Origin of the sequence: Segatella copri DSM 18205 (assembly GCF_025151535.1) — a bacterium.
Classification (GTDB): domain Bacteria; phylum Bacteroidota; class Bacteroidia; order Bacteroidales; family Bacteroidaceae; genus Prevotella; species Prevotella copri.
The window spans coordinates 1,275,810-1,450,000 of sequence record NZ_CP102288.1; the positions used below are offsets into that span (position 1 = coordinate 1,275,810).

162 protein-coding genes, 8 tRNA genes, 1 pseudogene and 1 riboswitch (2 of these 172 cut by a window edge) are annotated in these 174,191 nt (G+C 44.3%); of the genes and pseudogenes, 68 read left to right on the plus strand and 103 right to left on the minus strand.

Going from position 1 to position 174,191, the window contains the following annotated elements; all coding sequences use genetic code 11:
- Positions 1-3,747 carry the 3' portion of a translocation/assembly module TamB domain-containing protein gene (locus NQ544_RS05330; protein ID WP_006849119.1) on the plus strand. It extends 453 nt beyond the left edge of the window, so 3,747 of the gene's 4,200 nt are visible here — the last part of the coding sequence; the start codon falls outside the window, past its left edge; its stop codon occupies positions 3,745-3,747.
- Positions 3,748-4,004: 257 nt separating this feature from the next.
- Here the strand turns inward: NQ544_RS05330 and NQ544_RS05335 are convergent, their stop codons facing one another.
- Entirely contained in the window at positions 4,005-4,955 is a 951-nt protein-coding gene (locus NQ544_RS05335) for an Rpn family recombination-promoting nuclease/putative transposase (protein ID WP_006849120.1), read from the minus strand.
- A 1,292-nt stretch (positions 4,956-6,247) separates the two neighbouring features.
- On the opposite strand from NQ544_RS05335, the gene NQ544_RS05340 reads away from it, so the two are divergent.
- From NQ544_RS05340 to NQ544_RS05360, 5 genes are all read left to right on the plus strand, one after another.
- A complete protein-coding gene (locus tag NQ544_RS05340; RefSeq protein WP_006849524.1) occupies positions 6,248-7,012 on the plus strand; it encodes a type IV toxin-antitoxin system AbiEi family antitoxin domain-containing protein in 765 nt (254 codons plus the stop codon).
- Positions 7,013-7,310: 298 nt separating this feature from the next.
- Entirely contained in the window at positions 7,311-9,863 is a 2,553-nt protein-coding gene (locus tag NQ544_RS05345; protein ID WP_006849526.1) for an outer membrane beta-barrel protein, read from the plus strand.
- Positions 9,864-10,795: 932 nt separating this feature from the next.
- The gene (locus NQ544_RS05350) at positions 10,796-10,891 is read left to right on the plus strand and encodes a smalltalk protein (RefSeq protein ID WP_153114302.1); all 96 of its coding nucleotides are present in this window, start codon (positions 10,796-10,798) and stop codon (positions 10,889-10,891) included.
- Positions 10,892-11,000: 109 nt separating this feature from the next.
- Entirely contained in the window at positions 11,001-11,861 is an 861-nt protein-coding gene (locus tag NQ544_RS05355) for a tRNA threonylcarbamoyladenosine dehydratase (RefSeq protein WP_006846441.1), read from the plus strand.
- 415 nt (positions 11,862-12,276) lie between these two features.
- On the plus strand, positions 12,277-14,262 hold the full coding sequence (locus NQ544_RS05360; RefSeq protein WP_006846440.1) for a KUP/HAK/KT family potassium transporter: 1,986 nt from the start codon (positions 12,277-12,279) through the stop codon (positions 14,260-14,262).
- A 142-nt stretch (positions 14,263-14,404) separates the two neighbouring features.
- Here NQ544_RS05360 and NQ544_RS05365 read toward each other — a convergent pair whose 3' ends face one another.
- Positions 14,405-15,886 carry a tagaturonate reductase gene (locus NQ544_RS05365; RefSeq protein WP_006846439.1) on the minus strand — a complete coding sequence of 494 codons (1,482 nt, stop codon included), beginning with the start codon at positions 15,884-15,886 and terminating at the stop codon, positions 14,405-14,407.
- A gap of 319 nt (positions 15,887-16,205) precedes the next feature.
- Here NQ544_RS05365 and NQ544_RS05370 point away from each other — a divergent pair, with 319 nt between their 5' ends.
- Entirely contained in the window at positions 16,206-17,219 is a 1,014-nt protein-coding gene (locus tag NQ544_RS05370) for a hypothetical protein (protein ID WP_006846437.1), read from the plus strand.
- A gap of 347 nt (positions 17,220-17,566) precedes the next feature.
- On the opposite strand, the gene rsxA is transcribed toward NQ544_RS05370, so the two are convergent.
- The 7 genes from rsxA to NQ544_RS05405 form a co-directional block, all read right to left on the minus strand.
- Positions 17,567-18,169, minus strand: coding sequence for an electron transport complex subunit RsxA (gene rsxA / locus NQ544_RS05375; RefSeq protein ID WP_006848658.1), 603 nt, complete (start codon positions 18,167-18,169; stop codon positions 17,567-17,569).
- A gap of 41 nt (positions 18,170-18,210) precedes the next feature.
- On the minus strand, positions 18,211-18,795 hold the full coding sequence (gene rsxE, locus NQ544_RS05380) for an electron transport complex subunit RsxE (RefSeq protein WP_006848659.1): 585 nt from the start codon (positions 18,793-18,795) through the stop codon (positions 18,211-18,213).
- Between the two features lie 6 nt (positions 18,796-18,801).
- On the minus strand, positions 18,802-19,476 hold the full coding sequence (locus NQ544_RS05385; RefSeq protein WP_006848660.1) for an RnfABCDGE type electron transport complex subunit G: 675 nt from the start codon (positions 19,474-19,476) through the stop codon (positions 18,802-18,804).
- Positions 19,477-19,489: 13 nt separating this feature from the next.
- Complete coding sequence (locus tag NQ544_RS05390) at positions 19,490-20,491, minus strand: RnfABCDGE type electron transport complex subunit D (RefSeq protein ID WP_006848661.1); 1,002 nt, start codon at positions 20,489-20,491, stop codon at positions 19,490-19,492.
- A 50-nt stretch (positions 20,492-20,541) separates the two neighbouring features.
- Entirely contained in the window at positions 20,542-21,894 is a 1,353-nt protein-coding gene (gene rsxC / locus NQ544_RS05395) for an electron transport complex subunit RsxC (protein ID WP_006848662.1), read from the minus strand.
- A 2-nt stretch (positions 21,895-21,896) separates the two neighbouring features.
- Complete coding sequence (locus tag NQ544_RS05400; RefSeq protein WP_006848663.1) at positions 21,897-22,739, minus strand: Fe-S cluster domain-containing protein; 843 nt, start codon at positions 22,737-22,739, stop codon at positions 21,897-21,899.
- Positions 22,740-22,823: 84 nt separating this feature from the next.
- The gene (locus NQ544_RS05405; RefSeq protein WP_006848664.1) at positions 22,824-23,237 is read right to left on the minus strand and encodes a SoxR reducing system RseC family protein; all 414 of its coding nucleotides are present in this window, start codon (positions 23,235-23,237) and stop codon (positions 22,824-22,826) included.
- A 230-nt stretch (positions 23,238-23,467) separates the two neighbouring features.
- On the opposite strand from NQ544_RS05405, the gene NQ544_RS05410 reads away from it, so the two are divergent.
- The gene (locus NQ544_RS05410; RefSeq protein WP_006848665.1) at positions 23,468-23,917 is read left to right on the plus strand and encodes a hypothetical protein; all 450 of its coding nucleotides are present in this window, start codon (positions 23,468-23,470) and stop codon (positions 23,915-23,917) included.
- Positions 23,918-24,046: 129 nt separating this feature from the next.
- Here the strand turns inward: NQ544_RS05410 and NQ544_RS05415 are convergent, their stop codons facing one another.
- From NQ544_RS05415 to NQ544_RS05425, 3 genes are all read right to left on the minus strand, one after another.
- Positions 24,047-25,555, minus strand: coding sequence for a glycoside hydrolase family 10-like protein (locus NQ544_RS05415; RefSeq protein WP_006848666.1), 1,509 nt, complete (start codon positions 25,553-25,555; stop codon positions 24,047-24,049).
- Between the two features lie 37 nt (positions 25,556-25,592).
- Positions 25,593-26,240, minus strand: coding sequence for a trimeric intracellular cation channel family protein (locus tag NQ544_RS05420; protein WP_040553558.1), 648 nt, complete (start codon positions 26,238-26,240; stop codon positions 25,593-25,595).
- Between the two features lie 67 nt (positions 26,241-26,307).
- A complete protein-coding gene (locus NQ544_RS05425) occupies positions 26,308-27,582 on the minus strand; it encodes a replication-associated recombination protein A (protein ID WP_006848668.1) in 1,275 nt (424 codons plus the stop codon).
- A 129-nt stretch (positions 27,583-27,711) separates the two neighbouring features.
- Between NQ544_RS05425 and NQ544_RS05430 the strand changes: the two genes are divergently transcribed.
- The 3 genes from NQ544_RS05430 to NQ544_RS05440 all read left to right on the plus strand — a co-directional run bounded on the left by NQ544_RS05430 (position 27,712) and on the right by NQ544_RS05440 (position 29,265).
- The gene (locus NQ544_RS05430; RefSeq protein WP_006848669.1) at positions 27,712-28,524 is read left to right on the plus strand and encodes a hypothetical protein; all 813 of its coding nucleotides are present in this window, start codon (positions 27,712-27,714) and stop codon (positions 28,522-28,524) included.
- Positions 28,525-28,557: 33 nt separating this feature from the next.
- Positions 28,558-28,779 carry a hypothetical protein gene (locus NQ544_RS05435; protein WP_006848670.1) on the plus strand — a complete coding sequence of 74 codons (222 nt, stop codon included), beginning with the start codon at positions 28,558-28,560 and terminating at the stop codon, positions 28,777-28,779.
- Between the two features lie 415 nt (positions 28,780-29,194).
- Positions 29,195-29,265: transfer RNA gene (locus NQ544_RS05440), tRNA-Cys, on the plus strand.
- 445 nt (positions 29,266-29,710) lie between these two features.
- Here NQ544_RS05440 and NQ544_RS05445 read toward each other — a convergent pair.
- The 7 genes from NQ544_RS05445 to NQ544_RS05475 all read right to left on the minus strand — a co-directional run bounded on the left by NQ544_RS05445 (position 29,711) and on the right by NQ544_RS05475 (position 36,201).
- Complete coding sequence (locus NQ544_RS05445; RefSeq protein ID WP_006848672.1) at positions 29,711-30,703, minus strand: rhamnogalacturonan acetylesterase; 993 nt, start codon at positions 30,701-30,703, stop codon at positions 29,711-29,713.
- Between the two features lie 124 nt (positions 30,704-30,827).
- On the minus strand, positions 30,828-32,192 hold the full coding sequence (gene hisS, locus NQ544_RS05450; protein ID WP_006848673.1) for a histidine--tRNA ligase: 1,365 nt from the start codon (positions 32,190-32,192) through the stop codon (positions 30,828-30,830).
- A 98-nt stretch (positions 32,193-32,290) separates the two neighbouring features.
- Positions 32,291-33,565, minus strand: a complete 1,275-nt coding sequence (locus tag NQ544_RS05455; protein ID WP_006848674.1) for an adenylosuccinate synthase — start codon at positions 33,563-33,565, stop codon at positions 32,291-32,293.
- Positions 33,566-33,588: 23 nt separating this feature from the next.
- Complete coding sequence (locus tag NQ544_RS05460) at positions 33,589-34,053, minus strand: Fur family transcriptional regulator (RefSeq protein WP_006848675.1); 465 nt, start codon at positions 34,051-34,053, stop codon at positions 33,589-33,591.
- A 76-nt stretch (positions 34,054-34,129) separates the two neighbouring features.
- A complete protein-coding gene (locus NQ544_RS05465) occupies positions 34,130-34,759 on the minus strand; it encodes a Maf-like protein (protein ID WP_006848676.1) in 630 nt (209 codons plus the stop codon).
- 93 nt (positions 34,760-34,852) lie between these two features.
- Positions 34,853-35,371 (minus strand): KdsC family phosphatase, encoded by a 519-nt coding sequence (locus NQ544_RS05470; RefSeq protein ID WP_006848677.1) that lies wholly within the window; start codon positions 35,369-35,371, stop codon positions 34,853-34,855.
- 59 nt (positions 35,372-35,430) lie between these two features.
- Positions 35,431-36,201 carry a Rossmann-like and DUF2520 domain-containing protein gene (locus NQ544_RS05475; protein WP_006848678.1) on the minus strand — a complete coding sequence of 257 codons (771 nt, stop codon included), beginning with the start codon at positions 36,199-36,201 and terminating at the stop codon, positions 35,431-35,433.
- 596 nt (positions 36,202-36,797) lie between these two features.
- On the opposite strand from NQ544_RS05475, the gene NQ544_RS05480 reads away from it, so the two are divergent.
- The gene (locus NQ544_RS05480; protein WP_228023596.1) at positions 36,798-37,283 is read left to right on the plus strand and encodes a GNAT family N-acetyltransferase; all 486 of its coding nucleotides are present in this window, start codon (positions 36,798-36,800) and stop codon (positions 37,281-37,283) included.
- A gap of 113 nt (positions 37,284-37,396) precedes the next feature.
- Here NQ544_RS05480 and NQ544_RS05485 read toward each other — a convergent pair whose 3' ends face one another.
- Positions 37,397-38,014: a TetR/AcrR family transcriptional regulator gene (locus NQ544_RS05485; protein ID WP_040553533.1), complete on the minus strand. Its 618-nt coding sequence runs from the start codon at positions 38,012-38,014 to the stop codon at positions 37,397-37,399.
- A 159-nt stretch (positions 38,015-38,173) separates the two neighbouring features.
- Here NQ544_RS05485 and NQ544_RS05490 point away from each other — a divergent pair, with 159 nt between their 5' ends.
- The 5 genes from NQ544_RS05490 to NQ544_RS05510 all read left to right on the plus strand — a co-directional run bounded on the left by NQ544_RS05490 (position 38,174) and on the right by NQ544_RS05510 (position 46,182).
- Positions 38,174-40,462, plus strand: a complete 2,289-nt coding sequence (locus NQ544_RS05490; protein ID WP_006848681.1) for an NADP-dependent malic enzyme — start codon at positions 38,174-38,176, stop codon at positions 40,460-40,462.
- A gap of 986 nt (positions 40,463-41,448) precedes the next feature.
- Positions 41,449-41,766, plus strand: a complete 318-nt coding sequence (gene rplU / locus NQ544_RS05495; protein WP_006848683.1) for a 50S ribosomal protein L21 — start codon at positions 41,449-41,451, stop codon at positions 41,764-41,766.
- 19 nt (positions 41,767-41,785) lie between these two features.
- A complete protein-coding gene (gene rpmA, locus NQ544_RS05500; RefSeq protein WP_006848684.1) occupies positions 41,786-42,076 on the plus strand; it encodes a 50S ribosomal protein L27 in 291 nt (96 codons plus the stop codon).
- Positions 42,077-42,337: 261 nt separating this feature from the next.
- On the plus strand, positions 42,338-43,630 hold the full coding sequence (gene serS / locus NQ544_RS05505) for a serine--tRNA ligase (protein WP_006848685.1): 1,293 nt from the start codon (positions 42,338-42,340) through the stop codon (positions 43,628-43,630).
- A gap of 203 nt (positions 43,631-43,833) precedes the next feature.
- Positions 43,834-46,182 (plus strand): bifunctional dihydroorotate dehydrogenase B NAD binding subunit/NADPH-dependent glutamate synthase, encoded by a 2,349-nt coding sequence (locus NQ544_RS05510; RefSeq protein ID WP_006848686.1) that lies wholly within the window; start codon positions 43,834-43,836, stop codon positions 46,180-46,182.
- Positions 46,183-46,305: 123 nt separating this feature from the next.
- Here NQ544_RS05510 and NQ544_RS05515 read toward each other — a convergent pair whose 3' ends face one another.
- The 5 genes from NQ544_RS05515 to mazG all read right to left on the minus strand — a co-directional run bounded on the left by NQ544_RS05515 (position 46,306) and on the right by mazG (position 50,870).
- Positions 46,306-47,664, minus strand: coding sequence for an outer membrane beta-barrel protein (locus NQ544_RS05515; protein WP_006848687.1), 1,359 nt, complete (start codon positions 47,662-47,664; stop codon positions 46,306-46,308).
- Positions 47,657-48,250: an RNA polymerase sigma factor gene (locus NQ544_RS05520; protein ID WP_006848688.1), complete on the minus strand. Its 594-nt coding sequence runs from the start codon at positions 48,248-48,250 to the stop codon at positions 47,657-47,659. Before NQ544_RS05520 ends, NQ544_RS05515 begins: the two co-directional genes overlap by 8 nt.
- 92 nt (positions 48,251-48,342) lie before the next feature.
- Entirely contained in the window at positions 48,343-49,260 is a 918-nt protein-coding gene (locus tag NQ544_RS05525) for a ribonuclease Z (protein WP_006848689.1), read from the minus strand.
- 36 nt (positions 49,261-49,296) lie between these two features.
- On the minus strand, positions 49,297-49,857 hold the full coding sequence (locus NQ544_RS05530; protein ID WP_006848690.1) for a lipocalin-like domain-containing protein: 561 nt from the start codon (positions 49,855-49,857) through the stop codon (positions 49,297-49,299).
- 59 nt (positions 49,858-49,916) lie between these two features.
- Positions 49,917-50,870 carry a nucleoside triphosphate pyrophosphohydrolase gene (gene mazG, locus NQ544_RS05535; protein ID WP_006848691.1) on the minus strand — a complete coding sequence of 318 codons (954 nt, stop codon included), beginning with the start codon at positions 50,868-50,870 and terminating at the stop codon, positions 49,917-49,919.
- A 120-nt stretch (positions 50,871-50,990) separates the two neighbouring features.
- Between mazG and NQ544_RS05540 the strand changes: the two genes are divergently transcribed.
- The 8 genes from NQ544_RS05540 (at position 50,991) to thiH (ending at position 61,783) form a co-directional block, all read left to right on the plus strand.
- Positions 50,991-53,672, plus strand: coding sequence for a valine--tRNA ligase (locus NQ544_RS05540; RefSeq protein ID WP_006848692.1), 2,682 nt, complete (start codon positions 50,991-50,993; stop codon positions 53,670-53,672).
- A gap of 112 nt (positions 53,673-53,784) precedes the next feature.
- On the plus strand, positions 53,785-55,080 hold the full coding sequence (locus tag NQ544_RS05545) for a clostripain-related cysteine peptidase (RefSeq protein ID WP_006848693.1): 1,296 nt from the start codon (positions 53,785-53,787) through the stop codon (positions 55,078-55,080).
- Between the two features lie 65 nt (positions 55,081-55,145).
- Positions 55,146-56,156, plus strand: a complete 1,011-nt coding sequence (locus NQ544_RS05550; RefSeq protein WP_006848694.1) for a GYF domain-containing protein — start codon at positions 55,146-55,148, stop codon at positions 56,154-56,156.
- Positions 56,157-56,865: 709 nt separating this feature from the next.
- Positions 56,866-57,291, plus strand: coding sequence for a Fur family transcriptional regulator (locus tag NQ544_RS05555; protein ID WP_006848696.1), 426 nt, complete (start codon positions 56,866-56,868; stop codon positions 57,289-57,291).
- Positions 57,292-57,374: 83 nt separating this feature from the next.
- Positions 57,375-57,469: riboswitch (TPP riboswitch) on the plus strand.
- Positions 57,470-57,593: 124 nt separating this feature from the next.
- Complete coding sequence (thiS, locus tag NQ544_RS05560) at positions 57,594-57,791, plus strand: sulfur carrier protein ThiS (protein ID WP_006848697.1); 198 nt, start codon at positions 57,594-57,596, stop codon at positions 57,789-57,791.
- 87 nt (positions 57,792-57,878) lie between these two features.
- Positions 57,879-58,652 (plus strand): thiazole synthase, encoded by a 774-nt coding sequence (locus NQ544_RS05565; protein WP_006848698.1) that lies wholly within the window; start codon positions 57,879-57,881, stop codon positions 58,650-58,652.
- A 113-nt stretch (positions 58,653-58,765) separates the two neighbouring features.
- Positions 58,766-60,460 carry a phosphomethylpyrimidine synthase ThiC gene (gene thiC, locus NQ544_RS05570; RefSeq protein ID WP_040553535.1) on the plus strand — a complete coding sequence of 565 codons (1,695 nt, stop codon included), beginning with the start codon at positions 58,766-58,768 and terminating at the stop codon, positions 60,458-60,460.
- Between the two features lie 183 nt (positions 60,461-60,643).
- Positions 60,644-61,783, plus strand: coding sequence for a 2-iminoacetate synthase ThiH (gene thiH / locus NQ544_RS05575; protein ID WP_006848700.1), 1,140 nt, complete (start codon positions 60,644-60,646; stop codon positions 61,781-61,783).
- A 102-nt stretch (positions 61,784-61,885) separates the two neighbouring features.
- On the opposite strand, the gene NQ544_RS05580 is transcribed toward thiH, so the two are convergent.
- From NQ544_RS05580 to NQ544_RS05600, 6 genes are all read right to left on the minus strand, one after another.
- Positions 61,886-64,723 (minus strand): DEAD/DEAH box helicase, encoded by a 2,838-nt coding sequence (locus tag NQ544_RS05580; protein ID WP_006848701.1) that lies wholly within the window; start codon positions 64,721-64,723, stop codon positions 61,886-61,888.
- Positions 64,724-64,756: 33 nt separating this feature from the next.
- The gene (locus NQ544_RS05585) at positions 64,757-65,974 is read right to left on the minus strand and encodes a hypothetical protein (protein WP_006848702.1); all 1,218 of its coding nucleotides are present in this window, start codon (positions 65,972-65,974) and stop codon (positions 64,757-64,759) included.
- Positions 65,975-66,511: 537 nt separating this feature from the next.
- Entirely contained in the window at positions 66,512-66,628 is a 117-nt protein-coding gene (locus NQ544_RS13940; RefSeq protein WP_167529943.1) for a transposase domain-containing protein, read from the minus strand.
- 39 nt (positions 66,629-66,667) lie between these two features.
- The gene (locus NQ544_RS05590; protein WP_006848703.1) at positions 66,668-67,081 is read right to left on the minus strand and encodes a putative toxin-antitoxin system toxin component, PIN family; all 414 of its coding nucleotides are present in this window, start codon (positions 67,079-67,081) and stop codon (positions 66,668-66,670) included.
- 10 nt (positions 67,082-67,091) lie between these two features.
- Complete coding sequence (locus NQ544_RS05595; RefSeq protein WP_006848704.1) at positions 67,092-67,325, minus strand: DUF8507 family protein; 234 nt, start codon at positions 67,323-67,325, stop codon at positions 67,092-67,094.
- A 443-nt stretch (positions 67,326-67,768) separates the two neighbouring features.
- Positions 67,769-68,026, minus strand: coding sequence for a transposase domain-containing protein (locus NQ544_RS05600; protein ID WP_153134028.1), 258 nt, complete (start codon positions 68,024-68,026; stop codon positions 67,769-67,771).
- Between the two features lie 15 nt (positions 68,027-68,041).
- On the opposite strand from NQ544_RS05600, the gene NQ544_RS05605 reads away from it, so the two are divergent.
- Entirely contained in the window at positions 68,042-68,278 is a 237-nt protein-coding gene (locus NQ544_RS05605) for a hypothetical protein (protein ID WP_006848707.1), read from the plus strand.
- 546 nt (positions 68,279-68,824) lie between these two features.
- On the opposite strand, the gene NQ544_RS05610 is transcribed toward NQ544_RS05605, so the two are convergent.
- The 9 genes from NQ544_RS05610 to NQ544_RS05650 form a co-directional block, all read right to left on the minus strand.
- Positions 68,825-68,977, minus strand: coding sequence for a hypothetical protein (locus NQ544_RS05610; protein WP_006848708.1), 153 nt, complete (start codon positions 68,975-68,977; stop codon positions 68,825-68,827).
- A 39-nt stretch (positions 68,978-69,016) separates the two neighbouring features.
- Positions 69,017-69,436, minus strand: a complete 420-nt coding sequence (locus NQ544_RS05615; protein ID WP_006848709.1) for a type II toxin-antitoxin system VapC family toxin — start codon at positions 69,434-69,436, stop codon at positions 69,017-69,019.
- The gene (locus tag NQ544_RS05620) at positions 69,436-69,684 is read right to left on the minus strand and encodes a hypothetical protein (RefSeq protein WP_006848710.1); all 249 of its coding nucleotides are present in this window, start codon (positions 69,682-69,684) and stop codon (positions 69,436-69,438) included. The genes NQ544_RS05615 and NQ544_RS05620 overlap by 1 nt, the downstream gene beginning before the upstream one ends.
- 445 nt (positions 69,685-70,129) lie before the next feature.
- Positions 70,130-70,498 (minus strand): ASCH domain-containing protein, encoded by a 369-nt coding sequence (locus tag NQ544_RS05625; protein ID WP_006848711.1) that lies wholly within the window; start codon positions 70,496-70,498, stop codon positions 70,130-70,132.
- Positions 70,476-70,637: a hypothetical protein gene (locus NQ544_RS05630; RefSeq protein WP_006848712.1), complete on the minus strand. Its 162-nt coding sequence runs from the start codon at positions 70,635-70,637 to the stop codon at positions 70,476-70,478. Before NQ544_RS05630 ends, NQ544_RS05625 begins: the two co-directional genes overlap by 23 nt.
- Positions 70,638-71,031: 394 nt before the next feature.
- Entirely contained in the window at positions 71,032-71,949 is a 918-nt protein-coding gene (locus tag NQ544_RS05635; RefSeq protein ID WP_006847996.1) for an IS982 family transposase, read from the minus strand.
- 78 nt (positions 71,950-72,027) lie between these two features.
- Positions 72,028-72,708 carry a hypothetical protein gene (locus tag NQ544_RS05640; protein WP_006848987.1) on the minus strand — a complete coding sequence of 227 codons (681 nt, stop codon included), beginning with the start codon at positions 72,706-72,708 and terminating at the stop codon, positions 72,028-72,030.
- A gap of 10 nt (positions 72,709-72,718) precedes the next feature.
- A complete protein-coding gene (locus tag NQ544_RS05645; protein WP_228023594.1) occupies positions 72,719-72,970 on the minus strand; it encodes a transcription-repair coupling factor in 252 nt (83 codons plus the stop codon).
- Between the two features lie 123 nt (positions 72,971-73,093).
- Positions 73,094-73,540 (minus strand): hypothetical protein, encoded by a 447-nt coding sequence (locus NQ544_RS05650; RefSeq protein ID WP_006848985.1) that lies wholly within the window; start codon positions 73,538-73,540, stop codon positions 73,094-73,096.
- 223 nt (positions 73,541-73,763) lie between these two features.
- On the opposite strand from NQ544_RS05650, the gene NQ544_RS05655 reads away from it, so the two are divergent.
- Both NQ544_RS05655 and NQ544_RS05660 read left to right on the plus strand, forming a co-directional pair.
- Positions 73,764-74,003, plus strand: a complete 240-nt coding sequence (locus tag NQ544_RS05655) for an HU family DNA-binding protein (RefSeq protein WP_006848984.1) — start codon at positions 73,764-73,766, stop codon at positions 74,001-74,003.
- 14 nt (positions 74,004-74,017) lie between these two features.
- Entirely contained in the window at positions 74,018-74,140 is a 123-nt protein-coding gene (locus NQ544_RS05660) for a smalltalk protein (protein ID WP_153073502.1), read from the plus strand.
- Positions 74,141-74,468: 328 nt separating this feature from the next.
- Here NQ544_RS05660 and NQ544_RS05665 read toward each other — a convergent pair whose 3' ends face one another.
- The 3 genes from NQ544_RS05665 to NQ544_RS05675 all read right to left on the minus strand — a co-directional run bounded on the left by NQ544_RS05665 (position 74,469) and on the right by NQ544_RS05675 (position 77,639).
- A complete protein-coding gene (locus tag NQ544_RS05665; protein WP_006848983.1) occupies positions 74,469-74,798 on the minus strand; it encodes a transcription termination/antitermination NusG family protein in 330 nt (109 codons plus the stop codon).
- Between the two features lie 489 nt (positions 74,799-75,287).
- Complete coding sequence (locus NQ544_RS05670) at positions 75,288-76,244, minus strand: tyrosine-type recombinase/integrase (RefSeq protein WP_006848982.1); 957 nt, start codon at positions 76,242-76,244, stop codon at positions 75,288-75,290.
- A gap of 162 nt (positions 76,245-76,406) precedes the next feature.
- A complete protein-coding gene (locus NQ544_RS05675; protein ID WP_050758660.1) occupies positions 76,407-77,639 on the minus strand; it encodes an ATP-binding protein in 1,233 nt (410 codons plus the stop codon).
- A gap of 299 nt (positions 77,640-77,938) precedes the next feature.
- Here NQ544_RS05675 and NQ544_RS05680 point away from each other — a divergent pair, with 299 nt between their 5' ends.
- Positions 77,939-78,103: a helix-turn-helix domain-containing protein gene (locus NQ544_RS05680; protein WP_006848980.1), complete on the plus strand. Its 165-nt coding sequence runs from the start codon at positions 77,939-77,941 to the stop codon at positions 78,101-78,103.
- An 11-nt stretch (positions 78,104-78,114) separates the two neighbouring features.
- On the opposite strand, the gene NQ544_RS05685 is transcribed toward NQ544_RS05680, so the two are convergent.
- The 10 genes from NQ544_RS05685 to NQ544_RS05730 all read right to left on the minus strand — a co-directional run bounded on the left by NQ544_RS05685 (position 78,115) and on the right by NQ544_RS05730 (position 91,180).
- Entirely contained in the window at positions 78,115-79,470 is a 1,356-nt protein-coding gene (locus tag NQ544_RS05685) for an MATE family efflux transporter (protein ID WP_006848979.1), read from the minus strand.
- Between the two features lie 173 nt (positions 79,471-79,643).
- Positions 79,644-79,716: transfer RNA gene (locus NQ544_RS05690), tRNA-Lys, on the minus strand.
- Between the two features lie 269 nt (positions 79,717-79,985).
- The gene (locus NQ544_RS05695; protein ID WP_050758659.1) at positions 79,986-82,223 is read right to left on the minus strand and encodes a patatin-like phospholipase family protein; all 2,238 of its coding nucleotides are present in this window, start codon (positions 82,221-82,223) and stop codon (positions 79,986-79,988) included.
- A gap of 520 nt (positions 82,224-82,743) precedes the next feature.
- Positions 82,744-83,967: a transposase gene (locus tag NQ544_RS05700; protein WP_228023592.1), complete on the minus strand. Its 1,224-nt coding sequence runs from the start codon at positions 83,965-83,967 to the stop codon at positions 82,744-82,746.
- Between the two features lie 196 nt (positions 83,968-84,163).
- Positions 84,164-84,451 (minus strand): hypothetical protein, encoded by a 288-nt coding sequence (locus NQ544_RS05705; RefSeq protein WP_006849261.1) that lies wholly within the window; start codon positions 84,449-84,451, stop codon positions 84,164-84,166.
- A gap of 159 nt (positions 84,452-84,610) precedes the next feature.
- A complete protein-coding gene (locus NQ544_RS05710; protein ID WP_228023590.1) occupies positions 84,611-85,660 on the minus strand; it encodes a transposase in 1,050 nt (349 codons plus the stop codon).
- Complete coding sequence (locus tag NQ544_RS05715) at positions 85,638-86,078, minus strand: ISAon1 family transposase N-terminal region protein (RefSeq protein ID WP_006848975.1); 441 nt, start codon at positions 86,076-86,078, stop codon at positions 85,638-85,640. The genes NQ544_RS05710 and NQ544_RS05715 overlap by 23 nt, the downstream gene beginning before the upstream one ends.
- Before the next feature lie 189 nt (positions 86,079-86,267).
- Positions 86,268-88,913, minus strand: coding sequence for a GIY-YIG nuclease family protein (locus tag NQ544_RS05720; RefSeq protein WP_006849279.1), 2,646 nt, complete (start codon positions 88,911-88,913; stop codon positions 86,268-86,270).
- 85 nt (positions 88,914-88,998) lie between these two features.
- A complete protein-coding gene (locus NQ544_RS05725; RefSeq protein ID WP_006849280.1) occupies positions 88,999-90,501 on the minus strand; it encodes an Eco57I restriction-modification methylase domain-containing protein in 1,503 nt (500 codons plus the stop codon).
- Positions 90,488-91,180, minus strand: coding sequence for a DNA methyltransferase (locus NQ544_RS05730; RefSeq protein WP_040553841.1), 693 nt, complete (start codon positions 91,178-91,180; stop codon positions 90,488-90,490). The genes NQ544_RS05725 and NQ544_RS05730 overlap by 14 nt, the downstream gene beginning before the upstream one ends.
- A gap of 528 nt (positions 91,181-91,708) precedes the next feature.
- On the opposite strand from NQ544_RS05730, the gene NQ544_RS05735 reads away from it, so the two are divergent.
- Both NQ544_RS05735 and NQ544_RS05740 read left to right on the plus strand, forming a co-directional pair.
- Entirely contained in the window at positions 91,709-92,809 is a 1,101-nt protein-coding gene (locus NQ544_RS05735; protein ID WP_153088802.1) for a Fic family protein, read from the plus strand.
- 604 nt (positions 92,810-93,413) lie between these two features.
- Complete coding sequence (locus NQ544_RS05740) at positions 93,414-93,782, plus strand: DMT family protein (protein WP_040553814.1); 369 nt, start codon at positions 93,414-93,416, stop codon at positions 93,780-93,782.
- Positions 93,783-93,845: 63 nt separating this feature from the next.
- Here NQ544_RS05740 and NQ544_RS05745 read toward each other — a convergent pair whose 3' ends face one another.
- Positions 93,846-94,649, minus strand: coding sequence for an MBL fold metallo-hydrolase (locus tag NQ544_RS05745; protein ID WP_040553816.1), 804 nt, complete (start codon positions 94,647-94,649; stop codon positions 93,846-93,848).
- A gap of 104 nt (positions 94,650-94,753) precedes the next feature.
- Between NQ544_RS05745 and NQ544_RS05750 the strand changes: the two genes are divergently transcribed.
- Entirely contained in the window at positions 94,754-95,218 is a 465-nt protein-coding gene (locus tag NQ544_RS05750; RefSeq protein WP_167529951.1) for a hypothetical protein, read from the plus strand.
- Positions 95,219-95,428: 210 nt separating this feature from the next.
- On the opposite strand, the gene tamL is transcribed toward NQ544_RS05750, so the two are convergent.
- The 3 genes from tamL to NQ544_RS05765 are packed head-to-tail and all read right to left on the minus strand — an operon-like array spanning position 95,429 to position 98,296.
- The gene (gene tamL, locus NQ544_RS05755) at positions 95,429-97,648 is read right to left on the minus strand and encodes a translocation and assembly module lipoprotein TamL (protein ID WP_006849287.1); all 2,220 of its coding nucleotides are present in this window, start codon (positions 97,646-97,648) and stop codon (positions 95,429-95,431) included.
- Positions 97,626-98,039 carry a type II toxin-antitoxin system VapC family toxin gene (locus tag NQ544_RS05760; RefSeq protein WP_006849288.1) on the minus strand — a complete coding sequence of 138 codons (414 nt, stop codon included), beginning with the start codon at positions 98,037-98,039 and terminating at the stop codon, positions 97,626-97,628. Before NQ544_RS05760 ends, tamL begins: the two co-directional genes overlap by 23 nt.
- Positions 98,036-98,296 carry a hypothetical protein gene (locus NQ544_RS05765; protein WP_006849289.1) on the minus strand — a complete coding sequence of 87 codons (261 nt, stop codon included), beginning with the start codon at positions 98,294-98,296 and terminating at the stop codon, positions 98,036-98,038. Before NQ544_RS05765 ends, NQ544_RS05760 begins: the two co-directional genes overlap by 4 nt.
- A gap of 139 nt (positions 98,297-98,435) precedes the next feature.
- On the opposite strand from NQ544_RS05765, the gene NQ544_RS05770 reads away from it, so the two are divergent.
- From NQ544_RS05770 to hisB, 3 genes are all read left to right on the plus strand, one after another.
- Positions 98,436-99,185, plus strand: a complete 750-nt coding sequence (locus NQ544_RS05770) for an RNA methyltransferase (RefSeq protein ID WP_006849290.1) — start codon at positions 98,436-98,438, stop codon at positions 99,183-99,185.
- Positions 99,186-99,302: 117 nt separating this feature from the next.
- A complete protein-coding gene (locus tag NQ544_RS05775) occupies positions 99,303-99,935 on the plus strand; it encodes a DUF975 family protein (protein ID WP_006849291.1) in 633 nt (210 codons plus the stop codon).
- A 23-nt stretch (positions 99,936-99,958) separates the two neighbouring features.
- Positions 99,959-101,035, plus strand: a complete 1,077-nt coding sequence (hisB, locus tag NQ544_RS05780; RefSeq protein WP_006849292.1) for a bifunctional histidinol-phosphatase/imidazoleglycerol-phosphate dehydratase HisB — start codon at positions 99,959-99,961, stop codon at positions 101,033-101,035.
- A gap of 69 nt (positions 101,036-101,104) precedes the next feature.
- On the opposite strand, the gene NQ544_RS05785 is transcribed toward hisB, so the two are convergent.
- Positions 101,105-102,166: a porin gene (locus NQ544_RS05785; protein WP_006849293.1), complete on the minus strand. Its 1,062-nt coding sequence runs from the start codon at positions 102,164-102,166 to the stop codon at positions 101,105-101,107.
- 350 nt (positions 102,167-102,516) lie between these two features.
- Here NQ544_RS05785 and NQ544_RS05790 point away from each other — a divergent pair, with 350 nt between their 5' ends.
- The 3 genes from NQ544_RS05790 to NQ544_RS05800 are packed head-to-tail and all read left to right on the plus strand — an operon-like array spanning position 102,517 to position 104,282.
- The gene (locus NQ544_RS05790) at positions 102,517-103,023 is read left to right on the plus strand and encodes an RNA polymerase sigma factor (protein ID WP_167529952.1); all 507 of its coding nucleotides are present in this window, start codon (positions 102,517-102,519) and stop codon (positions 103,021-103,023) included.
- Positions 103,024-103,041: 18 nt separating this feature from the next.
- Positions 103,042-103,821 carry a hypothetical protein gene (locus NQ544_RS05795; RefSeq protein WP_006849296.1) on the plus strand — a complete coding sequence of 260 codons (780 nt, stop codon included), beginning with the start codon at positions 103,042-103,044 and terminating at the stop codon, positions 103,819-103,821.
- 38 nt (positions 103,822-103,859) lie between these two features.
- Positions 103,860-104,282, plus strand: coding sequence for a hypothetical protein (locus NQ544_RS05800; protein WP_006849297.1), 423 nt, complete (start codon positions 103,860-103,862; stop codon positions 104,280-104,282).
- Here NQ544_RS05800 and NQ544_RS05805 read toward each other — a convergent pair.
- Both NQ544_RS05805 and NQ544_RS05810 read right to left on the minus strand, forming a co-directional pair.
- Positions 104,266-104,952 (minus strand): response regulator transcription factor, encoded by a 687-nt coding sequence (locus tag NQ544_RS05805; RefSeq protein WP_006849298.1) that lies wholly within the window; start codon positions 104,950-104,952, stop codon positions 104,266-104,268. The two genes, NQ544_RS05800 and NQ544_RS05805, sit on opposite strands and share 17 nt — an antisense overlap.
- Before the next feature lie 34 nt (positions 104,953-104,986).
- Positions 104,987-106,405: a sensor histidine kinase gene (locus NQ544_RS05810; RefSeq protein ID WP_006849299.1), complete on the minus strand. Its 1,419-nt coding sequence runs from the start codon at positions 106,403-106,405 to the stop codon at positions 104,987-104,989.
- 163 nt (positions 106,406-106,568) lie between these two features.
- Between NQ544_RS05810 and NQ544_RS05815 the strand changes: the two genes are divergently transcribed.
- Positions 106,569-108,761, plus strand: coding sequence for an outer membrane beta-barrel family protein (locus tag NQ544_RS05815; RefSeq protein WP_040553818.1), 2,193 nt, complete (start codon positions 106,569-106,571; stop codon positions 108,759-108,761).
- Positions 108,762-108,812: 51 nt separating this feature from the next.
- Here the strand turns inward: NQ544_RS05815 and bamJ are convergent, their stop codons facing one another.
- Positions 108,813-109,211, minus strand: coding sequence for a BamJ family beta-barrel-assembly machinery protein (gene bamJ, locus NQ544_RS05820; RefSeq protein WP_006849301.1), 399 nt, complete (start codon positions 109,209-109,211; stop codon positions 108,813-108,815).
- 142 nt (positions 109,212-109,353) lie between these two features.
- On the opposite strand from bamJ, the gene NQ544_RS05825 reads away from it, so the two are divergent.
- Entirely contained in the window at positions 109,354-110,640 is a 1,287-nt protein-coding gene (locus tag NQ544_RS05825; protein ID WP_050758664.1) for a BaiN/RdsA family NAD(P)/FAD-dependent oxidoreductase, read from the plus strand.
- Position 110,641: 1 nt separating this feature from the next.
- On the opposite strand, the gene NQ544_RS05830 is transcribed toward NQ544_RS05825, so the two are convergent.
- From NQ544_RS05830 to NQ544_RS05855, 6 genes are all read right to left on the minus strand, one after another.
- Positions 110,642-111,637 (minus strand): alpha/beta hydrolase, encoded by a 996-nt coding sequence (locus tag NQ544_RS05830; RefSeq protein ID WP_228023577.1) that lies wholly within the window; start codon positions 111,635-111,637, stop codon positions 110,642-110,644.
- Positions 111,638-111,773: 136 nt separating this feature from the next.
- Positions 111,774-112,820 carry an ISAon1 family transposase gene (locus NQ544_RS05835; protein ID WP_006846409.1) on the minus strand — a complete coding sequence of 349 codons (1,047 nt, stop codon included), beginning with the start codon at positions 112,818-112,820 and terminating at the stop codon, positions 111,774-111,776.
- Positions 112,786-113,166, minus strand: coding sequence for an ISAon1 family transposase N-terminal region protein (locus NQ544_RS05840; RefSeq protein ID WP_006847878.1), 381 nt, complete (start codon positions 113,164-113,166; stop codon positions 112,786-112,788). The genes NQ544_RS05835 and NQ544_RS05840 overlap by 35 nt, the downstream gene beginning before the upstream one ends.
- 163 nt (positions 113,167-113,329) lie before the next feature.
- Positions 113,330-115,444, minus strand: coding sequence for an outer membrane beta-barrel family protein (locus NQ544_RS05845; protein ID WP_208855012.1), 2,115 nt, complete (start codon positions 115,442-115,444; stop codon positions 113,330-113,332).
- A gap of 36 nt (positions 115,445-115,480) precedes the next feature.
- Positions 115,481-117,526, minus strand: coding sequence for a TonB-dependent receptor (locus tag NQ544_RS05850; protein ID WP_006849306.1), 2,046 nt, complete (start codon positions 117,524-117,526; stop codon positions 115,481-115,483).
- Positions 117,527-117,708: 182 nt separating this feature from the next.
- The gene (locus tag NQ544_RS05855; protein ID WP_006849308.1) at positions 117,709-118,212 is read right to left on the minus strand and encodes an RNA polymerase sigma factor; all 504 of its coding nucleotides are present in this window, start codon (positions 118,210-118,212) and stop codon (positions 117,709-117,711) included.
- A 174-nt stretch (positions 118,213-118,386) separates the two neighbouring features.
- Between NQ544_RS05855 and NQ544_RS05860 the strand changes: the two genes are divergently transcribed.
- The 4 genes from NQ544_RS05860 to NQ544_RS05875 all read left to right on the plus strand — a co-directional run bounded on the left by NQ544_RS05860 (position 118,387) and on the right by NQ544_RS05875 (position 120,020).
- On the plus strand, positions 118,387-118,605 hold the full coding sequence (locus tag NQ544_RS05860) for a DUF4160 domain-containing protein (protein WP_050758666.1): 219 nt from the start codon (positions 118,387-118,389) through the stop codon (positions 118,603-118,605).
- Positions 118,606-118,610: 5 nt separating this feature from the next.
- Positions 118,611-118,865 (plus strand): DUF2442 domain-containing protein, encoded by a 255-nt coding sequence (locus NQ544_RS05865; protein WP_155814079.1) that lies wholly within the window; start codon positions 118,611-118,613, stop codon positions 118,863-118,865.
- Between the two features lie 509 nt (positions 118,866-119,374).
- Positions 119,375-119,689, plus strand: coding sequence for a nucleotidyltransferase family protein (locus tag NQ544_RS05870; RefSeq protein WP_006849312.1), 315 nt, complete (start codon positions 119,375-119,377; stop codon positions 119,687-119,689).
- Positions 119,673-120,020 carry a HepT-like ribonuclease domain-containing protein gene (locus NQ544_RS05875; protein WP_006849313.1) on the plus strand — a complete coding sequence of 116 codons (348 nt, stop codon included), beginning with the start codon at positions 119,673-119,675 and terminating at the stop codon, positions 120,018-120,020. The genes NQ544_RS05870 and NQ544_RS05875 overlap by 17 nt, the downstream gene beginning before the upstream one ends.
- A gap of 101 nt (positions 120,021-120,121) precedes the next feature.
- Here the strand turns inward: NQ544_RS05875 and NQ544_RS05880 are convergent, their stop codons facing one another.
- The 9 genes from NQ544_RS05880 to NQ544_RS05920 all read right to left on the minus strand — a co-directional run bounded on the left by NQ544_RS05880 (position 120,122) and on the right by NQ544_RS05920 (position 129,252).
- The gene (locus NQ544_RS05880) at positions 120,122-122,665 is read right to left on the minus strand and encodes an outer membrane beta-barrel family protein (protein WP_040553864.1); all 2,544 of its coding nucleotides are present in this window, start codon (positions 122,663-122,665) and stop codon (positions 120,122-120,124) included.
- Between the two features lie 216 nt (positions 122,666-122,881).
- Positions 122,882-123,307, minus strand: coding sequence for a hypothetical protein (locus NQ544_RS05885; RefSeq protein ID WP_006849315.1), 426 nt, complete (start codon positions 123,305-123,307; stop codon positions 122,882-122,884).
- Between the two features lie 77 nt (positions 123,308-123,384).
- Entirely contained in the window at positions 123,385-123,567 is a 183-nt protein-coding gene (locus NQ544_RS05890; protein ID WP_040553868.1) for a type II toxin-antitoxin system HicA family toxin, read from the minus strand.
- A gap of 280 nt (positions 123,568-123,847) precedes the next feature.
- Positions 123,848-125,440, minus strand: coding sequence for a TonB-dependent receptor domain-containing protein (locus tag NQ544_RS05895; RefSeq protein ID WP_082231276.1), 1,593 nt, complete (start codon positions 125,438-125,440; stop codon positions 123,848-123,850).
- Positions 125,347-126,393, minus strand: a complete 1,047-nt coding sequence (locus NQ544_RS05900) for a transposase (protein WP_006848974.1) — start codon at positions 126,391-126,393, stop codon at positions 125,347-125,349. Before NQ544_RS05900 ends, NQ544_RS05895 begins: the two co-directional genes overlap by 94 nt.
- Positions 126,371-126,811: an ISAon1 family transposase N-terminal region protein gene (locus tag NQ544_RS05905; protein WP_006848975.1), complete on the minus strand. Its 441-nt coding sequence runs from the start codon at positions 126,809-126,811 to the stop codon at positions 126,371-126,373. The genes NQ544_RS05900 and NQ544_RS05905 overlap by 23 nt, the downstream gene beginning before the upstream one ends.
- A gap of 19 nt (positions 126,812-126,830) precedes the next feature.
- Positions 126,831-128,051 carry a carboxypeptidase-like regulatory domain-containing protein gene (locus tag NQ544_RS05910; RefSeq protein WP_006849320.1) on the minus strand — a complete coding sequence of 407 codons (1,221 nt, stop codon included), beginning with the start codon at positions 128,049-128,051 and terminating at the stop codon, positions 126,831-126,833.
- 17 nt (positions 128,052-128,068) lie between these two features.
- Positions 128,069-128,755: a DUF4974 domain-containing protein gene (locus tag NQ544_RS05915; protein WP_228023576.1), complete on the minus strand. Its 687-nt coding sequence runs from the start codon at positions 128,753-128,755 to the stop codon at positions 128,069-128,071.
- A gap of 17 nt (positions 128,756-128,772) precedes the next feature.
- Complete coding sequence (locus tag NQ544_RS05920) at positions 128,773-129,252, minus strand: sigma-70 family RNA polymerase sigma factor (RefSeq protein ID WP_006849322.1); 480 nt, start codon at positions 129,250-129,252, stop codon at positions 128,773-128,775.
- A 303-nt stretch (positions 129,253-129,555) separates the two neighbouring features.
- Here NQ544_RS05920 and NQ544_RS05925 point away from each other — a divergent pair, with 303 nt between their 5' ends.
- The 4 genes from NQ544_RS05925 (at position 129,556) to NQ544_RS05940 (ending at position 132,826) form a co-directional block, all read left to right on the plus strand.
- On the plus strand, positions 129,556-130,323 hold the full coding sequence (locus NQ544_RS05925) for a radical SAM protein (protein WP_040553825.1): 768 nt from the start codon (positions 129,556-129,558) through the stop codon (positions 130,321-130,323).
- Positions 130,324-130,368: 45 nt separating this feature from the next.
- Positions 130,369-131,190: a bifunctional hydroxymethylpyrimidine kinase/phosphomethylpyrimidine kinase gene (locus NQ544_RS05930; protein WP_006849324.1), complete on the plus strand. Its 822-nt coding sequence runs from the start codon at positions 130,369-130,371 to the stop codon at positions 131,188-131,190.
- A 48-nt stretch (positions 131,191-131,238) separates the two neighbouring features.
- Complete coding sequence (locus NQ544_RS05935; RefSeq protein WP_006849325.1) at positions 131,239-132,177, plus strand: DMT family transporter; 939 nt, start codon at positions 131,239-131,241, stop codon at positions 132,175-132,177.
- Between the two features lie 91 nt (positions 132,178-132,268).
- Positions 132,269-132,826 (plus strand): hypothetical protein, encoded by a 558-nt coding sequence (locus tag NQ544_RS05940; protein WP_006849326.1) that lies wholly within the window; start codon positions 132,269-132,271, stop codon positions 132,824-132,826.
- Between the two features lie 113 nt (positions 132,827-132,939).
- On the opposite strand, the gene NQ544_RS05945 is transcribed toward NQ544_RS05940, so the two are convergent.
- Positions 132,940-133,473 (minus strand): hypothetical protein, encoded by a 534-nt coding sequence (locus tag NQ544_RS05945; RefSeq protein ID WP_006849327.1) that lies wholly within the window; start codon positions 133,471-133,473, stop codon positions 132,940-132,942.
- Positions 133,474-133,674: 201 nt separating this feature from the next.
- Here NQ544_RS05945 and NQ544_RS05950 point away from each other — a divergent pair, with 201 nt between their 5' ends.
- Both NQ544_RS05950 and NQ544_RS05955 read left to right on the plus strand, forming a co-directional pair.
- On the plus strand, positions 133,675-134,196 hold the full coding sequence (locus NQ544_RS05950; protein ID WP_006849328.1) for a ferritin: 522 nt from the start codon (positions 133,675-133,677) through the stop codon (positions 134,194-134,196).
- Positions 134,197-134,419: 223 nt separating this feature from the next.
- The gene (locus tag NQ544_RS05955) at positions 134,420-134,731 is read left to right on the plus strand and encodes a nucleotidyltransferase domain-containing protein (RefSeq protein ID WP_006849329.1); all 312 of its coding nucleotides are present in this window, start codon (positions 134,420-134,422) and stop codon (positions 134,729-134,731) included.
- A 97-nt stretch (positions 134,732-134,828) separates the two neighbouring features.
- Here the strand turns inward: NQ544_RS05955 and NQ544_RS05960 are convergent, their stop codons facing one another.
- From NQ544_RS05960 to NQ544_RS05995, 8 genes are all read right to left on the minus strand, one after another.
- Entirely contained in the window at positions 134,829-135,389 is a 561-nt protein-coding gene (locus tag NQ544_RS05960) for a DUF5675 family protein (protein WP_006849330.1), read from the minus strand.
- Between the two features lie 23 nt (positions 135,390-135,412).
- Positions 135,413-137,854, minus strand: a complete 2,442-nt coding sequence (locus NQ544_RS05965) for a hypothetical protein (RefSeq protein ID WP_006849331.1) — start codon at positions 137,852-137,854, stop codon at positions 135,413-135,415.
- A 188-nt stretch (positions 137,855-138,042) separates the two neighbouring features.
- Complete coding sequence (locus tag NQ544_RS05970) at positions 138,043-138,426, minus strand: hypothetical protein (protein ID WP_006849332.1); 384 nt, start codon at positions 138,424-138,426, stop codon at positions 138,043-138,045.
- A 33-nt stretch (positions 138,427-138,459) separates the two neighbouring features.
- Complete coding sequence (locus NQ544_RS05975) at positions 138,460-138,990, minus strand: hypothetical protein (protein ID WP_006849333.1); 531 nt, start codon at positions 138,988-138,990, stop codon at positions 138,460-138,462.
- A gap of 195 nt (positions 138,991-139,185) precedes the next feature.
- Positions 139,186-139,782 carry a hypothetical protein gene (locus NQ544_RS05980; RefSeq protein WP_153134077.1) on the minus strand — a complete coding sequence of 199 codons (597 nt, stop codon included), beginning with the start codon at positions 139,780-139,782 and terminating at the stop codon, positions 139,186-139,188.
- Positions 139,783-140,182: 400 nt separating this feature from the next.
- Positions 140,183-140,593 (minus strand): hypothetical protein, encoded by a 411-nt coding sequence (locus NQ544_RS05985; protein WP_006849335.1) that lies wholly within the window; start codon positions 140,591-140,593, stop codon positions 140,183-140,185.
- A gap of 403 nt (positions 140,594-140,996) precedes the next feature.
- Entirely contained in the window at positions 140,997-141,638 is a 642-nt protein-coding gene (locus NQ544_RS05990; protein WP_153134076.1) for a hypothetical protein, read from the minus strand.
- A gap of 195 nt (positions 141,639-141,833) precedes the next feature.
- On the minus strand, positions 141,834-143,063 hold the full coding sequence (locus NQ544_RS05995) for an IS1380-like element IS612 family transposase (RefSeq protein WP_260113671.1): 1,230 nt from the start codon (positions 143,061-143,063) through the stop codon (positions 141,834-141,836).
- Between the two features lie 207 nt (positions 143,064-143,270).
- On the opposite strand from NQ544_RS05995, the gene catA reads away from it, so the two are divergent.
- Positions 143,271-143,906, plus strand: coding sequence for a type A chloramphenicol O-acetyltransferase (gene catA, locus NQ544_RS06000; RefSeq protein WP_006846395.1), 636 nt, complete (start codon positions 143,271-143,273; stop codon positions 143,904-143,906).
- Between the two features lie 63 nt (positions 143,907-143,969).
- Here catA and NQ544_RS06005 read toward each other — a convergent pair whose 3' ends face one another.
- Both NQ544_RS06005 and NQ544_RS06010 read right to left on the minus strand, forming a co-directional pair.
- The gene (locus NQ544_RS06005; RefSeq protein WP_006846396.1) at positions 143,970-144,368 is read right to left on the minus strand and encodes a hypothetical protein; all 399 of its coding nucleotides are present in this window, start codon (positions 144,366-144,368) and stop codon (positions 143,970-143,972) included.
- A gap of 187 nt (positions 144,369-144,555) precedes the next feature.
- A complete protein-coding gene (locus NQ544_RS06010; RefSeq protein ID WP_260113672.1) occupies positions 144,556-145,785 on the minus strand; it encodes an IS1380-like element IS612 family transposase in 1,230 nt (409 codons plus the stop codon).
- 220 nt (positions 145,786-146,005) lie between these two features.
- Here NQ544_RS06010 and NQ544_RS06015 point away from each other — a divergent pair, with 220 nt between their 5' ends.
- From NQ544_RS06015 to NQ544_RS06045, 7 genes and pseudogenes are all read left to right on the plus strand, one after another.
- Positions 146,006-146,239 (plus strand): hypothetical protein, encoded by a 234-nt coding sequence (locus NQ544_RS06015; RefSeq protein WP_006849339.1) that lies wholly within the window; start codon positions 146,006-146,008, stop codon positions 146,237-146,239.
- 12 nt (positions 146,240-146,251) lie between these two features.
- A complete protein-coding gene (locus tag NQ544_RS06020) occupies positions 146,252-146,818 on the plus strand; it encodes a flavin reductase family protein (RefSeq protein ID WP_006849340.1) in 567 nt (188 codons plus the stop codon).
- Positions 146,815-147,567 carry an MBL fold metallo-hydrolase gene (locus NQ544_RS06025; protein WP_006849341.1) on the plus strand — a complete coding sequence of 251 codons (753 nt, stop codon included), beginning with the start codon at positions 146,815-146,817 and terminating at the stop codon, positions 147,565-147,567. The genes NQ544_RS06020 and NQ544_RS06025 overlap by 4 nt, the downstream gene beginning before the upstream one ends.
- A 26-nt stretch (positions 147,568-147,593) precedes the next feature.
- The gene (locus tag NQ544_RS06030; protein ID WP_005816310.1) at positions 147,594-147,773 is read left to right on the plus strand and encodes a transcriptional regulator; all 180 of its coding nucleotides are present in this window, start codon (positions 147,594-147,596) and stop codon (positions 147,771-147,773) included.
- 519 nt (positions 147,774-148,292) lie between these two features.
- Positions 148,293-148,526, plus strand: coding sequence for a BlaI/MecI/CopY family transcriptional regulator (locus NQ544_RS06035; protein ID WP_153134080.1), 234 nt, complete (start codon positions 148,293-148,295; stop codon positions 148,524-148,526).
- 83 nt (positions 148,527-148,609) lie between these two features.
- Positions 148,610-148,726, plus strand: a pseudogene (locus NQ544_RS06040) (alcohol dehydrogenase); the annotation flags it as partial.
- A 15-nt stretch (positions 148,727-148,741) separates the two neighbouring features.
- Entirely contained in the window at positions 148,742-150,301 is a 1,560-nt protein-coding gene (locus tag NQ544_RS06045) for an alpha/beta hydrolase fold domain-containing protein (protein ID WP_006849345.1), read from the plus strand.
- Between the two features lie 817 nt (positions 150,302-151,118).
- Here the strand turns inward: NQ544_RS06045 and NQ544_RS06050 are convergent.
- Positions 151,119-152,348, minus strand: a complete 1,230-nt coding sequence (locus NQ544_RS06050; RefSeq protein ID WP_006846397.1) for an IS1380-like element IS612 family transposase — start codon at positions 152,346-152,348, stop codon at positions 151,119-151,121.
- 332 nt (positions 152,349-152,680) lie between these two features.
- On the opposite strand from NQ544_RS06050, the gene tet(Q) reads away from it, so the two are divergent.
- Positions 152,681-154,600 carry a tetracycline resistance ribosomal protection protein Tet(Q) gene (gene tet(Q), locus NQ544_RS06055; RefSeq protein ID WP_006849477.1) on the plus strand — a complete coding sequence of 640 codons (1,920 nt, stop codon included), beginning with the start codon at positions 152,681-152,683 and terminating at the stop codon, positions 154,598-154,600.
- Positions 154,601-154,607: 7 nt separating this feature from the next.
- Here tet(Q) and NQ544_RS06060 read toward each other — a convergent pair whose 3' ends face one another.
- The gene (locus tag NQ544_RS06060) at positions 154,608-155,939 is read right to left on the minus strand and encodes a transposase (RefSeq protein WP_228023575.1); all 1,332 of its coding nucleotides are present in this window, start codon (positions 155,937-155,939) and stop codon (positions 154,608-154,610) included.
- 817 nt (positions 155,940-156,756) lie between these two features.
- On the opposite strand from NQ544_RS06060, the gene NQ544_RS06065 reads away from it, so the two are divergent.
- The 6 genes from NQ544_RS06065 to NQ544_RS06090 all read left to right on the plus strand — a co-directional run bounded on the left by NQ544_RS06065 (position 156,757) and on the right by NQ544_RS06090 (position 161,365).
- Positions 156,757-157,422: an HU family DNA-binding protein gene (locus NQ544_RS06065; RefSeq protein WP_006849480.1), complete on the plus strand. Its 666-nt coding sequence runs from the start codon at positions 156,757-156,759 to the stop codon at positions 157,420-157,422.
- Positions 157,423-157,520: 98 nt separating this feature from the next.
- A complete protein-coding gene (locus NQ544_RS06070; protein ID WP_153072405.1) occupies positions 157,521-157,616 on the plus strand; it encodes a smalltalk protein in 96 nt (31 codons plus the stop codon).
- A 729-nt stretch (positions 157,617-158,345) separates the two neighbouring features.
- Positions 158,346-159,251, plus strand: coding sequence for a hypothetical protein (locus tag NQ544_RS06075; RefSeq protein WP_006849483.1), 906 nt, complete (start codon positions 158,346-158,348; stop codon positions 159,249-159,251).
- Positions 159,252-159,343: 92 nt separating this feature from the next.
- Entirely contained in the window at positions 159,344-159,607 is a 264-nt protein-coding gene (locus NQ544_RS06080) for a hypothetical protein (RefSeq protein ID WP_147337142.1), read from the plus strand.
- Between the two features lie 116 nt (positions 159,608-159,723).
- Positions 159,724-160,557, plus strand: coding sequence for an N-acetylmuramic acid 6-phosphate etherase (locus NQ544_RS06085; protein ID WP_040553932.1), 834 nt, complete (start codon positions 159,724-159,726; stop codon positions 160,555-160,557).
- A gap of 70 nt (positions 160,558-160,627) precedes the next feature.
- Entirely contained in the window at positions 160,628-161,365 is a 738-nt protein-coding gene (locus NQ544_RS06090) for an SDR family NAD(P)-dependent oxidoreductase (RefSeq protein ID WP_006849486.1), read from the plus strand.
- 5 nt (positions 161,366-161,370) lie between these two features.
- Here the strand turns inward: NQ544_RS06090 and NQ544_RS06095 are convergent, their stop codons facing one another.
- From NQ544_RS06095 to nspC, 12 genes are all read right to left on the minus strand, one after another.
- Positions 161,371-162,531, minus strand: a complete 1,161-nt coding sequence (locus NQ544_RS06095; RefSeq protein WP_006849487.1) for an esterase-like activity of phytase family protein — start codon at positions 162,529-162,531, stop codon at positions 161,371-161,373.
- Positions 162,518-163,153: a 4'-phosphopantetheinyl transferase family protein gene (locus NQ544_RS06100; RefSeq protein WP_006849488.1), complete on the minus strand. Its 636-nt coding sequence runs from the start codon at positions 163,151-163,153 to the stop codon at positions 162,518-162,520. The genes NQ544_RS06095 and NQ544_RS06100 overlap by 14 nt, the downstream gene beginning before the upstream one ends.
- 35 nt (positions 163,154-163,188) lie before the next feature.
- Positions 163,189-164,538, minus strand: a complete 1,350-nt coding sequence (gene gldE, locus NQ544_RS06105; RefSeq protein ID WP_040553924.1) for a gliding motility-associated protein GldE — start codon at positions 164,536-164,538, stop codon at positions 163,189-163,191.
- A gap of 22 nt (positions 164,539-164,560) precedes the next feature.
- Complete coding sequence (locus tag NQ544_RS06110) at positions 164,561-164,908, minus strand: single-stranded DNA-binding protein (RefSeq protein ID WP_006849490.1); 348 nt, start codon at positions 164,906-164,908, stop codon at positions 164,561-164,563.
- 29 nt (positions 164,909-164,937) lie between these two features.
- On the minus strand, positions 164,938-165,474 hold the full coding sequence (locus tag NQ544_RS06115; protein WP_006849491.1) for a hypothetical protein: 537 nt from the start codon (positions 165,472-165,474) through the stop codon (positions 164,938-164,940).
- Between the two features lie 33 nt (positions 165,475-165,507).
- A tRNA-Gly gene (locus tag NQ544_RS06120) sits at positions 165,508-165,580 on the minus strand.
- A 20-nt stretch (positions 165,581-165,600) separates the two neighbouring features.
- Positions 165,601-165,684 (minus strand) — tRNA-Leu (locus tag NQ544_RS06125).
- Positions 165,685-165,708: 24 nt separating this feature from the next.
- Positions 165,709-165,790, minus strand: a tRNA-Leu gene (locus tag NQ544_RS06130).
- A 41-nt stretch (positions 165,791-165,831) separates the two neighbouring features.
- A tRNA-Gly gene (locus NQ544_RS06135) sits at positions 165,832-165,904 on the minus strand.
- A gap of 20 nt (positions 165,905-165,924) precedes the next feature.
- Positions 165,925-166,008, minus strand: a tRNA-Leu gene (locus tag NQ544_RS06140).
- 60 nt (positions 166,009-166,068) lie between these two features.
- A tRNA-Gly gene (locus tag NQ544_RS06145) sits at positions 166,069-166,141 on the minus strand.
- A gap of 202 nt (positions 166,142-166,343) precedes the next feature.
- Positions 166,344-167,519, minus strand: coding sequence for a carboxynorspermidine decarboxylase (gene nspC / locus NQ544_RS06150; protein ID WP_006849492.1), 1,176 nt, complete (start codon positions 167,517-167,519; stop codon positions 166,344-166,346).
- Positions 167,520-167,627: 108 nt separating this feature from the next.
- Between nspC and NQ544_RS06155 the strand changes: the two genes are divergently transcribed.
- Entirely contained in the window at positions 167,628-168,236 is a 609-nt protein-coding gene (locus tag NQ544_RS06155) for a beta/alpha barrel domain-containing protein (RefSeq protein WP_006849493.1), read from the plus strand.
- An 83-nt stretch (positions 168,237-168,319) separates the two neighbouring features.
- Entirely contained in the window at positions 168,320-169,258 is a 939-nt protein-coding gene (locus tag NQ544_RS06160) for a ribose-phosphate pyrophosphokinase (protein ID WP_006849494.1), read from the plus strand.
- A gap of 234 nt (positions 169,259-169,492) precedes the next feature.
- Here NQ544_RS06160 and glgP read toward each other — a convergent pair whose 3' ends face one another.
- Both glgP and NQ544_RS06170 read right to left on the minus strand, forming a co-directional pair.
- Positions 169,493-172,051, minus strand: coding sequence for an alpha-glucan family phosphorylase (gene glgP / locus NQ544_RS06165; protein WP_006849495.1), 2,559 nt, complete (start codon positions 172,049-172,051; stop codon positions 169,493-169,495).
- Between the two features lie 105 nt (positions 172,052-172,156).
- On the minus strand, positions 172,157-173,818 hold the full coding sequence (locus tag NQ544_RS06170) for a glycogen/starch synthase (protein ID WP_006849496.1): 1,662 nt from the start codon (positions 173,816-173,818) through the stop codon (positions 172,157-172,159).
- Between the two features lie 186 nt (positions 173,819-174,004).
- Between NQ544_RS06170 and NQ544_RS06175 the strand changes: the two genes are divergently transcribed.
- A protein-coding gene (locus NQ544_RS06175; RefSeq protein ID WP_006849497.1) for a hypothetical protein crosses the window boundary here: on the plus strand, positions 174,005-174,191 show its 5' portion. The gene runs 182 nt beyond the window's last position; the window shows 187 of its 369 coding nt (coding positions 1-187); the start codon lies at positions 174,005-174,007; the stop codon falls past the right edge of the window.

A 174,191-nucleotide genomic window follows, 5' to 3' on the forward strand; every position in this document is an offset into this window, starting at 1 on the left:
GACCTCTCTGCCCACATTATTCTGGGCCATCTCACCGACAAGGATATCCATCTGGCTGTCAAGAAGATAGCGCTGAAAGATAAATCAGGACTTCAACTCAGGAATCTGAGATTCAAACTCGATGCCGACCAGCAGCAAGCCCTGCTCAGAGACTTCAGCATCGAGCTCCCTCATTCGCAATTGCAGTTTGATGACCTGCGCGCTACCTACCGCATCGAGAACAAGCATATCGTAAAGCCTACACTCCAGTTTCAGGGCGGCATCAAGCCATCCGTCATCACGCTTGCCGATATTGCCTGCTTCGTGCCTGAACTCCGCAAGTTCAAGGATGCCCTGCAGCTTCATCTCCAGTTTTCGGGCACCAGTACATCTGCCCGCATCCATAACCTCGAATTCAAGACTCAGAGCGGCAGTCTGCTGCTCAGGGCTAACGGCCGTGTGAGCGATTGGGACCGCCTTCTGCGCTGGAAGGCAAACATCTCAGCCCTCAAGATATCAGGCGATGGCATCGGAGAGGTTTCCAGGAATCTGGGCAAACGCATCAGCATTCCGAAAGAAGTGCTGCGCCTGGGCGACATATATTATATAGGTGAAGTATATGGTGCTGGCAAGAAGGCAGGCACCCGCGGCCAGCTGAAGACCGGCGTGGGCGAAGTAGCCATCAAGGCCGAAAAGGCTGGCTCCGAGCTCAAGGCTAGCATCAACACCCAGGGCATCAACCTGGGCCGAATCCTCGACAACGGGCAGTTCGGCATTCTGGCAGCATCGCTTTCGGCTCACGGCAACAAGCAGCATTTCTATGCCAAGGGCAGCATTCCGCGCTTCGATTTCAACAAGTACAGCTACCGCAACATTCAGATAGACGGCAGCTATAACCGGGGATTGCTCGAGGGACTCGCATCCATCGACGACCCTAACGCCAACATCCGGGTAGAAGGCTCCTACTCCATCCCGCGCAAGCAGTATGCAGCTACTGCCCATGTACAGCATCTGCTGCCATCCATCCTGGGACTGAAGGTAGCCGACAAGACCTACAGTCTCGATGGCATCACCGTAAGCGCCAAGAACCAGGGCAAGGACAGCTATTTCGACCTCGAAGCCCCGTTCGCCAGCATCCATGTTGACGGAGAGTACGATTACGCTACCCTCACCAAGAGCTTCACCAACCTGATAGCCAGCAAACTGCCTACCCTTCCGGGCATCGGCAAGGTAGACAGGAGTGCGAAGAACCATTTCACCTTCCAGGCAGAAATCACCTCTACCGAGATACTGCAGCGCATGCTGGGCATTCCGCTGCAGATAGAGCAGCCCGTCATTGCCGATGGATTCGTGAACGATGCCGAGAAAACCGTCAACATCTATGCCAGCGTGGCTGACTTCAGCTATGGCGCAAAAAACTATCATGGAGCCAAAGTGCGACTGCATACCATCAACGATTCGCTCAAGGTAGATGCGCAGATCAGGCAGGGCAAATGGGGAGATAACGGACCGGGCATCCACGTAAAGGCAGCCGCTGCCGACAACCAGCTCTTCGCCAAGCTCTTCTACAACAACCATTCGGCCAAGCTCCCTATCCAGGGTATCATCGATACGAGGGCGCAGTTCTTCAAGAACGAAAATCATGTTTCTACCGCCCACGTAACCATACACCCGTCTGAAATCAGAATCGACGGCACGCCGTGGGAGGTTCATCCTGCCGACATCATCTACAGCAAGAACCGCCTGCTGGTAGACCATTTCGCCGTGAGCCACGACCAGCAGCACGTCATCGTTTCCGGTCTTGCTACACCCGAGAAGACCGATTCTATCGTAGCCGACCTGAAGGATGTGGATGTGGCATACGTGCTGAACCTCATCAATTTCCATTCGGTAGATTTCACCGGCAAGGCTTCGGGCAAGGCTATCATCAAGAGCCTCTTCAACGACCCTGATGCCTACGCCCAGCTAGACGTGAAGGAGTTTACCTTCGAAAACGGACCGCTCGGTGTGCTCCATGCTGGTGTCAACTTCAACAAGGAGCTCGAACAGATTGACATTCATGCAGTTGCCGACGATGGTCCGGAGCATCAGACGCTCATCAACGGATACGTCTCGCCTAAGCGCAACTATATCGACCTGGGTATCGATGCCCAGGGCACCAGCATGAAATTCCTCGAGAATTTCTGCGGCAGTTTCATGAACCAGGTAGAAGCCTGGGGCGATGGGCATCTCAATGTGGTAGGCGATTTGAAAAACATCAATCTCGTAGGCGACCTTACCGCTCACGGCAAGGTGCACCTCAAGCAGCTCAACACCGATTATACCTTCGATGCGCTCCGTGCCCACGCTATCCCAGATGATATCCTCATAGAGAATGATACCATCTTCGACCGCAACAGCAACATAGCCATCCTGAGCGGAGGCATCCACCACAAGCACCTCACCAGGCTGAGCTACGACCTCGATATCAAGGCGCACAACTTCCTGGGCTTCGATACCCGCGAGTTTGGCGACAACACCTTCTATGGCACCATCTATGCCACGGGCGAGGTAGGCATCCACGGCAAGAGCGGCGAAACCGTCATCGATATCAACGCCGAGCCCGAACCGGGCAGCATCTTTGTATATAATGTGGCAAGTCCGGACGCCATCAGCGACAAGAGCTTTATCCACTGGCACGAGATTGTGCCGGATATCATGGACAGCCTGAACGGGGCTCCAACCACGAAACAGAGAGAGGATGACATCGATTTCGAATCGGATATGCGCATCAACTTCCTCGTAAACACCAACCAGAACCTCACGCTCAAGCTGATTATGGACGAGCAGTCGGGCGATTACATCACCCTGAACGGAGATGGCGTAATTCGCGCCAACTACTTCAACAAGGGCTCGTTCGACATGTTTGGCAACTATGTGGTAGACCACGGCACCTACAAGCTCACCATCCAGAATCTCATCAAGAAGGAGTTCGAGTTTATGCCGGGCGGCACCATCGCCTTCGGTGGCAACCCATACAACGCCCCACTCAATCTGCGGGCTAAATATACCGTAAACGGAGTGCCGCTGAGCGACCTGCGCATAGGCCGTTCGTTCTCGGGCAACAACATCCGCGTAGACTGCCTGATGGACATCACCGGCACGCCTCAATCGCCTAAGGTAGATTTCTCTATGGACCTGCCTACGGTTAACAGCGATGCGAAGCAGATGATCTACTCTATCATCAATTCGCAGGAAGAGATGAACCAGCAGGTGCTCTATCTCTTGGGCATCGGCCGGTTCTACGCCCAGACCAACAACAACCAGGTGAGCGAGGATGGTGAACAGCAGAGTCAGACTTCGCTGGCGATGCAGAGCCTGCTGAGCGGCACCATCTCGCAGCAGCTGAACACCGTACTTTCCAACGTGGTGAAGAGCAACAACTGGAATTTCGGTGCCAACATATCTACGGGCGATGAAGGTTTCAACAATGCCGAATATGAGGGCATTCTGAGTGGCAAGCTGCTCAACAACCGGTTACTCTTCAATGGCCAGTTCGGTTATCGCGACAATCCGAATGCCACGCAGAGTTTCATCGGTGATTTTGACCTCCGCTACCTCATCTTCCCTAACGGCAACCTCGCCATACACATGTACAATCAGACCAACGACCGCTATTTTACGCGCAACAGTCTGAACACGCAGGGTCTCGGTCTCATCATGAAGAAAGACTTCAACGGCCTCCGCGATTTCTTCGGCATCAAAAAGAAGAAGAAGAAAAAGAAATAAAAAGACAAAAAAGAGGGTGTGTCATAACCAGATGACTCACCCTCTTTTTATTCTCAGATAACCGTCGCCTAATGTGTCCAGTTAAGATTGTGTACGAACTCGTACACTTTTCCAAAATCAGGAAACAGAATATAGAAATTCCGATAATGTTAGAGATTGTTAAATGTTGAGTGGTCTATATGCCACGATGAAAAGGTGGCGTATAGACCCTTGATTATATGGTGATATTTGTAATCTACATCTCCGCTTTCTGTTTTTTATGAGTTGTTCTGATTCTTGATGATATCTAAAGGCAGCTGGGTAGCCTTGGCAACCTGTTCGGCTGAAAGTCCCATTGCCAGCATATTCTTAGCTATTTCCAGGGCTTTCTGGTTCATACCTTTTTCCATACCTTCCGCAAGACCTTCTTGCTTACCTTTCGCAATACCTAATTCCATACCTTCCTTCATTCCCTTTTCCATACCCTCAGCTATACCTTCACGCTTGGCAGTGTCTACGGAATTCTTGATGTCGCGATATGCCATCTTGCTGGTCTCGTACTCCCTCATCTCCTGCGGAGTAAACTTGGCTATCTCGGCTTCCTCGAAGAGACGGTCGAAGACCTTGTCGCACAGCTCCTTCGGGCGCTGGGTAAGTTTATAGAGATTCTTCAGTGCATAGAGCCACTTCTCGTAGAGCGTATCCAGTTCTTCCAGGGGTTTGTTGAACTTGGAAATCTCTACATAAATATATTCGAGTTTGTCGTAAAATACTTTGTGGGTAGCAGTGTCGCACAACTGCACATGATGGCGGATTTTCTCCTTGTCGAATGCGTCCTCGTTCATGCTGAAGTTGAGCAGGGCAACGGTATAGACATGATTGAGTCTGAAATCCCATTCACTCCCCTTTGGTGCCTGTTCACGGATAGGAAAGGTTGAGTAGAAAAGGGCGCGATCCTTGAAATACGTCTGGTAGGCATTCTGCATTTCAACGATGAACTTCTCGCCGTTTTCGCCCTCGCAATATACATCAAAGATGGCTCTGCGGTCGGTATATACATCTCCTACGTGCTCCGGGTTCAGATACGACACGTCCTTCACAACCTGTTGGCCGTTAAACAAGCTGTTGAGGAAGCAAATGAGCAAATCCTTGTTCATTGCTGTTCCAAAAATTCGCTTGAAACCGAAGTCGGTCAGCAAGCTGATGTATCTTTCTTCTACCTGTTTCATAATCTTCTGTTTTAAAAATCCATGCCGCAAAGTTACGGTTTTATTTTCATATCTGCAAGAGATTTCTGGGATTTTTAAAGGTATAAAAAGTAAAAAGGTAAAAAAGTAAAGATTTTGCTATCCCCAATACTATCTGATAACTTTTTCTAAAACTTTTCGACCTGTACGGTTGAAATTACCCAATACGCCCTGAACCAACGGTCACCGGCCGAAGGGAAAGGTAAAGCCCAAAAGCTCCAGAAGCAGCACGCCCTGAAAGGGCGTGTAGGGTAAAACATGCGAAACTTCAGTAACAAATTAATCTATATAATATAAATAATAAACAAATGGTATAATAAATCCCAGAATTGCTCTTCCAAGCAGTTCTGGGATTTATTATGTCTGATAGTTTGCCATGATGTGCTTCCGTTTGCCTACAGACATGGCTGCGTGGGGTTAAGAATATGACTGCATTGGGTTAAGAATATGACTGCATTGGGTTACGGATACGACTCCGTAGGCTAACGGAGACGTATCCCTCGGCTTGTCGAGATATCTGCGTCAGCTGATTGAGTCACTTGAGTTAGCTTACTGAACTAGTTGGGTTAGCTGATTGAACTACTTGAGTTAGCTGACTGAGCTATATCAGTATTCTGTAGTATTACATGTGTATATTTTTCTAATTTAATGTCACATTTGTCACACTTATACTTAACTCTTTGATTATTAGAGGATAACGGGTGACAATAATGGGTGTTTTTATTGTCACCTTATTGCCACCTATTACCACTTTTGGCATAAAATCAGCAAAATAATGGTGTTTTTGAGGGATTTTTGGGCAAAAACCAAGAAGATATTGAGCAAAAAGTTGTTTTTTCGGTTTAATACGAGGCTTTTTCTATCGTTTTTGGGGAATTTTACTGGCGAAAAAGGGAGGAAAATTACGTTCTGATGCAGTAAAAGATACATCCAGATGCAGTAAAAAATGCGTCCCGATGTAGCATTTGCTACGTCCCGACGCAGCAAAAGTTACGTCCGGACGTAGTAAAAGATACGTCGTGACGTAATTTCAGAAGCGTTCTGGTAGCCATCAAGGAAAGGCTTTTTCGCATTTGCGAGAGACTTATTCATCTTTGGCTGTTGGATAATCCTATGCAGATAGTTGAGATATACAAATCTTGCGCCTCCAGCCACTGGGCGAACCTCCGCAGTCGGGCAATTAAGAAGGAAAGAACATATAAAAAAGCATAAAAAGTTTCTGATTTTTCTCATAAATAAATTAGATTTCATATATTTGCGCAAAATTAGAAACAATGACAGAACTATTAAGTATATTATACAAGCTGCGGATATTCACTTTGGATGAACTTTCTGAGGCTCTGAAAGACAAGGTGAAGGCGGTGGAGGCGTTGCTTGCTAGGTACAAGCAACAAGGGTGGATTGTGGCTATACGGCGCAATACCTATTGCATGAAGGATATTGCATCTGGTTTACCTGTTTGCGACAAGTATGAGATAGGAAGCCACTTGTCACCTACAGCTTGCATCAGTTATCACACAGCATTGGAATTTCATGGATTGGCTCATCAACCCTTCAATGAGGTTTTTGTGAAAAGCATGACTCGCTTCAATCCCTTTTCTTTCGATGATGTGGATTACACCTATTGCAGACAAACAAAGGAAATCGTTGGTATGATGACTCCCAAGGGAAATCCATACGTGCGAGTAACGGATGTGGAGGGGACGTTGTTGGATTGTTTTGACCGCATCGACCGAGCTGGTGGTATCGAGGAATTGCTGCATTGTATGGAGGGTATCGTCTTGCTCAATGAGGAAAGGCTCATCGATTATCTCGCAAAATACAACAAGGCTTTTCTGTACCAGAAGACTGGCTATCTGTTGGAGCGAATCAAGGAACAAGCCAAAATCTCAGAATCTCTCTTGGAGCTGTGCCGAGCCAAGGGAACCAAAAGCGTCAAGTGGTTGACCAACAACGAAGAGTCGGATACATTTGTAAATAAATGGCGCATGTATGTGCCGCAAGAACTAACATCGAAGGAAGAATATGAACTCATATAACAAACAAGCTCTTGACATCATCGCCAAGGAGCAAAGCTTTATTCGCGACAACCTCGAAAAGGTGATGCGATTGGTGGAGATCTCAACTATTTCCATGACAGGCCTTTGCTGTCTAAATCTGCTGTTCGAGGATAAAGAGATGGTCAATAGAATCAAATTTCATCCTATGGCTTTGTGGAAGACAAGGAGTCGTTGAATGTTTTTTCTGTAAATTTTGAAAAAAGTTATTGTTTTGCTTAGTTTTTTGCTTGGCTCAACTGTATATACAGTATATGGACTATAAAACAGGGAATAGGCTATGAGTAAATATCTGAAAAGTTTGATTTTGCTTTCGGTGATAAGTATGGGCGTTTCTGCCCAACGTATCACTCGACAATATAATAATGTGTCATTTTCTGCGGCATTGAAGGATTTGAATGCTCGACAGGATAAGTATGTCATCAACTTTGTGTATGACGAGTTGGAGGATTTCAAGGTGACAAAGAACATCAAAAATGAAAGTGTTCCAGATGCCATCATGAACTTGATAGGTTTTTACCCTATCAAGATGAAACAAGTGGATAATATTATCATTGTAGAATGTATTCAAAAGACTTCTAACAGAATGATGGGACGCATTGTAGACACTCACCATCAACCAGTCGATTTCGCCAATGTCGCTTTGCTCAATGTTAGTGATTCCAGTTTTATCACGGGTGGTGTTACAAATGAGGATGGTCAGTTCGTAATTCCTTGCGAGGTGAAAAAGGCGATTGTGAAAGTAAGTTGTGTGGGCTACAAAACTTATTGTAATGCATATCGTACCGGTGAGGTTGGTGCCATAACCTTGGAGGATGCTACAATTAATCTGCAAAAAATTGTGATTAAAGGGCATCGCAAATACATATCAAGAGAAAACGGTAAACTTACGCTTGACGTTCAAAATTCCAATTTGAAAAATATTGGCAAGGCAACAGATGTAATCAAATATATTCCTGGGATGCTCTATACAAATGGAAAGTATGAGGTGTTTGGTAAGGGTGAGCCTGTCATCTATATAGATGGAAGAAAGCAGACTAATACTTCAGGGTTGTCACTCCTTTCTTCTACCAACGTGAAGTCTGTACAGCTCATAACAAACCCTGGGGCAGAATACGATGCAGAAACAAGGAGTGTCATAAACATCACTACCGTACACCATTCCTTGGATGGACTTTCTGGTATTGTGGGTGCGGAAATCTCCAAACATAAGAATTTGTCTAACAACGAGGAGGTCAACCTCAACATCCACAAGGGAGCTTTGGATATATTCCTCGCATATCAATATGACAATACGAGAAGTGACATCAGATATGATGTTAACCAGTTCAATTACGGGCAAGATACATTTCATGAGATTTCTGCTTCTGAATATTCCGACCGCTCTCACTCTCATGACTATAATGTTGGTATGAATTATGCCATAAACAAGAATCACACTATCGGCGGAAGATATTTGGGAAGCATCTCCAACTACAAGATGCTCGACTCTCCTTTCGACTATATGCAGACGTACAAGAATGATGAACTGCTGACATCTACAGACAACAAGACTGAAGAATCTGAAAAGGAAAGGTTTCACAATGTCAATCTGTATTATATCGGCAAACTAACAGACAACCTACAGCTCAACTTGGATGCCGACTATGTTTATGCTCAACTGAAACATAAGCAACAAGTGAGCGAGACAAGTAGAATAGATGCTGTCTCAGAAATCACGCATATGCAAAACGACCAGCGAAATCGTGCGACTGCACTCAAAGGGGTGTTTGCTTGGAACATGAATAAGAATAATAGGCTTGATTTCGGAACGGATTTCAGTAAAATCAGTTCATGGGGTATGTCTGTAAACGAAGAAGGGAAGATAGCCGATGACCAATTCAAGAATAAGGAAACCAAGTATGCTGGATTTGCCACTTTTCGTTTGTCTGCCTCCAAATGGAAAGGAAGCATCGGGCTTCGCTATGAGTACATTCATGCCATCAACACAGACCAAGGAGAAGTAAAGAACAAGACTAATTATTCGGACTTACTTCCATCCCTTTCTCTTTCCACTATGTTTGGGAGAGTGGGGATGAATCTTGATTTCAGTAGCAGGGTCAGCCGTCCTTCGTTTCGTCAGTTGAACAACAGTGTGAGCTACAACAATCAATACCATTATGAGCAAGGCAACATTTATCTGAAACCGCAATACGTGTATGATACAGAACTTAGTGTGAATTATAGCATATTCGACTTCAAGTTGGATTATCAGTATATCAAGGATTACATCCATCCGACTGTCGTTGCTGTATCCGGCAAACCTGGAACGGTAACTTGGATGTCAACCAATGCCAAGGAATTCCAGCAACTAGGAGCGCAATGTGTTGTTTCACCTTTTTTGGGTTGTTGGCGACCGACTTTGACGGTGGGTGTCTATAAACCTTATTTCACGCTATCATATAATGGAGAGCAATTAGACTACAATCATCCATACGGTCTCTTCGCTTTCCAAAATGTAGTGGCACTAAGGAACGATTGGCTTTTTCGATGTGATTTCTTTTGGAACATTAAGGGACATCATGGCATCTACGAGCAAAACGGTTATTCGTCATTCAATATGATGGTACAGAAACAGTTACTTAAAAAGAAATTGACGATAACATTGAAAGCAGAGGACTTGTTTGATAGCTCGAAGTTGAACGATGTAAAGAGGGTTAATTTTGTGGTGCAGAACAGAAAGGTGAATAACTTCAATCGCTGCATCATAGCTTCCATTAGTTACAACTTCAATAGTTTCAAAGATAAATACAACGGAAGCGGTTCTGCTGAGGATGCGATTAATCGTTTTTAGAAAAGTATTGGTTTTCAAATCAACCTCTAAAATGCAATACCCAAATTCTGTGTGATGAATATCTCAGGATTTATTAACCGAGATGTTCATCCACAGAATTTTCACTTATCAATATCAATCGTTAAAAAACATACATTTTATTGTGTATCCAATAAATTGTTATATTTTTGCAAACGACAAGAGTTGTTTGACAAGCAAACATATGCACATTGCAGAAATTAGAACCGTTGCTAAATTATTACCTCTATTGAGGTAAAACACTCATAAATCGCTCATTTTAAGCTATTCTGAATATTTGGGCAGAATTTCAGATAAAATTTTTGCATCATATTCATCCAACAATCAACATAATACTTAGGTGAGCACTCTAACGACCACATTTCCCCGATGTCATCCATCAAAGCTTCATCAGGATGCTTTAGCAATGCTGCCCTCAAAGGTACGAAATGTTTTTGAAACAACCAAGGATTTTTGAAGATTATTTGTATTACGGTAATTACAATTTCAGTTATTACAGTTTTTTCCTGAGGGGGTATAAGGGTTTGAAGGTAGTAACAATCTGTTACTACAAATATTTATATATAAATATATATAATTATATATATTTATATATACTTTTCTATACTTACATTTTAAAAGCGTGACATTGGGTCAAAATAAAACTGTAATAACTGAAATTGTAATTTGTAATCGATTTTTTAGCGGTATCGAGATGCATACATTCATTGCCCCTAAAACTATGACTATCTCATCACAAAGCTATGAGTTATGACCCGCAAAACGATGAGTTGTTTTCTTTAACACAATATGGCAGAAATGTTAATGGAATTTCACATAACTCTGCAAGGTGATTTTTGGTGGTGTAGGAAAAATGTAGTACCTTTGCACCTGTAATCAAAAACATTATTAATCACTAAAAAAACTAGAAAATTATGAAGAAAGAAACTTGGAAACAGATTTTTCAGATTGTACTCACAATCTTGACGGCGCTCGGCACTACGCTCGGAGTAACGAGCTGCATAGGATAAAAAAAATGAGTTAAAGAATTATAAACATTTATTCATATCAGCCGACATCGGATCTTATTCACTAACTTTGCATCAGATATATACATTAGAATTCTTTACAAACAATAAAATGGAGAATAAAATAACGACAATGGAGCAGGGAATGCAGCGACGCACCGAACTGCTCCTGGGAAAGGATAATCTTGAGAAAATTCAGAAGGCAAGAGTGCTCATCTTCGGTATCGGAGGAGTAGGATCATGGTGCGCTGAAGGACTCCTGAGAAGCGGCGTGAGAAACATCACAATCGTAGACAGCGACAGGGTATGCGTAACCAACTGCAACCGCCAGCTGATGGCTACAAGCCGAACCATAGGCGAAGTGAAGGTAGAGGCACTGCGCAACCGACTGCTCGAAATCAACCCCGATGCCAACATCACAGCCTATCAGAAAATATATCAGGCAGAAACTGCCGATGAATTCCACATGGAGCAATACGACTTCATCATCGATGCCATCGACTCGCTCAAGGATAAGGCTGACCTCATTCTGCGTGCCACTGCCCTGCCTAAGGAAATCACCTTTATATCTTCTATGGGAGCTGCCCTGCGCACCGACCCATTCATGGTAAGAAAATCTGAATTCTGGAAGGTGGATGGAGACCCGCTGGCAAGAGCACTGCGAAAGAAATTCAAGAAGAACAAAACCTTCCCACGACGAAAATTCCAGTGCGTATACAGTGAAGAAAAACCGATGCAGAACCAAGGGGTGAACAAAGCCTGCGGCACGGGCGGATGCCTATGCCCGAAAGCCAAACTCATTAGCGGAGAGAGGGGTACCGATACTGCCGTATATGATGCTCCGGGCGACCAGCAACTGGTAGAACACGAATGGTGCTCTACTAAGGCACAGATCAACGGTTCGCTCTGCCACATCACCGCAACCTTCGGAATGGCTATCGCAGGAATGGTCATCAACCACATCATTGAATAACTGTTTTTTTCTTTACAACAGTCACTTGAAAAGAAACTTACAAAACTTTCGCATATCAGGAAGTTAAAGGAGTTAAGGAGTTAAGACGTATGTCTTGCTGCTTAAAAAACTACGCCAAAAAACTGTTGTCTTAACTCCTCAGCGACCGTAGGGAGCGATAACTCCTTTAACTCCTTTAACTCCTGAGCTTGCGAAAGTTCGCTAGGTTCAGAAGTTTCTCGCGAGTAGTCTTATCGGCATTCGCCTCTATTCGTCTCTTCATATCTCCAAAGAATAAAGGTTAAATCCGATAAATCTTGTTAAACAAATTCTATCTTACCTCTTATGTTTATACCTTTGCACGCAAATTTATAATCACAAAGGACATTTTCATGTCCCAAAAAGGATAATATTTAATTTAAATAAGAGAAGAAAAATGAAAGAAAAAGCAGAAAGTTCAGCAGCCTGCAATCATCACAGAGTAGGCTTTCTGGGATTGCTCGTTACATTAGGCATTGTATTCGGAGACATCGGAACATCACCTCTCTATGTGATGAAGGCTATCCTGCATACAGGCGAAAGCATCAGCGAGAGCACCATTCTGGGCGCACTGTCATGCATCATCTGGACACTCACCCTCCAGACCACCATCAAATATGTATGCGTGGCGCTGCGTGCCGACAACAATGGCGAGGGAGGCATCCTCGCCCTCTATGCCTTGCTGCGCCGACTCAAGTACAAGTGGATTTACCTACTGGCCATCATTGGCGCAAGCACCCTGCTGGCAGACGGAATCATCACCCCTGCCATCACCGTGACAACAGCCATCGAAGGGCTCGAAAGCATCAGTCCCAACCTACCAGTTATCCCCATCACCCTTGCCATCATCACCATCATCTTCTTCGTGCAGCGGTTTGGCACAGAGAGTATTGGCAAATCGTTTGGCGTATTTATGCTGCTATGGTTCCTGCTGCTGGGCGTGGTGGGAGCTTTCAGCATCACATCTTACCCATTGATACTGAAGGCTTTCAACCCCTATTATGCTGCCATGCTGCTGGCAAAATCTCCAGAATGGTTTCTGATTCTGGGTGCCGTATTTCTCTGTACTACCGGTGCAGAGGCTCTCTATTCCGACCTGGGACATTGCGGCAGAAAGAACATCGCCATCAGCTGGGGCTTCGTAAAGACCATGCTCATTCTCAACTATCTGGGACAGGGAGCATGGGTGCTGAATCATGCTGATACGGCACTGGCAGTGAATCCGTTCTTTGCCATCATGCCGCAGAGCATGCTGTTCTTCGCCATCATCATGGCCACGGGTGCGGCAATCGTTGCGAGCCAGGCACTCATCAGCGGAACCTTCTCCATATTGAGCGAAGCCATGAACCTGCACTTCTGGCCGCGCATGCGAATCAAGCATCCTACTCATGTTAAGGGGCAGCTCTATATCCCGATGATCAACCTCGCCATGTACATCGGCGTGGTTCTCATCATCCTCCTCTTCCGCGACTCCTCGCACATGGAGGCAGCCTACGGACTCGCCATCACCATCACCATGCTGATGACTACCCTGCTGCTCGGTTTCTACCTGCACAGCAAGGGAGTGGCACGGATTTTCACGATGCTGTTTATGGGCGCATACTGCATCATCGAAGCCATCTTCCTGACTGCCAATCTGTCAAAGTTTCTTGCAGGTGGATGGTGTACGATGCTCATTGGCGGAATCCTGTTCCTGATGATGTTCGTGTGGGTGAAAGCCATGAAGATACGCCGCCATTATATCAGCACCAAACCGCTGGATGATTATTATCAGATTATCTCCGACATCAAGGCCGACGAGAGCATCCCTAAGTACGCTTCCAATCTGGTTTATGTGAACCACGCCAACAAGGAAGGTGCCGTAGATGACAAGTTGCTCTACTCCATCATCAACAAGCAGCCGAAACGTGCTGACCATTACTGGCTTATCAACATGGAGTTTGTTGACACTCCTGATACGCTGGAGTACAACTGCGAGACCCTGATTCCCGATACCCTCTACAGCGTAACCATGCACATTGGTTTCCGCATAGAGCCTAGGGTGAGTCTCTATCTGCGACAAGTAGTGGAAGATCTGGTAGCAGACGGAAAGGTAGATTTGCAAAGCACCTATCCTTCGCTGCGCAAATACGGAATTCCGGGCGATTTCCGATTCATCATCATTCACCGCGTATATTACCCGGAGAGTTCAGATAATCGCCAACAGAACCTGCTGATGAGTATCTACGCTCTTATCAGCAAGATAGGTATTGACGAGCCTAAGGCATTGGGCCTCGACACTTCCATGGTAGTGGTAGAAAGAGTGCCGCTCATCATCAACCATCCTGTCATTAAGGACAAGGTCATTAAGGTCATTAAGGATTCAGAAACATCACAAAGCTGACAATAAGCAAAAAAGGCGAGGAGCTTTCACAAGCTCCCCGCCTTTAACCTATTAGCTAGAAGATTATAGCTAACACAAAACCTTATAACTATTTTTCAAATCTTAATCGTTATTTGAACCTATGAACGAACATTTTTTTTAATTAGAGGATAGTCTTAACAGCCTCCAGCATGCCCTTCTCCTGAATAAGGTCAAGATCTTTCTTAACCAACTCGGTAAGACCAGGAACTGTCTTGTTCAAATCCTCGTGCCAGATATAGTCGAAGCCCAATACGCCCTCAGCTACCTTCTGGGTATCGCCGGTAGCCCAAAGCTCGGTGAGCTTGTCCATAATCTTCTGGTCATCGTTTGGCTGGATAGGAGCACCATCCTCGCGAACACCACCCTTATAGTAAGTGATGATAGCAGCGAGACCGAATACCAAACCCTGTGGCAACTCGCCCTTACGCTCAAGATAAATCTTGACACCAGGCAGGTCGCGAGTCTCAAACTTAGGGAATGAGTTGAGCATGATGCTGGTTACCTGATGATCTACGAATGGATTCTCGAAACGCTCCAATACGTCAGAAGCAAACTTCTGCAGCTCATCCATTGGGAGGTTCAGCGTCTGCATCAACTCCTCGAACTGTACCTTGTGGATGTACTTGCCCAATACCGGGTGCTCGCAGGCATCGCGAACAATGTTTACACCGCTGAGGTATGTAACAGGGCTCAATACGGTGTGAGGACCATTCAGCAGGGTAACCTTACGCTCGTGGTATGGCTTCTCATTATCTGTGATAAGCACGTGGAGACCTGCCTTATGAGCTGGGAACTCCTCCTGCATCTGCTCTACTGTCATATTTTCTGCCTTCTCGATAACCCAGAGGTGGAAGCTTTCTGCCTTAACTACGAGGTTGTCCTTGTAGCAAACCTTCTGCTGAATCTCCTTGATGGTATCGCGTGGGAAACCAGGAACGATGCGGTCTACCAATGTAGCGCAAACGTAGCAGTGGTTGGTGAACCACTCCTTGAAGCCCTCGTAATCAGCACCCATATCGCCCTTCCAGAGCTCGATATACTGATAGATACACTCCTTGAGGTGGTGACCATTGAGGAAGATCAGCTCACATGGCATCAGGATCATACCCTTGGTTGGGTCGCCCTCGAAGAACTTGTAGCGGTGGAACAAGAGCTGAACCAACTTGCCTGGATAAGAAGCTGCAGGAGCATCTGTAAACTTGCAAGAGTCATCGAATGCGATACCAGCCTCTGTAGTGTTAGAGATGATGAAACGCATCTCTGGCTGCTCAGCCAAAGCCATGAAAGCCTGGTTCTGAGAATATGGATTCAGTGCACGGCTGATAACGTCGATACGCTCCAATGTGTTGATAGCCAGGCCGTTCTCCTTACCCTGAAGGTTTACGTGATAGAGGCAGTCCTGACCGTTCAGCCAGTCAACCATACCACCAGCCAATGGCTGAACTACAACGACAGAACCGTTGAAGTCGGTCTTCTTGTTCATATTCCATACAATCCAATCTACGAATGCACGGAGGAAGTTACCTTCACCAAACTGAATGATTTTCTCTGGAGCGACGCTCTTAGGAGCAGTGCGCTTGTTTAATGCTTTTAGCTCTTTCATGATTTGTTTATTTTGTTTTTATTATTTTTACTTTCCGTTTTAAATTCCAATCTATTCATCAGATTGTTTTTTTCTGAGTGCAAAGGTAGTAAATATTTCGTTTGATTGTTCCAAAAACAGCGAAAAACTTCACGCAAACCTTTACGCTCCACTCCGGTTCTATACCTTAATTATATATAGAACTGCGCAGGCACAAAATAAAGAAGTAGGGATTTTCCCCCACCCCTTTAGGGGAAATCCCGACCGTGGAAGCAAAAAACATCGTATCTTTGCACCAGAAAAAGAAACATGAAGTATAACAATTTAAAGATATACGATTATGAAACGAATGATAATAGCTCTGGTAGCCATGTTCATGATGACATTCACTACCGCTTCTGCAATGAGTTATGAGCAGGCAAGACAGCAGGCTCTCTTCCTGACAGACAAGATGGCTTACGAGCTCAATCTTACGGAAGACCAGTATGAGGCAGCTTACGAGGTGAACCTTGACTACCTGATGAGTGTAGATACATACGATGACCTGTATGGTGCTTACTGGCGCCAGCGCAATATGGATTTGAGCTATATCCTGCTCGACTGGCAGTACAGAACATATCTCAATGCCACCTATTTCTACCGTCCGCTCTACTGGCATGCGGGCTACTGGCACTTCGGCATCTACGCCCGCTATCCGCGCCGCGACTATTTCTACTTCGGTCGCCCTCACTTCTACGTATCTTACCGTGGAGGTCATAGCTGGCGAGTAAACGGAAACAGAAGCTGGTATTACGGAAGAAGTTTCGGCGGCCCTCACCCAGGAGGACATCCCAGAGTAGGTATGAGAGACGGATTCAACCGTGGTGATTACGGCAGAGGAAGATCTTTCGGTAATCTGAACCGCGAGAACAGACCTCAGATGAACCCAAACCGTGGTTTCGGTAATGCAAGCCGCCCTAACAACAACGCTAGCTTCGGAAACAGCAGCCGCCCTCAGAACGGAGGCTTCGGAAATAACAACGGGGGTTTCGGCAACAGCAGCAACCGTAGTTTCGGCAATAGCAACAGTCGCCCTAACCGCGGGTTCGGCAGCAGCAACAGCAGCACCAGCAACAGCCGCGGTTTCGGCAGCAGCAACAGCAGCACCAGCAACAACCGTGGTTTCGGAAACAACAGCCGTGGTTTCGGAAACAGCAGCTTCGGAAGCGGAAGAAGTAATATCTTCGGGGGCAACCGCAGCAGCATGAGCCGTTCATTCAGCAGCGGGTCTGGCAACCGTGGCGGCGGATTCACCCCTCGCTCTTCTACACCAAGCAAGAACAATGGCGGTGGAAGCTTCGGACACAGAAGATAAGAAAAGAGAAAGAGTTAAAATTTCAAGTTTATAAAGACAGAGAGTTAAGAAAAATCAAGACCTCAAGCAAGAGAGAAAGAAAAATCAAGTACAAAAAAAATGGGAATTTGCATCGGTTCATACCATTCGCAAATTCCCATTATTATTTTATCAATTCAAGTTTCGCAAGCTCAGAAGTTAAAGGAGTTAAAGGAGTTATCGCTCCCTACGGTCGCTGAGGAGTTAAGACAACAGTCTTTTTGGCGTAGTTTTTAAGCAGCAAGACATACGTCTTAACTCCTTAACTTCCTTAACTTCTTTAACTTCCTGATATGCGAAAGTTCAGTTATCAACTTTCAGTAAAAGTTTTACTCCAATCCGAAGAGCGATTTCAAACCGCCATCTACGCCCGAGAATCCCATGAAGGCGAGGCTGAGGAGCGCTGCAGTTACCATGACGATAGCTACGCCCTGCATGCCCTTAGGAATACGGACCAAAGCCTGCTGCTCGCGAATGCCGGCAAAGACAATGAGAGCCAGGGCAAAGCCGAGAGCGGTAGAGAAGGCGTAAACCACGCTCTCTAGCAGATTGTAATCCTTCTGGATAACCAGGATGGCTACGCCCAGCACGGCACAGTTGGTAGTAATCAGAGGCAGGAAGATGCCGAGTGCCTGATAAAGTGCAGGAGAAACCTTCTTCAGGATAATCTCTACCATCTGAACCAAGGCTGCAATCACGAGGATGAATGCCAGGGTCTGGAGATATTGCAATCCGAACGGATCGAGTACATACTTCTGAACACACCAGGTAATGATGGTTGCCAGGGTCAAGACAAAAGCGATGGCACCACCCATACCGATGGCTGTATCAACTTTCTTCGATACGCCCAGGAATGGACAGATACCGAGAAACTGCGACAAGACGATGTTGTTGACGAATATCGCAGAGATAAATATCAATAAATATTCCATAATTTCTATTTTATTTCATTGATTTGAAGCGATGCCTACGCTTACTTCTTTACCTTATTAAATATAGCAATGATGTAACCCAAGGTGAGGAAAGCTCCAGGAGGCAGGATGAACATCAGAATGTTGGTAGTCTCCGGCAACAGAGTGATACCGAAAACACTACCTGCGCCGAGTATCTCGCGGGCACAACCCAGGATGGTCAAGGCAAGGGTGAAACCCAAACCGCAACCAATGCCATCGAAGAGGCTGGCTATAGGCGAATTCTTGGCAGCAAAGCTCTCTGCTCTACCCAGGATGATACAGTTTACTACAATCAGCGGAATATAAATACCCAGCGCCTGATTGATGCTGTCGGGAGCATAAGCGCTCATCAACATCTGAAGGATGGTTACGAAGGCTGCAATCACTACGATGAAAACAGGGATGCGAACCATATCCGGGGTAATCTTCTTGATACAGGAAATAACAAAGTTGGTACAAATCAGCACCGCCATGGTAGCCAATCCCATAGAGAGACCGTTGATGGCGCTGGTTGTTGTAGCCAAAGTAGGACACATACCGAGAAGCAACACGAAGGTTGGATTCTCCTTGATGAGTCCGTTCATCAAAATCTTAACATTACTCATATCGGTTTATCCTTTCTTTTCGTTATGTTCAACTTTAGATACACCGCTCTCTGCATCTGCTTTCTGAGATGCACCGCTCTCGCCGTCAACATCCTTCTTGGCATAAACGGCATAAGCCTGGTTGATAGCCTTGAGGAAGGCGCGGCTGGTAATGGTTGATGCGGTAATGGCGTCTACGGCATTGCCACTCTTATCGTCCTTAGATACGTGGAGGTCGCCATCCATTGGAGTCTTACCGATGATGCTACCCTTTCCGTCTTTCTGGAACCACGTAGCAGCCTTGGCGCCCAAACCTGGAGTTTCTGAAGCCTGAAGCACGGTATAACCCATAATCTTGCCCTCGGTATCGAAGCCTACGAGCACCTTCAGATCGCCACCGAAACCACCGGTAGTACTCTCTACGGCAGCACCCAGCTGCTTGCCGCTCTTGTCAGAGCACTTGTGGATGATGAAAGAGAATTCCTTACCGCCAAACTCCTGCTTCACCTCTTCAGGCTCAGCCACCTGGAGTTCTTCAGTACCCATCACGCTCTTGATGCCGGCAGCCAGACTCTGTGCAGCCTTCTCGGCGATAGGACCAGATGTAAGATGATTGATATATGCAAGCACGGCACCTACGATGAGCGCTATACCCACCAGCACAAGCACCATGTTCTTTAATGATGATTCTAATTTCTGCATGTCTCAGTCCTCCTTATTTCTTAGCAGGCTTCTCACCGAAGCGCTTTGGTTTAACGTATGTGTTAATAAGAGGTGTGAACGCATTCATGATAAGAATGGCGAACGACATACCTTCTGGATAGCTACCCCAGTTACGGATGATGACGGTCAGCAGACCGATACATACACCGTAGATAAGCATGCCCTTGTGGGTCATCGGAGAGGTTACATAATCAGTAGCCATGAAGATGGCACCGAGCATCAGACCACCACTGAAGATGACAGCCAGAGGATTGGCATAAACAGGATTAGCCAAATGCATCAAACCGCTGAAAACGAATACGGTAGCGATGATGCTGACTGGAATATGCCAGGTAATGACCTTCTTCCAGAGCATGTAAGCCAAACCGAGCAAGAGGGCAAATGCACAAACCTCACCGGTAGTACCGGCACCGAAGGTATCGCCAGTGGCACCGAAGAGCAGGCTCAGCGCATCAGGCAACTGGTTGAGAACAGAAGCATCGCCCGTCTTGATAGCGGTCTTCATGATAGCCAGCGGAGTAGCACCCGTTGTAGCATCAGTATAGCTGAGCATCTGTCCGGCTATAGGCCATGAAGTCATCTGGGCAGGGAAGCTGACGAGCAGGAAGCAACGGCCAACCAAAGCGGGATTGAAAGGATTGTTACCCAAACCGCCGAAGCTCATCTTACCTACACCAATGGCAAACAGGGCACCGATGATGATGATCCAGAGAGGAAGGTTACTTGGCAAGTTCATGCCGAGCAAGATACCGGTGATGATGGCAGAACCATCGAGCAAGCTGGTCTCCTCCTTCAGGAGATATTTTGTAATTGCCCACTCAAAGAAGACGCAGGCTGCCACAGAGGAGAGCAGTACGACTGCTGAACCCAAGCCGAAGAAATAGAAAGATGCGAGGATGGCAGGCACGAGAGCGATAATCACTCCGTACATGTTCTTCTCTACGCTCTCATTTCCATGAGCGTGTGGCGATAATGAAACGATTAATTTTCCCATTTTATCTTTTAATTTCTTTCTTAAATGAAATTCATTCTTGACGTGAACGCTTACTTCTTGGCGTTGCGAGCTCTGATAATGCCCATTACCGCACCCTTACCATTGATAATATTATCGAGGATAGGACGATGTGAAGGACAGGTGAACTGGCATGAACCGCAGGCGATGCAGGATGTTACCTCTTCTGCCTCCAGGCGCTCATAATCCTTCACTACGCTCAGGGTAGCGAGCAAGTATGGCTCCAGGCCCATTGGGCAGGCATCCACACACTTGGCACAGCGGATACATGGCTGAGCCTTCTTGCGATGAGCATCAGCATCGGTCAATACGGTGATGGAGTTGGTACCCTTGGTTACCGGTACATCGAGGCTGATTACAGCCTTACCCATCATCGGACCACCAGCCAGTACCTTGTTATCGCCCTCCGGCAAACCTCCGCAATTCTCAATCATCTGAGAGAATGGAGTACCCATACGTACGAGGAAGTTGCCCGGATTCTTCACCTGCTTACCGGTTACGGTGGTATAGCGTTCGAAGAGAGGTTTATTCTTCATAACTGCCTGATAAACAGCGAAGGCAGTACCTACATTCTGAACAATTGCTCCAACGTTGACAGGGATAGCTGGAGGAGCAGGAACCTGACGGCGGATAACGGCATCCACCAGCTGCTTCTCACCTCCCTGAGGGTACTTCTTAGCCAGAGGTACAATCTCGATACGAGCGTCATTAGCAGTCTTTTCCTCGAAGAGTTTGATGGCAGCAGGTTTATTATCCTCGATACCGATGTAGCCCTTCTCTACCTGAGCCGCCTTCATCAGGAGGTTCAAGCCAACGAGAATCTCATCGGCATGCTCCATCATCAGGCGATAGTCGGCTGTGATATAAGGCTCACACTCTACACCGTTGATGATGACGCACTCAGCCTTGGCTCCTGGAGGAGGACAAAGCTTGATGAAGGTAGGAAAACCGGCACCACCCATACCAGTGAGACCTGCTACCTTGATGCGGTTTACGATTTCCTCTGGAGTAAGCTCAGCATGAGCCTCAAGCGTCTCGAGTTTATCAGAGCGGTCGATACTCTCCTCCCACTCATCGCCTTCTACATTAATAATGATGCAAGGCTTGCGATAACCGGTAGCATCAATAGATGTATCTACCTTGAACACAGTTCCTGATACGGAACTGTAAATAGGAGCACTCACAAAGCCACCAGCCTCAGCAATGAGTGTACCCACCTTCACCTTGTCGCCCTTGGCAACTACAGGCTTGGCAGGAGCACCGATGTGCTGACCAAGTGGGAAAATAGCCTGCTTAGGAAGAGGAGCTACCTGAGTAGCCATCTCGGCAGTAATCTTATTCTCTTCTGGGTGAACTCCACCAATTCTAAAAGTTCTCAAATTCATGATTATTCCTCCTTCTTCTTAACTGGGAAATTAACTTTTACGAGAGCACCGGTTGGGCATTCATCAACACACTTGGTACACATGCGGCACTTATTGAAGTCAACATAAGCCACATTGTTCTCAATGGTGATAGCATCAAACTTGCAGACCTTCTGACATTTACCGCATCCGATGCAAGCAACGCTACAAGCCTTCTTGGCAACAGCACCCTTGTCGTGGTTTACGCACTGAACGTAAACTCTACGGCCCTTAGGACCCTTCTTGCGGAGCTCGATGATATGACGTGGACAAGCGTTGGCGCAAGCACCACAACCCGTACACTTCTCTTCATCAACCTCAGGAATGCCAGTTGCAGGATTGATAGAGATTGCACCAAACTGGCAGGCAGCCACGCAATCGCCACAACCCAGACAGCCGAACCCGCAGCCTGTTTCGCCAGCGCCACATGAATTCATAGCTGCACAAGTGTGCAAACCATCATACTCGGCAATGCGAGGACGATTCTCGCAAGTACCATTACAACGAACCACAGCCACCTTTGGCTCGGTATTGGCTACTGCCATACCTAAAAGGTCGGCTACCTTGCCCATCACGTCGGCACCACCTACCGGACACATCAGTCCATCGATAGAACCGGCATCAGCACCCTTCACCAGAGCTGCAGCCATACCGGAACATCCGGCAAAACCGCAACCACCACAGTTGGCACCTGGCAGAATCTCTCCTACCTGCCTCAAGCGAGGGTCTTCTTCGACGGCAAACTTCTTAGATACTCCGAAGAGAACCAGCGCTGCAATCAGCGCGATTGCTCCGAGAACCAAGACAGCAATCAAAATAAAATTCATAATTTTTTATGTTTTGTTTTGTTATTTTTTCTTTGTTTTAAAATAAAGGCTCATCGCAGAAGCCACAGGAGCACATCACATACCCTATGATTCAATAGAGAAGCTCAGTTTGTTTTTAAGTTTGTTTCTGAATAAGTAGAGCACCACATAGTATGGAATGAGAATGCCCAATGCCGAGAGCGCTGCGGCTCCCTCTGAGTGAGTAGCTTTCAGTACACCCACCAAAGCGATCACCATCAGTATCAGCGGCAAGAGATAGCCATAGAAACTGGCTCTGAAGCCTACAGCCGAATCAGCAGTCACCACCACGCTATCGCCTTTGTGGTAGAGAGACGCCTCTGAGGTAGAAACCTCAATCATCTTCTCTTTCGATTCAGATGCAGTACAATGAGCAGCCACCTTGCAAGCGCTGCAGGCTGACGACTGTACGATGCGAATGCACACACAACCTTCTTCTACGCTCTCTACGATGCCAGAATGTTTTATTTTGTTATTCATTTGTAATGTTGAGATTGCATTTTTGCAATTCAAGTGCAAAGATACTACATTATTTAGAAATGGCAAACAAAATCGAAAAGAAAATATAAAAAAAGAAGCGTAAACGTTATCTATACCCTGGAATCAGGCAGTTTGAGAACAAATTAAAAGCAAAAATGCTTTTTTTTAGCAACTTCTTTTGGTGATATCAATTTTTTATGTATCTTTGCATTGATTATTAAAGAATTGATATGGAAACATTAGAGCAAACAATCATGCAAGTAGAGCGCTTTATCAGAAAAGTGGCTCAAAAGTTCCCTGCGCCAGAATCTGACGACGAGACTTCTCAAATGACCGACATCCACGTAAGGGTTTCGCAAGACAGTGGCGAACTCCTGGCCTTTGACGACGATGACAACGAGATTACCCGCTGCGTTGTTGAGCAATGGATAGAAAACAAGGATGAAGACTTCTACGACGAGGTAGCTAAGCTGCTTCGCGATGTATTGCGCAAACAGGCTGATATCATAGATCATCTCGGCATTCTCAAGCCATACAGCTTTGTGCTCGAAGATGACGATAAAGAGCATATTGGCGAGCTTTATCTTGCTGACGATGATACGATCATTGTAGGTGGTGACTTGATGGAGAATCTGGACAACGATTTGGATAACTTCCTGAACGACCTGCTGAAAGAATAAAAAAATATAGGATGAAAGGACTACCCGCTCCCCCATCCCAACAAAATAAAAAACCGTTGCACTCTCTCCTATCGAGTACAACGGTTTTTCTGTTTTTAACGGTCTTTCCGTTTATATCATCTAACCAATCTAAAAAGAAATTTTCTTTTTCTTACCTTTACTTTCGTTTCCTACACGGTCGAGAGCAGTTACTACATACACATATTTCTTGCCACTCACATAAGGAATGCGATAGAAATTATCATAAGTTACTGCCTGGAGTGCAGAAACATCATTGAGATTTACCTTAGCTCCTTTCTCAAAACGGTAGATAGCAAAACGGTTCACCTGATCGCCCCACTTTTTCTTGCTAGCCTTAGGAGCCTTCCATACCAGCAGCGGACCTTTCTCGGTCCACATCAGCTTGAGACCCTTTACCCCCTTTGGCGCCTTATTATCAAGGAAAGGCATAGAGGGTGGCAATGCTGGATACTTCCAATAATTGTTGCGGAGTGTATGTCCGATATTACCTACATTATCGGCAGCAGTCTGCGCATACCAGAGCACAGTGCCCTTCACATTATTCATCTGCTGATGCAAACGGTGCTTGGCAGGCAACTGATGACTGCGCGGATTGACTGGGTCAGCAAACTTGGCTGTACGCTCTATATCTTCACCTATATATAAAGGGCGGTTGCCAGCATGCTTATTCCACCAGGTTATGAGCGTCTTGTAATCGGCAGCACGATTGCCTATCTCCCAATAAATCTGAGGCACACAATAGTCTATCCAACCATTATTCACCCAAAGCAAAACATCTGCATAAAGATCATCATAATTCTGGAGGCCGAAAGTTTCTGAACCATTAGGATCGGTACGCTTGTTGCGGTAGATGCCGAATGGAGAAACACCAAACTTAACCCAAGGCTTAACGGCATGAATGGATTCGCTGAGCTGCTTTACAAACCGGCTCACGTTATCACGGCGCCAATCACCTATGTTTCGCATACCGCGCGACTGCTGGCTAAAGAGCTGCTGATCAGGAATCTGGCGTCCGGCCTCTGGATATGGATAGAAATAATCATCAATATGGAATCCATCAACATCATATCGGCTTACAATGTCCACAGCCACCTCGCAAATATAGTCGGCTGCAGCCTGCAAACCAGGGTTCAACAGCGTCAGCTTGCCATACTGAAAACAGAGATCAGGACGCCTCTTCACGATATTCTTCGGCGAAACCTGCTCATAGGAAGTTACGCTATGCTTGGCACGATAAGGATTAATCCAGGCATGTAGCTCCATGCCACGATTATGACACTGCTCTATCATCCACTGCAACGGATCCCAATAAGGAGAAGGAGCCTTTCCCTGCACCCCCGTAAGAAACTTGCTCCAAGGCTCTAAATCACTCTTATACAGAGCATCACACTCAGCACGAACCTGAAAGATTATCGCATTCACGCCATCCTTCTGCAGTTCATCAAGCTGTCTGGTAAGCATCGCCTGGATCTGCTGCGTACTCTTGCCCAGATACTGTCCGTTAACACACTGTATCCAGGCTCCACGAAACTCTCGTTTGTTCTGAGCCTTCATTGTTGCCGACGACATCAGCATCAGAGCAACAACGAGCATCAAAATCGCTTTCAGTCTTTTCATCTGTTATCTGTTATTTATCAATTTCATTTTTTCCTTTTCATTCTACAGTTTGTTCTTCATCCCTCAGCTTCGGGAGTGAAATATGGTATCTTACAGCCAGCAATCGGATGGCGCAGACCACACTGAAAGCTACAATCACCGTAATATAGAGGCTCACACCCAGATAGCTCAATCCCCAATAAGCTAAACCACCGGCGACACAAGCCATCGCATAAATCTCCTTTCGGAAGATGATCGGCTCTTCATTAAGAAGCACATCGCGGATAACACCGCCTGCAGCACCCGTGATACAGCCCATGATGATGGCTACCCAAAAGGAGAAACCACATTCGAGCGACTTCTGGATGCCCGCAATATTGAAAAGCGCCAAGCCCAAGGTATCAAACAGAAACCAGGTATTGTCAAGACGCTTGAGATAGCGGTGGCAAGCAATCACTACCAACTGCGCAAACAGCGTACAAATCAGGTAGATAGGGCTCAACATCCAAAACGGACGCACACCAAGCATCACATCTCGTATGGTTCCACCACCTATGGCTACAGCCACACCACAAACAAAACCGCCCAGCCAATCATAGTGCTTACTTGCAGCCAGACGAATGCCCGAAAGGGCAAAAGCAAATGTTCCGATGAATTCTATCACGCTATGAAGCGTGAGCACGAATTCAGGATCGCCATGTATCATCATTTTCTCGTATCAGTTAGTGTTCTAAATATCAATTTCTAATTATCCATATATCTATTCTAAATCACTAATTCTTGAATCTTTCTCCCCAGCAGGTAACCATCCAGTTGTAGAGGCGCTCCTCGGAAGGCGAATGCTGCGCATGCCAGAAGCGGGCATCCTTCAGTTCGTCTGGCAGATACTGCTGCTCTGTGAAATGTCCAGGATAATCGTGGGGATACTTATATCCGTCATGATAGCCCAAATCTTTCATCAGTTTGGTAGGAGCATTGCGGATGTGCAGCGGAACAGGCAGATTACCCGTTTGCCGTACAGTAGCCAGCGCATCATTAATGCCCAGATAAGCACTGTTGCTCTTCGGACTCGTGGCCAGATAAACCACAGCCTCAGCAAGGGCGATACGCGCTTCGGGCCACCCTATCTTCATCACCGTATCGAAGGCAGCATTGGCAAGCAGGAGTGCATTCGGATTGGCAAGTCCCACATCCTCAGAGGCACTGATCACAACCCTACGGGCTATAAACTGCGGGTCTTCTCCTCCTTCTATCATCCTCGCCATCCAATAAAGCGCAGCATCGGGATCGCTTCCGCGAATACTCTTGATAAAGGCTGAGATAATATCATAATGCATTTCACCCTGTTTATCGTAAGCCAGCGGATTCTGCTGCAACTGCTCTTCTACCATCTTGTCGGTAATCACAATCTCTGAAGATCCGGCAGATTCTACCACCAGTTCCAGAATATTGAGCAGTTTGCGGGCATCTCCACCACTATATCTCAGCAGCGCGCCCGTCTCTTCCAACTTAATATTCTTTTCTCTGAGTTCTACATCCTGCGTAATGGCACGATGCAGGAGTCCTTCAAGATCAGCCTTTTCGAGCGGTTTGAGCACATAGAGCTGACACCTGGACAACAGCGGACGAATCACCTCGAATGAAGGATTCTCGGTGGTAGCACCTATCAGCGTAACAATACCCTTCTCTACCGCACCCAAAAGCGAATCCTGCTGACTCTTGGAGAAACGGTGAATCTCATCAATAAACAATATAGGAGAAGCCGAATTAAAGAATCTACCACTTTTTGCTCTTTCTATCACCTCGCGGACATCCTTTACGCCACTGGTCACCGCAGAGAGGGTGAAGAACGGCACCTTGATGGTTTGTGCCACGATTTGAGCAAGGGTAGTCTTGCCCACTCCAGGGGGTCCCCAGAGGATAAAAGAGGATATGCGCCCTGCGTCAATCATCTTGCGCAGCACGGCCCCCTCACCTACCAAATGCTGCTGTCCTACATAGTCAGCAAGCGTGTGAGGTCTCATTCTTTCAGCTAACGGTTCACTCATAGTACGTGCAAAGGTAATGAAAAAAATCGAATTCCAAATAAAAAGTGACCAAAAACACAAAAAAACAGCAAGAAAATTTGGATATATAAAAAGAAGTACTTACTTTTGCACACACAAACATAATTGAAGATGAATAAAGATAAAATATTAACACTGAAGAATGTTACGAAAAGTAGCATTTGGGAATTGCAGGAGAACGATGTGTTCCGTCTTTGGGAAGCAGCAGAAAAGGATGCTGACCTCAAGGATTACCAGAACAAGTATATCGCAGTGATCCGCAGCGCATTCGAAATGGAACCAGTGACGGTAGACCGTCCTGAAGTGATTGACAAACTGATGGCACGCGGCTTTAAGATTGGCACTTTCCGTATCAACGACAAGAAAGAAAAGTATGCCATCAAAAAGCGCCCTATCATGCGTGTTACTGATCTTACTTACGAAAATGTAAGTCACATCACCGCCAATAAGCTCATCGAACTCTTGGAGCGCAACTTTGGTGGTGGCTGGGAGAGTCTGCCTCAGAGCATCCAGGACATCATCGAAAGTAATTTCGACATCAGCACAACTACTCTTCCTGCTGACCGCCTGAAAAAGCCAGGAGGTCTGTACGAGAAGAAACTCGCTGATGACTACGAAGTGCTCGTGGTACCAAAAGGTTCTTGGGTAGAAGCTATCTTTGCCAAGGAGAAGCCAAAGGTAGAAAAGGTTCGCATGAGATTCGAAGATGAGAATGATTTGAAACGCAACGACGACCTGCTCGACCCAGACGAGGATGAAGACGAGGATGCACCAGAAATCGAGGATCACTACAACGATCCAGATGAGGATGACGATGCATTCGATGACGACAAGCTTACTGAGGAAAGCTACCGTACTACCTTCGAAGACCCGGAGAACCTCGGTCTTGATGATGCAGAAGACGTAGCCGACGATGATTATTAATTCAGTTTATACATTATTATAATATAAAGAGAAATGAACGCATTAATTGGATTTGCTGCATTAATCGCTGTGGGCCTCGTAGGTTGGGCGATTGCAGAATTTAAGTACAAGGCTTTAACTTTCACCCGTTCAGAAAAGGACATCGAGGAAGAGAAAGAGCTTGAAGAGCAGAAACGCGCAGAGGGTTTCAAGGAGATGAACATCCGCGACATCATGCGCAAAAACTCAACCAATGGTTATAACGCCGTAGGTTAGTATTATGTTAATTTACCTATGCTTATGATACAGTATATCATCATAGCAATCATATTGGCGGCATGCATCACGTATGCCGCCATTTGTATCTACCGCTCCATCAAACAAGCACGAGAGTGTAAAAACTATCAATGTTCAGGTTGCCCGTTCGTTGAGAAATGCCAAAAGAATAAAAAGAAAGAGGCTACTCAGCGGAAAGAACAAGAGTAGCTCTCATAAAAGAGCTGCTAAAACTACTTTTACTGTCATGCAGCGAGGAAACCAGACAAAAATAAAGCATTTCAGAACCCACTCATTATGAGCAAGATACAAAGAAAGTGATTGTTTTTATTAAAAAAGTTGCATAAAAATTTGGTAGAACCAATAAAAAGTAGTACCTTTGCACTCGCAAATCAGAAATGATTGTTCTACACAAGGTGTCTTAACCGAGCGGTTAGGTAACGGTCTGCAAAACCGTGTAGAGCGGTTCGACTCCGCTAGACACCTCATAAAAAAGGAAGTTCTTCAATAAGGACTTCCTTTTTTCATATCTACTCTCCCCCATTTTCATTCCTCATTTCTAGGTATTCATCAAAACCCCCATTTTTAGGTATTGCACAATTATAAAAATCTTCGTACCTTTGCAACCGTAAATGATAAACATCAGAACTGAGGTTATCCTACGAGTAGGAATTGCCCCTTGCCAAAAGCAATTCTGGTGAACGTTTGAAACTTTTAGATAATTGAGACAAAGATAGAAATTAAAATCTTGTTCGCTAATAGAAATAATTCATAATGTTTTTGTATAATATGAGAAGGAGTGCTTGTGAAAGTACTCCTTTTATGTATTGGTTTACTACATGGCGATGCATTTTGTTCTATGTCACGACGCACAGACTTTTACATCGCCATGTAATTTCAAAGATATCGGGAGTTTTAAAAAAGCCTGTTACTATTTGATTTTAGCACCAAATGACTTTACAAACTTAATCTTCTTGCCTTTTGCGATGATTGGCTTCTTCCATTCACCACCCAAAATACGGATAACAGCCTTCTTGCCTACAGGAACCGCATCTACAGCCTTCTGCAAATCCATGAAATTGCCTCGACCTTCTGCAGAGACTACATAATCATAATGGCAGACATGAGACTTCAGCGCTGGCACCTGCTCAGCTACAGCATCAGCAAGCGCACCGGCAACCACACGTGCACCATATACATTATAATGGGTATTATCTTTCTTACCCTTAGGAACCTGCGGATTCTCGCCAGGCATAAACCACATATGTAATTTGCGGCTGCCTTCAATACCCATGCCCGTTTCTATATCGTGGGTAATCTTGGTAGCATCAACAAACGGAACATTCAGCTGCTTTGCTACATTGCGGGGAGCTATCACATAAGCTCCGTGGGTGTCGATAAGCGTATCGCTATTAATCTGTTCCTTTCCATCATATACTTTATTGCGAAGCTTCTCGTCATCATCATTCTTCAATTCTGCAGAATAATAGCAGCGACGAACCACCGCATTGAACAGTACAGGAATACCACCCTTGGCACGGGTCTCATTTACATATCTGGCAAGGTTTGCATCAAAAGTAGATCCCGGATCAGTATGACGGTTAGGCATTGACTTCTCATCGTTATGCCCAAACTGGATAAACACATAATCACCTGGCTTTATTCTATCCAAAACCTTTTTCCATCTTCCTTCATTGATAAAGCTCAAAGAAGAACGACCATTAACAGCATGATTGTCAACAATCACCTTGTCATCAAAAAAGCCTTGCAATACCATCCCCCATCCTCGCTCTGGATTATTTCTAAAACCACCTTTCTCGGCAGCAGTAGAATCACCTATTACAAAAATCGTTGTTGTCTTTGTGCTGGATGTCATCAGCAACACCAGTATGAATACACATAAAATAGCTTTTATTTTTTTCATTTGTCTGTAGTTTTTAGAAGTTACTAAAATTATAGTTAGGCATACATGCTAACACATAAAAAGCTCTCGCCCTGCCGCACTGCATATTCACATATACGAGCACGAGAGGACGAGAAAGAGAGTATTATTTATTTACTTTGGCTATCAATTCCTCGGCAGTAACCAAGGTTTGTTCGCCAGTTTCCATATTCTTAAGCGTAACCTTGCCCTGAGCCATCTCATTCTCACCTGCAAGCACCACAAACGGAATATTCTTGGCATTGGCATAGCTCATCTGCTTCTTCATCTTCGCCTTATCAGGGAAGATTTCGGTACGGATACCGGCTGCACGAGCTGCACTTACTATAGGCAGGCAGTAAGCTGTCTCCTTTTCACCGAAGTTGATAAACAGTACCTGAGTAGCATTTACTGCCTCCTTCGGATAAAGGTCGAGCGCACCTAACACATCATAAATACGGTCAGCACCAAAACTGATACCAACACCGCTCAAACCTGGCAAACCGAAAATGCCGGTGAGGTTGTCGTAACGACCACCACCTGTAATACTTCCCATTGGAGTATCAAGCGCCTTCACCTCGAAGATTGCACCTGTGTAATAGTTCAAGCCACGAGCCAGAGTGAGATCCAGTTCTATCTCGTTGTTCAAGCCAAGAGTCTTCAAGGTATCGAGGATAAACTTGGTTTCCTCTACACCCTTTAAACCAACTTCTGAACCTTCGAGAACCTTCGCTATCACTTCAAGTTTCTCATCATTAGTTCCTGACAATGAGATGATTGGCTGCAACTTCTCAATAGCCTCTTCAGAAATGCCGTCATTGCGCAACTCTTCGTTTACATTGTCAAGTCCGATTTTATCAAGCTTATCGATGGCCACTGTGATATCTACAATCTTCTCAGCCTCGCCGATAACCTCTGCAATACCGGTAAGAATCTTGCGGTTATTAATCTTGATGCATACACGAACACCAAACTTAGTGAACACGGTATCAACAATCTGCATCAACTCGACCTCATTCAGGAGAGAATCAGAGCCAACCACATCGGCATCACACTGATAGAACTCACGGTAACGTCCCTTCTGAGGGCGGTCTGCACGCCATACGGGCTGAATCTGATAACGCTTGAAAGGCATCTGCAACTCCTCGCGGTGCTGCACTACGTAACGTGCGAAAGGAACGGTCAAGTCATAACGAAGGCCTTTCTCACAAAGTTTCGCTGCTAATTTGAGTGATCCGAGAGAATGAATATCCTCATCGCTCACCTTATTCATATAGTCGCCTGAATTCAATATCTTAAAAAGCAGTTTATCACCCTCTTCACCATACTTGCCCATCAAAGTCTGAAGGGTTTCCATGGCAGGGGTTTCAATCTGCTGGAATCCATAAAGAGCATACACTTCCTTGATGGTGTTGAAGATGTAGTTGCGTTTCGCCATCTCAACAGGACCAAAATCTCTCGTGCCCTTTGGTATACTTGGTTTCTGAGCCATTTATTAATGTTTAATATGAATGTTAAATGTTTAATGTCTAGCGCCATGTAAACACCTCAAAGTAAACATTAAACACTAAACATTAAACACTATATAATTTACTTGCGTACAATAGTCTGAGCACGGTCTGGACCGATAGAAATGATACCGATCTTAGTCTCAAGGAACTCTTCTACGAAAGCAATATAATCCTTGAACTCCTGTGGGAACTGATCTTCAGATGTGAACTTAGTCATATCTGTCTTCCAGCCCTTGAACTCCTTGTAAACAGGTTCTACATCATCGATTTCGTATGGAAAATCTGTTGTAACAGAACCATCCTTCAACTTATATGCCACGCATGCCTTGATGGTATCGAAGCCATCGAGCACGTCGCTCTTCATCATGATAAGCTCGGTAACACCATTCACCATGACAGAATACTTGAGCTGTACAAGATCGCACCAGCCACAACGGCGCTCACGACCGGTAACAGCACCATACTCATGACCGAGGTCACGGATCTTGGCACCAGTCTCATCGAAAAGCTCTGTAGGGAATGGACCTGCACCAACACGTGTACAGTAAGCCTTCATGATACCATAAACATTGCCGATGCGGTTAGGGCCGATACCCAGACCTATGCAGGCACCTGCACAGGTAGTATTAGAAGAAGTAACGAATGGATAAGAACCGAAATCAACATCGAGCATAGTACCCTGAGCACCCTCGCAGAGTATATCCTTGCCAGAACGGAGCACCTTATTGATTTCTACCTCGCTATCAATAAGTTTGAACTGCTTCAAGTATTCGATGCCCTCCATCCAGGTCTTCTCAACCTCTGTGATATCGAAGTCGGTATAACCGAGACTTGCGATGGTTTTGAGATGAGCAGCCTTGTGAGCAGCATACTTCTCCTCGAAATTGTCAAGGATATCGCCTACGCGAAGACCGGTACGGCTAACCTTGTCAGTATAAGTAGGACCGATACCCTTACCAGTAGTACCTACCTTGTTCTTTCCCTTAGAAGCCTCGATAGCAGCATCGAGTACACGGTGAGTAGGCATGATGAGATGTGCCTTCTTAGAGATGTAAAGACGGCTCTTCAAATCATGACCGCTCTTCTCAAGATCCTTAGCCTCACCCATAAAGAGGTCTGGAGCCAAAACCACACCATTGCCGATGATGTTCACCTTACCACCCTGGAAAATACCAGAAGGGATAGAGCGAAGCACATACTTCTCGCCCTCAAACTCCAATGTATGTCCAGCATTAGGACCACCCTGGAAACGAGCAATGACATCATACTTAGGGGTCAACACGTCAACCACCTTACCTTTACCTTCATCGCCCCACTGCAAACCCAGCAGGACATCTACTTTACCTGTGTTCATTTTTTATCTTTTTATCTTGATACTTATTCTTTTTTGCGTTTGCGAGTCATCTTGCTTTGACAGCCGCTGCATACGCCATAGATGTAAAGAGCATAAGCATCTTTACGAAAGCGCTGCATCCTGATATCCTTCACAGCAGCAGTAACCTGCGGTGCTACAATTTCGGTTACCTTGCCACAAATCGTGCAAACCTGATGCACATGATTTTCCTCGCTATAACTGGCCTCATACTTGGTGCCGTCTGCCAGACTGTGCTTTACCACAAGCCTTAGTTCCAGGAACAGATGCAATGTGTTATAAAGCGTAGCCCTGCTAACGCGAAAATTCTTTTTCAGTAGCTCTCTGCCCAAATCTTCTATCGAGAAATGCTCTCCCATAGAATAAATGGTGTCGAGGATAGTGGAACGCTCCGGAGTGCGCCGGTGATGATTGCTCTCCATATAATTGTCCAAAACCTCATGAGCTTTTGCTAAAATTTCTTCACTCATAATCCTTGTTAGTTACATAAAACGCACAAAGATACTCATTATCTACGACATAGAACAATATTTAATTTTAAAAAATCTAAATTCGCCTCAATTCCTCATAGATACGCTGAACCGGAAGCCCCATCACATTAAAATAACTCCCCTTCAACCCCGTACAACCTATGTAGCCAATCCATTCCTGAATACCATAGGCGCCAGCTTTGTCAAACGGCTGATAATGATTTATATAATAACTGATTTCATCATCAAAAAGCGGTTTGAACGTCACTTCTGTTGTTACTGAAAAGGAACGCTGCTTATGCTGGGTAGTAAGACAAACACCTGTAACTACATGATGCGTCTTTCCGCTCAACATCTTCAGCATTCGTCTGGCATCTTCAGCATCACGAGGCTTCCCGAGAATGACTCCCTTTCCTTCCTGGTCATTCTGTTCGCCAGCTGTTGGCGCAATCACAACCGTATCTGCTGTAAGAATCAAAGTTTCTGACTCGTCCAACTCTTCAACACTATTATTTCCGTTCAAAAGCGAGCGATAAGCCTCAGCCTTTTTCTTGCAGATGAATTCTGCCACCTGATAAGCATCGAGGTCAGCAGGATAACTTTCATCAATACCACTAATCACCTTCACCTCAAAAGGAATATCCAAACCTGCCAGAAGTTCCTTGCGACGAGGCGAATTACTCGCCAAAATGATCTTATAATTCATCTATTTTAAACCTTATTACTTTGAACTTTATGATTAAAATTCAGTTGCAAACTTTCTACTATAAACTATCAACTTTCAACTATTAACTAAATTCTACCAGCCAAATGCCTTAGCATCTGAAAGCCATAAACCCTTGGCTCTCAGTACCTGTTCTACGACATCACGTCCCACACCATCACCTCCGTTACAAGCCGAGATATAAATAGAAATTTCTTTAATATCGGAGCATGCATCTGCTGGGCAACATGGACATCCGCAACGACGCATAATCTCATAATCAGGAATATCATCACCTACATATATTATTTCCTCATCTGTAATTGAATATTTCTGCTTGAACTCCTCATAAGTCTTTATCTTTACAGAACATCCCATGAAGATATCCTCTACACCAAGATTTTCATAGCGTACCTGTATGGCATGAGAATTACCGCCTGTCAGAATTACGATACGAACACCTTTCTTCTGAGCCAGCTGTATGGCATAGCCATCTTTGATATTAACAGTACGCAAAGGTTCGCCGGCACTGGAAAGCGTGATGGTCTGTCTTGAAAGTACTCCATCAACATCAAAGATGATTGCTTTTATCTTATTTAAATCGTAATTAATCATAATTGTTTCTGTTTTTAGTACTGAAAAATCCTAACTGCAAACTTAAACCGATAACAGTTTTATCTCTTGAACTTGAATATGCTTTTGCTCATCATTTCATAAATCTGCTGTAGTTCTGGCTGTTTTTCAAGGAGTTGCATTTGTTTCTCCATTACGTTCCGATCATCACGAATAGCCGGTCCCGTCTGCACTTCAGCTGCCGAATGCGAAGAAGCCTTGTCCATAGTTTCCATAACCAGAGGACGGAGAACACTGCCAGGAATGTGATGATTTTCGAGAATCCGCTGACCTATAGCTACGCAATGATTCGCAAAATTACAAGCAAAAACAGCTGACAGGTGCAGATACTTACGATTATCAGAATCCAATTCATAGACACTACGAGAAATCTGTTCTGCCAACCTCTTCAGGAAAGAAGTTTCGAAAGCACCACATCCCTCAATGAAAATAGGAATATTTTCGAATGCAACCTTTTTGTCTTTCGTAAATGTCTGCATCGGATAAAATACGCCATAATGACGGGCATAATCTTTGAAAACATCCATCGGCATGGAACCAGCTGTATGAACAAACATCTTATCTTCTCTTCCTTTGCACAGTTCAGGAATAAGCATTTCAAGCGCATCATCCTTCACTGAAACTATGTACAAATCTGCATCACAGACCACCTTACTCATCTCATTGACAGGCTCACAATTCACCTTCTCAGCCAATAGAGAGGCCGACTCCCAAGTTCTACTGAAAACTTGCACAATCTGATGTTCTGATTGCGATATTTCGAGCGCAAGATTGGTAGCAAGATTACCTGCCCCAATAAACACTATTTTCATACGTAATTTTGTTTAAAGTTCTACTTTTTATGCAAAAATACTAAAAAATAACGATAGAGGAGCCCTTTTTCTTGCTTTTTTATGATAAATTTATTATTTTTGCCTCCGTGAGAAAATATGAAGTAGAAATATATGGTAAACTGGAAGAAATGCCGCATTTATTGGAAGGCGACTTTTTTCATAGCTTGGAGCTTTTTCAGATTCTTGAAAAAACACCCGGCATAACTCCTTTTATGGCTGTCGCCACACAGGAGAACAAGGTGGTAGGACAAATGCTCTTCATTCTCTATCACCGCAAATCTTTATTTCCACCTTATTTATATACGCACGCGCACGCGTATGGAGAGGGATTTTATGCACCCGATGCTGAACAGAATGCTATTTTCCCATTGTTACTCCGCAGCATAACTATCCACTTACACAAACGACTCTGCTTTTACATCGAGTTCTCCCGAATGAGCAAAAAGATGCTGGGTTACCGGGAATTCAGAAAATTGGGCTATGTACCTATTGCCTGGCAAGAGATACATAACTCCCTACACAGCAAACTTCCCCAAGAGCGACTCTCAGACAAACAAATTGCTATGATTGAAAAAATGAAGAAAAAGGGAATAAGTTGTAGAGAGGCAACTTCACCCGAAGACATCCATCGTTATCACCAGTTGCTCAAAAATTATTATCGGCTGAAACTTCGCCGTTTTGTTCCTGACGAAACATTCTTTCAGAAACTGACAACAAGTAGTAATGCCAGAAACGTCATCATCACCTATAAGGACAAAGTGATTGGCGGCTATACCTGCATCTACAACCAAGGCAATGCCTTTCTTTGGTTTTCTGCATTCAAGAGAAAGACTTACATCCATCTGCATCCGGACACAATGACCATCTGGCAAGCACTCTCTGATGCACAGGAGCAGGATGCCCAACACCTCCACTTTATGGACGCAGGACTTCCGCTTAAGAGTAATCTCTACCGTGAATTCATTCTCGGTTTCGGAGGCAAACCTGTTACCAAGTTTCGCTGGTTCCGCTTCTATCCAAAAGTTATAAACCTGCTCCTCCACTGGCTATACAAGGATTAAGGAAAAGAGGTTCCGTGAGCCTATATAAAGCATCTCCGAAACCTCTTTCTCTTTTTAAAAACGAATTACACATTCACTCAAAAAATACATTTTGTATATAAAAGCCAACGCCTCTACCCTTTCAAAGCACGGTCAAGCTGCTCCAAACCGCGCTCTGTACAGAATCCACGAATCAGGCACAAAATATAATTGTCGTATATCTCCTGCATCGAATGAACACGATAGAGCTGATGATGCATGATTTCCTCCATCATTACATGTCCTATGTCCATAACAACTTTGAAGTCTACATCATTACGGAAAAGCCCCTCCTTGACACCAGCCTCAAAGAAACGCACACTCTCCTCCCGTTCATGAGCATGATTTTCCTGGAAGAATTTCACCACACGAGGCATCTTATGAACCTCCTCATAAAAAAGAACGCCCACCTTCCCATTGCGCTCCATCTGCAATTTATAGACATAGCTGATAATATCTATCACATTCTTCGCTTGGATCTTGGCGAAATTTTCTAACTTCGAACGATTTTCTTCTAGCTGACGCTTCATACCAGCAAGCAACAATTCTTCTTTGTCACCGAAAATCTCGTACACAGTTCTCTTAGATACATGAAGTCCCTGTGAGATTTCATCCATCTTGACAGCTTTTACCCCACGCTTATAGAATTCAGGCATCGCATAAGAGATGATTCTGTCTTTCAGTTCTTGTCTATATTGATTGATTTCTGCCATTTTACTTGTTTGAAGACTATTTTTGTGCAAAGATACAAAAAAAATCAAAAAACCATTCTTTTTTACTAAGTTTTTTTGTACCTTTGCACAAACTTTTAAATTTCGTGCCAAAAATCCACGAATATGAAAGAAGAATAAACTTTAAACCAATATATTGTTATGGTAAAAATTTCAAAAGAGGCGGCTTTAAGTTATCACGAGACTGGCCGTCCTGGCAAGATTGAGGTTAAGCCAACAAAACCTTATCACACACAAACGGATCTGAGCCTTGCTTATTCTCCTGGTGTGGCATTCCCATGTCTTGAGATCCAGCAGAACCCAGACGATGCATACAAGTATACTGACAAGGGTAACCTGGTTGCTGTTATCAGTAATGGTACAGCAGTGCTCGGACTTGGCGATATCGGTGCCATGAGCGGAAAGCCAGTGATGGAAGGTAAGGGATTGCTTTTCAAGATTTACGGTGGTGTGGATGTCTTCGATATAGAAATCGATGAGAAAGACCCAGAAAAGTTCTGTGAAACCGTAGAGAAAATCGCTCCTACATTTGGTGGAATCAACTTGGAGGACATCAAGGCACCTCAATGTTTTTACATTGAGGAACGCCTGAAAAAAACTCTCGATATCCCTGTAATGCACGATGACCAGCATGGCACTGCTATCATCTCTGCAGCAGGCTTGAAGAACGCTCTTGAGGTAGCAGGAAAGAACATTGCCGATGTGAAGATTGTCGTAAATGGTGCTGGTGCAGCTGCTATCAGCTGTACAAAACTCTACGTAGCACTCGGTGCACAGGTAAAGAACATCGTTATGCTCGACTCTAAGGGCGTCATCACCAGCGACCGCGAAAATCTGACAGAGCAGAAAAAGCTCTTTGCAACAGACCGCCGCGATGTCCATACACTCGAAGAGGCTGTGAAAGGCGCTGATGTATTCGTAGGACTCAGCAAGGGTAACGTGCTCTCCAAGGATATGATTCGCTCTATGGCAGACAACCCTATCGTTTTCGCTCTTGCCAATCCGGTACCTGAGATCAGCTACGAGGACGCTATGGACAGCCGCCCTGACGTATTGATGTCAACTGGCCGTTCAGATTATCCTAACCAGATTAACAATGTAATCGGTTTCCCATACATCTTCCGTGGTGCACTCGATGTTCACGCCCGTGCTATAAACGAAGAAATGAAGATGGCTGCTGTTCATGCTATTGCCGATTTGGCTAAGCAGCCGGTTCCTGATGTAGTAAACGATGTTTACCACGTTAACGACCTTACATTCGGTCCTAAATACTTCATTCCGAAACCTGTAGATCCACGTTTGATTACAGAAGTTTCTGCTGCCGTAGCTAAGGCTGCAATGGAAAGTGGTGTGGCTCGCACCCCTATCACAGACTGGGATAAGTACAAACAGGATTTGCGCCAGCTGCTTGGTCAGGAGACCAAACTGACCCGCAAGCTCCACGATACAGCGCGCCTTCACCCACAGCGTGTAGTATTCGCTGAAGGTGGCAACCCAACTATGCTGAAGGCTGCAGTCCAGGCAAAGCAAGAGGGTATCTGCCAGCCAATCCTGTTGGGCAACCCAGACCGCCTGAACCGTGTTGCTAGCCGTTTGAAAGTTGACCTTTCAGATATTGAGATTGTAGATATGCGTGCCGATAACGAACAGGGCCGCCGTGCAAAGTTTGCCAAGCATCTGGCAGAGAAGCGTGCTCGCGAGGGCTACAGCTTCGAGGAAGCTTATGATAAAATGTACGAGCGCAACTACTTCGGTATGTCAATGGTAGAACAGGGTGATGCTGACGCATTCATCACTGGTCTTTACACAAAGTACAGCAATACTATTAAGGTGGCAAAAGATGTAATTGGAATCCGTGAGCCATATAAGACATTCGGTACCATGCATATCCTTAACACCCAGAAGGGTATTTATTATATCGCAGATACGCTCATCAACCGCCACCCAGACGAAGATGTGCTGATCGATGTTGCCAAGCTGTCTGCAGGTACAGTGAAGTTCTTCAACGAAGAGCCGGTTATGGCCATGTTAAGCTACTCTAACTTCGGTACAGACAATATTGGCTCACCTGTTAAGGCAAAGAAAGCCGTTGCTGAGATGCAGAAGGAGTTCCCAGAACTCGCTATCGATGGTGAGATGCAGGTAAACTATGCACTCAACAAGGATCTGCGCGATGAGAAGTATCCATTCTCCCGCCTCAAGGGCAAAGACGTCAACACTTTGGTGTTCCCTAACTTGAGTAGCGCCAATGGTGCATACAAACTTCTCCAGGGTTTGAATCCTGAAGCTGAGATTATCGGCCCTATCCAGATGGGATTGAATAAGCCTATCCACTTCACAGACTCAGAAAGTAGTGTACAGGATATCGTAAACATCACAGCAGTAGCTGTCATTGATGCTTACGTAGAGAAAATCAAGAAGCAGAAGTAATCACTTCTTTTTCCTGATTCAAACAAACAGAATAAGATAATAGTATTTTCCATAAACAGGTTGGCACTTCTGCGCCAACCTGTTTTTATTTTCTCTACTTCACTACTCGTCTCGAAAGTTCGTCTCTTTATTCTTTTGAAGATATCTAAACAAAAACAAAAAAACAACAGAATTGCAATCGATTACGCAGCCATTCTTGCTAAAATAAGTTAATTAACTCCCTTGTGCGCTCACACAATAGAATTACAACAAAAATAATCAAATAAATATTTGGTGATTTGAAAAATATCGTGTATCTTTGCAGCCAGTTATCCTGAAAACAATCTTTTTACCTTAATGGAAACTAATACCTATTGAAGATTTGGAGCGGTAGCCTGTGAAGGTCATCGCTTTTTTCTTTTTATACACCTCCTCCATCAAATAGCATGTAGCATATATTGTTCCCAAGAAGAAAGTATACAATTAAAAGGTAATATCACTTGAGTCGGAAGACTTGCTGACTGCAGTCAGCAGACCTGTCGACTATAGTGAGCAGACCTGCTGACTAGGCTCAGCAGAGATGCTGACACTAGTCATAACTTTAACGAAGGTATCTTCTTGAACCAGAGAAGTCGTATCCTTAAACCTAAGGAGACATCTCTTTGAACCAGAGAAGACATATCATTGAGCCAGAGGAGACATATCATTGAACCTAAGGAAGTATATTATTGAACCCAATAAAGAACATTATACTATTCACGAGTCCCTTATCTGGTAGCAAATAATCGGTATTCTTATAAAAAACAGGCTTTTCTGTTAAATCTTTCTAAAAAGCAATCTTTATTTCCCCAACATTTTGTTCATATCAAAGATAATTTGTAATTTTGCACCCCGAATGCTCATGGATTGGGCAAATGTTACAGAAAAGTTTAGTTCGAAGGGGCTCAAAGAAGATCCGGCACAATGCAGGACGCCTCCCGAAGAAACCCGTTTATATAATTAATTAAATGTACGCAATTGTAGAAATTAACGGTCAGCAGTTCAAGGCTGAGGAGGGCAAGAAGCTCTTCGTACATCACATCAAGGATGTTGAGGCAGGTCAGACTGTTGAGTTCGACAAGGTTTTGCTCGTTGACAAAGACGGCTCAATCACTGTCGGTGCACCAGCTGTAGAGGGTGCAAAAGTAGTAGTAGAAGTAGTGAACCCACTCGTAAAGGGTGACAAGGTAATCGTCTTCAAGATGAAGCGCCGCAAGGACTATCGCAAGAAGAACGGTCATCGTGCTCAGTTCACTGAAGTATCAATCAAATCTGTAATCGCTTAAAATTAGGAGGAATTAGAAAATGGCACATAAGAAAGGTGTTGGTAGTTCTAAGAACGGCCGTGAATCAGCTTCACAAAGATTAGGCGTTAAGATCTGGGGTGGTCAGAGCATCATCGCAGGTAACATCATCGTTCGCCAGCGTGGTAACAAGCACTTCCCAGGTGAGAATGTAGCTCAGGGTAAGGATGATACATTGTATGCTTTGGCAGATGGTATCGTTTACTTCCACAAGGGCCGCAAGGACAAGAGTACAGTTTCTGTTCTCTCTCCAGAGGTTTACGCTGAGAAGACCAAAAAAGCTGACGCTTAATTTTTAAAGTTTTAGAAAAAACTATTCCAAACAAACAACATAGAAGCCTGCTCATACCTAGAGCAGGCTTTCTTCGTTTATATAAGTTTTTAGGCAAGGATTACACCGCACCCCCTTTCTAAGCTCCTTAACCCTGTAAAACCACAAAAAAACTTTAATTCTACCCTTCCCTGTAAAAAAGTCAGCAATTTTTTACGCTATCACAAATATTTTTTGTACTTTTGCCTACAAATAGTAAATTATTTAATTAAAAGACATTTTATGCTTACACTTAAACTTATCAGTGAGGAAACTGAACGTGTAGTTAAGGGTCTCGAAAAGAAGCATTTTCCAAATGCTCGTGAGGCCGTAGAGAAAGTTTTGGAGTACGACAAGATTCGTCGTGAAGCTCAGCAGAAGTTGGATAACAACAAGCAGCAGGCTAACCAGTTTGCTAAGCAGATTGGTGCCCTTATGAAGGAAGGTAAGAAAGAGGAAGCTGAGAGCGCAAAGGCTCAGGTAGCTATGCTCAAGGCTGACGCGAAGGCTCTTGAAGAGATCATGGAGAAAGCACAGAACGATATGACCAACCAGTTGCTCGAAATTCCTAATATCCCTTGCGAGCAGGTTCCTGAAGGTAAGGACGCAGCCGACAATGTTGTTGTGAAAGAAGGCGGCGAAAAGCCAAACCTCGGCGAGGATGCTCTCTGCCATTGGGATCTCTTGAAGAAATACAATCTTGTTGACTTCGACCTCGGCGTTAAGATTACTGGCGCAGGTTTCCCTGTATATATCGGCAAGATGGCTCGTTTCCAGCGTGCGCTTGAGGCATTCTTCCTCGATGAGGCTCGCAAGAGCGGATATCTGGAGATTCAGCCTCCTTACGTAGTAAACGAGGACTCTGGTCGTGGTACCGGTCAGTTGCCAGACAAGGAAGGTCAGATGTATCATGCTAATTTGGATAATCTCTTCCTCATCCCTACTGCTGAGGTTCCTGTAACCAACATCTTCCGCGATGTTATTCTCGATGAGAAAGATCTCCCTATCAAGCGTTGTGCTTACTCAGCTTGTTTCCGTCGTGAAGCAGGTAGCTATGGTAAGGACGTTCGCGGTTTGAACCGTCTGCACCAGTTCGACAAGGTAGAGATTGTTCGCATCGATAAGCCAGGTCACTCTTATGAGAGTTTGAACGAGATGCTCGACCATGTTGAAGGTCTTTTGAAGAAGTTGGAATTGCCATACCATATCCTCCGTCTCTGCGGTGGTGATATGAGCTTCACCTCTTCTATCTGCTACGACTTCGAGACATGGAGTGCTGCACAGGGCCGCTGGTTGGAAGTTTCATCAGTATCTAACTTCGAGAGCTATCAGGCTAACCGTCTCCACTGCCGCTATCGCCATACAGATGACAAGAAGATTGAACTTTGCCACACACTGAATGGTTCAGCTCTTGCCTTGCCACGTATCGTAGCAACCATCTTGGAGAACAATCAGACCCCAGAAGGAATCCGCGTACCTAAGGTATTGGTTCCATATTGCGGTTTCGAGATGCTTGATGACAAAAATTTCGATTAATCTGAAGTATCGGTAAGACTTTCAGTTTTTCTCGATTATATAAAACATTCGAAAAATAAAAATAACATATATTGTACGAGGATAACTTCGACTGCCACAAAGGTAGCCGATGTTATCCTTTTGCATTTTTATGTACCATGAAGCAAACTCTAAACAGCGAACCAGAAATATTAATATATCAGCATTAAGAAATTTAATAGCCCATGAACAAGATTATCAAGAAAGTACAATACTCAGAGAAAGTATTCCGCTTCGATGTAGAAGCACCGCTTATAGCCAAGAGCCGAAAGGCAGGTAACTTTGTTATCATCCGTGTAGACAACAACAGCGAGCGCATGCCGCTGACCATCGCTGATGCTGACATTGAGAAAGGAACCATCACACTGGTTGTGCAGAAGGTAGGTCTTTCATCTACCAAACTCTGTGCCCTAAATGAAGGTGATGAAATTCACGATGTGGTGGGACCACTTGGAAATCCTACACATATCGAGAACTTCGGAACAGTCATTTGTGCCGGAGGTGGTGTAGGCGTAGCTCCTATGCTCCCTATCATCAAGGCACTGAAAGCCGCAGGAAACAGAGTCCTTTCCGTAATTGCGGGTAGGAACAAAGACCTCGTGATTATGGAAGATGAAGTGCGTGCATCTAGCGATGAGCTCATCATCATGACCGATGACGGAAGCTACGGCGAGAAGGGTGTTGTAACCGTAGGAATCGAGAAGTTTATCAATCAGGAGCATATCGATAAGGTTTTCGCCATCGGTCCTCCTATCATGATGAAGTTCTGCTGTCTCCTGACCCAGAAATATAATCTTTCCACAGATGTTTCGCTCAATACCATTATGGTGGATGGAACCGGTATGTGCGGTGCCTGCCGCCTGACCATCGGTGGCAAGACCAAGTTTGTCTGCATCGACGGTCCTGAGTTTGACGGCGCCCAGGTAGATTGGGACGAGATGTTCAAGCGCATGGGCACTTTCAAGGATGTTGAACGCGAAGAGATGGAACACTTCGAAGAGCACCTTGCAACTGTAGACGCAGGAAAGAAGAAAGAAACTACGGATGTAATCATGGACGTAGAACCTACAGATGCGAGCATCGAAGAGTTGACCGACCGTAACGCTGAGTGGCGCAAGGAGTTACGCGCTTCGATGAAAGCAAAAGAACGTACAGCTATAGAGCGCGTAAAGATGCCAGAACTTGACCCTCTTTATCGTGCCACAACCCGTACGGAAGAGGTAAATATCGGTTTAACCAAGGAAATGGCTTTGACCGAAGCCAAGCGCTGTCTCGACTGTCCTAAGCCTACCTGTATGGAAGGTTGTCCAGTAAGTATCAACATTCCTTCCTTCATCAAGAATATTGAGCGGGGCCAGTTCCTTGCCGCAGCCAAGGTTTTAAAGAACACCTCTGCCCTACCTGCCGTTTGCGGACGAGTTTGTCCACAGGAAAAGCAATGTGAAAGCAAATGTGTGCATCTCAAGATGAACGAGCCTGCTGTAGCTATCGGATATCTGGAGCGTTTTGCTGCCGATTACGAACGCCAGAGTGGAAACATCTCTGTACCAAAGTGCGATGAACCTAATGGCATCAAGATAGCCGTAGTTGGTTCAGGACCTTCAGGATTGAGTTTTGCAGGCGATATGGCAAAGAAGGGATTCGATGTTACTGTTTTCGAAGCGCTTCACGAGATTGGCGGTGTATTGAAATATGGTATTCCGGAATTCCGTTTGCCTAATGCTATCGTAGATGTAGAGATTGAGAATCTTCAGAAGATGGGCGTAAAGTTTATTACAGACTGCATCGTAGGCAAGACCATTTCTGTAAAAGATCTGGAAAAACAAGGATTCAAGGGAATCTTCGTTGGCTCAGGCGCGGGTCTGCCAAACTTCATGAATATTCCTGGAGAGAATGCCTTGAACATCATGTCTTCTAACGAATATCTTACCCGTGTAAACCTGATGGATGCAGCCAATCCTCATAGCGACACCCCTATCAACTTGGGTAAGAAGGTGGTTGTTGTAGGCGGCGGAAATACAGCTATGGACAGTTGCCGTACTGCAAAACGACTCGGAGCAGACGTAACCTTGGTATATCGCCGTTCGGAGGCAGAAATGCCTGCCCGACTCGAAGAGGTGAAGCATGCCAAGGAAGAAGGAATCAACTTCTTTACATTGCACAATCCTAAAGAATATGAGTCAGATGATAAGGGCGCAGTAAAGGCTGTAGTTCTCGATGTGATGAAGCTGGGCGAACCTGATGCCAGCGGCCGTCGTCGTCCAGAAGCTACAGGCGAGACCATCACGCTGGAGTGCGACCAGGTAATTGTTGCCGTAGGAGTAAGTCCTAATCCACTCGTTCCACAGAGTATAGAAGGACTGGAACTCGGCCGGAAGAACACCATTGCCGTAAACGACCAGATGCAGAGTTCCATCGAAGAAATCTACGCTGGCGGCGATATCGTACGAGGAGGAGCCACAGTAATTCTTGCCATGGGAGACGGCAGAAAGGCCGCTCTCAATATGAGCGAAAAATTATTGAATAAGAAATAAGAAAACGGGAAACAATAAAGGGCAGCCATGCATCACGCAGACTGCCCTTTCCTTTTCTCGTATGTAATGTTATCAAATGAAATGTAGTTCGTACATATATTGATTAATAATTGGACTCAAACACTATTTCAGATGAATACGGAGTCCGAACTGGAGATTAAAATTCCACTTCTTATCTTTAAACGTATTTTCTATTTCGCTGCCATTATCAAAATAATATTTTGCACCTGGCTCAATATAGAAGCCCACTTGTGGTGTAACATCATACTGTGCACCAAGCGAAGCCTTACCCGAGAACTGAACGCCATCACGTTTCACGTCCTCTTTATGACCAGAAACCTTTGTATCATTCTTTACGTTGAAATCGGCTTCTCCACCCGCCATTACGTACGCATGAAAGCCTCCCGTGCTCCAAACCTCATAGTTTAAACCAAGTGGAACACCCACATAATGCAAAACCTGATGTGTATCAAATTCTGAAACACCATAAGATTTGAAATCAGAAGCAACACGCGTATAAACGACACCGGTACTCAAAGACAAACGAGGCGCAAGTCCGATACCAACCTGAGCACCTATAGCCAAAGGAGCATGATGTTTCGCTTCAACATATTTCGGTATTGCATATCTTAAAGGAGAAGCAGCAGCCAGGAAAACACCATGATCAGCAAAGCCGCCACCAGCAAGAGGATCTGAAGACGCATACATGCCGTTTGACATACCATCACTGCCAGAGCCCAGACTTACATTCTCTGCATACAGGTTCATGGTCCAGTTCTGTTCATACTTGTCCTTATAACTGCGTTCAAAATGACCATCCTGCGCCCTGCCTGCATAAAGCTTCTGCCCACCATCTGCTTCCAACGGCTTGGTTGCATGATTAGAAGAAACGGCCATCTGTCTTTCTGAATCCTCATTTTGCTTTTGCAAAACAGATAATTCCCGACCATTTACCTCTGCATTAACAGACTGTTCTGGCATTTCTACCTCTGCTGCAAGCATTACTTCATTATCAGCAGCAACAGTCCTCTCCTGGAAAGAGACAGAAGATTTACTATAGTTCAATTGACGCCCCGACGAATGGCGATTCACCTGATGTGCAGATGAATTGTTTTCAGCAAGCAAGATAGCATTTTTACTGCCTGCCGATTGTGCTTCTGCACGGACAGCAGAAGAAGTCCTGCTTGTACCTGATGCTGTAGAGAAAGAACTCTGAACAGCTAAGTTAGCCTGTCCCGGTTCATCATCATGCAGAAAAACATAACTGCCTCCTACTCCCAATAAAGCAATCGCTGCAGCTACTGACCATCTTTTCAAGACAACATAACGAGCCTGTGGGGTCTTTTTTACATCAGTTTCCTCATCACCAACCTTTTTAGACTGAGCAAGCGATTGTTCTATCTCAGCCCACATGTCGTGGCTGACAGGCTCTTGGTAGTCTGCCAACTGATCTCGAAGTTTATTTGTCCAATCGTTACTCATTACTTTTCTCGTTTATATGATTCAACTCTTTAATATCACTACAATCTGCCTGGCTCAGATAATCTTTCACCTTTTTGCCCAACAGCTTTTTTGCCCGCAAATATTGTGAAGCAGAACTGCTTTCTTTGATGCCTAACAGCTGTGCAATTTCTTTATGGCTTTTCTGTTCAAAAACAAACATGTTAAGAACCAGTCTGTACCCATCAGGCAATTCTCCTATCATTCTTGTCAGTTCTGCAGGCGGAACTCTTTCTACTTCAGGCTCTTCATCCTCAATATCATCGGGAACTTCGTCCACGATAGTGAAGCGCTTTTGCTGCCTTACAAAGTTGACAGCTTCATTTGTCACTATTCGCAAGAGCCAAGCCTGAAGAGCGCCCTCACCCCGATACTCAAACTTTGAAATGCCGGAAAAGACTTTTATAAAACTATCTTGCACTACATCTTCAGCATCATCGCGCATAGGGACATACCTCAGCGCTACGGCCATGGCATACCCCACATAGCGTTCGTACAATCTGTGCATGGCTGCCCGACTGCCGCTATTGATGTCGTCTAAGAGTTTCTTTTCCGATTCCAATTTCAAATCCTTTTTTAAGATTAAACGATATAAAGAGAAAACCTTGCATCAAAAATGAACTTTTTTTTGATGCAAGGCACTTTTTTTATATTTCTATATTATTCTATAGAGAACACTTTACCTTCCTGAGTAAGATAACTTTCCGTAAACACCTCTTTAGCTTCATTCAACAATACCTCTTCATTATTATATCTTGCACTATAATGTCCCAGAAGAAGTTTGCCTACACCCGCATTTCTGGCTATAGTTGCAGCCTGTCGGGCCGTACTGTGATAATAGAGTTTAGCCCTGTCCTCATTCTCCGAAGTATAGGTGCTCTCATGATAAAGCACCGTAACCCCCTTTACCTTTTCTGCCAACCCCGGAACAAACCGGGTATCACTGCAATAAGCATAACTGCGGGGAGTAGCGGCAGGCATTACCAATCTGGCATTAGGTATTACATCCCCCTCCTTCGTTGTCCAGTCAGCTCCATTCTTGATGTTATTAATCTGGCTTACAGGAATCTCGTAATAATCTATCATATCACGACGGATATGAGGCAATGTCGGTTTCTCTCTGAAAATGTAACCACAACAAGGCACACGATGCTGCAGAGGAACGGTTTCTACGGTTACAGAATGATCTTCATATACTACTTGCGACTTCTCGGTATCTACAGGAACAAATTCGATTTCATATTCCATTCCCTGCATGAAGAAATCAATCTGACGCTTAAACAAATCTCCGTAACTTTCTGGCGCATATACCTTTAACTTAGCCGTTCTACCCAGCATGCCTAAGGTAGAAAGAAGTCCCAGCAAACCAAAACAATGGTCACCATGAAGATGTGAAATAAAGATAGCATTTATCTTAGCAAAGTGAACATGAGTGCGACGGAACTGCATCTGGGCACCCTCTCCACAATCCATCATAAAGCATTTGCCACGCATCTCAATAATCTGGGCCGAGGCACTATGCTGAAGGGTGGGCAAAGCACTGCCACACCCCAATATATGTACTTTAAATGGTTCCAAAACTAAATCATAATTTACAGGTTCAACATGATGACCTTACTCTTGGCGCTTGAAAACAAAGATACCCTGAGTATTCTCCAACATAAGACTGTCAGAACCCAATTTGTCAATGGCAAAAGTATCCTTATTCAGCAAAAGTTTACCATTGAGTATCTTCCAGCTAGTCCAAGGATTAGTTTCAGCCTTCACATTGTTCTTCACCTCTCCACCTTCCAAGATATCAAAATTCTTATCCAGAGAAGTCCATTTACCCAAGAGGGATGTCAGGTTGATAATCTTCTGGGCCATCATCTCTCCATCCTCTGCCTTATAACCGATAAGAGCAATACGGTCGCCAGCCAGCAAACCTCCCTGAACAACATCAGGATTCTCATCGTCAATAAACACCGAAAGGGTGTCACCACCATCAGAAATCAGCTCCAGGCTATGCATAGAGGTTCCCTCACCGCATACACCATAGATGGTAGAATCGTTCATTGCATCCTCTACCTCTACCGAATCTGCTGCACTGATAACAGGAACATTATTTTTGTTCTTACAACTGTTGGCAGCGAAAAGCGCCACCAAAGCTATTGTTACATAAACTAATTTCTTCATAACACTTTAGTTTTTATTATTATATTGATGAGTCGATAAGATTATCTGATTCACCGTTATTAATCATCCTTTTTCTCCTGAAGTTTTGCTTCATCCCATAGTTTATCCATTTCTTCTAAGCTCATATCTTTCAAGTTTTTACCTTGCTTTAAGCTATGATCTTCTACATAGTTGAAACGGCGGATAAACTTCTGGTTGGTTTTCTCCAGCGCATTATCCGGGTTGAGTTTATAGAGACGTGCTGCATTGATCACAGAGAAGATGAAATCGCCCAATTCCCGGGTAGAATTCTCTTTGTCGCCTTTAGCCAGTTCCACCTTGAGTTCTTCCAGTTCCTCCTGCACTTTGTCCCACACTTCTTCTTTTTCTTTCCAGTCGAAGCCTACATTTCTAGCCTTGTCCTGAATGCGATAAGCCTTGATAAGAGACGGAAGAGAATTAGGGACACCGCTCAACACCCGCTCATTTCCATCCTTCTCCTGCTGCTTGATCTGTTCCCAGGTTTTCTCAACAGAAGTAGCAGTTTTCGGCTTGCTGGCGCCAAGAGCCAAGGTTTCTTCCGAACTGGCAGTTCCAGCCTTCCCGGTTTCTGCTTCTTCAGACTCTCTATATACCACCTGTCCCTCATCGTTGATATACATATCAGGATTCGAAACCGTCCAATTTCCTTCCTCCTTCCAGTTGATGAAAGGATGGCGGAACATCAATTTATCTGCCTCCTGATTGCAAACATCGCAAATATCGAACTCGCCGTCTTCTCTGCCGATGATGCTATAGAACATCACGTGCTCCAACACATCGCCCAACTCCTTCTTGATATCCTTGTAATCGCGCTTCATCAAGGCGTCACAAAGCTCGAAAGTCTCCTCTATCGTATTCGGACGAAGACTCTCGAATGTCTGCTTTTTATCCCATGGACACTGCAGGCGCAAACGGTCCTGCACATCCAGCAAGCGGCTGAACGCCGCCAGTTTTTCTTCTTTCGTATGTCCTTTTCCTGTATTACTAACCATCGTTTTGTGCAAAAATTAATAATTTTGATGCAAAGATAGTATTTTTCGCCCAAAAATTAGTATCTTTGCACCGTTTTTTAAAGAAAAAGAAAGAAAAAGAATAAAAATTAGATATAAACAATGGAATTAGCAAGTAAATACGATCCACAAGCAGTGGAAAGTAAATGGTATCAGTACTGGCTCGACAACAAGCTTTTCAGTTCTAAGCCAGATGGTCGTGAACCTTATACAGTGGTTATCCCTCCACCAAACGTAACGGGTGTGCTCCACATGGGACACATGCTCAACAATACTATTCAGGATATTCTCGTTCGCCGTGCTCGCATGGAGGGCAAGAACGCATGTTGGGTACCAGGTACCGACCATGCCAGTATCGCTACCGAGGCAAAGGTTGTAAACCGCCTCGCTCAGCAGGGCATCAAGAAGACCGACCTTACCCGCGAGGAGTTCCTCAAGCACGCTTGGGACTGGACTCACGAGCATGGTGGCATCATCCTCAAGCAGCTCCGCAAACTCGGTGCCAGCTGCGATTGGGACCGCACAGCATTCACCATGGACGAGACCCGCTCTCGTGCCGTCATCCACGTATTCTGCGACCTTTACCAGAAGGGACTCATCTATCGTGGCGTGCGCATGGTTAACTGGGACCCTAAGGCTCAGACTGCGCTCTCTGACGAGGAGGTTATCTACAAGGACGAGCAATCTAAGCTCTACCACTTGAAGTATTATGTAGTAGAGCAGGACTGCCAGCAGGTGGATGAGGAGAACGTGATACACAAGGATGAGAAGGGATACTATGCAGTAGTAGCAACCACCCGTCCTGAGACCATCATGGGCGACTCTGCCATGTGTATCAACCCAGAGGATAAGAAGAATACCTGGTTGAAGGGTAAGCACGTTATCGTGCCTCTCGTAAACCGCGAGATTCCTGTCATCGAGGATACATACGTAGATATCGAGTTCGGTACTGGTTGCTTGAAGGTAACTCCAGCTCACGATATCAACGACCACGCACTCGGTTTGAAGCACGGTTTGGAAACCATCGATATCTTCAACGACAATGGTACCATCAGCGAGGCAGCAGGTCTCTATGTTGGTATGGACCGCATGGACGTGCGCAAGCAGATTTCCATCGACCTTCAGAACGCCGGTCTGATGGAGAAGATTGAGGACTATAATAATAAGGTGGGCTTCTCTGAGCGTACCAATGTGCCTATCGAGCCAAAGCTCTCTACACAGTGGTTCCTCAAGATGCAGCACTTTGCCGACATCGCCCTTCCTCCAGTAATGGACGATGATATCGAGTTCTATCCTAAGAAGTACAAGAACACCTATCGCCACTGGTTGGAGAACATCAAGGACTGGTGTATCAGCCGTCAGCTCTGGTGGGGTCACCGCATCCCTGCCTACTATTTCGACAATGCCGGCAAGAAGGATTTCGTGGTAGCTGAGACTGCAGAGGAGGCTCTGAAACTCGCTCAGGAGAAGAATGCCAACATCAAGGCTGAGGATCTTGAGCAGGAGAGTGACTGCCTCGACACCTGGTTCTCTTCATGGTTGTGGCCTATCTCTCTGTTTGATGGCATCGAGCATCCTGACAATGAGGAGATCAACTACTACTACCCTACTTCCGACCTCGTAACTGGTCCGGATATCATCTTCTTCTGGGTAGCACGTATGATCATGGCTGGCTACGAGTATCGTGGCAAGATGCCATTCAAGCACGTATATTTCACAGGTATCGTTCGCGATAAGCTCGGCCGCAAGATGAGCAAGAGTCTCGGCAACTCACCAGACCCACTGGTTCTGATTGACAAGTTTGGTGCCGACGGTGTTCGTATGGGTATGATGCTCAGTGCTCCAGCGGGCAACGACATCCTCTTCGACGAGAGCCTCTGCGAGCAGGGACGTAACTTCAACAATAAGATCTGGAATGCCTTCCGCCTCGTCAAGGGTTGGGAGACTGCAGATATCGAGCAGCCTAAGAGTGCAGAAATCGCCGTGAAGTGGTTTGATGCCAAGCTCAAGGAGGTGAACGAGGAGATGCAGAAGCAGTTTAAGGACTACCGTATCTCTGAGGCATTGATGACTGTATATAAGCTGTTCTGGGATGAGTTCTCATCCTGGTACCTGGAGATGGTGAAGCCAGCTTACGGCCAGCCTATCGACCAGAAGAGCTACGATGCTACCCTCCGCTTCTTCGATGTCCTCCTGAAGATGTTGCATCCATTCATGCCATTCATCACCGAGGAGTTGTGGCAGCACATCTACGACCGCAAGGATGGCGAGAGCATCATGCGCGAGAAGCTGGATATTCCTGCACCTACAGCCGAGGAGCAGAAGTTGGCAGCAGATATCGAGGCTGTGAAGCAGATTATCGCCGGTGTTCGTACCGTTCGCAACCAGAAGAACATTGCCCAGAAGGAGCAGTTGTCTCTCCAGGTAGTAGGCAAGAACGATTTCGAGGCTTACAACGACGTAACGCTGAAGATGGCGAACCTTGATAAGATTGAGGTCATCGCTGAGAAGAGTGCCGATGCATCAAGCTTCATGGTAGGTACCGACGAGTTTGCCGTACCATTGGGCGACCTCATCGACGTAGCTGCCGAGATTGAGAAGGCAGAGGCTCAGCTCAAGCACTTGGAAGGCTTCCTGATGGGCGTACGCAAGAAGCTCAGCAACGAGAACTTCGTAGCTCACGCACCTGAGAAGGTAGTAGCCCTGGAGCGCAAGAAGGAAAGCGACTCTGTTGAGAAGATTGCTGCCCTCAAGGCAACCATCGAGGAACTCAAGAAGAAATAATAGTATTATATTTAATGTTGAATGTTGAGTGTAGAATGTTGAATTAGTCAAGCTGATTCGTTAGCAAGATTGCAACTCAACATTCAACATTCAACATTCAACATTTTTAATTATGATCAAGAAGCTTTTCACCTTATTTATATGTACGCTATCTCTAGCAGCAACTTTCACCAGTTGTGGAGATGAAGCTATTGATGTTGAAAGCGTCAACAAGCAGACTATCTTCGTCTTCTATCCTTGGACGGGTGGAACCAGCTCTACTGGTCTGAAATATTTCCTGGAAAACAATGTAGATAGCATGTGCGCTGGCATCGTAGACAAAAAGGGCCTTACCAATGCCAGAGTATTAGTTTTCTTCACCGAAAAATACAATGAAAGTACGCTCTACGATCTTCAGTATGATGCAGCAACCAAAACCGTGAAACGTGTTCCTATCAAGAAATACGAAGGCAACAGTCATTGTACAGCAGAAGGATTTGCAGATTTACTGAACGATGTAAGACAAAACGCAGAAGCCCTCAACTATTCTCTGATTATCGGAGCACATGGTTGCGGCTGGACATACGCCAACGATTGGGTAAACTATCCATATATGGCAAGACCGAAGGCTGGTTCTACCGAAAAGGGAAATGATAAAAATACCATTGTATCCACAACAACTTCTGATCATTTCAGTGGCATTCAATTTGGCAATGATCCAAACAGACCTGCCACTCGTTTCTTCGGAAGTGTCAGTTTATCAGACAACGCCATCGATATTTCCACCTTGGCCGAAGGCATCAAGCTCAGCGGACTCAAGATGCAATACATCCTCTTTGATGCCTGTTACATGGGCAATGTGGAGACGGCTTACGAGCTGAAAGATGTAACCAATTTTCTGATCAGTTCAAGTAGCGAAGTGATGGGCGAAGGCATCCCATACAAGACGATATGGAGTTATCTCTGCTCATCAGCCCCTAACTATTCCAGCGCAGTATCAGGCATCGTCAACTTCTATAGGAATTCCGATATTCCATACTGCAACATGGCTGCAATAGACTGCCGACAGATAGACAAACTGGCAAGTATCATGAAGGAGATTAACAGCAAGTATACATTAGCTTCGACAGTGCCGCTCAATTCCATACAGACTTTGGACGGTTTCTCTCCCAACCTTTTCTACGACATGAGTGTATACATAGATAGTCTTGTTCCAAGCGGCTCTCTGAAAGACAAAGTTCATTCACAGATGAAACTCACAATCAAAGCTGCTGCTCATACAGATGAAGCTTATACAATGTTAATGAGTTATAGCGGTACAACCTTTAAAGTGAAAAATTATTGCGGTCTTTCTATCTCCGACCCTAGCCAGCACAGCGTAGCTATCAAGGGAAGAGAGAAAACAGCATGGTGGAAAGCTACACACTAATCATCAATGAAGAGTGAAAGAAACTCCTTATTGGCTTTTAAGAAAAATATTATATAAAAGAATACATGATGGAATATTTTATCATTGAGAATAACGGACAGCAAGCGGGTCCATTCAGCCTGGAGCAACTCGTCCAGAAGGCTATCACACCCGAAACCCTTGTTTGGGCACAAGGCATGAAAGACTGGACTCCAGCTTGGAAAATAGCAGAACTGAAGACTGTTCTTGAAACTGTAGAAGCAATCAAGGCTAATACAGCCAACAAAGAAAATGCAGAAGGAACATCAGCAGATGCAGCCGGCAACAACGGGACAGAAGCAGCAAACTTTCAGGCTGCAAACCAGCAGGGTTTCCAGCAGGCACAGCAGGAAGCTTACCAGCAAGGCTTTCTGCACGGCGCTGCCATGAACCAGGGCTACAGACAGGAACCGGAAAAGAAAAAATCGAGCAAGACTCTCTGGAAAATCATCTTAGGTCTTATCGTACTTCTCTTCCTGGTTTTCGCCATAACCAATCCAGGACCTGAAGCCCATAAAGAAAAGGTAAAGACTGAGGCAGCCAAGGCTATCGACAAGGCTACAGAAACCAGTGATAACAACTTCTTCACCCAAAGCATCCGTTCCATTGCCAAAATGATGGCAGGAAGCGCTATCGATGAAGTGATGAACCAGCTCTTCGAATACCACAACTATATCGTATGCTCTAAGGGAACCGTTGAGTTTAATGGCAAGCAGCACACCGTAAGCTTCGGAATCCTTGGCAGCGTTTACACGATGAATGCTGATGATATGGTGAAGGCGCTGGAAGGTGCCGACAATCTGCAGATAGAAGAAACCACCAGCTCATCAACCGATGAATCCCCTTCGGTAAGCGATAATAGCAGCGATGGTTCAGAAGAAGACGGACTGGGCGCTTCCGTTCAGAAGAAACTGGAAGACAAGGCAAACCAGGCCATGGATCAGGCTGCCGACAAGGTAAGCAAGAAACTGGAAGAGAAAATCAACCAGAAACTCGATGAAGCAACCGATTCTTCAACCGTAGAAAAGATTCTCGACAAGATTCTGGAACTGATCTAGCATCAGAAATCCGAAGAAACATAAGAAACATGACACATTTCTCAATATGACAGCATGGCGGCTTGACGTATATCAAGCCGCCATTGCTGTTTAGTTGACGTGTATCAAAAAAAGCCTCTTCTTCATCATTTTGTCATGTCTTTGTGACAGATATTCAAGAAAAAGGCATTACCTTTGCACCAGAAAACAGTGAGATTGTAATAAGGATAATGTAAAACAGGAGACCTCACATGGAGGCTCCACAAAGAAAGAAAGGAAACAAATTATGATGACGACAGTAATGATTCTTACAGTTGTGGCAGCAATGATTGCCAAAGCTGTGAATGTAAACAACAACATGGAGCTGGGCAAGTAAAATTGACCACCGTTCATGAACAAAAGGAAAAAGAAAATGGCAGAAATGCCAAGTATTAATTTTTTAAAAAAGGATAACGATTATGAAAACAATGTATGCAAACATCAAGAAGGCCTTGAAGGCTATTCTTGCAAATTACATGAGCGCAATGAAAATGTATGGTGAGGCTTTGAACAGAAGCCGTGGTTGTGCTTGCGTATAAGGGTTCCAATCCCTTCATGCTGCGGCATAAACTAGATTGAAAGCAAAAAGTAATTACGTTTAAATAAAGAAAAAGCGTGTAAGTTACCATACTTACACGCTTTTTTTGTATCTTTGCAACCGGTTTAGTAAAGATTTTAAAAAGAAGAAACGATGAACTCACAAGATATGATCAGCAGGCTGGAATCGAAAGGCATTCGGCCAACCGCCAACCGCATACTCGTAATGAAGACCCTGATGGGCGAACAGAACCCGCAGAGTCTGAGCAATCTGGAACGAAAGATGGTTTCGATGGACAAGTCGAGCATCTTCCGTACCCTTACCCTCTTTCTGGAACATGATGTGGTACATGCCTTCGAAGATGGGCGAGGCGTACTCTGCTACGAACTCTGCGAAGAAAAAGGGGCTTGCGATCATCACGACGGGCATATTCATTTCTACTGCGAATCTTGCCAGCGTTCCTTCTGTATGGAGGATATCCATATTCCAAGTTTCGAGCTGCCCGAAGGCTTTTACCCCCACTCTATTTCCTTTGTCATCAAAGGCGAATGCCCGGATTGCAGAAAGAAACACCAGTAAAACGAAAGGTACATTCTGCGTTAATTTAGCATAAATATTTTTGAAATTCTATTGTTTTTCCGATATTATCATTACTTTTGCAAGCGATTATCACGGGGTGCTGAAAGATTCGGCTGAGATGATACCCATTGAACCTGATGCAGGTAATGCTGTCGCAGGGATATTTGATAGTGCTTTATTTTTTCTCTTAAGGCTTTCATCTGGAAGTTCACCGTGTTTGATTACATATTATCTTATCATCGCTTTCGGGCGATAGAAAAACGTAAACAAACGGATTATTCATCATATAAAACGAACAGAATATGAAAGTAACTATCAACAACAAAGAGACCGAGACACAGGCTAAAACCATCAGGGAGTTAGCCCAGGAACTCGATTTGCCAGCTACAGGAGTTGCAGTAGCTATTAGTAACGAAATGGTGCCTCGTGATGAATGGGAAAACACAATCATCGCAGAAGGAGCAGACATCGTTATCGTAAAAGCGTTCTGCGGAGGATAATGGTCCCAGAATACTGCGGAAAAGAATCACCCAAAAGTACTTTTCCTACAGAAATGAAAACAAAAATAACAACTCTATAATAAAACAATGGAAAAATTAGTAATCGCAGGCAGAGAGTTTAACTCACGCCTCTTCTTGGGCACAGGAAAGTTTAACAACAATGCCCTCATGGCTGAAGCCATCAAAGCATCAGAAACAGAAATGGTTACTGTTGCTATGAAACGTATCGAACTCGAAGACAAGCAGGACGACCTGCTCTCTCATATCGTGCAGAACCCAAATATCCAGCTCCTTCCTAACACCAGTGGCGTGCGCAACGCCGAGGAGGCTGTATTCGCAGCACAGATGGCTCGCGAGGCTTTCGGAACCAACTGGCTCAAGCTCGAAATCCACCCAGACCCTCGCTATCTTCTTCCAGACTCTATCGAGACGCTGAAGGCTACCGAGAAACTGGTAAAGCTCGGTTTCGTGGTATTGCCATATTGCCAGGCAGACCCTACCCTCTGCAAGCACCTCGAAGAGGCTGGTGCTGCTACCGTGATGCCACTCGCTGCACCTATCGGTACCAACAAGGGATTGAGAATGAAGGACTTCCTGCAGATCATCATCGAGCAGGCTACTGTTCCTGTGGTAGTAGATGCAGGTATCGGTGCACCTAGCCACGCAGCCGAAGCCATGGAGATGGGTGCCAGCGCTTGCTTGGTTAACACAGCCATCGCCGTTGCCGGTGACCCTGTAGAGATGGCCAAGGCATTCAAGGAAGCAGTAGTATGCGGTCGCCGTGCATACGAGGCAGGTCTCGGAGCCATCAGCGATTGTGCCGAGGCAAGTTCTCCTCTCACCGCATTCCTCAACGAATAATTATAATATAATAATATATATATGATAATATAAAGGCATGAAGGATGAAGGCAAAGAAGCAGAATGTTCTTTTTACCTTTTTACCCTTTTACCTTTTTACCTTTAAAAAAATTATGCCAAACGATAAGAAAGCTTACGCCCAGAGAGAAAAGGCGTATATGCAGGGAAAAATCTTCCCACAGATCAAGGTTGGAATGACCAAGGTAAACCTCACTCCTACTGTTGTGAAGGATGAGCGCGGCATTCCACATACAGAGCCAAACGCTCCGGTTTATATCTACGATACCAGCGGTCCTTACAGCGACCCTAACTATCAGGTAGACTTGAAGAAGGGCTTGCCAAGAATGCGCGAGCAGTGGATTCTCGACCGCAACGATACCGAGCAGCTCAAGGAAGTTACCAGCGAGTATGGCAAGCAGCGCCTTGCTGACCATAGCCTCGACCACCTCCGCTTCGAGCACATCCAGTTGCCTCGCCGTGCACAGGCTGGCAAGCACATCACACAGATGGCTTATGCCAAGGCTGGCATCATTACTCCAGAGATGGAGTACGTGGCTATCCGCGAGAACATGAACTGCCAGGAGTTGGGCATCGATACCCATATCACTCCTGAGTATGTGCGTGATGAGATTGCCCGCGGACGTGCCGTTCTTCCTGCCAACATCAACCACCCGGAGAGCGAACCGATGATCATCGGCCGCAACTTCCTGGTGAAAATCAATACCAACATCGGTAACTCTGCCACTACCTCCAGCATCGAGGAAGAGGTAGATAAGGCTGTATGGTCCTGCAAGTGGGGAGGCGATACCTTGATGGACCTCTCTACCGGCGACAACATCCACGAAACCCGTGAATGGATCGTGCGCAACTGTCCTGTACCAGTAGGAACCGTGCCTATCTACCAGGCTTTGGAGAAGGTGAACGGCAAGGTAGAGGACCTGAACTGGGAGGTATTCCGTGATACCCTCATCGAGCAGTGCGAGCAGGGTGTTGACTACTTCACCATCCATGCCGGCATCCGTCGCCACAACGTGCATCTCGCTGATAGCCGTCTCTGCGGTATCGTGAGCCGTGGCGGTAGTATCATGAGCAAGTGGTGTCTCTACCACGACCAGGAAAGTTTCCTCTATGAGCACTTCGATGATATCTGCGACATCGTGGCACAGTATGACGTTGCCCTCTCTTTGGGTGATGGTCTGCGCCCAGGCTGTATTGCCGATGCCAACGATGCAGCCCAGTTTGCCGAGTTGGATACCATGGGCGAGCTTGTTACCCGTGCCTGGGACAAGAACGTGCAGGCATTCATCGAGGGTCCTGGCCACGTGCCATTGCAGAAGATCAAGGAGAACATGGAGCGCCAGCTCGACCACTGTCACGAGGCACCATTCTACACCCTCGGCCCATTGGTTACCGATATCGCTCCAGGTTACGACCACATCACATCAGCCATCGGTGGCGCCCAGATAGCATGGCTCGGCACTGCCATGCTCTGCTATGTAACACCTAAGGAGCACCTCGCCTTGCCTAACAAGGAAGATGTGCGCACAGGTGTGGTAACCTATAAGATTGCCGCTCATGCAGCCGATTTGGCAAAGGGTCATCCAGGTGCAACCATCCGCGACAACGCCCTCTCCAAGGCACGTTTCGAGTTCCGCTGGAGAGACCAGTTCCACCTCTCTCTCGACCCAGAGCTTGCCTTGAAGTATTTCGAGGAGGCAGGTCATACAGACGGTGAGTACTGCACCATGTGTGGTCCAAACTTCTGTGCAGCCAAGTTGACACACGATTTGAGAAAGTTTAAAAAGTAACTAAACATTCGCATGTGGGGAAGTTAAAGGAGTTAAGGAAGTTAAGGAGTTAAGACGTATGTCTTGCTGCTTAAAAAACTACGCCAAAAAGACTATTGTCTTAACTCCTCAGCGACCGTAGGGAGCGATAACTTCTTTAACTCCTTTAACTCCTGAACTTGCGAAACTTGAAAAAGTAAGAAAATGTTTTCAGACGAATTAAAGAATATCAGTTGGGAGGAGACCACGGAGCGCATTGCTCGAATGACCGATAATGATGTGCGCCGTGCCCTTGCCAAGGACCATTGCGATGTGAACGACTTCATGGCGCTGATTTCACCGGCAGCCGAGCCATACCTGGAGGTAATGGCGCGTCTTTCCCGCAAATATACCGAGGAGCGCTTCGGCAAGACCATGTCGATGTTCATTCCTCTCTACATCACCAATTCATGCTCTAACTCCTGCGTGTATTGCGGTTTCCATCGTGAGAATCCGATGGCTCGTACCATCCTCACCCCAGAGCAGATTGAGAACGAGTATAAAGCCATCAAGCAGCTGGCTCCATTCGAGAACATCCTTCTCGTTACGGGTGAGAACCCAGCCAAGGCTGGCACCCCTTATCTTGCCAAGGCAATCGACATCGCCAAGAAGTATTTCTCTAATGTGAAGATAGAGGTGATGCCGCTCTCTACTGAGGATTACAAGACCCTCGCCGACCATGGTATGAACGGCGTCATCTGTTTCCAGGAGACCTACAACCACGAGCACTACAAGCTCTACCACCCACGTGGCATGAAGAGCAAGTTTGAGTGGCGCTGCGATGGTTTCGACCGCATGGGTATGGCAGGTGTCCATTCCATCGGTATGGGTGTGCTCATCGGCTTGGAGAAGGAATGGCGCACGGATGTAGTGATGATGGCTCATCACCTGCGCTACCTGCAGAAGCATTACTGGAAGACCAAGTACAGCGTGAACTTCCCTCGTATGCGCCCTGCACAGAACGAAGGTTTCCAGCCAAACTGCTTCATGACCGATAAGCAGTTGGCCCAGGCTACTTTCGCCATGCGTATCTTCGACCACGATGTAGATATCTCCTACTCTACCCGTGAGCCAGCCTACATCCGTGACAACATGGCAACACTGGGTGTCACCACCATGTCGGCAGAATCAAAGGTAAATCCTGGTGGTTACCATACCTATCCTCAGGCATTGGAGCAGTTCACCGTAAGCGATGAGCGTACCGCCAAGGTAATCAATGCGAGATTGAAGGAATTGGGCAGAGAGCCTGTCTGGAAGGATTGGGATGCCTCATTCGATTTCTTCGGAAATATCGCAAACGGATAAAGAAGATGTAATTAAACAGAATAAAAAAAGAGTGTATCATAAATTCATGACACACTCTTTTTTGTTAATATTCTCAGACTGACGCCCCAATAATAGATCATTTCAGATGGATGGTCTGTGTTTTCTCCCCGTGATATCAGTTACCAAGGCGATCCCTCCATCACGAATCTCCACCTTCTCATATTTGGCATCAACAATCACTTTTCCTTTCAATGTCATAATGCCCCAATGTCTGGGAATCTCTTCAAAGGCGCAATAGGCACCAACAGATTGCGCTATACTGCAGTAGAGGGGTGGCACGATAACTTTACCATCTACCTTCACGCCCCATTTCTTTCCTGCTTGATACAATTCCACATGTCCTGCTTCTGACTTCTCATGCAAAAGAAGCATCTCGCTTGCTTCCTTTTTCTTCTCCTGTAACATCATCTCATCATAGTATTTCTTGCCAAGGCGAGGCATTACAATATGAAGATCTTCATTTTCATTCTTTGGGTTATTGCATCCAATATAGGTCTTCTTCAAATATGAATCCACCAGGTAGTAGTCCTGCTTGCTGTCCATAACCACAATACAACCACAACGAAGAGTGGCACACATCCAATACACATGTTCATAATCACCACGCAAGAAACATACTCGATTACTATCTATAGTAGCCTTCATCATCAAGCCATTGCCTCCTTCATAATAGTACCATTCCTGGCAACCACTATCTACTAAATAATTATAACGATATATCAGGTAATCCCCAAAATTGAACAGGTCATATTTGGAAGGGCAATATGGCCAAGAGAAATGTTCGTAGGTACGAGACATATAAACATCTCCATATTTGATGAACTCCCAACCTTCTAGCGTAACCACCTTTGGAACATCGTAAACATTGGGACCATCGTCAATAATAGCTCCAGACAACAGGTCATAATAGCAGACCTCCTTTCTGCAATGTCGGTAGAACAGGATGTTGCCATCCAACAGTTTCATGTCATAGTAATCGCCTGGCTCCAAGACTTGTTCTCCTTGTCGGTTCACTACCGTCATCTTCCCATCAGGAAGCTTGATGATGGCAAACTCCCCTCTACTGTCCACAAACTCACGATACTGTATCGTTTGGAGCAATTCTTCATGGCTCATCACCATCATCATTTCTGAGTCTGGATGAATCTGAATATCGTCTTGCTTCTCGTTCATCAGGAAAAACTCTCTATCCTTCGGAGTCTCCTTTCTCTTGCCAATTTTCAGCTTTCCCTCGAACATAGCATTCCAGTTCCATACTTGCGAAGGCAACCCGAACACCCGATATAGTCCCACATTATCTATAATCACGCAGTTCTTCTTTCCCTTGGCCACTCGCAATCCACGTCCCACCATCTGCAGATACTTGGCAAGCGACAAGGTAGGACGAGCCAACTGCACAAACTCAATATCCGGACAGTCAAATCCCTCCGAGAAGATGTCCACATTCACCAACACCTGTATAGGAGCAAGTTCATCAGCAGCCCGCAAGCAAGTAGCCCCCAGTCTATCGCCAACTCCATCAGCAGCCCGCAAGCAAGTAGCACCCAGTCTATCGCCAACATTATCAGCAGGTCGCAAGCAAGTAGCACCCAGGCGGTCCCATCCCGCACAATCTGGCGAGACCTTTGATGGTCCGCCATCCTTAGAGCGTAGCGGTTCCGAGCACCGAGTAGGGCGGTTTCCTCCCTCTCCCCTGAGGGTGAGAGGGTCGGGGTGAGAGGTGGAGCCCTCTTTGGAAAGAGGGACGGGGTGATTCGAAAAAATCCCTTCTTTGGAAAGAGGAACAGGGTGATTCGAAAAAGAAAGATTAGAAGCTTTGAACCTTTCAATAAGTTCTTTTCGTAAAGAACTTGGCGTTTTACTATCAATAGCAACAGCCGCTATGCCGTGTTCTCTGTAGAACTCGGCAATAGCATTAGCATGAGAAATATTGATAGCATACACGATGCCCTTTCTGTCTTTACCAAATTCTTCCAAACTCCGATAGAGCCTTTCGATGCTCGGCTTTTTATTCAGCAACATATCCATTTCTTTGTTCTGGTAGTCACCATCAGCCCCTCGCTTCTGCAAGGAGTCGATGAGCCGTTGCGTCACACCATCCGATTTGATGCTCACAAAATCATATGTCGCCAATCTTCCCTTGCTGATAAATTCAGGAACACTCCACGACTGCACCAAGACATCAAACAGATCAGTGAATCCCTTACCATTCAATCGGCAAGGTGTTGCTGTCAGTCCCAGGAACTTAGCTTTCGGGAATCTATCCCACATTCCCTTGTAAGTCTTGGCAAGCGCATGATGCGCCTCGTCAATCACTATCATTCCCGGTTCTTCCTCTATCTCGTCATAGTGCTTCGACAACCATTGTATCGACACAGCCTTTATCGGCATCATGTCAGAATTAGGATTAACAGAAGAGGCAGAAGTGGCACCAAGCCCATCAGCAGGCCGCAAGCAAGTAGCACCCAGGCGGTCCCATCCCGCACAATCTGGCGAGACCTTTGATGGTCCGCCAACCTTAGAGCGTAGCGGTTCCGAGCAGCGAGTAGGGCGGTTTCCTCCCTCTCCCCTGAGGGTGAGAGGGTCGGGGTGAAAGGTGGAGCCTCCCTTAAGGGTAAGGGAGGACGGGTGGGTTTTCGAAAAATTCCCCTCTTTAATGGTAAAGAGGGACGGGGTGATTTTAGAAAAAACTCTTTCAATAGTTTCTCGAATCTGAGAAACCAACTCCCTTCTATGGGCAACAATCCAAACATTGCAATTAGAATGTTCCCTCAAAAACGATTCTACGACCGAAGCGAGTAGAACCGTTTTACCCGTACCAGTTGGCATTTGTGCCATTACGGACCGATGAAGGCGCAACGCCTTCTCAATCCGTTCCTTCATATCCTCTTGGTAATCAAAAAGTTTGATTTCCTTCATTAACAATGTCTAATAACCAATAATGATGTTATATCAATTTCTCAGCAATCGCATCAAAGCAGGACGATTGCCATAATTGTATTCTACCTCCTCCACAAAATCCAAGATAAGCTTCTTGGAAACATCACAACAAGTGTACATACCCTTGATGTCATCCACGATATAGCCATAACTCTTCGATTTAGCATAACTCAAGTGCTTACGCAAATCATCAATAACATGCTCGGTATAAGCAGCTTGGTCTTCCTCGCTCATATAATGCGCATACTTTTTGAAGAGTTCTACTCGGCTGAATGACATTCTGTTGTCCATTAGTATCTTCAAGAGACACTGATACTTCTTTTCTTCCACAATCATGTTGCACACTTCGATGCAATCATCATCCGTGATATGTGGAATATCCCCGAAGAGTTTCACAACAAACTCATCCCAATCCTCCTTGGCTACCAACTCTTTCAGCTTCTCGAAGTAAGGTCGCTTGTCCACCAAGAACTGACGGAACAATCTGCGATATTCTTCAATAACGTTAGCTTTGTCATTACGTCTTTCCAAGATTTCTATCTTTTGCAGATGCCAAGGTTCAGTGGTATTGTATCCATCATCTCCATACACAGCAATCGTTTTGTCTATCTCTTTCAAGGCATCATTCTCCAATCCCTTTTCAAGAAGTTCATTGATTTTGAAGGAACAGACATCCGGCACATACTTATATTCCTCCATGATTGCATCCACTTCATTCTCTCTACCGTGAGTCTGCAGATACTCTATCTTCTTGATGAGCAACTTGCCCAACTCCTCGAATCTGAATAGCGAACTCAACTGGTCAAAGTTTTCGTCATTCACCAATCTCTTATATTCGTAGGTATGATGCTTTATCTGCTTATCAAGGTCTGCAAGGTATGTATCCGCATCCGACAATCGAAAGTTGATAGCCTCACGGATATGGTCAAAGAAGCACAGGCAATAATCATCGTATGCCTCCATCTTCTCAATCTCAGCCATCTCTTTCTGTGCCGTAGCAACAGATTCTATCGGAGTGGCTTCATCTCTCAGCACCTGTGCCAGTTCTTTCTCCACTTGATAAGTGAAGAAATCATCCCCATCACACTCTTGGTCGTTATACACTTCCAAGCGGCTGTATTCCTCTGCCACAAAGCGCAGAAAGTCCAAGCCGTTTCGCACTGCTTTCCCATTCTCCTTGGCATCCACCAAGGACTTGAATTGTTTGTATTTTGTGTAGGATTGTATCATACTTATTCTACTTCAAATATTCTATAAATATCTTTTTCACATAAACCAAATTCATTTTCCACCATTGCCAACAAAGTAATGCTGCGATGATAAGTGTTGAAAGGTACAAACTCCAAGACCAGCCTATTATAATTGTCAAGAGAACAGAAGAGAACATATGTCCAAAGAATAGATTCCTTGCCAAAACTGATTGATAGTAAAACTCTTGATACTTATCTATTTCTGTTTCTTGTTTTGCCTGCGTCAGACCTTTTGTCGCCTTGGCGTTATCAATGAAACCTGTCTCTGGTAGTTGGAGTTTATACCGTAAGTCACTGATTTTCTCTATGGAAAACCTTTTGAACGATTTGTTTAATACTAACCGTGAAGGACGGTAAGTATCCGCTCAACTCCGTATTGCATATCTCAAAAAAATATTGTACCTTTGCACGGCGGCATCATTTTTCTAATTTTGAGACAAGAATACGCAATTTAGCCCTCCATCAGCACAAGCTAATGGAGGTTATACCTTAATTTGACTAAATATTAAATTCATTTTTATTGTTCCTCATCTTCCCAGAACTCAGGAAGAAGAGTATAATACTTATCCTCAGGCGTAGAATCTATGTGCTTCAACACATAACAAAGCCAACGCTCAGGATTTTTATCTAGCACCTTACATGTAATGGTGATATACAAAACCAGTACATAAACCTATATCCACTTATCCAAATAACATTTAAAATCCTCTATACCTATAACCTCCACTTTAGGAAAAGGAATATCTTCCAGGACCTTAAAGTGCTTGTCTTCTGTAACAATACACTTTGCATTTGCAGCAATGGCACAATCTACAAACTTATTGTCATCTTTATCTGCCTCAATTAAAGCAAAAGTATAATGAGGATCTTTGCGAATTATATTGGGTCTAGTCAATATAGCATAAACTATGGCTTCAGAAACTTGAGGGGATATATTACGAGATAAAACCTCTGAATACTCCTCTATTATTTCATTGGACACACAAAGGTTATAATCGCCACTAAGAAAAGCATTCCACACCTTACGATACGGACTTCTAGGGGCGATTGACATAATCAAACTATTTGTATCCAATACAATATTCATAACCTAAAGATTATAATATTGGTTTATTGTATGGAGTACGTTCATGGAGATGCCGGAAACTCTCGATACGTTCTTCATTCAGGGTTCCTTCATTCCACATTCTATCTAATTCAGCATCAGCCATCTGAACAAAATAATCGGAGATTACCTTATTCAAATCTCGCAAAGCCTCAGGAGTCTTGATAAATGACAGCATATCGAGGATTTGCAATTGAGCTTGATTCATTGTTGCTACCTGTGCCATAATAATTCATTTTATTAATATCTAACCGCAAAATTACACTTTTTCCTCGAAACCACCAAGAGAATCACAAGAAATCTGCAAGTTATCTGCAAATAACCACGAAATCAACCGTAAACTATAAACTATTAACTGTAAACTATAAACTGCTATCCCCATGCGGTCCCATCCCCGCACAAGATGGCGAAGACCAGAAGCAAGTTGTAATAAGGCGGTCCCATCCCGCAAAATATGGCGAAGACCTTTGATGGTCCGCCAACCTTAGAGCGTAGCGGTTCTGAGGTAAGTATCCGCTCAACGCCGTATTGCATATCTCAAAAAAATATTGTACCTTTGCACGGCGGCATCATTTTTCTAATTTTGAGACAAAAAAACGCAATTTAGCCCTCCATCAGCACAAGCTAATGGAGGTTATACCTTAATTTGACTAAATATTAAATTCATTTTTATTGTTCCTCATCTTCCCAGAACTCAGGAAGAAGAGTATAATACTTATCCTCAGGCATAGAATCTATGTGCTTCAACACATAACAAAGCCAACGCTCAGGATTTTTATCTAGTACCTTACATGCACCAAACAAGGAGTACATCATTGCTGCACGCTTACAGGCATCCAAGTCACGGCAGAACAAATAAGCCTTCTTTCCCATCACCATGTCACGGATCAGGCGTTCGCTGGCATTATCCAAAAGTTGGGATAACAACAGTTATCACAACTTTTGGATAACTGTTGTGAACGCGCAGTCCGCCCATTCACAAATCTCCGAAAGAACTTCGGTGGATTTAGCAGTGAGCAGGGTGCCAGAGTCACAGCAACCTTCCTTACTTTCGTTGAAACCTGCAAGCTAATGGCAATGGCTCCACTGGATTTCTTCAGGGGATTCTTTGACATGATTGTAGCTGGAAGAAGGGATTATGCCTTGATGACAGAGGCTCTTTTAGTTAAACCTGTTTAAAAATCAGAAAAGTCCAATTTCTTAAAATACTCTGTATCCCCAGTAAACACTGGGGATGGAGTTGTATTGTCATAGGGGTTGGATGCTTATGGTGCGGGAGCTACCTAAAAATAAGGTTGCTCCTAGCTTTGTTGAGAAATAAGATTTCATGATTTTATATTTTTGTTCCCCATTGCAGTATCGCTCTGCACTTGTCGTCACTCGAATGGGGAGTTTATTCTAATGTCCCACAGATCTCACAGATTTACACAGATTTCTTCGTTGCAAGCAACGGTAGTCACTATGCCTCACAGCAATAGATATTTCTCTGCACGCGAATTACGTATTTTTTTTCGGAACACGAATTGCACGAATTACACGAATAAGTTGCTTAGTCTCGAAAGATTCGTGTTCAACACTCAATATTATTCTTTTAAGTCGCACACGGATCTCACGGATTTTTTTCGTTGCAAGCAACGATTCGTATATCACCAAGACTGCGTCTCTACTATATTACTGCATATGGTGCACAACTATTAATCTTGACTAAATCTAATTTTTTCATTCTTACAACACACAAAATGAATCTGCTTCCTTACCGGTTCTGCGGCGATAGTCATCACGCATACGCTTTTCCATTTGTGCTATGTATTCTGCCTTCCGCTCTCTAGAAGCCTTGAAGCGACGCATAAAATCTGCTTTTTTTTCTTCTATGGTCATAACGTCGTATTCTTCTTAGTAAGTATCCAACCTGTCATTTTATTTAACTGCATAATGAGCCAAAAAATCCTTAGGGGTCAAGACTTGCAATTCCGAAAAAGGAAAATCCTTAACGTTTCTGGTAACAATACAATCCACACCTATTGCCTTAGCAGAAAAATATTGCAATGCATCTTCAAAGTCCTTAGCCTGCAAAGTTACTGCGGACTTTACAGCATTCGAATCGACAGATGCTATTTCGGCAAATTCAAACAAACTTGCAAGTACAGCATATATCGCTTCACCAGGGAACTTCTTTCTGCCTATATACGCCATATTAGCACAAGTTAAAGAAGATACATACAATGAACATCCTTGATTATATCCATAAGCCAAGATGGCTTCAGCATCATCACTAAAGCCTTCTCGATCCAGATAATAATCAAGAACCACATTCGTATCTAAAAATACCTTCTTCATTACTTGCTCAATATATAGTTTAATCTTTCATCCTCACTATCTTCCACACCAGCTAATACTCCTCGCATCTTTTTCAAATGCAAAGGCAACTGATACCGAGATGCTTTCGAATGCGGCTTAGCAAACTTAAACTCCTCTATAAAGAAACGAAAAGACTTCTTCACAACATCTGCTACATCCAAATTGTTTACATGAGCAAAATTTTCTATGTCGTGATATGTATTATTATCTATTGTAATTGTATTCATAATTGTATCTCCTTTTTTTGACTGCAAATATATGGTTTTTATATGAAACTACCAAATTTTTAAAGAAATTTTTGTTTTAAGTCCAAATCCCACGCAGATTCATTCGAGAATTTTCCTCTCGAATCGTCTTTTCATCAGATGAACCTTGCTGCAATGAGACTTGAAGCTCTGCGACACGAGATTGCATATGCTTCAGTTCTGCATGCATGGATGGTATCAAACTCTTAATATCTGTATTCATAATATGAAAGGTAATATATTATATAGGTACCGCCATACGGGCTAATGGTGATTTACCGTTCCATACTCCATCCTCAAAATCATTTACCATACAAACACTATATTTCTTGTCTATAGAAGCAAGTGTTGAATCTTTAGTAATACTCTTGAAGGGACAATCTATTATTACTTGAAATGGAGGTATCATATTTCTATTAGACAAAACTTAAACATATATAAACGACTGGGGAACTTTAAAGTTAGCAATAACCGTTGTTGGATCAACAGCCTCCTTGTACTGCTTACATTCCTTTATCTTGAGGGCCACGCCTTTATCTTTTCCTGCATAATACTGTTGGAAGAAAGACTTGGTTACACCAGAGTATTCTTTCGTTTGATTCCAAATATTCGCAGGGGTATCACAGATAATCTCTGCTATCTTGAACTCGCCTACAATCTTGCTGATGGGACGGCTGGCGTAGATATATACGGTATCCACCTTTTGCTTGAAGAGAACCTTGCGGTACTCATATTGCTTTTCCCCAGAAAAGATTTTCTCAACAAACTCTGGCTTAATCGATAATATAACGTTCATCTATTTCTCCTAATTCCAATAGTTTATCAAATTGAGCATCGGTCAACTTGAAGAATCCCCAATACTCAGGGTTCAAGCCAACCTGCTCTTTCATCACTTTATTGATTACTTTCTTAGTGAAAGCTATGTTATACAACATCGTGATGACAATGAAACAATTCCTTGTTCTATACCATCGTCTCAATTCATATTCCTTAAATACCGAATAACGATTGGTATAATTCACAAAAGCATCTTCATTTTCAAAGTCTTTGAAGGTCTTGACCTCACTAACTGTACAAACAGATGTACAAACATGCGATACTTGGCTGGACCTTGGAAATCACTAGTCCTATAAATGACAAGTTTGTCGCCTGTTTTCAAATATCTAGTACCTTTCATCCAGCAAAGGTATATCTTATACCTCAGTTCGGGATAACGAGCTCTATCTAAAGGCTTTATAATGTTTTTATATAAGGGACACAGAGGCTTGGCAACCATCTATATATCTTGGATGGTTGCTGAGACAAAATCCTCCTGTAAAATATGCAATGTTAGAAAAGACTCAGCTGTTTCGTATCTTCGATAACGTATCCAGTAAGTGCCTTGGGCTTGTTGTCAAAGAAACAGTATGCCCCTAATGCAGAAATAATATTTATGATGAAATTCGAAACAGACCTATGACGTGAATGTACTATCTGAGCCGTATTTTTCAACAGGTCATTAATCGTTTCAATGATGTATCTTTTGCGTAGCATCATCTTGTCATAGAACGGCATTAGTTTGTTCTTCATGTTCACTCTCAGTCCTGTAACCAACTGGATGCCTTCCTCAAAAAGCGAATCGAAGAGTTTTTGCGAGATATAGCCTTTATCTGCAAACAGCTTGCCATACAGACGTTTAGCCAATACATCGAATACCGCTGGATCTTTGTCGCTAACGTTTGCACCAGTGAGAACAAAAGCAATTATCTCACCTCTATCATTACAAGCCAGATGTAGCTTGAACCCATGACACCATCCCATTGTTCCCTTTCCGTCTGTGGCAATGCCTTTGAACACTTTGTTGGCATAACGCCTGAGATTGTGGCATATTGGTATCATGGTTGAATCAACAAAGGTTATACCTGTACATCTGCCAAAAGCACGGAGATTCAGGAAGAACATGAGAGGGAAGAATACGCGACTTTCAAGTTCTACAAAACGGTTATAAGACACTGCATTTGGAAAATATGACTTCAATGTTCCTCTAATAAAGAATAGGTAATAATGCTTGAAGTTTCGGAATGAGCCGAAATGGAAATACAGCAAAATCGTCATGATTTCACTATCAGATAAAGAGGCTTTACGTCGTCTGCGCTTTACTCCATCTTCACTCAAAAGCAATTTTCCTGCATTTTCAGCATCAAAAACTTTGTAAAATTCATCAATAATACAAAATAATTCTGTAACTTTGTCCTTGGTAATCTCCATAATGATATCTTTTTATGTTTGTAACTAATTGTATTTCAACTACAAAGATACAAAAAATATCGGAGATTACCAACTTTTTTAGGCACTATTTCTTATCCCGAACTGAGGTATCTTATAGATGCTGTTAGTCTCAGAAACATCCTGTATAAGATCATACTTCTGTTCGTTTTTCAAAATGGAATCCGGAAAAAGCTGTGTATGGTATTCTGGAACTATAGAAAGAACATACTTATTAAAACCCGCTTTTCTAACAAAAGGATAGTCGAGTTTTAAATCACCTATATGGTTTCTCATATTCTTTATCAATACATATTCCGAATTACCGTCCTCATGAGGCTTGTCCGCCTCATGTAAGAATCCAAACTTCTCAAACATACGAATCAAGCCTTGTAACTCATCTGTAGGGAACATGGTGACATAGACTTCTTCCACATCCTCGGCTATAGCCAAATCCATGATTTTCTTCATGAAACGCTCGCCACGTGTGGTATGACGATTGTCATTGTCCACCTTGAATGTGCCGACCTTCAAGCGTTTCCTTGCAGGTTGCACAGGTACCATATCTGATAGTTCCTCTTCCTCTATCTTCAAATAAAGAAAGTCTTTCAGTTCTCTATTAATATAATAGGTGTAGGCTGTTGCACCTGCAGCTTCCTTTTTATGATACCACTCATCAAACTCAGGATAACTCGACCTCAAAGAATCAAAGAATGAATCTTTGAGATTGATGTCTGAAAATCGCTCTAATTGCAAATCCATAATTCAACTTTTATGATTGAAAATTATCTTTTATACTACTAGAAGAATCATCATGTATATTTTGTTTCGCCTGACTAGCATTTGGCGCTATCACGTTGTTGCCACCATTAACATTGAACATAACGTGCGAGTCTTGACACTCCTTGATCTGGTCTATCAGGTCATGGTATTCCTTAGGCATCATCTTTCGGAGCAAACAATGTACACGAGAGATGTCTGCATAATGATTCTCATTCATGAACTCTTGTGCCTTACGTATCATATGAATATATATTTCTCTCATGTTTTCGGGAATATAAGTTACTTGCCCAAGTAATATAATATACTTGGCAAAGTAATATAATATACTTGCTCAAGTAATATAATATACTTTTTGAGGGCTATTTCATCGATTTGACTGGCGGATAGCCTTTTTTCTTGCATCCCATGCATTGTTGATGTAGAGGCGGAGGTTATCTACTCCCTTGCCTGTCTTCACATTCGTGAGGAATGGAAGGAGGAGATGGATGAAATCTTTCTTGGCGATAAGGTCGGCATCTATCGCCTCCTCGTTCTGGCACATCGTGGCTACTACCTCGCCCACTTCCTTTGCTTTCTTGCAAGCGGTGAGGAGAGAGATGTAACCTCGGAGAGATTTCACCTTATTAATATATATAGCGAGACGCTGCTCATCTTCATTAGGTGCATCGGTGGATTCGCCTTCTGAATGGAGCTTTTGGTCTGCGAATTGGTCGCCATAGAAGTTTTGTACGGCTTCTGTGGCATTGGGGAGGATTTGGTTGTTGCCTCCGTATATGTTGAAAGTCACGTTAGACTTGCTGTTTTCTTCCATTTCTAGTAGGGGTATTTAATGGTTGTTCAACGAATATTCAATGGTTATTTAACGCTATTCCATAAAGTTGATTTCGCCTCTCATTTTTTATACCTTTGCATCAGTTAAACGAAGAACGAAGAGTGAAGAGTGAAGAATTCATTACCCCGGGCATTCGACATTCTGAGTTTTGAGTGAGACATAGGTAACATTAGTATTAACATTTTAAAAGAAAGGATTAATTATGATTGAGTATTCTGTATTTTTGATGACCAACTACCTCAAGCCTGAGGACGGGGCTAAGGCTTATGCCAAGAACCAAGTTCGTGAAATCTGGGACTTGAATAAGTTTTGCAAGCACATTGCTTCACACAACGCTGGCTACAGCCGAGGTATGGTGAAAGCCATCCTGTCGGACATGTGTGACTGCATCCTGCATAATGCAGGGTGTGGTCACCCCTTCAAACTTATGTTTCACTTTTAAACACATTTCTGATTATGAAGAATTTTAATGATGGTTCCAAGAAAATTTCTTGGGTTTCAATTTTGAATGCTGCTGTTCAAGCTTTGATTGCAGCTCTTACTGCACTGGGAGTAAGCTCGTGCGCAAATGCCTTATAGCAATGTTAAGTGTTGAATGTTAAATGTTGAATTATTAATTTAATACTCTGTTACTGGCGAGGTACTTTTCCTCGTCAGTAACACTTGCTTAATATCTGACATTTCCATATACTCTATTCGATTTTTTGCAAGTATGCTTTAGGAATATATCCTGTCGTAACAGCACACAACCCCTTGATACTCACATAAAGTTTATGATCTTTTTTGATACGGACGACATAGCCTTCCGCTCCTTTCAAAGAACCTTCAATGACTCGGAACTTGTCGCCTTTGGTAAACTTGGGATTATACTCATCGTAAAAATCCAGTCCTTCAACACCAGAAGTTGCTACAATATTGAAGATTTTACTTCACGTTCTGAAATTTTAGAAGGTTCTTTCAAGTTCTCAGAATTTTTGCCACGATAGAGCATCACTTTATTGAGAAATTTGCGTTCAATCTCTTCGGCTTCTGTTCTCGTAGTACGGAAAAGAATGAGAGATGGCATAATAGGAACTTCCTTCACCAGACTCTTTTTCTTATTCTTGTCCCAATATTCTTGTTTCACATCATAAATATGCTCTATCCCTTTGGCAACGAAATATGCCTTGATAGGCTTTCCTTTCCCAAAAAATATCTTGAATGCGTACCAACTCTCCTCGTTGTCTGGTTGTATCATTGTTTATTTTTTCTATTTTGATCAGGGTGTACTTCTCATTCCCCCGTGTCGTGAAATCATGTTTCAAAACACTTGGCAAGAAAGGGTTGGTTAGTCTATTTCCAATAACGGAAACCTCTAATCACAGACGTACTCCTGATCCAAGAGCATGATAGTCTGCAACCCTTGGAATGATTAGCTGTCCGATTCCTTTGTCCTCAAAATCCTTCCCTCAATCACTCCCGTTCTTCTGAATCTCTATATAAGAGACACAGAAAACCGAAAAACATTCTTTCAATCAACGACTTAGAAGATTGTGTACGAGAAGAATGCTGAAAAAATGTAGAATTTCGTAGAATGATATTAATTTTTTAACACGCATAATTTGCTTGTTTCCAACAATTTTCGTAATTTTGCGGTAAGATTCTGTGTCTCTTATATAAAGATTCAGAAAAATTGGTTCATTTTGGTTCATTTTACATAATCCCTCTTTTTATTCTTTTTTGTGGCTTATAGGGCTGCCAGTTTCTTGGCGTTGGCATCATCTACTTCTGAGCTTTTGATGGAACGGAGATAGATTTGTGTGGTGGTTTCGGAATGATGTCCCAATGCCTCGCTGATGACAGAGATAGAGATATGATTATCTCTTGCCGTCGTTGCCCAGGAATGGCGGGCAACATAGAGGGTGAGCTTGCCCTTGATGCCTATCGTAGCTCCAAACTTACTGAGGTGGTAGGAGATACGCGCTTCCGCATTGTGATATAGGCGTGCCTCATCCTGCTTTTTGTCAATAGTTTTATCCTGTCTTTTGTTTCCATCATCAACAAGGAAAGGAAAGAGATAAGATGAGGAGGCGGTCTGCGCCTGATACTTTTCCAACAACTCCTGCATCTCCTTCTCCCATCGGATGGTGAGACGCTGTCCTGTCTTTCTTCTTGTATAATGAAGATAACCGTCCTTGAGGTCAGATTTGCGGAGATGAGCCAGGTCGATGAAAGAGATACCACGCAGATAGAAACTCATCAGGAATGTATCTCTTGCCATCTCTTCCTTGGGATTGAGATCCTTGACAGATTGCAGACTCTTGATCTGGCTGACATTCTCTGTAGGTATGGCTCTCTTGCGAGTTTGGGCAATACCGGTATAGACATCCGAGAAGGGATGCTGCTGTGGCGTCAGTCCCTTTGCCACAGCTTTGTTGTAGGTGGCACGGAGGATGCGGAGATAGAAGGAGTTGGTGTTTTTGCATACCTCCGCCGTATGATGCAGGTACGCCTCATACGAGCGCATCACTTCTGCATCTATCTCTTGTAGGGCAATATCCTTGTTGTCACGGTATCGCTTAAAGCTGTTGAGGGATGCCTTGTAATGCAGCGAGGTGCGGTATTGCCCGTTTTTCATCAACAGGGCGATGAGGAGGTTCATGAACTGGAATAAAGACTCTGATGTTTTCTTGTTTCTTGACATAACGATTGTGTATTTATGAAGTTTATTAATATATGATAGGGGCACCTCTGTCTCTATTCAAGAAACAAAGATGCCCCTATATAATATATTAATGTGTCAAGGACGCCAGTTCGTATGAAAACACAGGCTGACCTCCAATAGAGAAAGGAAACAAATAGATTCCTAATCTCTCAAGCACCCTACCGGCACAACATATACGCCGTCCTGCGGACGCTGGTAGGCATATTTACCGACACCAGTCAACACCATTTTGAAAGATGGAGACTTCATCTTATCGGTATCGATTTTACTTTCCAATGTCACCAGGTTTCTTGCGCCCTCCTCTATGAGCTTGTCGCCACCCAGCTTCACCTCAATCAACCCATACTTGCCATTACGAAGATGAACTACAGCATCACACTCCAGACCTTTTCTATCACGAAAATGATAAACGGAGCCACCTAATGCATCAGCATAAACTCTCAAATCACGTACACACAAGGTTTCAAAGAATAAGCCAAACGTACTCAAATCATTGATCAAGTCATCCGGTCCCATTCCCAAAGCTGCAGTTGCAATCGAAGGGTCGGTAAAATATCTGGTATCAGAAGTACGTATCGCCGACTTGCTTCTCATATTCGGGTTCCAGGCTGTAGAATCCTCTATCACAAATATCTTCTTCAAAGCCTTGATGTAGGAATAGATGGTATTCTCACTAACCTCAGTACTCTCATTGTTGGCAATATCTGCCAAAATGGTACTTGCAGTAGCCTGACTTCCCTGATTTCTCGCATACGAACGCATAATCCTCCGTGCTAATTCACTATCACGGTTGACTCCATCTACACGGGATACATCGAATCTGGTTACTGCCTCAAAATACTCAATGGCCTGCTGTAAAGCTGCCTGCTTGCTTTTCTTATCCAAGGCTTTCGGCCAGCCACCCCGACAAGTCAAATATGCCAGATACTCCAAGTCAATGGGGTTGATTCCTTCTACGAAGTAATCCGTCCTGTCGGTTGCGAACAATTTGGCAAGGCTCACCTCTCCTGTAGAATCTTCTGATTCCCACAAACTCATTGTTCGGAGTTTGAGCCAGGCAAAACGCCCCGTACCCGTATGAAAGATTTCGTCATAACTAGGTGGTACAGCAGACCCGGTCAGTATGAACTGCCCATCATCATCACGCTTATCCACTTCATTTCTGACGGCATCCCAGAACTTAGGTGCTATTTGCCATTCATCTATCAAACGTGGCGTTTCACCTCGAAGCAATAGTTTGATATTGGTATTGGCCATAGCAATGTTCTGCTCCATAGTATCTGGATCAGACATAGACAGGATACTTTTAGCCTGTTGGCTGGCTAGAGTAGTTTTACCGCAATACTTAGGACCTTCTATCAAAACAGCCCCCATCGCATCCAGTTTTTCTGCCAATATTTTATCTGCAATTCTTGCTTTATATTCTTTCCTAAAAACTCATTTTTAATTTCTGATGCAAAAATAATATATTTTGCTGAATATCAAGCAAATAAAATAGTTTAACCTTGTTATTTTCCTATTCCGTTATGGCAGTTGGCGCTTTTTCGTTGTGGCAGTTGGCGCTTTTTCGTTGTGGCAGTTGGCGCTTTTTCATTGTGGCAGTTGGCGCATTTTCGTTGTGACAGTTGACCCAAATTCATTGTGGCAGTTGGCGAAATTATTGCTTCTGATACATGTTTTATCCTGTTTCATGGGCCATCACCGGCAACATAAAGAGCCGCAGCTACGGTACCTGCAGAGAAGTGGGCTTCAGCTATCCCAACCATTTCGCCCGCCTCTTCAGACAAAAGACGGGAATGTCTCCTAGTGCTTTCAGAAAACAGCTGTTAAAAGAATAATCCTGCCTGTATCAGGAAGCAACGATGGAATGACTGAACTTATGATGCTTGACCATCCAGCGGTATACAACCACACAGATGATAACAGAGAACAGCGAACCGAACCACGTCGTGATACCCATAGGATAGAGCGTATCCGGATACATCTCTGAGGCAAGATAAGCCAACGGAATTCTTACCAGGATGACCGACAGGAAATTATAAACAAAAGAGATGATGGAATAGCCGCAGGCTGTAAACAAGCCTGAGAAGCAGAAGTGAATGCCGGCAAAAAGGCAATCATAAATATATCCCTGCAGATAAACGGCTCCTTTTTCTACTACAACAGGATCATCGGTAAAGATACCCACTGCCACCTCCGGGAAAATCTCCCAAACGGCAATCATCAGAATGCCATAACCAAAGATGATGACAAGCGAACAGCGCAAAGTTTTAAGCACACGGTCTACATTGCCTGCACCATAGTTTTGGGAACAGATGGCAGATACGGTAGACAGCATGGCAGAAGGAAGAATAAAAACCAGACCGATAAACTTCTCTACGATGCCCACAGCACCGGCATCATACACGCCTCGTCCATTGGCAATTACGGCAATGGCAAGAAAGCCCAACTGGATGAAACCATCCTGCATAGCTATCGGGAAGCCTATCTTCAGAATACTTTTTACCGTCTGACGGTTCGGACGGAAATCATGTCTGTGAACATCAAATACCTCACGATGACGCCTGATAGCAAGGAGGGCTACCATCACACTGAACATTTGCGACAAGGTAGTACCCAATGCCGCACCTCGGGCTCCCCACCCCAGATATCCGATAAAGAAAAAGTCGAGAAGAATATTCACCACACAAGCCACAGCTACGAAATACATCGGACTCTTCGAATCGCCCAACCCACGAAAGATTGAGGCTATCACATTATATGCCATGATGAACGGAATGCCGATAAAGCATACCATGAGATAATCACGGGTACCTTCCACAGCCTCGGGTGGCGTATCCATCAGCCTGACAATACCATCACGGCAACAAAGCAACACCAGCGCCAGCAAAATACTCAAGGTAAAGAACATGGTAGCAGTATTACCAATAACCCGGGAAGCCCGGCGCTGATCCTTTGCACCGATGGCATGAGCCGTATTCACAGTAGTACCCATAGCCAGACCAATGACTACGCAAGTAACAAAATACATTACCTGCGCACCATTAGATACAGCCGTAGTACTATCTACATTACAATATCTACCTATCACGAAAAGATCGGCCAAACCATAGAGAATCTGTAGGAAATAAGCCAGAATATAAGGTAACAAAAAGGTCGTGATATTCCCCCAAATGCTACCTTGTGTCAAGTCTGTTCTATTCATCGGTTGCAAAGATACTATAAAAAACAGAAATAGCGAGACAATCTTACTTATTTTTTCTCAAATTCTGCAAATTTGTGATATATCACCAACATTCACGGAGCCGTGGTTACCTCATACCGGACATAGATAAAAAAAAACTCCGGAGAACCAAGATTGATTCTTCGGAGTTTTTGTACACCCTTAGGGATTCGAACCCTAGACCCACTGATTAAGAGTCAGTTGCTCTACCAACTGAGCTAAGGGTGCCTCTGCTAAAAACTTTGTTTTCAAAAGCGAGTGCAAAGGTAATACATTTTTCTGAAACCGCCAAATTTTTATGGATATTTTTTGAAAAAATCTTTCATTTTATCCATTATGATTGGTTGATGAAAGCATTATTCCTTCAGCCAACCACCTATCAGGCTGATGATTTCCTGTCTTGTAGGCTCTGGGAACGACAAGATGCGAGTTTTGTGCGAACCGCCATGACACATATAAACATGCAGGTTCTGGTTTACATGATGCAGATAAGGAAATCAGAATACAAATCCTGCATTGATATAGAATCCTACATTCTTACCCAAGCTAGAATAATTAGCCTGAATGCTTACCGGACCCAATACGAAATCATAGGATGCTCTCAAGGCTCCTCCCCACAAATCATCACCGATGAGAATATGGGAAAACTTGCGGGCTTCCTTGCCATACTCTCCCAGAGCGGTAAGATAGAACTTTCCTTTCACCCGATAGCGGAAACCAAGCTGACCAGTCACCACATTGCGCTCCAGCAGATGAACATGCTGCGCACTCTCCCATGCCACTTGCCAAGGCAGATAGTAACCGTCAGCTACTCCACCTGCATAATTCTGATAAATGGCTGGTACGGAACTGCCAAACAAGAAGCGGCTCTTGAGTTTAGGAAGCAGATAGAATCTGGAATTGAGACGTACGGCACATTCTCCTTGAAAAACAGCTTCGCCAAAAGGATTACCATCAGCATAATGTATTCCGTCATCCGTATGCAGAATGCCCTGAACCTGAATGCGGCTGCCACGGGTCGGGAAATAACGGCGGTCGTAAGTATCCATCACAACAGATGCAAAGTAGTTCAGAAAATGGTCTGACGAACGTGTCTGGATGCTTCCGTCGCGTTCGAACATATCAGAATGATAATGATAATAATCAAACTGCACTCCCGATTTCAATCTGAAATTACCGATATCGCGGGTATAGAATCCAGCGAAAGAATGCGAAAGAAACTCCAGGGCATCCAACTTATGCTTGTCCGCATAAAGGTCGAAATCATAATGAGCCATACGATAGGAAATGCCAATTTTCGCTCCGAAAAGGTTGCCATAGGCATATTTCATTTCCAGATAGGGATTACGGGAAATGCGTCCTGTAAAGGCATAGTGATGACGGGTAGAAAACTGCTGGTTATTGGATATCTGAGCAATGACGCTCGCCAAATCCTGCGTATCAAAACGTGCACCTACACTGATTCTTCTCGATTCGTTGGGTTCCAGCATGAATACCAGGTCATAAGGTTCCTCGTTAGACTGTCTGTATTCTACACGCGAAAAGATATTCAGTCCCCTGAGCATGGCAAGTGTGCCATCTATCTCCTCAGGACTGACTTCCGAATTCTCCCGTAGAGCAATATTCTTTCTAATCCACTTTTCCTCCTCTCCGCTGATGCCTTCTATCCGGATGCTTCCTATATGATAAGCTTCCGTCTGAGAAGGTTTCGGCTGTTTGAGGCGTTTATCCTGTAATGTATCATCAGAGGCTACAGAATCACAAGCATCAGCATAGATATACTTTCTCAGAGCCAGCAGCTCATCCCATTTCTGGCGGGCAGCCTGTTCTCCCCGCTGTATCATCGTATCAATGGCTTCAGATTGGAAACTGGCTGCCGAATAACCTTTCAGAGAAGGATTGATATAAAGATCGGCTTCAGCCATATTCTTCCGGTATTTGTTCTGCCCCATCATACTTATGAGCTGTTCTACAACAGAAGAAGCCGATTTCAGTTCTTCCTTCTTCTTCCAACCGGTACTCAGATCCACACAGATTATCACATCCGCTCCCATTTCCTTTGCCACATCAACCGGCAGATTGTTCAAGGCGCCGCCATCCACCAGCATCTTCCCTTTCCATTCTACCGGAGCAAACACGCCCGGTATCGACATGCTGGCACGCATCGCCAATGGCAACGAGCCCGATGAAAACACGACCTCCTTGCCTTCTACCAGATCTACCGCCACGCAACGGTAAGGAATAGGTAGGTTGGAGAAATCATCCACCTGATGATACCCCACGGTAAGTTTAGAGAAAAGGTTAAAGATATTCTGCCCCTTCACATAACCGGTTGGTAACGAGACCTTTCTCTCTTTGGAAAGAGGAATATGAACGATATATTTCTCCCTTTCTTCTTTAGAAAGAAAAGTCTCCGATTCACGTTTCACCTGGTCGCTCAAAAGGAAAAGCCAGTTCTGGTTACGGTAGAGGCTATCAATATCCGCAGCATCGTAGCCGATGGCATAGAGTCCGCCCACGATGGCACCGATACTGGTTCCAGCAATATAATCTACAGGAATATCAGCCTCTTCCAGCACCTTGAGCACACCTACTTCAGCCGCGCCCTTGGCACCACCTCCACCCAACACGAGCCCCACCTTCTTGCGTGGCTGCTGGGCTTGCAGAGGAGTATGAGCAAAGAAGCAGCAGATTAAAACCAAAAAACATAATATCTTATCTCGATGTACCATCATATCACTCCTTTTTAAAATGAATAACTGACACAGCAAATACTCTTCACTCTTCACAACCCCTCTGAAATACCGATAAACAGGGCGGTTGGCAGAGGTGAAGAGTTCTCAGAAACTCTTCACCCACTCTTCACCACTCTTCACCTAAATACTTTTTCAAGAATACGACAGAAAAGAGAAGAATGATATTTCTTTTCCTCCATATTTCTTTCGCTTTTAAAGTTATATAAAATCACTTGTATTTTGAGACAGAGAACCTTTTTGGATTCTGTCTCATATCCCAAATGTCAACAATATGCACCACATCCAAGGATTCATCATAATAATAAACCAACTTGAAATTACGCATAAAATTAGCACCCCGAAGCAAATAGCTAAACTTTGGTGCACCAAGAAAAGGGGGCTTACCTTCAGGATATTTTTTCAGGAAGTTCTGAATTTTCATCAGTTCCTCTTTCCATCTTCGAGCTGTTTTTTTACCAAAATTCTCATAACAATAGTTCGTTAATAATTCAATAATGTGCTAAGCAGCTATACGCTGTAAGCACGAGAGATCTTTGAAAATCTTGCTAATTAAATTTCGGTTCGGGGTGTACCCACTTGCTTTAAAAATTCGTTTCACCAGATACATGTTGGTCATCAGTGACTTGAATGAAGACATAGAATATTCCATTCCCATCTCCTTCATAGTTACCTTGGCAACATTTAGTGATGTGAACGAAGCATTGAAAGCAAAATCGAGTTTCCACTTATCGCGAGCCTGGCAGTCCATAAGACCAGTATAGCCTTTGGCGTCACGAAAGCAAAATTCGATATGGAACCTGGTTCTGTAATAAAGAAGTACCTCTTCACCCGAAAGTGAGGGGTCTGTAGAGAAGAATAGTTTCTTCTTGCCATTCGGCATCTGCCAGATGACAAGTCTAACTTTACACCTGAGTGCCTTGGAATAGGCTATCAAAGTATAAGCTGTTCCTTCTATATCTTTCATCTCCATCTTCTCCATTCGAGTGAGGTCAAGATTCTTCATATCAATCTTGCCATCCTTGGTCTTGGGGCGACCACGTTTTCCAGTACGTGGACCAGCATAGACATAAAAGAGACAAGCATTGTCACGAAAGCGGCTTATCAAAGAGAACCCTTCTTTCTTTATCCCATTAACAAATGTACTTGTAGAGAAGTAAGCATCTGCAACTATGAGGGTTGAGAGTTTGAGAAGTTCCTTGCGGTAACGCTTAATGACGCTGATATAGAAATCTACCATAGTCTTGTTTCTAAGACTCAGTTCTTTATTACTTAGCGACTGGTGTGCTTTTAACATCATGCAGTCTTTGGTATCAATATCAATGAGGCCAATACCCATGATTTCGAGACCATGTTTAACAGACTGTGCACATCCCGACCAAAAACGACCGATATGTGGAGTCTTCTTGCCAGCTTTGCTGATGTAGCTGGGATCAATGGCAATAGCCCATCTTCCCTGTTTACCAAAGAAGCGCTTGGCAAGTGAGACATTAAGTTTGAGCCAGTCAATGCTTTTCGACTTTTTTAAGCCGAATGCGTTGCGATAGGTTTGCTCAACATGCGAGCCATACCTCCCCATTTGGGTGAAATTTATCTTTCTTGGTATTACCATGAACAAAATTATCACCTCGATGAGTATTTTCTCGAAACTTTTTGTTAACTTTGCAGCCGAATCTTCAACTGCATCTTTAAAGATATCCATATATTGGTCAAGTCCTGTATTCATATAATTTTGCGTTTGTCGTGATTTGCAAAGTTACTGAAAATCAGCGACTTGACCAACTTTTTATAGTTAAGTTTTCATAAGCATTTTTTAATATAAGTTATTGATTTACAGACGATTAAATATTAATTTAACGCAGTATTGTCATAAGCATCGATAATATACTGGCGTTCCTTTTCTTCATACAGTTTGTGAACAACTATTTCAGCCATGGGAATTCCTCATATAAACGTTCATTAAAGGCATCAACAGACTCCCATTTAGACGAATCATCCTTTATGGTTTCACAATAATCGAGGCTATCCAGAAGCCCCTCATAACTAAAATGATTTTTAAGAACAGGAATTTCATCTTTCTGCTCTATTCCAGAATCAATCACGTGATGAGATACAGACTCTGATGCAACAGATGCATAAACAGGCGATGGCTCACAAACCTTATCCCCTACTATCTTCGATTCCTCGATATGATATTTCTTTTCCTCCATATTTCTTTTGTTTTTAAAGTTCCACGTTACTTATTGGTGCAAAAATACGAAGAAAGATTGGAAACCGCAAGAAAAACTTATAGAAAATGGCAGAGAACGCTGAAATTTAATGGATTATGGGCTCAGGTGCGGAAGTCCGTGGATAGCCCAGCAGGCATGTTAACCGAAGATCATCATCATACGGTACATGAAGAAAGTCAAGTCTGCTACTCCTCTCACCTGCGCCCGAAATCCCTTCATCTTTGAGTTGAGAGATTCTGCAGAAGCATTGGTTGAACGATTGTTGAAGTAATTCAATACATACTCCTCCTTCTCCTTTATAGTGTCACGTACTGCGATTAGCTCTCTGATGTGGCTTCTGCCTATATTCTTGTACCACGCATGTAATGCCTTCTTGGCCTTCTTGCGGCTCTGCTTCTTCTTGAAGATGTTTCTCAATGCGCAGACCAAACCATAGCCGGTCTTGATTCGGTTATCCAGTTCGAAGAGAATCTTCATGCCTTTCTTCTGCCAGTCCGTCCAGTCATTGCCGCTCTTGAGCAGAGGGTAGCGTACATGAGTCAACAGTTCCACCTTAGTCTCACCATTGGCAAGTATCTCTGGCTGAAACTTCTCATTCTTGCGCTTTCGCGGCCTTCCAAGGGTTTTGCCGTTCTTGCTCTTCTTTGGTTTGTGGTTCTTCGCATAGTATGCCCTCGCCTTGCGTCTTGCCTGCACAAGTTTCTTGAACTTGCTTTCCTGCATATTCCTCTCCGTGACGGCAGCACGCTTGAGTTTCATGCGCATCTCCTCAAGACCTTTGCCTGCAAGCTGCATGATATGAAAGCAGTCTATGACAATCTCCGCATTGGGGAATACCTGCTTGATGATGCCCATCATGCTGTCGGAGAAATCCATCGTGACTTCCTTCACTGCAAGACGTTTCTCTTCCGGTATAGCCATGAGTCGCATTGCCACTTCTGCAATGGTAGTCCCCTTGACAGCTGCGATGAGCGTACCACGCTTACCATGGCCTTCCTTGTTGGAGAGGAATGTAAAGAGGTCATTGTGCAGCATACTCTCATCTATGCTTAGGTGCGTGCCCATATTCTGGGCGAAGAGCACCCACTCTGCGGCATGATCCTTCTGGTCCCAGTCTTCAAAGTCACTCAGGTGCTCCTTGTAGACACGGTTCAGGTACTTACCGTCAGTCTGGAAGAATCGCGCCACGCATTGGGCCGTCACTGGGTAGGTATCCAACCATTTCTTTTAAAAAAGCAGCGAACTCAATTGAGTAGCTGGTGCCGTCTGCAATAAGTGCAGGAGTATCTAACAGTTGGTTCTTCCCATCCTCCGTAAGCCATCTGCGACGGCGCACATGAAGGGCAACCTTGTGCTCACGCACAGGGAAGTCATTGAACACCCGGGGCTCAGTAAAGCCATTCGGCTTCAAATCATGCCACATATCATCGCGCAGGTCACGTTCGTCAAGATAGATATGAAGAATGCGGATTTCCGTATTCGTCTCATCGTATAGACCAGTGCACTCTTCATCGACATTGGTAACTTCAAAGGTGTCAAGCATCCCTTTTGGAAGCATGTAGCGTACGAGTATCTCGTAGTCAAATTGGGTAGTCTTCTTTGCCATGATGCAAAGGTACTACTTTTTATTGGAAAACATGTACCGTGCGATGATAATCTTTTGGTTTACATGTCTGCTGGGCTATCCACGGACTTCCGCACCTGAGCCGGATTATGCAGATAAATTCCCCACGCAAAGAACAAAATAAAGCCAGCCTTCTCCTGCAAAAAGGCTGGCTTTTTTTATCATCTAGATTCATTCACTATAAAGTTCTTCCCTGGAAATCGTGGTGCTCCACAAGCCCACTTTCTCATCCTCCTTATGACGGTTGATGCCCGTATAGGTAAGACTGCTGTCCTCGTAGCGCTTGAACTTGAAGACGGCATCGTTCATCAACGCCTCATTAAATACTCCCAGGTTCACCAGCAACTCAAAATCCTTCTTGGTCAAACCCGTAACCTTGGCAAAAAGACCAGGCTCCAGCTGCATGATGACATCCCGAAGACTGCGCTCACGATAATCCGTAAGATACATAAAGATAGGAATACGAGTGGCAAACTTGATGAGTTTCTCCTGTATCATCTTGCGCTTGCTCTTTACTTCCTTCTCCTCTTCGCTTAATTCCTTCTTCTCCTTTTTCGAAAGACCATCCTCCGATTCCGAAGCCACTTTCTTGGTCTTCTTGATGTGGTCGGTCTTGGTAATGATAGTCTGGATGTCCTCATTCAAACTTCTGAATCCCTCGATGTTCATCAGAGCTTGCATCGCCTGCTCGTTATTCAGCAGCTTTTCCAACACACCATTGGTTACATTCACCAGCGTGGCACTCTCCCATCTCCTGGCAAGCAAGGTGGCAGAAGTATTACTCGTTGCCATATCAAGTACTTCTCCGGCATTCAAAGCCTTCATCGCTCCATCCTGATAGCAGATTACGGGCAAGAAATGAATCAAATCATCCACCTTCTGCTCCGGAGTCTTGTCGGCTTCCACATTCAGCTGACTGCTATATTCCGCCAACTTTCTCAAAGCCCTGTTTGGCGAGAAATCGAAAACGTAACACTCCTGCTTCAAAATCTCCGTCTGGTTGGGATGCAACCCATCACGATTGGTAATGGTCCATGGCGACTGCACTCGGAAGGCAGCCTGGAAGTATGTTTCCGGACTCGACGTATCACGAAGCATAAAGATACCAGTCCATGGTTTCACGGTTACCCCCGTGGTCAGTTTACCACAACTCAAAGTGATGGATTTGCAATGCAGAGGATCTGGATTCTCCATCGCCCGCTCTACAGGCGCAAGGGCATCAAGTCCGATTCCAGCCTTGGTTCCAGCACAAACAATCACCTGATATTCATGATAGAAAGTATTCTGCGATTCTGCCAGCAGATTCCTCATAGCATAGCAGGAAGCCACGTTGGGAAGAAACCACAGCGTATGTGCCAGCACACCGTAAAGTCTTGAATCATAGAAAGGAAGAGGCGGTTTTCTGTTGTTTTGCTTCAAATGGTCGATAGATGCAGGCAGATAGTTGCCACGCAACAAGTCGAGCCATTTCTGCACATCATCATGAAAATGGAAGCATGCCTCCTCGCCTTCTCCATCTGCCAGGAAGAACGTATTGAGGTCGAATTCGTCAAACTCTCCATCATTCGCTACGGCGGCAATGGAAGGTGGCAACTGATAGGTCATCAGCACCATTCTCGGGAGCGAGGCATAGGGGTTCATCCTCTCGGGCAGCGATGTATCCTCCGCAGCATACCCCTGCAAGGGTAATGCCTGAGTTTGAGATGATAGGTGATAAGAAGATTGCGGATGAGAAATCTTAGGATGCGCATTCTCCCAATCCTCCTTGGCACGCTGCTCGTCAGAATAAGTCCAGTTGTAGATTTCATCCTCGATAAAGTCGCCCGAAGCAAGTGCACGGAATGGCGTGCCCGAAAGATAGAGATAATGACGAGCCGTGATTGGCATCATGTCCTCATCAAAATAATCAGGATTTTCTATCTCCTGACTCAGTTCCTTCTCCGATTCAACCATGGCTTTCTTCTGCATCTTGATGTCTTCCCTGGAGCCAATCAGTTCCTGCGCTTCCTCTCGCCATGCACCAAAATGATATTCATCCAGCACCACGCAATCCCAGTTGAAGGCTCGCGTCCATTCGTGTTTCGCCTTCATGCCTCCGCTCTTGCTCTTGCCCAGGAAATCCTGGAAGGAACCGAAGCAGACGAATGGCTTGTTGATGTCGATGTCCTCATCGGTTTGAGTCTTGGCATTGATGAATTGCCAACCCTCGAAATCCTGATGGCGCATCAGGTCTTCCTCCCAAGCTTGTGCCACGGCAGGCTTGAAGGTAAGCACCAGCAGTCGGCGCCACTTCATGCGAAGCGCCAACTGATAGGTAGTAAAAGTCTTGCCGAATCGCATCTTGCAATTCCAGAGGAAATGAGGAGTATGCTCATGGTCATGCTGGAAGCGATTGAAATATTCGGCAGTCTTGTTCACGGCTTCCTGCTGCTCAGGTCGCATCGGGAAAGTTTCGGTGCGGTCGTAGATGGTTTCGCTTCTGTCTCTCACGGCAAGCCATGCCTTCTTCACATCCTCCTGGGTGCAGCGGAACCATTCGCCAGCCACTTTCCGGCAACCCATTCTGAGCAGCATGCGGTGCACCTCATGATCGGTGAAGACAGTTCCGTCCTGCCGCATCGCCGATTCTTCGAAGACGATGTTCACAGGGTCACCGCTTGGCTTCACTATCTGATATTGTTGATGAATTCGGGTAATCGTATCCTGGGTGGTATAGCCCACCTTGAGCAATCCCTTCAAGTCGGGGTTATGCTTATCTCTGTAAGCATAGATTTTAGGCTGCGACTCCGATTTCTCGGGAAATAAATTCTGCGTCATAATCCATGATGTTATGTTGTTATATATAAAAGGTGGAAGCAGGAGAATGCCTGCTCCCTTACCCTACTTAGATTATATTTCAAGATTATTCCATCGGACGAATCATAGACTCGATGAAAGCGATTTCATCAGATGAGAGTTTGTACTTGCGATAGAGCATCTCGTCGGTCCAAGGATGAGAGAAGTCTTGGAGGGGGACGAAAGTGTAACTCGCCTTTGAAATGTTTTGGGTGTTCTTTACCAAAGACATCATAAATCTAAAGAATCTAGTCTTGATATAAGAAACCAAATTCTCTGCTTCTATTCTTGAATCCACATCTTTTATTACCAAATACGTTTCGGTACAAACAGAGTTTGGTTCTGAAACGATAGGCTGACTCACGATAGAATGAGGATATTCATCACCGCCAGGACTTGCCTTTGAAACCAAGACCTTGTAACGGTCTATCAATTTTTCATTTTTTACAATAATCTTCTTAGCAACATAACCATTTTCACCAAATCTATAAAGCTTGACTGAATGCATCTCAGTTTGGATTGAAGTAAAATCACTAAAATTCGAACGCATCCCAAAAGGCTTACTAGTACTAACATACTTTCCTAAAGATACCTCTTTAAACTTTAAGACTTTCTTCATTATACTTATAGATTGATTGTATCTAATAAGAAGCGGGATATTGGCTTCCTTCAAAGGACGTTTCATTTCAATCATTTTTCCTTTTATATGATTAATGATAGTACAATCTCCATGATACAAAGAATCCCATAAGAAATAACATACTCCACCTCTAATGTTCAAGCCAGGAAAACAATCATCAGTTTCCGGATAATCATGAATTACTTTCAAACGAGTATCAGAAATCATATTATCTCTAAAATCATCAAGACCTCTTCCACCGGTATACCAACGAGCAGGAATAATCATTATCAAGAAATGAGGTGCTAACTGCTTTGCTTTTTGTACAAACTTATCATATAATGGTATAGCAGCAGAATCTCTTCCTCCACCATCATTCAGCTGATACGGCGGATTTCCAATAATTACATCGAATTTCATATTGTTGAATAGTTCTTTTGGATTGTCTGTATGAATAAACTGATAAGCATGGCTTTCCTTATCCTCGCCACGCTCGTACACTTCTCGGCTTGCGCCGCAATAGATACACTTGCCTGTAGATTCATTCCAGGTATGCGGAATCTCGTGGAAGGCGATGTTGCCGGCAGCCTCATCAAAGCGGCTGATGCTATACTCGCTGCTGGCCTCCTTGCTGCAATAGAGCGAACGGCGGCTCACCAGAGAAGTAAGCTCCGTTATCGCCATGCCATACACCTGATAATGCAGGATATGGTCAAGGCGCTCCTGCATATCGGGAATCTCTTCGGAGAGACCATCCAGCAGCCGCTTGGTTATCTCACGAAGAAACACACCGCTCTTGCAGAACGGGTCGAGAAACTTCACTTTACTATCGCTCCAAATCTCCTTTGGCAAAAGATCGAGCATGCGGTTGGCTATCTCAGGAGGCGTGAACACCTCATCGTTGCTCAGATTGGCAAGGCAACTGAGCACATCGGGATTATAATTGATCATGGTCGGGAAGATTAAGATAATGAGTCAACGGATATTCCTTGATAGGCTCATGCACGAAGGTTGGCTCGCCCGTATCTGCAAAAAGCAAACCCTCTTCGTCTGGTTTCGGCTTATCATACTCCACGTTCTTGAGCAAATCATCAAGACGGAAGTCACGACGCTTCACTTTGCCACCGCCCACGAAGCCCCATTCCGAGAAGACAATAGGTTTCCCGGAAGACGTTTCCATGGTGAGGGCATCACCACAAAGAATGTTTTTGGCATAAAGAAACTGAATGCAACGCTCATAAGGGGCACTGCATTCCTGATGAAACACACGTTGATAGCGCTCCATGAAATCTTCATAGAGTCTCTTCTGACAGGCAGCTACATTGTCGGGCAGCAGCTCCACGCCATACATCGAACTGATGGCGAGGGCAGCATACAGTTCGTAGTCGTATCGGCTCTTACCATACTGGCACTCCACCACCTCGAGTTTACGGCGCTGAATTTCGATGAGGAAATTGCCGTTGCCGCAAGCCGGTTCCAGGAATCGGGAGTCGATACGCTCCGTCTCTTCCTTCACCAGGTCGAGCATAGCATTCACCTCACGCTTGGCAGTATAAACTTCTCCATGCTCCGCCACTCGCTCACGCGAAACTACCTGTCTCTCATTATCAAAATCTTGATTATTTATCATGTTTTGGTCGGACATTTAAAAATCAATAACACATGAAAGACTTGTTTTTCAAAGACTTATCGTATAAAGTCTTATCTAAATATTATGGAAAGAAAAAGGCGCACCCACATCCTATTCATTCCTAAACTCGGGGTTGTCCGACCAAAGATTTACCCATGCAACGAAACGAAAGGAAGGGGTACGCCTATAGCTAGGCGCATCCTCATCCTCAGAAGTTCGTTGCTATTGTCTGGTCGGACTATTTGAGTTTAGAACTTCATCGAACTAGATACGAAATCTATTTCATCCACAAAAACAGACGTCATCACCCTAGGGCGAATCCATCCAAATGCAAAGTAAATGCAAACGAGCGCAATGAAAGCTTGCTTTCAAATTGCCGAGTGCAGCTTTGCTTCTGCAAAGATACTGCAAAAATCAGAGATAACAAAAAGATTCGCCACCTTTTTTATATTATCCCCCATTTTTTCTTGCGAAATCAAAATATTCGTCGTATCTTTGCAAAAAGATTTAGTTACAAAAAGAAGCGTTATGGACAAGCAGATCAATGAACTCCTAGAGGTTCTGAAAGAATACCAGGAGCTGGGAATATCTGAGCAGATAGACTATCAGAAGTTCTATCTCTACTCTATCATCACCCACTCCACCGCCATCGAAGGCTCCACCGTAACCGAGATAGAGAACCAGCTTCTCTTCGACGAAGGCATCACGGCTAAAGGCAAACCGATGGTGGAACAACTCATGAACCTCGACCTGAAGAGAGCTTACGAACAATCCATCAGATGGGCAAGAGAACATAAGCCATTCACCGTGGAAATGCTCAAGAACCTCTCAGCCCTGGTAATGAGAAATACGGGCAGCCACTACAGCACCTTGATGGGCGAATTCGACTCATCAAAGGGAGACCTGCGCCTTGTTGGCGTTACGGCAGGAGCAGGCGGGCGCTCCTATATGGACTACCGCAAAGTTCCGATGAAACTGGAAGAACTCTGCAACCACATCAACCAGCGGAGAGAAGCGCTCATCAAAAGTCCCAACGCCATAGATGCCTACCTGCTAAGTTTCGATGCCCACAACATTCTCGTTACTATTCACCCATGGGTGGATGGCAACGGCAGAATGTCGCGCCTCATCATGAATCACCTACAGTTTGAATTCGGACTGGTACCTGCTAAAATCATCAAAGAAGATAAAGCGCAGTATATCGAAGCCCTCAATGAATCGAGAGAAGAAGAGGCAATGGCACCCTTCCAGGAATTCATGCTGAAAGAGCACACGCAAAACCTGAGAAACGAGATTCTTGAATACAGGAAATCTATGGAAGAAGATATTGCGATAGCTGATATCAAAGTGCAGATGGAAGGAGAAAACAAGATGGAAAAGGAGAAGCAGGAGGTGGTCCAGAAAGGTGGTCCAGAAAACAAGGAAGTGGTCCAGAAAGGTGGTCCAGAAACGAGAAATGCCATTTTGCAACTTATCGCCAGCAATGGGAATATCACTTCCCGAGAGATTGCTAACACTCTGAACATCAATAGAAGTGCCATCCTTAAGCATCTCAAGAAGATGCAGGAAGATCATATCATCCGCAGAGAAGGCTCGCAGAAATCAGGCAAATGGGTTGTCATATCATAATCCTGACCGATAAATATTATGTGGAAGCAAACACGGAAATACTCTTCACTCTTCACCAAACCCTCCGGAATACCGATAAACAGGGAGGTTGGCGGGGGTGAAGAGTTCGCAGCAGCTCTTCACCCACTCTTCACCCATATACTTCTACACATCAACGCATAAAGGAGGATACACATCTTCCTATCGATTTTGAGTCCAGGTGAAGAGTGGTGAAGAGTGGGTGAAGAGTTGCTGATGACTCTTCACCTCCCGAAATGCCGATAAACACAGGGGATTTGGGAGGAAAGGTGAAGAGTGAAGAGATTTTTGCAGAATGCTAAACATAAATCATATTGATAGGATTGGGAAATCTGGTTTCCCCGTCTGAGATGACTGTCTCATAGGAACAGCCTACTGTTCCCTATTCCGCTAGTCGGCTGTTCGCCCCAAACAGCCTACTGGCCATACGCAAACAGCACACTTATCTTTCGGAGATAAATATCAGAACATCGGAGATTTATCTGCCAAAAACAGCCATATCAAAACAAATACGAAATGAAACTTCCCTGAAATTTGGAGGGTTTAAAAAAATATATTACCTTTGCACCCGCAAAAAAATAAGATTATGAACGGATTGTATACTATATTATTATTGGTGCTAAGCAACATCTTCATGACGCTGGCTTGGTACGGACACCTCAAGTTGCAACAAACGGGCGTGAGCAGCAACTGGCCTCTTATCGGTGTCATCGCCTTCAGTTGGGCCATCGCCTTCTTCGAATATTGCTGTCAGGTACCAGCCAACCGCATCGGTTTCGTGGATAATGGCGGGCCATTTAATCTGGTCCAGCTCAAGGTGATACAGGAATGCGTATCGCTTATTGTCTTCGCCATCATCGCCAATATCCTCTTCCAGGGACAGGGATTGCACTGGAATCATTTCGCTGCCTTCTGCTGCCTGATTGCAGCCGTTTATTTCGTATTCATGAAATAGCCGGATAAGGAGTTAACTCAATATAACTCCTTATCCGGCTACCTTTTTAGTTTTACACCTGCCCTACACCAGGTTATAGATTTCGCTCGGTGTCTTGCGCTTCAATACTTCCAGCTGGAAGTCCTTGCCGGCTATGATGCCTTTGCTGCGCAAAATCTGCTCCACGGTTTTGCGTGCCAGCTCAGGATGGTTGTTCTCTTCGCTGAGATGACAGAGCCAGACGTGATGAAGCTCCGGTGTAGCATAATTGGCAAGCGCCTCGCCACAATCGTCGTTGCTCAGATGACCGTTATCTCCCAGAATGCGATCCTTCAGATACTGGGGATAATGACCCTGCTGGAGCATCTCTACACTATGGTTCGCCTCGAGCACAAGATAGTTGGCACGGCCGATAAAGTCGTGCATCTCTTCGGTAATATGCCCCACATCGGTGATGAGGCAGAAGTTCACACCTCCGCACTCCACGAAATAGCCAACATTGTCGGTACTGTCGTGGGGTACGCCGAACGGAGTAATCTTAAACTCGCCCAGTGTGAATATTACGTTCTTCTCTATCACACGAGCATGGTTAGGCTCTATCTTCTTTCGAACACAATAGTTGCGCTCGATGCCTTGATGTACTTTACGGGTCGTATATACTGGTAGATGATAGTCAGTACTCAGACTCCCCACCGACTTTACATGGTCGGCGTGGTCATGGGTGATGAGGACGTGATGCACATCCTCGAAGCGAAGTCCATAGTTATGGAAATGCTTCTTCAATATTCTTATTCCTACTCCTACATCTATCAGTATCGAATCCGTATCAGTGTAAAGATAATAGCAATTGCCACTACTTCCACTGCCAAAGGATATAAATTTCAGCATTTTAATTGTTATTTTCCATGCAAAGTTAGCAAAAAAGATTCTTATTACAAAGTTTTTTACTATCTTTGTGCCGAAATATCGCAAAAAAATAGAATTTTTAAGATTTGAGAATCATGATAAAGAAGTCGATGATAGGTTTATGCATAGCTGTGGCATGCATGACCGCAAGTATATTCAGCCTTTCGGGATGTGAACCTCACGAAGGCAGCGAAGACCAGCTGAAGGCTGATGCTGATTCGTTTGCCAACAATTATTTCAACTGGCATTTCCCGAAAGCCGTGAAGTATTGCACCCAGGAATCGGAGCGCTGGCTGCGCTATGCTGCAAGTAATGTGAACGAGACCGACGTGGAACTGCTGCGCCAGAAACCGGAGGATGCCAGCATCGAGATTACGGATATTGATTTCGGTGACGATGAAACAAGTGCCACCGTTACCCTTACGGTTCATAATTTTCTGCTGATGGACAGCATCGGGCAGGATCCGCAGCTCATAGAACAGGCCGATTTTCAACTGCCGATGTGTATGGAAAAGGGGCTCTGGAAGATTAAGTTGGATAAATTGCCTTGAAAAAAGCAAGGAGTTTCGCAAGTTCAGGAGTTAAAGGAGTTAAAGAAGTTATCGCTCCCTACGGTCGCTGAGGAGTTAAGACAATAGCCTTTTTGGCGTAGTTTTTTAAGTAGCAAGACATACGTCTTAACTCCTTAACTTCCTTAACTCCTTTAACTTCCTGATATGCGAAAGTTCAGTTAACTATTAACTATAAACTGTTAGCTGCATTTAGAACGGCAGACCTACTGCGAAATGGAAGGCGAAATCGCGGTCTAGTTTCGGGTGGATAATCGCCCAATGCTCTTCCTTCGTTCCGTAGGCTGGATTGATTGCCTTCATACCCATATCCAAACGGAGAATGAAGTAATCGAAATTCAACCTGAGACCTAAGCCATAGGCTACAGCTATCTGTTTGTAGAATTCATCTATCTTGAACTGGCCGCCAGGCTGATCCTCATAATTGCGAAGTGTCCAGATATTACCGGCATCGATAAACGCTGCACCCTCAAACTTCCAGAAGAGCGAAGTGCGGTATTCGGCATTCAAGTCGAGCTTCACATCACCCGTCTGGTTGATGAAATCTATTCTGCCGTCAGTTCCCTTAAACTTGCCCGGACCTAATTCTCTTACGCCCCAACCTCTTACCGAGTTGGCACCACCCGAGAAATAACGCTTTTCGAAAGGTAGCACCGTACTGTTGCCGTAAGGATAAGCCACACCGATACCCGCATGCAGCGCCAGAGCATTGCGCTTATCAAACTGCATCAGATGGGTATAATCTACATCAAACTTGGCATATTGGGCATAAGCTATATTAAATAATGTACGCTGCCCCTGGCTGTTCACCTTGAAACCGAAAGCCTTGGAAACACCGCTCAGCAGATTGCCCGAACTCTCTACATTCACTCGCACAGCATCTACCCCATCGCTATAACTCAAACCGAAACCCATCTTCATGATAAACAGGTCTTCGTAATTGTAGCGGAGGATGGCATTTCTGTTTTCTGCATTATCGAGATAGTCTCTCTTGAAAGTCTCGGATATCCATGGCATATACACATAGTTGAGATCGAGCAGGTCGAAACGCCAAGCCAGGTGATGACGCGGTTCTGTCCAGCGATAACGCCAGGCAGTAGAGAATACGCGGCGATGAAACTCCGGACGGTTCTGAAGATTCCAACTTGCCGACAACTCGCTGTTTGCCGTCTGTCTTCTTCTGAAATTTCTTGAAAGGAAAGGCGCCAAGAAACGAGGGAAAACCAGTTTGCCTTCAACCGAATATTCAGTATAGTTCTGGTCCTGATACCCCTCCAGACCGGTAATGGCCTCGTAAGCTCCACGAAGTTCGATGCTCAGCTGCTCACTACCTCTGAAGAGATTTCGGTTGGTATAAGTGAGCGAAGCAGCAGCTCCCAAGTCGCCCGCCGTATTGGTTCCTTCCGGCTGGAAGGCGATGGTAGAAGGCTTGTTAGTACTGATCTGGATATTACAATCCATCTGCCGGCTGATGCTGTCCCTCTCCATTACGTTCTCCGTAACCTGGTTGCTGTCAGGAACTTCAGAGAAACTGATGTTGGTATACTTCACCGCCTGCAGACGGGCAAAGTTGTTATAGGTGCGCTGCAAGGCAGCGGCGCTGTAGGGACGGCCTTCTCTGAGAGCAGTGGCATTGAGCAAAACCTGATGGCGCAGATGGATTCGGTCGCTGTCATTACTCAGATAGTTGATGTTTCTGATTTCATATCGGGGATGATCAACCTCAGGAGCATTACTGTTTGCCTTATACTTCATCAGGTGGAGCGTCAGGGCGATATCCTTCTGTCCCGCAATCGTATCGGCAGAAAACTGGATAAAATCTTTATGAAAGCGGAAATAGCCATCATTGGTCAGAAGGCTGGAGATACGCCTGCGTTCATTATCCAATGTTTCTACCGTAAATCTCATTCCCGGCTTAATCTGCTGATTATCGGGGTTATCGAGATGCAGAAGTTGCTGAATATGTTCATCTTCCACTTCATATTTCACCTTACCTATCACAAAAGGTTCTCCGGGATGCAACAGATAGGTAGCATCCAGTTTCTTTCCTTTCTTGGTGGTATAGAGCGACACCCCGGCATGCATGAAGCCCTGGTTCTGCATGGCGGTAAGCAGATCCTGACAGGAGAGCCGCGCCTGCAAAGTATCGTAGATGACAGGCTTCTTGCTGAAAGGATTCTTGAAGAGCGAGAAGAGTTTCGGTTTCTCTTTCTGGCGCACATACTGCTTGAGCGCCCCGGCATTATACCCTGCCGAGTCGCTCTTCACTTCCACCTTATTTAATATATACTCCCCTTCCGGCACCATTTTGCTTGAAGAACAAGATGCTATGAGCAGCGGCAAGGCAAGTAATGAAATCGTTTCTTTTTTCAAAATATCTATCTTAAATTTACAATAAGGCACATGCTTCATCAGTAGAAACAACCTCAATATCGCTCTTTTCGAAATCCTTAGCATTTCTGGTTACTAAATAATCAGCCCCCGAACGTATTGCAGAATAATATTGTACTCCATCCTCAAAATCTTTCCATTCCAAATCATACGAATGATAAATATCAGAAGAATCAACAGAACAAACTTCCATAAAATTACGCAGAAAATCTATCTTTCTACGAAAAACATCTATCGGCATACTACAGCGTTCTATACAAATAAAATTAGCAGTTACTAACGATAAAGATGATACACAAATAGAGACCTTCTTCTCAAATGCATAAGATACTATCATTGCTGCTGCATTGTAAAACTGAGGGCGTTCTAATATAAAATCAATTAAGACATTAGTATCTAAAAACAATTTCATAAATATTTCTCTGTTAAAATTTCACCCATTTCTTTCTTATAATCATCAGACAATTCATTAGGGCACTGAAAGCCTACCTCTAAAGCCTTCACCTCAGGAGCTATATAAAACTTGTCCTTTTGATGTTCTTTAGGCTTGATTTTATCCAAGAAAGAGTTCAATACAGATATCGCAGCCTCAGTTACGCTGATATTTTTCTGCCGAGCATACCATTCTATATTATTGTATGTCTTATTATCTAAAGCAATTGTATTCATACTAAAATCTCCTATTTTATAAAATATGGTGCAAATATACAGCCTTTTTTTTACTTTTCCAAAATTTAATACAACTATTTTGCCACTTTAAAGAAAATTGAGTACCTTTGCATCCATTAATGACAATAGATGACAATAAATGATTAGCAAGAATAAAATAAAGTACATACATTCGCTCGAACTGAAGAAGAACAGAAATAAAGAAGGAAAGTTCGTGGCAGAAGGTTTCAAGGTGGTAGACGATCTGCTCGCTCTGCAACCTGCCGACCTGATTGTGGCTACCGGCGAATGGCTCCGGGGCAAACACTTCGGGGCTGAAACCGAAGTGATAGAGGTTACTGATGAAGAACTGAAGAAGGTGAGTTTCCTGCAACATCCGCAGCAGGTGCTTGCCGTATTCAAACAGGCAACATCAGGAGATTACTCTATTAATACCAGCGAACTGAGTCTGGCGCTCGACGGCGTTCAGGACCCAGGCAACCTGGGCACCATCATCCGCATCGCCGACTGGTTTGGCATCACCCATATCTACTGCAGTCAGGATACTGCCGACGTATACAATCCGAAGGTGGTACAGGCTACGATGGGCAGCATAGCAAGAGTGAAGGTAGAATACGGCGACCTGCTGGGACTGGTAGAATCACTTCCTGCTGATGTTCCCGTTTACGGCACCCTGCTCGATGGCGACAACATCTATCAGCAAAAGCTCGAAAACCGTGGACTTATCGTGATGGGAAACGAAGGAAAAGGCATCTCGCCTGCTCTGGCAAAGAAGGTGAACCACAAGTTGCTCATCCCTAACTTTCCGGAAGGTAGAGCTACAGCCGACAGTCTGAATGTGGCTATCGCTACCGCCATTACCTGCTCTGAATTCAGAAGAAACTTTTAAAGGTAAAAGGGTAAAAAAGTAAAAGAGTAAAAAAATACAAAAGCGATATTTAGAAATTAAAACAAGATAGTTATGGAAGTAAATGAATTATTTAAGCACCGAAGTATAACTTCCTGCATGAGAGCATCATACGATACCATAACAAGTGACTTCAGATCACTCGTAAAACAGACATGGACTACCCATGTTCCATTTGCAGTATTGCTGGCTATCGTACTCTATTTCCTCCTCCCCAACAAACCGCTTCACGATTGGGGAGCCGTAAATCCGATGGCTTCGTTCATTCTGCAAACCATCATTTACGGAGCCACTATCGTAATGGCTATCGTATCATTCTGGCATCTTCTGCCAAGAAAGCAACTGTGTCCTAAGGGCGAAAAGCGCAAGATAGGAAAATCCCTCCTCAGCATTCTCCGCCACTTCGGAGGTTTCTTTCTGACCAGTTTTCTCGGCATGATTATCGTAGGCATCGCTACCTTTATCGCAGCCCTGCCTTCCATCATCCTCATCATCGCACAGTTCTTTTCACAGCTCGGTGCACTTGATGGCGACCCGCTCGGTGTGCCGGGTTATTTCACCCCACTCCTCTTCCTGGTGTTCACCATCACCTTCCTGCTCATCATCTACGCCCTGAGCTGGCTCGGCATTTCACTTGCCTATCAATTCGGCTCTTACAAGGTGCAAGACGAAGAGAAACAGAGAATGAAGGAAAGCCAGAAAATGGCAACTACAGAGATAGAAAAATATTAATCGTATTAACATATATAAGAGATATGAAACAGACAAGATTACTCTTCATCGACCGCGATGGAACTTTGATTCAGGAACCAGAGGACGAACAGATTGACAGCTTCGAGAAGCTGGTATTCACCAAGGGCGTGTTCCGCAATCTCGCCTTCATTGCCCAGCACACCGACTACGAGCTGGTGATGGTGAGCAACCAGGACGGACTGGGTACCGACTCCTTCCCGGAGGATACCTTCTGGCCAGTACACAACTTCATCATCCAGACCCTGGAGAGCGAAGGCATCCACTTTGCCAAGCAGCACATCGACCGCCACTTCCCTGAAGATAACTCACCAATGCGCAAGCCAGGAACAGGCATGCTGACCGAATACATCGATAACCCTGCCTACGATATGGCAAACAGTTATGTAATCGGCGACCGTGAAACCGATGCCCAGCTTGCAGAAAACCTGGGTTGCAAGAGTCTGATTCTCGGAAAAGACGGCATGGACTGGGATAAGATAGCCGAGATTCTCTTTGCCGGCGACCGCATCGCAGAGGTGAAGCGCACCACCAAGGAAACGGATATCTACATCAAGGTAAATCTCGATGGTTCAGGCAAATGCGACATTTCTACCGGTCTTGGTTTCTTCGACCACATGCTGGAACAGATAGGCAAGCACGGTATGATGGACCTCACCATCCATACCAAGGGCGACCTCTATGTGGATGAGCATCATACCATTGAGGATACGGGTATTGCACTGGGCGAATGCCTGCTGCAGGCTTTAGGTGACAAGCGCGGAATAGAAAGATACGGCTACAGTCTGCCGATGGACGACTGTCTCTGTCAGGTAGCTTTGGATTTCGGTGGCCGTCCATGGCTGATTTGGGATGCCGAGTTCCACAGAGAGAAGGTGGGTGAAATGCCAACCGAGATGTTCAAGCATTTCTTCAAGAGTCTGAGTGATGCGGCAAAAATGAACCTCAACATCAAGGCTGAGGGCGAGAACGAGCATCATAAGATAGAAGGCATCTTCAAGGCACTTGCCCGTTCGCTGAAAATGGCGGTAAAGAGAGACATCTACCACTTCGAGCTTCCTAGCTCTAAGGGAATGCTGTAAGGAGTTTATAGTTAAGAGTTTATAGTTTATAGATGACTGTTGCTATAAACTCTTAACTATAAACTATTATTAGAACATTGTCATGAACTCCACAACAATCTTATCTTTTTCTGAAACTTTAGCTATACCACCTTTACGATAGAAATATTTCTCGTAGTTGATACGGATATCTGAGATGAATGGCTTGGCAAGGCTCAAGGTTACACCGCCCGTAACACGATGGCGCTTATAATCATTGATCTTCAATGCCCCCAGTTCCGTATCAGAACCGCCATATCTTGTACCATCACTGTGGTCGCTCATGAAATCATATCTTGCCAAAGGAGAAACCTTCCTGATGAGACTCTTAGGATTAGCCACCGGAATGTCATAGCATACGAAAACATCGAATGCATGAACATCGTGGAAAGCATTCTTACTGTAATGCTTGTAAAGATACTCAGCCTCAGCAATGAAACCGCCCTTGTGGAAGGTGATACCGCCATCATACATCGTTACCGTAACATCAGATGGCTTGATCTTCTGGGTACTCAACACCAGGTTCACATTCGGAAAGAGGAACTGTGCCTTGGCTGAATAGTTGACGCCCTTGGTCCAGTAATCCTTCTGGTTGGTCAAGCCCGAACCATTGAAGATACCGGCATTCACCACGATTGGGAAACCAACATTCCAGGTGTATCCGATTTCGGCACCCACGTCGCGCACGTTGCCCACCTGCTTGGCGATGAACGAGCGGTTGGCGAAGTACTGCTGATGAGGAGAACGGTGAGCATCAATAGTAAATGGCACGCGTTCCTGACCAATGGTAAGCTGCAGGGTCTTCCAAGGTTTGATGCGGGTATAGGCATCGAGCATCTTGATCTTACCCTCGTCGCAGAGGTCGATTTCCGCCTTATAGCTTACCTGAGGTGTTACATTGCCAATCACGTTGATGCGGGCTGTACGCACCTCGAATCGTCCCTCCCCCTCTTCGGTCTGGTACTCATACTTAGAGCGGATGGTTCCACCAATGGTCATGGTCTTGGTGAATTCCTCAATGCCCTTCTCCAAAGAGCTGTTTCCAGAATTCTGGGCATTCATTCCCATCGACACCATCGTGAGTGCCATCAACAAATACGGTTTCTTCTTCATTTCTTACCTTATTATATATACACGTAAATCTGATTTTCTTTATTCCGAATGAAACCCTCCTCATTGACATAGAAAGGCATCTTCTTCATTTCGACTGCAAAGGTAAGGAGAAGATATTTCTACCGTAAAACATAAGTATTACAAAGCTGTTACATCACTGATTTTCTGCACCTGTAATATCATTGTAATGATGGCAAAAACAGAGGAATAAACCACTTCATCCACAAATAAAATAAAAGATATGTCTATATCTCAAATTTTTATGCTATCTTTGCACGGAAATGTGCGAAGGTAGCATTTTTATGTTTACCTTTCGCCTCTTCTTGCGTCATACACATAAAAAGGAACAAATGGAAGAAACAGAATTTGAACATATCGCCCAGGAAATGCGCCCCAGGTTGACGGCACATTGTCAACGCTATCTCTCGGCAGGAACCCTTGCCGAAGAAGCCGATGACATCGTGCAGGAAACCCTGGTGAAGCTCTGGAAGATGCGCGAAAGGCTCTCTGAATACCAGAGCATCGAGGCCTTAGGTATGACGATAGCCAGGAATCTCTGCATCGACCATCTGAGACGCAACAAAGCCCAGACGGCATCGCTGGAACAGATGAAGCATCCCGCAGAAATCTGTACGGCAACCGAGCATACCGACCAGGCCATCATCGGCGAAGATACGCAAAGGCGACTCAACAGGGCGATGGACAGGCTTCCGGATACGCAGAGAAGAATGCTGCTATTGAGAAGCGAGGGAAAGAGCCTCGATGAGATTGCCGAAATCTGTGGAGCCAACAAGACGAGCACCAAGACGATGATTTCTGCAGCAAGAAGATCATTGCTGAAAATGATGAAGTCATAAACTCTAAAAAGGAAAGAAATGAAGAAACTAGAAGATATAACCTATCGCCACGAGCTGATAGAGCGCTACCTCGATGCTGATACCAGCGTGGAGGAAGAACAGGCATTGGCTGATTTCTATCGCCATTGCGAGAATAAGGATTTAACGGATGAGGATCTCGACATCAGAAACCTGATGCTGGGAATGGAGAACTATACTCCGAATATTCTTCAACCTGTTTCTAAGAAGCACGAAACAAGATGGGTACGCCTCTCAGCCATTCTTCTCGCTACGGCGATGCTGGCAGGACTCATCTTCCTGCTCTTCCCTATCAAGGATTATTTCTCATCCTCTTCAGAACAACAACCTGGTTTCGCCAACCTGGTTCCTACAGAGCAGGTGGTTCGCTCGCAGCCATCTTCCGAGGATGAAGACGGGAACCTGAACGCATACGAGAAGATGGAACGTGCCGACTCCCTCTTCCTGGCTGCAACCCAGGATATCGTGACTCCACAGGAAATGAAGACAAGCAAGAGGGCTCTTGCCAAAAGAAAGAATATCGCAGAAAGAAGCGAGAAAGATGCCGAGAAGACCTCTTCTGAAACAGAAAGAAGCATTCATGAAGATTTCAATCAGATTTATGAAGTAGCCTCTGCCGCCCTGCCTTCTGCCGAGCAGCTTACCATCAACCGCCAAGGCGATAACATCGTTATCTCAACCCTGGACAACGACGGCAACATGCAGCATTACACCATCAATATCGCAGAAACGCAAGATGGTAGCTATCAGCTACTTCCTTTGGCACAGTTAAACGAATAATAAAACATTTCACGCTGAATTATAAACATTTCACGCTTATGAAAAAGTATATTTTCACCATTGCATTTGCCCTGCTGGGCATAACCAGCAGTATGGCATCCAAGGCAGATACCCTGCGTATCTACAGCATCGACGGCGAGCGCATTCCAAACTTCACCGGCAAGGAACTCATCGGTAAAACCATCAAGAATTACCAGATAAACACCAACGTCCTGCCGGCACCCAAAAGAGATGTGATAGAGATTCATATCATCACCACTACCACACCTCCTGCCCCCAAGCCAGCCCCTCACTATCTGATCAAGGGCAGAGAGCAGGAACTGACTAAAGAGGAATTCTACAAGATTTCTCCCAGCAAAATCAAAGCCATCGAGGTCTTGAAAGAGGGCACCAAAGCCATTCAGGAAAGAGGTCTGAAAGACGATGGCAGAAGCTACATCATCGTTACTCTGGAGAAATAACAGATAAGACGTATCCCTTTTTCTTCAGCGACTCAATCTTAACGGTCGCATCATGCTGAAGAGCATGACGGAGATACGTCATCTGCACATTCACAGCCAGGGAGTTGGCATAGCTCACGGTTCCCCACACCGCCTCCTGTATCATCTCCTTGCTTACTACATTGCCGATATTCTTCGCCAGCAGACGGAGGATGTCGGCTTGTCGGCTGGTGATGAGCACACGAGAGGAACGGGTACGAAGTTCATTGTTATTATAGCAGAAGGTGGTTTCACCGAAATGATACACCTCCTCTTCTATCGTCTCACTCTCATTCATGGAGAACCGCTCCTCTATTCTTGCCAGCAACTCTTCCGGATAGAAGGGTTTGGCAAGATAATCGTTTGCCTTCAGGGAGAAACCTTTCAGTCGATCGTTCTTCTCCGTACGGTCGGTGAGGAAGAAGATAAGCACCTTCGGGTCGATGGTCCTGATGCGCTCAGCCACCTCATAGCCATCCATCTCCGGCATATTGATGTCGAGCAATACCAGGTCGGGCTTCACCTCCGGGAACTGCTCCCATGCCTTCTTGCCATTGCCGGCATAAGTCACATCGTAGCCATGCTGCTGCAGGAAACTCTTCAGCAACATGGAATACTTCAAGTCATCGTCTGCAAATAATATCTTGATCATTTTTTCTATTGTTTATAGCGTTAAACCGGATGCATCAGGAGTGCTGCGGGATGACGATTGAAATTCTGGTTCCCTTGCCCACTTCGCTCTGCATCATTTTTCTGCCCCCATGGGCCTTCACAATCATATCAACAAAACTCAAACCCAAGCCGATGCCCGGCTGCATCATATCCGGGTAAGCATTGCTGCGATAGAACTTCGTCCAGACTCTCTGCTGCTCGTCGGGCGAAATTCCGATACCATTATCTGATACAGAAATCATGACTTCCCCCTTCCCGGTATCTCGGCAGGCAACATGGATATTGACGATATCGCCGGAATACTTCACCGAGTTCTCCATCAGATTGCTGACCACATTCAGAAGCTGGTCTCTATCTCCCATCATCCGGTTGGAAGTGCGCTGGTAATCGAGCGAAACATCCACCTCCTTCTGCTTATTCTTTCGATAAACTGCCACCAGATTCTGCAAGGCGGCATGGATATCGAAAGAAGTTATCTGGAGCGGGATATGTTCCTCTGCCCTGATTACTTCCCGGAGTTTGGCGAGATAGGCAGTCAGGTTATCGCTCTCCTCTCTAACCGTCTCCATGATGAGGGCATTCTCATCCTTCTCATCAGTCTTTTGAGCAGAGAATACAGATACACACATCTTCAGCGTCTGCACGGGGCGCTTCAACTCGTGAATCATCGTATGCACAAAGTCGCTTCGCATCTTATCCACCTTCTTCTGCAGGAGCATCACCTTGATGAGGTAAGCTATACTCAGGAGAAGCAAGATAGTAACCAGCAGACTTCCTATCATCTGCCACATCATTCCCTTCAGGATGGGCAGCATCGGCACCTGCATCCTCATCTGCATCGACTGATACTGGATAGGATTGAAAGGTACTTCCACCAGCATTTCGTGATGAAACAAGGTAGGAGGCTCTACGATTCTTGTCTGCCACAGACGATGCTTTCCCGTCTTCATCTCTGCCCCGATGAAATCATTGCCCAGTTTCCTACTGATGAAACGGTCAAAATGCGCCTTGTCAAAACGGGTAAGCTGGTAAGTAATGTAAGTATTCAGGCAATCAAAAGAATTGTTGGAATCCGTCTCACGCAAATCGAAAGTATCTCTCTTCTCCATCACGTTGCCGAATCCCGGCTTGCTATACACCACTCCACCAATGATTGTATCCGTATCCAGCGGAGAGCAAATCGTAGTACAGGGACGCTTGAAGTCTGAAAAATATGCCGTGACGACATAACCGATATGTGATTTTTCTTTTACCGCCGCTCCGAGATCTGTCTGATAAGTGACTATTGCCAGTTCCGCCTTTTCGGCATTTTTCTTCCCCATCTCTCCCATCGAATAGGTCACGCTATTGTAGAGCCAATAGGTCTGCAAGCCTATCAGCAGGAAAGAGGAAAGGATGGCGAGCAGCCAGACTTGTGTGATTCTTCTATTCATATTATTTTTTCTTTTTTCGATGCAAAGGTACAAAGATTTCACTATATATAATTAAGGTGAAGCAAGATTATTTTGCCAGCGTAATGTTTCAGTAATGATTATTTGCGATTTTGAGCCCGAAAAGCTGTTCCTTTGCAAACGAAAACAAAAAACAAGGAAGAAAATGAAGAAAGAAACAGTTTTATGGGCGATGCTAGCCACCACCACCTGTGCAACAGCACAAAACGGGGAATTCCCGACATCCGGAGTTTCCGCAGACTCAGTACAGACGGAAAAAGATTCAATCAAAGCAGATAAGGAGGCCGAGATTCAAGCCGTAACCGCAACAGGTCATCGCCCGATGTACAAGATGAGAAACGATGCCTTGGTTACCCGTGTCCGTAATACTCCTTTGGCAAAGGAGCCAACGCTGGATGATGTATTGAAGCACATACCCAGCATGAAACAAACCGCCGACGGAAGCCTGGAGGTAAACGGACTGGGAGCACCCACCATCTATCTCAACGACAAGAAGGCTACCTCTGCCGAACTCGCTCATCTCGATGTGAAGCTGATAGATGAAATAGAACTCATTACCACTCCTGGTGCAAAATATGATGCAACGACGGGAGCCGTACTGAGAATCCTGACGAGAAGAACAGACGAGGGTATATTCGGCAAGATGCAGGTGTATGATAAGTTGAGCGAGGTGAACACCAACCACGAGGAATTGACCCTGGGTTGGGTAACGAAGAAGATTTCGCTCACAGGATTTTACGGCTACACAGACAACCGATACAATGTGCATCAGCCACAGGAAGCGCTCGTAAGAGCCAAAGATGGCGAATATCTCTTCGGAACCGACCGCCATGGCAAGAACAAGGCAAATTACAACGCTACGGAACTCAACTTCGACTGGTTAATCAGCAAGCAGCACGAAGTGGGAATACAATGGGAAGGGCTTTGGCTGAATGGCGGCAGAAGCGAAAAACAGCAGCAGTACTATCGCTATCCTAACCCAGCAGGAGAAGATACAAACAGCGAGATGAAACTTTCTGATGCGGATGGCAAGATGAAGTATTTCGATGCGGAGAGCCAGCAATGGGGACACCAGCGCAGTCACCACTTCAACCTCTTCCATCTGGTTAAATGGTCGAAGCATTTCTCATCACAGATTTATCTGGACTATGCCAGGAACAAGGATTCTGACAGACAGCCTATCACGGAGAAAGAAGGTAGCGAGATGCAGGAAACCCTCAACCGCTCTAATTCCAACTACGATATCTATAGTGGAAGAATCGAAGTCAAGCAACTCATCTCTGACAAACATTCCATCAACTATGGTGGCGAATGGAGCCTGATGGAAGGCAAGGGAAAAACCGAAAGTTCTGCCGATATGCTTGGAACTACGGAATACAAAAACCATGATACCAAGACGGCTGCTTACCTGCAATATCAGGGTGAAGCTGGCAGATGGTGCTGGTGGGCAGGCATCCGATACGAGCATCTCACATCCCGATACACCAATCTGTCGGAGGAATCTCCCGACAATATGGAGCGCCATTACGACCAGTGGTTTCCATCGTTCGGTATCACTCTCAACGAACCATCGTGGCATCACTCGCTCAGCTTCCGCACTACCACCGCCCGACCTTCTTTCAGTCAGCTAAGCGGTAACATCTACTATACCTCGCGCTTTCAGTATCAGATCAGCAATCCGAAGCTACAGCCTGTCAACACCTATCGTCTGACCTACTCGGTGCAGTGGAAAGATTTCATGGGAATGCTGAGATACACCCGTACCGACCACTCCATCATGTACGTGCATGAAGTGCCGGAAGACAAGCCCGTAAGATACGTGAGTACATTCATGAACTTCAACAAGATTCAGAAATACATGGCATATCTCAACTGGGGACACGTCTTCGGCTGCTGGCGTCCGAATGTCAATGCAAGCATCACTTACCAGCGCTTCTCCGTAAATGATCATGGAGAGCTAATCAGTTACAACGGAGCAACTTGGAATGCATCGTTTGACAATTACTTCACGCTACCAAACGACTATCAGCTGTCGCTCTCCTACAGTTTTGACAACGGAGGGCAAGTGGGTAAAACGAAGTTCCGCCCCACTCAGAACTGGAGTCTTGGTGCCAGCAAATCGTGGATGGACGACAGATTACAGGTTGCCTTCAGTGCCAACGACCTCTTCCATCAGCAGCTCTTCAAGGAGCGAACCCACGAGCATGCCGTTGACTTCTCCCAGACTGAGGATTACAAGCTATGGAGCTACAAGTTGACCGTAACCTGGAAATTCAACAAGCGCAAGGGAAGATACAACGGCATGAACAGTGCGGAAGATGAATTGAACCGACTATAGCCGGACAAGACTCTCTTATCTTAATGATCTTTATAATTTCAAGTATCCGGGTTATCCCACACCCAGCAGTTCTACTTCGAATATCAAGGTAGAGCCGCCTGGGATGCCCGGCTGCGAGAACTTGCCGTATCCCATCTCGGCAGGGATGTAAAGTTCCCACTGGTCGCCCACATGCATCTGCTGCATGGCAACAATCCAGCCATCAATCAGGTCGCTCAATCGCATGGCGAACGGCGTGCCGCCACGGCTGGAATCAAACTTCTTGCCGTTGATGGTCCAACCGGTGTAATGGGCCGTCACGATGCTGCGTCGGCTAGGCTGTGCTCCCTTCGGGTCACCCTGCTTCAACACCTTATAATATATACCACGAGGCAGCGCCATAACGCCCTCCTCCTTTGCCTTTTCCTCCAGCCAACGCTTGTTGACCTCAACATATTCTCTTTTTGCCATAAATCTATTTGATACTTAATATACTATGATTTTTGCGCAAAGTTACAAAAATCTATCGTATCTGCAAAAGAAAAAGGGGAACTTTTCTTCTTTTATCAAAGAAAAGCAGTACCTTTGCACCCTAATCAACCAAAAATACGATATGCCACAATCACTACATATTGCAATTATTGGTGGGGGTGCCGCAGGATTCTTTGCGGCGATAGAGGCCAAGCGCAACTTCCCTCACGCCGACATCACGATTTTCGAAAAGAATTCGAAGGTTCTCGCCAAGGTAGAAATCACGGGAGGAGGAAGATGCAATCTTACCAATTCCTTTGAGGAGATTTCCGACCTAAAACAAGCGTATCCTCGCGGACATAAACTGATGAAGCGACTCTTCAAGAGATTCGACTACCAGCATGCCTTCGACTGGTTTGAGGAGAACGGCGTGCCACTGGTTACGCAGGAAGACCAGTGCGTGTTTCCGCAATCGCAGGATTCGCACAGCATCATCGACTGTCTGGTGAATACCGCCAAGCGACTGGGCGTGAAGATACAATGCAACCACCAGCTCACCGCCATCACCGAACTGGAGGATGAGCGCCTGCTCCTGGATTTCAAGGTTTCAAAAGAAAAGGGAAATCTATCGGGTGCATCTTCTGCCTCTCATCCCGTTTCCGGAATCAGGCAGATTGCCTTCCACCGGGTAGCCATTACCACAGGCGGTCATCCGAAGCAGGAAAGCTTCAAGCATCTCTCAGACCTGGGACATGCGATAGAGCAGCCTATCCCATCGCTCTTCACCTTCAATATCGCCGACAAGGCTTTCAAGAATCTGATGGGCACGGTGGTGGAGCCTGTATATACCAGCATTCCGGGCACTAAACTGAAGGCAGAGGGTCCGCTCCTCATCACCCATTGGGGCATGAGCGGTCCTGCCGTGCTGAAGCTCTCATCCCATGCAGCCCGTTATCTGCACGAGAACAACTATCAGATTAAGATTTCCGTAAACTGGGTACACGAGAGCAACCGCTCGCTGGTGGAAGAGAACATCCAGGGCATCATCATCGCCAACCCACAGAAGCAGCTGGCAAGCATCCGCCCCTACAATCTGCCATCCCGCCTCTGGCTCTTCCTGATTCAGAAGATGGGATATGCACCCGAAAAGAAATGGAGCGAAATGGGAAAGAAGGGTTGCAACCTGCTGATAGAAACCCTCACCAACGACCTCTATCAGGTGAACGGAAAGGGAGCCTTCAAGGAGGAGTTTGTTACCTGCGGCGGCATCAGCCTCAGCAACATCGACCTGCATACCCTGGAGAGCAAGGTGTGCCCTCACCTCTTCTTTGCCGGCGAAGTGCTCGACATAGATGCCATCACCGGCGGCTTCAATCTGCAGGCCGCCTGGACCACGGGGTATGTGGTGGGACAACATATCGGAGAATAGCCTATTCTTCTTTAGAAACAAAATCTTTCACGATGTGGGTGTATTCCTCGTGATGGTCGCGATATGCCATAGCATGAACGGAGCCCTTGGCGATGAAGATGGCTTTTCTGCCTTTCGTCTTTGCCTCGTAAAGGGGATGCAGCATGGCGTAGGGCACGAAGGCATCCTTATCGCCATGGATAAAGAGCATCGGTTTGGTGCTCTTGCGAACCTGCTCTATCTGCTGAGCCTCGGCAAACGACCAGCCGTAGCGATACTGGCAAAGGGCGGAAGTGGTATTCATCAGCGGGAAGGCAGGCAAGCCAAACTGCTCTTTGAGCTGAGCGGAAAACTCATCCCATACGCAGGTATAGCCGCAGTCCTCTACAAAGCACTTCACGTAATCGGGAGTCTTCTCTCCCGATACTGCCATCGTGGTTGCCGCACCCATCGAAATACCGTGAATCACCTGACGGGTATTCTTCATTCTCCGTTCTTCACCCTTCACTTTAAAAATCTCATTGGCGATTTCCGACCATCTGATCACATCCCATCTATCCTTCCATCCCATCTGGATATGGTCGCCCTCACTCTCTCCATGTCCATACAGATCTGGCAGGAGCACATTATACCCCATATCGTGATTATAGAGATAGGCGATGTGCAGCATTCCCTCGGAGCGCACCTGATAGCCATGCACCACCACGGCAGTCTTTTCCGTAGTTTTCGGTGCATAGAGATAGATGGCATGGGCCTTGTAGCCCGATGGCATCGTGACAAAGGTATCCTTCACGCAATGGTGCTGATACACAGAGTCAATCCAGCCAATCATCCAGGGGCACTCTTTCTTCATTCTATTCTTCCAATGCTCAGCCGTCATTCTCTCCTCCTTCGGATAGTTGAGCGAATAATTGAGCATATAGTTGCTGGCGCCATACAGTCCCAGCACCACGAGCACCACCAGACCCAGAGCCGAAGCGATGCCTATCTTTCTTATCTTTTCCTGTTTCATCTTCATTCTTATTTCCATTACAAATATCTATTATAGAGTTTCTGCTGCAAAATTAAGGAAAAAGATGGAAATGGCAAAGAAACGGAGGAAAAAATCCTGTTAAATTGAAGCATAAAGCGGGTCACCAGTAAAAGTGTGTGGATTAGGCATAGATCTTCATTAGTCTGAAGAGAAAGAACTTACGGTCAATAATACCTCTGAGTTGTGCTCTGAAATGCTTGATCTTTGCATTGAGGGATTCTGCTGATGCATTGGTAGAGCGATTGACAAAATAGTTAAGGATCTCATCCTCACGGTCGTACATGGCGGCAGCAATATCATTGAACGATTTGTTGCCGAAATCACCGACCTTCGAGTACCATGAATGCAGGCTGACAGCACCTTGCTCCTTAGTACACCTCTGCGAGAATATCATTCGAAGAGAGTGGGTAAGCGAGAAAGCCGTCTTTATGTCCGGAAACTCACGGAACAGTATTTCTGCACGTTCCTTCTGTGTGCCTGTCCATTTCTCGGGTGACATCATAAGTAGCCCCTTACTGCGTGCAAGGAGTTCTGCACGAGTCTCTCCGTTCTCAAGTCTTTCGGGATAGTACCTTGCATTGCGCCTTATGGCATTGCCCTCCTCATCCACAAATGGACCATCGTTCTCCTGCAGCTGGCGCATCATCAGACGGTGCTCTTCCCTAGCATTGGCATCAAGTGTCATCTGCTCACGCCTATACTCTCTGCGTACCTCTTGCAAGGCTTCAAGACAAAACTGCTGATGATGGAACCGGTCGAGCGTACGCATAGCCTTCGGAAAGCATGTCTCTACTATGTTGTGCATACTCTCAGAGAAGTCGAGAGTAACCTCTTCCACGCTCATTCTCAACGCTTCTGGTATCTTCATCAATGCCTTTATGACATCCTTTGCCTTAGTGCCCTTGACTACAGCAATAAGGCATCCCTTGCGACCATGTGCATCCTTGTTCGAGGCTATTGTGTATACCTCTCCCGTGGACAAGCATGTCTCATCTATGCTGACGTGAGGACTTATGTTCTCTGGGAAGATGAGCCACTCGTCAGCATGGCCTAGTTCAGACCATTCACGATAGCCGCTTAGGTGGTCCTTGTAGGCTCTGCCATACTCATCACCGTCTATGTGATAGTCATCCTCAAACGAACGGGCCGTTATAGGGCGCGTCTCCAAACGCTTCTTTTAAAAAATCCGCCAACTCGGTTGAGCAGCGGGTGGACTCCTGAATGAGATTGCATTCGGTCATCACGTTGTGACCATCTGCATCAAGCCATCTGCGACGGCGCACGTGAAGCAGTACTTCCTGACCTCTAATCGGAAAGTCGTGAAACACACTTTCGCGTGTAAATCCATTGGGGCGCAGGTCTTCTCCGTCGTCAGGTTTCTGCTCGTTCTCATCGAGATAAAGGTGAATCACCTGTGTGTCACCTTTCTTCTCGACACGTACAGTCTTCAAGTCAAACCAGTCAAGCATGCGGGCTGGCAATAGGCATTCCGCTAAGAGTCTATACTGTTCCATTTTCTTCTAACGTTTACTCTATAAACGTACACCTGCTTGCTTTTATTGTGCTATGCTATCCACACGCTTTTGCAAGTGACCCCATAAAGCTGCATTTATAAGGGTATATGAACTACGACAAACAATCGATAAGCATATCCCGGAATGGATAGAGTTTAAACAGTTACAATCTATCCATTTCCTTTTTCCCTGCCCCTTTACCTTTATATTTTGTTTTAACTGTATTAAACTTATATCTTACGATACATTCCACTGCCCTTACAGACGCAGCCTTTTCAATATAGACATCATTCATTCCGCTGAAAATGGTAAAAGTATTTTTGCGGGCAGTATTAAAGATGTCATTTGCAGACAACTTGACATTCCATTTTTCAGATAAGTCCTTAGCCAAAGAAAGATTTATCTGTCCAACACTCCCCATCTTAATATTCTCACTATTTCCCTCACTACGCCAACTGTAATTTACTGTCGCCATATAGTTGTTATGGAATTTGAAAATATTATTGAACTTAACTACAACCAAAGGATTGTCCACGTGCTTTATATTTCCTCTGTAATCAATCTTGTAAAATTGCGAGACAACACCACATGCCAATACAGGATAATAGCATTTCCAAAGGAATCCGGGCATAAAAGAAGCCATAATCTGTAAGTTAGACAGACAGTTTCTAGAATTTTCCTTTCTGAGCAAGGCAATCGTCTTCGCATCATCATAATATGTATATGATGTTATTATTTGGTTTCGTACCTTTTTATAATTAGCAGTTAATGCCAACCAGCGATACCTCAAATTCAAAGAGATGTTGTCGCTATAGGATGGTTGCAAATACGGATTTCCACTTTGATAGAGATATTTGTTAACATAGTGAACCGTGTTACTCAACTGAGAGTACAATGGACGATAGCATTGCTTAGAATAGCTCAACTGCACCATGGTTTTTCCAATGGGCAGAGACAATGAAGCTGTCGGGAAAAACTTATCATAAACATGTGACTGTTCGTGATTTTTTCTGCCACCTATAAAATATTCACTGTTCACATGCTCATACCTACCACCGATACGGAATGTTACATTGCCTAGATGCTGCATTGTTTCAACGTAATATGCCATATTCAGCTCCTGTATTTTATTGTTCTCGCCTGCCATAATGCTATTTTCACTTTCTGAATTTTCCTCACGGCTACTATTGGTGAAATCTACTCCAAAGCTAAAATTACCTTTAAGAAACGGGTGTGACGCATATAATTCCGTTGCCATTAACCTAGCATGCCCAACATCTTTTATTCCGAAATTCTGATTGATGCCAGTTTGCTCTATAACGTTTTGATTTTCACGTGTTTTTTTCCACATTAAATCAAAAGTCATTTCCAAATTCCATTTTCCCCAAACCCCATGGCAATATCCATCTAACAAATGTTCCAAATCTCTTAATTTGATATCCTTGTATGCAGAAGTCTCACTTTCAATTACATCATTAGAATATAATGATGACATAATGCTCGAATTGGTCTTTGTTGGAGCATAAGATACTTGGTAAAATGCGCCAAATGAGAGTTTTGGAGATGAGGAAAAATCAAATCCCCATTTACCATCAATCAAGTTTGAGTGTTGTGTCGATTTCATAGCCGTATTCTGCTGATGATGTGACGAGAGCCATGAATTCTGAACATTTTTGCTAGAGTTCGTATTCTTGCCTTTCTCAAATCCCAACGTTCCAAAAACATCCAAATTGTCAATTCTATAGTTCAAATCCAAATTGTCTTTGCCATACATATAATTACGATAACCAAAAGTCGCGATGTTATCAAAGGAGAAACCATCCCCAACCTTTTTAATGGTTGTTATCTTTATGATGGAACCTACGGTTGAAGCATAACGTGAACTTGGATTCGTTATAACTGTTATCTTATCTATTTGGTTAGCCTTCAATTGCTCAACTTCTATATTATTGCGGACAATATGTCCATTGATATAGAAGACTGGTTTTCCCTTGCCAAAAACTTCAATGGAACCATTATTATTCAGTACACCAGGCAACATACCCATAATGTCTTTTGCAAAACCAAGTTTTTCCAAAACGGTACCTTTGACTTCTGTCACAAAGCCTTCGCTGTTCAACTTTGCCAAAGGGCGGGTTGCTCTAACAACAACCTCCCTTAATTGCAGAGTATCCTTTCCAAAATTTTGGTTAGCGATACCAGTCTGAGCTAAACTGATTTGAGCTAAAATCAAATGAAATATAATACCAACAAATCTTTTTACCTTAAAATCTAACATTTTCATCTGTTCCTATATCTTTTGTTTTATAAAACTCTACTCCACTCTTAACAAAGAGCTGTTTATATTCTTATTAACATCCTTCTCTACTTTTTGGGTCTTCCTGCCAAAGTCGAAGGAGTAAGCAACCTTGATGCTGGCATATTGCGAAGCCGTCTGGTCTTTGATGCTCTTACTGTAGCTGTAGATAGGCAAATCCAACCAATATTGCTTCTCCTGCTTTTTGAAAGGCGATACTGCCTGAAGTTCTACATAGAGGTTGCCCCTGCTGTAAGAACACGACATTCCATAGTCGATAGGAATCTTGTTTATCACCCAAGCAGCTTCATCTAAAGACTTCTTGCCAAAATGCAGGTAAGGCTTCAAGGCAAAATCACCCATGAACATATTCAACCCAAGATTACCCGTCAAATTGTTGTTATGCTTCGACCAGGTAGTCTTCACCTCCGCATGGTTATATCTGATATCTCCCGACAGATTGGCAAACTTACACAGTTTGTACTGCAAGGCGAGGATAGCAGAATAATATTGAGCATTTCCACCATTCGAGTAAGTCTTCACTATTTTCCTGTTTGCCTCATCCAGGTAATAATCATCAGTTACAGGATGATGATTGTAACGGAATTGTCCGATGGCAGAAATACTCAACCTGTTGAAACGCCCCATATAATATAAATAGGTGTTGATGTCATGCGATTTCTTCAGTTCGGGCATTCCCTTTTCCATCATGTGGGAATTGACCTGAATCATAGCCCGGTTGATGACATCCATACCATGATTGGAGTTCACAAAGTTGAATGACCACAAGAGCATTCCCTTATTCAGTTGGTATTGCACATTCGTATTGATGCGAGGAGACAGCTGGCTAAAACTGTTGTCTCCATGCAGATGATATTGAAGCCAATCCAATCCGATGCGGTTTTTCAGACTCAAGCGCCTGCTAGCCTGGAAATTATAGGAGAAGAAAGCCAACGACTCCCCTTTCCAGAGATGCTGCCATAGTTCGCAATTGCCGGAATAATCAGCATTCCAGACATCGTGGTAATGAAACAGTTCCACAGATAAGGAATGCTTTTGAGAGAAATAATTATAGATGGCAGACAGCTGGAACGACAGCGCTTTCTCGTCTTCATCGGTCATTGCCTCGAAAGGCTGTTCCTGGTAAAGGCGGTGATAGGAGTTGGCAGAATACTTGCCATGTACTCCCAAGGTAAGCGTCTGATTCTTGCTTAATGGCAAGTTGGCGTTCAGGTCAATCTTAGGAGATAGACTCTTCTTCCTGATATTTGAGAAGATGTCCGTCTCTGTGCTTTCCTTCGCAAAACCAGAAGATGCATTTCTCGGAGTAGAGAGGTTGACGAGCGTAAACTTGCCCACCCAATATCTCTTTCCCTTCTGGTTCTGATAGCGGAACTGCATATATTCCTGATGATTCCGGTAAGAATTCTTACTATAGCTCTCCCTATCAAATAGGGATTGTGAAAACTGATAGTTCTCATTGTTCCAGGTCTCAGTACCATCCACATGACTATAGTTTGCACCAGCAAACACAGTATAGGAATTGTTACCTTTTACATAATTGGTGGCAACGTTATAGTCGCCATGGTCATATCCCATCGCCTGCAGTCCGTCAGCCTGCACATATCCTCCATATCGGTATTGTTTGGTGATGAAGTTGACGACAAGCTTATCCTTGGCGTATTTTCCAGATGGAGCATCATGATATTCTATTTTCTCGATGTCACGAGGACGGAGCATCTGTATTTCCCGGATGTCGCATTCCTGCCCATTCAGATACAAGGCGGCTTGCAGTCCCATCACATCCACCTGATTCGATTTTGCATCGATGATGAGTCCTGGGATATTCAGGTTTTCCAACACCCCGAATCCATTGACCGCATGTTTTCGTTGCTGGCTGTTGGGATAGATGACGAGATGATCACCCACACGACTGATATTGGAGGCTGATACCACCACATCATCCAAAGCTTTAGTAGAGACAATAGAGTCCTTCCCAGTGTTCTGAGCGAACACGGGCACAGCAGCCATCAGCAGTCCAAAAGAGCAAAAAAACGTCTTCATTCTTACAATATGTTTTTATTTCATCATTATCTAGTACAAAAGTACACATTATTATCCAAAGCCATTACATCTCTTCCGTTAAATTTGTATAACTGCATCAAATTACCAATTCCATCCAGTTCATCATCCCTCCTATCCTGAATGTATTCCCGTTTTTTGTTATACATCATCTCTTAAAAAACCTAACTCATAGCATCCACCTCATGAACAGGACCTAGAATCGTACGACTTTCATCGTCATCATATTTCACTTTGCCTACATGCTTCCCATCTTCTTTCACCTCATAATCAGAATACGACATTCCTTCCCGATAGCACAGTCGGATGACGGAAGCTGCCTGGTCGGTCAGGTCATGGTCGATGCAATCCACGGCAGCCTGCCATCGCTCTTCCAGACGAGAAGGTTCTTCCTCCGTCAATTTCTCTTCCGAGAGAGGGAGAAGCCGTTTCAGTCGTTCATCTCTCTTCTTTCTGGCTATAAGATTGATGCAGGCATTCTTCACGCTCCGCATCAGGTAAGTCCGGTCTGGAACCTGCTGTTTATCCCACAATCTGGAGAACACGTCGCTCACCACATCCCTCGCCTCCTCATTATCATGGAGCAAGGCAAAGGCGAAGCGATACATCTGCTCGTAATGGTCGTGGAACAGCCGTTCCATCCGCTGTTCATTTTCCTCTGTTATCACGTCATTTTCTTCTTGTTTCTACTCTTATATACAAGCTTTCCTGAAATCAATTACCCCTAAAATGAAGAAATCTTCTACTTTTTTTGGAAAAGCAATGCAAAAGTAATAAAAAGATTTGGAACATTCAATATTTTTTTTTATCTTTGCCAAAAAATAATAAAGATTATCATTGCCATGTTTGGAGATGATCACAATCCTCCACATTTTCATGTGAGATATGGAGACTACGAAGCCATTATTACCATACAAGATGGAATCGTAAAAGGAGAATTGCCTAAAAAGGTACTTAAAGACGTATTCAAGTGGATGGAGATTCATCAAAACGAACTTGAAATGAATTGGAAGCGATTACAGGAAGGCAAGGAAATAATAAAAATTGAACCTCTTAAATAAGTTGAATTATGGTTGACATTGATTTAATAAGAATCGTTGATGTTGATTACATTAAGGATTATACCATGGACTTAAAGTTCAGTAATGGCGAAACAAGACGCATTGACTTTCTCCCATTACTAAAAGGCAATAAGCGAGAAGAACTTAAAGACATGAATAAGTTTATTCAATTTGGACTTACCCATTGGACTTTGGAATGGTACAATGGAATTGATTTTGCCCCAGATTTCCTGTACAAACAAGGGAAAAAAGTGGCTTAATAAAAACATCGGTCAAGCAAAGAGCAAACCAATATGGTTTTGCCTTCGCTTGACCGATTGTCATATATTCATTGTTTTAAGAGAGTTTCTTCCTGGAAAAAGCTACATGAAGCGATTATAATCTCATAAAGAATCCGTGTAATCTCTCCCGATGTCCTTGAAATTACATGGCAACGCAGGAATATCTGTGTCGTGATGTAGGAAAGATTACGTCGCCATGTGGTAAAGTCTACATCGGGACGTAATTTTTGGGGGTATCTATAAGGTTTCATATCAGATTCTTTTTTGATTTAACATCGAGCTTATACGCACACGAAAAAGTATTTTCATATACATCAGTTTTTCTTTTTTCTGTTTCTTATTATCTATACAGTTGAGCCAAGCAAAAAACTAAGCAAAACATAGATTATTTTCGGAAAACCTATGCAAAGGTAATAAAAAACTAGAAAAAAGCTTGCTCTTTCGAATAAAAAGTGTATCTTTGCACCAAGAAACAACATCATTATATTATGGGTAAACGAGATATTATGGGTAAACGAGCCATCATAGAAGCTTTACGCCATTATTTCAGCACCCAACCCGTACAGAAAGCCTGGCTGTTCGGTTCTTTCTCCAGAGGGGAAGAAACGAAGGATAGCGATGTCGATATTATGGTTTCTTTGGACAAGAGTAAACCTATAGGTTTAAAATTCTTCGGCATGTGGAGTGATTTGGAAGAACTCTTAGGTAGAAAAGTTGATTTGGTCTCAGAAGGAACCTTACTTCCTTTTGCACAGGAATCAGTAGAACGTGATAAAATCTTAGTATATGAGAGAACGAAGTAGAGATAAAAACCGCCTAGAGCACATGCTCCAGGCGATAGAAAGAATCTGCCGATATACAAAAGGTAAAAACTTTGAGGATTTTATCGCAGACGACATGATGTATTACGCAGTAGTCAAGAACATCGAAATTCTTGGAGAAGCATCGAATATGCTAACTGAAGAATTTCGGCAAGCGCATCCTAAGACTCCTTGGAAACAAGTGAACGGCATGAGGAACTATAGCGTCCATGAATATTTCCAAGTTGATAACAACGTTGTTTGGGATGTGATTACAAACGACCTTCCGATATTAGAGCAACAAATAAAGGAGTATCTAACTGAAGAAAAATAAAAACATCGGTCAAGCAAAGAGCAAAACAATAAGGTTGTGCCTTCTCTTGACCGATTGTCATATATTCATTGTTTATTAAGAGAGTTTCTTCCTAACAAGAACTACAAGCGGCTCTTTTCTTCATTGCCGGCTCCTGTGCCCTTATACTTACTGCGCTTGGCATTGAAATTATACGTAACCTGCAGGGAGATGCTACGAGTATAGTAGTAGCAGTCTTTTGTGGTACCCGCTCCCAGTCCGTACATCGTCCAACGTTCCTTTGTAGTCTTGAAGATGTCATTTGCAGAAAGATAAATGATCCATGTGCGATTGGCAAACGACTTGTCGAACCGCAGATCGACGCTGTAATTACTCTTCATCATAAGAAATCCATCTGCATTGGGGGTTGCTGCATTCAGGCTGATAGCCGCGTTCATGGTTTCTGAAAGAGCGAAATTATTGTCGAGCAAGCACAACAGCAAAGGTCTGCTTAATGCCTTGCTGGCACCATACTTCTTGGTATCGAAGAACTGCTGTTTATAATAGAATCCCCACCTAGGACGAAAGATGCCAAGCTTTGGCGAAACATTGACAGAAGCATAAAGCAGATGCTTATGGTTGAAATTCAACGACGTACTATAAGCAAATTCCTTTCCAGGATAGATATACTTGGTCCACTCTATCACATCCTTCAGATATTTATAACCTGCGGAAACATTCAGCCACTTATATGTCATCATTGCCTCAACATTGAACACCTTCTCCGGTTGCAAGGTAGGATTTCCGCCTTCATAAAGGAAACGGTTGTCAAACTGCATGAAGTTGCCTAACTGTCGATAACTTGGACGATTTATTTTCTCGTTGACATTCAACTGCCAATTCCAGTTACCTTTGTTCCATGATAAGCTGAGGTTAGGAAAGAAGTTGCTGTATCTTCTGCTCACATCATCCTGCTTGACTCCACCAGAGAAATAGTCGCGAATGATATTCTCGTAACGCACACCAAGACCAATGGTCCACTTGCTGAGGGGCAGTTCATATTGTGCAAAGCCAGCAACATTTCTTTCATGGATATCCGTCTCTGTGGATGGCACCAACTGCTCTTCATTCAGGAACGTTCCATGAGAGTCGGTCTTCGACAGCTCTGTTCCTAAAGAAACATTTCCTTTCCACAGAGGAATATTCACAACCAACTTGCCTGCCCACATATCGCTATTCTGACGATTGCTTGAATGTACCTCCTGATTGCCCAACTCCTTGCTGCTTTCAATACTCTCGTCACTACGTCTGTTATTGACCGTATAGTATGTGGCATTGAAATCGATACCTACCTGTCCTATCTTTCCCACATAATAAATTTCTGCCTCATGTGAACCAAGGTGAGGCTTTGCAACCTTATTCTGCCCAATGCTACCCTGTGCCACACCATTCAGAAATACATCCTGTTGGCTAGCACTATTCGTCCTGCCATTCAACATGCCATAGTAGCGATAAGAGCCACCAATGGAATTGCTGTCGTTGAGCGAATAGTCGGCTGAGAGTTTTTCCGACAAGAAGCGGTTATTGGTATCCGAATTAAAATGCTGGTCGTTGTGATAATGCTTGTCGGGCAAATTGATATCGGTGTTCAGAAGATTATCCTCACCAAAATGAGAGTCCCCCGTCCATAAGCTATTGGCTATCTCAAATTTCTTGGTCTGATACCGGGTGCTGACAAGCTCGTAATCCGACATCCATTTGTTGTATTTACCAAAAGCATCTGCACGCAAGCTGAACCCATTGGCACGCCGCTCTTTGGTGCGGATACGAATTACCGATTCTACCTCGGCATCATATTCTGCTCCAGGACTTGTTATCACCGAAATCGACTTGATGTTGTCGGGAGTGATGTTTACAATCTCATTATTGTCATTCACACGCTTGTTGTTGATATAAACAATCGGTGTGCCTTTTCCACACACGGATATCTTTTGTCCAGCTACAGAGACACGTGGCAACAGGTTCAGGACATCAAAAGTGTTTGCCATCTTAGAAAGCAAGGTATGCTCTACGGCAACCTCCACTCCTCCAGGCGACATTTTATACTGAGGTCTTTCACCCTTCACTACAACTCCCTTGATAATCATCGTTTCGGGCTGCAATTTGATGATTCCCATTTCCGGATTGCTGTATATACGGCTGATAGTCTTATAACCAACGTATGTGATACGGGCTAACACCTTCCGGGAATTACAAGGAATGACAAAACTTCCATTCTCATTACTCACACCATGTCCTACGATCGTAGAATCAATGGGCGACAACAAGGTTATATTTGCATATTCGGCAGCATTTCCACTCTCATCTATAATACGTCCCTTATAACGAAGTGTTGTCTTCTGCATACACTCTACCATGATATTATCCTCCATCTGCGTCATCCTGATGGGATAGAATCCTATCAGTTGTATGATGGCATCGGGAACACTCTGGTTTCTGATGCTCTTGGTTACCCTGAAATCCTCCAACTCATCATACACGAAGTTGATGGTGTACTTATGCTGGCGGGCATTCAAATCCTTCAACGCCGCAGAGAACGACACATTATTATATTGTCGGGTGATGCGCTGGGCTAATGCGGTTTGAAAAACAGCCACACAAGCACAAATCATAATCCATTTTTTCATATACATCTGTCTTTCTTTTTTCTGTTTCTTATTATCTATACAGTTGAGCCAAGCGAAAAACTAAGCAAAACATAGATTATTTTCGAAAAACCTATGCAAAGGTAATAAAAAGAAGATATTGGCTACGAAAAAGCCCCGATGCGTCACGCACCAGGGCTTCGAGCTCTTTTTACAATAAAAATGAAACAATCATCTTTGCTAGAAAGAGACTGCTCTTTAAACGTACTGTAGAACTGGCTTATCTATCAAGAGTCCAGTATCTATATCTTCCTTGATCTTTGCAATGCCTTGGCGAATTTTCTCCAGACTCTTGCCTTGCGGCGACTTGATGCCAGCCGCATACTGTCGCAAAAGAGAAGCGTTCATACCGATATATTTGGCAAACGCCGAGATGCTGAGCGGATAGTAGTTGAAGAATGCCCCTACATCGAAGACGAAGTGAAACTCCAAGTCTGGATATTCCTTGCCCTCCTCCTCGTAGAACTCCCTCATCTCCTTATCTGCTATAAGAAAATCCTCCATGGCAGCCTTTGCGGTCTTGCCATCACCGATGAGACCAAACGTCAGGTCATCGGTCCCAGTCATAAAGCAAGAATATAAATCCTTGCCAGACTCCACAACAACGGTAACTTTCCTTGCCATATCTTCATATTATTATAAGTTCATATCCAAAAGTGTTCTTCTCGCATACCAAGATTCTCATGGAAGAAGAACCTGGGCTAAAGCCCAAGTTCTTGATAGATAGATTTGAGAGTGCCTTGCGGCACCTCTCCAGTTCCATGCCGAGGAACGACTGCGCTCTTCCCATTGGCAGGGTTGGACCAGATGTCGTGTCGGCCTCCATGACGAAGTAGAAAGCACCCCGCTTTCTTTAACTTCCGATACAGCTCGCTGTATTTCATAATCTTAGTACGTTTAAAGAACACTTTGTCCTCATTGGACGATGCAAAGGTAACAATAAAGTTATTTACCGCCAAACATTTCGGTAACTATTTTGTTACGTTAACTGAGATTTAACATTTGTGCGAACAAACTCCTGGAATGTTAGAAACAATCAATAAGATGATAGAAGAATTATAAAAAACATCGGTCAAGCAAAGAGCAAACCAATATGGTTTTGCCTTCGCTTGACCGATTGTCATATATTCATTGTTTATTAAGAGAGTTTCTTCCTAACAAGAACTACAAGCGGCTCTTTTCTTCATTACCGGCTCCTGTGCCTTTGTACTTGCTGTTAACAGAGTTGAAACGATAGCTTATAGTTAGCTTAACAGCTTGCGAATCGCTATAGTTCCATTTATCGAGCAACATACTTGTACCATAGGTAAACATAGAGTTACGGGCTGTACGAAAGACATCCGTTGCCTGAAATTGAAAAGTCCATTGTTTAAACTTCTTTGTTATTCCCAAATTCAACTGAAAACTCGGCTTCAGGGTTGCTATCGTATTATCACCAGAAGTATGCCCTATCATATCAGCCGTCAGTATATAACCTCTTGAAATAGAGAAAGAATTAAACCAATTGGTCATCAACAACGGATTGTTCAACTTGAGCATTTGCCCATAATGAACCATTTCAAAATTCTGTCCCATCAATACCAAAGACAAGCGAGGAGACCAAATCCCTATACTTGGCGACAATGATAGAACTGCCGTATATGTATTCATGTGGGAACGATTGACATTCGTTAGAATGTTGAGCGGTTTACCTTCACCCGGCTGCAAATCTATCGTATTCACTATGAAGTCATTGATATGTTGAAAACTGAAATTTAAATATACCCATTTGTATAATCCTGCGAAGGTTATGTCATGGATAATTTCAGGCTTCAGAAGAGGATTTCCCTTTTCATAAGTGAAGACGTCATCATATTGCATATTGCTGCTCAATTCCTGATAAGACGGACGACGAGTCTTCATCGTATAATCCAACGAGAAATTGGCTTTGCCTATCGGAAATGATAAACTTGCATTCGGAAACAATTTATCATACCGACGACTTTGTCCATCAATCCAGATTCCTTTCTCATAATAATCAGAAACGGTATGTTCATACCTCAGACCTGCTTCTAAATCAATTTTTCCCAATGGAAGATAATAGGTCAAGAATCCAGCCAACTTATTTTCCCTGATATGGTCATCTGTAGAAGCTATTATCTGTTCCACATTGTTGTAAGTTTCCTTGCGGTCTGTATAGATAAACTCACCACCACCTTCTAACTTTCCTTTCCCAACAGGATAAGACAGCGCCAATTTAGAAGCAGCCATTACATTGTCCGCCTTGTTTGTGCTGTTAACATTACTTTCACCAGAAGCACTACTCTGCTCCTTAATATTCTGCACAGCCTTGTTCTGGCTAACAACCAAGTCATTATCAAAAACGACATTCCATTTTCCGAATTCTCCCCGATAATAAGCATTCACATAATGAGCAGGAGGCGTCTTGCGATCCCATTTCATATCATAGGATATGGATTCCAACTCTGTCCCATTCTTCATTACACGTTGATATGTAGGCCATGAAGCAGTACTATTTGGTAAAAAGTTTACATTATAAGTAGCACCTATGGAATGTTTCTCATTGAAGACATAATTGAAACCTATCTTTGTGGCAATTTGTGCTTTGCTTTTGGGGAATATCGGCTCAGGTGCGGAAGTCCGTGGATAGCCCAGCAGGCATGTTAACCGAAGATCATCATACGGTACATGAAGAAAGTCAAGTCTGCTACTCCTCTCACCTGCGCCCGAAATCCCTTCATCTTTGAGTTGAGAGATTCTGCAGAAGCATTGGTTGAACGATTGTTGAAGTAATTCAATACATACTCCTCCTTCTCCTTTATAGTGTCACGTACTGCGATTAGCTCTCTGATGTGGCTTCTGCCTATATTCTTGTACCACGCATGTAATGCCTTCTTGGCCTTCTTGCGGCTCTGCTTCTTCTTGAAGATGTTTCTCAATGCGCAGACCAAACCATAGCCGGTCTTGATTCGGTTATCCAGTTCGAAGAGAATCTTCATGCCTTTCTTCTGCCAGTCCGTCCAGTCATTGCCGCTCTTGAGCAGAGGGTAGCGTACATGAGTCAACAGTTCCACCTTAGTCTCACCATTGGCAAGTATCTCTGGCTGAAACTTCTCATTCTTGCGCTTTCGCGGCCTTCCAAGGGTTTTGCCGTTCTTGCTCTTCTTTGGTTTGTGGTTCTTCGCATAGTATGCCCTCGCCTTGCGTCTTGCCTGCACAAGTTTCTTGAACTTGCTTTCCTGCATATTCCTCTCCGTGACGGCAGCACGCTTGAGTTTCATGCGCATCTCCTCAAGACCTTTGCCTGCAAGCTGCATGATATGAAAGCAGTCTATGACAATCTCCGCATTGGGGAATACCTGCTTGATGATGCCCATCATGCTGTCGGAGAAATCCATCGTGACTTCCTTCACTGCAAGACGTTTCTCTTCCGGTATAGCCATGAGTCGCATTGCCACTTCTGCAATGGTAGTCCCCTTGACAGCTGCGATGAGCGTACCACGCTTACCATGGCCTTCCTTGTTGGAGAGGAATGTAAAGAGGTCATTGTGCAGCATACTCTCATCTATGCTTAGGTGCGTGCCCATATTCTGGGCGAAGAGCACCCACTCTGCGGCATGATCCTTCTGGTCCCAGTCTTCAAAGTCACTCAGGTGCTCCTTGTAGACACGGTTCAGGTACTTACCGTCAGTCTGGAAGAATCGCGCCACGCATTGGGCCGTCACTGGGTAGGTATCCAACCATTTCTTTTAAAAAAGCAGCGAACTCAATTGAGTAGCTGGTGCCGTCTGCAATAAGTGCAGGAGTATCTAACAGTTGGTTCTTCCCATCCTCCGTAAGCCATCTGCGACGGCGCACATGAAGGGCAACCTTGTGCTCACGCACAGGGAAGTCATTGAACACCCGGGGCTCAGTAAAGCCATTCGGCTTCAAATCATGCCACATATCATCGCGCAGGTCACGTTCGTCAAGATAGATATGAAGAATGCGGATTTCCGTATTCGTCTCATCGTATAGACCAGTGCACTCTTCATCGACATTGGTAACTTCAAAGGTGTCAAGCATCCCTTTTGGAAGCATGTAGCGTACGAGTATCTCGTAGTCAAATTGGGTAGTCTTCTTTGCCATGATGCAAAGGTACTACTTTTTATTGGAAAACATGTACCGTGCGATGATAATCTTTTGGTTTACATGTCTGCTGGGCTATCCACGGACTTCCGCACCTGAGCCGGAATATCCCGATGTCGCTATGCATTTGCCACATTTCTCCATCTTTAATGACAGTCTTTTTATCTATCTGATGCTGATACCTTTGCGTCAAATCATAATAAAGACTTCCGAATATATCCAATCCTCCTCTACGCCAGTTTAAATTACCGCCCTCAGACAAAGATGTAGAATGTCCCTGCCGGGCCATAGAAGTAAACCCACCGCTCAGTCCATCACCTTGTTTCTTATTCGTTCTGATCACAATGACAGCCTTTACCGTAGCATCATATTTTGCTCCAGGATTGTTGTTGAGAGTTACGGAGGCGATGTCTTTGGAACTTATTCTATCCAGTTCCCCCTCATCCGTCAACTTCCTTCCATTCACATATACCAATGCTTCACCCTTGCCATAAACACGGTATTTTCCATCACTGCCATAAACACTCGGCACTTGCGCCATAACATCGTTGGCAGTACCAGCTTCGCTCAAAGGTGTTCCTTTCACCTGAGTAACAAGTCCTTCATTCGTCATCTCAAAGGTTTTACGATGTCCTTTTACAACCACCTTCTGCAGGTTCATTGTTGCCTCTTTCAGAGTTATTGTCCCTATCTTACCTATATTAAAGGTATTGCTTGTCGTAATATAGCCCACACAACTTACTCTTACTATCGCCTTTTTGGCTCCACAGGGAATCACGAACTGGCCGTTCTCATTCGTCACGCCGCCATTTATCAATGAAGAGTCACGAACATTCAGCAGGGCTACATTGGCGAAATCTATAGGGCGATGATGCGTATCTACAATACGGCCTATCATCTTGGTGGGAGTCTTCTGCGTACACTCCACCATGATATTATCCTCCACCTGCGTCATCCTGATGGGATAGAATCCTATCAGTTGCATGATGGCATCGGGAACACTCTGGTTTCTGATGCTCTTGGTCACCCTGAAATCCTCCAGTTCATCATACACGAAGTTGATGGTGTACTTATGCTGGTGGGCGTTCAAATCCTTCAACGCCGCAGAGAACGACACATTATTATATTGTCGGGTGATGCGCTGGGCATAAGACTGCTGAACCCCAAACAGCAGGAAGAGAAGAAGAAGCTCTCTGACAGGCTTGCCGCTAACGGGCATTGGTTTCCAAAAATCTCTCATAAATATATCCTCCTATCTTATTTCACCATCAATGTTCCGTCAATATACTCTATCTGTATGCGGTCGAAAGCATTCAAAATCTCCAGGTTCTGCTCCAAAGTCTTCGTCTTGTTCCAGTTGAAGAAGAGACGTATGTGCTGGGCACCGGCATCCACATACTCCACCTTGACATGATAGAAACCGGATAACTGAGCCAGGATGGTTCCCAATTCAGCATCATCAAACACCACCGGCTTCATACCAAGCGAATCCTTGTTCTCTGCTGTTGCAGCACGAAGACTGTCATTCGTCAGCGCCTGGGTTGTTGCCAGCTGTTCTGTCGCAGCCTTGTTATCCGCTGTCTGATCAGAAGCCGGGAACCCCAACCAGCCATTGTGAATCGCAGCCAAGGCTACCCCCGAAAGGAAGATGATGCCAACGATGGATGCAGCAATCTTCATCCGGTTGCGATAAACGTTCTTGGATTTGCCGGCATCCATCGCCATCTTATCCTCGTGATGTGCCTGAACAAATTCCTTCCAAGCCCCATCCACATCCACCTCCTTCGGATTGGCTTTCTTGCCAGCCATTCTCGCCATCGCCAGTTCATGGAAGAACTCCTTCACTTCCTCATCGGCAAGCAGGTGCTCCACCTGCTCGTCGGTATATTTCTCGGGATGCTCCTGCATGCCAAAGAGCATCATCCGCTTTTCTTCTTTACTCATGTTTGTCATTGTCTTGCTCATTTAAATTGTTCCTTAATCCAGTCCATCGCCTTCGAGAGATGGTTGAATACCGTCACCTTGCTCACTCCCACTTCATCAGCCACCTCCTGATAAGATTTCTCCTGAAGATAGCGCAGACGGAAAATAAGTTGCCGGATAGGCGGTTCCAGGTCTTCGATGAGAAGCAGCAGCCGGTCGAGCCGTTCATCGGTCTCTTCTGAGAGAATCACGTCGGAATCATCCAGCAGCAGCTTCGCCACCCTTTCCTTCACGCTCTTATGAGCTATCAGGTTGAGACAGCGGTTGCGTACGCTCCGCATCAAGTAACCATCCTCACTCCCAGGCACCAGAACCACATCATCGGCAAGAATCTGGGCGAATACTTCACTCACCACATCCTTGCTCTCGTCATCATCCGAAAGAATGCATCTGGCCAGATTGTACATCTTCACATAATGCTGACGGAATAACTGTTCTATGTCCTTTTTTCTGTTCATATACTATCTATACAGTTGAGCCAAGCGAAAAACTAAGCAAAACATCAACTTTTTTGTTTTTTCCTTTAAATCCGAACCGAAATCACCAAGAATCTCCCCAGTTTGGAATGCAAAAGTACACAATCTATCGGAGATAGAAGACAAATGGTAAGGATAAATCGATTTTCAGTTGATTTATTTGTTCATTCCAACATTTTTTAGTACTTTTGCCCACCAAATTACAAACAAGTAAATAAGATTGGTATAAAAATAGGTATTACCAAGATAAAATAAAGAATAGATTAGATAAAGGAGAATAAGATTATGTCAACGATTATTTATCCATCACCGATATTCGGTCCGGTAAACTCCCGCCGTCTGGGAGTTTCACTGGGCATCAACCTCATGCCATCTGATGGCAAGGTCTGTTCATTCGACTGCGTTTATTGCGAATGCGGATTCAACGCCGACTTCCGTCCTAAGAAGAAGCGCCCTACCCGCGAGGAGGTAAGAGAAGGATTGGAGAAGGTTTTGAAAGAGCACCACGACAACAACCAGCCTCTGGACGACATCACCTTCGCCGGAAACGGTGAACCTACGGGACACCCAGACTTCAAGGGAATCGTGGAAGATACGATGGAACTCTGCAAGAAATATTTCCCTGAAGCACAAGTATCCGTACTCAGCAACGCCACCTATATATATAAGGAGGAAGTGAGAGAGGCGCTGATGCTCGTGGATAACAACATCCTGAAACTGGATACCGTGGATATGGATTACATCAAGAAGCTAGACCGCCCTCAGCAGCCTAACTACGACGTGAAGGATGTGATCAAATATCTGAAGATGTTCAAGGGGCACGTCATCATCCAGACCATGTTCCTGAGAGGTGACGGTTTGGACAATACCAGCGAACATTTCGTAGCTCCTTGGCTGGAGGCAGTGAAAGACATCCAGCCTCAGCAGGTAATGGTTTATACCATCGCCCGCGAAACACCAGACAAGTTGCTGGAAAAGGCACCAAAGGAAGTACTCGATGCCATCAAGGACCGTGTAGAGGCACTGGGCATCAAGTGTACAGCCAGCTACTAAGAGATAATCAGGATAAGAAAGAAAAGCAAGTAGAAAAAAGAAAGAATGAAAGCGAAAAGTAATATCCTTATTATCAGCGATATGTGTGGCTACGGAAAGGTATCTGCCGCAGTTCAGATGCCTATCCTCTCTTATATGGGACTCGACGTGTTCAATCTACCCACCATGCTCATCAGTAACACGTTCCCATACGGCAAGTACGCCATTCTGGAATGCACTTCGTATATCGAGGAAGCCTTGCAGAAGTGGAACGAACTGGGCATTCACTTCGATGCCATCACCACGGGTTTCATGGCTTCGGAGCGTCAGGCTAAGCTTGTGGCACGTTATTGCAGAGAACAGGCTGCACTGGGCACCGACATCTATGTGGATCCCGTGATGGGCGATTACGGCAAGCTCTATGGTGGAGCCAGTGAGAGTACCGTGAGATGCATGAAGGAGATGCTGAGCGTATCGCATCTCTGTTTTCCCAACTATACCGAGGCTTGCCTGCTGACGGATTCGGAATACAAGGAAGAGGGAATCTCGGAGAAGGAAGCCTATGAACTGATAGATAAACTGAGAGCCATCGGTTCCCACTCCGTGCTCATCACCTCGTGCATCGTAGAGGGGCAGCATGCCGTAGTAGGTTTCAATCATCTTACAGAAGAGTATTTCCTCCTGCCCTACGAAGAAATCCCTGTTCAGTTCCCGGGCACCGGCGACATCTTCTCCAGCATCATCGTGGGCAGACTGAAGGACGGCGATTATCTTCGCCATGCCACCCGCATCGCCATGGATACCCTGCGCAACTGGATAGACATCAACAAGGATGACAAGGACAAGAACCGCGGAATTCCTATAGAAAGACATCTGGGGGACTTGTAGATTGTCATTTAGCAAACACAGAAGCAAGGGAATACCAATTAAATTATAATGGAAAAGAAAGAAACAAATACACTCAGTATATTTCAGCGCCCGGTATGGGTAAGCCTGTTCGCCCTTACGGCTGCTATCTCGTGGGGATGGGCTTACCCATTGATAAAAATGGGAATGGAGGAATATCAGATTACAGCAGACATGACCGGAAGCAAGATGCTTTTTGCAGGCATCCGCTTCTTCATCTCCGGCATCATCATCCTTGCCATCGCCAGAAGCTCGCATCGTAAATTCGGATTCAAGAAGAAAGCTGTTCAAGAGAATGTCTGGTTCCTTCTCCTCTATGCACTCCTCAACACCACCCTTCATTATGCTTTCTTCTATTTCGGACTCTCACATAATGCAGGAGCACGTTCGGCGATACTCAATTCTATGAGCGTCTTCACGGTGGTTATCTTTGCCTGCATCTTCTTCAAGAGCGACAGGATGACGTGGCGAAAGGCTTTAGGCTGCATCATCGGATTCCTGGGCATCCTTGCCTTGAACCTTGGTGGAAAGGAAAGCGGAAGTTTCACATTCCTGGGCGATGGCATGATTATCCTCAATGCCCTGTGTGGAGCCAGTGCTTCCCTGCTGACCCGAGGATTGAGCAAGAGAGTGGATGTTTTCGTAGGAACCGGTTATTCGCTGAGCATCGGTGGAGCCTTGCTGGTGATTCCTGCATTGTTAATGGGTGGTTATCTGCCAGTCATCAGCCTCTGGGGCATCACGATTCTGCTGCTGCTCATCGCCATCTCAACCATCAGTTTCGCTCTCTACAACAAATTATTGAGCTGCAATCCCGTAGGAAAGGTAGCGATATACAATTCGCTCATCCCCGTAGTAGGAGCCATCACCTCCTGCCTCTGTCTTGGCGAAACCTTCTACTGGAAGTATCTGATAGCAGGCGCATTGGCTACTGCCGGAATTTATATCATCAATAAAGGGAAGAAATAAACATTTAAGAAACTAAAATGTCATACTTATTATTTGGCAGTTTCCCTTCTTCTTCATACCTTTGCAGCTAAAATACAAAAGAAGCAAAGATATGAAGAAGATTTTTTTGATAGCAGTTGTCTTGCTGATGATGATAAACTTCATCATCAACTATCACCATGAGGTTACGAAAGAGAAGCATACACCGATGGCGGATTTCAAAACCAAGGTAGAGATGGCGCCCATGAAGGAATACAATGATCCGGACTTCGGCTACGTTATCAAATATCCTTGCTTCTTCCAGCAGGAGGATACTTCGGTATCGGGATACCAGGGCTATGCCCGCTTCTCATTCACCAATCATGCCAACATCATCCTGGAGAGTTACGTTACCCCCAACTATAGCAACACCCTTCAGGCTTGTGCCGATTCTCTTGCCCAGAAGCTTCATTCGGAGCGGACGATGCAGGCATCGGATAAGGCATTCATCCTCTCCGGTCCTGTCTATGAAAACGGAGTAAGAGTAGATGGCTACAGTCATTATGATAAATTCATCAAGAGTGGCAGAATACTCTTCGTTTATTCCCTCACCTATCCCGACAGCTACAAGCCAGCCATGCCCCGACTGTTCAAACTCATAGACGACTGGAAGGTTTTAGGGGCATATTAATCTGCCTTGAAGATATCCTCACGAGCCTCTTGGGATTGTATAAAAACAGTTTTCAAAGAAGATAAAAGCGCTTGATTATTTGCACAATAGTTCGTTAATAATTCAATAATGTGCTAAGCAGCTATACGCTGTAAGCACGAGAGATCTTTGAAAATCTTGCTAATTAAAGTTCGGTTCGGGGTGTACCCACTTGCTTTAAAAATTCGTTTCACCAGATAAATGTTGGTCATCAGTGACTTGAATGAAGACATAGAATATTCCATTCCCATCTCCTTCATAGTTACCTTGGCAACATTAGTGATGTGAACGAAGCATTGAAAGCAAAATTCGATCTTGAACCTGGTTCTATAATAAAGAAGTACCTCTTCACCCGAAAGTGAGGTGTCTGTAGAGAAGAATAGTTTCTTCTTGCCATTCGGCATCTGCCAGATGACAAGTCTAACTTTACACCTGAGTGCCTTGGAATAGGCTATCAAAGTATAAGCTGTTCCTTCTATATCTTTCATCTCCATCTTCTCCATTCGAGTGAGGTCAAGATTCTTCATATCAATCTTGCCATCCTTGGTCTTGGGGCGACCACGTTTTCCAGTACGTGGACCAGCATAGACATAAAAGAGACAAGCATTGTCACGAAAGCGGCTTATCAAAGAGAACCCTTCTTTCTTTATCCCATTAACGTAACCATACTTTCAGAAATTGAATCTTCCAAGATTAAAATTTTCTTAATATTTTTTGTCATTTCAAATAAAAGCCGTAACTTTGCGATGTGCTTATAAGAAAAGGCAAAGAATTGTCATTCTTCATATATGGTACAAACAAAAAGTCTAACCCATTAAATTTAGAAAACCATGCTAAACAAGAAAGTAGAAGAGGCGCTCAACGCCCAGATTAATGCAGAGATGTGGTCAGCTTACCTATATTTGTCTATGGCGGCATATTGCCATGCCAACGGCAACCCAGGTATGGGTAACTGGTTCCAGGTTCAGTTTCAGGAGGAGCAAGACCATGCCAAGATTATCTTCAATTACATCATCCAGCGTGGCGGTCACGTGGAATTGAAGGCTATAGATGCCGTTCCTACCACATGGGAGAATCCATTGGATGTCTTCGAGTCAACCTTGGCACACGAGCAGAAGGTTACCTCCCTCATCAACAACCTCTTCGCTCTCACTACCCAGGAGAATGACTATGCCACACAGAGCATGCTCAAGTGGTTTGTAGATGAGCAGGTGGAGGAAGAGGAGAACGCCCAGAACATCATCGACAACCTTCGCATGATCAAGGACAACGGCTATGGTCTATACATGCTCGACAAGGAGCTTGGCGCAAGAGGCTATACCCAGGCAGCGCCATTGGCCAACAAGGCGTAAAATGACTGAACTTTCGCATATGGGGAAGTTAAGAGAAGTTAGGGAAGTTAGAAGGAAGTTAAGGGACAAATGTCCTACGTTTTACGCTAGAAGACTATTGTCCCTTAACTTCCCGAACGACCGTAGGGAGTGATAACTTCTTTAACTTCAATCAATTCCCTCACTTGCGAAACTTGAATAAAATGAGTATATAAATTTGCGGTGAAATAGTGAATGATTGCGTATGAAGAAGAACCCAATTATAGAAGCGATGCACAACAAATTGTATGAGATAGACCCTCATGCAAAGGCTATCCTTTTCGGTTCTCGCGCCAGAGGTACAGAACACGAAGGAAGCGATTGGGACATTCTTATTCTTCTCGACAAGCCAAAGGTCACTCTGCAAGATTACGACAAGTATTCCTATCCACTAAGAGAATTAGGATGGGATATTGATGAAACTATGAATCCTATACTTTTCTCCCAAAAAGAATGGGAGGAGAACCATTATACTTTATTTAATCATAATGTAACAAGGGAAGGAATTACCATATGATAAAGGGAATGCGAAGCCTTGCCGACCAGGTTCTGAAGGTGATAAAGAAATAAAATAGGGAACGCAGTGCGTTCCCTATCTGTTTATCACTTGTAACCTATAGGATGGTAATCCAGATACTTTCGTCTCGGTCGCGCGCCGCAGTCATGGCGTTGATGAGCCGCTGCAGCCAGATGCGGGAGTTCACCACCATGCCCTCGAACTTGTTCTCTCCAACAAGGATGCAGCCTTGTGTGTCGTCAGGATAATTGCCTGCATGGATGCGGATGCCCTCGAAATTCGGCACACCCACCAGCAATGGCAGCCAACGCTTGAATCTTGGAGAATACGATATGACCACAGGATAAGTACCCTCAGGAATGGCAGTATGGCCAGGTACCTTACGAGCCTTCACGCCGCTCTTGCGGCTATAGCGGGCATCCACTTTCTCTGGCTTTAGCTTGATACCCAACAGATTGCGCCATGTAGGCTCCATGGTTTCACAGAGATATGTATCCTTGGACAACAGCTGGCTGTCAAAGGTATGAACCAATGTACACTTGTCGTCCTTCTTCTTGCCGGGTAGCGAGTTACGCTTTACACTACTATCGGACAGCAGATAGAGTCTGCCGATGGTATAAGTTCCTTTTTTAGCTATACGCTTTAATACTATTTCCATTTGCTTGAATGTTAAGTGTTAAACTATTTTGCGTTAAAACATCTCAGGTCGAGTCCGTCAGAACGGAATAATAGCTTCTTAAAACTGAATAACTGAATACTGAACACCTTTCCGCCCTGCTTTCCGTCAGCTCCGTCGGCATTTACTCCCTTCGGAGGAATTTTCTCGATATAATGACGGTTCACCCAGTTTCTCAGCATCGTCGCCGTACCCTTCTTTCCGAAGTCGTTCTGCAGACGCACCATTTCTGCCTGCGCATAAGTGAAGGTGTCAGGCAATTGCTGCAGCAGGTTGGCAGGTCCTCGCTTGCTCGATTTCTCTCCTACCTCATTAGCCTTGGCTATGCTGGCGCCAAAGAAAATCATCTTGCACCACAGGTCGTAGCTCTCGCTCCATCTGATGAACTCTTCTATTTCGGGTTCCCATTTGCAGCCGTTTGCCACGTATAGCACACAAGCCTTGAGAAAGGCAATTACGTTGCCACGGAAGGAGAGATTCTCGAACACCCTGTTTTGCGACATGCGCGAAAAGTCGGCGTTCTCATCCTTCAACTTTTCTGCCAGGGCAGAAGCCTCAGCGCAGTCTATCCTACCCGACGCCTTGCACAGATTCTCTATGTACGGTCTGAGCGCCTCTCTGAAGGCTTCGTCGTATTCGCCGTATACTGGCATTTCGGCACCGATTTCCCGCTCCGGGATAGTACAGAAGTTGATGCGGCTGATAGGTCCGTCGGTGAGCACCTTTGAGAAATATCGCTGCCCCAGTTGGACGGTGGTCGATGCATTCCAGTTGAACCGGATGGTGATGCGCTCGGTGACGCTCGATGTACCCACGCGAGTCTGACCGTATTGGTTGCCCGGATCAAAGGCAAGGCACATAATCTTGAACTGCTGGTTGCCCTGCCCCTTGAGGGCGTCGAACTGGTCTATCTCATTGAGCGATGTATAGAGAAAATGTTCCTGAGCCTCAGCCGTGCGCATGACGAATGCCGGATTGGTCATATCGGCGTCTATCTCCTGTATGATGAGGTTTTCCGGGCGCTTGCGCTTATCCTTGTTGGCGCCCTTGCGTGTCACCTCCTCTTTCCATTCCTTCTCCCGTTGCAGGTTCTCACGGTCGCGCTGCCTGATGTCCTCCATAATCATGTTGATAGGCATCTGCACACAGTTCTTGCCTGCGCCCGTACCCGCCAGCAGACAGCACATCAGGGTAGCCTCATGCTCCACATTGTCGATGTACTTGAAGGTGGTCTTGCAGAGGTGTGTAGCAAGTGGCGGGAAGATGGCGTGTGCCACGGCTGGCTTGTATACGTCCGGTGTCTTCGATAGCAGCAGCTCCACGAGTTTCGGGAGATGTTCGGGCATCGGAGGCGGTACTAATCTATCATCTTCCGCATTGATATCCGTGCCGCCCTCGGAACTCTCGGCTTTTAACGCCACGGCATCCTTTTGGGAGGACTTCTCTGCCTGGGCATTGATGCGGATCACGGCTTGCGACATCGGCTTCGAACTGTCACCATATTTCGCATAGAAGTCGTGGATCAGCTGCTGGCAGTCACGTTCCTGCGAAAAGGCAGGCATCTTCTGTGCCACCACCGCCTTCAGTTCCTCTTCGGGCATCACTCTCGATGCGCCTGCGCTCATAATCGCCAGGAGCGATGAGTGGCGGGAGCCTGGGGTGTTGATGTCTACGTCCTTCAGACCTGCCGCATTGCGGAAGAGGTCGAAGGCTGCTAGGTTCTTGCCGGTTGCCACAGCGCCAGCATCCTGATGAGTTCCAGCAGGGCTGAGATGAGCAGCATGAGCAGCATTGCTATCACTAGGTTGGGCAGGCTGAATAGCAGAAACAGCCACACCTCTTCCGTCGATGGTGAGCCCACGGTCCAGGTAGGCTTGTCTGCGCTTCTTCAGTTCTTCCTGTGGCAGCACCTCGTACCAATGGGGCGAGCGATAGATTTCAGACGCCTTGTCGGTGATGAAGAGCATGCGTTCTGGCGTGATACAGCTCTCGTCGTAGGGCACGCCCAGCGCCTCGCAATAGGCTCGCTGCGTCTCCTCGATAGTCATGCCGATGGGCATGCGGATGTCGATGTGCAACTTCTTGCGGGCTGAGTACTCCAGGTGCAGCAAGGCTCCGTTCCAGATGGTGTCGCTGCAGTTCAGCTCTCGTGCCTTCTCTATCGCCTTGTCCACATATTCCTTGTCGTCCACATCGATGGTGGTCTGGAAGAGGAAGCTTTCGGGCACGGCGTTCTTCTGCGAGCGTCTGTTGTCTCGGAACTGGTAGTAGTGAGCGCAGCGGAAAGGCAGCTGCTTCTTCAGTTCATCGTTACCCCCACGGATGGCAGCTACCAGGTCTGCCATCCAGGGATAAGCGATGGTCTTGTCGTAGACCGAGAGTGGCTGGGAGCTTACGCTCCCCTTATTGCCATTCTTGTACGGATTATATGCTATAATATGTTCCATTTTTTGAATGTTGAATGATTTCGCAAGTTCAGAAGTTAAAGAAGTTAAAGAAGTTATCACTCCCTACGGTCGTTCGGGAAGTGAAGAGACAATAGTTATTTTGCATAAAACGTAGGACATTTGTCCCTTAACTTCCCTCTAACTTCCCTAACTTCCCTTAACTTCCCCACATGCGAAAGTTCTGTAATTTATAATTTCTCCTTGAATCCGGCAATCAGTTCCTTGTGCTCTACCTTGAGGTAGCGCAGCATGTCCCGCTTGTCCAGGTCACGGCTGAAGGTATAGTTTACCTGCACCGTGCGCTTGGTGGTGCGCACCACGGCATGCTTGGTCTTGAAGATTTCCTCGAAAAGCTTCTCGCCCGTACGTTCATAAGGCTTGAAGTCGAACTCATCTCCTCCCTTCTCGCCAGAGCATACCATTCTGCCCGGTATCACCTTAGGCTGTTCGCAGATAACCTCGGTATCGTTCCATGGCGCCTTGCGGAAGGCGATGGTACCGTTTTCCTCACTGATGATGGCTCCGTCCACCTTCTGGGCGTTGAGGAGCTGCTTCTTTGCTGCTTGTTTCATAATTGTAATCACTTGTTTAAAAGATGAATAATGTTAGTTGATTCGCGTATCGTTGATATACAGGCCGTCGGCAGCATATCGGATGTCCATCGGCTTTTTCAGAGGGTCATAACAGACTCTTTTCATCATGACACATTCATGACACCAACATCTGTCCTCGTCCTCCATCACAGGCTGGATAAAATCCTTGACCCACTTGTAAAACAACTTACGCTCAGGATCTTTCGAACTGCCTATCGTCATATCTCTCACCACCTGAGAGTCTACGAATGTCATACTTCTCCAAGCCAATCTACTATTTCGATTTACCTTGTCAGCATTGCCAAAAAATTCACCGAAAAACAAACGAGGTTTAAAATCCTTCGGAACCTTTTTGGTTTCCGCTTCCACGTATATTTCTACCACTTTTCCCTCCGTGTCGGCTAATACTGGGAACAATTTATCTCTGCCGATATCTGTGATGGCAACCAGGTCCTCAATGCAAAAGAACAGTCCTTCGTCGTTTTTTACCACTCTCAATCCGCCAAACTGCGGATGATAAAACACATAAGCGTTTCCTTCCATATTTATATATAATGTTTATGAGTTGGACTGCGAGATATTCGCCAAATTTCAGTTTCAGGAACGGTACCGGATTCCTATAAACAAAAAACGCCCGCAACCAGACTTTACTTGCCTGATTACGGGTGCAAAGATAGGGCAAAAACACCTTTGGGAAAAATAGGAAAAATAGGATTAATTATTAATCCCACAAAAAAATCATCTCTGGGCAAAGAAATCAGCCACTTTATCATCCATTTCTTGATTCTGAATGTCCTCACAATGATTGAAGACATTGTTGAACGATTTTATCGTAACTTCTTTTCGTATATTACAATCATCGGTAAGAAATCGATAAATGGCATTGGCACTAACGATATGCTGCGGTGCCAGGATGCCCTTTCTTCTCCAATATCTGATAAACGCAAATATTGCGATATTCATTGGTGAAGACTTGCTCGCACTGGTACGCAATGAATCCAGGCCATTTAGGGTGAGAAATTCTATAAATAAAGAGGCTTGCTCGGCGGTGGTCTCTTCATCTTTTAAAGAAGATGCTTCATCTGTCACAAAAAGGTACTCTCTTTTTCGGCCGACTCTGGTACCATTCTTTAATGGTTTTCTATTCCTTTGCTCCAGGTATTCATAATAGCCATCCAGAGTGGCGATATAAGCATCAAGCCTAGGAAGTTCAGCTTCAACCAAATGATTGTCTATTCTGTTAAAGGTCTCCAAGTATCGACGTAATACGAGCGCATCATGAAAATCTCTTTCCTGCATGGCAACATCTACCAGTAAGTGTGCGTGTATGCTCATATCCATAGGAGGGAACGCCTCAAATTGTAAGTATACTCAATAAACTTGCTGTTGCCATTCAATTGAATGACCACGCAAAAAAGGCCGAATCGCCCATACTTCAGTATCAAGCGCAAGAGCTTGATTATAAATCTCCCCATAATTCGAAATTTATATTAGTTAGAAATTAAGTTCTTTGTCGCTCGTTCCTTAGTAGAGGACGTTAGAATTTGTTTGCGCTAACAATTTTGCTGGTACAAGCAAATGCCAGGAGAACTATAAGGGAATACACCCTTAGGGGACAGTTGGTCTCCGATTTCATCATATTTTACTTTCTTTTTTTGGTATTTATTTATAGATTAGAACTAGCCTCAAAATGAGTTCGCTAACACATAGTGAGGCGGAAAAACTCACTTATATATTACTTCATAAAAGCCAGCAAGTCCTTTCCCTTATGCATAAGGTTGAGAACCACTACGGCTTGCATTCCGTAAATTTTCTTATATCTTTCTTTCATCTCATACAGCATGGTAAGCTTGGATTCCCTTTCCCTTACATATTTCTTATAGTTCTCCACCGCCTCTATTTCTTGGTAAAGATAATAGCCGATGATGTAGCAGAATTGCCTGATGGTCTCAAAGGATTTTGAGGTATCTTGCTGTCTTAGTTCTCTAATGGTATCGTAAGAAGGTCCAAACTCCAATTTTATGATTGTGGGGGTTGTGATTTCCTCCACTAGTATGTGGTCAAGGAGTGCTCCCACTTCCTTGACAACCTTGCCTCTCATATAGCCGTCGGCATATGAATTCATGTAACTACGTCCTTTTCCCATAATTTCTTTTTTTAAATTTCGGTGTGAAATTACAAAGAAAGAGCGAAATAAAAGGGTGTACTACGATTCCTTAATCCGTAATATGAGTACTATTATTTTTCTGATTTTTAGTTTTTTGACAAAAAAAGAGGGAAAAGTGAGCATTTTTGCAGCATCACTTCTCCCTGATACTTTTATGGAATTTGCATGATAGGTGCAGCACTCTGCACAGCTGATTTTACTTGATTATTAACTATAACAGAGTTCACTTTAAAAAGTATTTTTGGGGTTCTTTATCCTACAAAACGCCATTTGATTATCAGATGATTACATTTGAAGAAATTATCAAAAATGACTTTTTAAAGAGAGAGGACGTGCGCATTTTATCATCTCACTTCCTCTCTTCTACTCACAAAGTTAAATTTTAACGTATATCATACCTTGGCCTTACTTCGAAAACATTATTCACCTGCACAATTTTTCGGTGTTCTGAAGCAACGGATTCTTCAGCTATTGTATCACACAACCCTATAAAATTACTATAACATATTTCCTTATTCATTTTTACAACATCCGTTACAATAGAGTCCTCATCAATATCTAAATAAGAAACTTGTCTTTTGCATCCTTTCTCCTTAAGTATTTTACGAATATTGTCCAAAGCACCTTTTTTGTTTATAATAACAACTTCAGTATCAGAATCATGATCCGTCTCGAAGAATTCCTTAAAATAATCATAATCTATACCAACTAAACTTAGCCCAAATATAACGATTCGTTTTGACTGATTAAGAGTATCTGTAAAACTCTTTTTTGCATCATAACCAAGCTGATATGATTTACGAAGGAAGTATAAAGCTTTAGGCATTCTCTCATCATCATTGGTTCCAAATACAAGGCCAGGATGGAGATTTGACCTATTCCAAAAGTCTAACGAATTATGTAAAAAAACGAACATACCTGCTAAGTCATCAGCCTTTATTCCGATAGGAGGAGAACACGGACTCTTTACATTTTTATCGATAAAAAATTGCAAATAGAAGCTAAAGTTAGATGGGTCATCCAAATAATTAAAGGAAATAATTTTATTATCCTAAAATCCGCAAGCAATCTCAATGGCAATCTCAATTGCAGTAAAGAGCTTGAACACTATGCATCATGATAGTATGAGCGTGAATTTTGTCCGATTTGTGCATACCTTCCCCTTACCCCACAATGCGACTTGAGGCAATACGCAGATTAAAACCATAAGGAACGGACTTTATCCGAATCCAGTTTTGAAGGGTTTTGCATAAGCTCGGTTCTCTGTGTAGATATTCAGCACGTATTGCCTTGCAGTCATGATCCACTTGGCAGGTACGGAGATGAATCTGAAGACAAAAGCCTTTATGCGACTCGTTTTCTTGAGCCCAAAAGCCTTGGTGTCAAGCCTGCTCATGATGGTCTTGTAGAAATTGTGTATCAATGCAGTAAGCAGAAGAAAGACAGTATTCTCCGCCATGAATGACTTGGGGAGCCTGCTCCAACCGAATCCGTTGTTCATGTCGTCAAAGATACGTTCCTTGCCGCCACGCAGATTGTAGAATTCAACAATGTCCCTTGTCGATGACTTGTAATCGTTGGTCAGAATACAACGGTAAGTGTATTCGCCTTCCCACAGGTCAAGGTCGCCACTGTTGCGTCTTTGTCTCTGGATGACAAGACGATAGCACTTGCCTTCCCATTTCTCAACGAGAATGGAATTGAGTTCGAACTGGATGCCGTTAATCTCCTCCGTCTTCCATCCTCTCAGAGCAAAGATGTCATTGTAGAGCGAACTGCATCGGTTGGCACGGATGTAGAAATGTTTGCAATGCTTCTCTATCTCACTGACGATTTCCTTCGAGCAGGAACCGCAGTCTGCCCTGAAGCGATTTACACGGATGTTCTGGGATTCCAGAAGAGCGAAGAATCTCTTATGGGTGTCTGCCTGATGAAAACGCACATTCGTGTTGCCATCGCTGTTCTCGATATAGACTATCTTGTCACCGATAACATATACGCCAGGCCTGTAGCCGAGGAACTTTTTGTAGGTCGGTTTTGCATCATACTTCTCCGTTTCAAGAAACTGATGGTCAAAGTCAACATCGTATTCCTCAATTTCCTTCAACTCGCCTGTAGAAACCAAAGCGTTTATAAGCAATGTGTTGAGTTTGTCTGCAGTATTGAAATCATAGGTCTTGCCTTGGTCGGAAGTATAGGAGATGTTTTCCTGTGTCAGTTCCTTGATGGCTCTGAGGATGGTATCAGAGCTGCATGTACGAAGGGTAGGATGATACGAGAGATGGCGCATCAGTTGTGACGTTACGTCTTCCACGCATGAGCCGCCACAGAAATAAACGCTCATCAGCGAACGGACTATCTCGCTGAACTGATATCCGATGATACTGCGGCATCTCTGACCCAGTGTTGAGTCGATAACGGGTGAAAGCATGGAGTCAAATTTCTCCATGATTGAAAAAATTCCTCCAAAAGGTGTGAGTTTTTCGAATTTTATTTGTACCTTTGCAGCGCCTTGTTACGATTTTCGCTTGTTTTCTAATTGCAACACTAAGATAAGTGAAAAATCTGACACGGCAAAATCCTAGGCAACTTATTGTTGCTCAGGAACTTATAAATAAAGTTAAATTATAGTGTTGCGGAATTAAGGTTTATCACAATGTTTAAGATAATAGATAGAAACAACTGGAAAAGGAATCCTTATTTTGACCATTATTTTGATAAGATTCCATGTACATACAGTATAACGGTCAATATTGATATTTCAAGAGTTATCAGATTTAAGACAGAACAGAATACTAAACTCTATCCTCTTCTTGTTTATGCCTTATCAAAAGCGGTAAATTGTTATGATGAGTTCAGAACAGACATAAACGAGAATGGGGAAGTAGGAGTATGGGAGACACTACACCCATGTTACACTGTTTTCCATAAAGAGAGTGAAACCTTTTCCAATATATGGACGGAATGGGATAAAGATCTGAATACCTTTTTATCCAATTATAACCGGGATATAGAACTCTACGGGAATAATACCGCTATAGATGCCAAACCTCAAGCTCCTAAGAATGTTTTTCCAATATCCTCATTGCCTTGGACTACGTTCACAGGATTTAATCTTAATATAAAGCCCGATACCGGATACTTATTGCCGATTTTTACGTTCGGAAAATATTTCAAGCAAGAAGATAAATTCTATATTCCGTTATCCATACAAGTACATCATGCGGTATGTGACGGATTTCATGTATCAAGGCTTGTCAATACAATACAAAAAATATGTACGGAAATATAAATACGAAGCCTCCGGCGGGGTAACTTGCCGGGGGCTTCGTGCATCTGCATATTTTGTGCAGGGTTAAATTGTTGCGTATTTGTCAAGCTCTTTGATTCGTTTTACTATAAGATCAAAACGTTTTTTAGTCAATGGGGTAAGCGTTTCGGGGTTCATACCGTCAAAGTCCTCTCCGTAAATCAGACTATCCACACCTATACCGTGATTATAATTCTCACGAATACAGTTGCGCAGCGTCCAGAGGTTCTGAAGGTTTACCCAGTCGGCTGTGCGGTTCTTGATTCTTCGGAACAGTATAATGGCAGAACGCATATAGTGTCCTACATGGTCGTAATCGTGTAAGACACGTTCACCTAAATAATAGATGTCAATGTCTTTGTTTTCTTCGTCCTCGACCACTTGGCAAAGGAAGAAAGGGATATTCTTCAGATTATTCCACTCGATGTAACTGGCAGATTTCATAATATCATTGATTTTGTCCTAAAATCCGCAACTATCATCCAATACACGATTAAGGGTAGATTTATGAGTCGTTAGTAGCAGCTTTCAGTAAAAAGCAACAGCACAACATCAATATGTAGCCACCATCCCCTTACCCCACGATGCGACTTGAGGTAATACGCAGATTCAAACCGGAAAGAAAGGATTCTTATCCGAATTCTGTTTTGAAGGGTTTTGCATAAGCTCGGTTCTCTGTGTAGATATTCAGCACGTATTGCCTTGCAGTCATGATCCACTTGGCAGGTACGGAGATGAATCTGAAGACAAAAGCCTTTATGCGACTCGTTTTCTTGAGCCCAAAAGCCTTGGTGTCAAGCCTGCTCATGATGGTCTTGTAGAAATTGTGTATCAATGCAGTAAGCAGAAGAAAGACAGTATTCTCCGCCATGAATGACTTGGGGAGCCTGCTCCAACCGAATCCGTTGTTCATGTCGTCAAAGATACGTTCCTTGCCGCCACGCAGATTGTAGAATTCAACAATGTCCCTTGTCGATGACTTGTAATCGTTGGTCAGAATACAACGGTAAGTGTATTCGCCTTCCCACAGGTCAAGGTCGCCACTGTTGCGTCTTTGTCTCTGGATGACAAGACGATAGCACTTGCCTTCCCATTTCTCAACGAGAATGGAATTGAGTTCGAACTGGATGCCGTTAATCTCCTCCGTCTTCCATCCTCTCAGAGCAAAGATGTCATTGTAGAGCGAACTGCATCGGTTGGCACGGATGTAGAAATGTTTGCAATGCTTCTCTATCTCACTGACGATTTCCTTCGAGCAGGAACCGCAGTCTGCCCTGAAGCGATTTACACGGATGTTCTGGGATTCCAGAAGAGCGAAGAATCTCTTATGGGTGTCTGCCTGATGAAAACGCACATTCGTGTTACCATCGCTGTTCTCGATATAGACTATCTTGTCACCGATAACATATACGCCAGGCCTGTAGCCGAGGAACTTTTTGTAGGTCGGTTTTGCATCATACTTCTCCGTTTCAAGGAACTGATGGTCAAAGTCAACATCGTATTCCTCAATTTCCTTCAACTCGCCTGTAGAAACCAAAGCGTTTATAAGCAATGTGTTGAGTTTGTCTGCAGTATTGAAATCATAGGTCTTGCCTTGGTCGGAAGTATAGGAGATGTTTTCCTGTGTCAGTTCCTTGATGGCTCTGAGGATGGTATCAGAGCTGCATGTACGAAGGGTAGGATGATACGAGAGATGGCGCATCAGTTGTGACGTTACATCTTCCACGCATGAGCCGCCACAGAAATAAACGCTCATCAGCGAACGGACTATCTCGCTGAACTGATATCCGAAGATACTGCTGCATCTCTGACCAAGTGTCTGGTCGATAATAGGTGAAAGCATGGAGTCAAATTTCTCCATGATTGAAAAAATTCCTCCAAAAGGTGTGAGTTTTTCGAATTTTATTTGTACCTTTGCAGCGCCTTGTTACGATTTTCGCTTGTTTTCTAATTGCAACACTAAGATAAGTGAAAATTCTGACATGGCAAAATCCTGGGCAACTTTTTGTTGCTCAGGAACTTATAAATAAAGTTAAATTATAGTGTTGCGGAATTAAGGGTTAATGATATAACACAACTATATGACAATAGACACAACCAACATGTGCTCACACCTTCAGAAAAAGCTGTTTGAACCAGAAGGTGTGTATTATCCGATATGGCAAGCTATGCAGGATGATGAGACCTTGACGGCAGTGGTACGAAGCAGACAGTTGCACATCTACAGAGGCGGGAAGAAGATTCTCGTTCTGGCAGGCAAGGCACAACCGAAAGTAATACGAGAAGATAAGTTGAATGAATTGATAACACAATAAAAAGAAGTAAGAATGAAATCATTTGGACAAAAATCGTGGATGCTTCCACAGCCGGTACTGATTATCGGCACATACGACAAGAACGGCAAGCCCAATGCAATGATCGCTGCTTGGGGCGGTCAATGGGACGCAAAGGAGATTATGATTGCCATGGGCGCACATGCCACTACGGAAAACCTGAACAACTGGCCCGACTTCACCGTGGCATTTGCTACAAAGCAGACCATGGTGGCAGCAGATTTCGTAGGCATCGTCTCTGCCAAGAACGATACAGACAAGATGGCGAAGACAGGCTGGAACGTCGAGAAGGCAGAGAATGTCAACGCTCCCATCTTTACAGACTTCCCCATGACATTGGAATGTCGCATCAAAGAGAAAATCGATGAGTCACCAGAGGGTTATTATATCGTGGCAGAGATTGTAAACATCCTCGTAGATGAAAAGTATCTTGCTGAGGATGGCAAGCCCGATGTGGAGAAGATGCAGCTCATCACCTACGACCCTGTGCATCACGGCTACATAGAACTTGGCAAGACAGTCGGACATGTATTCTCAGACGGCAAGGCTTTGAAATTATGACACTCAGATACATCTTCCACAGCGGCTTCTTGCTTGAAACGTCTCAATGCATCCTGGTCTTTGACTATTGGATGGATCCTGCTGGAGTCATGCGTGTGTACATGAATACATGTAAACATGTGTACGTGTTTTCAAGCCACTTCCATGAGGACCACTTCACGAAATCAATCCTCAGATGGAAGAATAGCATCCCCAATATTACATACATCCTGTCAAAGGATATACTCAAACGAAGAAGAGCTCAGAAAGAGGATGCTGGTATATGGATGGCCAAAGGAGCGGTATGGGAAGATGAGAACCTGAAAGTGACAGCTACAGGAAGTAACGATAGTGGCGTGAGTTGGATTGTTGAGACAGAAGGTAAAACAATCTTTCACGCAGGCGACCTGTGCAACTGGTACGCACGTTTCCTTGCTGACGACACACCCGAAGGAGAGGTATTCAGTGAAGAGTTTGGTCAGTATATCAATCCTGTAGCAGAGGAAAAACAGTATCTTGGTGAACTTAAAGATATTCGCAAGATTAACGATTCCTTTGACCTCGTGATGTTTCCTGTGGACGGACGCATCGGCAATGGTTATACGCTTGGAGGGCGTCAGTTTATCGAACGTTTCAAGGTTGGAATGTTTGTCCCGATGCACTTTGTCATGAGTGGGTTTGAGAGTGCGTGGCGCATGGAGCCTTTCTGCAAAGAAAAGGATGTCCCCTTTTGGTGCATCGGGCACGAAGGAGACAGCATAACAATATAATATTAACACATTAAATCGTTAAAACAATGGACGCAAAAGAAAAAGTATTAGCAACAATGAAAGAGGCAGGTCAGCCTCTTAACGCAGGTAAAATCGCAGAACTCAGCGGTCTCGACCGCAAAGAGGTAGATGCAGCCATGAAGCAGCTGAAGGCAGAGGGCGCAATCGTCTCTCCTGTTCGTTGCAAATGGGCACCTGCAGAGTAAAAACTTTAATGGCTTGGTACTGCGGTCTTGAATAACAGGCTGCAGTACCTTCCTTTCCTATCTGAACTTCTGTACCACCAATAGGATGATTACCCGACTGCAAAGGTTTACCTTTGCTACGTTTTTTTTATAAAGTAACAAAACATTCGCCACATGGTAGCCATGCAAGATATTTGTTTGTCTTGTTATATGCGATTTTTTATGGAAATCGCATCGTTTTTCAAAAAAAAATCGTACCTTTGCACCGAAATGTCAGATACGCATGAATACTGAACAAGTATGAGGTGACACAGAACAGGAAGAAATATATGGCATTACCAATAAACATCGACGAACTGCAGAAGGGGAAGACTATGGAATGGTCACTTCCTTGCGACGGTGCCCATACATCAGGCTTTTGTTGACGAGAAGGCTTATCTTGTCTCTATTGGCAAGGAACTGGATGAGAGTGGCAAGAAAGAAGGAAAGAAAGACAATGATTTCCTAAAAGACTTCCCAAAATACTTCCCAAAAGAATCTATGGAAGAAATAACTGATAGACAGCGGATTATACTATCATTGGTGCAGAGTGATTGCACTTTAACTTCCCAAAAGATTTCCCAAAAGATTTCGGAAAAAGAACCTGTAACACAGAGAACGATAAAAAAAGATATTGCAGACCTGCAATCCAAAGGCATACTCTCTCGTGAAGGCGGTCGCAAGGATGGCCGATGGGTGATAACAAACAAAAATGACAACAAAAATCGTGAGTAGTGCAGAAATCAGAGTTATTGGCAACGCTTGACCCATTCTTAAGATAATGAAAGCATATACATATATAGATAAAGGCAGGTTTGAAGATTGACACCACACCGCTCATCACCCACCGTTTTCCGTTGGAGAGGATAGCTGAAGCCTATGAACTCTTTGAGCAGAAGCGAGATGGAGTTATCAAAGTGGCCATAACTCAATAAACAGATAAAGGAAAGATGAAGATACATCAAATCATGTTCACCCCCACGGGAGGAACTCAACGAGTGAGCGAAATCCTACTTTTTCTGCTTCTTACCTTTTTCCTGGCTTATATCCAGACGACAGAGGCGAAAGGTCAATCCTCATGTTTTTCATATGGGGCAAGCATTGTGAATGGGGATTTGTATTGCGGTCATCAGGAGGATAGTGCTTTTGCCATGCACAGCGTCATGAAATTTCCACAGGCTTTATACGTAGCAGACTACTTGCACAAGAAAGGACTGACACTGAGCGACTCTGTTCTTGTACACAAGGATAGTCTGGACGCTGAGACATGGTCGCCTATGCTTTCAATATTTGAAGGTATGCGTTATTTCACATTTGCAGAGTTAATAGAATGGTCATTGAAACAGAGCGACAATAATGCGTGCGACCTTTTGTTTGCATCATGCGGACAGCCGGATGCAGTAGAGAAATATATCCATACGCTTGGATTCAAAGACATCCATGTGCAACTGACGGAGAAGGAGATGAAAAAGAATCCTCATAGAACCATAGAAAACTCAGCCACTCCAAAAGAAATGGCAAGGCTCTTGGAGTGGTTTTATCTTCATAGGGATGATAACAAGAATCTCTCCTTTATCTGGGATACAATGGCTGATTGTAATACGGGTCAGCAACGCATAGCAGCAGTCTTGCCCAAAGACGGCAAACTGATTCACAAGACAGGTTCTGGTTTTCCTTCTTCTGACGGAAGACAAGATAGAAACGATGTTGGAATCGTTCTTTTGCCCGACGGTTCTCACTTATCAATTGCCATCTTCTTGCAAAAGTCAAAAGAGGAGAAAGAGGTGGCAGAGATTGCAGAACAATGTTTGATGCGCATCCAGGCGGATGAATTCCTACGTAACATGCCGTCAGACCTACAACACAAACAGACATTGGCTATACTCAGGGCTATTGATGGAGATAACAAAGGGTTGACAGCTGTCCGCAATGCCCGGAATGCTCCACCCAAGTATTCTGACCATGTGGAAACAAAAATGATTACCCCAAACATGCGCCTTTATGAGCCCAAGGGAAGTCAAGACCAACGCCTTCCAGTCTTGTTGTATCTGCATGGAGGTGGCTGGACTTTTGGCAGCATCAACAGTTGTGGAAGATTCTGTGATGCCCAGGCTGCATCGGGCAAGATGAGAGTTATAGCTCTTGACTATCGTTTGGCTCCAGAACACCCTTATCCTGAAGGGCTGGACGATTGTATCTCTACTGTCAATTACATCATCGACCATGCTGCAGAGCTGCATATTGATGTCAACCACATCACCATTGGCGGTGACAGTTCGGGAGGCAACCTTGCCCTGGCCACAGCTTTGTCAGAAACATGCCGCGGCAAAATAGAATCCTTGCTTCTGTTCTACCCTGTGACAAAGGCTTTTGACGATGGTTCGGAATCATGGAAGCAATATGGTAAAGGATTTGGTTTGGATGCCGAAATCATGGAAGCTTTCAATCGGGCGTCCGGGACTGTATGCCAAGGAGGAAACCCGGTCCAAAGGATTGAAAATATAACCTAAGGAATTTTATCTGAAGTATTAATAAGGGCTATCCCAAAAGGTCTAAAAGTAAATTTTATCCTTTCTGCAAGTATCTATAGGATGGCAACTGCATTTTTTTCTTTTTGGGCAGCCCTTATTAAAATTTATTCTTATTTTAGGTTATATACATTCATGTCCATTTATGTAAAAAATTCCTGCTGACCTTGTTTATGTCTTGTCAGTCACCATTTGCAAAACCATATTTGACCCTCAAAGAGGCTGAATTTGATAAGTAACTTGCTACATACTCATAATAAGGAGCTAAATAGAACACGAATGGGAAATACACAAATGCTAAACTAAAGAAGATATTGGCCAAAATAAACGCTATACCGAGAGAGAAACTTGATTTTTCAACTTCCTAAAACGGTGTTGTTCAAACATTTCTACTTATTTGTACTTGCCAGTTGAACCTACGCTTCCCTAATAAAATGTCTATGGTAAAAAGTTAAAAAATCCTCCCACTTTTGTTAGATATATTTTTTTGTGTAATTTTGTAATCGTTATGCGGCAGTAATAATATACATATTAATACGAGTTAGTAATCCTGTAGTTCTCATATGCTACGAGGAGGTATTAAAAGGTGCGTTTCGACAATGCATCTACTGTAGTATATTATTGCTTAACCTAAAATCCGCAACTATCATCCAATACACGATTAAGGGTAGATTTATGAGTCGTTAGTAGCAGCTTTCAGTAAAAAGCAACAGCACAACATCAATATGTAGCCACCATCCCCTTACCCCACGATGCGACTTGAGGTAATACGCAGATTCAAACCGGAAAGAAAGGATTCTTATCCGAATTCTGTTTTGAAGGGTTTTGCATAAGCTCGGTTCTCTGTGTAGATATTCAGCACGTATTGCCTTGCAGTCATGATCCACTTGGCAGGTACGGAGATGAATCTGAAGACAAAAGCCTTTATGCGACTCGTTTTCTTGAGCCCAAAAGCCTTGGTGTCAAGCCTGCTCATGATGGTCTTGTAGAAATTGTGTATCAATGCAGTAAGCAGAAGAAAGACAGTATTCTCCGCCATGAATGACTTGGGGAGCCTGCTCCAACCGAATCCGTTGTTCATGTCGTCAAAGATACGTTCCTTGCCGCCACGCAGATTGTAGAATTCAACAATGTCCCTTGTCGATGACTTGTAATCGTTGGTCAGAATACAACGGTAAGTGTATTCGCCTTCCCACAGGTCAAGGTCGCCACTGTTGCGTCTTTGTCTCTGGATGACAAGACGATAGCACTTGTCTTCCCATTTCTCAACGAGAATGGAATTGAGTTCGAACTGGATGCCGTTAATCTCCTCCGTCTTCCATCCTCTCAGAGCAAAGATGTCATTGTAGAGCGAACTGCATCGGTTGGCACGGATGTAGAAATGTTTGCAATGCTTCTCTATCTCACTGACGATTTCCTCCGAGCAGGAACCGCAGTCTGCCCTGAAGCGATTTACACGGATGTTCTGGGATTCCAGAAGAGCGAAGAATCTCTTATGGGTGTCTGCCTGATGAAAACGCACATTCGTGTTGCCATCGCTGTTCTCGATATAGACTATCTTGTCACCGATAACATATACGCCAGGCCTGTAGCCGAGGAACTTTTTGTAGGTCGGTTTTGCATCATACTTCTCCGTTTCAAGGAACTGATGGTCAAAGTCAACATCGTATTCCTCAATTTCCTTCAACTCGCCTGTAGAAACCAAAGCGTTTATAAGCAATGTGTTGAGTTTGTCTGCAGTATTGAAATCATAGGTCTTGCCTTGGTCGGAAGTATAGGAGATGTTTTCCTGTGTCAGTTCCTTGATGGCTCTGAGGATGGTATCAGAGCTGCATGTGCGCAAGGTCGGATGATACGAGAGATGGCGCATCAGTTGTGACGTTACATCTTCCACGCATGAGCCGCCACAGAAATAATCGCTCATCAGCGAACGGACTATCTCGCTGAACTGATATCCGATGATACTGCGGCATCTCTGACCCAGTGTTGAGTCGATAACGGGTGAAAGCATGGAGTCAAATTTCTCCATGATTGAAAAAATTCCTCCAAAAGGTGTGAGTTTTTCGGATTTTATTTGTACCTTTGCAGCGCCTTGTTACGATTTTCGCTTGTTTTCTAATTGCAACACTAAGATAAGTGAAAAATCTGACACGGCAAAATCCTAGGCAACTTATTGTTGCTCAGGAACTTATAAATAAAGTTAAATCAAAGTGTTGCGGAATTAAGGTAATCGTTATGCGGCAGTAATAATATACATATTAATACGAGTTAGTAATCCTGTAGTTCTCACATGCTACGAGGAGGTATTAAAAGGTGCGTTTCGACAATGCATCTATTGTAGTATATAATTGCTTAATCCAAATGAATATTATAAATTTAGGAATTCTTGCTCACATTGATGCAGGAAAAACTTCCGTAACCGAGAATCTGCTGTTTGCCAGTGGAGCAACGGAAAAGTGCGGCCGTGTGGATAATGGTGACACCATAACAGACTCTATGGATATAGAGAAACGTAGAGGAATTACTGTTCGGGCTTCTACGACATCTATTATCTGGAATGGAGTGAAATGCAATATCATTGACACTCCGGGACACATGGATTTTATTGCGGAAGTGGAGCGGACATTCAAAATGCTTGATGGAGCAGTCCTCATCTTATCCGCAAAGGAAGGCATACAAGCGCAGACAAAGTTGCTGTTCAGTACTTTACAAAAGCTGCAAATCCCGACAATTATATTTATCAATAAAATTGACCGTGACGGTGTGAATTTGGAGCGTTTGTATATGGATATAAAAACAAATCTGTCGCAAGATGTCCTGTTTATGCAAACTGTTGTCGATGGATCGGTTTATCCGGTTTGCTCCCAAACATATATAAAGGAAGAATACAAAGAATTTGTATGCAACCATGACGACGATATATTAGAACGATATTTGGCGGATAGCGAAATTTCACCGGCTGATTATTGGAATACGATAATCGCTCTTGTGGCAAAAGCCAAAGTCTATCCGGTGCTACATGGATCAGCAATGTTCAATATCGGTATCAATGAGTTGTTGGACGCCATTTCTTCTTTTATACTTCCTCCGGCATCAGTCTCAAACAGACTTTCAGCTTATCTCTATAAGATAGAGCATGACCCCAAAGGGCATAAAAGAAGTTTTCTTAAAATAATTGACGGAAGTCTGAGACTTCGAGACGTTGTAAGAATCAACGATTCGGAAAAATTCATCAAGATTAAAAATCTAAAGACTATTTATCAGGGCAGAGAGATAAATGTTGATGAAGTGGGTGCCAATGATATCGCGATTGTAGAGGATATGGAAGATTTTCGAATCGGAGATTATTTAGGTGTTAAGCCTTGTTTGATTCAAGGATTATCCCATCAGCATCCCGCCCTCAAATCCTCCGTCCGGCCAGACAAGCCCGAAGAGAGAAGCAAGGTTATATCCGCTCTGAATACATTGTGGATTGAAGACCCGTCTTTGTCCTTTTCCATAAACTCTTATAGTGATGAATTGGAAATCTCGTTATATGGTTTGACCCAAAAGGAAATCATACAGACATTGCTTGAAGAGCGATTTTCCGTAAAGGTCCATTTTGATGAGATCAAGACTATCTACAAAGAACGACCTATAAAAAAGGTCAATAAGATTATTCAGATCGAAGTACCACCCAACCCTTACTGGGCCACAATAGGGCTGACGCTTGAACCCTTGCCGTTAGGGACAGGGTTGCAAATCGAAAGTGACATCTCCTATGGTTATCTGAACCATTCTTTTCAAAATGCCGTTTTTGAAGGGATTCGTATGTCTTGCCAATCTGGTTTACATGGATGGGAAGTGACTGATCTGAAAGTAACTTTTACTCAAGCCGAGTATTATAGCCCGGTAAGTACACCTGCTGATTTCAGACAGCTGACCCCTTATGTCTTCAGGCTGGCCTTGCAACAGTCAGGTGTGGACATTCTCGAACCGATGCTCTATTTTGAGTTGCAGATACCCCAAGCGGCAAGTTCCAAAGCTATTACAGATTTGCAAAAAATGATGTCTGAGATTGAAGACATCAGTTGCAATAATGAGTGGTGTCATATTAAAGGGAAAGTTCCATTAAATACAAGTAAAGACTACGCCTCAGAAGTAAGTTCATACACTAAGGGCTTAGGCGTTTTTATGGTCAAGCCATGCGGGTATCAAATAACAAAAGGCGATTATTCTGATAATATCCGCATGAACGAAAAAGATAAACTTTTATTCATGTTCCAAAAATCAATGTCATGAGCCCACTTTAAAAAGGAGCATATTTTGATTCCAGTCTGACCAGTGTGGTCATTCTGAGTGAAACATAGCAATCGGCTCCGCTGGTGAATATCTGTCGAGAAATCGCTTTGAAAGAGCCGAAAGCTTCTCTGATAGGCCCGAAAAGGGCAAATATCGATCTTTGAAATGTTGAAATCTGGAATATTACCATCCTTCGGAGGTTCATCCACATACATCTGCTATATGCATGCATACGATGTTTGAGCAAGCCCCTGTATCGGGTCTTGCCATTACGTGTATGAAAACTGTATTGGAACATGGCAGCTTCAACGTTATTTCGTTTATGCTGCTCCTCCAAAGGAAGGCTTTCTATCTGCTTCCTTAGCTGATAGGCTTTAATGTCTTTGTCTTCAAAGTAACGCCAACCGGTTTTGTTGTTCCATGGGATTCTCCAACGTTTTCTGGAGCCCTGCTTTGTGACAGCTTTGACGGCCTCATAGGTGTTGCCAGTAGCAATCTCCCTGATGGTAAGACCATCCTCGTCATGTGGTATCAGTTCCCATCTGCATCCACCTTGCATCTTGCCAGTCTTGAGCTGCATGGCATTGTGGTTCTTTGCAAACTCTCGATTGTCTGGACTTTGATAGGCACCATCTGCATACAGGTCTTCAATCGTAGAATCCGTGACACGTTCACTGTTTTCCACAGCCTCCTGAAGGAAATGGCAGTCTGCAAATACTGCAGTTTCAACCTGAACGGAAGTGATGATGTTAGGCTTGCCTTCCTCTACAGTCTCTGTGATGTTGGTCACATAGCCTTGCACCTTCTGGTCGTTCTTGGCACGATAGGTTGCATCAGGATCGTTAGGATTCTGAAGACTGTCTGCCTTTACCTTCTTGAGAAGGTGTACATGCTTGCCAGCAAGCTGCTCAAAGCAGAGCTGCATCAGGTCAATGCCAGTTCTTTCCTGATATTCGCAGATGCGGCGGCGAAACAGATAATAGGTATCTATTGATGGGGTTACATCAGTCAGAAGTTCCATGCCGAGAGCCTTTCTGGTAAGAAGGTCAAACTCGCACTTCTCAAACAGATCCTCGTCGCTGCAACCGAATCCCTCCTTCAAGACAGACATAGCCACGAGTATGCGGATGGAAGCATTTGGGCGGCCGCTCTTCTTGCCTTCTGGAAACAATGGCTTGAATATCTCCTCATCAATCTTGGTTGTCACGAGGCTATAGAACTGGTTATGCCATGCGTTGGGGTCAGAATACTTCTTTGAAGCACGACTTCCTAACTGCATTGAGGGAGCCGTGAATATATCTAACTGAGGATTCGGATCTGTCTTTTTAAACATAGTCATTCTTTTAATTGATGGTGTAAAGATACGAAAAATATTCCAGATAACAGCATAAAGCAGAGATTATTTTCGTGAAATATAAACATTTTAAACAGGCCTTACTTTTTAAAGTGGGCTCAATAGTTATTCAAGTCTTAAAAAACTCCAAAATTGACGAAGAACTACAAGATTTCGGGAGAAAGTTTCGAAAAAAGTTATTTTTGGATGCGACCCAGTCGCCATGTAAGGACGCCTGGGTGATTGCTATTATAACCAGGGCTTAGAATGCCTAAAAGGTTATTCAGTATTCAGTATTCAGTTTTTTTCGCGATAGTTACCTTTTTCATGGTTATAAATTGTAAGTAATTATTTTATATTATATATATATATTATAATATATATATAATATACTATCTATACAGAGAGTGGTAACAACAGCGAAAAAAACTGAATACTGAATACTGAACACGTTTCTGCAAATAGGTTATCACTCTGTAATATACAGATTTATAACGCTAAACATAGTTTCCTATATCGCAAAACATAGAGATGCACCGCATAAACATAGAGTTTGTTTTTTAAGCTAACTTTCAAATCGTAAGTTTGCTGAAAATCGCTCCTTATCACATGTCTAAATTTGGTAGATACCGGATTTTATCGTATCTTTGCACCAGCAATCGAAGGAAACGCCTTAGGTGCCTGAAGGCGGTCTTCTATTAAGACCAACACGGGTCATAAATGATGGCAGGCGCCGGTCATCAATGAAGACCCCGAAAACGGCAGGAACGGGGCGTTCTGGGGAGTTGCAAAACAAAGGACTCTAAACATACTACAAACGACTATGATTAATTACAGCATCGTAATGCGTAGCGTGAACGCAAATCTTCTGGAAATCAACCAGGCGAAGTCACGCATCAACCAGGCGAAGAAGGAGGGCAAGACCCCTGACCCAAAGGACCTGGAACTTGTGAAGACCGAGAAGCAGAATGCTTTCGCCATCTCACAGTACACCGACATCATGACCATCGAGAAGTTTGCCAAGCACATCACTTCGCATGGCAGTGTTTATTCGAGAGCTGACATCAGCGCCATCCTCTACATCGCCGTAGACTGCATGCGTGAGATGTTGCTCGAGGGCAAGAAAATCCGTCTGGGCGACCTTGGTGATTTCTCTATCCTTCTCACCTCAAAGGGTGCTGAGGATGCCGACAAGTTCACCGCACAGAACATCACCGGTGTGAAGGTTCAGTGGGAGCCTGGTCAGGAGTTCAAGAACCTTCGCGATGACGCCGAGTTCAACCTCGTAGCCAGCCGCAGCGCTCAGGCAGCCGTTATCAAGGCGATTAAGGAGGGTAAGACCAACGTTGACCTCAACGCGCCAACTACTCCGGATAATACACCAGGCGGTTCTACCCCAGGTGGTTCAAACACCGGTCAGACCGGCAGCGAAGGCCAAGGCTCTGAATCAGGCGGCGGTACTGGCGATACTGGCGACGGCCTTGAATAGCCCAAGGATAGACTGGCTAGGGTGCTAGCCCCTAGCCCAGCCTATCCGCCCCACAAAAAATTCAACATTCAACACTCAACATTCAACATTCAAAAAAAATGAAAGCGAACACTTGGAAAACAATTCTGCAGATAGCCATCAGCATACTGACCGCTATCGCTACTACGCTCGGAGTAACGAGCTGCATGGGATAAAGAACATGGAGTCTAATTTATTATAATAAGCAGACTCAATCATAAATGAAAACGACCGCTCACCTCATACGAGGAGAGCGGTCGTTTTCGTTCTACCGAGAATTCCGGTCATTAAGGTCATGGTCGTTTCGGTCATCAAGGATTTTCGAATAACATGACGAAAACATCAAAAACGTATGTTCTTTTCTGCCACAGAAGAAACTCTCGAAATTCTCAATTCACTAGATGTGAACAAGAGTGATTTCATCAATGAATGTATCTTAAAGACGGTAAGAGGTTAAATCCTCTTCCGTCTTTTTCTCTGAATCTGTCCCAATCCGGTTTAAGCACGTCCATCGTACAGACCATTGCTTTGTATTTGTCTCCAAGTTCGCCTTCATTCATAGTCTTATTAATTTTTTAACACGCATAATTTGCTAGTTTCTAACATTTTTTTATTTTTGCAGGTGATTCTGTATCTCCTATGTAGAGATTCAGATGACCGACATTAAAAAACGAACTTGATTCGCATGATGAAAGAGACAAACAACAGATAATCTCCGTGTAGTTTCTTCCGATGAAAATAAAACTCCAAATATGACTCTCAAAAATACGCTCAAAGATTTGCATATATCGTAGAAAATGCTTATCTTTGCAGAAGCTCTCTTTGGTCTTCGCTGTCATGGCTAGACTGCCCTCCGCTTTAGTGAGAACTCATGGAATATAAATCACTTGAAAAAATAGTTTAGTATGATAACGGATACAATGAGCTATGCAGATATTGCAAAGGAATTGGAAGAGGATTATAAGAACGTAGTCAGATACCAAGTCCATCTGCCCGTTAAGAAGTATATGAAAGAGGTTATGAGCCGACCTGATGGCAAGGTCTTGTTCAAGCCCGTGGAGTGGACCTCCCCCAGACACAACAAGATGCTGCTGACACCATTTAGCAGGAACAAGAAGGATGCACGCAAAAATGGTCTTGTTGTTAATGTTTGCTGTATTTTCCTATATAAGGGTGAGCTCAATATGGCTGTATATTCACACATGGTATTGCCATGGATTCATGTGCAGTTTTTTACTCGTCATTTTTTCCAGCGTTACAACGAGCGATACCTTCATGATCCTTCATTACAGATGATGGATATCGTAAAGCATTTTATCCGCTCTGAGTTTGTTGAATCGTTTTCTAAGATTGTGGAGCATCCAAAGCTCGGCTTGGAAAGCTTTACGATATTTCCCCATGGTTGTTCCTTCTCTGAAATTATCGACAACGATCCGTATGTATTGCATCATACTTTTGTCTCTTTTGACATGCTGTATACCGAGCAGCTGTTGAACTTGGCAGAGCTGTTGTATGAGCAGCGCCTGGATAGTTATTCAGGCAACAAATCTGATGGTAAATTTTCGCATGAAGAACAAAGAGTGGAGAATTTTAAAAAACATGTCGCTGCATTCCCGATGTTGAAGGCTGATTTTCAGAAACGCCATAAAAACTTCAGAAATTTTAGTGAATTGTGTTTTCAACTGTCTATTGATATTCTTGATCTTACAGAAGGGATGGAGAATCCGGTACTCAATCAGTTTGGCAAGCGTTTGTTAGACATTTCGGGATTACCGGACAAAGAAAACAAAGCTGAATTAATGAAGTTATAGGCAGTGGGCTGATTGAACTTTTTTTGAAATAACTGAACTTTCGCAAGTATTGGAGCGTACTGAAGACTAGGCTGAAGAAGCAGGGAAATCAGTTGGCTACAAATTGTAGTCAACTGAAAATGGTAGCAGCCGATGGCAAGCGCTATCTCACAGACTGCCTTCCTCAAAGCGATATGTTGCAGCTGGTGGAAGCTACTCCCAGCCATCATGCCATGACCTTTGCCAAGTGGCTTATCACTGGTGAGAATCAACTCGACAGCAAGAGCCGCGATAAGGCTTATCAGCTATGGGATAGCTCGCTGCTACAAACAATCGAAGTAGGAACATATGAGATCCATTATCGTCCGTACTCATGAAATTACGTGAGATGCTTTGAAAGAGAAAATAAGAGAGTATCTGAAGCATAACCGTTATACATAGGATACTCCAAGACATTCTACAATCTAAAAATTTTGGTAATATGTCAGACAAAATAGATAAAAGAATAACAGAGCAGAGTTCGCTCTACGAACATCTGGAAAAGATGAGCGTGGAAGAACTCACCGCTCATATCAATGCAGAAAACAAGAAGGTGGCTCTGGCAATAGAACAAGCATTGCCCGCCATCAACCAACTGATTTCCGCCATCGAAGGGCAGCTGAAGAAGGGTGGTAGACTCTTCTATGCCGGTTGCGGAACGGGCGGAAGACTAGCTACCCTCGATACCATAGAAGTACAGAACACCTATGGCATCGACGGTTCGCAGATACAAGCCATCTTCCCTGGAGGCATCGGCTGCCTTACGCAAACCAGGGAATCCAGAGAAGACGACCTGGAGAATGGTTGGCACCAGCTCTGCGACAAGCATATCTCAGAGCAGGATTTCGTGCTGGGCTTCTCGGCAAGCGGCACCACCCCCTTCGTACTCGCCATCCTGAAGCATTGCAAGGAGGCAGGTATTCCTACGGGTTGCATCGTCAACAATCCTCATGCTCCCATCGCCCAAGCAGCCGATTATCCCGTAGAAGTAATCACGGGACCGGAATTTGTAACGGGAAGTACCCGCATGAAAGCAGGATCATCGCAGAAGATGATTCTGGATATGATCAGCACTTCCCTTCAGATAAGACAAGGACGGGTGGAAGGCAACAAGATGGTGAACGCCAAGCTTATCAATCATAAACTCATCGACCGCGCCTGCCGCATCTTCATGGAACGCAATCCGCAATATACGGATTACGAGAAAGTGAAGCTGCTGATTCTGAAAGCAGGAAGCGTGAAGAAGGCGGAAGACTTGCTGAAGAGTAAAAGCGATTTAGATGTTTAGATAGAGTTAGACCAAACTTCACCTTATATAAATAGAACTATCAAGATTGCACCTTATATAATAGGACTATATGGCAAAGAAAGCAATTGTAATGGGTGCCACATCGGGCATCGGAATGGAAGTGGCAAAACTGCTTGCTGCAAAAGGATGGCAAGTGGGAATAGCCGGAAGAAGAATCGAAAGATTGCAGGCTCTGATTTCGCAGGGCGGCATTACCTGCTACCAGCAAATAGACGTGACTTCTCCCGATGCTCCTGCCCAACTTCTCGAACTCATCGATAAGTTGGGAGGCATGGACCTCTACTTCCATAGTTCCGGCATTGGCTGGCAGAACAACTCGCTGGATATAGAAAAGGAAATGAAGACCCTGGAAACCAACGGCTTGGGATTCACAAGAATGGTAGATACGGCATTCAACTGGTTTGCTACTCATCATCAGAACAATTCAAAAGCCCGCATTGCCTGCATCACTTCCATTGCCGGAACCAAAGGTCTCGGTGCCGCCCCAGCCTACTCTGCCACCAAGCGATTCCAGAACCATTATCTGGAATGCCTGTCGCAACAGGCACGGATGCGTCATCTCCCTATCGCCATCACAGATATCCGACCAGGCTTCGTAAAGACCGACCTTATCGCAGGCAGCAGCTATCCGCTGCAACTCAAACCGGAAGATGTGGCGAAGCATATCGTAAGTGCCATCGAAAACGGAAAGGAAGTTAAGGTGATAGACTGGAGATATGATATCCTCGTCTTCCTCTGGCGACTCATTCCTAGATGGTTATGGACGAGATTGAAGATTACAACATAACAACTTTATTCCTTTCTGATGACAATCGTCTTGAACCAGTCTTTCAATACTCCCGCATATTGATCCTGCGAATCAGACAGCAGGATGACAATCTGGGAACCATCTTCCAACTTAGGACCAAGACACATACCTTCGTAATTGGCAAAGGAACGCTTGGAAAGTGACAAGCCGGTTTTCCATTCCGCGAGCAATCTCTTCTTCAAGAAAGGAGTATCTGATGAAAACTTCTCTTTCAAAGCAAACTCCTCAGAATTCAAAGGATTAATCTGATAGAGTTTACACTTGCAGAAAGCCCCAATCTTAATCTTCGGGATAAAGGCCTCACGCTCCAGAACCAGAAGCTGACCATCGGGCAAGGCGCAAAGCTCACTCACACCCATCACATAGATATCTGCTTTCTTATGGGTAGAAGGTTGATCCATCTGATAGGCATAGGCTGTCATGTAACGAGAGGCTTTCTTGCGACTCTCTTGCTCGCTACAGTCTTCCTTGCCATTATTTTCCTTGTTACGATTTTCCTTTATCTTTCCCCAATCATACCTCATCAAACGAAGCTGGTTGGCCAATCCGTTTTGAGGAGTAGCAGGCTGTCCATCCTTGCGGAGCGTGCTCTCTGAAATCGTCCAGAGATACTGACGGACGGAATCAAAAGCCAGAGACTCAAAATTATAATTTGGATAAAAATCAGAAGAAGGCCATCTGCTCTCCCAAAGGTTCTGCTGATAGCTAATCTTGGGAGCATTAGCCGAAGTAGGCAGAACAGGATACTCCTTTAAACGGCAACATCCTTCGCTTGTTATCACCAGGGTAGAATCAGAAGCCTTCACGATGGCTTCGTGGTCAAAGCCTTTCTCCTGCCCCTGCCAAAACTTTCCGTCGTTCAGCGTTCCATCTGTTCTCTCGGTAAACCCAAGGTTCTCTACCTGTTCCAATTCGCCGGTCTTGGGATTCACCTGAATCCGGAAGTTGAAGTACAGAGCACTATCCGACTTGTCGCTTACCACCGCATAGATATCATCATGCAGATGAGCAATGCCACTGTAGTTGCCCGCAGCCACGGTTTTCGGAAAAGCTTTCTGAGAATTCTCTCTCACTACTTTCCAATCCTGTGCCCCAGCCAGCAAGCTGAATGCCAGGAAGATGGACAGGATATTACAGCGCAGCATAAGTCAATACAAATTCCATGGTTAACTCGAAATCTACATGCGCCATCTTCCTGCTCTTGAGATTCTCCACATCACACGACCAATCTGCCATCGTATCAAACGGCTTTACCCGCATATCCTCAAACATCAGATTTTCTTCAGAGAATAACTTGAAGACCGTTTCCTTGGCACACCAATGCACCAGCTTGGCATCCAGATCTTCCGCCTTCTCATCCTTGCGCAGGAATTTAGAAGCGATGCGCTCTACCCTATCGCTGAAGTATTCGATATCCACCGCCACTTCCTGATTTTTGGAAAGGATAAGCGCAGCATAACCCTTGGTATGCGAAACGCTGATATGATAACCACGGAACAATGGCTTTCCAGCCTCGTTGTGGGTAATGTCACCTGCATGAGAAAGCAAGCCTTTGGAAGCCCCGTTCGTCTTGAGCATCTCATACATTAATGCACGAATGGCAAGAAACTCCAGTTTCCTGCCATCGTTCTTATATTTCTCTTCCACCTGAGAGCGGTAAGCCTCCAGATGAGGATACTGCCCGAACAACTGTTCTACAGTTTCATCCATCTGCCATAAGCCCAGACTCACTCCCGGATAAACTTCTCGTATATTGACAACTGCCATATTTTTTATATTCTGATATTGATGAATACTGATGATTACTTTGAAGAAGCACTACCCTCGATATCTTTCAAAGGATGTACCGTCACCTTAATCTTGCTGATGCGACGCTCCTCTATCTGCATAACCTCGAAAGTATAGTTCTTATAATCTATCTTCTCGTGCATACTTGGGAAATCGCCTTTGATTTCCAAGAGCAGCCCAGCCAGAGAATCAGCATCACCCTCAACCTCCTCGAACTCTTCGTCATCTACATTCAGGATTTTGCAGAAATCAGAAAGAAGCGTTTTACCTTCAAAAACAAAGGTATTGTAATTTAATTTCGAGTAGAACTTCTCCTCCTCATCGTATTCATCATTGATTTCACCTACAATTTCCTCCAGAATATCTTCGAGTGTAACAATACCCGATGTTCCTCCGAACTCATCTACCACAATGGCGATATGAACCTTGTTGTCCTGGAACTCGCGAAGCAGATCATCTATCTTCTTGGTTTCAGGAACAAAGTAAGGAGGACGAATCAAACTCTGCCAACGGAAGTTGGAAGCCTTCGTCAGATGAGGCAATAAGTCCTTGATATACAGTACACCACGAATATTATCTGTATTATCCTGATAAACAGGAATACGACTGTAATTATTCTCTTCAATGCACTTTAATACTTCTGGATAAGAACTACGGATATCCAGGTCAACAATATTCTGTCGGCTGGTCATCACCTCCTTGGCTGTTTCATCGCCAAAGCGGATGATACCCTTCAGCATGCTCTGCTCGTCCTTGATATCATTCTTATCAGTCAGTTCAAGAGCCTGTTCCAAGTCATCAACACTCAGCACATGATTTTCCTTCTGTATAATCTTTTCTGCAAGAATTCCACTTTTCAGCAAAATAGTTTCTAAAGGCCAAAACAACTTTCTGGCAAACAGAATTCCCCCTACGCACCGGCGACAGAACTTCAGAGGATCCTGGCGGGCATACACTTTCGGCATAATCTCACCAAAAAGCAAAAGCAAGAAAGTAAGAATAACCGTAATAATCAGGAACTGAAGCCAATAAGCTTTAGGACCAAACTCTACGATTCCTGCGAATACATAATTAAGGAGCATGATGATTGTGACATTCACAAAATTATTGGTTATCAAAATGGTAGCCAACGTACGTTCAGAATCGTCACGCAACATCTGTATTTTCTTATCGGCATCAGTCTTTTCATCCTCAAGTTCCGCAACATCAGTTGGTGATAAACTGAAAAAAGCAATTTCGGAACCACTGGCAAAAGCAGACATGCCTAACAATATAGCTGCAAGTACAGCAGCTACAATAACCCCGGCGGAAGGCTGCATCAGCATCACATCACCGAAGGCATCAGTTATGGTGGATATATCCAATTTCTGAGCTAAAAATTAATAATTATTGTTCTCTAGTAGCAGGGCGAGTACTCAACATCTCCATATTATCTACATAGATTTCTGTAATATATTGTCTTCTACCCTGCTTGTCATCATAGGAGCGGTAGCGGATTCTTCCTTCCACATAAAGGCGGTCACCCTTATGCACATACTTCTCTACTACCTTTGCAAGCCCACGATAAAAAACAAGATTGTGCCAATCTGTATGGTCTGGCACTTGGGTACCATTAGGCAAAGTATATCCTTTCTCTGTAGTTGCGAGAGAGACCTGAGCTACTGCCTGATCTGCTTCGAAATAATGAATGTCAGGATCTTTACCTACATTACCAATTAGCATAACCTTGTTCATGACACGAATCTTTTAAATTTCTGAATATTTTATTTCCACATTCCCAGATAGCGGAAATGGAAATTCTTACCTTTTGCAGATGGGAACTGGCTGCGTGAATCTACACAATCGCGCAGATAATCTACGATGCGATTGTAACAATCCAAACCTGATTCAGCTTTAACATCCGCAACGAAATGAGTATCACGGTACTCAAATTTTCCTGTAGCCGGTACCATCACAACACGCTTGAAATCAAGTGATCCTTCATACCAGCCTGGAGCCTCTTGAGCCAAACTGGCAACAACAGGATTCTCCATTCTCTCTGCAGGAGTAGGAGTACGCAATGCTTTCTTATCCTTAAAATCCTGCATAGTTTGCGCCGTAGTCTTTATCACAATAAAATAAACACGTGGGCGTACCTTATATCTTTTTGGATACGTCAAATCGCTAGCGGCATATTCACGAACATCTGCCTCTAGCTCCGCATCCATCTCAATCTCAGGAATACTCTTTAAAAAACCAATAGCATCATCAACACTAGTAACTAATGTCTCCTGATCAAAATATCTTAAATATAAATTCATAAATGGGTATGTTTCTCGAGTTCAAAAAAAAAGAGCGGAAAACGGGACTCGGACCCGCGACCCCAACCTTGGCAAGGTTGTGCTCTACCAACTGAGCTATTTCCGCTTATAAAACAACAATAAAAGTGAAGAGGAGGAGACTCGAACTCCCACGACACAATTGTCACTACCCCCTCAAAGTAGCGCGTCTACCAATTCCGCCACCTCTCCAACACTAAGCCAATTTAAACATTGTGCCCAAGACAGGACTCGAACCTGCACGTTGTGAAACACACGCACCTGAAACGTGCGCGTCTACCAATTCCGCCACTTGGGCCCTAAACTTAAACCTATCTTGGCTTAATACAAAAATGATCGAGCGGAAAACGGGACTCGGACCCGCGACCCCAACCTTGGCAAGGTTGTGCTCTACCAACTGAGCTATTTCCGCTTGTAAGATAACAATACCAGTGAAGAGGAGGAGACTCGAACTCCCACGACACAATTGTCACTACCCCCTCAAAGTAGCGCGTCTACCAATTCCGCCACCTCTCCAAGTATATTGCCATCAATTATCTAACCAAGATAAAACTTGATGTTGTTTCCAAAAAAATGAGCGGAAAACGGGACTCGGACCCGCGACCCCAACCTTGGCAAGGTTGTGCTCTACCAACTGAGCTATTTCCGCAGTTTTTCCTATTACTTAGGAGCGTTCCTCTGAATGCGAGTGCAAAGGTACTACTTTTTTCTGAATTACCAAACTTTTCTTCGATTTTTTTGAAAAAAAATGTGCATTTTGCCCTTTTTAGTGAGCAAAACACACATTTTAAGCCTTATTTTGCCGATTTTTAAACTCATCCGGCAGAAAAATCGGGAAAATGGAAATTATACTAATCCATCCTACTGCGATAATCTTCGTAGCTGAAATCTCTTAGAGTTTCCAATTTTCCATCTAAATGTACGATACCTATTGATGGATGAGTGATTCCATTAAAGGTATTTGTCTTTACCGTAGTGTAATGCAGCATATCTTCGAAAATAACATTCTCGCCTATTTGCAATTCATGGTCAAATTTCCAGAAGCCCATAAAATCTCCACTCAGACAACTGTTGCCACCTATTCTATATATATGTGCGCCCTCAGGAGCCTTCGTCGGATCATCAACCTCCAGGGTTTCTGCATTTCTGACAGCTGGCATATACGGCATCTCCAGACAGTCGGGCATATGACAGGTAAAACTGGCATTTATGATAGCTGTCCTGATACCTTTATCTTCAACCACATCTACTACTTGAGTTACAAGCGGCCCGGTCTGCCACCCAAAGGCACTACCAGGTTCCATGATAATTTTAAGATGAGGATAACGCTGATGAAATCCCTTTATTATATTAATAAGGTGTTCCACATCATAATCCTTCCTGGTCATCAGATGACCTCCACCGAAATTGATCCATTTCAGCTGCGGAAACCAAGGAGAGAATTTCTCTTCGATATGAGCTAACGTACGTTCAAAGACATCCGCCCCACTCTCGCAGTGACAATGACAATGGAATCCTTCTATATCTGAAGGCAAAGTTTGAGGCAATTTATCTGCCGATACACCGAACCGGGTTCCAGGTGCACACGGATTATACAGCAATGTTCCGACTTCAGAATATTCAGGATTTACTCTCAATCCCAGTCTGATGTCAGAATTTGCCCTACGAGCCCGTTCATGATATCGCTCATATTGCGTAAGCGAGTTGAAAGTAAGGTGGCTTGAGCATTGTGCTATCTCATCTATCTCATAATCGGTATAAGCCGGAGAAAAAGTATGCGCCTTACTGCCAAATTCATGATACGCCAGTTTTGCCTCGCTAAGAGAGCTGGCCGTAGTCGAAGAAATATACTCTCTGAAAATCGGAAATGTCTTCCAAAGAGCATAAGCCTTAAAAGCTAGAATAATTTCCATATCGGCACGCTCAGCCACACTTCTGATGAGCGACAGATTGTGTCGCAAACGTTCTTCCTCTAAAACGTAAATTGGTCGATGAATCTCATTAAAATTCGCTAAATTTACTTGCATAACTTGATAAATATTAATTTTATGGTGCAAAGATAGCTTTTTATCCCGAATATAATTGCTAGTTTGCGTTTTTTTTAATACTTTTGCATCATAAAAATCATTTTGACGATGAAATTAGCGATAATGACCAAGTCCACATTCTTTGTGGAAGAAGATAAAATACTATCCTCGCTGTTCGACGAGGGCATGGACAACCTGCATCTTTTCAAGCCAGGTTCGTCACCAATGTATGCTGAGCGACTGCTCACGTTACTGCCTGAAGACTATCTTCGCAAGATTACTGTTCATGATCATTATTACCTCAAACAGGAGTATGATTTAGCAGGAATCCATATAGATAATCCGCTAGCACCGGTACCGGATGGATACAAAGGCAAGTTCAGTCGCACCTGCACAGATCTCTCGATGCTGAAAGAGATGAAGAAGAAATCAAACTATGTGTTTCTGAAAAACATCTTCGACTGTATTGAGTTTAAAGACGAAAAGTCTTCCTTCAATCTGCAGCAGCTTGAGAATGCAGCCAAGGCAGGACTCATCGACAAGAAGGTATACGCCTTGGGAGGGATGAGTCTGGAAAATCTCAAGATTGCCAAGGAACTCGGATTTGGAGGAGTAGTAATCTGTGGAGATCTCTGGAACCGTTTCGACATTCACAACGAGCGCGATTTCAAAGAACTGATTCTTCACTTCGAGAAATTGAGAAAGGCTATCAGCTAATACTGAGGTTCCCGAAAAAAGATTCATCCCCCTACATGAAAATAGATAAAAATAACTATTAATACACATAAACACTAATAGAAATGAGTGACAAAAACTCTTTTTTGGTATTCTCTGGTACTAACTCGAGATACCTTGCAGAAAAAATCTGCGCTAGTTTAGGTTGCCCACTGGGTAATTTGGTTGTAACCAAGTTCTCTGATGGTGAATTTGGCGTATCTTTCGAGGAGTCTATCCGCGGACGCGATGTTTTCCTCGTACAGAGCACATTCCCTAATTCAGACAACTTGATGGAGTTGCTCCTGATGATTGACGCGGCAAAGCGTGCTTCTGCCCGCAATATTATTGCTGTTGTTCCTTACTTCGGATGGGCCCGTCAGGATCGCAAGGACAAACCACGTGTCAGCATCGGCGCTAAACTGGTAGCCGACTTGCTCAGCGTTGCCGGTATCGACCGTCTCATCACCATGGACCTCCATGCCGACCAGATTCAGGGTTTCTTTGATGTTCCTGTAGATCACCTCTATGCATCTGGCGTTATTTTGCCATACCTGCAGAGCTTACGCCTCAAGGATATGGTCATTGCTTCTCCAGATGTTGGTGGTTCTAAGCGTGCCAACACTTATGCTAAGTACTTCGGCTGCCCTCTCGTGCTCTGCAACAAGACCCGTGCTCGCGCCAATGTAGTAGCAAGCATGCAGATTATCGGTGATGTAAAAGACAAGAATGTTGTCATCATTGATGATATGGTCGATACAGCCGGTACTATCACGAAGGCTGCCGACATCATGAAGCAGGCTGGTGCAAAGACTGTTCGTGCATGTGCATCTCACTGCGTGATGAGTGGTCCTGCATCTGAGCGTGTCCAGGATTCTGCTCTTGAGGAGATAGTATTCACTGATTCCATCCCTTACACCAAGCGTTGCGCAAAGGTTAAGCAGATTTCTATTGCAGATATGTTTGCAGAAACCATTCGCCGCGTTGAGGATAACGAGAGTATCTCTTCCCAGTATCTGGTATAAGGAAATATCATCATACAAGTTTACAAGGAGTCTTTCTTTTTAAAAAGGAAGACTCCTTTTTTATGATTCCATTCTTCCCCTGTTTCTAATCTACATTCACTTTTCACAATTCACTTTTCACTTTCCACAACTACAATAACACTGTTCATTGTTCGATTTCAAACAAAAAAATCCTGTATCCCAAAAAGAGATACAGGATTCATATATTTATAATGTGACAATGTCGCTATTATATTAGTTCAACCACTTCACGTAGCAGAAGTCCTGACGGTGTGGCAACTTATCATTCTTAGGATACATACGTACGCCTGTCTTGAATGAACCAGCATTGATTGGCTCAATCTCAGTCTCGAATGTAAAGTTGTTACCCTCGTGACCAACCATCTTGAATGGATAAACAGCATAAACCTGCTTGCCATCCTCTGGCTGATCCTTCAATACAACAAGCTCCAAGCCTACTGCATCGTTCAAGCCCTGCTCATCAATAACATACTGAACCTTGATCTTCTGACCTGTCTCAGCAGCCATCAGCATGCAGTCGTCCTTAGATACAACGTGGATACCATCCCAACGCTCTGCAACGCTCTCCTTCCAGAGTGCAATCTCCTTAGCAAGTGCATTGTCGTTAGCGCTCAACTTCTTGAAGCGGGCAGCCTCCTTATTGTAGAACTTATCATAGTAGTCATCCAACTGGCGCTTCATTGTATAGTGAGGAGCGATAGTAGCAATAGAGTTCTTTACTACCTGGATCCACTCCTTGCTGAAGCCTTCCTTATTCTTGTTGTAATACATAGGGATGATGTCGTTCTCCAAGAGGTTGTAGATAGTAGCAGCATCAAGCTGATCCTGGTAACCCTGGTTCTGGTATGTACGCTTCTCTGGAAGAGCCCAACCAGCACCCTCGCGGTAACCTTCTACCCACCAACCATCAAGTACAGAAAGGTTGACAACACCATTCATCTCAGCCTTCTCGCCAGATGTACCAGAAGCCTCCAATGGACGTGTAGGAGTATTCATCCAGATATCAACACCTGAAACCAGACGGCGAGCCAAAGTCATATCGTAATCCTCGAGGAAGATAATCTTGCCGAGGAACTCAGGACGCTGACTGATCTCGAAAATCTTCTTGATCAAGCCCTGACCTGCACCATCAGCTGGGTGAGCCTTACCTGAGAAGAAGAACAATACTGGGTGCTCAGGATCGTTAACGATCTTAGACAAGCGCTCCAAGTCGGTGAAGAGCAGGTGAGCACGCTTGTATGTAGCGAAACGACGGCAGAAACCAATCATCAAAGCGTTAGGGTTGATACGCTCGAGCAAAGATACTACACGAGCAGGATCACCCTGGTTCTTCAACCATGTCTGGGTGAACTTCTCACGGATATAAGCTACGAGCTTCTTCTTCAATATCATGCGGGTATTCCAGATTTCTGCATCTGAAACATTGTAGATGGCATGCCAGATTTCCTCGTTGCTCTGGTCGTTCATGAAGTTCTTGTCGAAATATTTATCATAAAGCTTACGCCACTCTGTTGCAGTCCAAGTTGGGAAGTGAACACCATTGGTTACATAACCTACGTGGTTTTCCTCTGGGAAGTAGCCCTTCCAGATGTTAGAGAACATTTGCTGGCTTACCCAACCGTGAAGCTTACTTACACCGTTAACCTCCTGGCAAGTGTTGCATGCGAATGTAGAGAGACAGAAACGCTCGTTGTGATCGTCTGGATTTTCACGACCCATACCGATGAACTCATCCCAAGAGATGCCAAGGCGCTGTGGATAGCCACCCATGTACTTGCCGAAGAGAGCCTCGTCGAAGTAGTCATGACCAGCTGGCACAGGAGTATGAACAGTATAGAGAGAAGAAGCGCGAACCAACTCGAGTGCCTGGTTGAAGTTCAAGCCATCCTCCTCGATATAGTCGCAGAGACGCTGCAAGTTGCAGAGAGCAGCATGACCCTCGTTGCAGTGATAAATCTCCTTCTTGATACCCATCTTCTTCAATGCGAGCATACCACCGATACCGAGCAGAATCTCCTGCTTCAAGCGGTTCTCCCAGTCACCACCGTAGAGAGCGTGAGTGATAGGACGGTCGAACTCTGAGTTCATATCATTATCTGTATCCAGGAGATACAACTTGATACGACCTACATTCATCTGCCATACGTATGCATGTACCTGATAGTTTGTGTAAGGTACATCAACTACCAATGGGTTACCATTCTCATCATATACTCGCTCAATAGGGAGAGAGTTGAAGTTCTGAGCATCATAGTTAGCAATCTGCTGACCATCCATGCTCAAAGACTGCTTGAAATAACCATATCTGTAGAGGAAACCAACAGCACACATATCCACGTTGCTGTCAGAAGCCTCCTTCAAGTAGTCACCAGCAAGCATACCAAGACCACCAGAGTAAATCTTAACCACCTGGTTGATACCATACTCCATGCAGAAGTAAGCAACTGAAGGGCGCTTAGCATTAGGCTTCACATCCATGTACTCGCGGAACATCTTATAGACGTTCTTAACCTTAGCCATTGTCTCCTTGTCCTTAACAATAGCCTCCTTGCGGTCGTAGCTCAAACGCTCCAAGAGCAATACAGGGTTAGCATTGCACTTCTCGTACAAATCAGCATCGAGGCTCTTGAACAAGTCACGACCTTCATAATTCCATGCCCACCACATATTGTGAGCGATCTCATCCAAGCACTTCAACTCCTTAGGAAGGCTTGATTTAATGGTTGTCTCCTTCCATTGAGGAGCATTAGCATAGTCTGCCTTAATTTTCATTGTGTTTTATTTTTAAGATGTATATTTTCTATCTTGCAAACATAGAGATTCTTGCAGAATCCAAATATTTGTTTTATGGCTTACGCCATCAAGAGAGAGAGATTATTATTTCTTCATACGAACTTCAGCCTTGCGCAGGGCAAAGTCATAAGCATCATAGTAATACTCGATAAAGTGTTTCCACAATGCTTTTTCTGAAAGAATCTCAGCATTTTTACGACACTTGTTCACCTGTGTCTTGGTGAATCCCGAGTACTTAGATACGGTATCCTTGATAGCATCAGCTACCTCAGAATAATTATAGTCGGTACGCTTGATAACCTTCACACCATCCTCTATCTCACTGTAACTTCCCTTCTCTGAGTTAGCCCAAAGACCGAAACCAGCCAAATCGGTAGTGATACAAGGCACCTTGAACGCAACAGCCTCCAATGGAGTATATCCCCATGGCTCATAATAAGAAGGATAGATACAGAGGTCATTACCCAACACTACATCATAGTAGCTCTTGTTGATAATGCCATCATCGCCTGTCAAGTAGCAAGGTAAGAATATCAGTTTCGCCTTGTCTTCCTTATTATTATGCATGTTGAAGTACTTCAGCATACCCAATACATTATCATGACTCATATTATGCAACCAATGGGTAATCTCCGGAACCTCCAATGGCGTTTCAAACTTCTTACCGCTATTCAGACGATCCAACAGATCCTGACGTGGATCTCCTACCCAACCAGGTACATCAATGAATGCCAATACATTCTTCTTCAAATTGTTGTCACGAAGCAGTCGGTTCATAGCCTCAATATAGACATCGATACCCTTGTTGCGAAACTCGTAGCGTCCGCTGGTAGAAACAATGAGCGTATCATCATCCAAATCTGTACCCATCAAAGCATTGGCTACATCGAGCAAACGCTTTCTTGCCTCTTTACGTTTCTTTGTAAAGGTACTTGCTTTAGGTACAAAACTATTGTCAAATCCGTTAGGCAAAACGAAATCTACCGGTTTATCGAGCAATTCCTTGCACTCGTTGGCAGTAATATCACTCACTGTTGTGAAACAATCAACATACTTAGCAGTCTGCTTTTCTATAGAATGCTTGCTTTGCATATTGAGTTCCTGCGCCATCTGATCACCATTATAGGCAAAAAGATAATCGTAAAGAGGCTTATTATTACCGGCAATACTACGACCGATACTTGTAGCATGCGTGGTGAACACAGTAGCCACCTCAGGAAGATGCTTGTTCACATAGAGCACACCAAGACCTGTCATCCATTCATTTCCATGATAGATAACTTTCTTGCCTTTTCCAACAACATGATTGTAGAAACTCTCTACTACCAGAGCGGCAGCATAAGAGAACATCGATGCTTCGTCATAGTCACCATAAGCATGAAGACTATCAACCTGATAGTCCTGCCATAGTTGTCCATAGATCTGGTCTTTAACAGCATAGTAAGGATTGAAATCTACCAAAACAGCTACTGGCTCTCCCGGTATATTCCATCTACCTACTTTAACCTTTAAGCCCTCTTTCAGAGCTTCTGTTTTCCACTCCGCATAAAGCGTATCATCTTGAGAGAAATAAGGATTCACCTTGTCTCCCCAACAATCAGGACCAATGAAGATTAGCTGATCCCTTAACCTTTCCGTAAGAGTCTTAGCTCGTGTTGAAAGGACGGTGTAGATACCACCAACTTTATTACACACTTCCCAACTAGACTCAAATATGTAATCTGGAAATAATCTTTTCTTTTCCATATATAATTATCAATAAACACCGCAAAGATAGATAAATATTTGCAAAAAAACGAATTAATCTTATTAAAATCCTAAAAAAAATGCAATTTTCTTGATTTAAATGAATAACTTTGTCGCAGTTAATTGAAAAAAGAGATGAAAAGAAAGATTTTAGCAACATTATTATGCCTAATTAGTATATCTAGTATGGCACAAACAGACAGCACCCTATTCAAGGGGAAGATTACAAACAAAGAGTATGATGTCTATATGAATATAGACTTCTACCATAAGAACCTCAAGGTTCCAGGACAGGAACTGTTCGGTGAAATGCCCGGATATTTCGGTGACAGACGTGATAGTCGCAAATGGCTGATTACAGATGCTGACATAG

Excerpts from the sequence above, each read along its gene's own strand:
- NQ544_RS05335 (WP_006849120.1), bottom strand. The coding sequence starts at position 4,955 with ATGAAACAGGTAGAAGAAAGATACATCAGCTTGCTGACCGACTTCGGT.
- NQ544_RS05340 (WP_006849524.1), top strand. The coding sequence starts at position 6,248 with ATGACAGAACTATTAAGTATATTATACAAGCTGCGGATATTCACTTTG.
- NQ544_RS05345 (WP_006849526.1), top strand. The coding sequence starts at position 7,311 with ATGAGTAAATATCTGAAAAGTTTGATTTTGCTTTCGGTGATAAGTATG.
- NQ544_RS05350 (WP_153114302.1), top strand. The coding sequence starts at position 10,796 with ATGAAGAAAGAAACTTGGAAACAGATTTTTCAGATTGTACTCACAATC.
- NQ544_RS05355 (WP_006846441.1), top strand. The coding sequence starts at position 11,001 with ATGGAGAATAAAATAACGACAATGGAGCAGGGAATGCAGCGACGCACC.
- NQ544_RS05360 (WP_006846440.1), top strand. The coding sequence starts at position 12,277 with ATGAAAGAAAAAGCAGAAAGTTCAGCAGCCTGCAATCATCACAGAGTA.
- NQ544_RS05365 (WP_006846439.1), bottom strand. The coding sequence starts at position 15,886 with ATGAAAGAGCTAAAAGCATTAAACAAGCGCACTGCTCCTAAGAGCGTC.
- NQ544_RS05370 (WP_006846437.1), top strand. The coding sequence starts at position 16,206 with ATGAAACGAATGATAATAGCTCTGGTAGCCATGTTCATGATGACATTC.
- rsxA (WP_006848658.1), bottom strand. The coding sequence starts at position 18,169 with ATGGAATATTTATTGATATTTATCTCTGCGATATTCGTCAACAACATC.
- rsxE (WP_006848659.1), bottom strand. The coding sequence starts at position 18,795 with ATGAGTAATGTTAAGATTTTGATGAACGGACTCATCAAGGAGAATCCA.
- NQ544_RS05385 (WP_006848660.1), bottom strand. The coding sequence starts at position 19,476 with ATGCAGAAATTAGAATCATCATTAAAGAACATGGTGCTTGTGCTGGTG.
- NQ544_RS05390 (WP_006848661.1), bottom strand. The coding sequence starts at position 20,491 with ATGGGAAAATTAATCGTTTCATTATCGCCACACGCTCATGGAAATGAG.
- rsxC (WP_006848662.1), bottom strand. The coding sequence starts at position 21,894 with ATGAATTTGAGAACTTTTAGAATTGGTGGAGTTCACCCAGAAGAGAAT.
- NQ544_RS05400 (WP_006848663.1), bottom strand. The coding sequence starts at position 22,739 with ATGAATTTTATTTTGATTGCTGTCTTGGTTCTCGGAGCAATCGCGCTG.
- NQ544_RS05405 (WP_006848664.1), bottom strand. The coding sequence starts at position 23,237 with ATGAATAACAAAATAAAACATTCTGGCATCGTAGAGAGCGTAGAAGAA.
- NQ544_RS05410 (WP_006848665.1), top strand. The coding sequence starts at position 23,468 with ATGGAAACATTAGAGCAAACAATCATGCAAGTAGAGCGCTTTATCAGA.
- NQ544_RS05415 (WP_006848666.1), bottom strand. The coding sequence starts at position 25,555 with ATGAAAAGACTGAAAGCGATTTTGATGCTCGTTGTTGCTCTGATGCTG.
- NQ544_RS05420 (WP_040553558.1), bottom strand. The coding sequence starts at position 26,240 with ATGATACATGGCGATCCTGAATTCGTGCTCACGCTTCATAGCGTGATA.
- NQ544_RS05425 (WP_006848668.1), bottom strand. The coding sequence starts at position 27,582 with ATGAGTGAACCGTTAGCTGAAAGAATGAGACCTCACACGCTTGCTGAC.
- NQ544_RS05430 (WP_006848669.1), top strand. The coding sequence starts at position 27,712 with ATGAATAAAGATAAAATATTAACACTGAAGAATGTTACGAAAAGTAGC.
- NQ544_RS05435 (WP_006848670.1), top strand. The coding sequence starts at position 28,558 with ATGAACGCATTAATTGGATTTGCTGCATTAATCGCTGTGGGCCTCGTA.
- NQ544_RS05445 (WP_006848672.1), bottom strand. The coding sequence starts at position 30,703 with ATGAAAAAAATAAAAGCTATTTTATGTGTATTCATACTGGTGTTGCTG.
- hisS (WP_006848673.1), bottom strand. The coding sequence starts at position 32,192 with ATGGCTCAGAAACCAAGTATACCAAAGGGCACGAGAGATTTTGGTCCT.
- NQ544_RS05455 (WP_006848674.1), bottom strand. The coding sequence starts at position 33,565 with ATGAACACAGGTAAAGTAGATGTCCTGCTGGGTTTGCAGTGGGGCGAT.
- NQ544_RS05460 (WP_006848675.1), bottom strand. The coding sequence starts at position 34,053 with ATGAGTGAAGAAATTTTAGCAAAAGCTCATGAGGTTTTGGACAATTAT.
- NQ544_RS05465 (WP_006848676.1), bottom strand. The coding sequence starts at position 34,759 with ATGAATTATAAGATCATTTTGGCGAGTAATTCGCCTCGTCGCAAGGAA.
- NQ544_RS05470 (WP_006848677.1), bottom strand. The coding sequence starts at position 35,371 with ATGATTAATTACGATTTAAATAAGATAAAAGCAATCATCTTTGATGTT.
- NQ544_RS05475 (WP_006848678.1), bottom strand. The coding sequence starts at position 36,201 with ATGAAAATAGTGTTTATTGGGGCAGGTAATCTTGCTACCAATCTTGCG.
- NQ544_RS05480 (WP_228023596.1), top strand. The coding sequence starts at position 36,798 with ATGAAGAAAAAGGGAATAAGTTGTAGAGAGGCAACTTCACCCGAAGAC.
- NQ544_RS05485 (WP_040553533.1), bottom strand. The coding sequence starts at position 38,014 with ATGGCAGAAATCAATCAATATAGACAAGAACTGAAAGACAGAATCATC.
- NQ544_RS05490 (WP_006848681.1), top strand. The coding sequence starts at position 38,174 with ATGGTAAAAATTTCAAAAGAGGCGGCTTTAAGTTATCACGAGACTGGC.
- rplU (WP_006848683.1), top strand. The coding sequence starts at position 41,449 with ATGTACGCAATTGTAGAAATTAACGGTCAGCAGTTCAAGGCTGAGGAG.
- rpmA (WP_006848684.1), top strand. The coding sequence starts at position 41,786 with ATGGCACATAAGAAAGGTGTTGGTAGTTCTAAGAACGGCCGTGAATCA.
- serS (WP_006848685.1), top strand. The coding sequence starts at position 42,338 with ATGCTTACACTTAAACTTATCAGTGAGGAAACTGAACGTGTAGTTAAG.
- NQ544_RS05510 (WP_006848686.1), top strand. The coding sequence starts at position 43,834 with ATGAACAAGATTATCAAGAAAGTACAATACTCAGAGAAAGTATTCCGC.
- NQ544_RS05515 (WP_006848687.1), bottom strand. The coding sequence starts at position 47,664 with ATGAGTAACGATTGGACAAATAAACTTCGAGATCAGTTGGCAGACTAC.
- NQ544_RS05530 (WP_006848690.1), bottom strand. The coding sequence starts at position 49,857 with ATGAAGAAATTAGTTTATGTAACAATAGCTTTGGTGGCGCTTTTCGCT.
- mazG (WP_006848691.1), bottom strand. The coding sequence starts at position 50,870 with ATGGTTAGTAATACAGGAAAAGGACATACGAAAGAAGAAAAACTGGCG.
- NQ544_RS05540 (WP_006848692.1), top strand. The coding sequence starts at position 50,991 with ATGGAATTAGCAAGTAAATACGATCCACAAGCAGTGGAAAGTAAATGG.
- NQ544_RS05545 (WP_006848693.1), top strand. The coding sequence starts at position 53,785 with ATGATCAAGAAGCTTTTCACCTTATTTATATGTACGCTATCTCTAGCA.
- NQ544_RS05550 (WP_006848694.1), top strand. The coding sequence starts at position 55,146 with ATGATGGAATATTTTATCATTGAGAATAACGGACAGCAAGCGGGTCCA.
- NQ544_RS05555 (WP_006848696.1), top strand. The coding sequence starts at position 56,866 with ATGAACTCACAAGATATGATCAGCAGGCTGGAATCGAAAGGCATTCGG.
- thiS (WP_006848697.1), top strand. The coding sequence starts at position 57,594 with ATGAAAGTAACTATCAACAACAAAGAGACCGAGACACAGGCTAAAACC.
- NQ544_RS05565 (WP_006848698.1), top strand. The coding sequence starts at position 57,879 with ATGGAAAAATTAGTAATCGCAGGCAGAGAGTTTAACTCACGCCTCTTC.
- thiC (WP_040553535.1), top strand. The coding sequence starts at position 58,766 with ATGCCAAACGATAAGAAAGCTTACGCCCAGAGAGAAAAGGCGTATATG.
- thiH (WP_006848700.1), top strand. The coding sequence starts at position 60,644 with ATGTTTTCAGACGAATTAAAGAATATCAGTTGGGAGGAGACCACGGAG.
- NQ544_RS05580 (WP_006848701.1), bottom strand. The coding sequence starts at position 64,723 with ATGAAGGAAATCAAACTTTTTGATTACCAAGAGGATATGAAGGAACGG.
- NQ544_RS05585 (WP_006848702.1), bottom strand. The coding sequence starts at position 65,974 with ATGATACAATCCTACACAAAATACAAACAATTCAAGTCCTTGGTGGAT.
- NQ544_RS05590 (WP_006848703.1), bottom strand. The coding sequence starts at position 67,081 with ATGAATATTGTATTGGATACAAATAGTTTGATTATGTCAATCGCCCCT.
- NQ544_RS05595 (WP_006848704.1), bottom strand. The coding sequence starts at position 67,325 with ATGGCACAGGTAGCAACAATGAATCAAGCTCAATTGCAAATCCTCGAT.
- NQ544_RS05610 (WP_006848708.1), bottom strand. The coding sequence starts at position 68,977 with ATGACCATAGAAGAAAAAAAAGCAGATTTTATGCGTCGCTTCAAGGCT.
- NQ544_RS05615 (WP_006848709.1), bottom strand. The coding sequence starts at position 69,436 with ATGAAGAAGGTATTTTTAGATACGAATGTGGTTCTTGATTATTATCTG.
- NQ544_RS05620 (WP_006848710.1), bottom strand. The coding sequence starts at position 69,684 with ATGAATACAATTACAATAGATAATAATACATATCACGACATAGAAAAT.
- NQ544_RS05625 (WP_006848711.1), bottom strand. The coding sequence starts at position 70,498 with ATGAACGTTATATTATCGATTAAGCCAGAGTTTGTTGAGAAAATCTTT.
- NQ544_RS05630 (WP_006848712.1), bottom strand. The coding sequence starts at position 70,637 with ATGTTGTATAACATAGCTTTCACTAAGAAAGTAATCAATAAAGTGATG.
- NQ544_RS05635 (WP_006847996.1), bottom strand. The coding sequence starts at position 71,949 with ATGGAGATTACCAAGGACAAAGTTACAGAATTATTTTGTATTATTGAT.
- NQ544_RS05640 (WP_006848987.1), bottom strand. The coding sequence starts at position 72,708 with ATGGATTTGCAATTAGAGCGATTTTCAGACATCAATCTCAAAGATTCA.
- NQ544_RS05645 (WP_228023594.1), bottom strand. The coding sequence starts at position 72,970 with ATGATACGTAAGGCACAAGAGTTCATGAATGAGAATCATTATGCAGAC.
- NQ544_RS05650 (WP_006848985.1), bottom strand. The coding sequence starts at position 73,540 with ATGGAAGAAAACAGCAAGTCTAACGTGACTTTCAACATATACGGAGGC.
- NQ544_RS05655 (WP_006848984.1), top strand. The coding sequence starts at position 73,764 with ATGATTGAGTATTCTGTATTTTTGATGACCAACTACCTCAAGCCTGAG.
- NQ544_RS05660 (WP_153073502.1), top strand. The coding sequence starts at position 74,018 with ATGAAGAATTTTAATGATGGTTCCAAGAAAATTTCTTGGGTTTCAATT.
- NQ544_RS05665 (WP_006848983.1), bottom strand. The coding sequence starts at position 74,798 with ATGATACAACCAGACAACGAGGAGAGTTGGTACGCATTCAAGATATTT.
- NQ544_RS05670 (WP_006848982.1), bottom strand. The coding sequence starts at position 76,244 with ATGTCAAGAAACAAGAAAACATCAGAGTCTTTATTCCAGTTCATGAAC.
- NQ544_RS05675 (WP_050758660.1), bottom strand. The coding sequence starts at position 77,639 with ATGGGGGCTGTTTTGATAGAAGGTCCTAAGTATTGCGGTAAAACTACT.
- NQ544_RS05680 (WP_006848980.1), top strand. The coding sequence starts at position 77,939 with ATGTTTTATCCTGTTTCATGGGCCATCACCGGCAACATAAAGAGCCGC.
- NQ544_RS05685 (WP_006848979.1), bottom strand. The coding sequence starts at position 79,470 with ATGAATAGAACAGACTTGACACAAGGTAGCATTTGGGGGAATATCACG.
- NQ544_RS05695 (WP_050758659.1), bottom strand. The coding sequence starts at position 82,223 with ATGATGGTACATCGAGATAAGATATTATGTTTTTTGGTTTTAATCTGC.
- NQ544_RS05700 (WP_228023592.1), bottom strand. The coding sequence starts at position 83,967 with ATGAATACAGGACTTGACCAATATATGGATATCTTTAAAGATGCAGTT.
- NQ544_RS05705 (WP_006849261.1), bottom strand. The coding sequence starts at position 84,451 with ATGGAGGAAAAGAAATATCATATCGAGGAATCGAAGATAGTAGGGGAT.
- NQ544_RS05715 (WP_006848975.1), bottom strand. The coding sequence starts at position 86,078 with ATGGCAAAGAAGACTACCCAATTTGACTACGAGATACTCGTACGCTAC.
- NQ544_RS05720 (WP_006849279.1), bottom strand. The coding sequence starts at position 88,913 with ATGACGCAGAATTTATTTCCCGAGAAATCGGAGTCGCAGCCTAAAATC.
- NQ544_RS05725 (WP_006849280.1), bottom strand. The coding sequence starts at position 90,501 with ATGATCAATTATAATCCCGATGTGCTCAGTTGCCTTGCCAATCTGAGC.
- NQ544_RS05730 (WP_040553841.1), bottom strand. The coding sequence starts at position 91,180 with ATGATAAATAATCAAGATTTTGATAATGAGAGACAGGTAGTTTCGCGT.
- NQ544_RS05735 (WP_153088802.1), top strand. The coding sequence starts at position 91,709 with ATGGACAAGCAGATCAATGAACTCCTAGAGGTTCTGAAAGAATACCAG.
- NQ544_RS05740 (WP_040553814.1), top strand. The coding sequence starts at position 93,414 with ATGAACGGATTGTATACTATATTATTATTGGTGCTAAGCAACATCTTC.
- NQ544_RS05745 (WP_040553816.1), bottom strand. The coding sequence starts at position 94,649 with ATGCTGAAATTTATATCCTTTGGCAGTGGAAGTAGTGGCAATTGCTAT.
- tamL (WP_006849287.1), bottom strand. The coding sequence starts at position 97,648 with ATGAAGCATGTGCCTTATTGTAAATTTAAGATAGATATTTTGAAAAAA.
- NQ544_RS05760 (WP_006849288.1), bottom strand. The coding sequence starts at position 98,039 with ATGAAATTGTTTTTAGATACTAATGTCTTAATTGATTTTATATTAGAA.
- NQ544_RS05765 (WP_006849289.1), bottom strand. The coding sequence starts at position 98,296 with ATGAATACAATTGCTTTAGATAATAAGACATACAATAATATAGAATGG.
- NQ544_RS05770 (WP_006849290.1), top strand. The coding sequence starts at position 98,436 with ATGATTAGCAAGAATAAAATAAAGTACATACATTCGCTCGAACTGAAG.
- NQ544_RS05775 (WP_006849291.1), top strand. The coding sequence starts at position 99,303 with ATGAGAGCATCATACGATACCATAACAAGTGACTTCAGATCACTCGTA.
- hisB (WP_006849292.1), top strand. The coding sequence starts at position 99,959 with ATGAAACAGACAAGATTACTCTTCATCGACCGCGATGGAACTTTGATT.
- NQ544_RS05785 (WP_006849293.1), bottom strand. The coding sequence starts at position 102,166 with ATGAAGAAGAAACCGTATTTGTTGATGGCACTCACGATGGTGTCGATG.
- NQ544_RS05790 (WP_167529952.1), top strand. The coding sequence starts at position 102,517 with ATGGAAGAAACAGAATTTGAACATATCGCCCAGGAAATGCGCCCCAGG.
- NQ544_RS05795 (WP_006849296.1), top strand. The coding sequence starts at position 103,042 with ATGAAGAAACTAGAAGATATAACCTATCGCCACGAGCTGATAGAGCGC.
- NQ544_RS05800 (WP_006849297.1), top strand. The coding sequence starts at position 103,860 with ATGAAAAAGTATATTTTCACCATTGCATTTGCCCTGCTGGGCATAACC.
- NQ544_RS05805 (WP_006849298.1), bottom strand. The coding sequence starts at position 104,952 with ATGATCAAGATATTATTTGCAGACGATGACTTGAAGTATTCCATGTTG.
- NQ544_RS05810 (WP_006849299.1), bottom strand. The coding sequence starts at position 106,405 with ATGAATAGAAGAATCACACAAGTCTGGCTGCTCGCCATCCTTTCCTCT.
- NQ544_RS05815 (WP_040553818.1), top strand. The coding sequence starts at position 106,569 with ATGAAGAAAGAAACAGTTTTATGGGCGATGCTAGCCACCACCACCTGT.
- bamJ (WP_006849301.1), bottom strand. The coding sequence starts at position 109,211 with ATGGCAAAAAGAGAATATGTTGAGGTCAACAAGCGTTGGCTGGAGGAA.
- NQ544_RS05825 (WP_050758664.1), top strand. The coding sequence starts at position 109,354 with ATGCCACAATCACTACATATTGCAATTATTGGTGGGGGTGCCGCAGGA.
- NQ544_RS05830 (WP_228023577.1), bottom strand. The coding sequence starts at position 111,637 with ATGAAGATGAAACAGGAAAAGATAAGAAAGATAGGCATCGCTTCGGCT.
- NQ544_RS05840 (WP_006847878.1), bottom strand. The coding sequence starts at position 113,166 with ATGGAACAGTATAGACTCTTAGCGGAATGCCTATTGCCAGCCCGCATG.
- NQ544_RS05845 (WP_208855012.1), bottom strand. The coding sequence starts at position 115,444 with ATGTTAGATTTTAAGGTAAAAAGATTTGTTGGTATTATATTTCATTTG.
- NQ544_RS05850 (WP_006849306.1), bottom strand. The coding sequence starts at position 117,526 with ATGAAGACGTTTTTTTGCTCTTTTGGACTGCTGATGGCTGCTGTGCCC.
- NQ544_RS05860 (WP_050758666.1), top strand. The coding sequence starts at position 118,387 with ATGTTTGGAGATGATCACAATCCTCCACATTTTCATGTGAGATATGGA.
- NQ544_RS05870 (WP_006849312.1), top strand. The coding sequence starts at position 119,375 with ATGGGTAAACGAGATATTATGGGTAAACGAGCCATCATAGAAGCTTTA.
- NQ544_RS05875 (WP_006849313.1), top strand. The coding sequence starts at position 119,673 with ATGAGAGAACGAAGTAGAGATAAAAACCGCCTAGAGCACATGCTCCAG.
- NQ544_RS05880 (WP_040553864.1), bottom strand. The coding sequence starts at position 122,665 with ATGAAAAAATGGATTATGATTTGTGCTTGTGTGGCTGTTTTTCAAACC.
- NQ544_RS05885 (WP_006849315.1), bottom strand. The coding sequence starts at position 123,307 with ATGGCAAGGAAAGTTACCGTTGTTGTGGAGTCTGGCAAGGATTTATAT.
- NQ544_RS05890 (WP_040553868.1), bottom strand. The coding sequence starts at position 123,567 with ATGAAATACAGCGAGCTGTATCGGAAGTTAAAGAAAGCGGGGTGCTTT.
- NQ544_RS05905 (WP_006848975.1), bottom strand. The coding sequence starts at position 126,811 with ATGGCAAAGAAGACTACCCAATTTGACTACGAGATACTCGTACGCTAC.
- NQ544_RS05910 (WP_006849320.1), bottom strand. The coding sequence starts at position 128,051 with ATGAGAGATTTTTGGAAACCAATGCCCGTTAGCGGCAAGCCTGTCAGA.
- NQ544_RS05915 (WP_228023576.1), bottom strand. The coding sequence starts at position 128,755 with ATGAGTAAAGAAGAAAAGCGGATGATGCTCTTTGGCATGCAGGAGCAT.
- NQ544_RS05920 (WP_006849322.1), bottom strand. The coding sequence starts at position 129,252 with ATGAACAGAAAAAAGGACATAGAACAGTTATTCCGTCAGCATTATGTG.
- NQ544_RS05925 (WP_040553825.1), top strand. The coding sequence starts at position 129,556 with ATGTCAACGATTATTTATCCATCACCGATATTCGGTCCGGTAAACTCC.
- NQ544_RS05930 (WP_006849324.1), top strand. The coding sequence starts at position 130,369 with ATGAAAGCGAAAAGTAATATCCTTATTATCAGCGATATGTGTGGCTAC.
- NQ544_RS05935 (WP_006849325.1), top strand. The coding sequence starts at position 131,239 with ATGGAAAAGAAAGAAACAAATACACTCAGTATATTTCAGCGCCCGGTA.
- NQ544_RS05940 (WP_006849326.1), top strand. The coding sequence starts at position 132,269 with ATGAAGAAGATTTTTTTGATAGCAGTTGTCTTGCTGATGATGATAAAC.
- NQ544_RS05950 (WP_006849328.1), top strand. The coding sequence starts at position 133,675 with ATGCTAAACAAGAAAGTAGAAGAGGCGCTCAACGCCCAGATTAATGCA.
- NQ544_RS05955 (WP_006849329.1), top strand. The coding sequence starts at position 134,420 with ATGAAGAAGAACCCAATTATAGAAGCGATGCACAACAAATTGTATGAG.
- NQ544_RS05960 (WP_006849330.1), bottom strand. The coding sequence starts at position 135,389 with ATGGAAATAGTATTAAAGCGTATAGCTAAAAAAGGAACTTATACCATC.
- NQ544_RS05965 (WP_006849331.1), bottom strand. The coding sequence starts at position 137,854 with ATGGAACATATTATAGCATATAATCCGTACAAGAATGGCAATAAGGGG.
- NQ544_RS05970 (WP_006849332.1), bottom strand. The coding sequence starts at position 138,426 with ATGAAACAAGCAGCAAAGAAGCAGCTCCTCAACGCCCAGAAGGTGGAC.
- NQ544_RS05975 (WP_006849333.1), bottom strand. The coding sequence starts at position 138,990 with ATGGAAGGAAACGCTTATGTGTTTTATCATCCGCAGTTTGGCGGATTG.
- NQ544_RS05980 (WP_153134077.1), bottom strand. The coding sequence starts at position 139,782 with ATGAGCATACACGCACACTTACTGGTAGATGTTGCCATGCAGGAAAGA.
- NQ544_RS05985 (WP_006849335.1), bottom strand. The coding sequence starts at position 140,593 with ATGGGAAAAGGACGTAGTTACATGAATTCATATGCCGACGGCTATATG.
- NQ544_RS05995 (WP_260113671.1), bottom strand. The coding sequence starts at position 143,063 with ATGGAGAAATTTGACTCCATGCTTTCACCCGTTATCGACTCAACACTG.
- catA (WP_006846395.1), top strand. The coding sequence starts at position 143,271 with ATGTTTAAGATAATAGATAGAAACAACTGGAAAAGGAATCCTTATTTT.
- NQ544_RS06005 (WP_006846396.1), bottom strand. The coding sequence starts at position 144,368 with ATGAAATCTGCCAGTTACATCGAGTGGAATAATCTGAAGAATATCCCT.
- NQ544_RS06010 (WP_260113672.1), bottom strand. The coding sequence starts at position 145,785 with ATGGAGAAATTTGACTCCATGCTTTCACCTATTATCGACCAGACACTT.
- NQ544_RS06015 (WP_006849339.1), top strand. The coding sequence starts at position 146,006 with ATGACAATAGACACAACCAACATGTGCTCACACCTTCAGAAAAAGCTG.
- NQ544_RS06020 (WP_006849340.1), top strand. The coding sequence starts at position 146,252 with ATGAAATCATTTGGACAAAAATCGTGGATGCTTCCACAGCCGGTACTG.
- NQ544_RS06025 (WP_006849341.1), top strand. The coding sequence starts at position 146,815 with ATGACACTCAGATACATCTTCCACAGCGGCTTCTTGCTTGAAACGTCT.
- NQ544_RS06030 (WP_005816310.1), top strand. The coding sequence starts at position 147,594 with ATGGACGCAAAAGAAAAAGTATTAGCAACAATGAAAGAGGCAGGTCAG.
- NQ544_RS06035 (WP_153134080.1), top strand. The coding sequence starts at position 148,293 with ATGGAAGAAATAACTGATAGACAGCGGATTATACTATCATTGGTGCAG.
- NQ544_RS06045 (WP_006849345.1), top strand. The coding sequence starts at position 148,742 with ATGAAGATACATCAAATCATGTTCACCCCCACGGGAGGAACTCAACGA.
- NQ544_RS06050 (WP_006846397.1), bottom strand. The coding sequence starts at position 152,348 with ATGGAGAAATTTGACTCCATGCTTTCACCCGTTATCGACTCAACACTG.
- NQ544_RS06060 (WP_228023575.1), bottom strand. The coding sequence starts at position 155,939 with ATGACTATGTTTAAAAAGACAGATCCGAATCCTCAGTTAGATATATTC.
- NQ544_RS06065 (WP_006849480.1), top strand. The coding sequence starts at position 156,757 with ATGATTAATTACAGCATCGTAATGCGTAGCGTGAACGCAAATCTTCTG.
- NQ544_RS06070 (WP_153072405.1), top strand. The coding sequence starts at position 157,521 with ATGAAAGCGAACACTTGGAAAACAATTCTGCAGATAGCCATCAGCATA.
- NQ544_RS06075 (WP_006849483.1), top strand. The coding sequence starts at position 158,346 with ATGATAACGGATACAATGAGCTATGCAGATATTGCAAAGGAATTGGAA.
- NQ544_RS06090 (WP_006849486.1), top strand. The coding sequence starts at position 160,628 with ATGGCAAAGAAAGCAATTGTAATGGGTGCCACATCGGGCATCGGAATG.
- NQ544_RS06095 (WP_006849487.1), bottom strand. The coding sequence starts at position 162,531 with ATGCTGCGCTGTAATATCCTGTCCATCTTCCTGGCATTCAGCTTGCTG.
- NQ544_RS06100 (WP_006849488.1), bottom strand. The coding sequence starts at position 163,153 with ATGGCAGTTGTCAATATACGAGAAGTTTATCCGGGAGTGAGTCTGGGC.
- NQ544_RS06110 (WP_006849490.1), bottom strand. The coding sequence starts at position 164,908 with ATGAACAAGGTTATGCTAATTGGTAATGTAGGTAAAGATCCTGACATT.
- NQ544_RS06115 (WP_006849491.1), bottom strand. The coding sequence starts at position 165,474 with ATGAATTTATATTTAAGATATTTTGATCAGGAGACATTAGTTACTAGT.
- nspC (WP_006849492.1), bottom strand. The coding sequence starts at position 167,519 with ATGCAAGTAAATTTAGCGAATTTTAATGAGATTCATCGACCAATTTAC.
- NQ544_RS06155 (WP_006849493.1), top strand. The coding sequence starts at position 167,628 with ATGAAATTAGCGATAATGACCAAGTCCACATTCTTTGTGGAAGAAGAT.
- NQ544_RS06160 (WP_006849494.1), top strand. The coding sequence starts at position 168,320 with ATGAGTGACAAAAACTCTTTTTTGGTATTCTCTGGTACTAACTCGAGA.
- glgP (WP_006849495.1), bottom strand. The coding sequence starts at position 172,051 with ATGAAAATTAAGGCAGACTATGCTAATGCTCCTCAATGGAAGGAGACA.
- NQ544_RS06170 (WP_006849496.1), bottom strand. The coding sequence starts at position 173,818 with ATGGAAAAGAAAAGATTATTTCCAGATTACATATTTGAGTCTAGTTGG.